Annotated in this window: 224 protein-coding genes, 4 tRNA genes and 3 pseudogenes (1 of these 231 cut by a window edge); 131 read left to right on the top strand and 100 right to left on the bottom strand. The window is 55.0% G+C overall.

The window, feature by feature from the left end; translation table 11 throughout:
- Positions 1-30: 30 nt before the first annotated feature.
- Positions 31-246: a hypothetical protein gene (locus JXR15_RS13365; protein WP_422053691.1), complete on the top strand. Its 216-nt coding sequence runs from the start codon at positions 31-33 to the stop codon at positions 244-246.
- 128 nt (positions 247-374) lie between these two features.
- Complete coding sequence (locus JXR15_RS13360; RefSeq protein ID WP_422053690.1) at positions 375-2,444, top strand: enoyl-CoA hydratase-related protein; 2,070 nt, start codon at positions 375-377, stop codon at positions 2,442-2,444.
- Between the two features lie 3 nt (positions 2,445-2,447).
- Here the strand turns inward: JXR15_RS13360 and JXR15_RS13355 are convergent, their stop codons facing one another.
- Complete coding sequence (locus JXR15_RS13355; protein ID WP_422053689.1) at positions 2,448-2,663, bottom strand: hypothetical protein; 216 nt, start codon at positions 2,661-2,663, stop codon at positions 2,448-2,450.
- Between the two features lie 223 nt (positions 2,664-2,886).
- Here JXR15_RS13355 and JXR15_RS13350 point away from each other — a divergent pair, with 223 nt between their 5' ends.
- Complete coding sequence (locus JXR15_RS13350) at positions 2,887-3,150, top strand: DUF2312 domain-containing protein (protein WP_299428765.1); 264 nt, start codon at positions 2,887-2,889, stop codon at positions 3,148-3,150.
- Positions 3,151-3,312: 162 nt separating this feature from the next.
- Positions 3,313-4,104, top strand: coding sequence for a hypothetical protein (locus JXR15_RS13345; RefSeq protein ID WP_422053688.1), 792 nt, complete (start codon positions 3,313-3,315; stop codon positions 4,102-4,104).
- Positions 4,105-4,115: 11 nt separating this feature from the next.
- Here the strand turns inward: JXR15_RS13345 and JXR15_RS13340 are convergent, their stop codons facing one another.
- Positions 4,116-4,991, bottom strand: coding sequence for a hypothetical protein (locus tag JXR15_RS13340; protein ID WP_422053687.1), 876 nt, complete (start codon positions 4,989-4,991; stop codon positions 4,116-4,118).
- A 154-nt stretch (positions 4,992-5,145) separates the two neighbouring features.
- Here JXR15_RS13340 and JXR15_RS13335 point away from each other — a divergent pair, with 154 nt between their 5' ends.
- The 7 genes from JXR15_RS13335 (at position 5,146) to JXR15_RS13305 (ending at position 11,227) form a co-directional block, all read left to right on the top strand.
- Entirely contained in the window at positions 5,146-6,771 is a 1,626-nt protein-coding gene (locus tag JXR15_RS13335) for an ABC transporter permease (protein WP_422053686.1), read from the top strand.
- A gap of 47 nt (positions 6,772-6,818) precedes the next feature.
- Positions 6,819-6,894: transfer RNA gene (locus JXR15_RS13330), tRNA-Thr, on the top strand.
- 209 nt (positions 6,895-7,103) lie between these two features.
- Positions 7,104-7,454: a hypothetical protein gene (locus JXR15_RS13325; protein ID WP_422053685.1), complete on the top strand. Its 351-nt coding sequence runs from the start codon at positions 7,104-7,106 to the stop codon at positions 7,452-7,454.
- 72 nt (positions 7,455-7,526) lie between these two features.
- Positions 7,527-8,447, top strand: coding sequence for a hypothetical protein (locus JXR15_RS13320; protein ID WP_422053684.1), 921 nt, complete (start codon positions 7,527-7,529; stop codon positions 8,445-8,447).
- 2 nt (positions 8,448-8,449) lie between these two features.
- On the top strand, positions 8,450-9,571 hold the full coding sequence (locus JXR15_RS13315) for a hypothetical protein (protein ID WP_422053683.1): 1,122 nt from the start codon (positions 8,450-8,452) through the stop codon (positions 9,569-9,571).
- Positions 9,568-9,906: a hypothetical protein gene (locus JXR15_RS13310; protein WP_422053682.1), complete on the top strand. Its 339-nt coding sequence runs from the start codon at positions 9,568-9,570 to the stop codon at positions 9,904-9,906. The genes JXR15_RS13315 and JXR15_RS13310 overlap by 4 nt, the downstream gene beginning before the upstream one ends.
- A gap of 64 nt (positions 9,907-9,970) precedes the next feature.
- Complete coding sequence (locus JXR15_RS13305) at positions 9,971-11,227, top strand: DNA cytosine methyltransferase (RefSeq protein ID WP_422053681.1); 1,257 nt, start codon at positions 9,971-9,973, stop codon at positions 11,225-11,227.
- Here JXR15_RS13305 and JXR15_RS13300 read toward each other — a convergent pair.
- From JXR15_RS13300 to JXR15_RS13245, 12 genes are all read right to left on the bottom strand, one after another.
- A complete protein-coding gene (locus JXR15_RS13300) occupies positions 11,217-12,041 on the bottom strand; it encodes a PmeII family type II restriction endonuclease (RefSeq protein ID WP_422053680.1) in 825 nt (274 codons plus the stop codon). The genes JXR15_RS13305 and JXR15_RS13300 overlap by 11 nt on opposite strands.
- 96 nt (positions 12,042-12,137) lie before the next feature.
- On the bottom strand, positions 12,138-12,875 hold the full coding sequence (locus tag JXR15_RS13295; RefSeq protein WP_422053679.1) for a hypothetical protein: 738 nt from the start codon (positions 12,873-12,875) through the stop codon (positions 12,138-12,140).
- Complete coding sequence (locus JXR15_RS13290; RefSeq protein WP_422053678.1) at positions 12,860-13,642, bottom strand: terminase large subunit domain-containing protein; 783 nt, start codon at positions 13,640-13,642, stop codon at positions 12,860-12,862. The genes JXR15_RS13295 and JXR15_RS13290 overlap by 16 nt, the downstream gene beginning before the upstream one ends.
- A 2-nt stretch (positions 13,643-13,644) precedes the next feature.
- Entirely contained in the window at positions 13,645-14,460 is an 816-nt protein-coding gene (locus tag JXR15_RS13285; RefSeq protein ID WP_422053677.1) for a hypothetical protein, read from the bottom strand.
- A gap of 1 nt (position 14,461) precedes the next feature.
- Entirely contained in the window at positions 14,462-14,851 is a 390-nt protein-coding gene (locus JXR15_RS13280; protein ID WP_422053676.1) for a hypothetical protein, read from the bottom strand.
- Positions 14,841-15,455, bottom strand: a complete 615-nt coding sequence (locus JXR15_RS13275; RefSeq protein WP_422053675.1) for a hypothetical protein — start codon at positions 15,453-15,455, stop codon at positions 14,841-14,843. The genes JXR15_RS13280 and JXR15_RS13275 overlap by 11 nt, the downstream gene beginning before the upstream one ends.
- Before the next feature lie 118 nt (positions 15,456-15,573).
- A complete protein-coding gene (locus JXR15_RS13270; RefSeq protein WP_422053674.1) occupies positions 15,574-15,936 on the bottom strand; it encodes a hypothetical protein in 363 nt (120 codons plus the stop codon).
- A complete protein-coding gene (locus JXR15_RS13265; protein ID WP_422053673.1) occupies positions 15,924-16,166 on the bottom strand; it encodes a hypothetical protein in 243 nt (80 codons plus the stop codon). Before JXR15_RS13265 ends, JXR15_RS13270 begins: the two co-directional genes overlap by 13 nt.
- Complete coding sequence (locus JXR15_RS13260; protein ID WP_422053672.1) at positions 16,159-16,431, bottom strand: hypothetical protein; 273 nt, start codon at positions 16,429-16,431, stop codon at positions 16,159-16,161. The genes JXR15_RS13265 and JXR15_RS13260 overlap by 8 nt, the downstream gene beginning before the upstream one ends.
- Positions 16,432-17,041: 610 nt before the next feature.
- Complete coding sequence (locus JXR15_RS13255) at positions 17,042-19,513, bottom strand: TOTE conflict system archaeo-eukaryotic primase domain-containing protein (RefSeq protein ID WP_422053671.1); 2,472 nt, start codon at positions 19,511-19,513, stop codon at positions 17,042-17,044.
- Positions 19,514-19,628: 115 nt separating this feature from the next.
- The gene (locus JXR15_RS13250; RefSeq protein ID WP_422053670.1) at positions 19,629-19,802 is read right to left on the bottom strand and encodes a helix-turn-helix transcriptional regulator; all 174 of its coding nucleotides are present in this window, start codon (positions 19,800-19,802) and stop codon (positions 19,629-19,631) included.
- A gap of 264 nt (positions 19,803-20,066) precedes the next feature.
- On the bottom strand, positions 20,067-21,293 hold the full coding sequence (locus JXR15_RS13245) for a tyrosine-type recombinase/integrase (protein ID WP_422053669.1): 1,227 nt from the start codon (positions 21,291-21,293) through the stop codon (positions 20,067-20,069).
- Positions 21,294-21,786: 493 nt separating this feature from the next.
- On the opposite strand from JXR15_RS13245, the gene JXR15_RS13240 reads away from it, so the two are divergent.
- From JXR15_RS13240 to JXR15_RS13230, 3 genes are all read left to right on the top strand, one after another.
- Positions 21,787-22,056, top strand: coding sequence for a hypothetical protein (locus JXR15_RS13240; RefSeq protein WP_422053668.1), 270 nt, complete (start codon positions 21,787-21,789; stop codon positions 22,054-22,056).
- Between the two features lie 142 nt (positions 22,057-22,198).
- Positions 22,199-24,886 carry an AsmA family protein gene (locus JXR15_RS13235; RefSeq protein ID WP_422053667.1) on the top strand — a complete coding sequence of 896 codons (2,688 nt, stop codon included), beginning with the start codon at positions 22,199-22,201 and terminating at the stop codon, positions 24,884-24,886.
- A gap of 96 nt (positions 24,887-24,982) precedes the next feature.
- The gene (locus JXR15_RS13230) at positions 24,983-25,501 is read left to right on the top strand and encodes a hypothetical protein (RefSeq protein ID WP_422053666.1); all 519 of its coding nucleotides are present in this window, start codon (positions 24,983-24,985) and stop codon (positions 25,499-25,501) included.
- Between the two features lie 78 nt (positions 25,502-25,579).
- On the opposite strand, the gene JXR15_RS13225 is transcribed toward JXR15_RS13230, so the two are convergent.
- Positions 25,580-26,113 carry an outer membrane protein gene (locus JXR15_RS13225; protein WP_422053665.1) on the bottom strand — a complete coding sequence of 178 codons (534 nt, stop codon included), beginning with the start codon at positions 26,111-26,113 and terminating at the stop codon, positions 25,580-25,582.
- 422 nt (positions 26,114-26,535) lie between these two features.
- On the opposite strand from JXR15_RS13225, the gene JXR15_RS13220 reads away from it, so the two are divergent.
- Positions 26,536-27,984, top strand: coding sequence for a hypothetical protein (locus JXR15_RS13220; protein ID WP_422053664.1), 1,449 nt, complete (start codon positions 26,536-26,538; stop codon positions 27,982-27,984).
- 108 nt (positions 27,985-28,092) lie between these two features.
- Here the strand turns inward: JXR15_RS13220 and JXR15_RS13215 are convergent, their stop codons facing one another.
- Positions 28,093-28,257 carry a hypothetical protein gene (locus JXR15_RS13215; RefSeq protein WP_422053663.1) on the bottom strand — a complete coding sequence of 55 codons (165 nt, stop codon included), beginning with the start codon at positions 28,255-28,257 and terminating at the stop codon, positions 28,093-28,095.
- A 736-nt stretch (positions 28,258-28,993) separates the two neighbouring features.
- Here JXR15_RS13215 and JXR15_RS13210 point away from each other — a divergent pair.
- The 5 genes and pseudogenes from JXR15_RS13210 (at position 28,994) to JXR15_RS13190 (ending at position 33,832) form a co-directional block, all read left to right on the top strand.
- The gene (locus JXR15_RS13210; protein ID WP_422053662.1) at positions 28,994-30,598 is read left to right on the top strand and encodes an amidohydrolase; all 1,605 of its coding nucleotides are present in this window, start codon (positions 28,994-28,996) and stop codon (positions 30,596-30,598) included.
- An 18-nt stretch (positions 30,599-30,616) separates the two neighbouring features.
- Positions 30,617-31,135 (top strand): hypothetical protein, encoded by a 519-nt coding sequence (locus JXR15_RS13205; RefSeq protein ID WP_422053661.1) that lies wholly within the window; start codon positions 30,617-30,619, stop codon positions 31,133-31,135.
- 475 nt (positions 31,136-31,610) lie between these two features.
- Positions 31,611-32,033: pseudogene (locus JXR15_RS13200) on the top strand (transporter); the annotation flags it as partial.
- Positions 32,034-32,161: 128 nt separating this feature from the next.
- Positions 32,162-32,944: a hypothetical protein gene (locus JXR15_RS13195; protein WP_422053660.1), complete on the top strand. Its 783-nt coding sequence runs from the start codon at positions 32,162-32,164 to the stop codon at positions 32,942-32,944.
- A 60-nt stretch (positions 32,945-33,004) separates the two neighbouring features.
- Positions 33,005-33,832: an MORN repeat-containing protein gene (locus JXR15_RS13190; RefSeq protein WP_422053659.1), complete on the top strand. Its 828-nt coding sequence runs from the start codon at positions 33,005-33,007 to the stop codon at positions 33,830-33,832.
- A gap of 5 nt (positions 33,833-33,837) precedes the next feature.
- Here the strand turns inward: JXR15_RS13190 and JXR15_RS13185 are convergent, their stop codons facing one another.
- Complete coding sequence (locus tag JXR15_RS13185) at positions 33,838-34,215, bottom strand: hypothetical protein (RefSeq protein WP_422053728.1); 378 nt, start codon at positions 34,213-34,215, stop codon at positions 33,838-33,840.
- Here JXR15_RS13185 and JXR15_RS13180 point away from each other — a divergent pair.
- A complete protein-coding gene (locus JXR15_RS13180; protein ID WP_422053725.1) occupies positions 34,144-34,299 on the top strand; it encodes a peptidoglycan-binding domain-containing protein in 156 nt (51 codons plus the stop codon). The genes JXR15_RS13185 and JXR15_RS13180 overlap by 72 nt on opposite strands.
- Positions 34,300-34,382: 83 nt before the next feature.
- Here the strand turns inward: JXR15_RS13180 and JXR15_RS13175 are convergent, their stop codons facing one another.
- Entirely contained in the window at positions 34,383-35,078 is a 696-nt protein-coding gene (locus JXR15_RS13175) for a hypothetical protein (protein WP_422053658.1), read from the bottom strand.
- 163 nt (positions 35,079-35,241) lie between these two features.
- On the opposite strand from JXR15_RS13175, the pseudogene JXR15_RS13170 reads away from it, so the two are divergent.
- Together JXR15_RS13170 and JXR15_RS13165 are read left to right on the top strand one after the other, a co-directional pair.
- A pseudogene (locus JXR15_RS13170) lies at positions 35,242-35,514 on the top strand (integrase core domain-containing protein); the annotation flags it as partial.
- A 212-nt stretch (positions 35,515-35,726) separates the two neighbouring features.
- Positions 35,727-36,658, top strand: a pseudogene (locus JXR15_RS13165) (DDE-type integrase/transposase/recombinase); the annotation flags it as partial.
- Between the two features lie 523 nt (positions 36,659-37,181).
- Here JXR15_RS13165 and JXR15_RS13160 read toward each other — a convergent pair.
- The 16 genes from JXR15_RS13160 to JXR15_RS13085 form a co-directional block, all read right to left on the bottom strand.
- Complete coding sequence (locus JXR15_RS13160; protein ID WP_422053657.1) at positions 37,182-37,505, bottom strand: hypothetical protein; 324 nt, start codon at positions 37,503-37,505, stop codon at positions 37,182-37,184.
- Positions 37,506-37,803: 298 nt separating this feature from the next.
- Entirely contained in the window at positions 37,804-38,823 is a 1,020-nt protein-coding gene (locus JXR15_RS13155) for an RES family NAD+ phosphorylase (protein WP_422053656.1), read from the bottom strand.
- Positions 38,824-38,838: 15 nt separating this feature from the next.
- Complete coding sequence (locus tag JXR15_RS13150; RefSeq protein ID WP_422053655.1) at positions 38,839-39,774, bottom strand: sce7725 family protein; 936 nt, start codon at positions 39,772-39,774, stop codon at positions 38,839-38,841.
- 8 nt (positions 39,775-39,782) lie between these two features.
- A complete protein-coding gene (locus JXR15_RS13145) occupies positions 39,783-40,670 on the bottom strand; it encodes a sce7726 family protein (RefSeq protein ID WP_422053654.1) in 888 nt (295 codons plus the stop codon).
- Positions 40,671-41,032: 362 nt separating this feature from the next.
- Entirely contained in the window at positions 41,033-41,191 is a 159-nt protein-coding gene (locus JXR15_RS13140) for a hypothetical protein (RefSeq protein ID WP_422053653.1), read from the bottom strand.
- 177 nt (positions 41,192-41,368) lie between these two features.
- Positions 41,369-41,596 carry a hypothetical protein gene (locus tag JXR15_RS13135; protein ID WP_422053652.1) on the bottom strand — a complete coding sequence of 76 codons (228 nt, stop codon included), beginning with the start codon at positions 41,594-41,596 and terminating at the stop codon, positions 41,369-41,371.
- A 2-nt stretch (positions 41,597-41,598) separates the two neighbouring features.
- Positions 41,599-42,993: a phage major capsid protein gene (locus JXR15_RS13130; protein ID WP_422053651.1), complete on the bottom strand. Its 1,395-nt coding sequence runs from the start codon at positions 42,991-42,993 to the stop codon at positions 41,599-41,601.
- Positions 42,993-43,226 (bottom strand): hypothetical protein, encoded by a 234-nt coding sequence (locus tag JXR15_RS13125; RefSeq protein ID WP_422053650.1) that lies wholly within the window; start codon positions 43,224-43,226, stop codon positions 42,993-42,995. Before JXR15_RS13125 ends, JXR15_RS13130 begins: the two co-directional genes overlap by 1 nt.
- Positions 43,223-43,519, bottom strand: a complete 297-nt coding sequence (locus tag JXR15_RS13120; protein WP_422053649.1) for a hypothetical protein — start codon at positions 43,517-43,519, stop codon at positions 43,223-43,225. The genes JXR15_RS13125 and JXR15_RS13120 overlap by 4 nt, the downstream gene beginning before the upstream one ends.
- Positions 43,516-44,067, bottom strand: coding sequence for a hypothetical protein (locus JXR15_RS13115; protein ID WP_422053648.1), 552 nt, complete (start codon positions 44,065-44,067; stop codon positions 43,516-43,518). Before JXR15_RS13115 ends, JXR15_RS13120 begins: the two co-directional genes overlap by 4 nt.
- Positions 44,068-44,167: 100 nt before the next feature.
- Positions 44,168-44,467 (bottom strand): hypothetical protein, encoded by a 300-nt coding sequence (locus JXR15_RS13110; RefSeq protein WP_422053647.1) that lies wholly within the window; start codon positions 44,465-44,467, stop codon positions 44,168-44,170.
- Between the two features lie 28 nt (positions 44,468-44,495).
- On the bottom strand, positions 44,496-44,738 hold the full coding sequence (locus tag JXR15_RS13105; protein WP_422053646.1) for a hypothetical protein: 243 nt from the start codon (positions 44,736-44,738) through the stop codon (positions 44,496-44,498).
- 679 nt (positions 44,739-45,417) lie between these two features.
- Complete coding sequence (locus JXR15_RS13100) at positions 45,418-47,778, bottom strand: VapE domain-containing protein (RefSeq protein WP_422053645.1); 2,361 nt, start codon at positions 47,776-47,778, stop codon at positions 45,418-45,420.
- A gap of 122 nt (positions 47,779-47,900) precedes the next feature.
- A complete protein-coding gene (locus tag JXR15_RS13095; RefSeq protein ID WP_422053644.1) occupies positions 47,901-48,377 on the bottom strand; it encodes a hypothetical protein in 477 nt (158 codons plus the stop codon).
- Entirely contained in the window at positions 48,374-48,625 is a 252-nt protein-coding gene (locus JXR15_RS13090; protein ID WP_422053643.1) for a helix-turn-helix domain-containing protein, read from the bottom strand. The genes JXR15_RS13095 and JXR15_RS13090 overlap by 4 nt, the downstream gene beginning before the upstream one ends.
- Before the next feature lie 100 nt (positions 48,626-48,725).
- Positions 48,726-49,763, bottom strand: a complete 1,038-nt coding sequence (locus JXR15_RS13085; RefSeq protein ID WP_422053642.1) for a tyrosine-type recombinase/integrase — start codon at positions 49,761-49,763, stop codon at positions 48,726-48,728.
- A gap of 91 nt (positions 49,764-49,854) precedes the next feature.
- On the opposite strand from JXR15_RS13085, the gene dusA reads away from it, so the two are divergent.
- The 3 genes from dusA to JXR15_RS13070 all read left to right on the top strand — a co-directional run bounded on the left by dusA (position 49,855) and on the right by JXR15_RS13070 (position 53,490).
- Complete coding sequence (gene dusA, locus JXR15_RS13080) at positions 49,855-50,853, top strand: tRNA dihydrouridine(20/20a) synthase DusA (RefSeq protein ID WP_422053641.1); 999 nt, start codon at positions 49,855-49,857, stop codon at positions 50,851-50,853.
- Positions 50,854-50,931: 78 nt separating this feature from the next.
- A complete protein-coding gene (locus tag JXR15_RS13075) occupies positions 50,932-51,759 on the top strand; it encodes a sulfite exporter TauE/SafE family protein (protein ID WP_422053640.1) in 828 nt (275 codons plus the stop codon).
- Positions 51,760-52,140: 381 nt separating this feature from the next.
- Entirely contained in the window at positions 52,141-53,490 is a 1,350-nt protein-coding gene (locus JXR15_RS13070) for a calcium-binding protein (protein ID WP_422053639.1), read from the top strand.
- Between the two features lie 69 nt (positions 53,491-53,559).
- Here JXR15_RS13070 and JXR15_RS13065 read toward each other — a convergent pair whose 3' ends face one another.
- The 3 genes from JXR15_RS13065 to ccmI are packed head-to-tail and all read right to left on the bottom strand — an operon-like array spanning position 53,560 to position 55,510.
- Positions 53,560-53,793, bottom strand: coding sequence for a DUF1289 domain-containing protein (locus tag JXR15_RS13065; protein ID WP_422053638.1), 234 nt, complete (start codon positions 53,791-53,793; stop codon positions 53,560-53,562).
- Complete coding sequence (ruvX, locus tag JXR15_RS13060; RefSeq protein WP_422053724.1) at positions 53,790-54,242, bottom strand: Holliday junction resolvase RuvX; 453 nt, start codon at positions 54,240-54,242, stop codon at positions 53,790-53,792. Before ruvX ends, JXR15_RS13065 begins: the two co-directional genes overlap by 4 nt.
- 26 nt (positions 54,243-54,268) lie before the next feature.
- A complete protein-coding gene (gene ccmI, locus JXR15_RS13055) occupies positions 54,269-55,510 on the bottom strand; it encodes a c-type cytochrome biogenesis protein CcmI (RefSeq protein WP_422053637.1) in 1,242 nt (413 codons plus the stop codon).
- A 177-nt stretch (positions 55,511-55,687) separates the two neighbouring features.
- Here ccmI and JXR15_RS13050 point away from each other — a divergent pair, with 177 nt between their 5' ends.
- The 7 genes from JXR15_RS13050 (at position 55,688) to JXR15_RS13020 (ending at position 63,461) form a co-directional block, all read left to right on the top strand.
- Positions 55,688-56,935, top strand: coding sequence for a sarcosine oxidase subunit beta family protein (locus tag JXR15_RS13050; protein WP_422053636.1), 1,248 nt, complete (start codon positions 55,688-55,690; stop codon positions 56,933-56,935).
- Between the two features lie 253 nt (positions 56,936-57,188).
- A complete protein-coding gene (locus JXR15_RS13045; RefSeq protein ID WP_422053635.1) occupies positions 57,189-57,518 on the top strand; it encodes a sarcosine oxidase subunit delta in 330 nt (109 codons plus the stop codon).
- Positions 57,515-60,529, top strand: coding sequence for a sarcosine oxidase subunit alpha family protein (locus JXR15_RS13040; protein ID WP_422053634.1), 3,015 nt, complete (start codon positions 57,515-57,517; stop codon positions 60,527-60,529). Before JXR15_RS13045 ends, JXR15_RS13040 begins: the two co-directional genes overlap by 4 nt.
- Positions 60,522-61,091, top strand: a complete 570-nt coding sequence (locus tag JXR15_RS13035; RefSeq protein ID WP_422053633.1) for a sarcosine oxidase subunit gamma — start codon at positions 60,522-60,524, stop codon at positions 61,089-61,091. Before JXR15_RS13040 ends, JXR15_RS13035 begins: the two co-directional genes overlap by 8 nt.
- Before the next feature lie 44 nt (positions 61,092-61,135).
- On the top strand, positions 61,136-61,825 hold the full coding sequence (locus JXR15_RS13030; protein ID WP_422053632.1) for a hypothetical protein: 690 nt from the start codon (positions 61,136-61,138) through the stop codon (positions 61,823-61,825).
- A gap of 133 nt (positions 61,826-61,958) precedes the next feature.
- Positions 61,959-62,558, top strand: a complete 600-nt coding sequence (locus JXR15_RS13025; RefSeq protein WP_422053631.1) for a superoxide dismutase — start codon at positions 61,959-61,961, stop codon at positions 62,556-62,558.
- A 141-nt stretch (positions 62,559-62,699) separates the two neighbouring features.
- On the top strand, positions 62,700-63,461 hold the full coding sequence (locus JXR15_RS13020; protein WP_422053630.1) for a siderophore-interacting protein: 762 nt from the start codon (positions 62,700-62,702) through the stop codon (positions 63,459-63,461).
- Positions 63,462-63,463: 2 nt separating this feature from the next.
- On the opposite strand, the gene JXR15_RS13015 is transcribed toward JXR15_RS13020, so the two are convergent.
- Positions 63,464-64,015 (bottom strand): TIGR00730 family Rossman fold protein, encoded by a 552-nt coding sequence (locus tag JXR15_RS13015; RefSeq protein ID WP_422053629.1) that lies wholly within the window; start codon positions 64,013-64,015, stop codon positions 63,464-63,466.
- A gap of 98 nt (positions 64,016-64,113) precedes the next feature.
- On the opposite strand from JXR15_RS13015, the gene JXR15_RS13010 reads away from it, so the two are divergent.
- Both JXR15_RS13010 and JXR15_RS13005 read left to right on the top strand, forming a co-directional pair.
- Positions 64,114-65,961 (top strand): LysM peptidoglycan-binding domain-containing protein, encoded by a 1,848-nt coding sequence (locus JXR15_RS13010; RefSeq protein WP_422053628.1) that lies wholly within the window; start codon positions 64,114-64,116, stop codon positions 65,959-65,961.
- Positions 65,962-66,034: 73 nt separating this feature from the next.
- A complete protein-coding gene (locus JXR15_RS13005; protein WP_422053627.1) occupies positions 66,035-67,855 on the top strand; it encodes an ABCB family ABC transporter ATP-binding protein/permease in 1,821 nt (606 codons plus the stop codon).
- 51 nt (positions 67,856-67,906) lie between these two features.
- Here the strand turns inward: JXR15_RS13005 and JXR15_RS13000 are convergent, their stop codons facing one another.
- From JXR15_RS13000 to JXR15_RS12990, 3 genes are all read right to left on the bottom strand, one after another.
- Complete coding sequence (locus JXR15_RS13000) at positions 67,907-68,287, bottom strand: DUF1294 domain-containing protein (RefSeq protein WP_422053626.1); 381 nt, start codon at positions 68,285-68,287, stop codon at positions 67,907-67,909.
- Between the two features lie 138 nt (positions 68,288-68,425).
- Positions 68,426-72,301, bottom strand: a complete 3,876-nt coding sequence (locus tag JXR15_RS12995) for an efflux RND transporter permease subunit (RefSeq protein ID WP_422053625.1) — start codon at positions 72,299-72,301, stop codon at positions 68,426-68,428.
- Complete coding sequence (locus JXR15_RS12990; protein ID WP_422053624.1) at positions 72,298-73,542, bottom strand: efflux RND transporter periplasmic adaptor subunit; 1,245 nt, start codon at positions 73,540-73,542, stop codon at positions 72,298-72,300. The genes JXR15_RS12995 and JXR15_RS12990 overlap by 4 nt, the downstream gene beginning before the upstream one ends.
- Positions 73,543-73,769: 227 nt before the next feature.
- On the opposite strand from JXR15_RS12990, the gene JXR15_RS12985 reads away from it, so the two are divergent.
- From JXR15_RS12985 to JXR15_RS12970, 4 genes are all read left to right on the top strand, one after another.
- Entirely contained in the window at positions 73,770-74,450 is a 681-nt protein-coding gene (locus JXR15_RS12985) for a tetratricopeptide repeat protein (protein ID WP_422053623.1), read from the top strand.
- A gap of 25 nt (positions 74,451-74,475) precedes the next feature.
- Positions 74,476-75,780, top strand: coding sequence for a PQQ-binding-like beta-propeller repeat protein (locus JXR15_RS12980; protein ID WP_422053622.1), 1,305 nt, complete (start codon positions 74,476-74,478; stop codon positions 75,778-75,780).
- A gap of 48 nt (positions 75,781-75,828) precedes the next feature.
- Positions 75,829-77,322 (top strand): ribosome biogenesis GTPase Der, encoded by a 1,494-nt coding sequence (gene der, locus JXR15_RS12975; protein ID WP_422053621.1) that lies wholly within the window; start codon positions 75,829-75,831, stop codon positions 77,320-77,322.
- A 204-nt stretch (positions 77,323-77,526) separates the two neighbouring features.
- Entirely contained in the window at positions 77,527-78,507 is a 981-nt protein-coding gene (locus JXR15_RS12970; RefSeq protein WP_422053620.1) for a fatty acid desaturase, read from the top strand.
- A 98-nt stretch (positions 78,508-78,605) separates the two neighbouring features.
- Here the strand turns inward: JXR15_RS12970 and serS are convergent, their stop codons facing one another.
- A complete protein-coding gene (serS, locus tag JXR15_RS12965) occupies positions 78,606-79,898 on the bottom strand; it encodes a serine--tRNA ligase (RefSeq protein ID WP_422053619.1) in 1,293 nt (430 codons plus the stop codon).
- Positions 79,899-80,120: 222 nt separating this feature from the next.
- Between serS and yajC the strand changes: the two genes are divergently transcribed.
- The 9 genes from yajC to JXR15_RS12920 all read left to right on the top strand — a co-directional run bounded on the left by yajC (position 80,121) and on the right by JXR15_RS12920 (position 86,507).
- Positions 80,121-80,405, top strand: coding sequence for a preprotein translocase subunit YajC (gene yajC, locus JXR15_RS12960; RefSeq protein WP_422053618.1), 285 nt, complete (start codon positions 80,121-80,123; stop codon positions 80,403-80,405).
- Positions 80,406-80,436: 31 nt separating this feature from the next.
- On the top strand, positions 80,437-82,098 hold the full coding sequence (secD, locus tag JXR15_RS12955) for a protein translocase subunit SecD (RefSeq protein WP_422053617.1): 1,662 nt from the start codon (positions 80,437-80,439) through the stop codon (positions 82,096-82,098).
- Between the two features lie 3 nt (positions 82,099-82,101).
- The gene (secF, locus tag JXR15_RS12950; protein ID WP_422053616.1) at positions 82,102-83,070 is read left to right on the top strand and encodes a protein translocase subunit SecF; all 969 of its coding nucleotides are present in this window, start codon (positions 82,102-82,104) and stop codon (positions 83,068-83,070) included.
- 87 nt (positions 83,071-83,157) lie between these two features.
- On the top strand, positions 83,158-83,523 hold the full coding sequence (locus JXR15_RS12945) for an Mth938-like domain-containing protein (protein ID WP_422053615.1): 366 nt from the start codon (positions 83,158-83,160) through the stop codon (positions 83,521-83,523).
- 173 nt (positions 83,524-83,696) lie between these two features.
- Positions 83,697-84,317, top strand: a complete 621-nt coding sequence (ccmA, locus tag JXR15_RS12940; protein WP_422053614.1) for a heme ABC exporter ATP-binding protein CcmA — start codon at positions 83,697-83,699, stop codon at positions 84,315-84,317.
- The gene (gene ccmB, locus JXR15_RS12935) at positions 84,314-84,970 is read left to right on the top strand and encodes a heme exporter protein CcmB (RefSeq protein ID WP_422053613.1); all 657 of its coding nucleotides are present in this window, start codon (positions 84,314-84,316) and stop codon (positions 84,968-84,970) included. The genes ccmA and ccmB overlap by 4 nt, the downstream gene beginning before the upstream one ends.
- 90 nt (positions 84,971-85,060) lie before the next feature.
- A complete protein-coding gene (locus JXR15_RS12930; RefSeq protein WP_422053612.1) occupies positions 85,061-85,813 on the top strand; it encodes a heme ABC transporter permease in 753 nt (250 codons plus the stop codon).
- A complete protein-coding gene (gene ccmD, locus JXR15_RS12925; protein WP_164646516.1) occupies positions 85,810-85,959 on the top strand; it encodes a heme exporter protein CcmD in 150 nt (49 codons plus the stop codon). Before JXR15_RS12930 ends, ccmD begins: the two co-directional genes overlap by 4 nt.
- A gap of 35 nt (positions 85,960-85,994) precedes the next feature.
- Complete coding sequence (locus JXR15_RS12920; protein WP_422053723.1) at positions 85,995-86,507, top strand: DsbE family thiol:disulfide interchange protein; 513 nt, start codon at positions 85,995-85,997, stop codon at positions 86,505-86,507.
- 78 nt (positions 86,508-86,585) lie between these two features.
- Here the strand turns inward: JXR15_RS12920 and rpiB are convergent, their stop codons facing one another.
- Positions 86,586-87,026 carry a ribose 5-phosphate isomerase B gene (rpiB, locus tag JXR15_RS12915; protein WP_422053611.1) on the bottom strand — a complete coding sequence of 147 codons (441 nt, stop codon included), beginning with the start codon at positions 87,024-87,026 and terminating at the stop codon, positions 86,586-86,588.
- A 191-nt stretch (positions 87,027-87,217) separates the two neighbouring features.
- Between rpiB and JXR15_RS12910 the strand changes: the two genes are divergently transcribed.
- Positions 87,218-87,928 (top strand): DUF1223 domain-containing protein, encoded by a 711-nt coding sequence (locus JXR15_RS12910; protein WP_422053610.1) that lies wholly within the window; start codon positions 87,218-87,220, stop codon positions 87,926-87,928.
- Positions 87,929-87,941: 13 nt separating this feature from the next.
- On the opposite strand, the gene JXR15_RS12905 is transcribed toward JXR15_RS12910, so the two are convergent.
- From JXR15_RS12905 to purB, 3 genes are all read right to left on the bottom strand, one after another.
- Entirely contained in the window at positions 87,942-89,021 is a 1,080-nt protein-coding gene (locus JXR15_RS12905; protein WP_422053609.1) for a flagellar motor switch protein FliG, read from the bottom strand.
- Positions 89,022-89,087: 66 nt separating this feature from the next.
- A complete protein-coding gene (locus JXR15_RS12900) occupies positions 89,088-89,624 on the bottom strand; it encodes a tetratricopeptide repeat protein (RefSeq protein WP_422053608.1) in 537 nt (178 codons plus the stop codon).
- 143 nt (positions 89,625-89,767) lie between these two features.
- On the bottom strand, positions 89,768-91,072 hold the full coding sequence (purB, locus tag JXR15_RS12895; protein WP_422053607.1) for an adenylosuccinate lyase: 1,305 nt from the start codon (positions 91,070-91,072) through the stop codon (positions 89,768-89,770).
- Between the two features lie 165 nt (positions 91,073-91,237).
- Here purB and JXR15_RS12890 point away from each other — a divergent pair, with 165 nt between their 5' ends.
- Both JXR15_RS12890 and JXR15_RS12885 read left to right on the top strand, forming a co-directional pair.
- On the top strand, positions 91,238-91,795 hold the full coding sequence (locus JXR15_RS12890) for a hypothetical protein (protein ID WP_422053606.1): 558 nt from the start codon (positions 91,238-91,240) through the stop codon (positions 91,793-91,795).
- Between the two features lie 15 nt (positions 91,796-91,810).
- The gene (locus JXR15_RS12885) at positions 91,811-92,113 is read left to right on the top strand and encodes a hypothetical protein (protein WP_422053605.1); all 303 of its coding nucleotides are present in this window, start codon (positions 91,811-91,813) and stop codon (positions 92,111-92,113) included.
- Positions 92,114-92,122: 9 nt separating this feature from the next.
- Here the strand turns inward: JXR15_RS12885 and JXR15_RS12880 are convergent, their stop codons facing one another.
- The gene (locus tag JXR15_RS12880) at positions 92,123-93,334 is read right to left on the bottom strand and encodes an alpha/beta fold hydrolase (RefSeq protein WP_422053604.1); all 1,212 of its coding nucleotides are present in this window, start codon (positions 93,332-93,334) and stop codon (positions 92,123-92,125) included.
- Positions 93,335-93,513: 179 nt separating this feature from the next.
- Here JXR15_RS12880 and JXR15_RS12875 point away from each other — a divergent pair, with 179 nt between their 5' ends.
- A complete protein-coding gene (locus tag JXR15_RS12875; RefSeq protein ID WP_422053603.1) occupies positions 93,514-94,260 on the top strand; it encodes a heme-dependent oxidative N-demethylase family protein in 747 nt (248 codons plus the stop codon).
- Between the two features lie 21 nt (positions 94,261-94,281).
- On the opposite strand, the gene JXR15_RS12870 is transcribed toward JXR15_RS12875, so the two are convergent.
- The 3 genes from JXR15_RS12870 to rocF are packed head-to-tail and all read right to left on the bottom strand — an operon-like array spanning position 94,282 to position 97,175.
- Positions 94,282-95,328 (bottom strand): ornithine cyclodeaminase, encoded by a 1,047-nt coding sequence (locus tag JXR15_RS12870; RefSeq protein ID WP_422053602.1) that lies wholly within the window; start codon positions 95,326-95,328, stop codon positions 94,282-94,284.
- Entirely contained in the window at positions 95,329-96,252 is a 924-nt protein-coding gene (gene ctlX, locus JXR15_RS12865; RefSeq protein WP_422053601.1) for a citrulline utilization hydrolase CtlX, read from the bottom strand.
- Positions 96,252-97,175 (bottom strand): arginase, encoded by a 924-nt coding sequence (rocF, locus tag JXR15_RS12860; protein ID WP_422053600.1) that lies wholly within the window; start codon positions 97,173-97,175, stop codon positions 96,252-96,254. The genes ctlX and rocF overlap by 1 nt, the downstream gene beginning before the upstream one ends.
- Before the next feature lie 117 nt (positions 97,176-97,292).
- Here rocF and JXR15_RS12855 point away from each other — a divergent pair, with 117 nt between their 5' ends.
- Positions 97,293-97,718 (top strand): Lrp/AsnC family transcriptional regulator, encoded by a 426-nt coding sequence (locus tag JXR15_RS12855; protein WP_422053599.1) that lies wholly within the window; start codon positions 97,293-97,295, stop codon positions 97,716-97,718.
- A gap of 23 nt (positions 97,719-97,741) precedes the next feature.
- On the opposite strand, the gene JXR15_RS12850 is transcribed toward JXR15_RS12855, so the two are convergent.
- Together JXR15_RS12850 and JXR15_RS12845 are read right to left on the bottom strand one after the other, a co-directional pair.
- Positions 97,742-98,209 carry a disulfide bond formation protein B gene (locus JXR15_RS12850; RefSeq protein WP_422053598.1) on the bottom strand — a complete coding sequence of 156 codons (468 nt, stop codon included), beginning with the start codon at positions 98,207-98,209 and terminating at the stop codon, positions 97,742-97,744.
- Positions 98,206-98,784 carry a YqaA family protein gene (locus tag JXR15_RS12845; protein ID WP_422053597.1) on the bottom strand — a complete coding sequence of 193 codons (579 nt, stop codon included), beginning with the start codon at positions 98,782-98,784 and terminating at the stop codon, positions 98,206-98,208. The genes JXR15_RS12850 and JXR15_RS12845 overlap by 4 nt, the downstream gene beginning before the upstream one ends.
- Positions 98,785-98,953: 169 nt before the next feature.
- Here JXR15_RS12845 and JXR15_RS12840 point away from each other — a divergent pair.
- A tRNA-Leu gene (locus tag JXR15_RS12840) sits at positions 98,954-99,039 on the top strand.
- Between the two features lie 142 nt (positions 99,040-99,181).
- On the top strand, positions 99,182-100,144 hold the full coding sequence (locus JXR15_RS12835; RefSeq protein ID WP_422053596.1) for a tyrosine-type recombinase/integrase: 963 nt from the start codon (positions 99,182-99,184) through the stop codon (positions 100,142-100,144).
- A gap of 64 nt (positions 100,145-100,208) precedes the next feature.
- On the opposite strand, the gene JXR15_RS12830 is transcribed toward JXR15_RS12835, so the two are convergent.
- The 3 genes from JXR15_RS12830 to JXR15_RS12820 form a co-directional block, all read right to left on the bottom strand.
- Positions 100,209-100,667 carry a GNAT family N-acetyltransferase gene (locus tag JXR15_RS12830; RefSeq protein WP_422053595.1) on the bottom strand — a complete coding sequence of 153 codons (459 nt, stop codon included), beginning with the start codon at positions 100,665-100,667 and terminating at the stop codon, positions 100,209-100,211.
- 189 nt (positions 100,668-100,856) lie between these two features.
- On the bottom strand, positions 100,857-101,795 hold the full coding sequence (locus JXR15_RS12825; protein WP_422053594.1) for a Hint domain-containing protein: 939 nt from the start codon (positions 101,793-101,795) through the stop codon (positions 100,857-100,859).
- A 157-nt stretch (positions 101,796-101,952) separates the two neighbouring features.
- Entirely contained in the window at positions 101,953-102,810 is an 858-nt protein-coding gene (locus JXR15_RS12820; RefSeq protein ID WP_422053593.1) for a Hint domain-containing protein, read from the bottom strand.
- Positions 102,811-103,832: 1,022 nt separating this feature from the next.
- On the opposite strand from JXR15_RS12820, the gene JXR15_RS12815 reads away from it, so the two are divergent.
- On the top strand, positions 103,833-105,413 hold the full coding sequence (locus tag JXR15_RS12815) for a tetratricopeptide repeat protein (protein WP_422053592.1): 1,581 nt from the start codon (positions 103,833-103,835) through the stop codon (positions 105,411-105,413).
- A 482-nt stretch (positions 105,414-105,895) separates the two neighbouring features.
- On the opposite strand, the gene JXR15_RS12810 is transcribed toward JXR15_RS12815, so the two are convergent.
- From JXR15_RS12810 to JXR15_RS12780, 7 genes are all read right to left on the bottom strand, one after another.
- On the bottom strand, positions 105,896-106,141 hold the full coding sequence (locus tag JXR15_RS12810; RefSeq protein ID WP_422053591.1) for a helix-turn-helix domain-containing protein: 246 nt from the start codon (positions 106,139-106,141) through the stop codon (positions 105,896-105,898).
- A 354-nt stretch (positions 106,142-106,495) separates the two neighbouring features.
- Positions 106,496-106,855 (bottom strand): nuclease domain-containing protein, encoded by a 360-nt coding sequence (locus JXR15_RS12805; RefSeq protein WP_422053590.1) that lies wholly within the window; start codon positions 106,853-106,855, stop codon positions 106,496-106,498.
- Positions 106,852-107,301, bottom strand: coding sequence for a hypothetical protein (locus tag JXR15_RS12800; protein ID WP_422053589.1), 450 nt, complete (start codon positions 107,299-107,301; stop codon positions 106,852-106,854). Before JXR15_RS12800 ends, JXR15_RS12805 begins: the two co-directional genes overlap by 4 nt.
- Before the next feature lie 35 nt (positions 107,302-107,336).
- The gene (locus tag JXR15_RS12795) at positions 107,337-107,519 is read right to left on the bottom strand and encodes a hypothetical protein (protein WP_422053588.1); all 183 of its coding nucleotides are present in this window, start codon (positions 107,517-107,519) and stop codon (positions 107,337-107,339) included.
- Between the two features lie 65 nt (positions 107,520-107,584).
- A complete protein-coding gene (locus tag JXR15_RS12790; RefSeq protein WP_422053587.1) occupies positions 107,585-108,289 on the bottom strand; it encodes an ERF family protein in 705 nt (234 codons plus the stop codon).
- A 33-nt stretch (positions 108,290-108,322) separates the two neighbouring features.
- Complete coding sequence (locus tag JXR15_RS12785) at positions 108,323-108,598, bottom strand: hypothetical protein (RefSeq protein WP_283428076.1); 276 nt, start codon at positions 108,596-108,598, stop codon at positions 108,323-108,325.
- A 462-nt stretch (positions 108,599-109,060) separates the two neighbouring features.
- On the bottom strand, positions 109,061-109,348 hold the full coding sequence (locus JXR15_RS12780; RefSeq protein WP_422053586.1) for a hypothetical protein: 288 nt from the start codon (positions 109,346-109,348) through the stop codon (positions 109,061-109,063).
- A gap of 463 nt (positions 109,349-109,811) precedes the next feature.
- On the opposite strand from JXR15_RS12780, the gene JXR15_RS12775 reads away from it, so the two are divergent.
- The 10 genes from JXR15_RS12775 (at position 109,812) to JXR15_RS12730 (ending at position 119,455) form a co-directional block, all read left to right on the top strand.
- Positions 109,812-110,243 (top strand): hypothetical protein, encoded by a 432-nt coding sequence (locus tag JXR15_RS12775; RefSeq protein ID WP_422053585.1) that lies wholly within the window; start codon positions 109,812-109,814, stop codon positions 110,241-110,243.
- A 187-nt stretch (positions 110,244-110,430) separates the two neighbouring features.
- Positions 110,431-110,658, top strand: a complete 228-nt coding sequence (locus JXR15_RS12770) for a hypothetical protein (RefSeq protein WP_283428073.1) — start codon at positions 110,431-110,433, stop codon at positions 110,656-110,658.
- Complete coding sequence (locus JXR15_RS12765) at positions 110,637-111,692, top strand: helix-turn-helix domain-containing protein (RefSeq protein ID WP_422053584.1); 1,056 nt, start codon at positions 110,637-110,639, stop codon at positions 111,690-111,692. The genes JXR15_RS12770 and JXR15_RS12765 overlap by 22 nt, the downstream gene beginning before the upstream one ends.
- On the top strand, positions 111,577-112,017 hold the full coding sequence (locus JXR15_RS12760; protein WP_422053727.1) for a hypothetical protein: 441 nt from the start codon (positions 111,577-111,579) through the stop codon (positions 112,015-112,017). The genes JXR15_RS12765 and JXR15_RS12760 overlap by 116 nt, the downstream gene beginning before the upstream one ends.
- Positions 112,014-112,226: a hypothetical protein gene (locus JXR15_RS12755; RefSeq protein ID WP_294119563.1), complete on the top strand. Its 213-nt coding sequence runs from the start codon at positions 112,014-112,016 to the stop codon at positions 112,224-112,226. Before JXR15_RS12760 ends, JXR15_RS12755 begins: the two co-directional genes overlap by 4 nt.
- A gap of 85 nt (positions 112,227-112,311) precedes the next feature.
- Positions 112,312-112,842 carry a hypothetical protein gene (locus JXR15_RS12750; RefSeq protein ID WP_422053583.1) on the top strand — a complete coding sequence of 177 codons (531 nt, stop codon included), beginning with the start codon at positions 112,312-112,314 and terminating at the stop codon, positions 112,840-112,842.
- 178 nt (positions 112,843-113,020) lie between these two features.
- A complete protein-coding gene (locus JXR15_RS12745) occupies positions 113,021-113,884 on the top strand; it encodes a phosphoribosyltransferase-like protein (RefSeq protein ID WP_422053582.1) in 864 nt (287 codons plus the stop codon).
- Entirely contained in the window at positions 113,881-114,240 is a 360-nt protein-coding gene (locus JXR15_RS12740) for a hypothetical protein (protein ID WP_422053581.1), read from the top strand. Before JXR15_RS12745 ends, JXR15_RS12740 begins: the two co-directional genes overlap by 4 nt.
- A gap of 252 nt (positions 114,241-114,492) precedes the next feature.
- A complete protein-coding gene (locus JXR15_RS12735) occupies positions 114,493-115,530 on the top strand; it encodes a reverse transcriptase family protein (RefSeq protein WP_422053580.1) in 1,038 nt (345 codons plus the stop codon).
- A gap of 322 nt (positions 115,531-115,852) precedes the next feature.
- Positions 115,853-119,455, top strand: coding sequence for an SIR2 family protein (locus JXR15_RS12730; protein ID WP_422053579.1), 3,603 nt, complete (start codon positions 115,853-115,855; stop codon positions 119,453-119,455).
- A 104-nt stretch (positions 119,456-119,559) separates the two neighbouring features.
- Here JXR15_RS12730 and JXR15_RS12725 read toward each other — a convergent pair whose 3' ends face one another.
- On the bottom strand, positions 119,560-119,748 hold the full coding sequence (locus tag JXR15_RS12725) for a hypothetical protein (RefSeq protein WP_422053578.1): 189 nt from the start codon (positions 119,746-119,748) through the stop codon (positions 119,560-119,562).
- A 105-nt stretch (positions 119,749-119,853) separates the two neighbouring features.
- Between JXR15_RS12725 and JXR15_RS12720 the strand changes: the two genes are divergently transcribed.
- Both JXR15_RS12720 and JXR15_RS12715 read left to right on the top strand, forming a co-directional pair.
- Entirely contained in the window at positions 119,854-120,159 is a 306-nt protein-coding gene (locus JXR15_RS12720; RefSeq protein WP_422053722.1) for a DUF4389 domain-containing protein, read from the top strand.
- Between the two features lie 297 nt (positions 120,160-120,456).
- Positions 120,457-121,428 carry a hypothetical protein gene (locus tag JXR15_RS12715; protein WP_422053577.1) on the top strand — a complete coding sequence of 324 codons (972 nt, stop codon included), beginning with the start codon at positions 120,457-120,459 and terminating at the stop codon, positions 121,426-121,428.
- A gap of 187 nt (positions 121,429-121,615) precedes the next feature.
- Here the strand turns inward: JXR15_RS12715 and JXR15_RS12710 are convergent, their stop codons facing one another.
- Complete coding sequence (locus tag JXR15_RS12710; RefSeq protein WP_422053576.1) at positions 121,616-122,833, bottom strand: alpha/beta fold hydrolase; 1,218 nt, start codon at positions 122,831-122,833, stop codon at positions 121,616-121,618.
- Between JXR15_RS12710 and JXR15_RS12705 the strand changes: the two genes are divergently transcribed.
- The 6 genes from JXR15_RS12705 to JXR15_RS12680 all read left to right on the top strand — a co-directional run bounded on the left by JXR15_RS12705 (position 122,820) and on the right by JXR15_RS12680 (position 127,637).
- A complete protein-coding gene (locus JXR15_RS12705; RefSeq protein WP_422053575.1) occupies positions 122,820-123,461 on the top strand; it encodes a helix-turn-helix domain-containing protein in 642 nt (213 codons plus the stop codon). The genes JXR15_RS12710 and JXR15_RS12705 overlap by 14 nt on opposite strands.
- 221 nt (positions 123,462-123,682) lie before the next feature.
- Positions 123,683-124,111 carry an organic hydroperoxide resistance protein gene (locus tag JXR15_RS12700; RefSeq protein ID WP_422053574.1) on the top strand — a complete coding sequence of 143 codons (429 nt, stop codon included), beginning with the start codon at positions 123,683-123,685 and terminating at the stop codon, positions 124,109-124,111.
- A 169-nt stretch (positions 124,112-124,280) separates the two neighbouring features.
- Positions 124,281-125,186 carry a bestrophin family protein gene (locus tag JXR15_RS12695; RefSeq protein ID WP_422053573.1) on the top strand — a complete coding sequence of 302 codons (906 nt, stop codon included), beginning with the start codon at positions 124,281-124,283 and terminating at the stop codon, positions 125,184-125,186.
- A 161-nt stretch (positions 125,187-125,347) separates the two neighbouring features.
- Positions 125,348-125,989 (top strand): LysE family translocator, encoded by a 642-nt coding sequence (locus JXR15_RS12690; RefSeq protein WP_422053572.1) that lies wholly within the window; start codon positions 125,348-125,350, stop codon positions 125,987-125,989.
- Positions 125,990-126,604: 615 nt separating this feature from the next.
- Complete coding sequence (locus JXR15_RS12685) at positions 126,605-127,216, top strand: hypothetical protein (protein ID WP_422053571.1); 612 nt, start codon at positions 126,605-126,607, stop codon at positions 127,214-127,216.
- A 1-nt stretch (position 127,217) separates the two neighbouring features.
- The gene (locus tag JXR15_RS12680; protein ID WP_422053570.1) at positions 127,218-127,637 is read left to right on the top strand and encodes a hypothetical protein; all 420 of its coding nucleotides are present in this window, start codon (positions 127,218-127,220) and stop codon (positions 127,635-127,637) included.
- Positions 127,638-128,169: 532 nt separating this feature from the next.
- On the opposite strand, the gene JXR15_RS12675 is transcribed toward JXR15_RS12680, so the two are convergent.
- The 3 genes from JXR15_RS12675 to JXR15_RS12665 form a co-directional block, all read right to left on the bottom strand.
- Positions 128,170-129,504 (bottom strand): hypothetical protein, encoded by a 1,335-nt coding sequence (locus tag JXR15_RS12675; RefSeq protein WP_422053569.1) that lies wholly within the window; start codon positions 129,502-129,504, stop codon positions 128,170-128,172.
- 65 nt (positions 129,505-129,569) lie between these two features.
- Positions 129,570-131,849: a hypothetical protein gene (locus JXR15_RS12670; RefSeq protein ID WP_422053568.1), complete on the bottom strand. Its 2,280-nt coding sequence runs from the start codon at positions 131,847-131,849 to the stop codon at positions 129,570-129,572.
- Between the two features lie 209 nt (positions 131,850-132,058).
- On the bottom strand, positions 132,059-133,081 hold the full coding sequence (locus tag JXR15_RS12665) for a Hint domain-containing protein (RefSeq protein ID WP_422053567.1): 1,023 nt from the start codon (positions 133,079-133,081) through the stop codon (positions 132,059-132,061).
- Between the two features lie 260 nt (positions 133,082-133,341).
- Here JXR15_RS12665 and JXR15_RS12660 point away from each other — a divergent pair, with 260 nt between their 5' ends.
- Entirely contained in the window at positions 133,342-134,715 is a 1,374-nt protein-coding gene (locus tag JXR15_RS12660; protein WP_422053566.1) for a hypothetical protein, read from the top strand.
- Between the two features lie 681 nt (positions 134,716-135,396).
- On the opposite strand, the gene JXR15_RS12655 is transcribed toward JXR15_RS12660, so the two are convergent.
- The gene (locus JXR15_RS12655) at positions 135,397-135,786 is read right to left on the bottom strand and encodes a thermonuclease family protein (protein ID WP_422053565.1); all 390 of its coding nucleotides are present in this window, start codon (positions 135,784-135,786) and stop codon (positions 135,397-135,399) included.
- 80 nt (positions 135,787-135,866) lie between these two features.
- Positions 135,867-137,297 (bottom strand): tyrosine-type recombinase/integrase, encoded by a 1,431-nt coding sequence (locus tag JXR15_RS12650; RefSeq protein WP_422053564.1) that lies wholly within the window; start codon positions 137,295-137,297, stop codon positions 135,867-135,869.
- 183 nt (positions 137,298-137,480) lie between these two features.
- Here JXR15_RS12650 and JXR15_RS12645 point away from each other — a divergent pair, with 183 nt between their 5' ends.
- From JXR15_RS12645 to JXR15_RS12540, 22 genes are all read left to right on the top strand, one after another.
- Entirely contained in the window at positions 137,481-137,939 is a 459-nt protein-coding gene (locus tag JXR15_RS12645) for a terminase small subunit (RefSeq protein ID WP_422053563.1), read from the top strand.
- Positions 137,920-139,332, top strand: a complete 1,413-nt coding sequence (locus tag JXR15_RS12640; protein WP_422053562.1) for a PBSX family phage terminase large subunit — start codon at positions 137,920-137,922, stop codon at positions 139,330-139,332. Before JXR15_RS12645 ends, JXR15_RS12640 begins: the two co-directional genes overlap by 20 nt.
- Positions 139,332-140,627 (top strand): DUF1073 domain-containing protein, encoded by a 1,296-nt coding sequence (locus JXR15_RS12635; protein ID WP_422053561.1) that lies wholly within the window; start codon positions 139,332-139,334, stop codon positions 140,625-140,627. The genes JXR15_RS12640 and JXR15_RS12635 overlap by 1 nt, the downstream gene beginning before the upstream one ends.
- A 20-nt stretch (positions 140,628-140,647) precedes the next feature.
- Entirely contained in the window at positions 140,648-141,757 is a 1,110-nt protein-coding gene (locus tag JXR15_RS12630) for a DUF2213 domain-containing protein (RefSeq protein WP_422053560.1), read from the top strand.
- Positions 141,758-141,760: 3 nt separating this feature from the next.
- Positions 141,761-142,123, top strand: coding sequence for a head decoration protein (locus tag JXR15_RS12625; protein ID WP_422053559.1), 363 nt, complete (start codon positions 141,761-141,763; stop codon positions 142,121-142,123).
- Positions 142,124-142,136: 13 nt separating this feature from the next.
- A complete protein-coding gene (locus tag JXR15_RS12620) occupies positions 142,137-143,153 on the top strand; it encodes a major capsid protein (protein WP_422053558.1) in 1,017 nt (338 codons plus the stop codon).
- 51 nt (positions 143,154-143,204) lie between these two features.
- Entirely contained in the window at positions 143,205-143,498 is a 294-nt protein-coding gene (locus JXR15_RS12615; protein WP_422053557.1) for a hypothetical protein, read from the top strand.
- Complete coding sequence (locus tag JXR15_RS12610; RefSeq protein WP_422053556.1) at positions 143,498-143,893, top strand: hypothetical protein; 396 nt, start codon at positions 143,498-143,500, stop codon at positions 143,891-143,893. Before JXR15_RS12615 ends, JXR15_RS12610 begins: the two co-directional genes overlap by 1 nt.
- The gene (locus JXR15_RS12605; protein WP_422053555.1) at positions 143,890-144,240 is read left to right on the top strand and encodes a hypothetical protein; all 351 of its coding nucleotides are present in this window, start codon (positions 143,890-143,892) and stop codon (positions 144,238-144,240) included. The genes JXR15_RS12610 and JXR15_RS12605 overlap by 4 nt, the downstream gene beginning before the upstream one ends.
- Before the next feature lie 536 nt (positions 144,241-144,776).
- Positions 144,777-145,271 carry a phage minor head protein gene (locus JXR15_RS12600; protein ID WP_422053554.1) on the top strand — a complete coding sequence of 165 codons (495 nt, stop codon included), beginning with the start codon at positions 144,777-144,779 and terminating at the stop codon, positions 145,269-145,271.
- A 128-nt stretch (positions 145,272-145,399) separates the two neighbouring features.
- Positions 145,400-145,657: a hypothetical protein gene (locus JXR15_RS12595; RefSeq protein WP_422053553.1), complete on the top strand. Its 258-nt coding sequence runs from the start codon at positions 145,400-145,402 to the stop codon at positions 145,655-145,657.
- Entirely contained in the window at positions 145,654-146,043 is a 390-nt protein-coding gene (locus JXR15_RS12590; RefSeq protein WP_422053552.1) for a phage tail terminator-like protein, read from the top strand. The genes JXR15_RS12595 and JXR15_RS12590 overlap by 4 nt, the downstream gene beginning before the upstream one ends.
- 36 nt (positions 146,044-146,079) lie before the next feature.
- On the top strand, positions 146,080-146,307 hold the full coding sequence (locus tag JXR15_RS12585) for a hypothetical protein (protein ID WP_283428094.1): 228 nt from the start codon (positions 146,080-146,082) through the stop codon (positions 146,305-146,307).
- Positions 146,308-146,379: 72 nt separating this feature from the next.
- Positions 146,380-146,820: a hypothetical protein gene (locus JXR15_RS12580; protein ID WP_283428095.1), complete on the top strand. Its 441-nt coding sequence runs from the start codon at positions 146,380-146,382 to the stop codon at positions 146,818-146,820.
- A gap of 16 nt (positions 146,821-146,836) precedes the next feature.
- Positions 146,837-147,337 (top strand): hypothetical protein, encoded by a 501-nt coding sequence (locus tag JXR15_RS12575; RefSeq protein WP_422053551.1) that lies wholly within the window; start codon positions 146,837-146,839, stop codon positions 147,335-147,337.
- A 366-nt stretch (positions 147,338-147,703) separates the two neighbouring features.
- On the top strand, positions 147,704-150,127 hold the full coding sequence (locus JXR15_RS12570) for a phage tail tape measure protein (protein ID WP_422053550.1): 2,424 nt from the start codon (positions 147,704-147,706) through the stop codon (positions 150,125-150,127).
- The gene (locus JXR15_RS12565; RefSeq protein WP_422053549.1) at positions 150,127-150,795 is read left to right on the top strand and encodes a hypothetical protein; all 669 of its coding nucleotides are present in this window, start codon (positions 150,127-150,129) and stop codon (positions 150,793-150,795) included. Before JXR15_RS12570 ends, JXR15_RS12565 begins: the two co-directional genes overlap by 1 nt.
- A 4-nt stretch (positions 150,796-150,799) precedes the next feature.
- The gene (locus JXR15_RS12560; RefSeq protein WP_422053548.1) at positions 150,800-151,378 is read left to right on the top strand and encodes a hypothetical protein; all 579 of its coding nucleotides are present in this window, start codon (positions 150,800-150,802) and stop codon (positions 151,376-151,378) included.
- Positions 151,375-151,776, top strand: a complete 402-nt coding sequence (locus JXR15_RS12555; RefSeq protein WP_422053547.1) for a DUF6950 family protein — start codon at positions 151,375-151,377, stop codon at positions 151,774-151,776. Before JXR15_RS12560 ends, JXR15_RS12555 begins: the two co-directional genes overlap by 4 nt.
- Positions 151,773-156,161: a hypothetical protein gene (locus JXR15_RS12550; protein ID WP_422053546.1), complete on the top strand. Its 4,389-nt coding sequence runs from the start codon at positions 151,773-151,775 to the stop codon at positions 156,159-156,161. The genes JXR15_RS12555 and JXR15_RS12550 overlap by 4 nt, the downstream gene beginning before the upstream one ends.
- A 1-nt stretch (position 156,162) precedes the next feature.
- Positions 156,163-156,558: a hypothetical protein gene (locus JXR15_RS12545; RefSeq protein WP_422053545.1), complete on the top strand. Its 396-nt coding sequence runs from the start codon at positions 156,163-156,165 to the stop codon at positions 156,556-156,558.
- Positions 156,545-156,976 (top strand): DUF4376 domain-containing protein, encoded by a 432-nt coding sequence (locus tag JXR15_RS12540; protein WP_422053544.1) that lies wholly within the window; start codon positions 156,545-156,547, stop codon positions 156,974-156,976. Before JXR15_RS12545 ends, JXR15_RS12540 begins: the two co-directional genes overlap by 14 nt.
- A gap of 24 nt (positions 156,977-157,000) precedes the next feature.
- Here the strand turns inward: JXR15_RS12540 and JXR15_RS12535 are convergent, their stop codons facing one another.
- Positions 157,001-157,333 (bottom strand): hypothetical protein, encoded by a 333-nt coding sequence (locus tag JXR15_RS12535; protein WP_422053543.1) that lies wholly within the window; start codon positions 157,331-157,333, stop codon positions 157,001-157,003.
- 43 nt (positions 157,334-157,376) lie between these two features.
- On the opposite strand from JXR15_RS12535, the gene JXR15_RS12530 reads away from it, so the two are divergent.
- Together JXR15_RS12530 and JXR15_RS12525 are read left to right on the top strand one after the other, a co-directional pair.
- Positions 157,377-158,144 carry a lysozyme gene (locus JXR15_RS12530; protein ID WP_422053542.1) on the top strand — a complete coding sequence of 256 codons (768 nt, stop codon included), beginning with the start codon at positions 157,377-157,379 and terminating at the stop codon, positions 158,142-158,144.
- Between the two features lie 26 nt (positions 158,145-158,170).
- Positions 158,171-158,521: a bacteriophage spanin2 family protein gene (locus JXR15_RS12525; protein WP_422053541.1), complete on the top strand. Its 351-nt coding sequence runs from the start codon at positions 158,171-158,173 to the stop codon at positions 158,519-158,521.
- Positions 158,522-158,555: 34 nt separating this feature from the next.
- On the opposite strand, the gene JXR15_RS12520 is transcribed toward JXR15_RS12525, so the two are convergent.
- Positions 158,556-159,236: a hypothetical protein gene (locus tag JXR15_RS12520; protein ID WP_422053540.1), complete on the bottom strand. Its 681-nt coding sequence runs from the start codon at positions 159,234-159,236 to the stop codon at positions 158,556-158,558.
- Positions 159,237-159,653: 417 nt separating this feature from the next.
- Between JXR15_RS12520 and JXR15_RS12515 the strand changes: the two genes are divergently transcribed.
- From JXR15_RS12515 to JXR15_RS12505, 3 genes are all read left to right on the top strand, one after another.
- Complete coding sequence (locus JXR15_RS12515; protein ID WP_422053539.1) at positions 159,654-159,857, top strand: hypothetical protein; 204 nt, start codon at positions 159,654-159,656, stop codon at positions 159,855-159,857.
- A gap of 33 nt (positions 159,858-159,890) precedes the next feature.
- Complete coding sequence (locus JXR15_RS12510; protein WP_422053538.1) at positions 159,891-160,103, top strand: hypothetical protein; 213 nt, start codon at positions 159,891-159,893, stop codon at positions 160,101-160,103.
- Positions 160,104-160,196: 93 nt separating this feature from the next.
- A complete protein-coding gene (locus JXR15_RS12505) occupies positions 160,197-160,439 on the top strand; it encodes a hypothetical protein (protein ID WP_422053537.1) in 243 nt (80 codons plus the stop codon).
- A gap of 863 nt (positions 160,440-161,302) precedes the next feature.
- Here the strand turns inward: JXR15_RS12505 and JXR15_RS12500 are convergent.
- The 4 genes from JXR15_RS12500 to JXR15_RS12485 are packed head-to-tail and all read right to left on the bottom strand — an operon-like array spanning position 161,303 to position 165,682.
- A complete protein-coding gene (locus tag JXR15_RS12500; RefSeq protein ID WP_422053536.1) occupies positions 161,303-162,424 on the bottom strand; it encodes a calcium:proton antiporter in 1,122 nt (373 codons plus the stop codon).
- A 14-nt stretch (positions 162,425-162,438) separates the two neighbouring features.
- Positions 162,439-163,701: an MFS transporter gene (locus tag JXR15_RS12495; RefSeq protein WP_422053535.1), complete on the bottom strand. Its 1,263-nt coding sequence runs from the start codon at positions 163,699-163,701 to the stop codon at positions 162,439-162,441.
- A gap of 55 nt (positions 163,702-163,756) precedes the next feature.
- The gene (locus JXR15_RS12490; protein WP_422053534.1) at positions 163,757-164,602 is read right to left on the bottom strand and encodes an efflux RND transporter periplasmic adaptor subunit; all 846 of its coding nucleotides are present in this window, start codon (positions 164,600-164,602) and stop codon (positions 163,757-163,759) included.
- 6 nt (positions 164,603-164,608) lie between these two features.
- On the bottom strand, positions 164,609-165,682 hold the full coding sequence (locus JXR15_RS12485) for an alpha/beta hydrolase (RefSeq protein ID WP_422053533.1): 1,074 nt from the start codon (positions 165,680-165,682) through the stop codon (positions 164,609-164,611).
- A gap of 112 nt (positions 165,683-165,794) precedes the next feature.
- On the opposite strand from JXR15_RS12485, the gene JXR15_RS12480 reads away from it, so the two are divergent.
- A complete protein-coding gene (locus JXR15_RS12480; RefSeq protein WP_422053532.1) occupies positions 165,795-166,808 on the top strand; it encodes a helix-turn-helix domain-containing protein in 1,014 nt (337 codons plus the stop codon).
- Between the two features lie 215 nt (positions 166,809-167,023).
- On the opposite strand, the gene JXR15_RS12475 is transcribed toward JXR15_RS12480, so the two are convergent.
- Positions 167,024-167,950 (bottom strand): LysR family transcriptional regulator, encoded by a 927-nt coding sequence (locus tag JXR15_RS12475; RefSeq protein ID WP_422053531.1) that lies wholly within the window; start codon positions 167,948-167,950, stop codon positions 167,024-167,026.
- 103 nt (positions 167,951-168,053) lie between these two features.
- Here JXR15_RS12475 and JXR15_RS12470 point away from each other — a divergent pair, with 103 nt between their 5' ends.
- Positions 168,054-170,489 (top strand): GcvT family protein, encoded by a 2,436-nt coding sequence (locus JXR15_RS12470; protein ID WP_422053530.1) that lies wholly within the window; start codon positions 168,054-168,056, stop codon positions 170,487-170,489.
- A 223-nt stretch (positions 170,490-170,712) separates the two neighbouring features.
- Here JXR15_RS12470 and JXR15_RS12465 read toward each other — a convergent pair whose 3' ends face one another.
- Complete coding sequence (locus JXR15_RS12465; RefSeq protein ID WP_422053529.1) at positions 170,713-171,570, bottom strand: NAD-dependent epimerase/dehydratase family protein; 858 nt, start codon at positions 171,568-171,570, stop codon at positions 170,713-170,715.
- Between the two features lie 436 nt (positions 171,571-172,006).
- Between JXR15_RS12465 and JXR15_RS12460 the strand changes: the two genes are divergently transcribed.
- Both JXR15_RS12460 and JXR15_RS12455 read left to right on the top strand, forming a co-directional pair.
- On the top strand, positions 172,007-172,591 hold the full coding sequence (locus tag JXR15_RS12460) for a TRAP transporter small permease (protein WP_422053528.1): 585 nt from the start codon (positions 172,007-172,009) through the stop codon (positions 172,589-172,591).
- Entirely contained in the window at positions 172,588-173,904 is a 1,317-nt protein-coding gene (locus tag JXR15_RS12455; protein WP_422053527.1) for a TRAP transporter large permease, read from the top strand. Before JXR15_RS12460 ends, JXR15_RS12455 begins: the two co-directional genes overlap by 4 nt.
- A gap of 44 nt (positions 173,905-173,948) precedes the next feature.
- Here the strand turns inward: JXR15_RS12455 and JXR15_RS12450 are convergent, their stop codons facing one another.
- Complete coding sequence (locus JXR15_RS12450; protein WP_422053526.1) at positions 173,949-176,291, bottom strand: ankyrin repeat domain-containing protein; 2,343 nt, start codon at positions 176,289-176,291, stop codon at positions 173,949-173,951.
- Between the two features lie 216 nt (positions 176,292-176,507).
- Between JXR15_RS12450 and JXR15_RS12445 the strand changes: the two genes are divergently transcribed.
- The gene (locus JXR15_RS12445; protein ID WP_422053525.1) at positions 176,508-176,891 is read left to right on the top strand and encodes a hypothetical protein; all 384 of its coding nucleotides are present in this window, start codon (positions 176,508-176,510) and stop codon (positions 176,889-176,891) included.
- Between the two features lie 71 nt (positions 176,892-176,962).
- Positions 176,963-177,904 (top strand): ABC transporter transmembrane domain-containing protein, encoded by a 942-nt coding sequence (locus JXR15_RS12440; RefSeq protein WP_422053524.1) that lies wholly within the window; start codon positions 176,963-176,965, stop codon positions 177,902-177,904.
- A gap of 94 nt (positions 177,905-177,998) precedes the next feature.
- Here the strand turns inward: JXR15_RS12440 and JXR15_RS12435 are convergent, their stop codons facing one another.
- The gene (locus JXR15_RS12435; protein WP_422053721.1) at positions 177,999-178,544 is read right to left on the bottom strand and encodes a YcbK family protein; all 546 of its coding nucleotides are present in this window, start codon (positions 178,542-178,544) and stop codon (positions 177,999-178,001) included.
- Between the two features lie 354 nt (positions 178,545-178,898).
- Here JXR15_RS12435 and JXR15_RS12430 point away from each other — a divergent pair, with 354 nt between their 5' ends.
- From JXR15_RS12430 to JXR15_RS12415, 4 genes are read left to right on the top strand one after another with little or no spacing between them, the layout of a single operon-like run.
- Positions 178,899-180,506 (top strand): L,D-transpeptidase family protein, encoded by a 1,608-nt coding sequence (locus JXR15_RS12430; RefSeq protein ID WP_422053523.1) that lies wholly within the window; start codon positions 178,899-178,901, stop codon positions 180,504-180,506.
- A 32-nt stretch (positions 180,507-180,538) separates the two neighbouring features.
- Positions 180,539-181,630 (top strand): UDP-3-O-(3-hydroxymyristoyl)glucosamine N-acyltransferase, encoded by a 1,092-nt coding sequence (gene lpxD, locus JXR15_RS12425; protein WP_422053522.1) that lies wholly within the window; start codon positions 180,539-180,541, stop codon positions 181,628-181,630.
- 45 nt (positions 181,631-181,675) lie between these two features.
- Positions 181,676-181,939, top strand: coding sequence for an acyl carrier protein (locus JXR15_RS12420; RefSeq protein ID WP_422053521.1), 264 nt, complete (start codon positions 181,676-181,678; stop codon positions 181,937-181,939).
- Between the two features lie 32 nt (positions 181,940-181,971).
- Entirely contained in the window at positions 181,972-183,180 is a 1,209-nt protein-coding gene (locus JXR15_RS12415) for a beta-ketoacyl-[acyl-carrier-protein] synthase family protein (protein WP_422053520.1), read from the top strand.
- 72 nt (positions 183,181-183,252) lie between these two features.
- Here JXR15_RS12415 and JXR15_RS12410 read toward each other — a convergent pair whose 3' ends face one another.
- Positions 183,253-183,858: an invasion associated locus B family protein gene (locus JXR15_RS12410; RefSeq protein ID WP_422053519.1), complete on the bottom strand. Its 606-nt coding sequence runs from the start codon at positions 183,856-183,858 to the stop codon at positions 183,253-183,255.
- Positions 183,859-183,912: 54 nt separating this feature from the next.
- On the opposite strand from JXR15_RS12410, the gene JXR15_RS12405 reads away from it, so the two are divergent.
- A complete protein-coding gene (locus JXR15_RS12405) occupies positions 183,913-184,272 on the top strand; it encodes a hypothetical protein (protein ID WP_422053518.1) in 360 nt (119 codons plus the stop codon).
- Between the two features lie 68 nt (positions 184,273-184,340).
- Positions 184,341-185,888, top strand: coding sequence for a helicase HerA-like domain-containing protein (locus tag JXR15_RS12400; protein ID WP_422053517.1), 1,548 nt, complete (start codon positions 184,341-184,343; stop codon positions 185,886-185,888).
- A 67-nt stretch (positions 185,889-185,955) separates the two neighbouring features.
- Here the strand turns inward: JXR15_RS12400 and JXR15_RS12395 are convergent, their stop codons facing one another.
- The 6 genes from JXR15_RS12395 to JXR15_RS12370 form a co-directional block, all read right to left on the bottom strand.
- Positions 185,956-187,260, bottom strand: a complete 1,305-nt coding sequence (locus tag JXR15_RS12395; protein ID WP_422053516.1) for a branched-chain amino acid ABC transporter permease — start codon at positions 187,258-187,260, stop codon at positions 185,956-185,958.
- The gene (locus JXR15_RS12390; protein ID WP_422053515.1) at positions 187,257-188,267 is read right to left on the bottom strand and encodes a branched-chain amino acid ABC transporter permease; all 1,011 of its coding nucleotides are present in this window, start codon (positions 188,265-188,267) and stop codon (positions 187,257-187,259) included. The genes JXR15_RS12395 and JXR15_RS12390 overlap by 4 nt, the downstream gene beginning before the upstream one ends.
- 45 nt (positions 188,268-188,312) lie before the next feature.
- Positions 188,313-188,831, bottom strand: coding sequence for a hypothetical protein (locus JXR15_RS12385; RefSeq protein WP_422053514.1), 519 nt, complete (start codon positions 188,829-188,831; stop codon positions 188,313-188,315).
- Between the two features lie 4 nt (positions 188,832-188,835).
- On the bottom strand, positions 188,836-189,663 hold the full coding sequence (locus JXR15_RS12380) for an ABC transporter ATP-binding protein (protein WP_299420942.1): 828 nt from the start codon (positions 189,661-189,663) through the stop codon (positions 188,836-188,838).
- Positions 189,664-189,760: 97 nt separating this feature from the next.
- The gene (locus JXR15_RS12375; RefSeq protein ID WP_299420939.1) at positions 189,761-190,543 is read right to left on the bottom strand and encodes an ABC transporter ATP-binding protein; all 783 of its coding nucleotides are present in this window, start codon (positions 190,541-190,543) and stop codon (positions 189,761-189,763) included.
- Between the two features lie 94 nt (positions 190,544-190,637).
- Complete coding sequence (locus tag JXR15_RS12370) at positions 190,638-191,825, bottom strand: ABC transporter substrate-binding protein (RefSeq protein WP_422053513.1); 1,188 nt, start codon at positions 191,823-191,825, stop codon at positions 190,638-190,640.
- 159 nt (positions 191,826-191,984) lie between these two features.
- On the opposite strand from JXR15_RS12370, the gene JXR15_RS12365 reads away from it, so the two are divergent.
- Positions 191,985-193,094, top strand: coding sequence for a PQQ-dependent sugar dehydrogenase (locus JXR15_RS12365; protein ID WP_422053512.1), 1,110 nt, complete (start codon positions 191,985-191,987; stop codon positions 193,092-193,094).
- A gap of 42 nt (positions 193,095-193,136) precedes the next feature.
- On the top strand, positions 193,137-193,556 hold the full coding sequence (locus tag JXR15_RS12360) for a hypothetical protein (RefSeq protein WP_422053511.1): 420 nt from the start codon (positions 193,137-193,139) through the stop codon (positions 193,554-193,556).
- A gap of 1 nt (position 193,557) precedes the next feature.
- Here JXR15_RS12360 and JXR15_RS12355 read toward each other — a convergent pair whose 3' ends face one another.
- Positions 193,558-194,553: a GlxA family transcriptional regulator gene (locus JXR15_RS12355; RefSeq protein WP_422053510.1), complete on the bottom strand. Its 996-nt coding sequence runs from the start codon at positions 194,551-194,553 to the stop codon at positions 193,558-193,560.
- Between the two features lie 168 nt (positions 194,554-194,721).
- On the opposite strand from JXR15_RS12355, the gene JXR15_RS12350 reads away from it, so the two are divergent.
- Positions 194,722-196,089 (top strand): class II 3-deoxy-7-phosphoheptulonate synthase, encoded by a 1,368-nt coding sequence (locus JXR15_RS12350; RefSeq protein ID WP_422053509.1) that lies wholly within the window; start codon positions 194,722-194,724, stop codon positions 196,087-196,089.
- 157 nt (positions 196,090-196,246) lie between these two features.
- Positions 196,247-196,336 (top strand) — tRNA-Ser (locus tag JXR15_RS12345).
- Positions 196,337-196,412: 76 nt separating this feature from the next.
- On the opposite strand, the gene JXR15_RS12340 is transcribed toward JXR15_RS12345, so the two are convergent.
- Positions 196,413-196,634: a sulfurtransferase TusA family protein gene (locus tag JXR15_RS12340; protein ID WP_422053508.1), complete on the bottom strand. Its 222-nt coding sequence runs from the start codon at positions 196,632-196,634 to the stop codon at positions 196,413-196,415.
- 93 nt (positions 196,635-196,727) lie between these two features.
- Between JXR15_RS12340 and JXR15_RS12335 the strand changes: the two genes are divergently transcribed.
- Genes JXR15_RS12335 through JXR15_RS12325 form a run of 3 tightly spaced genes read left to right on the top strand, consistent with a single transcriptional unit; the run spans position 196,728 to position 200,096 of the window.
- Positions 196,728-197,480, top strand: a complete 753-nt coding sequence (locus JXR15_RS12335) for a cytochrome c biogenesis CcdA family protein (RefSeq protein ID WP_422053507.1) — start codon at positions 196,728-196,730, stop codon at positions 197,478-197,480.
- A gap of 55 nt (positions 197,481-197,535) precedes the next feature.
- The gene (locus JXR15_RS12330) at positions 197,536-198,753 is read left to right on the top strand and encodes a hypothetical protein (RefSeq protein WP_422053506.1); all 1,218 of its coding nucleotides are present in this window, start codon (positions 197,536-197,538) and stop codon (positions 198,751-198,753) included.
- Positions 198,750-200,096 carry a cytochrome P450 gene (locus JXR15_RS12325; RefSeq protein ID WP_422053505.1) on the top strand — a complete coding sequence of 449 codons (1,347 nt, stop codon included), beginning with the start codon at positions 198,750-198,752 and terminating at the stop codon, positions 200,094-200,096. Before JXR15_RS12330 ends, JXR15_RS12325 begins: the two co-directional genes overlap by 4 nt.
- Positions 200,097-200,197: 101 nt before the next feature.
- On the opposite strand, the gene JXR15_RS12320 is transcribed toward JXR15_RS12325, so the two are convergent.
- Positions 200,198-202,015: an extracellular solute-binding protein gene (locus tag JXR15_RS12320; RefSeq protein ID WP_422053504.1), complete on the bottom strand. Its 1,818-nt coding sequence runs from the start codon at positions 202,013-202,015 to the stop codon at positions 200,198-200,200.
- Positions 202,016-202,309: 294 nt separating this feature from the next.
- Between JXR15_RS12320 and JXR15_RS12315 the strand changes: the two genes are divergently transcribed.
- Both JXR15_RS12315 and JXR15_RS12310 read left to right on the top strand, forming a co-directional pair.
- On the top strand, positions 202,310-203,083 hold the full coding sequence (locus tag JXR15_RS12315; RefSeq protein WP_422053503.1) for a 3-hydroxybutyrate dehydrogenase: 774 nt from the start codon (positions 202,310-202,312) through the stop codon (positions 203,081-203,083).
- A gap of 14 nt (positions 203,084-203,097) precedes the next feature.
- Positions 203,098-204,123: a patatin-like phospholipase family protein gene (locus JXR15_RS12310; RefSeq protein ID WP_422053502.1), complete on the top strand. Its 1,026-nt coding sequence runs from the start codon at positions 203,098-203,100 to the stop codon at positions 204,121-204,123.
- Positions 204,124-204,126: 3 nt separating this feature from the next.
- Here JXR15_RS12310 and JXR15_RS12305 read toward each other — a convergent pair whose 3' ends face one another.
- The 5 genes from JXR15_RS12305 to JXR15_RS12285 all read right to left on the bottom strand — a co-directional run bounded on the left by JXR15_RS12305 (position 204,127) and on the right by JXR15_RS12285 (position 207,819).
- Entirely contained in the window at positions 204,127-204,810 is a 684-nt protein-coding gene (locus JXR15_RS12305) for a DUF502 domain-containing protein (RefSeq protein ID WP_422053501.1), read from the bottom strand.
- 140 nt (positions 204,811-204,950) lie between these two features.
- Complete coding sequence (locus JXR15_RS12300) at positions 204,951-205,868, bottom strand: pseudouridine-5'-phosphate glycosidase (RefSeq protein ID WP_422053500.1); 918 nt, start codon at positions 205,866-205,868, stop codon at positions 204,951-204,953.
- Positions 205,865-206,770 (bottom strand): PfkB family carbohydrate kinase, encoded by a 906-nt coding sequence (locus tag JXR15_RS12295; protein WP_422053499.1) that lies wholly within the window; start codon positions 206,768-206,770, stop codon positions 205,865-205,867. The genes JXR15_RS12300 and JXR15_RS12295 overlap by 4 nt, the downstream gene beginning before the upstream one ends.
- Positions 206,771-206,782: 12 nt before the next feature.
- Entirely contained in the window at positions 206,783-207,406 is a 624-nt protein-coding gene (locus tag JXR15_RS12290) for a thiamine phosphate synthase (RefSeq protein WP_422053498.1), read from the bottom strand.
- An 83-nt stretch (positions 207,407-207,489) separates the two neighbouring features.
- Positions 207,490-207,819 (bottom strand): TfoX/Sxy family protein, encoded by a 330-nt coding sequence (locus JXR15_RS12285; protein WP_422053497.1) that lies wholly within the window; start codon positions 207,817-207,819, stop codon positions 207,490-207,492.
- A 131-nt stretch (positions 207,820-207,950) separates the two neighbouring features.
- Here JXR15_RS12285 and JXR15_RS12280 point away from each other — a divergent pair, with 131 nt between their 5' ends.
- The 3 genes from JXR15_RS12280 to JXR15_RS12270 all read left to right on the top strand — a co-directional run bounded on the left by JXR15_RS12280 (position 207,951) and on the right by JXR15_RS12270 (position 211,444).
- Positions 207,951-208,694 carry an RNA methyltransferase gene (locus JXR15_RS12280; RefSeq protein ID WP_422053496.1) on the top strand — a complete coding sequence of 248 codons (744 nt, stop codon included), beginning with the start codon at positions 207,951-207,953 and terminating at the stop codon, positions 208,692-208,694.
- 106 nt (positions 208,695-208,800) lie between these two features.
- On the top strand, positions 208,801-209,952 hold the full coding sequence (gene ctaA, locus JXR15_RS12275; protein ID WP_422053495.1) for a heme A synthase: 1,152 nt from the start codon (positions 208,801-208,803) through the stop codon (positions 209,950-209,952).
- Between the two features lie 16 nt (positions 209,953-209,968).
- Positions 209,969-211,444 (top strand): carboxypeptidase M32, encoded by a 1,476-nt coding sequence (locus JXR15_RS12270; RefSeq protein WP_422053494.1) that lies wholly within the window; start codon positions 209,969-209,971, stop codon positions 211,442-211,444.
- An 86-nt stretch (positions 211,445-211,530) separates the two neighbouring features.
- On the opposite strand, the gene JXR15_RS12265 is transcribed toward JXR15_RS12270, so the two are convergent.
- The 3 genes from JXR15_RS12265 to gyrA all read right to left on the bottom strand — a co-directional run bounded on the left by JXR15_RS12265 (position 211,531) and on the right by gyrA (position 216,466).
- Complete coding sequence (locus tag JXR15_RS12265) at positions 211,531-211,893, bottom strand: hypothetical protein (RefSeq protein ID WP_422053493.1); 363 nt, start codon at positions 211,891-211,893, stop codon at positions 211,531-211,533.
- A gap of 128 nt (positions 211,894-212,021) precedes the next feature.
- The gene (locus JXR15_RS12260; RefSeq protein WP_422053492.1) at positions 212,022-213,593 is read right to left on the bottom strand and encodes a YARHG domain-containing protein; all 1,572 of its coding nucleotides are present in this window, start codon (positions 213,591-213,593) and stop codon (positions 212,022-212,024) included.
- Between the two features lie 137 nt (positions 213,594-213,730).
- Positions 213,731-216,466 (bottom strand): DNA gyrase subunit A, encoded by a 2,736-nt coding sequence (gyrA, locus tag JXR15_RS12255; RefSeq protein ID WP_422053491.1) that lies wholly within the window; start codon positions 216,464-216,466, stop codon positions 213,731-213,733.
- Between the two features lie 249 nt (positions 216,467-216,715).
- Here gyrA and JXR15_RS12250 point away from each other — a divergent pair, with 249 nt between their 5' ends.
- Positions 216,716-217,456, top strand: coding sequence for a hypothetical protein (locus tag JXR15_RS12250; protein WP_422053490.1), 741 nt, complete (start codon positions 216,716-216,718; stop codon positions 217,454-217,456).
- A gap of 10 nt (positions 217,457-217,466) precedes the next feature.
- Here JXR15_RS12250 and JXR15_RS12245 read toward each other — a convergent pair whose 3' ends face one another.
- Positions 217,467-218,408 (bottom strand): radical SAM protein, encoded by a 942-nt coding sequence (locus JXR15_RS12245; RefSeq protein WP_422053489.1) that lies wholly within the window; start codon positions 218,406-218,408, stop codon positions 217,467-217,469.
- Positions 218,409-218,590: 182 nt separating this feature from the next.
- On the opposite strand from JXR15_RS12245, the gene zwf reads away from it, so the two are divergent.
- Genes zwf through pgi form a run of 3 tightly spaced genes read left to right on the top strand, consistent with a single transcriptional unit; the run spans position 218,591 to position 222,321 of the window.
- Positions 218,591-220,045: a glucose-6-phosphate dehydrogenase gene (zwf, locus tag JXR15_RS12240; protein ID WP_422053488.1), complete on the top strand. Its 1,455-nt coding sequence runs from the start codon at positions 218,591-218,593 to the stop codon at positions 220,043-220,045.
- Complete coding sequence (gene pgl / locus JXR15_RS12235) at positions 220,042-220,713, top strand: 6-phosphogluconolactonase (RefSeq protein WP_422053487.1); 672 nt, start codon at positions 220,042-220,044, stop codon at positions 220,711-220,713. Before zwf ends, pgl begins: the two co-directional genes overlap by 4 nt.
- A 6-nt stretch (positions 220,714-220,719) precedes the next feature.
- Positions 220,720-222,321: a glucose-6-phosphate isomerase gene (gene pgi, locus JXR15_RS12230; protein WP_422053486.1), complete on the top strand. Its 1,602-nt coding sequence runs from the start codon at positions 220,720-220,722 to the stop codon at positions 222,319-222,321.
- An 87-nt stretch (positions 222,322-222,408) separates the two neighbouring features.
- Here the strand turns inward: pgi and JXR15_RS12225 are convergent.
- Positions 222,409-222,482 (bottom strand) — tRNA-Gly (locus tag JXR15_RS12225).
- Positions 222,483-222,532: 50 nt separating this feature from the next.
- Complete coding sequence (locus JXR15_RS12220) at positions 222,533-224,578, bottom strand: ASKHA domain-containing protein (protein ID WP_422053485.1); 2,046 nt, start codon at positions 224,576-224,578, stop codon at positions 222,533-222,535.
- A gap of 273 nt (positions 224,579-224,851) precedes the next feature.
- Between JXR15_RS12220 and guaB the strand changes: the two genes are divergently transcribed.
- Positions 224,852-225,125, top strand: partial view of an IMP dehydrogenase gene (guaB, locus tag JXR15_RS12215; RefSeq protein WP_422053484.1) — the beginning only. Its footprint extends 1,175 nt past the window's final position; 274 of the gene's 1,449 nt are visible here — the first part of the coding sequence; the start codon lies at positions 224,852-224,854; its stop codon lies beyond the right edge, outside the window.

The following is a 225,125-nucleotide window of genomic DNA, read 5'->3' as shown; positions in this document are numbered from 1 at the left end:
TTGTAAGTCTTACGTTTGGGAGGACGTTGAATGAATGTCGAAACTCTGCTGAGCCGTGCGGAAGCGCTGGAAGCGAAAATCCAGAAAGCGGACGATATGGACCGTTATGAGCTGCATCAGCAGTTGCATCGGACTTTGGTCAATATTGAACAGAACGGCGGGCGCGTACCCACCCGGTTGCGCCGGTTGGATTTGGAGCTGTTGGATCAGGAGATCGAGGACAGTTTCGACAATATGCCTGTTTGATCCCCGGGTAGTGTGACACATGTGCCGACCTGCGTGCGTCCTGTGGATAACTGGGCTTGCACGGGAGGCATGTGCGGCTAAACTCTGAAAACACAAGGGCTTGCGCCACAGTTTGTCAGGGATGAGGCATGTCTCAATTGCTAGATTACACGGTCGAAGGCGGGGTTGCGATCCTGTCGATGAACCATCCTCCCACAAACGTGCTGACCGCGGAGATGCGGTCGGCTGTTTTTGATGCGCTGCAAGATGCGCTCGCGGACAAGATGGTTGGGGCTATTGTCCTGCTGGGGGCTGGTGCAGAATTTTCGGCGGGGCGCGACTATTCCGAGTTGGGCAAACCCATTGCGCATCCCAATCTGTCGGAACTCTGCACGGCCATCGAAACTTCTGGCAAGCCGGTTGTCGCCGGGCTTTCTGGGGCCGTCATGGGTGGTGGGTTGGAACTGGCCTGGGCCTGTCATTATCGAGTGGCGCTGAGCAGTGTTCGAGTGGCCATGCCCGAGGTGGCACTTGGCGTGATGCCAGGCGCTGGTGGCACACAGCGGGCGCCGCGTTTGTTGGGTGCAGACACCGCGCTCAATATACTGCTGTCCGGTGTGATGATGCCGATCACCGCTGATGCAGTCTCAGGCATGGTGGATGAGATTGTCGAAGACGAATTGCGCGAAGCCACCATTGTTTTTGCCTTGACCTGCATTGCCAAGTACATGCCGGCGCGTCCGACGTCAGACGCCACTGGCGGGATTGCGGATTTTCAGGCGTTTCAGGCCGGTGTGAACAAATGGGAAAAACGCATCGAGCCTCGGGGGCAGGATGCGGCTCTGGTGATTATTGAGTGTGTGAAAGCAGCGCCGCTATTGCCCTTTGAGGTTGGTGTGGAGTTTGAGCGCGAGCGGTTTGAGGCGCTGGTGTCCTCAGATCAAAGCTGCGCCCTGCGGCATGTCGCGCTGGCGGAACGGCGGGCGACCAGATTGCCGGAGATGCATCAGGCGGAACCACGCCCGGTGAACTCTGTGGGTGTGGTGGTTGGTGCAGACCGTGTTGGCGCGGATTTGGCGCTGGCGGCGTTGCAGCATGGGCTTACGGTGGTGTTGACGGCGCAGGTGCCTGCGGCGTTGGAATTGGCGCAACGACGGATAGACGCGGCGTTGCAGCGCATGGTGACCAGCGGACGGATGGAAGATGTTGCAAGCCGCGAGATGCTGGCGGGGTTGCGGGCTGAGACGGACTTTGTGGCCTTATCCCGTGCAGACCTTGTGATTGAGGCTGTGGGGCAGGGGCGCGAGATTTCCCGGCAGATTGCAGCGCAGTTGGACGGGATTGTCAAAGATGGCGCGGTGATCGCGGTGCATGACGATGCCGCACAGATTGGACCTGTGGCGCAGGCCACGGGCAGTCCGCAGGATGTGGTTGGCTTTTATGTCCCCAACTTGCATCTGCGCACCTCGGGCGCAGAGGTTGCAGTTGGCAAGAGCACGGGCCCTGCGGCGGTGGCGACACTGTTTGCGGCGCTGAGCGCCATCGGGTTTCTGCCGGTGCGCGCCAAGACCTATAGCGGGTTGATTGGCCAGAACGTGATCGGCGCCTGCATCCGCGCGGCAGAAGATTTGCTGCACATTGGCGCCGATCCCTATGAGATTGATCGCGTGATGCACAAATGGGGGATGACGCTGGGACCCTTTCAGGTTGCGGATGCTCTGGGCCTGAACGCGCCGGGGCTGCGGACAGCGCAGGCGGGGATCAGCACTGTGCTGTACCGCATGGGCCGAGAGGGGCGCGGCGCACAACGGGGTTGGTATCAGTATTCACAGGAGCACCCGTTTGGGGCTGCGGATGCGGATACGCTGCGGATTGTGCAAGCTGCGCTTGAGGAAGATCCCAAACCTGTGAGCAACGTGGGGGTGCGTGATGTGGACATCGAGAAAACCTGTTTGGCTGCAATGGCCAATGCAGGTGCGCGATTGTTGCGTATGGGGGTGGCAGCCAAACCGTCAGACATTGATGTGGCGATGATCCACGGCTTTGGCTTTCCCCGCTGGTTGGGTGGTCCAATGCAGGCGGCAGACGATCACGGATTGGTGGACCTGCGCAATCATGTGCGCAAGTTGGCGGAGCAGGGAGATATGTTCTGGAAGCCGGAGTCGCTGTTTGACACGTTGATCAAAAACGGCCGTGGCTTTGGGGCTTTGAATGGCTGAAACTTAGGACAGCGAAATCCCAACCATCACCACCATCAAGCCTATCACGGACAGGAACAATGCCCCCATGTTCAGCGGTACAACTTTTTGAACTGCGACGCGCAGCTCTTCGTCGGACAGATCGGCGCGGCGGGCTTTGGCCACTTTGACGATGGAGAGGATCAGGCCAAGCAGGCCAATCATCGACATGAGGGCGCCAACCCAGATCATCCATTGCATTGCGGACTTCCTCTTTTGCGGGCGCAAACCGTGCAGCGCCTTACCTGAGAGGGGCAGCTACCGGATTGTGGCGCAGCGCGCAAGACAGGTGACGCGCGGCATTTGGCACAGATCACAGGAAATGGCGTTGCGGCCCTTGCAAGGCGATGCGCTTTGCGGTCTATACCTGCTTTAATCTTGGCGCCCGCGCGGCGCGCATAATCGGCACAATAAGAGGTCAGACATGAGCGAAGGCACATCTTCGGACGCGCAATACGGCGTCACCGGTCAGGAACTGAAGCAGTTCATCGAGCGCGTCGAGCGTTTGGAACTTGAGAAAAGCGAAGTGGCTGAGCAGATCAAAGAGGTCTTTGCTGAGATCAAAGGCCGTGGTTTTGATGTGAAGGCGATCCGCACTATAATTCGCGAGCGTAAGCAAGATCCCAACGACATCGCTGAGCAGGAAGCCGTGATTGATATGTATAAATCTGCGCTTGGCATGTCCTAAGTTTCATCACGAAACTGGCTTTCGAGAGGCTCTCCATTGGAGGGCCTTTTTTGTTTTTTGGCAAGCGCTGCATTGACCTACATTTTGGATGAGATACCCTGACTGCGTTGGGCGGTGCATTTTTGTCGGCCGTGTCCCTATTGCGTGTTTTAGGATTTTGTCATGGGCTATTTGAAACGAGCTTGCCGCCTTGCGGTGACACTGCTTTTGGGTCTTGTGCCTTCTTTGGTGGCAGCTGACGATGCCGCTGACGCAAACAATCCGCTAGCAAATGTGCGCGCCTTCAATATTCAAGGGTATTACTTGAATGATTTTAGCGGCTTGCCTAGTGGCACTGATGGGTTCCAAACGGTTTTGCGCTATGCGCAGCCGCTCAAAATTGGGGACACCAATTGGCTCATGCGTGCCTCATTGCCATACAACTCGCTGCCTATTGGGGCGGGCAATGCAACGGTCAGCGGGATTGGCGATGTGGACGTCTTTATGGCCTATCAGTTTGAAACCCGCCCGGGCATCAGTTTCGGCATCGGGCCTCAAGTGGTTGCTCCGACGGCCTCTGATGATCGGCTAGGTACAGATCAATGGCAGCTTGGTCTCGCCAATGTCTATTTCAACGGCACCTCACCCCAGTTCCAATATGGTTACCTGTTGATTTACCGGACTGGTGTTGGCAGTACGCCAGCTGGCCGCACGCGGCCTGAGGTAGGGGCGTTTCAGCCATTTTGGTTCTACCAGCTGGGGAAGGGGTGGTACACCGGTGGCGCGCCGATCTGGACCTATGACTTTGCAACAGACAACTACAACGTGCCTTTTGGGTTGCGGTTGGGCAAAGTTCATCAGTTCGGTGCCACAACGGCCAATTTCTTTGTGGAACCGCAATGGTCCTTGGCCAGTCGTGGAAATGGCCAGCCACAATTTCAGCTCTACGCGGCTGTAAACCTACAATTCCGATAGATGGCTGCGGCTTATGGTGTAAGAACCGTCACGCCAGGGATGCGCTCGATGCGGTAAACGTCCTCGTCATAGGCTTGGGTCATCTGGTCAACCATGGCCATGGTCCATCCCGGCAGGTCGAGTTCCTCTTCGATTTCGTCCTCAATGGCAAACTTGTCGAGAAAGGCGGCATAGATGCGGCGTTTCTGAATTTCGGTTGTGCCGGGGTGGTCCGCCAAGAAGGCCTCGAGCCGGGTCATACCTTCGTCACTCATAATGGTGCGCAGCAGATCCGTGCCGCCTGCAACCATGGTGGCGGGGTCCAGCCCAGCCATGTCGCGCATGATTTCTTCCCAGATGATTGGGGTGTCCTCATTGCACCACACGGTGACCGGCATATGTGGCACAGCCTCCCGGATGCGTACAATCAACTCCGACCAGCGCAAGGCGGTTGGGTCACAATCGTCGGTGACCTGTTCAATTGAATGTGTCGGGGACGCAGCCACAAGCGCGGGCACAAAGGTGGCCGGATTGCGGATCGACATGAAGATTTCCAGATCGTCGCCATAAAACAGCGAAGACACGCCGCGCAGACGCTCGCCTGCGCTTGGGAACAGGCAATTGTCGCGGATTGCCAAACGTGGCACGCCGAAGAAGTTGTCATTGGACAGGATCATGCGGTCAGGCTTGGCCTCACCAATCATGCCGTTCATGATCGCACCTTTGTAATCGGTCGCCATCATGGATGAGGACATTTGACCCAGCGTGTCCCGAATTTGCCGACGATAGGTCGACTGCGGTGGCAGAGCCACGCCATTCTGCGCCAGCAGGGCCTGGTTTTTGGTCAGGCTGCCAAGAAGTTTGCCTTCGTCTGTGAAGTGCGCGCCTGCGTGAAGTACAATCTGCATGTTCTTTTCGTTGTTGGATTGTGCTGGATCAATTATAGCCTCGTTTCTGGACAGTAAAACCAGATTCAGGCAACACAAGGGCGCGATAAAGGAATCCGCTGTGCAATCACATGTGACAACACCGCCCTCCGGACCGTCTTCCCGGCCCAAGACATTGAAAAAACTTCTGTCTTTTGATCCGTGGTCCTTTGGCGCCCTTTTGGTGGCGTCGCTGGTATTGGCGCCGATCCTTGCTGTGGTCTGGATAGCGTTTCACCCGGTGGAGAATATCTGGCCGCATTTGTTGTCGACAACCTTGCCGCGTTACATGCGCAATACGCTGGTGTTGATGGCCTCTGTGGGCTTTTTTGCTGCCTCAATGGGAGCCACTACGGCTTGGTTGGTGACCCGCTATCGTTTTCCTGGCGTGCGATGGATCCAGTGGGCGCTGCTGCTCCCGCTGGCCATTCCGGCCTATGTGGGCGCCTATGCGCTGGTGGATTTCCTGGAATATGCCGGCCCTGTGCAAACCGGCTTGCGGGATCTGTTTGGCTGGAAAACAAGCCGCGACTATTGGTTCCCGGAAATCCGCTCGATGGGGGCGGCGATCCTAGTGCTGTCCGCTGCCATGTTCCCGTATGTCTATATTTTGGCGCGCGCGGCGTTTCGCGAACAATCCGGGGCTGGCGAAGAGGTGGCGCGCTCTTTGGGGGCAGGGCCGTTGGCTCGGTTTTGGCGCGTGGGCCTGCCAATGGCACGCCCCGCCATTGCCGCCGGCACCGCCATTGTGATGATGGAAACCGTGAATGATTTTGGCACGGTGGACTATTTTGCCGTGCAAACCCTGACCACCGGCATTTTCAGTGTCTGGCTGGAGAGCAACAACGCCGGGGGCGCAGCCCAGATTTCCAGCGTGGTGCTGATGTTGGTGATCCTGTTAGTCACCATGGAGAAAATCAGCCGCCGCAAGGTGCAGTTCTTTAGCCTGAGCAACCGCAACCGACCGGCCGAACCGGTGAAACTGACCGGTGTCTGGGCGTGGTGCGCAACAATGGCCTGTCTGATGCCGTTTTTGATTGGCTTTGTGATGCCATTTTCTGTGATAGCGCATAATGCCGCTGGCAGCCTGGACCAGTGGCAGGATCCGGCGTTGCTGACCGCGCTGTGGAACACGTTGCGGGTGTGTGGCATTGCAGCTGTGGTCACCGTGATTGCCGGGGTGTTCATGGTGTACGGCGTGCGCCTGTCTGGCCGGAAACTGCCGCGCCTGTTGCTGCCCATCACCACCATTGGTTACGCGGCGCCAGGCGCGGTTCTGGCGGTGGGGATCCTGATTCCCTTGGCGGTCTTGGATCATAAGTTGGCGGATGTGATCGAGTTGTTCACAGGATCGCCAACCGGGCTTTTGCTGACCGGATCTTCTTTTGCCCTGATTCTCGCCTATTGCGTGCGATTCTTCGCGATTGCCCAAGGCGCGGCTGACGGTGCCATGGGGCGGGTGCCGCCCAGCTTGCCGATGGCAGCCCGGTCCCTGGGGCGCACAAAGGGCCAGGTGTTACGAGAGGTCTATATGCCGCTGGTGCGCGCATCGATTGGGTCTGCTCTGCTTTTGGTGTTTGTGGATTGCGTCAAGGAGCTGCCGGCGACCATGCTCTTGCGCCCATTTAACTTTGATACATTGGCCACAAGGGTGCATGAACAAGCCAGCTTGGAGAACCTGCCAGACGCCAGTCCTGGAGCGATTATGATTGTTTTGGTGGGGCTTGTTGCGGTTGGATTGCTGGCACGTGCAAATCGCTAAAAAAGCCTCTTGCAGGTTCTGAAAGACTGCCTTAAATGAGGCCCAGTGCCCCTATAGCTCAGCTGGTAGAGCAACTGATTTGTAATCAGTAGGTCCGCGGTTCGAGTCCGTGTGGGGGCACCATTTAAATCATTGAAAATGAAGCGAAAATTTTGAAGCCGCGCAGCGTGCGGCGAGCTATTTTCAAACGTTTTTCAAACGTGTGCGTAATTTCAAGCTCATTGATTCTGTTAACGCTTTGGTAACCTCGATTGGTTAACGATTGGGAAACGGTTCAGGCAATTCTGTTTGGAATCAGCATCTTGCCTGCGCCCTACCAAAGTTGATTTGCGATGCACTTGTATTTGTCAGGAACACCGAAGAACGACCGCTTTCAGGTTATCGAAAACCAGATGTGTTCACATCGGTTGTTCTCGCTGTATCGTGCTTATCAGTCAGAGGTGTTTTCGTGGCTTGCGAACCTCAAGGCCGGTATCCGCACCTTCGCTGACTACTGCTCACAGGACAAAAACCGCATCGACTTCTGCGCCTCAACAGACCGTAGAGTCGAACGGATGCTCATTGAGCGAGGAATCAAGGATGAATGGCCCGGCTATCACGCCGCTCTTACAGCGATATGTGAGCGGCATCAGCCGACGGTTCCTAAGCACATCATGCTCGACTCAGGAGCTTTCACTGCGTGAAATGCTGGGGAAACCGTCACACTTGATGAGGTAAGAACAGCTTATTCCCGCTTCTTGCAGGAAGCCGACGGTTTGTTCGAAGAGATTTGGCTAATCAATCTTGATGTCATTCCGGGGAAGAAAGACCATCCCGCTACCGCCGAAGAAAAGCAAGCTGCAGACGAAAAATCAGACCAAAACTTTGCTGCATTGCAGAAGGAGTTCGGCAATATCGTTTTGCCTGTCTACCATCAAGACAGCGGCAAAGAGCGTCTTCTTGAAGTCATTGATCAGGCCAACGGCTACATGTGCCTTTCGCCATTCAACAACAAGCCAGAAGAAGAACGCTGGCGTTGGGCGACCTTGGCAAGAAGCACGCTATCCGACCTCAACTGCAACGTTCGCACTCATGGGTTGGCGACGACAGGCAACGATATGTTGCGACACGCCACTTTGTTCTCAGGCGATTCCGAAGCATGGACGCGTCATGCAAGGTATGGCGTTGTAGACTTGGCCGAAGATCAAACGACCTATGTCGATTGCCCCAATACCCATCTTTCGAAAAACGAAGGCGGCGAAGTAGTCGAAATGGATCGCTATCTCAAAGTCGATCAGCACGAACAGTTGCGCTACATAGGTTACCACATCAGCGCTGAACTCAATGACTGGGATCGGTCGAGTGGCGACAAGATCATCGACAACGCGCGACACTTCGAACACCTCAAGGCGGAACAACGCGTCTCTGTGCGGAATCGAGAAGAGCAACATGTCCCCTTCTTGTTGGCTCAGTTTGACATGAGGGCGAGAAGTCTCGTCAATCTCGCAGAACTTCGCGCCATTGCGGAACGCAGGAAATGGTCTGAGCCGACCGGACCGTGCGTCACAGCAACGGTTGATGGCAATTCTGCTAATCCTGCTCTGTTTGCCGGGGAAAGCACCCGTGTCAGCCCGCGCCCGTCGACGATAGACAGACAGCGGTTTCTGTCGCGTAGCGAGGCTTATAGCAGCCTATGAGAATGAAGGTCACTCCCGGCGCTCCGGCGCAAGAGGTCGTTCCACCGAGCGGCGGTTCGCTCTTGCCCGACGGCCTTGCCGAGGCCGTGAAAACGGCAGCGAAGTTCATCGGAAAATACAGCAAGAAATTGCCCCACGGACAGTTTGTCCACATCGTCGATGGTAAAGCATATGCGTCCAACAACAGGCATATCGTTGAGGTCGAAGTTGGCCAGACACCATTCGCATCACTGCGCCTTTCAAGGAACGATATAGCCCTGCTGACGCGTATCGGGGGCAATCCCGCAAGAGCGTCGATCTCAGGCGGGCACGCTGAGTTTACTTGGGCAGATGGGCAGTGGATTCGGATTGAAGTTGGCGACGCCTCAGAAGCGTTCGTTGAACGGTGCAGGCAGCGCCTTGAAAAGTATTGGGACGAACCGCAAGGAATGCCCATCAATCCCAAGTCAGTCGATCTGGTCGTGAAGCGTGCAAAGAAAGGACAAGCCGTCTCGATAGCGGTCATTGGGCATCGCGTAATCGGAATGGACGACGGCTTCTTCTACCCGCACAACGCGACCACGGCGGCTGTCATCCAAAAGCGCAAATTCGACCCAATGCGCGACGACTTGTTTGCAGAGGCACTCGCCCAGACAAAGCGCAGCAAAGAACAGAACGACAGTAAGGTCGAACGGCTGAAAAAGCGGCTGAGAGCCATAGGAGACGAAATTGACGAACTAGCAGTAGTTGGCGCTGAACTGGACGAAAAGTGGACGGCGCAGCACGATGCTATTGAGGCCTATCAGAACGGCGGTAGCCTAGATGAGGATCAGCGCGCACTGCTGACCCCACAATGTTCCGAGCTTGTCAAAGACGAGCGGAGGAATGCGTTGGACGCAGAGTTTGAGCAGCATGAAGGTTCGATACCCGAAGGCTGGGAGATTACTGGCAAGCGGCAAGATGACGACTTCATCTACGTCACCATCCGCCGTGAGCGCGTGACCAAATCACAACCGGAAGAAACCGCCGCGTCCAAGATAAAGAAGGCGCTCGCACAATTCTTTAAACCTGGCTTTGATCGCGACTTCCGCGTTCGTTGGGATCAATTGGGAACACTTTCCCCAATCGTCCGAGGTGCGCCATGATCATTGAGTTGAACTCCGAAGATGATCTTTGGCGACTTTTTGGCGGCGAAGATCATTCCAAACCCGGAAAATGGCAGCAGCACTTTGCGACACTCGACAGGCAACTGCACGACTACGATGGCTTCCACAGCCACAAGCCAAATGTTCCAAGCGCGGCAGAGGTCAAGAGGGCCAAAAGCAAAATCAAGCTTCGGTTCCCGCTCACGGACTCTGATCGCCGCTATCTTCTGATTGCGGGCGACCGACAGGTATGTATCAACCAATCCTGCCTGTTGAAGGTCGGGAAGGCGATGCGTGATCCTAAGTTGATGGTGCAGTATTTAGGGGGTTCCTAGAGGCGACTGGTGTCGGGTGTTGCTACGCTGCATCTTGCGTTGATGTCATCACAGTTAGCATATATTGTGGGATAAAAACGAAGGGTATGAGCAGTTGCGAACAGTTTCACTATTTTCCGGCGCGATGGGGTTGGACCTCGGTCTTGAAAAGGCCGGATTCGAAACATGTATCTGCGTTGAAAACGACACAGCCGCAGTCGAAACTATCCGCAAAAACAGACCTCACCTTCCGTTACTAGCTGAAGATGTTCGAAATGTTTCAGCTCAAAGCATTTTTGACGAGACTGGGAAAACCGAATTTGATGCTGTTGTGGGGGGACCACCTTGCCAAGCGTTCAGTGTGTTTGGAAATAGAGGTGGCTTGAAAGATGATCGTGGAGCAGTAATTCAAGATTACGTTCGGCTTGTGAGCGAAATTCGGCCAAAAGTATTCCTCATGGAAAATGTTCGAGGTTTGTTGTCTATCAAACTCGATGGAGATGAAAAATACTGCCATAAAGGCGGTCTGTTTGTGTGGCTTCAAGACCAGTTTCGGAAAGCTGGCTATCGAACGGACACGTTTGTTGTCAATTCGGCTAACTATGGCGCCCCTCAAATCCGGGAACGAATCTTTGTTTTCGGGACACGCTTCGATGTTAAGGCGGACTTTCCGAAACCCGAATTCAGCAATAGGCCTGAAGATGACCTTCCACCGTTCAAAACATTAGGAGATGTCATAGGTGACGGGTTCGTTGATCCTGACACTGATTGCATGAATTTTAGCGAACGCAAACTAAAATACTTAAAGCTCGTCCCGCCGGGCGGTAATTGGCGACATTTGCCAGAGGATATTCAAAAGGAATCAATGGGAAAATCATGGTATCTAAAAGGCGGACGCTCCGCTTATTGGCGAAAGCTATCGTTTGATTACCCCAGCCCTGCGTTGACTACCATGCCCAATCACGCGGGGACAAGTATGTGTCACCCTACTGAACTACGTGCATTAACCTGCGGAGAGTATGCTGCTATTCAAGAGTTTCCTTCAGACTGGAGTTTTGTGGGGAAAGCTACTGATAAATGCAGGCAGGTAGGTAATGCAGTTCCTGTAAGGTTGGCTGAGGTTGCCGGGAATGTCTTGAGGACGCTATTGCAAAAGTGCGAAAACCAAACGGCATACGAAAACTTCTTGTCGGATGATACCATTACCCACCTGCGCCCACACGTTCGGACTCGTTCCTTCTGGAAAAATGGCTCGGTTCAAGAAGGCCATACAAGCTACAATGAGTCACGGCCAGCCGAAGCAGCCGACCAACTCACGCTTTTTGATGCAATTAGGAGTTGATCCTACCGAGTACCTCTTCGAAGTCAATTTTGCCGTCATCATTACTTACTGCATCTAAGTAGGCAGCAACGAATTCTTCAATGTACTGAGTGGAGTTTTCGGCATCGAAGCCATCCTTGAAGCCTTGACTTAAACCAGCAAGCAAGGCATTTTCCGTGTACGCTGCTCCATTGTTGATCCAACTCCAAAAGTCCTTGCCAGACTTAATTGAAACGTACTCGCTTACGTCTATGAGGTCATGGTCAGCGGCGTTGGCGGTCTTCTTCACGCCGCAGGCCAAATAGTATTTATCCGTCAAATCCTCATACGACCCATAAAACACCCCAATAACAATTTCTCGAAAACTCCTATTTCCTTTAGCAACTTCATCGCGAATTTCTGCAAAGTTCCTGTTTAGTGAAAGTGCCTGACCTAGCTGAATTGTCCAGCGAGAAGCTTTCAAGCTTAAGAGAGCGTCACCATCGTCGCGTTTAACAATATGGTCCACATCATCAAACATTGCTTCGGTGAGTGCTAATCGTTTGCGGGTTGCTTTGTCTAATTTGGTTGTACCAAATACATTTGGCAGAACTTTCTCGTCTATAAGCTTGCCAAATCCTGTATGATGTCCCGCCATAAGGTGTGCTGCAACGTTCAGAGCTGCAAGTTGGCGAGGTTCTTCCGCGCCGTGAAATTTAACAAGAAACGGCAGCAAGAAAGGGTTTGTGCTCATCGAGTGATGAGCGAGATCCTTTAACTTGCCTAGCCTTTGATTATACCACCATCCCGCCAGTTTACGGCTTCTTTCAAAAACCTGTTGTTCAGGAATTGCCAATTTAATCTGCCTCTTAGTAATGTGAGGCGACTAGAAACCACGCAGAGCACACTAGTCAAGCAATGGTTGAACTATTTTGTGACTATTGAGTTGGCCTCACCACCATCCGCGTAGTGTCTGCTGCACGGCAAGGCCCGCTTGCAGGTATTGCGAGGCGAACCCGCCAAGGATCAACGCGATGCCTAAGTCGCCGTGCCCACCCGCGCTGCGGCTTTGGCTGATGATCTGGTTGCCAGACGCGGTGGTTGTTGTCGCGAACGAGGCCAAATCAGCCTCAATTTCGGAACGAAGTGGGCAGTCAGGAGCGAATTTGAGATCATTCTGCGCGAACAACACAGCAAGATTTTCGATCATGAAAGTCTTCCCTGCCGAGACATACCGCGCACTCTTCTTCGACCAATCTTGTCCACCAGTCATCGTTATCGCCTTGTGGTCGACGCCCTGATCCCACAAAATGTCCGAGCAAACTCTTCCTATCGCCGTTCCGTCGATTGCCAATTCTGATTTACCGCCAAACGGTGGCGCGTTGCGCAGGCGGATAAGATGATCCACCACGTCAACGTAGCTCACTCCCCTAAAGCGGTCGGCGTAGACCACGGTGCGCTCTCTGGGGCCGACAATCACCTTGCCGTCGTCCACGATGGGCAGGGCTTGGTCCTTGATCACAACTGTGGCGGTGAAGTCATTTGCTTGACCTAAATCTGCGGCCACCCAATAGCGTTGATAGCCCGAGATGCGCGGGATAGAGGGGTCTTGGTTAGTCTCGTTCACCACCTCGCCGTCAGGCAGATAGACGAGGTTCAATTCGGGTTCATAGTTCAGAGCTTCGGACATATCGCAGCCTCCGTTGTGCTTGTCGCTTGTTCGATGATGGAAAGGTCGAAATACGCCTGGCCGTCGGCCAGCATTTCAACTTCGATTTCTTGGCGGAATTTCGTCGCAGAGAGCGTGCGGCGCATCCGTTCGACCTTTTCGGCCAGCCTCGGAATGTCCGTGCCGCGCACGACGATGCGGTGAATGCCGTCGCCGGGTTTCGCGTCGAGGAACAGCCGCGCGAAGTAGTTGTTCTTGCCTGCGGGCGTGCTGCTGAAAAACACCTGCCCATCTTTCGTGAGCATCGGCAGGACGCCCGAGATCAGGTCTTCGCCCCCGTTCTCGCCTTGCAAGAAGGCGCACTCGTCGATGATCAGCAGCGACACCGACGGATAGCCCCGGATCGTGTCTGACGTGGACGGCAGCGCGACGACGCGGGCACCGTTCGACATTTCGAGTTCGGTCAAGGTGGAACGCGTGATGACCAAATCCGTTCGGCGGAGCTGCTGCCCGATCTCGCGGGCGATGATCTTGGCTTGCCGTTCAGCGGGTGCGACGCAGATGGTCAGGCTGTCGGGAACGTGCAATTCCTCGACGGCACGCGCGGCCAACACCGAGGTTTTACCAGCCTGACGGCCCACGCGCAGGGCGATCTCGGACGCCTGCGTCGTGAACGCCTCGACCTGCCAAGGATCAGGCGCGTGACCGATCCAATGGATCAGGCGTGCGACGGGATCAAGGTCACGTTCGAGGCCGACGCACCAGTCATGGAGAGCATCAAACGGCATTCTTAACGCCCCATCTGGCAGGCGCAGCAACAACCCAACGAATACCGTGGAGAGATATGCCCGTTTTTGCACGGCTTGCCCGTGAAATATTTGCCTTCACCTTTGGTGTCTCGTCGGGTCGCGGGAAGTTCAACCCATTCGGGATGACCTGCCGCGTTGGCCGCATCCAAACGCCTTGCATATTCGCGCGCGTAGTAGTCCCAGCCGAGGAATTCTGAATGAGGCGATTTCATAGCACCGTCTCCTCTTTTGTGACGCTGAGAATGTGATGGCGCATATGCTTGAAGAAGCACGGGCTGAGCTTCGGGAACCTCGTCACATACAGCGCGGAGGATTTCTTGCATCTTCACCCACTCGGGCGATTCCGCGAGGGATTGGGTGACAGTCAGGTTGGTGCTCATGCGACCATGCATCGTAGCAATGTCTCGGAGGATTTTTCTGAGTCCTTCCATCGCGGCGAGCGCGAACCCGTCATCCTCGTTTTCCTCGGCCTTGGTGATCAGCTTTTCGACACGCCGCGCGAGGCTTTCATAGGTTCGGGCCACGTCCATCCGTTCGTCGTTGAGAACGTCGGTGTCAGCCTCGACCTTTTCGACGCGTGCATCCGCCAAGATCGAACGCACAATTTCTTCCGTGATATGTTCCTTGCGATAGCGCGAGACGGAATCCGCGTGCATCCCAAGACGCTTCGCGACCTGTGCTTTCGGCATACCGCCCGGCAGGCCGTGTTCCCCAAGCACGATCTGCTTGATGATGGTCTTCTTCTCGGGGTGCGTGTTGATCGTGTTTGGCCGACCGCTGCCTTTGTTCCCAGCCATATCAGGTTTCTCCTGCTTGACTGGTTGAGGCGGTGATGGGCGAACACTTATCGTCGCGATACCAAGCAATCCGCTGCTTCAAGCGGTTCCATTCCTCAACGGAGATATCCATCAGATGATCATGAATGCGATCTGCCACCTGTTCCCGCATACCAGCCGCGATGAGATCGCGGCGCAACTCGCCAAACTGCAAGTCTCGGATGCGGAGTTTCATCGTCTGCGCGAGCGCGACAATCAGGACGTCCTGACTGCTGCCTGACGGGTTTAGGGGCGCGTGATCGTGCTGCGTGACTACGGTCAGGTCACGCAGCACGAAAACTTCATCTTCCGCCGAAAACCCAAGAACAACGCGGTAGGCCCATTCGATAGTTGCACGATCCTCAGGCGTCATTGGGTTTCTCCATGAGCGCGAGTTTGCTCTGCATATGCTGCGGGAGATCGCCCACGTTGCTCCATTGCTCGACAGTGAACCCATCCGCGCGAAGTTGGCGGTATTGACGCGCGTCTGATCCCATCACGTCGCGGCGCATATAGGCGACCTTTTGGTCGTCGTCGCGGATCAGGGTCGTTTTCAGCGAGGCGTCGATTTCCGAACGGCTTGAGCGTCGGTGCGTGTCGTCGGTGTCTGTGGGGTCGACGATTTGCAATTGAGTGCCTGCTTTGGCTGCTGCAGCCTTGGCCGCACGATACTTTTGCGGGTCACGGGCTTCTTCCCGCGTGAGGCGGTGGGTGGGTTGCGTGCCTTGCTTGTACCAATCACCGTCTTTGCCGGGTTCATAGCCCATCTTCGCCATTTCAGCGATTGTTTCAGGCGAAGCTTTGAACTTGCGTTCAAGATCTTTCTTTTGATCCAGCACGCGCCCATTGAACTCATGCAGGCCGTCAAGACGGGTGTTTTGATCGTCGATTTGCTTGTTCTGTTTTTCGACGGTCTCGGTGAGCGCGCCCACCTGTTTAATCAACGCCTGAATTGCAGCGGTCGTTTCGTCGGCCATTTTATCATCCTTCCATAACCAAAACGAACGCGACTGGTGGGTCGCGTCCGTTAAGCTGGTTAAGGACGACAAATTCACCAATCGGTCGAAGAAAAAAATTCAACCCAAGGGGGAGTGGTTACACCGAAGAAGCAGGTAGAGCATGGGGGTGTTTGAGGTAGAGCCAACGCTTGCGAGCAAGCTCGACCTGCGCTGTGTGTTGGTCACTGGTTTCCAATGTGAAGGGGTGTAGGTCAGCGTTGCCTTCAAGGCCTTCAAGGCCTTCAAGGCCTTCGACGATGCGTCGGGCGGCAATGTCACCGTCGAGTCCCAAGAGACCGAACAGTTCGCCGCGCCATCGAGCGTGTCGCCCATTGGGGGCGGTCAGGAACGTTGTCGCCGTGTATGCGTGGTCGTCATTTGGTCCAAGCATGTCGGAATACGCTTGCGAGATGATGGCCGCGACAAACGTGCCCTCAGCGGTGCCCGTCATTCCATCCACGGCTTTCTGCTGCCGGGTTCGATGTGGACGATTTTGCGGGCAACAACGAGGTGTTCGGCAACGTCGATCTCGTGCTTGTTCGGGGCATCTTGCCAATCAACATAGACGCGCGGCGTGGTGTCGAGGCCGATGTGCATTGTCCACACGCCGTGGACCCGCAAGCCACGTTCAAGGAGCGTGCCGCGCGTCAGGGATAGTTCACGCCAGAGGGGTCGCACCGTGTCAGGCATTGAGCTGATCGACCACAAAGGCGATGTGCTGCCACGGGATCGGGAACGAATGGGGATGCACCTCGACGGTCACGCCATCGGGCTTCACCAAGACGTTGTAGGCGTCGCGGTAGATGTCGCCCTGATCGGGATTGAGCGTCGATTTGAGGTCGTCGGCAAAATCAGCCGCGTCGGGCACGCCAAGGTTCGACGTGGTGTTCATACGGGTGTAGGTGAGCGTGACGGCTTCGTGCTCGTCGATGGTTGCGGTGATGGTCATTGTCATGTCCATAGTTTTGAGGCGCGCACCGGGTTCATCGCGGCAGATAGGAGAGCCGATGCTAGGCCATTCCCGATGCGCGCAGACCCAGCACGAAATGCGTATCATCCGCTGTTGGGGCGTTGTTCCGGGGAATGAGGTGGAGGTGGGGCGAAAGCAGGTGGCACGATGTGCGGCGATGCCGAAAATATATCAGCCTTGGTGACGGGTTTTGGGTCTTTTTTGCGGCGCGTTTGAAAGCACGTTTGAAAAACGTTTGACGGGGTAAGCAACCGCTTGGCGAAGCAGTGGTTTTGTCCGACTCGGTGGATGATTGATTGTCAGTAGGGCGGGGTTTCAGGCTGTAGTTGCGACTTGCTCACAACAAGAACGCGGAGCAAGCGGGAGGAGGCAGGTCGACGAATTCTTTGGCACGGCCCGCGACCGTGCAGGCAATGACGCTATTTCACCCCCCTACAGGCGTAAGGAAAATTAGTTGGTTGGTTGGTCTATCGTCACCAACTAACCAATTAATAGTTTCGCTATAATGCGCCCCACTGCATTTCCTGCATACCCTGCACGAAAACGGGCGATGCCCGAAGACACCGCCCGCCGTTTGTTGGTCTGCTCACCAAGATCAATGGTCAGCCATCATTCGCTCCAACTCCTCGGCCGATACGTCCTTCGGCGGGACGATCAGCCACTTGCGCGACTTCTTCTCAATCTCCCACCCGCGACGGCGCAGCACGCCTTTCAACGAACCAAGCTCCCGTGACAGTGTGGATGCGGTCATCGGCAGGCCGGACACGCGGATGCCTGAGTTACCTTCCGCTGCCAACTGCATCTGCGTCAGCAATTCCTGTGGCGATCCCCAAAACCGCCCACGGGCGATGCCTTGGCAGACCTCTGAAAGCGCCTGCATGGTGGCAGAGTCGTCCGCTGCCTCGTCCTGCGCCTCCTCTTGCATGTCCATCATGCGGTCCACGAACCAACCGGGTTCCTTGCCCATCAAGCGCGCGACAGCCTCTCCAACGGTCGCGAACTCGGCCATGCGTAGGTCGTCGGGGATGTTGTCGATCTCGGGCAGCGCCCGCAAAACATCCCGCACGAGATTGAACATCGCGCCGACCATGAGCGGAGCCTTATCAACCAAGTCCCGTTCGAACTGTGTCTCGCGGATGCGCTTCTCTGGCCGCTGCAATTCGATCTCGACCATGCGCGAAATCAGGTCAGACGCGTATTTGGTCGGGTCGATGCCATTGACGATCACCGGGCGACGCACCCAAAGAGTGCTCAGGTCGCGGTTGGTGAACAACTGCCGCACCTCAAACCCCATGCCCGTGCAGACGCCGCACAGCAAGTCGCTGATCTTGGTGAGGTTCGACATGTTCTCGAGGGTCAGGACGCCGTTGTGCCAGCAGCGAATGAGCAGGTCGTCGGGCTTGCTCGTCTCGCCGTAGGCGACCATTGCGGGCACAGGATCAATCAGTGTGCGCATGACGATAGTAGCCGACGTCTTGCCCGAGCCGTATTCACCGATAAGGTTGACGATGGGCGACGGGCTGTCAGGGAAATACATCTTCACAGCGCACGCCATGAACAGAACGAACTGATCATCGTCGAGATTGATCATGGACCGCACGTCGTCGACAGTGCCCGTCAGATCGGCAGAGAGGGGCATCTGCTTCGATCTGCGGAACGTCGGGCACCATTCATCGTCCCCGACAAGGGACGCCCCCTCGCTCGTGATCTTTGCCACGTTGTCCTCCACGTCGCAGAGATCGACATAGACGGTCTCGTCGATGCGGGCGACGCGCAGATGCACTTCGCGCACGTCTGAGGAATGGGCACGGGCGAGCGATTGAACGGACGAGACGGTCTCGGCAGACACCACCTGGCCTGCCTCATACGCCTTGCGCCGCAGCCAGTCGGCAAACACCTCGGAGTCGATGGGCACGGCACGACGGGGTGAGATACCCCCATATGCGGCGCCGTCCTTGTCGCGGAACAGATCGACGTTTTCGATCACGTCGGTCAAAATCTCTCGCCCCACGTCCGAGCCGTTGAGTTTCACGTCGTCGGGCAATCCGCCTTGGTAGCCGCCTGCGCGGGCATATGCCCAAAACGTCGCCGCCTTGCATGTAGGTTTGCGCTTCGCAAGGTCGTGCCACTTCTCGCGGGCATCATTGTCGCTTTCAAAACCGTCCGTCGCCTGCGAATAGGCGATGAACTGCGCGACACCTTCCTGCCCGAACGCGGCGAGGATATTGAACCCCGCAGACACCCACTGATGATAGTCGCCACCGGGACGTGATTTGGCGAATGCCGCGACCGCCGCGTCAACGTCGATCTCTTTTTTCGTCTGACCTGCCTTCGGGCCTGTGCGTGACGGCTTGGCTTTCTGCACGACGAGATCACCACCTTCCTCGAACTCAATGTATCCCGCATCTGACCACCCCGTCGGTGTCATAGCGACGCTCTCAAGGGCAAGCGGCAGGGCGATAACGGGCCACTCGCCATCTTTGGGCAGCAGTTCCACATAGTGTTCGACTTTGTAGCTGTCGGGCTGATCTGGGCGCGACGAGCGAGCATGGATCGTGTCCGTCGAATGGAACATGCCTTTGCCCTTGCCATCGTCGGGCACGAATTTCTCGTCATCCCAAGGCGACTGCGCAAGCGCGGTGTTCTCCTCGTTCAGAATGTCGCGCATCCGCTTTCTGACATAGTCGGCGCGGGAGGCGCGTTCGAAGACGATCCAAATGTGGTAGCCGCGACCACCGCCCGACCGCACGACGAAGTGAGGCGTGCCGTGGCGATGCAAGACGCCTGCAACGAAACCAACGCGGGTGCGCATTACTTGCGGGGGAACGTTGCCGTCGTGATCGTCGAAGTCGAAGGCAGCAAAGTGTGACTTGCCGCCTCCGGTGTTCATGTTGATCCCGATGGGCTGCGAGCCGTCGAGGTGCGCACGGATCACGTCGTCGGTGATCGGGCGAGGCGTGCCTTCATCTCGCGCGGGATAATAGGCCTTTTTGCCATTGTCCCAATTGAGTTTCGAGTAACCGCCACTCAGTTCGGCGATCTGTTTAAGCTGCTGTATATTGTCCATACCATTTTCAGGATGGACCTGCTTCACTGGTCGTGTGGCGATGCATCGACGTCTATAAACAAGTTATAGCGCACAATGCTGTCCATTCCCGATACGCAACCAGTGAGGGGCAGGCTCATACTGCCCCTCCTACTTTGTGCTCCTGCGCCCAAGTCATCACATCGTCGCGGTCATAGCGCACTGTGCGCTCGCTCCAATAGATCGCAGGCGGCACATCACCGTCACGTTTCCACTCGTAGAATTTCGATTCCGAAATACCCACGAAGTCGCAAACCTGTTTGGGTGTCATCAGTTTTGGAAGTTGGGTCTTCTACTCGAGTTGTTCAATGCGCTTTTCGAGCGTGCGCAATAGGTCGGCGGAATCCATATCAACAGATCCTTTCGTCTTGCCCTTAATCAGACAGACGCTCTCTGTTGCTGTGCGACGGAACGAGCTTCATACAACCAAGCCGCATCGCGTCGCCGCGTACTTGGATATGCTGTGCCCTGCCATCATGGCGCGCGCCTCACGGCGGGCATTTAGTGCAACTCCAATGTAGTGTAGGGCAATTTCTCATTCAACGTCGAAAGCAGGTTCTACCTTAATGCGTTCGAAGAATACCGTTTCGATCATGTCAGGCGCGCTTTTCCCAACCCGTGTCGTGTACTTCGAGAGCATTTTTCCGTCGCCCGAGGAAGACTTGTCTCCGCGCAGGTAGTGCATGATGTGATCACCCAACAGAGCCTCGTTGCACGCCTCTTGGAAAAACTTCCGCGTGTCTTTCGCTCGAATGACAGGGACACGCTTTTCGTCAATCTTGGCTTTGAGGGTATCAAGGCCATGCCCGCCCCCGACGTATCCTGTTGCTGATGAAGCGGGAAAAACCCAATCGCTATCCGTCAGGCGTATTGCCTGCAATGCTTCGGCAACACTTGATCCTATCGGAATGACATGGTTGCGGATGCCAGATTTCAGTTTGGGAAACACCAGCTCACGGCGTTGCAGGTCAACGAATCCGTGCTTGCCGTCGCGTTCCCAACGAAGCGAGCAAACGTTTTCGGAGCGGATGCCTGTGAAGAACATGACAACCCAAGCCGTTCCCATGATCACATTCTGCTGCCGCTTTTCCCATATCGCGCCCCAAACGGTCGAAAGGTCTTCTCGTTCGAGATCGCGGTTGTCGTCGCATAGGTCATACCAAATCGGGGGTTGCTCATTCGCGTCGGGGACAGTCACGTTCTCAACCGGGTTCTTGCCGGGCAAGCGTTTGAACGCTGACGACAGCGCCACCCTCACATGGCGCTTGGTGGCGGCAGAATTGTCCCCACGCCCCGTGTCGATGGCGTTGACCGCGCTTTGGATCATGATCGTTGAGACGTCCGTTGGCGAAGCGTCCATGATCTCGAGCACCCATCGGTTGAGCTTCGTCGTCATGTCTTTTCTATGCCTGTCCGACATTTTGCCTTCCGACTGTCGCGTGGTGCAGTGATGTTCCCAAGCGTCCCGCACCGTGCGGATGTCCGAGGATGCGACGCCTGTGTGATACTCAGTCAGAGTTGCAATTTTCTCGAATGCCTGTGCGGCGGTCGTTTCGGGGAAGGTCGCCTTGAGCGCCTTTTGCTGTGATCGCCCGTTTAAACGTCCTTTGAAATACCACGATGCTGCGCGCTTGCCGACACCGAGGTAGAGGCATGGGTATTTGTCACCGTCATGCGAGTACCAAATCGTGCCTTTGTCTGGTTTGTTCTTCGCGGCGTTGCGAACCTTCGGAACACTGTCGAGGTTGATGCTGGTCGTCATGGGAAATCTCCGTCACTTTTTCAAACGCATTTTCAAACGCCACGCAACACTTGGACGGATTAACTTGGACGATCAACCGACTGATTATTGTTTGAAAAAGATGATAAGGTATTGTTTTAGCTACTTAACCGCATCAAGCTGGACTTGTTGAATAAGTCTTGGTGGCTGATTTGTAATCAGTAGGTCCGCGGTTCGAGTCCGTGTGGGCACCACTTTTACTTTATAAATCAACGTTTTGAGTTTGCATTTTGAGTGGTTTTCTTGAATGCAGAGACGCCGTGTAGCCATTGTGTAGCCAACTATATGTTGGGTCGTGTAAATCAGTCTCGCTTGTGCAAATAATTGTACGCTCTCTGAAACTCCAGTACATCTTGCTGAGTTTCGTCTGACACAAGATTGTTTTAGGTAGGTAAGATTTTTGTGGTCCCCAGGTGCTGTTAAGTTGAAAGCGAAAGAGATACGGTGCTTTTCAAAATTAGTCGGAGAGAATACCATGAAACCATTAACCTTTGCGGCTTCGGTTTGTGCTTTGATCCCGGTGGGTGGATTTGCTCAGGCGCCTTCTCCGGTTTCGCTTTTGACTCAGCCAGTGACTGGCGAGGTGTGCTATTTTGGCGGTCTTGCTTATTCTGAAAATGCGCTGTTGGTCATCGAAGTGCCGAACCGGCGAGACTCCCCGCAAAGCACACAAAAAGCGTTGCTGGAGTGTGCGTTAAGCGAGCAAGGGGACAAGGTGGCATGGCGTCGGTTGGACGCTGAATAGAACATATCTTTAGGGATCGATCATCAGTGCTCGCCTTGTTGGCACTTTTGGCGGATTGCCGGCCAAGTTGCATACTTTCGGACCGGTTCAGGATTTCTCCAACCAGTGGAGGGCCGGACCTGCCATTGACAGGAGAGAGTAAGTGAAAGTTCTTCGGGCTCTCGGACTGTCCCTGGTGGCCGCGTTGCTGCTCGGAACCTTGGGTTTATGGTGGGCACTGACAGGCTCTCAGCTTGAGAATTGGTGGCGGCAGAAAGTTGAGCAAGCCATCAGCTCCGAATTGGGGTACCCCGTAGAGATTGTCGGAGACCTTCAATTTGAAGGTTTGCCTAAAGTCAGTATGAGGATCAGTCAGGTCCATGTTGGTGATGCTGGTGCAGCGGTTCATCTAGCGGAACTTCCGAGCCTAACTCTGACTATTGATGTTCCAAAGCTGCTAACTGGACGTATTGATTTCTCCAAAATTCGCGCTGAAGGTCTGCGATTGAATTTCGTGACTGAACGAAATGGGACCAAGACTTGGGTCGTGGAAGGGCAACCTGAAGAGCCGAGGTTGGATCGACTGATTGACCACTCTGTGGCTGAGTATCTGATCAGCCGCGACGCGGAGTTCTCCAATTTTAGCCTCTACATCGAAAACAAGATTTCTGGCTTTGTTTTTGACGGTTCAATTTCGGAGTTTTCAGTTCACAAAGATGAGGCGGAGGGGCGTTCTCAGGCGGCTGGCCGTGGCACGATCAACGGGTTGCCGTTTGATCTGGAGGGGACGTATGATCGCGAAACCGGGGCGACAGCGGTCAATATCGGCACAATTCGAGTCAGGTTTGATGGCCAGTTGCTGCCGCAAGGAGAGCCCGGTTACGAAGGCGACCTAACTGTCGATGTGGGTGATCTTGGCGATGTGTTCGATGTCTTGAAGTTGGACTCACAGGTTCATGGTCAAGGGGCGTTGGTCTCCAAACTTCGCCGTGCCTCCGATGTTTTTCAGCTTACGGATCTGAGAGCAGAAGCCGAAACCGTTGCGGGCAGCAAGGTGACGTTGACGGGGGCGGTGGATGACCTCCTAGACCTTTCTGGTTTGAACCTGCGATTGGACACACAACATTCGAATATCACTCTGGATCAGTGGCTTGTTCCGGGTGCAGAGGATTTATCTCTGGAATCCGTTTCCTCGTTCATCAAGGGAAGCGCCTCAAAAATAGAGTTGTCAGACGTTGAGTTTGAGGTCAACTCCAGGTCCCGTGGGGTCGAGAGTTTCGGCCCATTCTCAGTTGGTGAAATTACCCGGGAAGATGACAATACACTGCATTTGTCAGGATTGGATTGGACTTTCTCTGACGACAATGGAACGCGGGTGTCCTTCCATGGCGAAGTTCACGATTTGCTGGCCTTTCGTGACTATCGCCTAGAAGGCGGCGGGGTGGTTTCATTGGCAGATCTGGCGCTAACGGCGGTTTCCGAGAGAGTTCTGGACATTGGGCTGGGGCGGTTTTCGATTGTTCTGAGTGACGCCGAAGGCACGCCGGGCGTGGACGCGTTTGAGGTGACATTGGATGGCACTCAAGGCTGGGACTTGAACGTGTCTGGCTTTGTTCCGGACGTTGGAAAGCTAACCCAGGCGAAGCTGGAGTTTTTTATTCGATCCGACGGGAGGAACAGCCTTGCGGAGGCGCTTGAGGTTCCAGACCACTTGCTTGGCACCTACGAGGTGGCTGGTGAAATGGGGGCGACAGATCACGGCTTTGGTGTGTCCGTGAATGCAACGGTTGATCGTTCGAAACTCTCTGCTGACTTGAGTGTTAGTCAGAAAACGCTTGTGCCGGAGGTTCGTGGAGAACTGCAAAGCGAGATTTTGGACGTCGCGCAGCTTGGCCATTTGGCGGCTTGGATCAGAAGCAAAGTCAAGCAGCAGGCAAATGAAAAACCCAGTGCGGTACTACAGCCCCTCAGGGTTCTTCCGGGAGCAGAGCGCTTACGAATTCCAGGGCGGCCTGCGGTTAGGTCTATGGTGATCGAGAATGCGCCTGCATTCGGGGGCGCATGGGCAATGGGTTGGCTCGGGAAGTCAAACATTCGCCTGCAAGCCGTCGTTAAACGATTGGTTGGTGTGTCTGGAGTGCGCTCAATCGAGAGCGATATTGTCGTCGATCGTGGCGTGTTGAGTGTTGGGCCAATAAGCTTTGACGGGAACGGGCAAAGGGCTCTCGTAAACGCCGAGATTGATCTGATACGACGTCCGAACCAAGCGCGATTGCACGGCAAGATTCTGGGGTGGACGCTGCAGGGCCTAACATCGTTTTTGGGGTTGGAAGTTGCGGCGCAAGGCAACGTTTCAACAAGTTTTGATTTGACCGGAAATGTTCAATCGCTGGAGGGGTTCCTGCGATCCTCCAGCGGGCATGTCGCATTGCGGCTGAAGGAGGGTCGCATTGCCAGCAGTTTGCTGAAGCTCGCCGGGCATGGCGTGCTGCCTTGGTTGTTTTCTGATGAGCTTGCACGAGGCACATCAAATGTGAGTTGCATTGTCTTTCCGATACGCTTGAACGGCGGGGTCGCAAGTATTCAGGGCGCGGCTCTTGAAACTGACGCAACTCAATTGGTTGTGGATGGCGAGGTGGATTTTCGAAGCGGGCAAATTCAGGCGAGAGGTGAGCCGCGGCCACTTGGTATGCCGTTTGAGCCCAGCCCTTACCCGTTTGAAGTAAGTGGGTCCTTGACAGAACCAGATTTCAAACTCTTGGACCAAATTCCGCGGGTTGGTAAAAAGAGGTTGCGGGTTATCAACCGGCAGCCGTGTCGGCCTGATGGGCAGCAAGTACGGGGGCGATAGGTGCGTTGGGTTTCCGCATCTGGGTGCTGAGGAAACCTTGGATTGTTTGGGGCTTGGATTTGGGCTCCATTTGGATAGCCAGTTGTTGAGAGGCATATGCGAAAACTGAAGTTGGATCACCTAACGGGCATGGCGGTATTGGTCTTGGGGTTGCTTTTTGCGGCGGCCGGGGCTGAAGGGCAGCGAGAAGAACCGCTTTCCCTCTGGCGGACAAGTGGAGCGTGGAACATTTTTGTCGACGCATCGGTCGGCAACGGGTGCCTGATCCAACAGTATTCCGAGGAGGGGCTCGATATCAGATTGGGGTACCTGCCGGAACGGCTAGGGGCATTCTTTTCTGTAGCCAGTCAAGAATGGCATGACATTGACGAAATCAAATCTCGCGACATTTCCCTGTTTTTTGACGATGTTGCTTTCGAAGGCACAACAGAGTTTTTTGAAAATGAAGGCTTTTTCGGAGGGTTCGCGTTTTTCAACAATCCGGATTTCATGACTGATTTTGCAAAACGAAAATCAATGAAGGTCGTTGGGCCGGAGGGTGACAAAGTTGTCCTAAACCTGGCTGGAACCGCGCTGGCAATCAGGGCGTTGGATGAGTGCCAAAAGAGTCACTGATTGCAGGAGGGGCGGTACTGCCTGTGTAATTAGGTGAGCCTGCGCAAATTCCATATGATAGGCTTGCGCAGGACAATTTTAGAAACGGAAGTTCAAAGATACAGCGGCAACTGTCGGATCGACTTTTCCGGCACCATTGAAGTTGCTGAAATTGTATTGAGCGATCTCACCGCTGATACTCCAGTTGTCACTGAGTTTGTGTTCTACACCAACCCCGACGAAGTGGCCCCAATCCCGACCAAGAAGGTTGTGGTCCCCGTAGCTGGCGCCAGTGGTTGCATAGAGCAACGTGCCCCCAAAGTCGTAGCCGCCGCGCAATTTAAGTCGGCTTAGCGACTTAAAGTCTGTACCTGCCGAGCCACCGTTCAAGGCCGAAGAATCGATACCCACGCCCATGACCCATTCTCCGACTTGCCAGTCGCGACCAACCTGCACACCGGCTACTCCGGCTGCAGACTCCTCCTTGAATTCGGTTTGACCCGCCCCAATCTGCACGCCGAAATAGGCACCATCCCAAGTGTCTGCCTTCGTTTGCCCGGCAACAACTGAGATCACGACCACTGCGGCGGCGAGCGCGACGATACGTTTGGTGGTCACGGTTGCAATGTCCATTTGATGTTCCTTTCACGAAGTTGTGGCTCGTGAAAAAGATGTAGCGACCTTTGTCAGGTGCGGGACGTAGGCAACAGTTGCATACGGTAACCATGAGCCGGTTGGAAGTCGGTGCTTTGCGGGTAACGCCAAGTGTTAATGGGGTGTTGGCGGGGGGCGCGTGGTTACAGGTGGTGTTAGACTGCGGCGGTGGAGCCCAATATTGGCACGCACTTCTGTTTTGCTTTTCGGTCACGTTGGGGTTTGCCATTTGCCGTAGTGTCTCGATTGACAGCAATTTATCCGCTACGGTCATTTTCAAACGGCGGGCGCGCAGATGGGCGCTAACGAGGAGGGCGCGGGTGTCGGAAATATCTTCTGAGAAAATTTTGGCGCAGCTATCAAAAATTGTTGGCTCAGAGGATTTTACTGCGGGACCGCGCGTGAAACGTTTCCTGAATCACTTGGTCGCAGAAGAATTGGATGGGCGGGGCGAGCATTTGCGCGGTGCAGCCTTGGCCATGGACGTTTTTGGCCGCGGAGGTGACTTTGATTCCAACAATGATCCCGTCGTTCGGATTGAAGCCGGGAAACTTCGAAAGGCACTCGAGCACTACTATTTAACCTCAGGCAGTTTAGATGAAATCCGGATCGATGTGCCCAAAGGCCAATACCGCCCTCGGTTTTCCAAAGTGCAGCGCGCGAGCTTGAAACCGAACGGGCAAACGGTCTCCGCGAAGCCATCGATTGGAGTTTGTGGCTTTGATGGGGAAGTCGGCGACCTTTCCGCTCTTTTTTGTCAGGGGCTGCCCGAAGAAATCGCGTTGGAACTGTCTCGTTTCGACAATCTCCGTGTCTATTCCGGTTGGTCAAAGGGGCGAGAGAAGGATGGCCAATCTCTGGCGGTGCAATGTGACTACACCCTCAACGGATCTGTGCGTGTTTCTGGTCCCAATATGCGTATTACGGTTCAGTTAACGCGATTGCCTGACGACCTGTTGATTTGGTCGGAGCGCTTTACCACGGTGTTGGGTGAAACAGATGTTTTTGAAATTCAGGAAGGCGTGGCCCGCCAATGTGCCACAAGGATTGCTGACGCTTATGGTGTTGTGGGCGACGATCTTGCAGCAGGATACGCTGGACGAGACGTTACCGACGCAAGTGTTTATGGCGCTCTGCTCGCCTTTCACGGCCATTTGCGCACCAATCGACTTGGCAGCCTGAAGGAATTTGTTGCCCTTGCCGAAGCGGCCGTGCTTGCCAGCCCCCAAAGCGGCTTGGCACATGCGCTGCTTGCTCTCGGGATTTTGGATCAGTTCTTTTTTGGCAAGCTGTCCCACGACACCCTTTTGAAGCTGGGCGCGGGTCATGCCGAGCAGGCGGTGGCTTTGTCCCCGCAGGGACAGGAGGCTTTGTTTGCCGGTGCGGTTTATGCCTTGTTGCAGCAAGACCAAGCAAGGTTTCAACGCCTGGTCGATGCGGCGATCTCCGTAAATCCAAACGGCAACCTGCTGATCGCTTTGGCCGGAGGATGGATTGCCATTTTGGGAGATGCTGCAAAGGGCGCGGAATTGGTGCAGCAGGCGCTTCAGGGCAATCCGATCCTGCCGGTTTGGACCAACATCACATTGGCTTTGGAAGATGTCGAGAACGAGCGGTTTGCCGCAGCCTCTACAAAGATTTGCAATATCGATGCGCGGGATTGTGCAAATGACTGGCTTCTGATTGCGGCCATGCATGCGTTGGCAGGAGAAAATTCTCGGGCGCATTTGGCATTGCGTCAATTTTCGCGGGCTGGCTTGGGTGCCGAACAGCAGCTTTCAAATTTGCCAATGAGGCCTGATTTGGCAGAGGCGATGAAGACTGCCCTGCGACGCGTCCAGGTTAAATGATTGTGTGCCCGCATTCTCGGTGTTTTTCGGACGTGAGAGGCGCTTTATTGCTGCCCGTGCATATGCAGACACGCAATTCTGATCTTTGGGTGCATACTTAGTGGAACGTCACATGTGATTGAGGCTTTGGGCGACAACGGAAATGTTGTCTGCGTGGGACTGGTACATGGCGTCGACCACCACGGGAAAGGCATCGTTCCATAGAGGGCTGCTCAAAGCGACTTTTGCAATCATCCCAATCAGGAACTTCTGAAGCTCCTCATGGTCTTGCATTTTTGTCTCCTTTGCAGCGCAGCGGATCGTGATTTTCAATAGTCTTATGAGTTCTGCCTGTGCTCTCTCCGCGAGACCCAGGTGGGGCAGGGCAGGCTGAGCTCGATTGTGGCGTAAGTCTGCGGCGCATATGACCAGGTATTGGCTGGCAGCTATGGTCTCTGGGAATTCCTTTCGGAGTTCGGACAGCATTTCGAAGTGTCGCATAACGGAGTTCCTAGTGGCGTGTAGTACAAGGAACTTGGCTACGATTTTGGAGCTGAAAACGTTGCCTACAGTATGCAACGGTTTCAGCGGCAGTGCCTTATTGCGAGGCGTGTCGATCCAAGGGGCTGAGCGCCGATGCGGTCGTCTGTTCAGAGGACGCAAAAAATAGGCTGCGGGATTATTGTTTGAGGGCTCGTTTTCGTTGAGATTAAGTGAATTGATGTTTTTTGTTGATGGGCTGAGGTTCACATGGTAATCTCTCTTAAGTATCTGAAAATTATGCGTTTTTTGTCGTATTGCAAGTGCTGCCGCCCGCATCCCATCGAGTGCCGCTGCCGAGAAATATGTCTGCGCGCGGTTTTCTTGGTTTACTAGGAAGGTATTGGCCGTGACACCCCAGAGAACACAATTTCACACACTTGCTGGCGCTTGCGTATTCGGCCTTGCTTCGGCTACGCAGCTGCTGGCCCAATCGGGGCGCGAAAACGCCACCGCCGACTTCGCTTTGATAAATGGCGCCATCCACACAATGGATGAATCGGGAACCGTCGCGGAGGCGATCGGGATTGAAGACGGGGAAATTGTGTATGTTGGCGGTGCCGATGGCTTGAGAGATGTAATTGGTTTGGGCACCGAAGTTATCGACCTCGACGGCAATATGGTGATCCCCGGTTTCGTGGAAAGTCACATGCACGTTTTTGCGGGCGGTCTGATCATGAACGGTGTGGACTTGCAATCCGATGACAGTGACGAGGTATTTGATCGCCTTCGCGCCTACGTGTCTGAAACTGAAGACGAAATTGTGATGGGGTACGGCGTGCGATTTACGCCTTGGAAGGACGGCAACCCCACCGCTGCAATGCTGGACGAAATCGAGAGCGAACGCCCTGTATACCTGTGGGCAATCGACGGGCACAAAGCATGGGTGAACTCCAAGGCATTGGAAATGGCGGGCGTGGATAAGGACACGCCGGACACCGTGCCGGGATTCTCATTTTTTGAACGGGACGCCGACGGCAATCCGACAGGTTGGATTGTAGAGATTCCCGCTCAAATGCAAATGCTGTCCGGTCTTGTCGAGGTGACTCCTGATCTTATGGTCAATGGTATGAAGGACTGGATCCCAAGGTTTGCCGCTTCTGGCATTACTACGATGCAGGATTTGGGCTTCCAAGGAATTGGCCAGGATGAGGGTTTCAAAATCATTGAAGGCTTGGTCAAAGATGGTTCGCTGCCCTTCCGCATCCGAGGTGTTTACTACTGGAACGATGGGGACATCGATCCGGTTACTGAATTTCAGAAGCTCGCGGCCGAGTTCACCTATGAAAACGCCAAACCTCTCAAGATCAAAATCAATGTTGATGGCGGTGACGATAGCGACAGCGCACTCTATGTGGATGGATACGCTGACAACCCCGACACCGACCCCGATCCAATCATTCCACGCGACGTGATCATCGAGGCCGTCGTGCGGGCGGATGCGTTGGGCATCGATGCGATTTGTCACTGTTTTGGCGACGGAGCGGTTCGAATAATGTTGGATGCGGTTGAAGCAGCCATTCAAGCCAATCCGGAGCGCGACCGCCGTTTCTCTGTTGCACATGGCAACTCGGTTCATCCCGATGATATTCCAAGGTTCGCAGAGCTTGGTGTCTTTTGGAACAGTTCCGGTGCATGGATGAGCTACGATCCAAACTTGCAGCTTGTCTCCAATAACAAGCTGGGCAAACAGCGAGTCCAAGAGATGTTCCCGATGAAGAAAATTGCTGACGCTGGCGGTCGCGTGGTTCTGGGTGCGGATTGGCCGGTTTCGGGATGGATTTCCGAGTACCGCCCCTTGGTCGCCATTGAAACGGCAGTGACCCGTACAATTGATGGGCGAAAGGATGTAGCACCTTTGGGCGGCGCGGAAGCAGGGGTAAGTGTAGACACAGCCTTGCGAGCGACTACGATCAATCCGGCTCTTGAGCTCGGGATGGAAAATGTAATTGGCAGTCTCGAAGTTGGTAAACTCGCTGATTTGGTCGTGTTGGACGAAAACCTTTACGAAGTGGATCCTGACATGATTTCAGAAGTTAAAGTTCTCTACACTATGATGGACGGCGAACTTACCTGGGATCACACCGCCGAGTAACCGGCTAAGGAAAAAGGCATGCTGAGAGCATCAGTTTTGGCCATTGCCTTCCTGAGCGCGGGACCGGCGCTGAGTTGTGGCAATCCGCTTTTGTGGTCGATGCTGTTTGCTCGCGTGCCTCAAGCTGAAGAAGTTTATAATGCGGATCTGACTGCGCGTCGTAACAAAAAGCTGGAGGCACGCGTTTATGTACCCCATCCGTTGATGCCATCCAATTATCATCAGTGGTCGGCGCAATGGATAAAGGATGCAGCGATCCTCATGGACGCGGATATGCAGTCGAACTTAGCGCCTGGCGAAACCTATACGCTGCTATTGGCTGACGCAGTTGTAGCCATTCACTTTGTAAGTGGGGCACAACCTCATGTAACCACGTCAGCGGGGCTGGATTTCTTAAAAGGCTTTAACGCGATAACTACGGTCAATGCGTTGGAAAGCGGGTTGAACCACGGTGTGACTATGGCTGAGATGGTTGAACTAGGGGTTTGGGCGCCTCAAGAGCGGGCAATGGAAAGGCGAATTGCTGGGATTTTCTAGAGCGTTGATGCGAAGATTGGTCGTTCTGGCGCTAAGCCTATTTTCTCCAGCCGTTACCTTTTCTCAGCCCATCGCGGGGAATTACGGACTTGGTGCCGGGCTGGGCCAGACTTCAGCTATTATAGCTCCGCAGGGCACGCGGCTCATGGAAAATGGATATATTGCCTACAATATCGACAAGTTCGTTGATGAAGATGGCAATGACATTGGCGCGCCTTCGACAACGGTCCACGCCGCCTGACTGACGTTTCGCAACGTTTTTCAAGACGTCCAAATCCTTGGTCCGGATTACTCTGCGGGACTCGTATTGACCCACCGCGACCAAGTGTTGCGCCCGGCTCCGGGAGCAGAAACGAGCTATCAGCTTGGCGATACCGAGGTTACGCCACTTGCACTGGGATGGCATATGGGGGAGTGGCACACACAGGTCTCCTATACGTTTTGGATGCTTACCTGAAAATTTGAAAGCGGTGGTGCACAAAACACTGGCAAAGGATTGTGGAGTCATGTGCTCTTCGCTGGCGCCACTTGGCGACAAGAGGCCGCCCTGACTTTTAGCGTTACGTTTCAGGCAAGGTACGAGACCTTTGGAAGGCAAGAAACTATAAATATCCGGCCTGGTGATGTGCTGAGTTTGGAATTTGCACCGGGCAAGCAGATCAACGAGGAATGGGCGCTAGGTGTGCTGGCAGCGACGTCCTTTCAGGTATCGGGCCAATCCAATACGCCGGGCGGCAATCCACCAAAGTATCGCATCAACCTCGTTGGGTTTGAGGCTGTTTGGCGTCCCGAGGCGTTCCGAGGTGCCCAGGTGGCGCTGCGGTTAAGAAAAGAATTTGAGAACCGAAACACAGCACAGGGGCAATCGGCGCGTTTGTCTCTCGCATACGCGTTTTGACCTGCAACTCACCATTGCCCGAACATTATTGTGCCCCTAGGCTGGAGCCTGCAGAAACCAAGACTTTGGTTCAACGAGGCTTTCAGCCCGTTTACTGCCTAGCTGTTGTGCAAACCCAGGAGCCAAACATGAAAAAACTAATCACTGCGACTGCGTTGCTATGCGTCTCGGCGACGGCGTCCTGGTCGGATGACAGTTGCGACGAAGCGTGCCAGGCCGCGAGAAAGGCCCAAGACCCATTGGCGCCGGTGTCTGCAATTTTCACGGACAACACGTTTACCTTCGACAGAAACGGCGGGAACGAAACTGCAAACTACCAAATTCAACCGGTGCATTCGATTGTCTTTGATGACATAGGGCACCTTATCCTGCGCGGCGTTTTCAACTACAACAGCGTTCCATCTGCGGGCGGAGACATCTCTGGTTTTTCGGATTCGATCCTTCAGGCATTTTGGGTGCCGAATGCCAAGATCGGCAATCTGAGTTATGGTTTTGGTCCGCAGGTTGCGATTGACACAGCGTCCGACCCCGCACTTAAGGGCTTGGGCAATGGCCTTGGACTGGTTGGTGTTGCCTTCGGATTTGCCGGTGACCTGTCCTACGGCGGTATCCTTGGACACATTTGGGGTGAGAATGATGTGGATGTGACTACGATTCAGCCCATTGTTTTTTACAACACGTCCTTCTTGGGCGGATCTTACTTCGGTTACAACAATTCCATTGCTTATAACTGGGGTGCCGCGTCTGGATCTCGGTGGACGGTGCCGGTGGGTCTGACAGTGGGCAAAACGTGGGCACAGGCCAATGGTGGCGCAATCGATGTGAGTCTGGGCGCCTATCATCTGGTTGAAGCACCAGCTGGTGCCAACGAAACCCAGATCAAATTTGGTCTGTCGTATATCTTTCCCTAACGGCGGTGCACCTGAATAGTAAAGTCTTGAAAGCGGGTTTTCCAAGCAAGGAGGAAACGAATGAAGCTGCGATACTTCGTTGGGGCAGGGCTCTTGCTGCTGCCATCGGTCATCCCGGCAAGTGCGGAAAAATTCTTTGCTGTCGACCCGATTTCTGGGTGCAAGGTTGTCTTCGACTCTCCCGTAAATGAAGGCGAGTTATTGAGATGGGTTGGCCCGTGTAAAGATGGCTTGGCCTCCGGACAGGGTGCCTTGCAATGGGTCGAAGGTGGCGTGCTGATGGGCAGCTACGAAGGTCAGATGGCGCAGGGCATAATTGAAGGCGAGGGCGCACTGCACTTCTTTGAAGATGGAGGCTACACGCGGTTAATTGGAACCTTTAAGGACGGTGCGCTCGATGGCGAGGGAAGCATTGCGTATGCCAATGGTGATCTGATGAGTGGTAGCTTTGTGGACGGGAAGTTGAACGGGCATGGTCAGTTCCTGGGGGAGGACGGATCCAGTTATTTGGGAACGTTTAAGTCCGGTATTCCGCACGGATTTGGAGAGAGTGTGTTAGCCGATGGTGAAGCTTATTCCGGCGGGTTTGAAGACGGGGATCGGCACGGGGACGGGTACCTTGAGCTGGCCAACGGTGAGTTTTACGCCGGTGAGTTCCGCAATGGATTTGCACACGGGCAAGGGTTTTTTCTAACTTTGGAGGGCGACCACTACGCGGGTGAATTTGAATTGGGTGCTATTTCGGGCGTAGGGACGTTGACTTCGACCAACGGCACGGTCGTGCAGGGCAAGTTTACCAAAGCTGGACCGGAGGGAACGGTTATTGTGCACCGTGCGGACGGAACTGTCGTGGTCCAAATTTGGAAAGACGGGGAGGTTGTGGAATGAGATGCCTAGCCTTTCTCGTGTTGAGCATATTTCCGTCCTCTGCTGCAATCGCGGATATATGGGGAGGTTTTATCGACGGCGCCATTGATGGCGCGATTATCGGTGGGATTATTGACGGCGAAGAGGGGGCCGTAGACGGAGCCGCAATTGGTGGTACCATTGGCGCTATTGACGGTGCCCAGCGGGAAATCGACCGCGAGCGAGACCGGTATTATTTCAATCGGCGGCTTGACCGTTACGATACACGGCGAGCGGTGCCACCCAAGAAGAAAACCGCAGCCCAAAACCTTGTTGTTGAAGTTCAGCTTGCGCTGAGACGGCTCGGATATAATCCTGGACCCGCAGACGGCATAGCTGGGCAGGCAACGGCGCGCGCTGTTCAAGCGTACAAGTCCGATTGGGGGCTGCCTCAGGACAATATGATTACGCCTGACTTGCTGAGGCACATGCGGCAACATGGGGGATGAATTCGGCCATAGGCATAAGTGCATGTCAGAGCTTACTAGGCGCCAAAAGGCACGAAGTGGCGTTTAGCGTCTGGTGCGTTGGTCTAAATTAGACCGGTCCCGGTCAAAAAGAATTTCATAGCGTCTGCGACGGCGACAGTACCTAACAGTAGGAACAAGGTGGGCACGAGCCATGCCATTGTCTGATTTAAGGCAGCATTGATGGACTTGAGTTTGCCAACAATTCCTGGGCCAGCTAAAGCAAATGTTAAAGGCATGAGCACAAACGGTAGCGCGTAAAAAATGTTGTAAATCAACAGCGCCAGCGGCTTGGAAGGGACTTCAAAGCGATAAAGTTCGTTGATGAAACCGAAGTAAGGAATTGCAAAGGGAATGCCGACAATCAGGAGCGTGGCTCCAAGCACGAAAGAAGACATGACTCCTCCGCTTTCGGAGCTTTGCGGTTTTTCGGTTTCGCCTTCAGGCGTCTTTCCCATGAAACCTTTTATCGCAACCGTGATCAATAGAATGCCGAGCCCCAAACCAATGGCAAAGTTGATTGGAGCGGGGTTTACAAAGCCGTCGATAAGAAAATCGACAACAGGTGCGATCATCTCTGCCACACCGTAAATGACGAGGAGACCGGTTACAAAATAGGCCAGTGTATGTCCAAGGATTAGGGCGCAGCTTCTTGCCAATGGGTTTGGTCCTGACAGGGCAACGATTATAGCGGCAAATAGCACCACATTTGTCACATCAACCAAGAGGATCGATGTTGACACGATCAGGAATTCATTCATTGGCACTGTGCTCCTATTCCGCGACTGACGCAGTTCATCATACACCGCTACCATTAGCCATATGACGCAGATTTTCGCAACGCTCCGCCTGGCGCCATGGATTTAGGCCTGGATTGTTAGAGCATTCGCATTGCTGGGAAATTGCCCGGCGTTTATAGCGTAGGCTCTCAGGGACTGGATCGCATCTGACTGTGCCAAAACCGCCTAAATCGAGCCAGGATCGCCTTGAGAGAACGGTTATTGCGAAAGTTTCAATGCCCGGTTCCGCGACGCACGGCTTAATGGCGAGGTCTACTACTCGCTGCGTGAAGCCTAAATCTTGATCCAACAATGGAGGAAACACTACAATACCAAACGACCCCACAGTCCTCTGGACTATCGCCCACCGGCCACGGAAACCATCGTCCCGATGCAAACCAGACCGATCATGCACTAACATTCAAACTGGACCACTCAGGTGAGGCTGATCAGTGTCATTTCTGCTGTTAAATGAGCCACATAGTCTGGCCATCGCACTTTGTGCTTCATTACGCCGAGTTACGGTAATCAGGCATCAGATCACCACTGAACATCTTAGGCGCAACCTTCTCATAGGCATGAGCAACCCGGAAAACACCCAAGTCATCATAAGACTGACCGATGATCTGCATTCCTCGTACCGCATTCTATCGGTGGTATGATCGGTATCTGCAGCGCGGTGAGGCTGGATTGCAGGACCAATCTCCCAAGCCAAAACACGTTTGGAATCGCGTGCCTGACAAGGTGAATCGCAAGGTTGTCGACTTCGCTTTGAAAGAGACAGAGCTGTCGCCCCGTGAGCTGGCCGTAACGTTCACGGATCAGGAACGTTACTTGGTGTCAGAATCCACAGTGTACCGCACGCTTAAAGCGCATGACTTGATCACCGGCCCGGCGTTCTTTGTCCTGAAGGCGGCCGATGAGTTCCAGCACAAGACGACTGGGATCAACCAGCTTTGGCAAACAGACTTCACCTACATCAAAGTACTGGGTCTTTCGGGACATTGCTTCGCAATACCCTGTCGGCTGACAGCTGGGGCTGGTTCTATCTCAGCACGGTTCTCGACGATTACAGCCGCTACATCGTCTCATGGACGCTCTGCACAAATATGCGAGCCGAGGATGTAACCGACACGCTGGAATTGGCATTGCAGGCATCAGGTTGTGATCAGGTTCACGTCGTTCACAAACCGCGTCTGCTCAGCGATAACGGCTCCAGTTATGTGTCCGGAGAATTGGCCGAATGGTTGCAGGACAAAGGTATGAAGCACTCTCGCGGCGCGCCATATCATCCGCAAACGCAGGGCAAGATCGAGCGTTGGCATCAGACTTTGAAGAACCGCATCCTGCTGGAAAATTACTTCCTGCCAGGTGATCTCCAAGCTCAGATCACAGCCTTCGTCGAGCACTACAATCACCAGCGCTACCACGAGAGCATCAACAACGTTACACCCGCTGACGTCTACTTTGGGCGCGATAAAGCCATTCTAAAACAACGCGAAAGGATCAAACGAAAGACACTCGAAGCGAACCGATTGCATCACAGACAACGCGCCGCATAGTCAAACCAACCAGATGAGCCAAACTCTCTCTTAGTTTAGGCCGCTCTTGGTTCCAAAAACCCTGACGACGGACGGCTTGCAAACGACGTCATTTCCAACTTTTTCGCCGGGACCTTTCATGTCCCTAACTTTGATAGTTTCCTGTGTCGGGCAAAAATCTTCTCTTAAATTGCGTGTAATTTCCGCTTGCCGCCGGCCAGAGAGAATTACGAAAGGCACGATTTTTTCCATCGGGATTGCACGGCTAAACTCTGGCGAAGCGTTCTGCAAAGTAGGACATCAATGCATCAAATTTAGTGATAGATGGGCGTCCGTTTTCGAGACTTTCCAATGAGGCCCTGAATGGTCGAAGACCGGCGTGCCGTTTGAATTATTGATTGGTCAAAAGGAGTGTTGAAAACTGGTTCAGCCAAACTAAGACAACCCGATAGATAACTCAGACAGCTGGAGGTAGCAGGTGACAGGGGATCTAGCTTGCGGGCCATGCATGCCTTCAGATACTTGAGTCACAAACTCAACGAGATCAACTGACGTAAAAAGAAGTCGCTTCATACTCTGCGATGGCAAATGAATTAATGGCCTTAAGCACCTGAGACTTTGTTTTTCCGGCTTCGCGCTGCTTAGAAGACACTTGCATTTCTAAGGAAGCGACCGTTGTGTCGTTCTTGCTTTGCATGACATGTCCCTCGTCAAACTCTTTTTCGATACGATTGCTCCAATCATTTGCCGAAGCCTTTCGGTTGAATGTTTTTGACTTGGAGAAGACGATTTTTCCTCCCTTTTTCTGAATTACCTGCGCTTTGTACTTAGTTCCCGTGGCGCTCTTGCGCTCAATGATGGTGTCCATTATTTGCCTTTTTCGTTTGGCATACTGAGGCTATAGAGCAGCGGTATGCCAAACGCCAAGATGGTATGCCTCGCGGTATGCCAAAAACGCAGAATAACGCAAAACCCAGTTAAATAAGTCGTAAACGGTTGCCTCATAGGAACCACGGAGATTGCTCAATTGCTGACAAAACCGCTAGTTTCTAAGGCCGCGCGCCTTTCCGTTGCGCCTATGATGGACTGGTGATAGATCGCAATAATTACAGATATTTGCGTAGAGTCATGTGCAATTTATGTGCAATGGTCGCATGTCTGACCGACTAGTGGACACTCACGTCAACTGAAACTCGGTCAATAGTGTATTCGTGAACGTTTTTGCCTTTCGCAATATCTGCATCAAATAATGCTAGGTTCATACCATTGCTAACTGAGCTACTGTAAAGGACGCCAGAAAAGCCTTGCTTCTTGATAAACTCGCACAAAAATTGGCTGGGCACGTAGTCCACTTGGGCACTTTTAGGTAGTACAGGCCGAGTAAGTTCTTCACCCAGCTTTTCCAAAAAGGGCACATCTGTTCGCAGTCTCACAATGTCACTTGTCCCTTGCATAAGGAACGGAGAAACGAGTTTTTTTGGATTGCGCAAATCAACGACTTTAGTGTCGGCAGGAATTTCGAACTGTGCCACACAAGCATGCTCACCTGTGTGTGGTCTGATTTCCGAAATGCCAGTGTCGGGAGACGAAGCGAGGTAAAGATACGGAATTCCGGGTGGATTGGCTCGCCCGTGTGAAGCAATGCCCTTAGGTGGCGCACCCATTTCATTTATGTCAAATAGTTTGTCCGAAGACATCATTCGCGCGCGGTACCAAGTGGTTGGCAATTCGTCAGAGATTAGGTGCGTCAACAACTCACTGAGACGATCAACTTCAAACTCTTGATCCAAAAAATACCTGTTCCGGTATCTAAGTTCGTCCTTAATTGTCTCCCAGTCGGCTACAGGTTCGATTGCGTAAGAATCGGACTGTTTAAATTTCCGTCTTACAATCTGACCGTCGTCTAGAATGTCCGCAAGCAACACCTTTATGGCATTCAGGTCCAATTTTTCGTCATCAAAAAGCAGCCAGTCATCCCTCAGCCATTCGCAAATGGTCTTACCACCCGTTTCAACTTCTTCATACGTCGAAATAAGAAACTCGAAGTAGTCTCGAAGGAGTTTTGGCTCCACCAACGGAACATCTTCACGTTGGCAATAGGCGCACTGTCCGACCCCACTCGTGACGGTCGGGAAAATGTTTGTCGCTAGGCCGCGATCATCAAAGCAAAAAGGGCAACAATTCATTCTAAATCTGCTCAATCAAGAGAGGTAGTCCGCCAGCGTTTCGATGTGATGAATCATCGACAACTTCTTGGCTTGTCCTAGGCCGGGGAAATGGCCCTTCTCGTCCAAATCTAGGTATTGTTGCAGCGCAGTACCAAGAAAAAGCTGGGAGGTGCCCGACTCGTACTTTTCCCTTAGTTTGGTCAATGCTTCTGCGAATTTACCTGCTGGATCGGCAGGTGTATCTTTTCGAACGGAAACGAAATGATACACGAACATTTCTTCGTCTCGTTCTTGATCGATGAACGTCAAGTGGATTGCAACTGCGTATGCAGGACCACCTGACTCGCTATAATCATCCCCGACTGTAAGAAAATCTCCAAACCCATCCATCCCTTCGTCCGGGAATGTCACGTGTAAATCGGAGAACGACTCCACGGGTTTGTAGTCAGCGTTTCGCCGCTTAACAAATCCGTCGCGTAGAAGTATCCGCTTTGAACCATCGAAGTGCTTTCGATACAATTTCTTGCATTGTTGCTCAAAGAATACATGCGTTGACGCACTCAATTCTTGGCCAAGGGAGGCGCTCAATTCCCTTGCCTCCATGAAACCGGCATGTATGAAAACTGGCCCGTGGTCTGCATGAGCCTGGTTCAGGGTCATGGCTTCAGCAGTTGTTGTATTCTCAGTAAGAATTATGCCCGCCGAAATATTTTCGCGGTCCAAGTAGTTGTCATTGAGCATCTCTGTGATTTTTTGGCCGTCGCTAGAGTAATCCCCATGCTCTGGATTTATCACAACAATCGCAGAACCGCCTGCGTCGCATATTGCGTCAAGCGCTCGGACCATACCTTTCAGTTGGGCCTTTACGGGTTCAATGATGGGAACAAATTCGTTTTGAGCGAGAAGTTCCGCCGTGTCACGGACGGCAAGCAACTCGAACTGCTTGCCCCGAAAATATGGATAATACATCAATAAGCCTAATTCCAAGCGCGCGCTTCAACCATGGGGCAAGCCAGTGCGTCAATCAAGGCCTTGTGTTGACGGTTGGGCGTTTTGAACGTGAGCGCTGCTGCTCTGAGCGAAACTGGTAGTGAATTTACTGTAGTTTTTAGCGGCAAAAGACTTCGCGAATGCTTGAGCGCTTTGACCATTGTCCTGTGAAGTAAGGCTTTATCTAGGACAGAAAATTCCTCACTGAGGGCCGAGCGAAGCTGAGTGTTAGGAACGCTCGGAATCTTGCGATCTAACAATGCCAAAATTTGAACTGCTTCTTTCGATCGAAGTGAGTCCAGCACTTGCAAGTTGTCGATTTCTTCGAACGTTTCTTTGGCCCGCCGAATTGTGCTGATCTTGTTCCAGCGACTTAGGTGAAGAATCCCGGTCGAATTCGGTACAACATCTGATACCGACTCCACGTGGTTTGACCCCGCGATAACATAAGTGCTGGCAAAAACTTTCCGGTAATCGGAGACCTGTTTTGCGAGGCGCGAGATGTTGTCCCGCTCGGACTTGATTTCATATGCCGTACCAGTGCCGTTCAAGATCACCAAGTCTGCTTTGCTTTTGCCGATCCTAAACTCGGTCAGCATGCTCGCTGAGTTTAGCGAATGTGTCCCTAGAAGGATGTTGTTAACGATGGCGGCTCTGTAGATATATTCGCTTCGAACTTTTCCGTTCCGTAGTCTTGCGAACGCCTCTTCGAATACATCGACCACTTTGGCATCAAGTGGCATCTCGCTATGCAATTCAGACTCCGACAATAGGCGCGCAAACAAAGGTGAACGGCCCTTATTCGCAAGTTCAGCGAAAACACCTGCCGAAAAAAGTCTCGACAATGCATGAATTTGTGTTGTCGAAGATCCCATTGCCTACTCCCGGTCAAACCGGGCTCCTCCTGTATCTTGAGCAAACAGCACCCAAGTTGATTCTGGAAATCAATTCTCCGAAACTTGGACAGTTTCATCAGCACCGTGTGGTTTGTGCCGTATGATCTTGCACCAAGGTTTTTGCAACCGGGTAGCGTTTGGTTTGGTGACGCAGGAAGCAGCATCTCTGCAAACGTTAGCTTGCGAATAGCCTTTCAAATGGGAGACGTCCAAGAATGTCCTGAAGGTGAACCGTTGACTTTTGCTTTTCGGTGGCTGCTTAGCAGCTTTCGGGAAGCGTTTGAATCTTCACTCCGCCGTAGAAGCTATGTCGTCTGCCGCAAGGGTGTCGTGCAAAGCCATCATTTTAAATCAATGTCTTGCATCACTTTTTCCAACATCTTCAATTCACTTTGCCTCAAAGGTCTCCCGACCAAATGCTCAGCCTTTGCGATGAGGGCTGCTCGCAGTGCGGCTCGGATCGGATCAGGGCGGCCGTCAAGAATTGTATCAAGGGGCATCAAAGTATTTCCTCCGTTATGGCTATGGCGGGCAACCATTCAACATTGCTCGCGCGTCCATGCCGTGATCCCGGCACACCTGAGTGCAGAACGCCTCACAGACCCGACTCGCTGCCCGTGCATCCATGCCGCAGGCTTTCAGCCTGTGCGATAGGTCACGCGATAGGGTCAGGGCGTTCATGCCGTGATCCCCTCATGTTGCAACCGATCCATGAACGGCTGGGCCGCTTCACTCACTGCCGCGATCACGTCCGGTGTGGCCGGTACGTGATATTCCAGCCGGGTTTCCACAAAGGTCGCCACGATGGACCGCGTGCGCCGGTCCTCAATAGCGCAGCAAAGGCGGTGCTGGCCGTCGCGGTCGATTGCGTAGCGGTAATCCTTGTGGGGGCTGTTCTCAAACATGATCAGCCACCCCACGTCACAGCGCTCAGGTACGCCACGCTATTGGGCATCATCGACCACGTTTGCGGATGTACGACGCGTAAGGCTGCGCTGTTTGTCTGGAAGGTATCACGCACGACCGTTGCTGGGGTAGTGCCTGCGGCATCGCTGATCTGGATGTCATTGGTCGCCTGCACGCCATCATCATCACCCATGCGCGGTTCTGGGGCGTCATTGGATGCCATCGCAACCGTCACGGCTTCCCGCGTGTCAATTTCGGGCAGATCGCCCGCGTGGTAGAACGCAGCCGCATCGACGCCGATCACATTCGCTTTGGGTACGTAGGGCGAGTCGATCAGTTGCAGCCCCCAAAGGTTGCGATTTGCAACGCGAGCTTCCAGCGGGAAACGACCATCGACCTGAAGCATTTCCAGAGCCCGCATGTGGTCACTGTGCATGACAACAGCAGGGCGGCGCGCTGCGGATAGTTGGGACCGCAGATAGCCGATGTCGGTCAGCACATTGTCCAACGTGTCGCCCGCGCTGGCCTGGTTCGGTGCACCGACTGTGATCGCGGACGGTTTCAAAGCGGCCACTGCGGTGCTGGCAGGGTCAAAGAGGTATGTGTCCAATCCTTCGGACAGATCGTCTAGGATAAACCCTTCAATAACATCCAGCGCGTTTGACACATCCAGCAGTTCGCGGGTCATCAGGGTGATGATGCCCAGCTTGAACCGCCACATCGATGTGGCACCCATGGTCGATTCGCCGACGGGGATTGTTGCACCTTCTGCGACCCATGCGGGCTTCAGATCACCAGCAGCGTTTGCACCGCGATGCGGCACCATGATGCTGCCAAACTGGCCCAAATTGATACCGACGCCGATGTCCCGAAGTTGTGCACCTGCGCTGCGTTCCTTCATGGCCTCCCAAAACGCCAGCAGATCGAGATCCACCAATTCAGCGCCCCAGCCAAGGTCGACTGTAGTGCCGGGCGCGGTTGCCGCTTTCGTGTAATCCAACAGCCGCGACGCCGTGCGGCGGGCCATCTTGTGCGCCTCTCCGGGCAGGTATTTTTCCAAAGTGTCCGCATGGGCAATCTGTGCCGCCTTACGGCGCATTTCGGCCAGTGCTGCGGCACCCAGAAGGCGGGTGGCAGGTACGCGGGTCTGTGGCGTGCCTTTGGGCTTGGCGGGTTGTTTCAGGGTGGCTTCCAGCGCCACGGGGCGGGCCAGAGTGCGCTCCAAGGCATCTATCCGGCCCAACAGTGCGGGGACGTGCTTACGGGCGTCCAGTGCGTCTTCCAGCTCGTTTTCAAACTGGTCATAGAGCCGCGCCGCTTTCAGCCGGTCTTTTTCGCTGTCCAGCTTGCGCTTGATTGCGGGATCTTTGATGGCGGTCAGGTCATCTTTGGGCATCACAGTATTCCTTCTTTCCGCAGCACGTAGCGGGCCGCAGGGGCGCAACGTGGGTGGGTGTCTTCGATGTCCGCCAACCAGCGGCGGTAAATGCGCTTCATTGCGCTGGCGGTCTTCTGTCGCGCCTCACTGACCGACTCCCCGCTGGCAATGCCCTCAGCGGTCAGGGTGGCGGCTTGGTTGCGCAGTTTGCGGGGCAGGTCTTGCTGGATGTGTTCCGGTGTCAGGTTCATGTCTGTGACTCCCCGTATGCGTCGGGGTTGGATGTCATTGCCGCCTTGACGCGCTTGGTGGCGTCGTCGTCGGTATCACCCAGATAGGCGGACACGCTGTCGCGGATCGCCGTGGCCACTTTCTCTTGTTCTGCGGCCAGCAGGGTTTCCAGGTGGGCCACACGATCCGCCAGCGGCGCGACGTGGTGCTTCAGCATGGCGTCGGTGATGGCGCCCACCAGCGCTTTGTCACGGGCGCTCATGCCCTGCTTTTTAGAGGGGGCCGGTGCGGGATCGGCAAAGGGGTTTGTCATGTTTTGGCCTTTCTGCGGTCGGCTGCGATCTGGCAGGCGTCGAGGTAATCCCGCCTCACACCGGCGACGCGGGGGGATTTGCTGTCGAATTTCGCGTCTGGCATCAGGGCGGAAAGCTGGCACAACAAAGCAACGCTGCGCAGTTCGGGCTCGGCTAGGTCGTAGCGGTCTTGTGCCCGTTCGTGGGCCTCTCTGGCTTGTTTGGCAGCCGCAGCGGTCAGTTCCTGTGCGGGGGATTGAGCCGCGAGACGGACCGCCACGGCTGCCAGTGCGCTGACCGGCCCTGTGGGCGGCAACGCAGCACGGCTCGACAGAATGATGGCCGCGCGGTCAAGGTCGCGAACCACGGCATCTGCCTCAGCCAATGCTTTTTCGGTGTTTTTGATGTCTCGGGCAAACCGTGCCGTCACGCGTTCGCGTTCTTCACGGGCGCCAGCTGTGCCTGCTTGTTCTGCTTTAGATGCTTGATTGATTTGGCGGCGAACGTATGGCGCGGATTTCACCAGCTTGCGGACCGCTGTGGGTGCTGTGGTGATTTTGAGTGCCATTTCGCCGTCCTGCGCCTGTGAGGTTCGCAGTCAAGGTAGCCTGGTCAGGGGTGAGTCGTCACGGAAAAATGTAATAAACGTAATACGTTGCGTAATACACTTAAAGTACAGAACCCTGCGATCTGACGAATTTGTTCCACCTGGACAGGCGTTCCGCGCAATCAGGTTTGCCGCAGTACACATCCAGCCGCAGTTTCTTGGCGTGTTTGCGGTCCATCAACTTTCCACAACATGCACAAGTGACTTTTGAGCGCTGGATGACTTTCGTTCGATGTATTTGGACCTTGATGCTTCTGGATGGCGATTCCCTTTCCTGCCAACGCAGATGGCGCTGCTCATTGTTTGCCGCGTCCCACATGGCGCCGGTGTGTTGCAGGAAACGATCTTCCAACATGCTCACTTGTCGTCGTCCTCTTGCTTGCGTTTGCTCATAGGAAAACCCCCTCAGATGCGGCCTGCATTTGCCACTGCCGCAGGATGCAATTGCTGGATTTTACGTTTTGGACATCGACCGTCAGGGAAACGCCGGCACAAGTGATGACGTGATGGTCTTTGCCATCCGTCCGGTACGCTGTGGCCGATCCGGCGTAGTGCGCGATTTGTTGACGCGCACGGAAGATCGACTTTCGCGCTGTTTCGGCCTGAATGATCTTTTTTGCGTCCTGATCCATCGTAAATCGCCGTAAATGGCTGCGCTGTCCGCGTCGGAGCAGGCGCGAGATTAGGGTTATTTTAGTCCAACTGGTCGAAAACGGAAAGGTGAGTTTTAGGACGTTTTTCATAATTGCGAGACTGTGCGCGGTGCCGGAAGTCGTACCGGAGTCTTGACCCGCCCCGCCCCTGAAACGTCAGCGCGCACCGTGCCCAACCGTCAACGGTTCGTGCAGCGGATCGTGCGTGGTTGTGCTGGTGGTGCAGCGCGTTTGGTTCATGCGTTGGGAAAATCCAGGCTGTACCCGTTGCCTGTGGGGGATCGGATGAGGGGTGCCCCGCTTTTGTCGGGCTGCTTCGATCCACAGCAGGGCGGATGCGTTGCGTTGCGGATGCAGCGGGTGGTCTGAGACTAGGGGGATTTAATGGGGTGAGATGCACCCTGCGCAACGTGACGCCCCGTAGGTAAGGCGTATGGTTTATAAAATGGGTGCTTGCTTTGCGTTGCGGTGCACAGCATGCACACCAAACACAGTGTGAACAGTACATCCCTATAGGTGCTTCGTGGTCCCTATATATATATAAATATATTCTAGAAAGATCATTATCAGTTTACTGTGTAGTATGTGCATGTGCTATCTACAGCATTGTAATTAAGTGAAAAAATCGCTGCACAGTGGTTGCACAGCGACATAGCGTTTACACAGCAATCACTGTGCGCACCCATAAACGGGGCCGTTTACCGTTCTCTTTGCGTTGTTTCTTCGTGTACGTGAAGCCGATTTGACGCAACGCTGCGTGTAGATCGTTCCGTACAGCGCTGTTCAACTTCGGCAACTTATCACCAACAACGCTCATTATAAAAGGAACGGTGACAACATTCTGATTCTGTACGGCCTCGATAACGATGTCGAGATACGGCGAATCCTCAACGCGTTCCTGCTGTTGTTGCGTCGCGAAGCTGGCCACAATCGGATCAAGGTGCCAATCGTTACCAGACTTCCATGCGTCAAAGGCTTCGCGCCACAGCGCATCACGTACTTCTGCCAAACCTTTGACATCTATGCGTCCGACACGAACGGGCCAGAACCTGCGTTCTCCATCGGTGTCCTTCAGGTATTGGTCGCGGTTGGTCGATCCGGCAAACACCATCCGGCGCGGTAAAACCACATCCTTGCGTCCGTAAGCTGGTCGAAACTTATCAACGCGCTGGGTCATAAAACGGCGCACTTCTTCAACTTCGGATTTGCGCAAGTTGGTCAGTTCCGCCATCTCGACAATCCAGATGCCTTGCAGATACTGCGCTGCATCTTTGGTATGGAAATCCGGTAGACCGTCACCGAACCAGTTTGGATCGGGACACAGGGCGCGCAGGGCCGATGATTTGCCGAGCCCCTGCGCGCCTTCCAGAATGAGTGCATTGTCCATCTGACATCCGGGTTCCATCGCTCTGGCAACGGCACCAATCAACCAGCACCGCCCCACCTGCCGGACGTACTCATCCGTCATGGCATCGTTGGCACGTTCGACGCCCAGATATGTGAACAGCCACGTGTCGAGCAAACCCATGGGGGGCGTCTCTGGTAGCCAGTTCAAATAGTTCTGCACGGGTTCTTCGGTGTTCAGGAAGCACAAGCGGTCCAGTGCGTCCATCACGGCTGTTTTGGAGATGTTGCCCCATCCGGGCATTTGTTGGACGGCGTGGTACATCCGCACGTAATCAATATCCTGAAGCGGGCGTGGGTACTTCTGTCCTGCGAGGTCACCTGGATACGGCATCTTCACCACGGCCTCATCCGTGAACGCATTGTAACCAAAGGGCTCGGAGAATCGCGGCGCGTTCTTCAACAGCAAATACGCGTTGTTGCTGTTTGCCGTGATCGTGCCGTCGCTCTTGCGGCTGTAATCTCCATCAGCGGGGTCCAGCACCGGAAATGCGCCGTCCTGTGCCGTCACGGTCATTTGCGCCTGTGTCGGCTGTGGCGGCGCGTCTGGTGCGCCTGTGACGCCGCTGGGGACCGCAGGTGCCTCGATCGGCATACCGGACTGCCTCATCCGTCTGAGGTCCGCGTCGCGTGTAACACGGTCACTTAGGAATTGTGGCAACGCGCCGTGCTGTCGCGCCTCATGCACCAATGTTCCCATCGACAAAGACCCGTCGGGCTCAAATGAGGACCACCGCAGTTCCGTCTCCCTGTACTCGTATTTTCCGGCCTGCTGGGACCACCCAAGCCATAGGGGCCATCCCTCGTCGTATCCAAAGACCGTTCGGATGCAGAGGCCAATGCGGACCCAATCTTCCCAAGCGCGGTTGTCATTGGGCACATAGGCCAGCACGTCACGGGCCAGACCTTCATCGGCAGGATCACCAAGATCAGATGTCCGTCCCGTGCCGCCACCGCCACTTGTGGGCCGCCCACGGGTCCACCCGTATGTGTCACACACGGCCAGCACCGTCTCGACCAACTGGTCCATATCCACCTGTGTGATGGTGGGGAGCGTGTCGTGGGCGGGATCTGTGTCCCATTGGTACGGCGCGCCGCTGGGGTGCGTGCCAAATATAACGGCCTGTGTGGGGCGTCCTTTGCGGGTGAGGCCCATCACCTCAACCATGGCCGTGGTTTCACCGAGCGAGACGGGATACTGGCGTCGTCGTACTGCCTCACCTTCCACCCTAAACAGCATCAGAAACTTGGGGGCCTTGCCGACCCGTATGGGGGCCGTAATGCCTATTTCGGCCAGCTTGGAGCGGATGGCCCTGACAGTGACCTCATCCAATACATCGACATCAAGAGCGCAGTAGGTGGGGCCCATCTTCAGGCCGACATTGGCCCCAAGCTGGTCCAGGTCGGTCGCTGAGTACGCGTCCATTTGAAATTCCGGCCAACCAGCCGTGCTGCTCCATCCTCCCTCGTAGTACATCCCCGGCACTTTGCCGCGATCCTTGGGGTCCACACGGCTGTCGGGATGCAGCATTGCGCCGTATGGGATCACTGGGATGGTTTCAGAGAGGGCGAGGGAAAGGGCGTACTGGTGTAGGCCCACTGTTTGCGTAGTCACGTCGGACTCCTTTTATTGAGCCAAACGCCACGACCTGATATTATTGCTGCGAATAGGTCGTGACACTTGGTCTATTTCATGTGGGACGGTCCGCCATGGCATTTTGGCGGGCCGTTTTTTATTCAGGTGAGTGCCTTCACACTTTTGATCACAGCCTCAGCGCCCGCACGTGCCGCGTCGATGTCACCAACTTCCAGCAGGGCGCCCAGGCGCACGACACTATTAAACAACGACACACTGACCTCACATTTGCTCCGCTCCGCATACTTCTCGGCCTCATCGGTCAGCGGTACGTCGCGTTTGATTGAGACGTCCACAGGGAGCGCACTGTAACCGTGGGGCTCGTACTCACCGGCAAGTGTCCGATTGCGGACCGCGCGTGCGTGCAGCTTGGCGCGCTCAATCTGCTGATCCTCTAGTAAAAGGTGCATCATGCAGACGTCCCAAAAGTATGCGGCGGCATGTGTGAAACCAAAAATCCGGTCGGACACACCGGTCATAACGGAAGCGCGATCGAGCAGGGCGGGGTCCAGACCCGTCTTCATCGTGGCGCGCATGTACAGAAACCCGTCACGCTCAATAACTGCCGGCGCGCTCATGACAGCACGTCAGCAGATGCCGTGGCACCTTTGCCGCCTTGGCTCACTTTGCGGTTTGCACGGATGCGGTCGGCAATGTCGCTTTGCGCGTACAGGATGCGCTGGCCGATTTTGTAATAGGGCGGCATTTGCCCACGGCTGCGACGGCTGCGGACTGTGGTCGGCTCTACACCTTCCAGCAGCGCAACTTGTTCTTCAGTTATCCAGCCGTTTTCGGCCAGCATTTGATTCAGGATTGGGTCATCCATCGGACGGACTCCTCGCGTTCATTTCTCAGGAAATGGACGCGACAAGCGCGGCAACTATGTGCAGCTACGTCGTCCGATATGGTCAGGCTTTAAGAGTGGCCTATAAGGTGTTGTGTTGCAAGCGTTCTATTGCGCTGTGCACATCATTCGCACTTAACTGCGTGTAACGCTTCAAATGTTTCCAGTCGCGATGGCCGCTCACAACCGCCACAAGTTCCATCGGCAGGCCGAGTCGGAACAATTCGGTGATCGCCAGATGGCGCAGGTCATGGAAGTGCAGGTCTTCAATCTCCAAAGCCGCCACGGCCCGCTGAAAGGCTGTTCCGGCGCTCTTGTGATTGTAGGGGAACAGGCGACCTTCCGCGCGCCCTGCGGCCCGCTGGCGGGCTATCTCATAGGCTTCACCCACCAAAGGCACAACTTGATCGTTACGGGCTTTGCGGCGCGGGTCTTTGCGTTCGCGGATCAGGACGGACTTTTGGTTCCAGTTGATGTCCTCAATTTGTATCCGGCAAATTTCGCTGATCCGCATGGCGCTGGCAGCGGCAAAACGGGTGATGGTTCCAGCGGGCACTTTCTGGCGCGGGTTGCCGTCCAGATACGCGACAATCCGGTCCAGTTCGTCTTGGGTTGGTATGCGGGTGCGCTCATTGGACCGTGTGTCGATCCTCGCGGCTGTCAGGGCCGTGCGGGCGTCTTTGGCTAGGTCGGGGTTCACGTCGATCTTGCGGACGTGTCTGGCCCACTTCAGGACGCTGGATAGGGCGGAAAGATCACCGGCCAAGGTTTGTCCTGTGATCCCATCGGCCAGCCTGCCGTCGACGTAATCCTGCACCACCAGCGCCGACATGTTGCGGATCGTGATGCCGCCGATGCGGTCGCTGATCCGTTCCAGATTGGCGCGGTTCGTCCGACCTGTGTCCACCTGTGTGAGATAGGCGGAAATGACCATGGCCAGAGTCATATCCGAAGGGGCTTGGATTGTGTCGCGGGTCGCGCCGCCTTCGACCATACGCAGCACATCGGCGTAGTAGATCGCTGCATCGGTCTTGCGCTCAAAAGTCCGGTCAAACTTCTGACCTTTACGGCGCACCTGTACGCGCCACTTGCCATTTGATAAACGCTTCGGACCAGCCATGTGCAATTCCTGTGCAGTGTATGTGCAGTCTAAATACAGGAACCTGCAATCATGTGCAATCTGTGTGCAATTTAGGGGCAAAAGTGCCAAAATGACGGACCGTAAACCATTGAAATATCATGCTAAATTGTCCGTAGCACCGATGATGGATTGGACAGATCGGCATTGTCGCTATCTGCATCGGCTGCTGTCTCGTGACACCTTGCTCTATAGCGAGATGGTCACGGCGCCGGCGCTTGTGCGTGGGGGGGCGGTGCATTTGCTGGAGCACAATACCGCCGAACACCCGGTTGCGTTGCAGCTTGGCGGCAGTGACCCTGTGGAGCTGGCAGCGGCGACCAAGCTGGGGGCAGATGCGGGCTACGACGAAATCAACCTTAATGTGGGATGTCCATCGGACCGGGTGCAATCCGGCACCTTTGGTGCGGTTTTGATGAAATCCCCGACGCTGGTTGCGGAGTGTGTGAAGGCGATGCAAGAAGTCACCGACGTCGACGTCACTGTGAAATGTCGCATCGGGGTGGACGATCAAGAGCCCAAAGACGTGCTTCCCAACTTCCTCAACGAGATGCAGGGTGCTGGAATCAAAAGAATTTCCATCCATGCGCGCAAAGCATGGCTGAAGGGGCTGAGTCCGAAAGAAAACCGCGATATTCCGCCACTGGATTATCCGTTGGTGTATCAGATGAAGCGCGACTTCCCCGAGCTGCACCTATCGATCAACGGCGGGGTAGCCAGTTTGGCTGAGGCCCACACCCATCTGGCAGAAGGCATGGATGGGGTGATGATCGGGCGGGCGGCATATCACAATCCCACCGATATCTTGAGCACAGCAGATCGCGAGATCTTTGGGGCTGGCACGGACACAGACCCGGTACAGGTGGTGCAGCAGATGTTGCCCTATATCGAGGGACATCTGACGCAGGGCGGAAAACTCAATCAAGTCACCCGTCACATGCTGGGCCTGTTTGCAGGCAAACCCGGGGCGCGGGCGTGGCGCCGGTATCTGTCGGAAAACGCCACCAAATCCGGCGCCGGGCCAGACACGGTTCTGGCTGCACTGCAGCACGTGACTCAGGCTGCCGCCTAAGCTGGCGCGTCAGGTCTGCTTGCAGATCAACGGGATTTGCGCTTTACCTCGCCGCGAAACGCCCACCCGGAGGAACCTATGGCCCAAGATCCCGCTTTGCTCATTCAAATGCTGTTGCTTTTGCTGGTGATTGGCGGCGTGGCTGGTGTTTTGGCCGGCCTGTTGGGAGTGGGCGGCGGCATAGTCTTGGTGCCCGCATTTTTCTATGCCTTCCAATCGCTTGGCTATGACGGTCTGCAGTTGATGCAGGTCTGTCTGGCAACCTCATTAGCGACCATTATTGTGACCTCACTGCGCTCTGTAGTAAGCCACAACAAAAAGGGCGCGGTGGACTGGGACATCCTGCGGAGATGGGCCCCAGGCATTGTAGTGGGCGCCTTCATTGGCGTGTTGGTGGCGGCCAATCTGCGTTCCGTGACGCTGCAAATTGTCTTTGGCTCTTTGGCGCTGGTGATTGGCGCCTACATGGGGTTTGGCAAAGCGCATTGGCGGTTGGGGCAAGCGATGCCTGCTGGTCTGCCACGTCTGATTGTGAGCCCTTGTGTTGGGTTCCTGTCGGTTCTGATGGGTATTGGTGGTGGCAGTTTTGGCGTGCCGCTGATGACCTTGTTCAATGTGCCTATCCACCGCGCGGTGGCTACCGCTGCCGGGTTTGGTGTGACCATTGCCGTGCCAGCGGTGATCGGATTCTTGTTTATGGAGATTGATCCCGCCACGCGGCCGCCATTTACCGTGGGCGCAGTGAACATGGTGGCTTTTGGATTGATTATTGCGATGACACTTCTGACTGCGCCTTTGGGGGTCAAGTTGGCCCATGCCATGGACCCGAAACCACTCAAGCGGGTGTTTGCCGTGTTTTTGACGCTGGTGGCGTTGAACATGTTGCGCAAGGCGGCGGGGCTTTAATTGCAAGGCTGTTTCGGCGTCCTACATTTTGGTGCGCGAGGTCAGGAATGCTCTACTATAGGCGGAGATCTAAGCGGGTTATACTCAATAGGACGATTCGGATTGCGGATGTATCATCGCCTCACAAGGCAGCGTGACAAGCCACTTGCACTCTGTATCTCGCGCAATACGCAAGATGGCCTACGGCAGTCGTGGCGATTAGGTCGCAGATTTTTCATCTAAAAGTAGGCGTTTCCCGAGCTAGCGTTTCTTGTTTGGAAACTTTGAATTGGCCACAGTTGCATTGTTTCGATCCCGGAACCGCTGCAAAATGTTTGCTTAAAATTCCGATAAAATTTGTATAGAGTTGAGAAAATTCTTTTCAGAATATGGGTGTAAGTGATGCAATTACTTTGGATTTTGGGCGTGGCGCTTGGCTTGGCTGTTATCTACGAGGTGACTTCGGATGATGATGACAACACAGCAGATCCGGAAACAAACGATGATCCTACAACGGGTGATCCCACAACAACCGGTGATGATCCGCTAGATCCCACGGACCCAGACGATCCTGCTGATCCCGCGGACCCAGATGATCCTACTGATCCTACTGATCCCGCAGACCCCGAAGAGCCGACCGTGACAACCGTTGATCCGATCTCGGGCACGGATGAAGCGGATACGCTGGCTGGTACCGAGGAAGGCGAGCGGATTGACGCGGCCGCGGGGGCAGACATTGTGACCGGTCTCGATGGTGATGACACCATTCGGGGCGGTGACGGCAGCGACTCTGTAGATGGCGGCGCTGGCAATGACAAAATCTCTGGTGGCAATGATGCGGACACGCTGACTGGCGGCGAGGGCGACGACCTGATGGGCGGTGGCACATCTGACGATAGTCTGAGCGGCGATGCCGGGGCGGATACGTTGTTTGGCGGCTGGGGTGACGACACGCTGGACGGTGGTGATGACGACGACAGCCTGTTGGGCGGTTTGGGTCTTGATTCCCTGTCTGGAGGCCTCGGTAATGACGCTCTGGCAGGTGAAGATGGCAACGACACGCTGGATGGCGGCGAAGGTGACGACAGCCTGCTGGGCGGTGACGGCAACGACAGCCTGATCGGTGGCGCAGGCAATGACTCGCTTTGGGGCGGCAATAGCGATGACACACTGGAAGGTGGCGAGGGGGATGATCACCTCTCCGGCCAAACCTCTGATGACAGCCTCAACGGTGGCGCAGGCGCGGATACGCTTCTGGGTGGTCGCGGCAACGACACGCTGATTGGTGGTGTTGGCGAGGACAGGATGGAGGGTGGCCTTGGCGATGACGTCTTTGTGGGCGTGGAAGATGGCTCTGATGATGAGATGATCGCAGCCAGTGATGTGCTGGACGCGGACACAATGCGTGGCGGCGACGGCAACGACACTTTCATCCTCGGGTCCGGCGATGTGGCCGAAGGTGGCGCAGGCATCGACACCTTTGCCTCTGGCGCCTGGGTGGATGCGGACAGCCTGCCGGTTATTGAAGACTTTGATGCGGCCGAAGACGTTTTTGCAGTTCTGGTCCCTGAAGGTGAGGGTTCCGGTACGGTGACGGTAGATGCGGATGCAGACGCCGGTGAGGGCTGGTTCACGGTCTCTTACGATGGCGTCCCGGTTGCCACCGTCTTTGGCGCCAGCATGACACCGGCCAATGTGTCGGTTGTGGAAACCGATGTGGTGGAATCCGCAACGCCGGTTCCAACTCCGTAAGGCCACAAGTCAAAACGAAAAAAAGCGCGCTCATTTGGGCGCGCTTTTTGTTTGGGCTGGTGTTTGATTTTAGCGCTTCAGGCGCGCACTCCGGCCGCCGCGGCGCTTTTTCAAGCGCGGTGCGCGCGACGGCAGCTCTGCCATAATCTCGCTGCGCTCTTCCGGTGACATTTTGGACCAGCGGGTGATTTCATCAATGCTGCGCAAGCAGCCGGTGCAGATCCGCTCCTCGGGATGCACAACGCAGACTTGTATGCAAGGGCTTTCCACTTCGCTGCGTTTCCACACGGTGTCTTTGCTCACGATGCGCTCCCGAGATGATTCAGACGGTCCAGTACCCCTTGCAGAATATAGGAGGCTGCAACGTGGTCGATCACCTCTGCGCGACGTTTGCGTGACGTATCCGCCTCCAACAGCGCCCGTTCGGCGGCCACGGTGGACAATCGTTCGTCCCAGAAGCCAATAGGTACTTCCACCAGGGCGGAGAGGTTGCGCGCAAAGGCGCGGGTGGATTGCGCCCGAGGACCTTCGCTGCCGTCCATGTTCATTGGCAACCCAAGGATGATCCCGCCAATACTGCGGTCCTTGATGATCTCGATCAGCCGTTGGGCATCGACGCCAAATTTCTTGCGTTTCACCGTCTCAATAGGCGTTGCGACCGAGCGGAAACTGTCACTTACCGCCACACCTATGGTTTTTGTGCCCAAGTCTAAGCCCATGAGCGCCTGCATCGGCGGCAGGTTAGGGGCCATTTCTTCGATACTTTGGTAAATCTCGCTCACTGCAACACTCCGGCCTGTGCCGCCCCGGCGCGGACAATTTGCAGCGCTTCCGGAGCTTGGGCAAACACTTGTTGCGCTTCGGTCCAGATGGCCTGTGCGCGTTCTGTGTTGCCCAAGACACCATAGGCGCCGATCAAACGGGCCCATTCCTGTGGTGTGCCGCCTTCGGTGGCCAAGCGATCCGACAGCTGGTCCACCATGCCCTGAATCATCGCTTGACGATCTTCAACGTCCAACTCACCAGCGGCTTCCATGTCTTCGGCTGTTGGGCCGGACAAACCGTCCGGACTATGTGTTGGAACGGGAGCGGGCATTTTGTAGTCGATGCCCGCATACCAAGCCAATTCTGTGATGGTGGCGCGGATAGAGGGCACCCATGGCGCGTCGTTGGGGCTTTGTCGTAGGACTTGGTCCCAAATGCGGAAAGTTGCATCGGGACGGCCGGTTTGCCACATCATCAAGCCCATGTAGTAACGTGCCAGATTGTTAAACGGGTCCAGCTCCAGCGCCTGCTTTAAGCTGGCTTCTGCTTCAGGTGAGACATAATCACCCGCCGCCGAAATCAGCAGGTTGGCGTGCAGCACGTAATCGCCGGCGGTGACATCTGCGCCTTTGAGTTCAATGACCTTGGCTTGCGCCGTATAGGCGGCGGGCAGGTTGCCTAGGTTGGCTTCATTGCGCGCCAAAAGCTCTTGCCCGCGCAAGTCCTCAGGGTTCTCTTCTACAGCGGCACGCAGCTTGGTCATCAGCTCCATAAACTCTTCGCCCGCGTCTGGTGCAGATCGGGCCGGTACCTTGGTTTCCGCCACGGACTGGCTGTCGCGGTTGTCGCGGCGTGATTGCGCCTCAGCCGCGCGGTCTTGCAACGGCATGTCACGGTAGCCCGGCGCACCCAGCTTATAATAAAGCCCAAAACTGCCGCCCAGAACCGCAAGTCCAAGCACGGCTGCGGCCACTGCAGCGTGCCGGCGGCCACCGGCCTCGCCATTTTCAGCCTTTTGCATCTGTGCATCAGCGGTCAGAATGCGGCGGGATATTTCTGTCTTCATGCGTGTCGCGTCTTCTGCGCCAATCACGCCACGGGCCTTATCCTTGTCGACCTCTTTGAGCTGGTCACGATAGACCTGCAAATCATACGCGGCGGGGTGGTCTTCATCCTCGGCGCGGCGCGTCAATGCGAGTGCAAACAAGCCAGCGGTCACGAGGGCAAGGGCAGCTGCAACAATCCAGAAAATCATGTGGCCTCCTAAGTGCTGGACCACATGTAGTGCCGCTGGCAGGTGGCTGAAAGCAAAATCGGCATTCTGGCGCGACATGTCGCAACCGGGGCGCAAATAGGCGCTTTAACCCCCGTGACCGGTTGAGCAAAAAGTTCATAAACTGGGAGAAGTTGCCTCCTATTCGGAATCACGCTCATGAGAAAATATTCAGCCTTTGCCATCGCTCGCGAAGCCGCTCGTTTCCATACGGGGTGGGAACGAGCGTGGCGCTCCCCAGAACCCAAAAAGAAATATGATGTGATCATTGTGGGAGCTGGTGGCCACGGTCTCGCTACCGCATTTTACCTGGGCAAGAACTTTGGCATCACCAATGTCGCGATCATCGAAAAGGGCTGGCTTGGTGGCGGCAACACGGGGCGCAATACCACGATTATCCGCTCCAACTACTTGCAAGACAGCTCCGCCGCTCTCTATGAAAAGGCGCGCTCACTTTATGAGACCATGTCGCAAGATCTGAACTACAACGTCATGTTCTCCCCGCGCGGCGTGATCATGCTGGCGCAGACCGAACATGAGGTGCGTGGCTATCAGCGCACCGCGCATGCCAACGCTCTGCAAGGCGTGACAACCGAGTTTATCGGGCCAGAACGCGTGAAGGAGCTGGTGCCTATCATCAACATCGACGGCCCGCGGTATCCGGTTCTAGGCGGTCTCTGGCAGGCACGCGGCGGCACCGGCCGCCACGATGCAGTGGCCTGGGGTTATGCCCGCGCGTGCTCCGACATGGGGATGGATATTATTCAGAAATGTGAAGTGGTTGGCGTGCGTTCTGAAGGTGGCAACGTGGTTGGCGTGGACACCACAAAAGGCCCGATTGACTGTGACAAATTGGGGCTTGTGGTCGCGGGCAACTCCGGCGATCTCGCCAATATGGCGGGTTTCCGTCTGCCAATGGAATCTGTGGCATTGCAAGCCCTGGTGTCCGAGCCAATCAAACCCTGCATGGATGTGGTGGTGATGGCCAACACCGTGCACGGCTATATGTCTCAGTCCGACAAAGGCGAGATGGTGATTGGCGGCGGCACCGACGGGTTCAACAACTACACACAGCGCGGATCGTTCCATCACGTCGAAGAAACCGTGCGCGCGCTCTGTGAAACCTTCCCGATGGTCAGCCGCTTAAAAATGCTGCGTCAGTGGGGCGGCATTGTGGATGTGACTGGTGACCGCTCGCCGGTAATTGGTAAGACGCCCTTGGGCAATTGCTTCATCAACGCAGGCTGGGGCACCGGCGGCTTCAAAGCCATTCCGGGCGGCGGCTGGGCCACAGCAGAGCTGATCGCCAAAGGCGAGCCGGGACCGCTCTCCGCGGAGTTTGGCATGGAGCGTTTCATCGAAGGCCGGTTTATTGATGAAAGCGTTGCGGCGGGGGTAGCGCACTGATGTCAGCGTTTAAGACGAGCCAAGTCACGTTTCAAAGCCATCTTGAGCAGCTGCAATTCGGTTGTTGTGTCGGTCACCTTAGGAGAGTCATTTTTCGGTCCACGGTCAACTTTCTTACCGATCCAATAGGATACCGGCGCCCAAAACCAAACGCCGTAAAGGTTGACAAGAAACTCAATCAAAGGAAGGGGCCCAATACAGTGAACACTTTCCATGTGGTTGATCGGAATGAATATTTCAAGGAGTTCGCACCATGCTAACCCTTCAATGCCCCTATTGCGGCGTCTGGGCCGAGGAAACCGAGCTTCACGCCGAAGGCGAGGCCCATCTCAAACGCTATGGTCCCGGCTCTGACGACGCGGACTTTGAGAGCTACCTCTTCATGCGCGAAAACCCCAAGGGCGTGCATTTTGAGCGCTGGCGGCACTCCAACGGCTGCGGCAAGTTCTTTCACGCCGCCCGTTGCACCATGACGCTTGAGGTCTTTGGCACCTATTCCGCGCAAACGCTGGAACCACCGCAAGACATCAAAGACAAGATCTCGGCCAAACAACCCGGTTGGTCGTGGAGGGACTTCTCATGAGCACACGTCTGACCACCGGCGGGCGCCTGTTGAACAAATCCAAACAGGTGACATTCTCCTTTAACGGCAAACAGTTCACGGGCTACGAGGGCGACACGCTGGCTTCCGCGCTTTTGGCAAACGACCAGATGCTGATGGGCCGCTCGTTCAAATACCACCGCCCTCGCGGCGTGGTCGCCTCGGGTGCCGAAGAGCCCAACGCGCTGGTAAATCTTGGTAAAGGCGGCAAGTTTGAGCCCAACCAACGCGCCACCACCACCGAGCTTTATGACGGACTGACCTGCACCAGCCAGAACCACTGGCCAAGCCTCGAGTTCGACGTGGGCGTGGTCAACAACTACGCCGCCCGCGCGCTGCCAGCTGGGTTCTACTACAAAACTTTCATGGCCCCCGCAGCGGCCTGGAAACACGTGTTTGAACCGATTGTGCGCCACTCGGCGGGTTTGGGTAAAGCGCCCAAAGATCGCGACGCGGACCGCTACGAGCATTTCTATGCCTTCTTTGACGTGGTGGTTGTCGGCGGCGGCGTGGCGGGTTTGATGGCGGCCAAGGCCGCTGGTCAGGCTGGTGCCAAAGTCCTGGTGATGGAGCAAACCGCCCATTGGGGTGGCCGCGCGCCGGTCGATGGCGGCAAGGTTGACGGCGTGAAGGTGGATGACTTTATCGACGCCACCGTGGCTGAGCTTGAGGCGATGGACAACGTCACGCTGCGCAACCGTATGATGGGGGCAGGGGTTTATGATCACGGCTACATCCTTGGTTATGAGCGTCTGACCGATCACGCGCCGCTTCTGGATGGCCCGCGCCACCGCCTGTGGCGCATTCGGGCCAAGCAGATCGTGACCGCGACAGGCGCAATAGAACGACCGCTGTCTTTCGCAGGCAATGACATTCCCGGAGTGATGCTGGCCAGCGCAATGCGCGACTACATCGTCAACCACGGTGTGAGCTCCGGCGACCGCGTGGTGGTCGTGGCCAACAATGACGATGCCTACCGCACCGCCTTTACACTCAAGAACCACGGCCTGGACGTGCCTGTCATTCTCGACTCCCGTCCAAACGGTGGCGGTCCTCTCGCGGATGCTGCACGGGAGCAAGGCTTCCGTGTCGAAAACGGCAAAGGTATCACCAAGGTCAGAGGTGGTAAGCGCGTGACTGGCGTGGCGGTTTGTTCTCAGGCGGGCGAGGGCGCCGTGCTGGAGGAGATCGCCTGTGATGCGGTTGCCATGTCCGGTGGCTGGTCCCCAGTAGTGCACCTCTGGTCCCACTGCGGCGGCAAGCTGATCTGGGACGAGGCGCAGGCGCATTTTCGCCCTGACCCTGACCGTGCGCCCACCAGCCATGATGGCAAACCTTTTGTCTCCACCGCCGGCACCGCAAGTGGTCCGCTCAAGCTGGATGACGTTCTGGTGGACGGCCTGAAAGCGGGTGAAGCCGCAGCAGAGGCGGCTGGCTTCACTGTTACAGCGGCTGAAGCGCCCAAAGGCGAGGTGCATGACGAAGCGCCTCTGCAAGCCTGCTGGCTGATGCCGCAGGGCGCGGGGCCAAAACTGCGCATGAAAGTCTGGCTGGACTATCAGAACGACGTGAAAGTTTCGGACGTGAAACTGGCCGCGCAGGAAGGCTATGAAAGCGTTGAGCACACCAAGCGCTACACCACCTTGGGTATGGCGACGGATCAAGGTAAGTTGAGTAATATCAATGGCTTGGCGGTGCTTTCTGATGCGCTTAATCAGCCCATTCCGGCCACCGGTACCACGACCTTCCGTCCACCGTACACGCCGATCTCCATGGGCGCGATTGCCGGTGAGGCGCGCGATGCGGTGTTCCAACCTTTGCGCCGCACGCCGATCCATGACTGGCACGAGGCCAATGGCGCGTTCTTTGAACCGGTCGGTCATTGGCGCCGCCCGTACTGCTTCCCACGCGGTAACGAAAGCCACGCTGATGCAGTGACACGCGAAATTCGTCAGGCCCGCGAAAGTGTGGGTCTGCTGGACGCGTCGACCTTGGGCAAGATCATCGTCAAAGGCCCAGATGCCGGCAAATTCCTCAACATGATGTACACCAACATGATGTCGACGCTGAAGGTGGGCAAATGCCGTTATGGCCTGATGTGTAACGAGAACGGTTTCCTGATGGATGACGGCGTGGTGGCGCGTATCGACGAGGACACCTTCCTGTGCCACACCACCACCGGCGGGGCCGAGCGCATCCACGGCTGGATGGAAGACTGGCTGCAATGCGAATGGTGGGACTGGCAGGTCTACACCGCCAATGTCACCGAGCAATATGCGCAGATCGCCGTGGTTGGTCCCAATGCCCGCAAGGTGATTGAGAAACTTGGCGGCGAGATGGACGTTTCAAAAGACGGCCTCGCCTTCATGGAGTGGAAAGACGGCAAGATTGGCGACTTTGACGCCCGCGCGTACCGCATTTCCTTCTCCGGCGAGCTGTCTTACGAAATCGCAGTGCCTGCTTCCCAAGGCCGCGCCTTCTGGGACGCGCTTCTGGAGGCCGGGGCTGAGTTTAACATCATGCCTTACGGCACCGAAGCGCTACACGTGATGCGGGCCGAGAAGGGCTTCATCATGATTGGCGATGAGACCGACGGCACGGTGATCCCGCAAGATCTCAACATGCAGTGGGCGATTTCCAAGAAGAAAGAAGACTTTCTGGGCAAACGGGCGCAATTGCGCGACCACATGGCCTCGGAAGATCGCTGGAAGCTGGCGGGCTTTGAAACCGAAGACGGCTCGGTCATTCCTGATGGTGCCTACATCGTGAACCACGGCACCAACGCCAACGGCCAACGCAATGTGCAGGGGCGGGTGACCTCAACCTATTACTCGCCATCGCTGGACCGGGGCATCGCCATGGGCCTGATCCATGGCGGCATGAAACGTCTCGGCGATGTGGTGGAGTTCAACAAAGTGGACGGCAGCACCGTGAAGGCCAAAGTGGTCGATCCAGTGTTCTATGACAAAGACGGGGAGAAGCAGAATGTCTAAGGCTGTGAGCGCCCTGAGTGGCGTAACTTTCGAAGGTTTCGCCAAAGTGGAAGAAACCGGCCTGCGCGGCATGATCACGGTGCGTGGCGATCTGGCGTCAAAAGAAATGGCTGCGGCCGTGAAAGCGGCAACGGGAGCGGTGGTGCCAGCACAGCGGAAGGTGACTTCGGGACAGAAAGGCGCGGTGGCGTGGATGTCGCCAGACGAGTTGTTGGTTGTGGTGGACTATGATCAAGCGGAGGCCACCGTTGCCCAGATGAATGAGGCGCTGAAAGGCAGCCACGCGCTGGTCGCCAATGTGTCTGATGCACGTGCGGTGTTTCGCGTATCAGGCGATGGCAGTCGTGACGTGTTGGCCAAACTTGCACCTGTTGATTTTGCTCAAGAGGCCTTTGGTGCGGATGACATCCGTCGCTCCCGGATTGCTCAGGTGCCTGCGGCTGTCTGGGGCAGTGCCGACGGCAGCTTTGAAGTCATCTGCTTCCGCTCCGTGGCGCAATACGTCTTTGATGTGCTGAAGGTTTCCGCCGAAGTTGGCGGCGAAGTCAATCACTTAGGATAGACGCACACCTTGCCAAACTCTGGTGCGTATGGGAGCGTCGCGCCATGCGCAGCAGAGTTCTCAGCTCGGCGATTTTCCAAAAACTGATGGGTGGGCACCTGTCCGTTTCTGATACGTTTTGGTTTGGCTTTGTCGGTGTCAGCCTCATCCTCAATCTTTTGACATTGGTGCTGGCCGGGCCTCTGACAAACCTAAGCCTGAGTGTAGGTGCATGGGCCGCAAAAACTTTCTCGGTGGCCTGGCTGCTGGGCTGCATTGCTTACACGCTTATGATCTGTCGTGCCCTCTGGCGCAGCATGTGGCGGCACGGCTTTATAAACAGCCTCTCGATTGCCGGGCTGCTGCTGGTTGTAGGTTTGTTGGGGCGTTACGGATACGGGCTTGCTTCGGTGTTAGACACCAGCCTGCCTATGACACGTGCCGCCGTGCTGCACGGAATTGTTGCGATGCGTCTGACCCTGCCGCGCACCGTCGAAACGGGTGCAACACTGGTCGCTGTTGACCTCATTGGAACCACCTATGAAATGACCGTCCAGTTGCAGGGGCCAGGGCTGGTTGGGCGTTACGTTGACCTCATGGACACCGAGATCGGCCCTCAGATTTGCGCCACACACGAAGCCTTGCTGCGCAGCATGGCAGTGGAGCGCATGGAAACGCTCTATATCGCAAATGACGGCGAATTTCGCACCGTGTTGAAGGCTGATGACTGCCTGCAGTATCTGGATCGTCGGTAGGCCCCAACGGCGTTCTCCCCACACAAATTCACAAATTCTGTGCAGAAAAACAACTTGGTGGAGCTTGACCTTTGGCCGTGAATTGTCACATCTAATGCCAACGGAAACTTGCTTACGAACAGGGAGCACACCCATGGCTTTTGAACTTCCCGATCTTCCATATGCCCACGACGCACTGGCCGACAAAGGCATGTCCGCAGAGACGCTGGAATTCCACCACGACCTGCACCACAATGCCTATGTAACCAATGGCAACGCCGCAATCGCCGGCACCGAGTGGGAAGGCAAAACGCTGGAAGAAATCATCGTTGGCACCTACGACGCCAAATCCGTTGCGCAAAACGGCATCTTCAACAACATCTCCCAGCTGTGGAACCACAACCAGTTCTGGGAAATGATGGGCCCGGGCGCCAACGCCATGCCAGGTGAGCTGGAAAAAGCACTGGTTGAATCCTTCGGCTCCGTGGAGGAGTTCAAAAAGCAGTTCTCCGCCGCAGGCGCAGGTCAGTTTGGCTCCGGCTGGGCGTGGTTGGTGAAAAACGCAGACGGATCGCTGGCTGTGACCAAAACCGAAAACGGCGTGAACCCACTGTGCTTCAACCAAACCGCGCTGCTGGGCTGTGACGTATGGGAGCACTCCTACTACATCGACTTCCGCAACAAGCGTCCGGTCTACCTGACCAACTTCCTGGACAACCTGGTGAACTGGGAAAACGTTGCATCCCGGATGTAATCCGAGCACTTAGTCAGTTTTGGGCCTGCCAAAGGAAACTTTGGCAGGCTTTTTTATGGTCCATCAGCCCCTTTAATCTTGATAAAAATAATCGGATATACATATTGATGTTTCGTTGAAAATTCGCCCAAGGAAATGGCTATGTCCAAAACACAACCCAGAATGCTCGATGTGTTGGGCAAAGAACACCTCACACCAAATATGCTACGCATCCTTCTGGGTGGCAGTGGCCTGGAAGGGTTTCCCACCGGCAAAGAAGGCGGATACATCAAGTTAATCTTCCCGGACGCTCCACGAACAAATCCGGACCGTGCAATCATGCGAACATATTCAATACGGTCGCATGATGCGAAGCGAGGCGTGTTGTCGGTAGACTTTGCTCTGCATGGTGATGCTGGTGGAATTGCGACGGACTGGGCGCTTTCTGCAGAAATTGGGACACAGATCATGGTTGGCGGGCCGGGAAGTGTCAAAATGGTGGATTTGTTAGCAGATTGGTTTTTGTTGGCGGGCGACATGACCGCAATCCCGGCCTTAATGTGCAATTTTGAGCGCCTTCCGGCCACGGCTCGGGGATATGCCGTGATCGAAGTTACATCGGAAGCTGACAAAAGGGATTTGGGTCTGCCGGGCGGCATACAGGTCCAGTGGGTCGTGAACCCGACACCTGAAGAAACCAAAGGTCTTTTGGTCGACCGTATTAAGTCGCTGCCTTGGCTAGACGGTAGCGTATTTGTCTGGACGGCATGTGAGTTTGACAGCATGCGCACCTTGCGCAGCTACTATCGCAATGATCGCGGCGTGGGCCGCGACCAGATTTATTTGTCAAGCTATTGGCGGGCAGGGCGCACAGAAGATCAGCACAAGGTCGATAAGCAAGCAGACAACAAAGCTGCTGCTTGAGGTTAAGTCAGTGTTGTGTCGAGCACCTTTTCGAGCTCGGCCACATCATCCGCGACATGGATAAAGTCGCGTATACTGTCTTCCGCAAAGCCCTGCGCGATCACGTGATCGACAAGTCCGATCAGCGGATCCCAAAACCCATTCACATTTAGCACCACAATGGGTTTTTCATGCAGCCCCAACTGCCGCCAAGTGAGGACCTCAAAGAACTCATCCAAAGATCCGGCACCCCCCGGCAGCACCACAATCGCGTCGCAGTTCATAAACATGACCTTTTTGCGCTCGTGCATGTTTTCGGTCACGATGAAGTTGGTCAGATCGCGTTTGCCCACTTCCCACTCCAGCAGGTGCGTGGGGATCACGCCAAAGGTATCTGCGCCTGCTGCCTGCGCTGCATTGGCCACTGCGCCCATCAGGCCGACGTCGCCCGCACCGTACACCAGACGCCAGTTTTTGTCGCCAAACCGTGCGCCAAAGGCTTCAGCAGCTTCCTTATAGGCTGCATCGCCGCCAAAACGTGATCCACAAAAGACACAGATCGAGCGTGTGGTCATGAAAGTCTCCAATATGTTCAAAGCTGTTTTGACCAGCAATATCTGGGTTGGTAGGGTCTCTCAACCAAGATGCAGCCGACTTCGGGGGATATTCGGCGATGAGTGACAAAGCTTCAATTTTTAGTGGAAATGTAGCCTGGGTGGCTGGCGCTGTGGTGGCGATGGGCGTGTCTGTCTTTGCGCTGGTGTCGACGGGCGCGCTGGATGGCAGTGATCAAAGCGTTACGGACACCACCGCAACCGAAACAACCGCTGCTGCGCCTGAGGCAACGCCAAATGTGTCGGAGCAGACTGCTGAGGCTGTTTCCGAGCCTGAGGCACAGCCAGCTCCAGCAGAGACGCAAGAGCAGGTTCCTGCGGCGGTTGAAGACGCCGCGCCTGTTGCGGAGGTTGAGCCAAAGGAAGAGTCGGTGGCTGCTGCGCCTGCGGCAGCGGAAGAAGAGCCCACCCCAACAATTGCGCCAAGTTTTGACGTGGTACGTGTGGACGCCGCCGGTAACACAGTTGTGGCAGGTGCGGCTGCACCGGGGGCCATGTTGGGCATTCTGCTCGATGGTGCCGAGGTGGCCTTGGCACCTGTGGATACCGCCGGCAAGTTTGCGGCCATTTTGGCCATCGAGCCAAGTGAAGCGCCACGGGTGTTGAGCCTCGTGGAGCGCCGCGCGGACGGTGATGTGCCTTCTGATGCCACGGTGATTGTGGCCCCGGTTGTGGCTGTTGCAGAGGCTGTGGTTATACCTGAGGTGGTGGAAAATCCTTCTTCACAGGACGTGGCAGAACCAAAAGTGGCACAGGAAGCCTCTGAGCCGGAAGTTGCATATACTGAGGTTGAAGACGCGGCGCAGGCCAGCGGTGTTGCGGAATCAAAAGATATTGCTTCCAACATGAATAAAGGTGCGCAACTTACTGAAGAGGCGTCTGAAAATTCGGATGATTCATTGTCCGAGGATGCGCCAGGGTCAGAGTTCAAAGAAGAGATCGCAGAAGTAGAACCCGCGCCAAAACCCAAGGCACCAGCGGTGATTGTGTCTGACTCCGAAGGCGTGCGCGTGGTGCAACCCGCTGCGCCGCAAGACGCCACACCGGAAGTTTTGGCTGCTGTGTCGATCGACTCGATCAGCTACACCGATACCGGTGCGGTTATGGTTTCAGGACGTGGCAATCCAAGTGCCTTTGTGCACCTTTATCTGGACAACACTCTGGCGACGAGCACGCAGATTGACGCGGCCGGTCTGTGGTCCACGCAGCTGAAAGATGTGGCTGGTGGCCTGTACGAACTGCGTGCAGATGAGGTGGATGAGACTGCCAAAGTGCTTTCCCGTGTTGTGACACCGTTCAAACGGGAAACGCCGGAAACAGTCGCAAAGGCACGCGCTCAGGCGGAAGCGGTGACCCAGGCAGAGATCGCCGTGCAGGAGCAAGACGCAGAGACCGTCGCAAAATCCGAAACCGCAGGCGAGGACAAAGCTGCTGAAGCCGCTGCGGTTGAGGTCAAACCTGAGGCTGTAGCGGAAGTGGCTGAGGTCGCGGCGCCAGACGTTGCCACTGCAGAGGAAGCAGCTGAGAAAGTTACAGAAGCGGCCTCGGCACCTACTGAGTCACAGGCTTCCGACACGGAAACGACCGCCGCAGAAACTGCAGCTAAGCCAGAAACCGCCGTGGTAGAAGCAGGCCCGTCGTCTCCAGAGGAAACGGAAGCAGCCACCAAAGCACAGGCCTCAGAAGCCGCGCTTCAGCCTACACCTGAAGCAAAACCTGAGCCTACAGCCGCACAACCGCCGGTGCGCATCGTGACTGTGCAACCCGGCGCCACCCTGTGGGCCATCGCGCGGGACCGTTATGGCGAAGGTCAGCTCTACCTGCAGGTGTTTGAAGCCAACAAAGACAAAATCCGCGACCCGGATTTGATCTATCCGGGGCAGGTCTTTTCGGTGCCTGAAGAATAACGTCCGCAGGGCTGGCAAGTCTTGCAACCTATGATTAGGTTTGTCAGGCTCACCAACTGACAGGCAGGCAGGCATGACGAAATGGCACACGGCTACGGCTGAGGAACTTGCGCGCAACGAACAACGCTCCGGTTGGCGCACCATTCGTAAGGTGTCGCCTTATCTCTGGCCGGATGACAAGCCGTGGGTGAAACACCGCGTGGTGCTGGCGCTCTGTATGCTGCTCGCTTCCAAAATGATCGCGGTCTATTCGCCGATGCTCTACAAAGCTGCGGTGGATGCGTTGGCCAACGAAGGGGTGCCACCGCTGGCGCTTGGCGCCGTGGGACTGACCGTGGCCTACGGCATGGCACGCCTGATGACCAATGGCTTTCAGCAGCTGCGCGATGCGGTCTTTGCCAAGGTGGCTCAACGGGCCCTACGCCAATTGGCGTTGGAGACCTTTGAACACATCCACCGCCTGTCCATGCGCTATCACATCACCCGCAAAACCGGTGGGTTGAGCCGCATCATCGAACGCGGTGTAAAGGGCGTGGAATTCCTTCTGCGCTTCTTGTTGTTCTCCATCGGCCCGCTCGTGCTCGAATTGCTGATGATTTCCGCGATCTTCTATTGGCTGTTTGACGCGCGCTATTTGGCGGTCGTGGGGGTGACTATTGCGATCTACATCTGGTTCACCTTCAAGGTCACCGAATGGCGCGTGAAGCTGCGTCGGCAGATGAACGATCAGGACACAGATGCCAATCAGAAGGCCATAGACAGCCTGCTGAACTTTGAAACCGTAAAGTATTTTGGCGCCGAGAAACGTGAGGCCGCGCGCTATGACAGCGCCATGGCCGGTTATGAAGAAGCGGCGCTAAAGACTTCATATTCCTTGGCTTTCCTGAACTTTGGGCAGTCCTTTTTAATCACCTCCGGTTTGGTGATTGTCATGGTGATGGCGGCGATTGGCGTGCAAAACGGTGACCTGACCGTGGGCGATTTTGTGATGGTCAACGCCTATATGGTGCAGATCACCATGCCGCTGAACTTCCTTGGCACAGTCTACCGCGAAATTCGTCAGAGCCTTGTCGACATGGGAGAAATGTTTGAACTTCTTGAGCAGCCAGCCGAAGTCGCAGACAAGGCGGAGGCCATACCTCTGGCCATCAAAGACGGGTCCATCGCGCTCGACAACGTGGCCTTTGGCTATGATGCAGACCGGGCCATTCTGAAAGGTGTGAGCCTCAATGTACCGGGTGGTCAAACCGTGGCTATTGTGGGCGCGTCCGGGTCTGGGAAATCCACCATCGGGCGGCTTCTGTTCCGGTTTTATGATGTGCAGGGCGGGGCGCTAAGGATTGATGGGCAGGACGTGCGCGATGTGCAGCAAGAAAGTCTGCATGACGCCATTGGCGTGGTGCCGCAAGACACGGTGCTGTTCAACGACACCATTCGCTACAACATCGCCTATGGCCGTGACGGGGCCACCCAAGACGATGTTGTTGAAGCAGCCAAGGCGGCGCAGATCCATGATTTTATCGCCGCGCTGCCAGATGGCTATGACACTGCTGTGGGTGAACGCGGGCTCAAGCTGTCCGGTGGTGAAAAACAACGCGTCGGCATTGCCCGCACCTTGCTGAAGAACCCGCCGATTTTGCTGCTGGATGAGGCAACCTCAGCCTTGGACACCGAAACTGAGCTGGGCATCAAAGAAGCGTTGGCCCGGGCTGGCGAAGGCCGCACCGTGATCACCATTGCCCACCGCCTGTCCACCATTGCCGAAGCGGACAGGATTGTTGTTCTGGAGCAAGGTGAGGTGATCGAAGAGGGCACCCACAGTGCACTTTTGGACAAAAAGGGCCGCTATGCGCAGCTTTGGACCCGCCAACAAGCGGATGAGGACGCGGCATAGCCCTATAGCGCGACGCATCACACCCGCTCTTTCAGCGGTGCGGGTGACTGGTCAACTGGGTAGGGCTGCCATGTAGCTCCCGGTCATCCAAATCCCCGATGGCCCCAAAAGCGCCAAATAGGCACCCAAGGAAATCAAACCAAGATGCAGAACAACAATGGCGTTTAGGCGTCGCCCAAAGGGTTGTTTTTGTGTCTTATGGTAGAAACGCTTTTGGGCAAACTTGGCACCAACCGAGCCGCCTGCCAACGCCAGGAACAAAAGGGTGCGCTCAGAAATGCGGGGTTCTCCGTGAATGGCGCGTTCTTTGTCAGCATGAAAATAGGTGTAGGTGACCATGTTAAGGGCCAACCAACACACCAGCACCAACCCGGTCAAAATAAGCGCCGGGAGGGCAGGGGACAAAGAAGTGCCAACTGCGATATTGAACATGAAGTTGCCTGTATGCGGTCGCTCAAAAGAATTGATGAAACACGTATAAGGCGAAATGCGTTGCGAAAAAAGAACATTCTGGATGAATGAAAAACGCGCCCCAAAAGGAGCGCGTTTTTTGTGCGTGTTGCTGAGGGTTTATTCAGCCGCTTGAATGCCACCTGGATCAGGATCGTTGGCCGCTTTTCCGCTACGTGGTGCCTCAACCTCCGGCGCCAGATCATTTGGGTCCACCTTGGCGGAGCGGGTGGTAGGCACGGACGACCGATTGGATGGCTTGGAGCTTTCCATCACCACCTCTGTGGTGTCATCCCACATCAGCACCGGATGTTTCACCTTGCGGGCTGCTCGGCGCAGTGCCCAGTCCTGACCGGCGCGCGACGTGCGGCCAAAGGACATACGCGCCAGAAGCCGCATCATCCAGTTGAAGTAGGTGCTGGCCCAAACCCGCGCGGCCAACATCGACGGCGTGAACACAAGCGTCAGCACTGTCGCGATACCAAGACCAAACACCACGGCGGTCGCCAGCTGTTTCCACCACAGCGAGGTGGGACTGTCGATGGAATAGCCACCATTGATGAAGTCCAGGCTCAGGCCAAACATCATCGGCGCAAGGCCCGCCATGGTGGTGATAGTGGTCAGCAGCACCGGACGGATACGGCTTTGTGCAGTGCGCACAATCGCATCAATCCGCGGCATGTACTGGCTGTATTCCTGATAGGTGTCGATCAGAACAATGTTGTTGTTCACCACGATCCCTGCCAGCGCCACGATGCCTGTGCCGGTCATGATGATCGAGAAGGTCTGATCCATCACCAACATGCCAACCAGAACACCTGCGGTAGACAGAACCACCGCGAGCAGCACCAGCACCGAGTTATAGAAGCTGTTGAACTGCGCCAACAGGATCACAAACATCAATCCCAAAGCAGCAGAGAACGCGCTCATCAAGAAGGCACCGGACTCGGCCTGCTCTTCCTGATCGCCAGTCCACTCCCAGCTGATTGAGCTGCCAAACGGGTTGGTATTGAGCCATTCAGTCAGAGCTTCGATGCGTTCTGTTGCGGTCACAGGAATGCGGCGTGCACCGTCCTCCAGCGCGGTTTGCAGCTCGTCTGCAGAAGTGGCTTCCTCAAGCGCGAAGACTGTGAATTCGTCGCCGTTTGGCGTGGTGATCAAAGGCTCATTGATTGCGGCGTCGTCCGGTACTGCCTTCAGCAGTGCCAGTACCTTCAGGTCGTCACCTTCGCCAGACACAATCTTCACCAGACCAGGTTCCACGTCCGCTTTCACGTCATAGTACCGTTCCTGATCAACGCGGCTGATAGAGGCGCGTTTCGGCACAGGGAAACGTGTGACAAAGTTGGACAGCGGCACAAGCCCGTCGTTGGTGCGCACTTTCAGCGTGTCGAGCGTGGATAGAACACGGTCCTGATCCGGCAGACGCAAGCGGATTTCGATCTCTTCATCAGAGCTGTCGACCCGCATGGTGTCGAGCAGGATACCCCGTGTCACAAGCTGAACCATTGCCCCAACCGTGGCCACATCTGCGCCGTAGCGGCCAGCCTTGGCCACATCCACGTCGATCTGCCAGTCGATGCCGGGCAGTGGCAGGGTGTCCTCGACCAAGGTCAAGCCTGCGGTCGCTTCAAACGTCTCCCTGGCGTTGATGGCAGCGCTGTTGAGATCGTCCCAAGCGTCGCCCCGAAGGCGCAAGTGGATTGGCTTGCCGGACCCCGGACCCTGTTCAATCGGGCTGGTTTCCACAAAGAATCCTGGCAGTTTTGCCAACTCAGCGTTCAGCTCTTCCAGCACGCGGTTGCCGCCAAACTCCGGAGAGCTCACGTCGCGTTCCAGCAGGCCAAAGAACCATGTTTCACGCGCTGTTGGGCGATCTTCCCACGGGATGATTTCAAACTGGACCTGACCAACAGTGTCTGGCGGTGAGTTCCCACCGCCAGGACCACCAGTGTCCAAGCCACCTTTACCCGCGAAGGAGAAGACATTGATCACCGCAGGGTGCTGCATGATGATGTTTTCCGCCTCACGCACCATGGCGTCTTTCTCAGTCAGCGAGATGTTGCCGCGTGCGCGCACGTAAGCTGTAGCTTGCTCCGGTTCCGTGGCCACAAAGAACTCAACGCCTTTGTTGTTTTCGCCAAAGTAGCCGATGATGGAAACAACAGTAAAAATCACCGCTGCGATTGTCACCAAAGGCATCACTGGGTTGCCTACGATGAACCGCATGAAATAGCCGAAACCGTTGTGGCGGAAACCGGATTTGATCGCCTTGCGTTTGCGGCTGATTTCTGCGGCGCTCATGGTGATGGACGCTGCAAATGCCGAGGCAACAAACAGCACAGCGCCAACCATCACAGCGCCGGTCGAACCGTCGTCACCGGACTGATAGGTCACGGTCAGCATCTGCATCAAACCGACAAACATGCCGTAAAGCGGAATTGGCACCAACAGGGCGCGCACTACCCACGGCAGACGGGATTTCATGCCTTGAGAGATATGGTCAAAGACACGGCTCAAGCGGCCGGAGATACCACCCACAACCGGCAGGTAAATCAGCGCCACCAGTAGAGAGGCCGACAGAACAAAAATCATTGTGACCGGCAACATGCCCATGAACTCACCCGGCACACCCGGCCAGAACAGCATTGGCAAGAAGGCACACAGCGTGGTTGCTGTGGAACTGACAATTGGCCAGAACATCCGCTGCGCCGCTTCAACATAAGCGTGCATCGGGCCCACGCCCTCTTTGATGCGTTTGTCGGCGTATTCCACCACGACGATCGCACCGTCCACCAGCATGCCCACCGCAAGGATCAGACCAAACATCACCATGTTGGAAATGGTCACGCCCATCAACGCAAGGAAGGCAAAACACAGCAGGAAGGACGCCGGAATGGCAAAGCCCACCAGCATCGCAGCACGGCTGCCAAGTGAGGCCAAAACCACAATCATCACCAGCGCAATCGCAGTCAGAACCGAGCCTTCAAGCTGGCGCACCATAGAGCCAACAACGCGGCTCTGGTCATTGGAGGTGCCGACATGCACCGCCGCTTGCAACTCTTCAGGCCATTTTTCCTGAGCGGCGGCCAGCGTGGTTTTAATCTGCTCGACGGTGTCGATGATGTTGTAGCCTTTGCCCTTCACCACTTGAAGCGCCACCGTATTTTCACCATCAAACCGCGCGGTGCCCGCCCGGTCCTCAAAAGTGAAATTGATCTCTGCTAGATCGCCCAGAGTCACAATCCGCTCGCCGTTGGTTTTCACCGGCAGCTCATAGATGTCGCTGACATCGCTAAACGACGAAGGAATTTTGACCGAGAAGGTACCTTGGTTGGTTTCCACCTCACCAGCCGCAATCAGTTGGTTGTTGTTTTGCACAACACTGATCAGTTCCGGCGCTGTGACGTTGTAGGATTCCAACCGCAGCGGGTCGATCACCACTTCCACCATCTCGTCGCGGTTGCCCGCAATAGGCGCTTCCAGCACCGCGTCGATGGCTTCAAAGTCATCCTGCAGATCTTTGGCCAAGCGCGCCATGGTGCGTTCCGGCACGTCGCCAGACAGGTTTACAATCACAATTGGGAACTCGGAGAAGTTGATCTCCGAAATAGTGTATTGATCCGCACCTTCAGGGAAGTTGGCCTGCGCCGTATTCATCGCGTCGCGCACGTCCGCGATGGTTGCACTCTTGTCCCAACCGAAGTCGAACTCAAGAAGCAGGGACGCGTGGTTTTCCGAGGCGATGCCAGTCATCTTGTCGAGACCGTCGAGGTCCACCGACTCGGTTTCCATCGGCTTCACCAGAAGGCTTTCCGCGTCTTCGGCGGAAATCCCTGGATAATTCACCGACACATAGAGGATCGGAATGTCGATGTCCGGCTCACCTTCTTTGGGCAGGCTCGCGTATGAAAAGGCGCCAATCACAAGTGAAATTGCGATGAACGCCAAGATCATTCGGGCCCGTTCAGCGGCCCAGGTGATGGCGCCGGTCATTGGTCAAGCTCCCGATAGGTCGGAGCCACCTGAACGCCTTCGACGACAAATTCTTGTCCCACTACGATCACGTCTGCCTTTTCCGGCAAGCCGCCGACCCAGATGCCGTCGGTGCCGTCGCGCATCAACTCAATTGCCTTGAAGGCGACGATGCCGCCGTCTTCGACAATGCGGACACCCAGCGTGCCCTCGTCGTTGAGTGTTAAAGAAGATTGCGGCAGGAAATGTGCCGCTGCGCCATCTGCGGAGATCATGATTTCTGCGGTTTGACCGTCGCGGATCGCCAGATCTGCGTTAGGCACGGTCACCTCCACGCGGAACGTGCGGGTTTGCGGATCAGCAGAGCGGGACACAAAGGTCACCTGACCGGTGACTTCCTGTCCGGTGGTCAGACGTGCGCCCGCCAGCGAACCTTCGTTCACACGGCTAATGTCGGTTTCAGGGACAAAACCGACAATGCGGATTGGATCTAGGCGCAGAACCGTACCACAGAGGCTGCCAGGCTGCATCAAGCTGCCCAGTTCGGCTGTGCGGCTTTCCAGCAAGCCATCAAATGGCGCAGTCATGGTCAGGCGTTCAACTTCACGTTCAGCGGCGGCCACCAAGGCTTGAGCCGATTCGATGCCGGCTTGTGTGCTTTCCAAACCGGAGGTGGCCGACTGGATTGACGCCTCCGCGGCGCGCACGCTGGCGGCGGTGCTGGCGACGCGAGTCGAGGAAGCAAAGCCGCCTTCGGACAATTTGCGGGCCGCATTGTCGTTGATCTTGGCCTCTTCGAGCCGCGCTTCGGCCTCGGCCACCGTGGCCTGTGCGCTTGGAATTCGCGCTTGAGCTTCCAGCAACCGGGCCTTGGCTTCCGCCAGAACCGCTGTGCTGGTGCCAACATCCAGACGGCAGAGCTCTTGCCCGGCGGTTACATGAGAGCCGCGCCGCAGTGGCTCTGTGATTACCAGGCCGCTGGTTTCGGCGCGGACTTCAACCTGGCGATCCGCCTCGGTTTGGCCACGTAGCACCACCGCGCTGTCGATTGTGGATGCTGCGCTGCGCATGGCGACAACCCGGATCAGGCCAGCGTCGTCTGACGGGGTTTCCGTCAGCTCAGTGCTTGCCTCGGCGACCTTGTCAGTCGCCTCCTCGGACGCGCCATTGCCAGCAAAAGCCGCCAAGCGATCACGCTCCACCACAACAAAATACAAAATTGCCGTCACAAGAAGTGCGGTCAAGACCGGAATAAGCCGCATAGTATGGCCCCTGTTGCTTTAACGTGCGCCCTCCCGCGCACAAATATTGGTCGACATATTGGCGTTCGCGCGCCGAGAAACAACCTCAGAAGAGAAAATTTGGACTCATCGGTTCAAAATGCGCGTGAATTCAAGAAAAAACCTGTGTCGTCGATGTGCCTTTGCCACAGTACTTGGCACTTTGAAAACAAAACGATAAGACAAGGCAAACCGACAGGAGAGCAGGCGTGAGCAATACCGACAGTTTCATCGAAGAAGTCACCGAAGAAGTGCGCCGCGATCGCCTTTTTGGCCTAATCCGCCGTTATGGCTGGATTGCTGTGGTTGCTGTGATTGCCATCGTGGGCGCAGCCGCTTTTAATGAGTATCAGAAAAGCAAGGCCCGCACAGCGGCAGAAAACACCGGCGACGCTTTGATTGGCGCGGTGTCCGCCAGCGACGCAGAAACCCGTGTGACTGACCTCAGCGCGCTGACAACTGAGTCGCCCGATGCGCAGGTTGTTGCCGATATGCTGCTGGCCACACATCAAATCGAAGTTGGATCCGGTGCTGACGCCGCCCAGACATTAAACGGCATCACCACCAGCGACATCGACACCCCGGAAATCTATCGTCAGATCGCGACATTTAAGGCCATTCTGGCCAATGCCAAAGAAACCCCTGTTGCAGAGCGTCGTCTTGCGCTTGAAACATTGGCCGGTGCCGGCATGCCATTGTCTTTGCCAGCGCAAGAGCAACTGGCGCTGCTGAGCCTGGAAGAAGGCGATGTTGACGGCGCCATTGAACAGCTGCAGGCTCTCATTCAAGACGCGGCAGTTACCTCGGGCTTGCGCAATCGCGCGTCTCAGTTGATTGTGGCTCTGGGTGGAACTCCGGCGAACACTGCGCCAGTTCTGGCCGATCAATAAGACTTGCAGGGTGGGGGACTCAGCAGTGAAACGTACGTCATGGATTTTGGCCGCGGGCGTTGCCTCGGCGGCATTGCTTTCTGCTTGTGCCGAGCCTGAAATCATCCTGGTTGGTGACCGTGAAGATCTCATTCCTTCTGAGGAGGTTGTTGAAAACAAAGATCTTGCCATAAGTCTGCCGGCACAAAGTAAAAACGCGCAATGGACCGGCCGCATTGGCTCGCCAAGCACCCGCACAGCAAATGCGGCGCTGTCGCAGCGCCCGGTTTTGGCGTGGTCGGCGTCCATAGGCGCCGGTGAATCACGCAAGTCTCGTATCACCGCGGATCCCGTTGTTGCCGATGGCCGTATTTTCACGGTTGATGCGGAGGCCACCGTCACCGCCACCACCACAGGCGGTCAGCTTCTTTGGTCCCGCGATCTCACACCGCCTAATGACAAGGCTGGCCAGGCCTCCACCGGTGGCTTGGCCTATGGCAAAGGCAAGCTCTTTGTCACAACTGGTTTTGGCAGCATTCGTGCGCTGGATCCTGCAACCGGCGCCGATCTTTGGGAGCAGAAGTTCCAGGCTGTCGGCAGCGGTACCCCCTCGGTTTATGGTGATCTGGTCTATGTGATCTCCGGGGATGCCACCGCCTGGGCCCTGGAAGTTGAGACCGGAAAGATTGCGTGGCAACTGCTATCGCTGCCCAATGTTCAGAACGTGCAGAGCCCCGCGGCGCCAGCCATCACCGATCGTTTGGCGATCTTCCCTTATGGCTCCGGCGAAATTCAGGCCGCTTTCCGCCGTGGTGGTGTGTCCCGTTGGACGGCAGGGCTGTCTGACACCCGTCCGGGGCGCGCTGTAAACACAGTTGGCGATATTTCTGGCGACCCGGTTGTGGTTGGTGACACGATCTACGTGGCCAACCATTCCGGCCGAATGGCAGCCATTGACGCCGAGACCGGGGTGCGCAAATGGACCGCCGATCACGGCGCGTTGAGCCCGGTCTTCCCGGCAGGAGGCTCCCTGTTCCTGGTGTCAGAAACCAATGAATTGCTGCGCCTGGATGCCCGCGACGGCACCCGTGTCTGGGGCCAGACCTTGCCACAGTTTATCAAAGACAAGCCTCGGCAGCAGTCGGCTGTGCACGCGCATTACGGGCCAATTCTGGCCGGCGGGCAACTGGTTGTGCCGTCCTCAGACGATGTTGTGCGCTTCTACAATCCGCGCAACGGCTTGCTGACCCACACGGTGGAATTGCCGCATGGCGCGGCCACCAACCCGGTTGTGGCGGGCGGGGTTCTGTATGTCGTAAACCGCAAAGGCGAATTGTACGCTTTCCGTTGACGCATTTATGATGTATCGGAGCGACTTCAGACGTTCCGGAGATCTGTCATGAGTTTTACGCTCGCCATCGTGGGCCGCCCAAACGTGGGCAAATCCACACTGTTCAATCGCCTTGTGGGCAAAAAACTGGCGTTGGTTGACGACCAGCCTGGTGTCACGCGCGACCTGCGCGAAGGCGAAGGGAAGCTTGCCGATTTGCGGTTTACCGTGGTTGACACTGCCGGTTTGGAAGATGCCACTGATGACAGCTTGGAAGGCCGGATGCGCCGCCTGACCGAGCGCGCGGTGGATATGGCAGACATCTGTCTCTTTATGATCGACGCGCGCGCAGGGGTCACACCTACTGATATGGTCTTTGCCGAAATTCTGCGGAAGAAATCCGCCCACGTGCTTTTGGCCGCCAACAAAGGCGAAGGGCGTGCAGCAGATTCAGGCGTCATTGAAGCCTACTCGTTGGGCTTGGGTGAGCCGATCCGTCTCTCCGCCGAACATGGCGAAGGCTTAAACGATCTTTACGCGCAACTCATGCCCATTGCCGACGAATTCTCCAAACGGCAGGAGGCGTTGGAGGATGAAGTTGAAGTTGACGTTGAGCTTGAGGAAGACGGTGATTGGGACGACGAGTTTGAGGAAGGCGGTCTGCGCCCCAGTCAGAACATCACCGAAAAAAAGCCCTTGCAGATTGCCGTTGTTGGCCGACCAAATGCGGGTAAGTCCACGCTGATCAATCAGATCATTGGTGAAGACCGGCTTTTGACGGGCCCGGAAGCGGGTATCACGCGAGACGCTATTTCGCTTCGTACCGAATGGAGCGGCACCCATATGCGGATCTTTGACACCGCCGGGATGCGCAAGAAAGCCAAGGTGCAGGACAAGCTTGAAAAACTGTCCGTTGGCGATGGTTTGCGTGCGGTGAAATTTGCCGAGGTGGTTGTTGTGCTTCTGGACGCAGCCATTCCCTTTGAGCAGCAAGACCTGCGCATTGCCGATTTGGCGGAGCGCGAAGGCCGAGCTGTGGTTGTGGCTGTGAACAAATGGGATATCGAGGAGCACAAGCAGGACAAACTGCGCGAACTCAAAGAAGCCTTCAACCGTCTATTGCCGCAGTTGCGTGGCGCACCTTTGATCACTGTTTCGGCCAAAACCGGCCGCGGGTTGGAGCGGTTAAACGATGCCATCCTGAGTGCCTATGACACCTGGAACCGACGCATTCCAACCGCCACCCTGAACCGCTGGCTGGTGGAAATGCTGCAACAACACCCGCCCCCCGCGCCACAAGGCAAACGGATTAAGCTGCGGTATATGACCCAAGCCAAGACGCGACCGCCTGGTTTTGTGGTGATGTGTTCCCACCCAGACAAATTGCCGGCGAGCTATTCGCGCTATTTGGTCAACGGGTTGCGCGACACGTTTGATATGCCGGGCACACCCATTCGCCTGACAATGCGCGGACAGGGGGATAAAAACCCCTATAAGGGTAAGAAAAAGTCGACGCCCTCGCGTTTGCGCAAGCACATCAAAGGCCGTGACGCCGGCTTCTGATCTGCCAATCATGTCTGATTTGGAACTCTTCATGTCGCCGCGCAGCCCCTGTGCGGCGACAGGTGCATTGTGGCGTCATAAATTCGCGTTATAGTCTTGCTAAGTGGTCCAAAATTTAACGGCTCACGTAGGCATTCATACCTAGGCACAGTGTCCCCAGGCACGGCTCAGGTGGAAATATTGATTTAAAAAGAGAGGTTTGCGATGGAGATTCGCGAGCGCTTGAAAGAGTTTACTGTGCAAGACGACCGGCTAGGCGCGGTCAGCTTATTTGGCACCTTTGCGGCCTATTTTGCCACGCTTTATCTGGCGATTGCCAATCAGGGCACCTGGTACGTGCTGATCCCAATGATGGTGCTGAACGGGCTGTCCGCGGTGCGGCTCTATGTGTTGCAGCATGACACCGGTCATGCCTCCCTGTTCAAAAGCCGCAAGCACAACGACTGGGCCGGCGAGGCGCTGTCGGTGGTGACCTTTGCGCCTTACGCAGCCATGCGCCACAATCACAACATGCACCACAGCCACTTGGGCAATTTGGAGCATCGTGACACCGGTGAAATCCACACCATGACGTTGCGGGAATGGAACGAGGCCGGTTTTGGGCAACGTCTGCAATACCGGCTCTACCGCAATCCTTTTGTGCTGATCCCCTTGGGCAGTCTGTTCACCTATTTCATCCGCTATCGCTGGCCCAAAAACGCCCACACCATGTGGAAATCGGTGCTGCTGCACAATCTGGCAATCCTTGCCTATATGGGCGTGCTCTATGCGCTGGCTGGTTGGAACGGCGTGCTGATCTGGTTCTTGGCGTCTTTGTTTGGCGGCATGGTTGGGGTCTTTATGGTCTATCTGCAGCACAATTTTGAAGACACCTATTGGGACCGCCGCCCCGATCTGGACCCGCGTTTGGCAGCGTTGCAAGGCTCTTCAGCCTTGGACCTTGGTTGGTGGATGGATTTGGCATCGGCCAACATCGCCTACCACGATATCCATCACTTCAATGCGCGCATTCCGCATTACAATCTGCGCAAATGCCACCAAATGATCCGCGCCGAATACGATCTGCCCACAATAGAGTGGCCAGAGGCGATCCGCTCGTTTTCGCTTAAGCTGTGGGATGAGGAGCAGGAGCGGTTGGTGCCCTTTCCCAAGAACCAGCCGCAAGGCGCCGTGCCTGCGGAGTAGGCCGGGGGCCAGTCCCCGGACCCCCGGGATATTTATGGACAAATGAAAAAGCGCGGCTCCTTCAGGCCGCGCTTTGACTTTTTGGTGTTGGCCCTGACTTAGGCCAGTTTGCCGTCTGCGGTCAGCGTGGATTTGCCGCCAAGATACGGCACCAGCGCCTCTGGCAATACAACCGAGCCATCCGCCTGCTGGCCGTTTTCCAGAACCGCAATCAGACAGCGGCCGACGGCAAGGCCGGAGCCGTTCAGCGTGTGCACATACTCTGGCTTACCGCCATCTGCTGGACGGAAGCGCGCGTTCATGCGACGCGCCTGGAAATCGCCGGTCGTGGAGACAGAGCTGATCTCACGGTAAGTGTCCTGGCCTGGGATCCACGCCTCGATGTCATAGGTGCGGCGCGCGCCAAAGCCCATGTCACCTGTACACAGCACCACGGTGCGGTACGGAATGCCCAGCTTTTCCAGAATGCCCTCGGCGCAGCCCAGCATGCGCTTCTGCTCATTGTCAGACTCGTCCGGATGGGTGATGGAGACCATTTCCACCTTTTCAAACTGGTGCTGACGCAACATGCCGGAGGTGTCTTTGCCGGCGCTGCCCGCCTCGCTGCGGAAACACAGCGAATGCGCGGTCATGCGGATCGGCAGGGCGCTTTCGTCCAGAATGTCGGTGGCCACGGAATAGGTGAGCGGGATTTCAGAGGTCGAAATCAACCACCAGCCATTGGTGGTCTGATAGCTGTCTTCAGCAAATTTTGGCAACTTATCGGTGCCATACATCGCCTCATCGCGTACCAGAACCGGTGTGTTGACCTCGGTCAGCCCATTTTCGTCGACATGCACATCGATCATGAACTGCGCCAAGGCACGGTGAATACGGGCCACAGCGCCTTTGAGCATCACAAACCGTGCACCGGAGATTTTGGCCGCGGTTTCAAAGTCCATGCTCGCGGCCACACCACCAATCTCGAAGTGCTCAACCGGTTTGAAATCAAAGGTTTTGGGCGTGCCCCACTGTTTGATCTCGACGTTGTCGTCCTCATCTGCACCGTTTGGCACATCTTCAGCCGGTAGGTTGGCAATCCGCGCCAGCGCATCCGTCAGCTTGGCGTCAATCTCTTTGGCCTCGTTCTGCATCGCGGCCACTTCGGATTTTTTCTCGCCGACCAATGCGCGCAGCCGTTCAAACTCAGCGTCGTCACCTTTGGCTTTGGCGGCGCCAACCTCTTTGGCCGCCGCTTTTTGGGCTGCCTGCGCAGCTTCAGCTGCGCCAATTTTTGCACGGCGCTCCTCATCCAAAGCCAACAGGGAGGATGACATGGCCTCATCCCCACGGCGGGTCAGGGCGGCGTCAAAAGCGGCCGGGTTTTCGCGGATCGCTTTAATGTCATGCATCTCTCTTATCCTTCATGCTTAAGATGAGTCGTTTCACGTCTCTGCTTATGCCGGAAATCTTGGTTAATCGTAACCACCCGACAAGAACTGCGCGTCTTACAGGCTCTTAAGGGAACTAGGCGCTCCGTCAAGGCCTTTGACACCTTGCAAGTGCCGCCCAAGCCCCATAGGTTCCCTGCGACTTTTACGGGGCAATCCCGCACTTACAGAGGACCTGACACCATGGACCAAATCGGCCAGTTTCTGCCGCTCATTCTGATCTTTGCGATCATGTATTTCCTGCTGATCCGTCCGCAGCAGAAAAAAGTAAAAGAACACCAAGCCATGGTGGCGGCTGTGCGTCGCGGTGACCAGGTTGTGACCCAGGGTGGTCTGATTGGTAAGGTGAGCAAGGTCAAAGACGACAATGAAGTTGAAGTTGAATTGGCCGAAGGCGTGAAAGTGCGCGTGGTGAAATCCACCATCGCCAACGTGACGTCCAAGACCGAACCGGCCAAAGCCGAGTAAACCCAACAACAAGACCAACAGGGCATCTAACATGCTGCAAATTGACCTTTGGAAACGGGTCCTGATCTGGCTCACCTGCGTGGTGGGCCTGCTTCTGGCCATGCCAAACGCGTTTTATCCGAGGGTTGAGGCCCATAATGATGCTGTTGCTGACCAAGCGGTTGGCATTGTGAATGAAAACACTGAGGCGCTGATTGCCGGATGGCCATCCTTCCTGCCGTCACGCCTGGTGAACCTTGGTCTTGACCTGCGCGGTGGTGCGCATCTTCTGGCCGAAGTGAAGGTCGAAGATGTTTATGCCGCGCGCATGACATCGATGTGGCCGGAGGTGCGTGATCTGCTACGCGGCGAACGGGCCACAGTTGGTACCATCCGCCAGCAGCCGGGTCCAGACACCGAGCTGCGCTTCAAAATCTCCAAGCCCGAAGCCATTCAGGAGGCCGCGAGCCTTGTGCGTGGTTTGTCACGTCCAGTGACCTCGATCACTGGGGCGGGGGCCAGCGACATTGTGGTGCGCACTGATGGCGACACCATCATTGTTGAACTGTCAGATGCAGAGAAACTCGCCTCCGATCAACGCACTGTACAGCAGGCGCTGGAAATCATCCGTCGCCGGATTGACGAAGTGGGCACCCGCGAGCCGACCATTCAGCGCCAAGGGGCAGATCGCATTCTCATTCAGGTGCCGGGTATTGGCTCTGCCTCTGAGCTGAAAGAGATCATCGGCACCACCGCCCAGCTGACCTTTAATCCGGTTGTTGGCCGCGCCTCTGATCCTGATGCCTCCGCAGGCGTTGGCAACAAAGTGCTGCCGTCGCTTGATGAGGAAGGTGTCTATTACATCGTTGAAGCGGCCCCTGTCGTAACCGGCGAAGAGCTGGTCGACGCGCAGCCAAGTTTTGACCAAAACAACCGTCCAGCGGTGTCTTTCCGGTTCAACCCAACCGGCGCGCGCAAGTTTGGCGACTACACTGCGGAAAACATCGGCAGCCCGTTTGCCATTGTGCTGGATGATGAAGTGATTTCCGCTCCTGTGATCCAAAGCCACATCCCTGGGGGATCCGGCATCATCACCGGGCGTTTCTCTGTGGAGGAAAGCACCAACCTGGCCGTGCTTCTGCGGGCAGGGGCTCTGCCTGCGGAGCTGACCTTCCTTGAGGAACGCACCATTGGTCCGGAATTGGGCCAAGACAGCATCGAAGCGGGCCGCATTGCCTGTATCGTGGCCTTTGTCGGCGTGCTGATCTTCATGTTCCTGAGCTACGGCACGTTTGGTGTCTTTGCTAATATCGCCTTGATCATCAACGTAGGTCTGATCTTTGGTTTGCTCTCACTCATTGGTGCGACGCTGACCCTGCCAGGCATTGCCGGGATCGTTCTGACCATCGGTATGGCGGTGGATGCCAACGTGCTGGTGTTTGAGCGTATTCGTGAAGAACTCAAATCCGCCAAAGGGCCTGCCCGTGCCATTGAGCTTGGCTACGAGAAAGCACTCTCTGCGATCCTTGATGCCAACATCACCACCTTCATCACCGCTGTGATCCTCTTTGCCGTGGGCTCCGGCCCGGTGCGCGGCTTTGCCATCACTCTCGGCCTCGGCATCATCACCTCGGTCTTCACCGCGATCTTTGTGACGCGTGTGCTGATCGTGATGTGGTTTGAACGCCGCCGTCCCAAGACAATCGAGGTATAAGCCATGCGTTTGAGACTTGTTCCACAAGAGACCAAATGGGATTTCTTCTCCCGCCCAACGCTGTGGCTCGGCATCTCCGGCGCGCTGATGGTGGCGGCTTTGGTGAGCTTCTTCATTCAGGGCCTGAACTTCGGCATCGACTTCCGGGGTGGCACAACCATTCGTACCGAAAGTGCGCAGGAGGTGGTGATCGCAGATTACCGCCAAGCCATTGAACCGTTGGAGCTGGGGGACATCTCCATCACCGAGGTGTTTGATGTGACTTTTGAGGAAGATCAGCACGTCACCATGATCCGCATCCAAGCCCAAGAGGGTGAAGAAGCGGTGACCGCAGACATGATCAAGAAAGTGGAGGTACAGCTGCAGACCGTGGCACCGGATATCACCTTTGTGTCGGTCGAGTCGGTTGGTCCAAAGGTGTCCGGCGAGTTGATCAACACTGCGGTGATTGCGGTTCTGTTGGCGATTGGTGCCGTTCTTGTCTACATTTGGCTGCGCTTTGAATGGCAGTTTGCTGTGGGCGCTGTGATGGCGCTTGTGCACGACGTGGTGCTGACCATTGGTGTCTTCTCGGAATTGCAGATCAAATTTGACCTGGCCATCATCGCGGCGCTGCTGACCATCGTGGGTTACTCGCTCAACGATACCGTGGTTGTGTTTGACCGCGTTCGCGAAAACCTGCGCAAGTATAAAAAGATGGACCTGAAGGAGGTACTGAACCTCTCGATCAACGAAACGCTGAGCCGAACTGTGATGACCTCTGCCACCACTTTGTTGGCACTGATCTCGCTGTTTGTGCTGGGCGGCGACGTGATCCGTGGCTTTGTCTTTGCGATGATCTGGGGCGTGATTGTCGGGACGTACTCCTCGGTCTTTATCGCTTCGGCAGCGCTCTTGAAATTTGGCGTAAAACGCGACTGGTCCAAACAGGCCAACACTGCTGGCAACAAGTTTGCCGACATCGACGCTTAATCCAAATTTTCGGGCGTCCCACAAAAGGGGCGCCCGAAGTCTTTTTAGGGTATCCATTGTGATGCCGTGACAGCCGGAGGACGTGCCATGCAGATGACCGAAGTAACCTATGCCGACGCGATTCCGATCGACAGCTACGGTCCGGGCTTTTTCCGCATTGGCGGAGACGTCATCAAAGGGGCGGCGATCATCCACGCCAAAGGGGCGCGCAGCTGGACCGGATATGAGGATGTGGAGGCTGTGCTGGCCCTCAAGGACGAAATTGACTTCATCCTGATGGGCACCGGTGCACAAATGACGCCGGTGCAATCTGCGTTCCGACAGGAGTTGGAAGCGGCGGGCATAGGTGTCGAACCGATGGCCTCGCCCACGGCGTGCCGCACCTACAACGTGTTGGTGAGCGAAGGTCGCCGGGTGGCTGCAGTGATGTTGCCGGTGCCGGAAGAAAGCTAACGTAAAAGTGTTGCTCAACGCGCGGTGCCTTCATCTTGTTTGATTTAGGTTAAGGTGCACATCCCCACCTCCGCGATACAGCCACATTACAGACGTGATACCGACGTCGAAATTTAGCGGGTTCAAAAGGTTAATCCTTTTGCCAGCCAAGGGGATGGGGTAAGCCTCACAACATGATTTTACGTGTCAAAGATGTCAGCGTGGCCCGCGGCGGTGTGGCAGTTTTGGAAGGGCTTAACTTTGAGATCATCCCTGGACAGGCGTTGATCGTAAAAGGCCCAAATGGCGTTGGCAAAACTACGCTGTTGCGCACAGTTGCTGGCCTGCAACCGCCGTTCAAAGGGCAGGTTGAGGCGCCGGAGGAAGCGGTGGCTTACGCCGCGCACAGCGATGGCCTAAAAACCATGCTTAGCGTCGAAGAGAACCTGCGGTTTTGGGCGGATGTCTTTGGTCAGTCAGATATCGAAAAAGCCATTCAAGCCTTTGATCTTGTTGAGTTACGAAGCCGCTTGGCGGGCAGCTTATCGGCTGGTCAAAAGCGCCGTCTTGGCCTTGCGCGCTTGCTGGTGACCGGTCGACCGATTTGGGTTCTGGATGAGCCAACAGTCTCGCTGGACACCGCGTCTGTGCAGCTTTTTGCTGATGCCGTGCGCGCCCACCTGGCAGAGGGTGGCAGCGCCTTGCTTGCGACCCACATTGATCTTGGTTTGGACGTGACCGTGCTGGACGTGGGTCCGTATCGCGCCAAACAGGGCGACGCGCCGGTCAGCGGCTACGATGAGGCGTTCCTATGAAGGCACTGCTTTTTCGCGACTTAAAACTGGCCTTCCGGGCTGGCGGCGGCTTTGGCCTCGGCATCGCATTTTTCCTGATTGTTGTGATACTTGTGCCGTTTTCAGTAGGCCCGGAAAGCGGTCTTCTGACCAAGATTGCGCCCGGTGTTCTGTGGCTTGGCGCGCTGTTGGCTTGCCTGCTATCGCTGGACCGTATTCTGGCGCTGGACTGGGAAGACGGCACGCTTGATCTGGTCGCCACATCGCCGCTGCCCCTGGAAGGAGTGGTCTCTGTCAAAGCACTGGCCCATTGGCTCACAACAGGGGTGCCGCTTGTGGTCGCAGCCCCAGTCTTTGGCGTGCTGCTCAACCTGCCGCCACAGGGCTTTGTCTGGTTGGTGACATCGCTGGCGCTTGGTACGCCTGCACTCAGCGTGATTGGCACCTTTGGCGCCGCTTTGACGGTTGGGATCAAGCGCGGTGGGTTGCTGCTTTCTCTTTTGATTTTGCCACTTTACGTCCCGACGCTAATCTTTGGTGCTGAGCTGGCACGGCGCGGTGCGGAAGGTCAGGACATCACCACACCCCTGTTGATGCTGGCGGGGATTACCTTTGGCGTGATCGCGCTTTTGCCTTTTGCAAGTGCCTTGGTGTTGCGAATGAATCTGCGCTAGCGTGCGGCTTACTTAATCCATATCAAGGCACCTGTGCTGCTCTCATGGAAGTGAAGTGCACAACGAACGACGACAAGATAGGACACCCTCATGGGATCGATCTGGGAATATGCCAATCCGGTAAAGTTCAGCCAAACCGTGTCACGGTTTCTGATGCCGGTAGCCGTTTTAGCCGCAATCGCAACGATTGTGGGATTGGTTTGGGGTTTTTTCTTCACGCCGGATGACTATCGCCAAGGTTCCACTGTAAAAATCATCTATCTGCACGTGCCGTCAGCGCTGATGGCGATCAACATCTGGTTCATGATGCTGGTTACCTCGCTGATCTGGCTTGTGCGTCGCCATCATGTGAGCGCGCTTGCAGCTAAAGCCGCGGCACCAGTGGGCGTGGTCATGACCCTGATCGCACTCTGGACCGGTGCGGTCTGGGGCCAGCCAATGTGGGGCACTTGGTGGGCTTGGGATCCGCGTCTGACGTCCTTCCTGATCCTGTTCCTGTTCTACCTCGGCTACATCGCGCTTTGGGAAGCGATTGATAACCCGGACACCGCCGCCGATTTGACGGCCGTGCTCTGTATTGTTGGATCCGTCTTTGCCATGTTAAGCCGCTATGCGGTGAACTTTTGGAACCAGGGGTTGCATCAGGGTGCTTCGATCATGCGGGCAGGGGCCGTGACCGGCTCCGACACTGAGGAGAAAGTCTCTAACGTGTTCTTCTATCCGCTGATGATGTGCATCATTGGCTTTGTTTTGTTTTTTGTCGCGTTGGTGCTGTTGCGCACTCGCACTGAAATTCACAAGCGGCGCACCCGCGCGTTGCTGGCACGGGAGCGTTTGGCATGATGCCTGATCTGGGAAAATACGCCGACACAGTGCTGTCGTCTTACGCGGTGTCTCTGTTGCTGATTGGTGGTTTGATCTGGTGGAGCCTTCGGGCTGCGCGCAAAGCGCGCGCGGACCTGGACGATGTTGAAGGGCGCCGCAAATGAGCGATACACCAGCAAAAAAGAAAATCTCGCCCCTGATGTTTCTGCCGCCGCTGTTGTTTGCAGGATTGGCGGCGATGTTCCTGTTGGGAATGCAGCGCGAAAACCCCAATGAGCTGCCAAGCGCACTTGTGGGCGAACAAGCGCCTGACGTGCAGATCACCATGTTGGGTGACAAAGACATGTGGAATGCGGCGGCCTTGCGTACTGGCAGACCAACGCTGGTGAACTTCTGGGCCAGTTGGTGTGGACCCTGCCGTGTAGAGCATCCCAATCTGATGGGTCTAAAGGCCGAAGGTCTGACCATCCTTGGAGTGAATTACAAAGATTCTCCGGGCAATGCTTTGAGTTTCCTAGAGGAACTGGGTGATCCCTATACTGCCGGCGGGGCCGACACCACGGGCCGTATGGCGCTGAACTGGGGTGTCTATGGCGTGCCGGAAACCTACCTGGTGGATGGCGAAGGCAACATTCTTTTGCGCATTGCGGGGCCGGTGACCGAGCGAGAAGTGGAAGGCCGTATTCGCCCTGCGCTGGAAGCGCTCTACTAACGCGACCAAACCACAGAAACAATAAAGGCCTCGGTTTTGGAATTCACCGAGGCCTTTTTCATTTTATCTGGAAGGGGTTTAACCTTCGATCATGTCCACGCGGGTGCCGTGACGGCCACCTTCGAACTCTGCGTCCAGATAGGCATCCACAATCTCCAGCGCGACACCTTCTCCCACCACGCGGGCGCCAATTGACAGCATGTTGGCGTTGTTGTGGGCGCGGATCATCGCAGCGGAAAACGTGTCGGAACACACGCCACAGCGGATGCCGGGCACTTTGTTGGCCGCCATCATGATGCCCTGGCCGGTGCCGCACAAGATGATGCCTAAATCGCTTTCGCCGGACGCCACACGTTCGGCAGCGGCCTTGCCGTGCAGCGGGTAGTGGGTGCTCTCGGTCGTGGTGGGGCCGATGTCGACCACCTCATAACCTTTGGCAGCCACATGGGTGGCAACCGCTTGGCGCAGGTCGATGGCGGCGTGGTCGCTAGAAAGCACGATGCGTTTGGTGTCAGACATATGTGGCAGACCTTTTTGTGAGTGTTGGTCCGTCCATAGGGGCAATGGGACACAAGTGCAATTGGCCACTTTTGTCCAACCCAGTGATCGCGAAGTGACGCTCACTCTTTCTCGCGAAACCTTGATTGGCATGTCACATCCTATCCGAATACAACGGTCGCGGGAACACACTCAATGGAATGGACCAAAGAATGATCGGACAGATGGGCATCCGTATAACGGGCGCAATTGCTGCGCTGTGGCTTAGCCTGGCATCACCTCTGGCTGCAGACACAGCCCCTGTGGTGGTGGAGCTTTACACGTCTCAAGGCTGTTCCAGCTGTCCGCCTGCAGATGATTACTTTCACAAGGAATTGGCCGGGCGGGACGACGTGATCGCTTTGGCATTCCATGTGGATTATTGGGACTATATTGGCTGGAAGGATATCCATGCCGATCCAGCCTACACGCAGCGACAGCACAGTTATGCCCGTGCCGCCGGGCATCGCTCTGTATACACACCTCAGATGATTGTGAACGGTAGTGATCATGTGGTTGGCGCCCATCCGGGCAAGGTTGAAGGCTTTATCAAAGCTCACAAGAAAACCGCGGGGTCGGTTGAGCTTGCCATCACACGAGACGGCAACCAGCTGCGGATCAACGCGACGACGGCGCAGCCTAAACCTATGCAGGTTCACGTGATCCGTTATAAGCAAGCTGAGAAAGTCTCGATCAAGCGCGGCGAAAATGCTGGCCGTGTGCTCACTTATGCCAACATCGTTTCCGAGTGGGAGACGGTGAAAGATTGGAACGGGCGCGGCGATCTCTCAACCAACGTACGCGTCAAAGGTGATGCGCCTATTGTGGTCTTGATCCAACAAAAGAACGGCGGCCCCATCGAGACCGCCGCGCGTATTAAGTAACTGTAGTCGGGAGCTATTCGTCTTCGTCGTCATCTTCGGAGACAAGCTCGATCTCGCCAAGTTCCACCAGTTCCCGCACCGCTTTGGTAACTTCGGACATGGCGGCTTCCGCTTCTTTGGTCTTTACTTTACCACGGTCGGTCACAGCCTCGCGCAGCTGATCCGCCATACGGCCGGACATGTTGGACAGGATAAACTCGGTCGACATGCCAAAGTCGCCTTCGGTGGCGTAGGCCATAGCGGTGACAAGCGCGCCTTCGTCGATGTCTTTGGTCAGCTTTGGCACATCCAGCGGTTTCACGCGGGTTGCGATATGCGCGTAGGTGAAAATGCGGCGGCGCACAGCATCGGCAAACTCGGCGTCTTTTTCGTCCAAAGAGCCAAGCACTTCGTCTCGGGTTGCGGTGGATGCGCTGTTGAGGATCGCACCCAATCGATCTTCCGGACCGGTCTTGAAGGCTTTTGGTGGACGGTCTTCGATTTGGCAGGCCAGTGTTAGGCCAATACGATCCACCGCCTCAGGTGTGATGCTTTCGGTCATGGACATGGCAAAGGTGATGCGGCGGGCCTTGTCGCCTGGCAGCTTGGCCAAAACCTCGGCGGCTTTGTCCACCGGCAGTTTGGAGATCAGGACGGCGGAGACTTCGATGCTCTCGCCATCAACCATCTCGATCAGCTCTTGTGTCGACAGCTCCTTGATACGGGACCAAGGGTTGCCGATCATGCGCACACCAGCTTCTTTACGCAGACGTGCTTCGGTCATTGGACTGATCTGCCCTTGCAACACGCTAAGCGCGCCGGAAATGCCATTGGGGAAAGAAAGTCCAATCGACTCAAGTTCTTGCGCAAACTCCATGAGCACATCGCCAAGTGTCTCACGGTCGATATACCCCATATCTCCCATCATATAGGTGAGGTCTGCCTGATGGTTATCAGACAGTTCCGCAAGTGCTAGCTCCGCCCCTTCATTGAGCAGAAAGCGTACAATGATAGCCGCTTTCTGCGGGCGGGAGAGATTGGTTTTGCGCATGCCGCTCAATACAGGCATGTCATCTATGCCGCCTAAAGGCGCCAAAGGAATCGCATTGTCCATTAAGGTCTCCATTTGTCTTATGCGCCAATCAATCACTCAAGCCTAAAGAAACCCTGAATAAGATGGTTAATAATTGAAAGTAGTGCCGGTGCGAATGGCCTCGGACAGCGCCACTTCCGGCCATCCGCCGTCGCCGCCGCGATCCCGGATTTCCTGGAGCTGCCCACGTGCCAAATCCAAGCGCCCTGTTTCTACATGCGCTTGCCCCAAATAGGAACGCGCAAGAAGGTTATTTGGGTTCTGTTTCAACGCTTTGTCGTAAAAAATTAAACCGGCATCCACGTTGCCAAGCTTGCGGTGTGTAAAGCCCCAATAGGTCAAAGCCTGATCTGAGGTTTGGTCAGACAGGGAGGCCAACAGCGCCTGTGCTTCGGATGTGCGTCCTGCATAGGCCAGCGCGCGCAACTCTTCGATCCGATCCTCATCCGTCAAAGAGCTGTCTTGCTGCGGCACACACTTACCTTTGCTTTCGCTAAAGACATTGCCCTTGGTGCAGGTCACGGTTTTAGGTTTGGGCTCCGATGAACCGCTGCCTGCGGCCCAGAGAGGGCTGGCAAGTGTTGTTGCCAACGCAATTGAAATCAGTCCGCGTGTCAAAGTCATGAGAAACTCCACTCAAAAGAAAACTCTTTGCGGATACGGTATCACGGCACGTTCGGATGCAAAAATCACGGAGCCGTCAGAATCCGGAAACAAAAAAGGCGCACCTGGGTGAATGCGCCTTCTGGTGGATCTATATCACTGTTTTAGTCTTTGAAAACACGTGCAAAGATCGTGTCGACATGTTTGGTGTGGTAGCCCATGTCAAACTTTTCGTTGATACCGTCAACACCAAGAGCAGCAACAACGTCTTCATCTGCGAGAAGCTGTTCTTGGAAGTCTACGCGCTCTTCCCAAACTTTCAGCGCATTGCGCTGCACCATCGCATAGGCATCTTCACGGGATACGCCAGCTTGGGTCAGAGACAGCAGCACACGCTGCGACATCACAAGGCCCGGGAACTTGTTCATGTTGTCGAGCATGTTCTCAGGGAAGATCAGCATTTTCTCAACCACGCCTGCCAGACGGTGCAGCGCGAAGTCGAGCGTCACAGTGGCGTCTGGGCCAATGCCGCGCTCAACAGAAGAGTGCGAGATATCGCGCTCGTGCCACAGGGCGACGTTTTCCATGGCTGGGATCACGGTCATGCGCACCAGACGGGCCAAACCTGTCAGGTTCTCCGTCAGAACAGGGTTCTTCTTGTGCGGCATCGCCGAGGAGCCTTTTTGGCCCATCGAGAAAAACTCTGCGCCTTCCAACACTTCGGTGCGCTGCATGTGGCGGATTTCGATGGCCACATTTTCGATCGAAGATGCGATCACACCCAACACGGCGAAGAACATCGCGTGGCGGTCACGCGGGATCACTTGAGTGGAGATTGGCTCCGGTGTCAGGCCAAGCTGCTCACATACATGCTCTTCCACCGCAGGGTCGATGTTGGCAAATGTACCCACCGCGCCAGAAATCGCACCTGTGGCGATCTCTTCACGGGCTTGTTGGAGGCGTGTTCTGTTGCGGTCCATTTCGGCGTAGAAACGCGCAAATGTCAGGCCCATGGTGGTGGGTTCGGCGTGGATGCCGTGGGAACGGCCCACCCGCAGTGTGTCTTTGTGCTCAAGCGCGCGTGTTTTCAACGCTGCCAGTACGCGGTCCATGCCAGCCAACAGGATGTCAGAGGCGCGCACAAGTTGCACGTTAAAGCAGGTGTCAAGTACATCGGAAGAGGTCATGCCTTGGTGTACAAAACGCGCTTCCTCAGAACCGACATGCTCAGCCAAGTGGGTCAAAAAGGCGATCACGTCGTGTTTGGTCACGGCCTCGATCTCGTCAATACGTGCCACGTCAAACTCAACGTCTTTGGCTTTCCAAACCGCGTCTGCGTTTTCCTGCGGGATCACACCCAGCTTGGCCTGTGCGTCACAGGCGTGCGCCTCGATCTCGTACCAGATTTTGAATTTGGTTTCAGGCGACCAAACGGCAACCATATCGGGGCGGGCATAGCGCGGGATCATAATCTCAGCCTTGCATTGTTAGATATTGGGGTCGCGGCCCGTTTAGACGGTGCAACCCAAAACAGCAAGGTTTTCACGCTGCAATGCGGCGTTTTCCCTCAGAAACTGCTATACAATCGTTTAGATTGAGTGTCCTATTGCCTGAATTTTTTACAGGAGGCATTTATGCAAAAGACGTTGAGGCTAGGCAGCCTGCTCTTAAGTGCAGCGCTCAGTGTCGCGCCCATGTTGGCGCAAGCGGACACGCAGGTGGTATATAGCGATCAGACCCGCGGTGTGTTTCAGGTGGATGTGCCTGACTTTTGGAAGATGCGCGTGGGTGGCCCGCGGGAGTTGTCTCCCGACGAGGGTGAAGATATCCGCGCCGTGGAACGCGTGTTTGGTTTGGAACCGGAAAGCGACCACGGGGTTTGGGTCGGGCTGATTTCGCCGCCCCGGTTCCGTTCTCTGGAAGATGCCAAGGAATATGCCCGCGATCTGAGTGGTCAATTGGCCAAAACCACCGAGATTTTGAGTGCCGAAGATCGCCGCGTTGGCAACTACCCGGCTACGGTGATCACCGGAACTGGTCGGCGTGATGGTCGACCAGTTTCGTTCAACGTGACCATGCTCGACATCAAAAATGGTCGGGTGGTGGTAGCTCTTACCATCATGTCTCAGGGCTTTGATCAAAGTGCCTTGACCGACGTGAACGCCATACTGAACTCGATCAAAGCACGCTAAGGAGGCTGGATTAGGATGTCTTTTCAGAGACCATTGAAACTTCTCGCCGCTTTGGCAACCGGTGTGACGTTGTTGAGTGCCTGCGAGAACACCGGCGGAGGTAGCTCTTCTGCCTATTACGACTCGATGATGTGGAACGACTATTACTATCGTCCATATCCACCACGCCCGGAGCGTCCTCCACGTCCGGAACATCCCATCGAACGGCCGCCAGAACGGCCAGTACACCCGATTGCACCGCGTCCACCGGTCACGCGTCCAACGCCAGCGCCGCGCCCGACACCTCGGCCCGCGCCACGTCCGTCGCCGCGACGGTGAGAGGACAGGTCACGCTAGGAGCGTGACCACTTCGCTGGATTGCTCCAAGGTGCGATGCACAGGGCAGCGGTCAGCAATTTCCAACAACCGGGTGCGCTGCTCTTGGGTGAGCGCGCCCTCCAAGTGAATTTTGCGACGAAACTGATCCACCTTCTGGCCGGCAGGGGCTTCGGCATCTGCCGCGTGGACTTTATCGTGACACACATCCACCCAAACATGATCCAAGGGCCATTTTTTGCGCCGCGCATACATGCGAATGGTCATCGACGTGCAAGCCCCGAGACCCGCCGCGAGGAACCCATACGGTGTCATGCCGCGATTGCTGCCACCATAGGCCAGCGGTTCATCCGCCAGCGTGTGATGGAAAGGCCCTGCATTTACATCTTGTAGAAAGCCCGCTGGATTGGCTTCGGAGACGCGAATAACACCCTCTGGTGCCCCAGGTGGTGGGGCAGGTGGGGTCAACTCCAAGTACCGACCCACCCAGGAAGCAATCACGTCTGCGGCGTACTCAGCATCATTGGGATTGGTGATCAAATGATCGGCGTCGTCCAGAGTGACAAAGCTTTTGGGGTGTTTGGCGGCCTCAAAAATTTGCGCCGCATTGTTGATGCTGACCGTGGCATCTCGGGGGGCGTGCAGGACAAGCAGCGCCTTGTTCAAGCTGGCAATGCATTTATTGAGGTTCTGGTTGGAGATGTCATCCAGAAAGGCTTTCCTGATTTCAAACGGCCGACCACCCAGAGACACCGTGGCTTGACCGTCGGACGTGATCTGATCGGTATGCGCGTGAAACTGATGCGCGACGTGGGCAGGGTCAGACGGCGCGCCCAATGTAACAACCGCTCTTGCGGTGCCAATTTGCGTGGCCGCACGTAACACGGCTGCGCCGCCCAAGCTGTGCCCAATTAGTAAATCCGGAGCCATCTCGCGGTCTGCGAGGTAGTCCGCAGCTGCGATCAGGTCGGCGACGTTGCTGGAGAAGTGTGTATTGGCAAACTCGCCTTCGGAATGCCCCAGTCCGGTGAAGTCAAACCGCAACACGGCGATGCCCATGCTGGAGAGGCGCGCGGCGATACGCCGAGCGGCGGGAATGTCCTTGGAGCAGGTAAAGCAATGCGCAAAAATGGCCGTTGCCAGATGTGGGCCTTCCGGCATGTCCAATCGCGCGGCCAATGAGTCTCCGGCGTGCCCGGGAAATGTGATGCGTTCGGTCGGCATGATGCGCTCCTGTGTCGTGGCTGTTTCAATGTGGGCTGGAAATGCGGGGGAGCAAAGCCACTGCTACACAATCTCACAGCAAGGTGACTTGATGAGAGAACTGCGGAACGCAGCGGCACATGAATTTGTTAATGTCAGGACGGTTTGGCTGCGCTACCCCTGTTGTCATGACAGAAATTTTGCAGACTTCCATTCCATATGACGCTTTGGCCGAGCGCCCTCTGCCGGGCATTGCGCCCTTAAACCTCGAAGATTGGTTGATCGTTGATGGCGCCTACGACGTGCAAATGTCGTTGCGAATCAGTCTATTGTCGGAAAAACCTGATCTGGTTTCTGCTTTGTCGGAAGAGGCGTTGCCAGCGGCGCAGGAAGTGCTGGCCTTGGCGCTGGAGCAACTGTCAGGACGGGCTGATTTCGATGTCGGGCCGCAAGAGGTGCGCTGTCCGGATGGTCGTGTTGTTGCAATTGATCGCGCGCAGCCGCTGCGGACACTTGGACAGATCATTCAGGAAGACATTTGCCTGATGCAGAAAGTCGGTGATGAACATGTTCTGACCGGTGCAGTGCTATGCTTTCCAGCCAGTTGGACCTTGTCCGAGAAATTCATGCGTCCGCTGATCGGTATTCATGTGCCCGTTGCGGAGTACGACGACAACATCGCCAAACGTGTTCAACGGCTGTTTGATGGCGTGCGGGCGGGGCGGCCGTTGTGGCGCAAGAACGCGCTTTGGTACGACGATTCATCGCTGTTTACACCGCGCCCGGAAGATGCGCCACGAGACCCTGTGCCCGCTAAAGACGGAGCGTACCTGCGCTCCGAAAAGCAATGCATTTTGCGTTTGCCGAAAACAGATGCAGTGGTGTTCTCGATCCACACCTTTATGGTGCGAAGAGAGCAGGTACTGCATGCGCCCGCGGCCCAGTAGAGCAACGGGCGCAACCAAGATTTAGGCTTTTGCCCGTTGCAACATTCCGAACAGATCCCGGGGATCGTCGGGATCAGCCAGCATATCCAGATCTTCATGGAATGGGGTTTCCGCCACTTTGTCACGAATATAGCGCAACGCTGAAAAATCCTCGATCGCAAAGCCTACACTGTCGAACAACGTGATCTGACGCGCGTCCCGACGGCCCTGTTTCTGCCCGGTGATTACCTGCCACAGCTCGGTGACCGCAAAGTCCGGGGCCATCTGTTGGATTTCGCCCTCGATGCGGGTCTGTTCCGGGAATTCCACAAACACGTCCGAGCGTTCTAAAATGCCTTTTGCAAGCTCGGTTTTCCCAGGGCAGTCGCCGCCAATCGCATTGATGTGCACGCCGGATCCGACCATGTTGTCGCTTAGGATAGTGGCATTTTGCTTGTCCGCTGTGCAGGTGGTTAGGATCTGTGCGCCCTCAATGGCTTCTTGTGGCGATTTACAGATCACCACGTCGATGCCTGTACCTGCAAGGTTGGCCGCACATTTGGCGGTCGCCGCTGGATCTTTGTCGTACAACCGCACTGATTTGAGCCCGAGGATGGCTTTCATCGCCAGTGTTTGGAACTCAGATTGTGCGCCGTTGCCAATCATTGCCATCGTGTCCGCGCCTTTTGGGGCCAGGTATTTGGCCACCATTGCGGATGTCGCTGCCGTACGCAGCGCGGTCAGGATGGTCATCTCGGTGAGCAAGACAGGATAGCCCGTATAAACATCCGCCAACAAACCAAATGCAGTGACGGTCTGCAGCCCTTCGGCGGTGTTTTTTGGGTGACCGTTTACATATTTGAAGCCGTAAGCCTCACCATCGGACGTCGGCATCAACTCGATCACGCCCACATCAGAGTGGCTGGCAACCCGTGGGGTTTTGTCAAACAGCTCCCAGCGGCGGAAGTCTTCTTCCACATATTGCGTCAAATCTCGGAGCATCTGCTCAACACCAATATGATGTACAAGCCGCATCATATTGTCGACCGAAACAAAAGGAACGAGTGCTTTTTCAGAGGGTTGTGTCATCTAGTTAATCCTCGGATTGCGGCGTGTCAGATGCACGCCTGCCAACATGCAGCGCACAGAGCCGCCGGCTGTTTCAATGGTTGGGATGGAAAGCGGCACCAGCTTGGCCGTCTCTTCGATGAGTCTGACTTGCGCGGGTAGCAGCGCGTCCGCGGCCGTCTGTGACAGGGCCAGCAGACGCCGTTTGCCAGTCAATTCGATGGCGTTTCCGGCAAAGGCCTCGATCTGCGCTTCGGTCAGGTCAATCACCTGCCGACCCGACTGTTCCAGGCGGTCACGCACCATGGCGCGGCGGGTCGGATCCACAATCATGTCCAAACACACCAGCGCATAATGAGTGCCAATGCCCATCAAAACGTTGGTGTGATACACACGATTGCCCCGCTTATCACGCGCTTCAAACACCAGAGGCTCATAGCCAAAATGCGTGCAGAACCGCTCCAGAATAACAGGATCAGCCCGGTTGGATTCCACCGTATAGGCAACGCGCTCAATGTGGTCGAGTACCATGGCGCCGGTGCCTTCCAGCGCCAGTCCGTCTGCCTCTAGTCCGGAAAAGTCGATCACATCTTGAACGCGATAGTCTCGCTTCAGCATCTCGATTACATCCATGCGCCGTTCGGCCTGTCGGTTTGATGCAAACATCGGATAGACTGCCACGTGGCCACCGGCATGGGTTGAAAACCAATTGTTCGGAAAGACGCTATCCGGGGTGTTGTCGGATTTGTCTTCAAACACATGGACTTGCACGCCGGCACCCCGCAGCTCGGTAACCGCAGTGTCAAATTCTTTGCGCGCTTTATCGGCCACTTCCTGACCTTCCGCTGGCATCTGGAACGCGTTGTCGCCACGGGTTTCCGGGTTGCTGCGGAAATGGTGCGGACGGATCATCACCACTGCATCTGGCGCTTGTACCTGGCTCATCAGAAACTCCGGGTCGGTCGGTCAAACACGCGACGGCCAAGGGCGGAGGCCGCGAGATCCACCATCAGCTGCGCGGTGCGTCCGCGTTCGTCCAGAAATGGATTGAGTTCGACAAGGTCAAGTGAGGTCATTAGCCCACTGTCGTGAAGCATTTCCATCACCAGATGCGCTTCACGTACAGTCGCTCCGCCCGGGACAGTTGTGCCAACTGCGGGCGCAACAGACGGGTCCAGAAAGTCCACATCCAACGAGACGTGCAACATGCCGTTTTGCGCGGCAACATGTTCCAAGAAAGCCGCCAAGGGGCGGGCGATGCCGTTTTCGTCGATCTCTCGCATGTCGTGACGGCGAATTTTGGTGGCTTGAAGGGTTTCCCGCTCCGCATCGTCCACAGAGCGCAGGCCAATCATACAGATGTTTTCTTCCGGAACCGGGTTTTGCACGGCTGGAAAGGCGTCAAACCCACTGCGCCCGGCAAAATACGCCACCGGTGTGCCGTGCAAGTTGCCGCTGCCTGTGCTCTGCGGTGTGTGGAAATCGGTGTGTGCGTCCAACCAAAGGACAAACTGCGGCCGGCCCAAGGTGGCGGCGTGGTTGGCAACGCCAGCCACGGTTCCTGCGGACAAGCTGTGATCGCCACCGAGGAATATTGGAAAGCCCGTCGCCATTGCCGTTTCCGCAGCTTTCGTGAGGGCTTCGGTCCAGGCCACGGTTTCGTTGAGCGCGTGCAGTTCATCGTCTTGCGCGTCTGGCTCAAACGGGGCAGGGCTTAGATTGCCCAAGTCCTGTACCGTGTGGCCCAGGTTTAGCAAGGTTTCACCCAGTCGGGCGGTCCGGTAGGCATCTGGCCCCATCAAACAACCGCGACGGCGTTTGCCGCTGTCGACTGGAGCGCCCACCAACAGGCAGTTTTTCTGTGTCATGTTGTGCCTCATGTTCCGCGATTTACGCAAAATCCTTCCGAAATGGGTTGATTTACACCCCTCAATTTGCACATAACGAGCAGTGACTTTCCAAAATGGCGATGGGGGATGTGCAAAATGGACGACATTGATCGAAAGCTGATATCAGCTCTGCGCCATGACGCACGTGCGTCGCTGTCAGACCTTGCGATTGACCTAGGCGTGTCTCGTACCACAGTACGCGGTCGGATCGAGCGCCTACGTCAACGTGGTGACATTGTTGGTTTTACAGTTGTACTACAAGAGGACGCTAAAAGCGACCCGGTGCGCGGCTTGATGATGCTTGGCATTGAAGGGCGGGGCACAGACCGGATCGTGCGCCAACTGACCGGACTTACCGCTGTGCGGGCGATCCACAGCACCAATGGGCGCTGGGATCTGATATTGGAGCTTGGCACCGATACGCTTGATCATTTGGATGTGGTGCTGACCCAAATCCGTCGGTTGGATGGGATTGCCACCAGTGAAACCAACCTTTTGTTGTCGACGCGCAAATCTGGGTAGCGACCTGCGCGCCGTATGGTGTGTCAGGTCAGATTTTTGATCGCGTAAATCCAAAGCAAACCGGCGCCGAGGGACAATAGTGCGTTGTAGTTTGCCATCGACAGGCCAAACAGTTCCCAAGGAATTTCGTCACAGCGCACCAACGGCGCTTGCATGATCTGATTGAACAGATCGTCGGCGCTCATGTTGGATACATCTGAGCTGGTACAGGTCGACGGACCTTCCCACCATTTGCGTTCGACACCGGTGTGATACAGCCCAACAAACCCGGACGCAGCAGCGCCCGCAGCGGCCAAATAGGCAAACACACCGATGCCCGTCAGGATGGCCAGCAGCCCTGCACCAGCGGCCAGCCAATGCGGGTAGCGTTGGTAGTAACACAGTTTGCAAGGTGGCATTTCACCAATGAATTCAAACCCCCACGCGCCAAGGATCATGGCCACGGAAAAGCCGGTCAGCGCGACAAACGCCAGTTTTTGTGTCAGTGTCATAGGTATTTCACCGCAAGGAAGCCGCCAAATAGCAGGATGAGGAAAAGGGTCGCGACCAAGCCAAGCCGCTGTTCGATAAAGTCACGCACCGGTTCGCCAAATTTGCGCAGCAGGGCAGCGACAAGGAAGAAACGGATGCCGCGCGCCAGCACAGAGGTGGCCATGAAGGTCATCAGCGGCATGTGGGTAAAACCCGACATGATGGTGATGACCTTGTACGGGAATGGCGTCACACCAGCGCCCAAAACAGCCCAGAAACCGAAGTCGTTGAAGCGTGTGGAGAACTCTGCCACTGCGTCCGCTTTGCCCAGTGATTGCAGAATCGGTTCGCCGATTTGTTCAAATGCAAAATACCCAATCGCATAGCCAAACAATCCGCCAATCACTGACGACACCAGCGCCACCACTGCGATCAACCAGGCGCGGTTGGGACGTGCCAGAATCATCGGGATCATCAAAACGTCAGGTGGAATCGGAAAGAAGGAGCTTTCGGCAAAGCTGACAATTGCGAGGGCCCATAATGCGCGTGGATGATCCGCTAGACGCATGGTCCAATCGTAGAGGCGTTGCAGCATAAAATGTCTCTGTGGCCTTATGTTTTTGTTCCATCCTGCGTAGGCATTTGCCTCTGGAGTGCAAGCAAATAAATTGTGATCACGTCTCGGTTCGCAAAGTTTCGCGAATGAAAAAGAATTCGTTTTGTGTCTGGACCTTCTTCAAAACCTTGGCTAAATCACACCCGTGGCCCAAGTGGCGGAATGGTAGACGCAGGGGATTCAAAATCCCCCGCCTTCACGGGCGTGAGAGTTCGAGTCTCTCCTTGGGCACCACATACCTCCGTAAAAATGATTAGATCGGCGTAAAGTCGCGCAATACCAACGGCTTCCGTGTTGAAGTTGTTGCGACGGATCAGCCGTAACTGCCAGTATTGCGTAACCATTTACGCTTTTCTTACGCAATCGGTTACGCATCATGGCGACGTTCAGAAAGCTCAAATCGGGGTATCGGGCAGAGGTATCTCGCAAGGGCAAACGAAAATCGAAAGTCTTGCCTACCTTACAGCAGGCCAAAGATTGGGCGGCTCGCACTGAGTATGAGATTCTGCACAGCGATAAAGTCGCGGCCAAAACCCCGTTGGGTGACGTTCTTGACCGCTACGCCAGGGAAGTGAGTCCCGCCAAGAAAGGGCATCGTTGGGAGGTCGTGAGGCTGGAGAAGATCCAACGAGACAAAATCGCTGGTATCAGTTTGGGTGAACTCTCCGCTGGGGATTTGGCTGACTATCGGGATCGTCGGCTTCGCGAGGTGACAGGAGCGTCTGTTCGGCGAGAAATGGTTCTGCTGTCTTCTGTGTTCAATGTGACGCGAAAAGAATGGGGCCTGATGTCCGAAAACCCACTTCAGGATGTTCGCAAGCCGCCCCAATCAGCAGCCAGAGACAGGCTGCCTTCAGCTGAAGAAATTGAGCGCATGCGGTACGTCGCGGGCAGAGATTTGACAAAAGCAACGGCGAGAGCGTTTCACGCCTTTCTGTTTGCTGGCGAGACGGCCATGCGGGCAGGGGAAATCGTTGGATTGACCTGGAAGCGCGTTGATCTGGACCGCAGGGTCGCCACACTGCCTGTAACCAAGAATGGTACGTCCAGAGAGGTGCCGCTGTCCTCCTCGGCGATCAAGCTATTGCAGGATTTGCCGGAGCAGGATCCTGTCTTTGGGCTTACGTCGCGCCAGTTGGATGTTCTATTCCGCAAGTCCCGCAAAACCGCGGGCGTGGATGATCTAACGTTTCACGACTCTCGGCACTACGCGATCACGCACCTGGCCAAAAAGCTGGATGTGATGGATCTGGCGCGAATGGTTGGGCATCGAAACCTCTCCCAGCTGCTCACGTACTACAATGAAAGTGCAGAGAGTTTGGCCCTGCTGCTGGACTGACTCGCTTACTACAAGCAAAATAGTTTTGTTGGATCAGATGCGGTGCGCAGCAGGGAAAACAGACCTACCTAACTTTGTAGCATTTGCTGATCAGATCGCCTGGTGTGCGATAGGTACTGAACCCCATGGCATCATAATATGCCAGAGCTTCAGGGTTGTCTGCTGCGATAGTGGCGTCGAGCATTGGTAGCGAGGCAATTACTGCGGCTTTGCGTGTCTCGTTGAAAAAAGTGCGTCCGATGCCTCTTCTGGCGGCGGATGGACGGATGTGTGTTCCAATGATGCCCCAGCCGGGTTTGACACCCCAGTTGTTGTCAAAGACGGCACGTTGAAGTGATTGGAAGCCCAGGAGCTCTCCATTTTCTTCAGCAACAATGCAAAGAACCTTGTTGCTGTTCTGCAAATAGTAGGAAAGCACCAGTGCAACTGTGTCGGGGCTCCTGCGTTTCCCCGAAGCTTTCAGCTCCTTCAGGACGTTGCTCAATCGCTCGGCGTCACTAACGATAGCGTGTCTAATGATCATGAATTTGCCTTTGTGACGTCGCCGTTTCTGCAGCGAGGAAATGGATTGGTGGAAGGGCTAGCATCGAAGTCATCCGCTCAATTCGTGCGGCAAGGAGAGAGCAGGTGGACGTGTTGCTAGTTGTTCCCTTCCGGTAATTAATGCCTGATTGGCCGATCAATCAGTTCGAAATGGCGGAGGATCCGTCGGTTAGACGATGTTTAAATGCCTTTGTTTTGAAACGGTTGTGTCTTTGGGGATTAGCTCTGGGAAAAATTGAAACAGTTCGTCGCGCTGGCTGTTACACAAGCCTTGAAGCGACGGGTCTTTAGGCTGGAAGCACTCAATCCAGATGCCATCGATTAGGACCAGCTCGTGACGTTCGAACATAAAAGGCGTCCAGCAAAAACTAGAACAATCCGCAACGCTGACTCCAGCGAAGCTGGTTAGGTATTTTGCTGCTACCAAGAAGCCGCGTTTGGTTTTGTCGGGCCCATTCAGTTGGTTCGTAACCAATACCCGTGTGTTTGACCCGACCAAAACATCTCTGTCAGGCAGCCCATTTCCCAAAGCACCCTGTCCGATCAGAATGGGAATAGACTTAGGATTGATCTTCAATTCTCTTTCGCTGATTTTTCGATGCCCGATCCAAGAGATCTCTTGAATTCCGTTTTCTCGAGTAATCACTTGATCGCCACACCGAAGATCGGTGATCGGCTTTTTGCCCAATGGGGTCGCAATCAGCTTGCCCGGCGTGCAATTTGGCGTGGCAATTTGACTGATACTAACTTGGTCCAGCGCCGAGCGGGCTTTAATGGAAGACCAAAGGAACCGGCCTCCCTGCAGGATGCTGCCGTCTGTTGGTACGAACAAACTGTGTCCGCCATTCTTGCTGTCTAGAATAAAGGAAATACCTTTTATTTCCAGATAACTACCTCCAATTTCTAACCCAATTGTGTCGCCCTCGAAAATTTGGGCCAGCTCCATGCCGAGAAGAAAGTCGTTGTTACAATTTGGAGATATGGCCGTAACCGTGCCATCGGAATCGCAGACGGAGACTTGCATATTGATTGGTACAAGAAAGTCGCCGGGAGGAATGCCTCTTCGGGTGTCTAAACAATAAAACTGGACAGTGTAACTTGTGTGCATTTTCACCTCATGTTGCTGCTTGATAGGTCAAGAGCGTCCAAAACCTGTTTCCTTTTGGGGATGTCTGATCGCGGCATTGATGGCTGCGTCGTAGCGGCTTCGGCTCCGCGTTGGCCCGTATTGAGGCCTTGTGAATTTCCGGCTTCTCAACCTGCATTCATCCGGGCGAAACCCCCTGAGCCAAGAGCACGCTGGTTTCGAACTTTTTTAGAGACCGCCGGGCCGATGAAAACTTGCTTCTACCGATTTCGGTTGCGAGTTCCGGGAACAGTTCGAGGATTTCCGTTCGCTGGCTCTTGTCCATGCCACACAGGGTTTGCAGGCCCGGTTGAAAGCTCTCGCTCCAAAAACCGTTGGAGAGCACCAGCTCGTGCTCATCAAACATTAGATGGATGTAGGTGACTTGCTCACATTCCGCACGTTCAACACCCTCCAGCTCAGTGAGATGATGCGCGGCCACCAGGACTTCATGCTCTTCAAAAAACAGTTGAGCATTGGCGGAGGAAAACAAAACCCGATGTTGAGGTGAAACCCACGTGTCCCGATCTGGCAAGTGGTTACCCAAAGAACCTTCCATGATTAGAATCGGGCAATGTTGCGGGTTGCGTTCAAGGTCCTGTCTCGTCAGATTTTTTCGCCCAATCCAATTGACGGTAAGTGCGCCGTTATCTCTAGTGACAACTTTATCTCCGACCTCGAGGTCTTCAATTGGACGGTCACCTTGCGGTGTGAGGATTTGAGTACCCGGAGTAAAGCACGCTGGAGGATACTCGTCTCCATCGAGAATTGAGTTATACACTTCCAAGGTAAAACCATTGCCGGAGCGCCCCGGCTCGGTGCCTCGCGGCTCAAATGGGCTACGTACTGGCCTGGTCCCGTCATCGGTGTTTCCGGCGTCCACCGAAGGCCGGCTTTCCGACATGGTGCCTTGAGGTTTGCGTGGTTCCTCTGGGTCATCGTGGGCCTCGAGATACCTGTCGAAACTCTCAATTATAGGGTTCTGTGTGCGTGACATTCTGATGCTTTTCATCGGCTGTTGGCACCCTCATTGCGCCAGCAAGGCGAGTGCTTGGTTTGCCAGTCCATGGCGTTTTTTGTTCGGTCTAATTTGAGGGCAATGGACGTTGTTCGCGCCAGTACGCGACCGTTATCCCGGGGTACGTAACGCAGCTGGCAATACTGTGTTCACACTTTCGCTGGGCGGCGGTCATCGATGGATTTTTGTTGTTTGAAGGTCTTTGGCTGCTACTGCGCGCTAAAAAATTGGGTTTGAATTTGTGTTTCTCGTGCGTGGTGACAAGCAGCGATGGACGAAGTTGCGCCCCGGCAGTGTTGCATGGCGTGACCTGATGGGGCGAGGTTCGTCCTTGTGACACCAAGGAATTTGGGCCTATGCCGTCAAAACAATTTGTCCGTTCGCCGAACAAATTCGCGTTTATGTCGGAAGTACGTACCGGTTAGTCGCAAACTAGTAACCCATAGTTCGCCAGATTGGCTTTACCAGACGGCAACAAGGTATCAGGTTGCAGGCGAGTTTGGTCGCCCATGTCCACGGGGTAGGCGCAAGCGAGCGTAACCGGCGACGGCAAGTTATCTCGAGTTGCTCGCGCCGTTGAGGGCTTGGTTGCTAACCGAGGGAAAGCCGAACCTAAAATGAAACGTAGTGCGACGAATGTGACGTGCTTCGTTTGAGCATCAAAAAGTAGTTGCCACTTTCTTTGAGCAGGAATGTGGTTCGCAGACACAACTCTCTCACTTCGGGGGGCGTGTCGCGCGGGTGCTTGAATGAACCGTACCACAACAGACAGAAAGCGCGTGCAGATGACACCGGGTAAAAGAACTAGGTCCATTTGGATCGTTCCATATTAGAGCAAAGCGTTCACTTTCTGCTAGCCCAATGGCGAGGCCCTGGCATTTGTAGCCGTTCTGTCCTTCGCCACTAACACGACCCATTGGCAAAATCGCAACTCATGTACCAAAGGACATAGGCCGATTTGAACCAAGGTTCCGCCACCGATCCAAGCAAGGCCTTGCGCAATGAAGACACCTTTTTCCGAAGAACAAAGAGCCGCTATCACTGAGCATCTTGCAATCTTGCAGAGCACCAAAGAATTCGCAAAGGGTTCCAGGAAGTACCGGATCCTGGAGTATCTGATAGCGGCAGAGGTTGAAGGAAATGGCGACCGCTTAAAAGCATATGCCATTGGTGTTGATGTTCTGGATCGACGTGCTGATTTTGATCCATCAGAAGACAGTATTGTTCGTGTCGAAATGGCGCGCCTGCGGACAGCTTTAAGTATTTTTTACCACACGCACCAAACCGGCCTAAAGATTGAAATTCCAAAAGGGACCTATCGCCCGGAATTCCATCAAATCAGCGCTTTAGAGAGCGTTGCTGAACAGGAGGATAGCGGTCGTTGGCGCCGGCTATGCATGCAAGCTTACCTGGTTTGCTCTGCAGTCCTGGTTGTTGGGTTGATCGTCTTTCTGGTTTCTCATCTTCGGTCGATGGAACCGCAGAGAGTGGTTGTCGATCGTCCCATGGTGCGTGTTTCCGGTGACTTCTCAACGGAGGAGATGTCGCATGTGCTGGAAACACTGTCTGGCTTCAAAAACATCTACACAGTTCTGGATCGCTTTTCAGATGATACTGCAGATTACAGGGTCTCGTTTTCCAAGGCAGAGAATGGCACGGCCGTACAGGGCAAGGTCATTCATTCTCCGAGTGGTCAGATCGTATCGTCGGCTGCTTTTGGGCCAAACCACCATGACAGCGCAGATGATCTTGAGAACTGGCTGTCCGGCCTCGCACAGTTGAACGGCGTGATTGAAAAAGACTACATGAGACGGGGCGAGTTCGGCCCGATATTTCGCTGTCGCTACCTGACAGAGACCTACTTCGGCAATCAGACGGATGCAGCGCATTTGGAAGCGCGAGATTGTCTCTTGGAGCAGATTGAGAAGGGGGAGCGCAGCGCGACCCTGTTTGCAAACCTCGCTTTGATCTTTCGCGAGGAACACAGCGACAAACGTAACGCCATGCCAGGAGATCCTTTATTCCGCGCAATGGAGGCGGCAAGAACGGCCATCGACATCGATCCCTTTGACGCCAACAACCACTACGCTCTGATGACAGTGCTGTTTGCGATGGGAAGTGTCCCTGAGGCGATCAGTGCTGGCAACCTCGCAGTAAAGCTTGGTCCCCTTGATGGGAGTATCTTGGGAGGGTTTGCCTCTCGTTTGGTTTCCGTTGGTCACTACGCAGAAGCGTTGGAGATGTTTGAGAGATCGATGGAGCTGAACCCTGGTCAACTTCACTGGAGAAACTACGGAGTGTTCCTCGCTCAAATCGGGATTGGAAACCGGATAGGGGCAGCAGAGGTTAGTCCGACTCTGGAGGGGTCAAACAACCCACTGCTGCTTGCGGCCACTGCCATTGGTATGAACATCTTGGGCCGTAGTGAAGAGGCTCAGGCAAGGTACGAACAGCTTCTAACCTTTGAGCCAGATGTTAGAGAAATGTACGAGCGCCGTAAGTACGATGCTGGCTTGGTGGCAGCGCTGATGGAAGAGATCGAGAGCCTTGAAGGAACTCGGGTCAGCCTTCAGCGCCAGTAATTACTTAAAGCGGCGACCCTGGAAAATCCAATGTTCCCGGACTGCTGCCAGTACGATCAGGACAAGTGGCAGTACGCCACCGATCAGCGCATATGAGACTAGGGCGGAACTAAGCTCTGCTCCGTTCGTCAGTTGATGCCCTGAATAGAAAGCGGCCAACACACTAAAAACAAAAAAGACGCACAATGCCATTGTGCAACCCTCCATTACGTATTTGTTGTATTTGCTTTCGGCCCAGTAGACGACAGTTTTCTGTCGGCTTGGACCGAGACGGTGTGTCGATCATGACCTGCCAGGTTTCACCTGGTTCTTTGGCATGAGTGGCGGTGGTTCGGTCCCATGTTCCGAGTCTGAAGAACCATTCGGTTGAGTTGCGCAACCGACCTCAGTCCAATGGGTCATGATCGACAATTGGACTTTTCCACTTGGCGGGCGCCCAAAACAGTACGTACGGGGTACGGACGCATGACGACGGGGTACATTCAGCTGATGCGGACGCGTTTGCTCTTGCCGCTGCCCCTTGCCTCAAACTCTCCCAAAGCGATTTTGCGGCGGATGGTGCTTTCGGAACATTCCAGATGGTTTGCTGCCGCGGTGACGGAAAGCCATTCAGGTTGCGGTGAGACAGTCGACGTAGACAGCATGCGTTCCAGGCTATCTAAGCGATCGTGCAGCCTTTCCAGCGCATCCGCGTCCACTGCGATCAACTGTTGCGTTTGAACATTCATCTCAGGTCCTCATTGTTTGAGTGCGGGGAAGGTCACCAACCCTCGCGATGTGTTTTTGCAAGGGCTTCCACCTCAAGTGCGGCCTCGGCGATCCGTGGCAGCGCTTGGTTCGCCAGATAGACAGTGAAGATGCCAAAGCAGACTGCGAAGGCCAGCAAGGATCGTGTGTGTGGGGCCGGTCTCCGTTTGGGCTTGTGCTCCCATGGGCCGGATGATGGTCTGTTACGGCTCACCGCGCGTTCCAGTCGTGGCCGTGTTTTCGATCACGCCTTACCGATCGGTAACACGTTGAAAGTCGCCTTTTGGGAAGCTCTATGAGGCCTGTTTGAAGGCGGAAGTGGTGTTTGAATGTCGTCACGCCGCTTCTCCTCTCAAAAGGATCAGACCGGAGGCGCGGCGGCGCTGCTGAGACAGCATTAGGGCTCTTAGGACGTCGTCCCAGCCAAGAGCGGCGTCTGCCCATTTGCTCCGCTGATCAAGAATGCTGTGGCAGGCGTCGCAGCCATCGATCAGGAAGAGATCATCGACCTTCTGAGCCGCTCCAGCGAAGTTGAAGAAGCGCGCGTGGCAGCCGGACGACCGCGACGGGTCAAACGTGCAGATGCCTGGAATGCGCAAGGTACACTCAGCTTGCGCAGAGGCGCTGCGGATCGGCATGGATTTAGCGGGCTTCAAGCCCTTCTGGTAGATTGGACGGCCACAAAGATTGCTCATGCGGCCACCCCGAGGATGCTGTGACCCCAATCCAGTACGGCTTGCTTGCTCGCCTGAAAGCGCTCCTTGCCCATGGCCTTGTAGCTTTGGCTGTGTGGAGTGGAGCAGATAACGAAGTTTTTGCGCACAATGACGAGGGCGTAGCCATGCGCCTTGCGCGCCAGATTGGCGATAACCGGTGCGGCTGCACATGCTGCCGCCTTGCTTTCAAAAACGATGGTCTCTGTGTCGCAATGACCGGTAGCGATCAGGCCGTGCTTGCGAAACGCGTCGGCGCTTTTTGCGTAAGGTGCGCTTGCTTGGTGATGGGGGAGATTGGCCCACAGGTCATTGATCTCGGCAAACTGTTGGTTGTGGCTGGCGCGGCTGCGTTGTTGTTCGCGCAGTTTGTCGGCAAGGGCGTCGGCATAGGTTTTGGGAACCCATTCCTCACCATCGATGACCATGCTGGCAGGACGTAGGTTTAGTGGGTGCTGGCTCATTAGTTTGCTCCCAAGATGGTTCGTTCAAGGACCGCGTTTGACAGGTCGTCTGGATCAATTCCGTAGGCTTTTCCGACCTCCTCAAAGAGCGCGGTATGATTGGCTCCCTGTGGCGATTTCATGGCCGCTTCCTCGCGCGAGAGGTATTCATCAACTGCTTTAGGTGTGTTTTCTAAATGCATGACTTTAAACCTTAAAGCGGGATTGGGGTATGTCGTTTGGAGCGGGTTTTGGGCCGTGGCCCGCGTCAGGCAGCCTCCGCCTCATAAGAAGCCATGCAGCTTTGGAAGCAGTCGAAGACATCTTGGAACAGGTGGTTGTGCTTCTTGTCCAAGGCCTCAATGATCTGCTCGCGTTTGTTCCAGATGTTGTTGACGCCTTTCGCGGTTTTCATCCCGCGCATGTCGGCAATGATCTGCGAGGCAAACGCGTCGGCCTTCTCAGCGTCGGTCGCGTCGTCTGGCAAGTTGTCCAATACCCCATCGATCCAAGCGTCCTTGAGACCATTCGAGATTGTGCGGCCTTCGTTGCGGCCGGTGACACTCAAGTCGTCTGCATCGACATCTTCGTCTGCAGCAACTCCGATCAAGGCGGTCAGAGAGTATCGGCGTGCATAGGTAAGCGCTGCCCCGACCTTCTGGATGTTGTTCATGCGACCTGTACCGTCCTGGACAAGAGGGTATCGGCTGACGAGGGTTGCGCCAGTCTCATGGGCAACAGTGGTTTCCAGCTTGTCACCCGCGATCGATTGAAAGATCGAGAGCCCGTTCTTTGAGAGGATAGGGCGCACGGCGCGGAGAATGTCAGCGATGTCTGCGTACTTGTATCCGTGGCCTGTCTTGTTCTTTGGGATCTCGGGGAACTCCCCTTGGGCTTTAGCCAGCGCTGCATACAGCGGCCCCATGTTTGGGGCGGCGCGTCGATCCGCTTTGCTCAAGATGTTGGATGTCATAATTCGTTCCTTCAAAACTGGAGCGGGCAGGGCTTACGCAGCCTCTTGCTCGCTTTCCTCAATGCGGTTGATTGCGTCGAAGCCGATCATCTTTTCCGTCCACTCGCGGGAGCGGTAGATCTTGGTCACGCCATCATCGATGCTGATGCCATCGACGGTGATGAAGCCGCTGGTGTTGGTGGAGAGGTAGGCAATGACTTCTTCGCCGTTTTCGTTTTCCGGATCGAATTCTTCGACCCAGATATCGGTCACATCGACCTCGAGTTCGGCGTTAGTCCAAGATGGTGTTTTGATAGATTGATACTGCATTTCACTACCTTTCCAGATGCCGCGATCTGCCACTGCGTCTTCGGCGGCCTAACTGTAGTGTAGTGAAAAACACTAATATAGGTCAAGTATAAAATAGTGAAAAACGCTAAAATGTGGAGGGCAGTTAACAAGACCGGAAAGGTTGCCTGTCAAATACACCGAGCCTTGGGCCGACTCTTTGGGCCCATGGATGGCTGGTGGGATTTTATCCATCGTGGTGTTTGTTCGTGCCCTGCGAAACTGAAGTTAGTAACGGTGTTACATGGGGATGTACCGTCGCAATAAACTTGTAGCTCATATGCACGCGCAGAGAGCGCATGCGGAATGCGGGGCTAGAGTTGTCCATAACGCTGCTGATGCTAGAGCAATGTACGAAGTCAAAAGAGCAGCAAAAATAACCAACTTGGAACGTCTTGGCCGTTGGTGCTTATTCTTTTGAAAACAGCAAATTACGTGAGCTTGTTAAGCTCCCTTAGCTTTGAGGAGTTTTAGCGCAAAAGTCTCAACTAGGGTTTGGTCGTTTTCGTCCAGTTGAGAGACTGTCTTGATCAACTCAGCCCAACGATCGTCGTCTTCTTTCTGGAAGAAAGCTAGGGCGCCAGGAACCTCTTTGGCTTGAACGCGTCGCTTCCCTTTAAGGATTTTTGACAGCTTGTCGCTATCGATACCCATGGCTTCGGCAAGCCGGGTTTGTTCCCCGTGTTCACCGGTGAGCCGTTCCATCAACCATTCCGCGTTTACTGTTTTCATGCTGCGATAATTGCTTTTTTGTGTCTGAACTTGTATCGCGAAAAACGCTAATTTATATATTGACCAAATTAGTGAAAATCACTAATTGAAGTGGTATGGAACCGGCAAGCAGCATAATTGAGAGATGTGGTGGTCCTGCAAAGGTAGCTGACCACCTCGGAATTCACCGAACACGTGTTTACGCATGGCGATCTCCTAAACGTAAAGGAGGGACCGACGGGGTAATTCCCATGAAGCATGCACAAGTTCTTCTCAGAGACGCGCATGTTCTCGGAGCATGTCTCAGTCCAGAAGACTTTTTTCGGTCCTGTGACGGGACAGCCAACCGATGATGTACTCGCAAATATCCCTATCCACATTCCAGAAGTTGCTGATGTGCCTGACACAAGCTGTTTTTTAAGAGGTTTTCTCCCTCTCAAACTGCACGCACGGCACTCCCTTCACAACAAAAACGGGTTTTAAAATGTCTGATCTTCTGTACGCCAACATGTTCCGCCGCCTTGTCAGCAAAACTGGTGGGGTAGAGGCCGCCTGTGCCACGGTTTCTGCGTTGCTAGGGCATGAAATCTCCAAGGGGACGATCTCTCGGATCCAGAACGGTTTTGCCGCAGTGCCGATGTTGTACGTCTATGCTCTGGAGGACGCGACAGGCGACTATCGGTTTACAAAACTGCGCGCCAAGGAAGTCGAAGACCGCGTTGCCGCAAAAGAAGGCCAGTCAATAACGCGGCTTGCTGGTGAAGTCGGCAAGGAGGCTGGTGAGGCTGTAAACGCGCTGATCCTTGCGGCTGAGACCGGCGATCCCAAATCCATGGCAGAAGCTCGTGTTGAAGTGGAAGAAATGCTTCACGCTGGAGAGACCGCGCTTTCCACAATCGAGAAGTTGAAGGCGTAATGTCTGAGCCGCTACGCCCCAAACTCACTTCAGAAGACGGGTATGCCGTAATACGCATCCCGCTGACCGAAGTGCATGGGTTACGCGTAGCGCTCAATGAATGCCCGTGTGTGGCACCCAAGTCTTCCAGAACAAAATCAATCAGAAAGCGGCTAGCGATAGCCCTCGGTAGGCTGGAGGCGAGGTGATGGCAGTTATCCAGAAAGAGGTTATGCGCCGCCTCAAGGAAGGTGAAACGCTGCTCTGCTCACTTCCAGTGGGCGACAGCGCGACAGATAAGCCGGTCTACTTTTTGTCCGGAGGCGGGCGTGTGACCACGGCCACTTACCACAAGCTGACGTCAGAAATGGAAGCTGTTTCGCCGGGCCTGTTTGAGGACTTGGAGCCTCAGGAATGGCGTTGGGTGGAGAGATGAGCAACCTCGTCACCTCAATCCTTCGAAGCAAGAACCTCGGCGTCGGACTGACAGCCAAGTCCGTAATCCTGTTGATGGGCGATATCGCCAGCGACGAAGGGCAGGGGATATGGGCTTCCAAGGGCACAATGGCGAGAGAATTAGAGACCACAGAGCGCACTGTTCAGCGGCAAATCTCCGCACTCGAAAGCGCAGGCTTCATCGAGGAAGTAGGCAAGCGAAGACACAGAAACGGCTTCACAGTCGAGTACAGAATTTGCTTAAGCGTTGTGTCCAGTTGTCCAAATGCAGGCGGCAAATCGGTGGCGGGTCGGCATTCGACCCCCGACGGTATGTCACCCCAACCCCCGACAGTCTGTCACCCCATGGCCGTTACCCCCGACGGTGTGTCACCGGTACCCCCGACAGGCTGTCACCCCACGGACGAGACCCCTGACAGAGTGTCACCGGTACCCCCGACAGGCTGTCACCCCACAGACGAGACCCCTGACAGTGTGTCACCGGTACCCCCGACAGAGTGTCACCCCATGACTGTGACCCCCGACAGTGTGTCACCCCAAGATACGACAGTGTGTCACCCCTCGGCGGGCACCCCCGACACAGTGTCACCGGTACCCCCGACAGAGTGTCACCCAAACCAAAATAAACCATCCAATAAAGTTAATAATATTAGTGAAGGGCAAAAGATCAGCGATGCGCTAACGCGGTTCGCTGGCCTCGATGCGGTGTCTAGTTTCGTCGCCTATCGCCGGAAGATCAAAAAACCACTCACGGTCACGGCGGCCAAGCGACTGGCCGAGCAGCTACGCCAAATCGAGGCCAGAGGTGGCGATGCCTCTGACGCCCTAGGACTCGCCGAGGAACGCGGCTGGCAGTCCGTCAAAGCCGATTGGTACTTCAACGAAAAAGGGCAGGGCAATGACCAACGCTCCCGCAGCAGTTTCCAAGCTTCCAACACCGACCCCACGACTGACGCAATCGCTATCGCCGCACGAAGTCGAAGACCATCGGGCCCGGATCGCGTTCGAGGTTGAAATCATCATGCAAGGCTACTGGCAGGCTCCACTTTCGCCCGAAATGAAAGGCGCTGTTCTGGCCGACTGGTGCGACGAACTCGAGGACTGGCCGCAAGATCAGGTGCGGGCAGCGCTGCGCGATTGGCGGCGACGCAATCCGTCTAAGAAGCCTAATCCGGGGCACATCTCAGAAATCCTCAAAGCATGGCGGGGCAGGGACTACGTGGCGAGCCTGCCGCCCAAACAGGAAGCGCCTCGAGGAAAGCGCTGCGGAAAGAAACGCGCCGAGGAAATCATTGCCGAGGTTGGTTTCCAGCTGAAGAGATTTGGAGGTGAGCAATGAGACTGGTCTCAACGATCTACAGCAAAGGGCCGGACGAGCGCGATCACGCGCAGCTGCTGAAGAACCGTGACAAGGCCCGCGTGGCGCTCTGGCACAAGGAAGGCATCGCCGCAATCGACCCGAAAGAAATCAACGATGATTGGATCAAGCAGATGGTGATCAACATCGCAACCGAGCAGTACGGAGCGCGCAAAAATGGGGAAGGGTGATCGCCGCGGGAAGTCTAAGAAACAGCCGCTGGATTTGCCAGGATTGGCGCCAACACCGCGCCCCAAGAAGCGAGGCAAGGCGCGTATGGCAGAGATTAGCCAGGAACGGGATCCGCAGCGCACGGTGCTGTCCGCACGAGCGCGAATGATGGGGCAGGAAGACACCGTGCAGAACCGGCAGAACATGCGCAGACAAGCGCTAGGAGAGGCCGCAGGGCGCGCTATCTACCTCGCATGCGACGAGGAGGAGGCAGCAAATCTCTGGAGCATTTACGCAGCCTTTACGGCGACCGAGGCGCGCTACGCCAAAGTCGTTCTCTGCAAGAGCCTCCACGCGAAGGGAACAAGGATCGAGATGATGCCGGAGCGGTTTGAAACACGGGAGGACGACAAGCCGGACTTGCGGAGTGAGGACGAGCGCCACCGCGACGCCGTGAACGACTGGATGCGCTGGCGGGGGTATATCGGGCAGCTGCGGAGTGAACAGCAGTACGCGCTGTTCGCGGTCGTGCGGGGAAGGGTTGAACCGGTTGTTGAGGCTGAGCTTACGCGGGTAGGGGAGCGATTTGTGGGCGCGTTGCGGGCGCTTTCGGTGATTGTTGATACAAGGGGGTAACGGCTGCTCCCAGCCCATAGCGGGCTCTGGTTCGCGGGACGAAATCAGATCTAAGCAGCATGGGTAGTGAGCGTTCAATGGGAAGCAGTCCAGAATTGAGATGTCGGGAAAAACTCGACTTTGCAATGCCCTGCAGTAGAGTTAGGATGTCTGTCGACGATGCTAGGCTTCTCTAGACATGGTGGTGTTGGACTGGGCAAATTCAATAATGGCGATACCTCGAGAGGAAATAGACTACTGGCTGATGGACCTTTTCATGCGTCGCCAGGATCTGGAGGATTGTGAGAAGCAGATTCTAGAACTTGCCGGTCAATGTGAGAACACTGAAGAGTTCGCGGTTTTAAAGCATGTACTGGAGAAATTTATCCTCTTGTCGGACAACCAGTTTGAAAAATACTTAAGAAGACTAGCAAAAAGCATAGCGCAAGTTTCTTCTACGAAAACATCGGTAGCGGTCGTTGCCATGGCTTGGAATGAGGGAGCCGACAGCTCTCAGATGGTTTTGCAGAGACTGAAACCCATGCTTCCACGTGGAGGACGCATCAAATTATTTAATAGTGTTCCGATGTATCTTAAAAAGAAAAATATGAAAGATTACCCGCACTTTATTCTAATAGATGATTTTGCAGGAACTGGGAGTACTGTTCGCGGAAGGCTTAAACACATATTTGCGGAATCAAAATCTAGAAAGTTTCCAGTGACAGGGCAAGTCAAGGTGGTCTTTGGAATGGAAGGGGCCTTTGATTTATTATCCGGTTTGGATATTGATTTGGAGTTTTTGGTGAAGTTAAAACCCGGTTTGTCTGGCCACTTTTCCGGCGCAGAGTTAGGCGTGAAATCTTGTCACATGAACCGACTCGAAACCGGTTTGGCGCAAATAGTCGAAGGAAAAATGCTTCCCAACTTCGGCTACGGGCGGGCAGAGGCTTTGTTTTGCCTAAAGGGACACAACGCACCTAACTCCAATTTTCCAATTCTTTGGTGGCCAGAGGATTGTAGGGGTGAACCACGAGATACCCTCGTTTATAGGAGCGAGTTATGAATAATCGCCTTTCTTCCCTTGAACTGACCGTTTTGGATCAGGCCCGCAGACAAGAGGGCGGTGTGACCGTTTCAATGTTGACCTTAAAGGTTGGAGTCTCAATCAAAGAAATATCAAGGGCGATTAGGAACCTGTCAAAGCTCAATCTTATCACCGCGAAAGGCGTTTCTTTGCACCTTACGAAAGCCGGGCGTTTGTGGATTCAGGATAACCAAAACATGTTTGCATTTAGAGGCAGGAAAACTTGGAGAGAAGTGCCGGAACGCTTCAAGGGCAGCAAGATCAGTCCCTTTGAACCGTACGCCCCCAGGGTTTCAAAGCTATCTCGGCGCGACTTTGGGGTTGGAGGAGACTAAATTGCGTGCTAACTGGGCAGCAGAGTGGTCACCGCTAGCGTTTAGAAGTGTAGTCGCTTCTACGGTTAAGGTGTACGAAAACCTTACAGTAACATTTCTTGAGTTTCTCAAGAAAGTGTTACTGTGCCTCCGTTCGTCGGCAGGCATGAAACACGATGAAATTTATGGTTTCAAATTTGAAAACAGAAATTCATCGCATTTCATGCGTAAGCGATGCAAGCATCGGATAGATCAAGTAGCGGTGACCACGCTATGAACGACAATTTATTGTACAAATGGCATCAGTACTTCGAGGATATAGGCCTGCGAAGTGATCTAGCGCGTTCTTACATGCCGTATATCCGGCGCTGTATTTCAAGTGGAGTTCCGCCTATTTTCGAGTCCTCCCACCTAGCGCTACTAGTTGGACGACACCCGGCTGACCTTAGTGCGATGGGTTATGGAACAAAAAGTTACTATAGAAGATTTAAGATCAAAAAGAGAACAGGAGGTTCGCGGGAAATTCAAGCTCCTTATCCATCACTGCTTGAAGTGCAGCGATGGATAGTCGATGAAGTGCTTTCTTCTGTAAATTTACCGGTTTGTGTTACGGGATATCGAGAAGGCGTCTCGATCTTCGACAATGCACTCGTACATTGCGGTAGAAAGGAACTCCTCAAGATAGATCTCAAGGACTTTTTTCCCTCTATTGGTTTTTCAAGAGTGGTAAAGGTCTTTATTGATTTCGGATACTCATCAAATGTGGCCTTCCTACTGGCAAAACTCTGCACGCTGGATCGGAAGTTGCCGCAAGGTGCCGCGTCCAGCCCATATTTAAGCAATATTATCTGCCGAGACTTGGATCAAAGATTCATGAAGATCTGCAAGTCTAAGCGTTTGAGATATACTCGGTATGCAGATGACATTGTGATCTCGGGAAAATCCATTCCAAAGGGGATTCGAAGGCTGTTTTTTGAAATTATTGCCAGTGAGGGGTTCCAAGTAAATGAGAAAAAAGTTCGTTTCTTGAGCGAAGGTGACAAAAAGATCGTAACCGGGTTGGACATAACCTCTGGCAAGCCAAGGCCGACAAGACGTTTCCGGCGTGACTTAAAGCGTGACGTGTATTTTGTCTGGTCGTCAGGATTGTCTAGCCACGTAGCGCGGCGCAGAATTTTCTTTCCAAATTATTTTGAGCAGTTGGAGGGAAGAGTTCGTTTTTGGGAACAGATTGAGCCGGAAAATGTGCAGATGAAAAAGACCATGGAGCGTGTGGTTGAACTCCGTAGTTTGTATGGTCGGCATAGGTAAACCTCCATCAAATAAGCTAGTGTTTGCAAAGTCTGTTCTCTGCGCGTAGCTGCCGTTGGTGCGAAACCTGTCTAACGGCGCCTCCCAGCCCGAAGCGGACCTGCGATTCAGGCCCAAACAACAGCCGCTGGGCGGGGCAAAGCCGCCAAAGAGAGAAGTCCTGCAATCGGAAGGCCCGAACAATAGAAGTCGTTCTAGGCTCAATATATAAACTTGAAACTTCAATCCTTGATTGATTCTCAATGGCTTGGGTGCAACTATCTGTCAGAACATAAAAAGATAGACGCGTTAAAAAACTACGCACGTATACCGAGACCTACAGATGCCAGTCAGTTTTTTTCCAGAATGCCCCGAATTCCCTGACAAATTGGTCAATGAACTTATAAAGGGGGAAGTGGTCGTATTGTGCGGAGCTGGGATCAGCGCACCACAACTTGAACTCTTCAAAGCCCTCACCTCGGGTGTGTTTGAAGACCTGAGTGTGGTTATGTCAGCGGGTGAAATTGAATCGTTTGAAGCCGGGCGTTACGAGGAGGTGCTCGGCTCGTTGGCGCGCAGGTTAGCGCAACCTGAAAAAGTACAAGACTCAGTATGTAACCGTCTAAGGAAGCCTGACAAAGCTGATCTGAGCCAACACCGGACTCTTCTCCGCCTGTCAAAGGATGTTGAGAATAGATCGACAATCGTCACTACCAATTTTGAAACCCTGCTTGAGCACGCTCACGGAACCCTGCCGAATGATGAAACTGTAGACAAAATTAGTTTTGCGGGGCAAGCATTGCCTGCACCCGGTAGTAGCGGCTTTCACGGCATTGTTCATCTCCATGGTCGCCTGGATGATCAAGAACTCAACTTGAGAAGAACGCCTCTGGTTCTGACAAGCTCCGACTATGGCGAAGCGTATATGCGCTCTGGTTGGGCTTCACGCTTTCTATTCGATCTTTCGCGATGCAGGACTATTCTTCTAGTTGGCTACAGCGCTGGCGACGCTCCAGTTCGCTATTTTCTCAATGTTTTAGAATCGGATAGGTCTCGGTTCAGTGATTTGAGGAGCGTATACGCTCTTGCTTCTTACGAGAAAGATCCCGTCGAGGTTCATAAACAGTGGGCGACCCTTGGCGTCGAACCGATCCCTTACCCAAAAAAAACTGAGGGCAAACAAAATCACTTTGCTCTTTGGCAAGGATTATCAGATCTCGCGGATTTGATAGAAAGACCTCAAAAGCAGAAGAAGGAAATCATATCAGACATCGTATCTAAGGATTTTCGTACGTCTTCCATTGATCAGCAAAACATGGTCATTTGGCTTCTATCTGAAACAAATGATGTGTGGGATTGTGTAATTCGATGCGTTGAGGATCCTAAATGGTTTGAATTCATAAGGGACAACAAGCTTTGGCCTACCGATTTATCAGCTAGGATTGTCGCGTTTTGGTTAGAAAAAAACTTCCAATGCCCAAAGCGATTTGAATTTGCAGTTAATTGGCTTCAGGAAATTGGAGCGCCGCTGGTAGCCAGTGTACAGGAAAGACTACGCCGAAATCGCGAGGTTCAGCCTGATTGGCGCAGGGTCTGGCGTTTATTTTGCAAAATTCAATTCTCCGACGAAAATCAAGAAAGTCTAGACTACTTTGAACTCGCTGACATCTTTGACACAGGCGAGTTACTTGACAGTGACATAGTACGTGCTGTGAGCTTTGTAGCGCCAGGTCTTCGAATTTCACGAAGGCTAAATGTTTTAAAGGAGTTCCCGGTTAAGGGCGACGTCAAAATTGGAAATCTGTGTTACGCACGGCTGGAAGTCAACGACACCTGGCGGGCGAAGGAACTAAGTGACCGATTAATCGAACGTCCAGAATTGGCTCTCCGTACCGTCGAAGTTGCCAATTTCCAACTGCGTCAAGCGATAAGTTTAGAAGTTGAATTGGGGCATATTACGAATGAATTTGACTTAAATGATACCTCAGTACCTGCGATAGAAGATCACGAACAAAACGAACATAGGGATGGCATCTTATATCTAATTAGATTGATAATCGATTGTTTTCCGGCAGCAATTGAAATTGATCCAGATGGTTCGATGGCAATAGCTCGTTCATGGCTCCAACTTCCAGGCAATATTGGGCTAAGACTCTATCTGCATGCAGCCCGGACGATGAAGATTATCGATCCAAATGAGGCAATTGGCACACTATTGCGTGCAAGATCCGAGCAACTTTGGGCCTGTCGGCGTGAAGTAGCCCTTTTCATAAGAGATCAAGCAATTTGCGCTGACCGAGATCTGGTTGAGCATTTAGAGGCTAGGTTTCTGCTTGAGTCTCCTACTAGATTTCGCGACGCGGACGCTTCTTCAAGTGGCACTGACTGGCGACCGATCGCGCGTGATCGAGATCTCTGGATCTACCTTAGTATGCTTGAAAAGGCAGGCGTCTTGTCCGATCCGGGACAAATAGAGTTAAAAGAAATAAGAGAGCGCAGGGAGTTTCATGGGCAGGAGGTCGAAGAGCGGGATTTGTTCAGATCTTTTTCATTTGGAGTGCAAAGAGTCGTCGGACGTGAAGAACCCATTCGCTCAGCTGATCCGGAGCAACAATTGCATGTCGCTCAGGAGATGCTGGAAAGCCCCAATTTGGAAGATCAGCAGGGATGGTCCACGTTTTGCCAGTCTGATCCTGCAGCAGCGCTTCAAGCTTTAAAGAACGGAGACTTTTCGAAGGAAAACCTTTCCCTGTGGTCTACGTTTCTAAGCGGTATTTCTTTTGCCCCTAGCAAAGGGGAAGACCCGACTTTTGAAGTCCTCATTGAAGCTCTCGAGTATTTGGAGAACTGTTCTGCGGAAGAATTAACCTGTCTTTCTGAACCGATTGTTTCGATCATTTTTCACCGAAGGAAACAATTGGAAAACGTACGTGATTGGTGGTGGAAAATCTGGCCTTATGTGACTGCGCCGCCACTGAGTGACTCAAGAAACCTAATGGATTTTGCCGTAAACACCGCTCACGGAAAGCTTGCTGAAGTTGCCTTGTTTATGCATTCCAATGCGTTAGCAACGAAATCTGAAACAAGCGATGCTGAAGAGATGCTAGCTACTGCCTTGGCGGCTGATGGAGCCAAGGGATTACTGACAAATGCAATTTTGGTGCGCAATGTTTCTTACTTGATGAACCACTGCGAGGACATTGTCGTTGAAACACTAGAGCCGAATCTAAAAGAACCTACTGCAACGGGCCTTCGCTCTGTGTTCATTCAAGATAGCCGGCTGAGTGCCCAAGCTTTTTCCCGGTTCAAGGAAATCGTTGATATGAGCCTTTGTGAATGCTCAGAAGAATTGGGGAGATTTTCTGCTGAAAATACAGCTGCTCAGGTATTACGACCTGCATTGTCATTGGCTGCGAAGGAGGATCAAGACTGGGGGGTATCCGCCCAAGAAATTACGAAAATGCTAAGGAACTGCCCGGCATCGGTAAGAGCTGCAATGGTTCATACATTGTATAGATGGACCGCCGAAGAGGGAAGGATAGAAAATGGAGAGGGGGCAGAAGGGTTTAGCGAAGCAAAGGTGTTGCCCCTGTTTGCAGAAATTTGGCCTAAGGAATCCGAGTATGTTGACGAGTTGTCCACACAAGACTTCTTAAGGTTACTGGTTGTCAGCGGTTCTCAAGCAGAGTCTTTGTTTCCCGTGATCCAGGCATTCATTGCGCCATACCGATCCCATCGGATTTTTCTTGGAGGTCTACCTCAGTCAGATATTCCCACTCGGGCGCCAAAGCTTGCGCTTAGAATGATTTGGCATGTTTTGAAGGCTTCGAACAAACTCGATGTTCACGAGGTTGGAAAAGTACTTGATGCAATTGTTGAGAGCGATCCTAATTTGGAGTTTGATCGCAGGTTTCAACAGCTCGAAGCGAAGACTCTACGAATCTAGTGTTTCGTCAATGCATTGGGTAGTCCGCCAGGTTGTAGAGTTTTCCTCAAGTTATCCAAGTCTACTTTTCTGATCAGTGAAGGTCCACTTCGGTTAAACGACACTCAATTTGCAAAGTCAGCTTTCTGCGCTTCGCTGCCATTGGCGACTACTGCAGCATTGGCTTCGGCTGCCTTAGTTCTCTGCACTTCTGCTTTCGTGAAGCTGGTCAAAGAATGTCGCGCCTGCTGCATGGTTGCTGTCGAAACTTTCGCCAATGTGCCGAAAGTGCTGGTAACCGTTGCTGTTGGCACTTTTATGCACCCTGCGTCTTTACACTGCCTTGGTAATGCAGCTGGTTGCTGCCAAAGTCCGATGGTGGATTTTATTGCATAGGCTCAATCGTAAAACGGGGTGAGATTGTGGACGACGAAGCAAAGATTGAAGGCCGCCTGCATGGCGAACAGAATGAACCTGAGCAACCAGACAATATGCTCCAACGTTTCATTTACATGGTGCTGATCGCTATCATGATCTCAGTTGCACAAACGGTGCTAGGGGTGGCGACGATTGTTCAGTTTGTTGTCATGATGGTCAACAATCAGCAGCCCAATGAGCGGTTGGCCGATTTTGGAACCGACTTGGGAGTTTGGATAGCCAAGGCGGCAAGATTCCAAACGGCTGCCAGTAACGTTAAGCCTTGGCCTTGGACTGAGCTGGATTAGGCCCGGGCTTTGCGGCCCTTATCGCAGCTGGATTTGAACGCGCCGCATCCACCCATACTACTAGAGCAGTATCCCGGTCACTGTCGGGATCGGCCGGTCTTATTCGTAAATAGCTTCGCGCTGCTTGAGGTCGTGCCGGGTAAGGCGCCCCGTTTGTTGATGTAAGGGCGTGGGGTTGCTCTCACCCGATTGCGGGTAGGGGTGGGCAAAACACTCCCCTTTACAGGTTTTCGCGGTAGCCAAAGGCGGCAAGAAGGGAATATTCATCTGGCAGCTTAATCAATTCGGGTGCGACCAATGTGTGATTGCAAGTTTTTAGTGGGGTATTCAGGTGAAACTGAGTTTGAAGTTGATCAGGCAATGTTCGAAAGCGTGGTCAAAGCAAAAGGCCAACTAAAGCTTCTTTTCAGATATGAAGATACCTACAAGTTGCTTTCAGATTCTGTTTATGAGTTCGAGCTTCATTTGCTCAAGCTCGGCTTGAGGTATCAGTTAGGACGCGCAAACACCGAAGGGTATGAGGACTTCTTCGATGAAGCTAGACAGACTATTAGCTTGAAGCTCATCTCCCTCTTTACCTCAGGGCGAATTTTCATCGAGCGGGCGACCTCAATTCTGAAAAGCTTGGGCATGGAAGATTTCGCAGGCGAAGTTTTTAGCGAGGAGTTTGATCAAAATTTTCAATACAGATTGGGGGAAGCCCTTCGCAACCACTCTCTCCACCGCTCACTGCCTCTCAGCAGAAATGTGTTTTCTCGAAAATCTTTGCATGAAGAAGAACGCTTCACAGTAGGTACTCCAGTTCGAGATCGATTTACGGTCAATCCTCAAATAAGCGTGGAGGAATTTACAAGTTCAGATAAAATACGGGGGAAAACCAAGGAAGAGGTCGAAGCGCTGGGTGTTAAGTACTTGGATCTAAAATTCATTGTTCGCGGTTACGTAGCTGGGCTGGCCCGATGCCACCAGAAATTGCGGGTCGGAACCGAGGCTGCAATTGAAAAGTCCATTGGAGACATCGAAAAGCTTGTAGAGCACTGCAAGCAAGACGGTGAAGAAGAAGCATTTCTGTACATCGGATCATGCAACTCTGGTAAATGGAAGAATTCCAAAATTGAAATATGTCCCAAAAGATTGCGCCGAATTAAGGAACTTCGTTTCGAGAAAGACACCATGTCGAAGCTATCGGTTACCTTCTTGTCATCAGAGATTTCTAAACGCAAAGACAGCTATCCTAAATCGAACGATAAGTTGTGGATTTCTGAGTAAAAAACACAGCCCATTCTAATTTGCAAAGCTCGCTTTCCGTGCTTTGCAGTTGATACCGCATGTATAGCCGAGCGCGCCGCATCCCCCCATACAACTAGAGCAGTATCCCGGCCGCTGCCGGGATCGGACGACCTGCCGCTCGCAGAGATGCGAGAGTGTTCTGAAACTCGCTAAAGCGACAGGCCGGCTATTGTTCCTCAGGATCCGGAAGAGACGACAGGAACTTGAGGTACTCTGACGCTACAGCAGCGGGCTTATCCAACATTGGAACGTGTCCACAGTTGTCCAGCGTCGCCAGATGTGATGACGGTAAACTCCGTTCGAGTATTGCGGCGCCGCTGATATGAAAAATCCGGTCTTCTTGACACCAGATTATCAGCGTCGGCATCTCAAGTGCGGGCGCAAGATCCAAGACCGTAGGCACGTCGGACTTGCTATGCACGACATCCCATATGCGGGCGTTGTGATCTGCCCGGGCCACCTCGTCCTCCGACCAAGTCCTAAGGATCGGGCCGGGGATGTATGGAATATTTGGGGACAGCCACTCGTTACGTTCAGCAAAGTCTTCGGTTGTTTGAACGACCAGAGGGGTTATCCCGAGGTCTCGTGCCTTATCCATGTCACTTGGTGTTGGGGTAGGGACCCCAAGTGGGCTGCCGATAAAGGAAAGGCTTGCGATTAGTTCCGGATGCTCTTCGGCCAAGAGTGCGGCAACATAAGCGCCCATGGAGTTTGCTCCAACGTGAACAACCTTCACCTCAAGCGCCTGCATCACGGTCAGTAAGTTTGCCTGCTGTTGATCTAACAAATAGTCGTCGTCTGCGCGCAGGGCGTTGTCCCCAAACCCGGGAAGATCCACGGCAATTACGCGGTAGTCCTTGGCAAGCACCCGGGCCACTTCGACCCAGTGTTCTTTGCGCGCATAAATGCCATGTACCAGCAAAACCGTTTCACCTTGGCCGCCTTCCAAATAATGGATATCTCCAACGTCAGTTGAAATCACTTTGGAGCGCAGCCCTGCGGAGGCGTTGTTTAGGGCGATCAGACCTTTTGCGACCTGAGATGGGAGCGCATGCCAAGCCACCACGCCGCAGAAAATTAGCAGACCAAATGCAATGGCCAGCTTTCGAAAAATGTGTGTCATAAGTCCTCGGATTAGATAGTCGGAGCCAGAGGCCCTTACTAAGCACATCTTCCGGACGACTCTCTTGAAGAAACGTGCAAGTCCCTTCGGACCGTCCTTCACATTTGCCCCTTGCTGCAGCATTCTCAGGATTGCGCCAAAGTTGCCCACAAAGTTAGGTGAAGTGGTTATGTCTTCAGTTGCCCCCGCTTTTCGCAACCACAAATTCTCCTTCGATAAAGGCGAGCTTGGGATGCATGAGAACCTGATGACATGCGTCATTGTTGGGCGCAGAGAGCCTGTTCTAGTTGGCGATGACAGCGACCAAACGGAAGCGCATGCGATCTGCATCAAACCCGATGTGGCACATCGCGTCGTCATCCGAGAGGGGGGCGCGGAAATTGTGTATCTGGATGGCGTTAAACTGGACGAGAACGCCCCCAAGTTTGGAGAGCTGCCCGAAGCCTGGCAAGATTTACCTCAGGCAATTCAGGAGAGGGACCACATGGCTCTGGCAGGTTATCGTCAGATGCTCAACCGAGACGACATGCCTTCGGATGCTGGAGTAATGCGGATCGTAGAGCGTCTTTACAATGACCCGTTTGAAAGGCTGTCTCAGTTGGACCTTGCACAAGAGTTACAGCTCGAGCGCACGCTTGCATTGCGCCACTTTAAGTCGACAACGGGCCAGACCTTCCGCAAGTTCAAGATATGGGCGGCTATGATGTGCGCAGTTGATGCTGCGTTTAATGGCGAGAAGATCGGTCTTGCAGGCATACAGGCAGGGTTCTCAGATGCGGCACATCTGACAAGGACCGCAGCAACTCTGTTTGGGATCACGCCAACGCAAGGGTTGTCAGGGCTGAGCGCATTCACCAGCATTGAAGCCCATCCTCATTGCGCTTCGTAGCGACCGCGCTGCTTCATCCCCATCGCTATAGCAGTATCCCGGCCACTGCCGGGATCGGCTGATCCGTTGGGGCTTCATTGCCTATGAAACTGATTTTTGGCGTTAGAAGCCTTTCGCGACAGCCGTATGTACACAGTAACAACACTGAACGTACTGGGAAAATTTTTCCCCGCGTTTTTGGGTGCGCAAACCACTCGTAAATGCACTAATGGAGAACACGAATGTCAATTAACCCAGTTTATACAGCACATGCTTCAGCAACCGGCGGCCGTGACGGCAAAGCCAAGGTGGCAGGAACTGATCTAAGTTTTGATCTTGCAACGCCCGCCGAGATGGGCGGCTCTGCAAAGGGATACAACCCAGAGCAGTTGTTCGCTGCTGGATATTCAGCGTGCTACATCGGTGCGATGAAGTTCGCAGCATCCCAAGACGACTCTCTGCCAGAAGTTCCCGAGGCTGTTGCGGTAGAAACCGCTGTCGGGATTGGATCACGTGAGGCAGGTGGATTTGGACTAAAGGTCGACCTCAAGGTCTCGCTACCTGGGGTAGAACTGAAAGCTGCGGAGCAACTGACCAAAGCAGCGCATGGGATTTGCCCATATTCCAACTCTGTAAGGGGTAATGTCGACGTAACAACAGAGATCGTGTGACAGAAATAATTGAGTAGCTGAAGACGGGCGTTTTGTGCAAGCAAAGCGCCCGTTTGACGGTTGATCCAGTTGAAGAAGAGAGTCTTAGTCGCAGCTACAAGAACGGCAAATTTTCGAGGTTGTGTAGCTCGAAAAATTCAAGCGGAATTGACCAAGTGAAGAGGCGCTCATGATCGTCAGAGATCAACCATCACCACTACAATTGTTCCTTGTGATGCAAGGCTCGGTGGTGCCAAAGATTATTGGAAACATCGCAACAGTCACAGTGCTTTCCGTTGGCGTGTTGCTGGTCGATCACCACGTAATTGAATTGCCGCGTATTCCGATCGCAGCAATGGGCGTGATCGGGGTCGCCCTTTCTCTTTTTCTGGGATTTCGCAACAACGCTGCATACGACCGTTGGTGGGAAGCCCGTCGGCTCTGGGGATCAATGATCGCGGACATACGCGCATTGGGGTATCAGGCAAGAATTTTCCTGACTAAGGAAGAGGATCGGAAGACGCTCCTAAGTTACGCGGCTGCCTTTGCGCATTTGCACCGAGGGTCACTACGTAAGATTGAAGTGCAAGCCGACATCAAAGATTGGGTTGGGGCGCAATGGTCTGAAGCGATGGTGGCTAAAAACAACCCCGCAGATGCAGCTCTTCGTTCAATGGCTGATCAAATGGCTCAACTGGCTAAGGCTGAAAAACTCAGTGGTTTTGGTCAAATGACAATCATGGATACACTTTCCTCCCTGGCACGTTCTCAGGCCGGCTGTGAAAGGATCGCGACAACTCCGTTGCCGTTTGTATATTCGCTGTTGGTCCGAAGAACCACGTACCTCTACTGTTGGTTGCTTCCCTTTGCGCTCATCGGGTCGACAAACTGGTTCACACCAGTTTGTGCAGCTGTGGTATCCTATGCTTTCTTTGGACTTCAGGAGGTGACCAGCGAGTTGGAAGCACCATTTCACAACGTGCAGAATGGCCTGCCTCTCGATGCGATGTGCCGAACCATCGAAATATCGGTTTCTGAATCTCTGGACATGCCTGCGCCCGCACCTCTGACGTTAACGAACCATTTTCTGAGTTGAAGCGCCTATACCGCCAAAGGTAGGCACAGCTGCTTTTCTGGCGCCTGCCCAACTAAGGGATCAAGTCTTGGTTCAGCCAGAACAACACCAGTGTTTTGTGTGGTTTCAAACGGTTGCTTTGCGAATTCAGGTTTGTGTTATCATGAGAAGAAAGAGGTTTCATGGATCAGCTTTCCATCTACTTGCCTGGCATCCTGTTGGCGTATTCCATTTTCCTTGTTGGGGTAGCCAGCCCAGGTCCCAATATTTTGGCAATCATCGGCACTTCAATGAGCGTGGATCGTAAGTCCGGGGTCTCGCTTGCACTTGGAGTGGCGGTGGGATCGTTAACCTGGGGTGTCCTCGCCGCATCAGGCCTTTCTGCGCTGCTTGCGAAATACGCGTCAGCTCTGATGTTCATCAAAGTCGCGGGTGGTGTTTATCTTCTCTGGCTCGCTTACAAATCTTTCAAGTCCGCGGCATCAGCTTATGATTTGGAAGTTAAGAAGCTTGGTCAAAAATATCGGTCGCCACTTCGCTACGCCCTGAGTGGGTATACAGTCCAGATGACCAACCCAAAGGCTGCACTTGCATGGATTGCCACCATTTCATTGGGCCTACAGCCGGGCTCCCCTATCTGGGTTTCAGCTGCAATCGTGCTGGGTATCTTTGTTCTATCAACAGTGATCCACACGCTCTATGCGATCGCCTTTTCAACTTCGTTTATGGTCGCCGCTTACAGCCGAGCGCGGCGATACATACAGGCAACCTTGGGAGTGTTCTTTGCTGTTGCCGGGCTGAAGTTGCTAACGGATAGAAGTTGAGCTCTGTCGATTAGGATACTTGAGGCTCCTTGCCTGTATTTGCCGCGTGCCAGTCAGGCATCTAAGTTCACGGCGGCTCTTAGGTCTAGGATCCTCAAGCACTGTGCTTTTGGAGCGCAGATGCAATAGCTCAGTCTCAATTCAATCTACTAGAGCAGTATCCCGACCACTGCCGGGATCGGACGACTTGTTCGATCTGTTGTTGAGCCAGTAGCAGTTGCCGGTCGACGTTATGTGGTTCAAATATGTGCACAATCACAAAAGTGTTGTTTTTGTGAGGTGTTCAATGCAAGGTTGCCGATATTCACTTTAAACCAACATTTGTTAATGCGCTTTTTGGTTATCGCAATCTACATGAGAACAAGAAATATCCGTGTTCATTTGTTAGCAAAACGGGTTGCCAAGTCGACGTAATGAGCGAAATAGAAAAACATCAAACTGGGTTGCTTAAACAGTGGCTGAGCGATGGCCAAAAATTTGAGCCAATGCCTCCAAGAGTGGCATTCAAGCGCTGTGTTTTGGCGTCCCGTAAAAATGGCCGCGCAGTAAGGACTTACCATGCAGAGTACCAACGCGAAATGCGAACTAAATCGGACCAGCGCACTGGACCGTTGGATGACAACCGAGTCCAGTCCACTGTATGTGCAGAACAAAAAACTAGGCGCTTTGTCTGAGATCAGCAATGACTGGAGTGCGCGCCTGATCCTAGCAAGTTCTCTCTACTTCAATATGATTAACGTATTGGATGACCAGCAATGCGACGAGATTGTGCAGATTGCTTTTGAAGGTGGAGGGGATGCCGCACAATTTGCGGTTGCTCCACTCTTTGCATTTCTGATGGAAGAGGCTAACGACGGTAGAGTTCCAGCACAAATTACTCGTCGTGTGCTTTATTACACGTATGCCATTCCTTGGGCGGTCACTAGTCCATTTGATGGCTTCCAACCAAGTGAAACACCAATCCTACCAGCGGATCAACAAGTCTTGCGGTTGGTTCACTATGACGATGGAGACTATCAGTTATTTTTAGGTTCTCTAGATAGCATAGCCAACGAAACAATTGGTCAGCCGCTTATTGAAATGAATCAATTGATACTTACTGGCTATGCTGACGTGGACTTCAAGTATTTTTCCCGCCGAGATTTGGCGATGCAAGCGGCTCCGGTGGTGCAAAAATACATGCGAGAAAAATGGGATTTTGACCTTAAGTTGATCGAGGAAAGCTAAATTGACTGAGAATGCAATACTGGAAGAATACTTGCGCACGGAATTTGCCAATGTAGGTTGCCAAGCACTTCCCAATGGGGGTGGCATTACTTACACATTGACGGCAAGAAATGGGCTCAAACTATCGTTAGGCCTCTTTAAGGGGAACCCTCTTGATAGCTGGTCCACCGTTATCGTACTTTTGCACGGGCAAGAGCTTCCGTACGGTAAGATTTCTGAACTGCAAAACGCCTTTTGGGACTCAGGACTGAATAACGTTGATGTCGAAATTGATGACGACGGAGATTTGCTGCTTCACGATACGTTCAAGTGTCGCAACATCCCGGAGCTAAAAAGCAAGCTTTCACGGTTTGCTGCTAAAGCTTATGAGGTTACAAATCCAATCAGTGGAATAGTTCGGGTAGGCTGGGAGCCAGTCTAAAGCCGCTTCCAAGAACTTTCATAGGTCATTGGAGATTTTGTTTGGAAACTCTAAAAAATTTCGTTTGTGCTCTCAAGTCCCTGGAAACGTACGACGGCTCCACCAGAGGGGATGACTGTCGAATAGAAAAGAGCTTTATTTGGAATGAGGCGCACTCATATGCGGCACAAGTGAATCAGGCGCGACTTAAGGTGGCGCTAGATATCATGTTTGAGCGTCCTGGCACGTTTTCAATCAGTGAGACAGAAGACCTTTTTGTTCTACACTTTTCAGATTCTGGTCTATGGGGCATGTTCTGCGACTTTTGGTCGGTGCACCATCACTCTATGGGCGGAAAAACTCTTTGAAGTGACGATAGCCAGATGGTTCGTTCCTATTACAGGCAAATTCTCTCCGGCAACAAGGCACGGGACGCGGCAAGGACGTGATCTGGCTTCAACGACCACATATGCTGGCGAGCGAAAGGATTCCGGTTTAGATCAAGTAGATTGGCCGCCGAAGCAAGCAATAGGCCAGGGCTAGAGCGTGAGTATCAATTGAATTTCGGTAAATCTGCTACGTGCGCGTCGGCCGCCGGTCGATTGAAAGCTATCTTTGCAAACCGAGGCGCAATTTCACGAACCGCAATTTGATCACGCGGAACTACATTTCCGACCTTGTTGTTTGGGTTTAGAATAGCATTGAAGGCCTTCTTGTTAATACCTTCAATGAAATTGGCGGCCACACTGATTTTCGCGGCTTTGGAAACAGCGAGTGCTAGGTCTCCAACAACCGCTAGCCCACCCAATACAGGCTTAAGGCCGAAGGACACGAGGGGGCCATACTGTTCCAAACGAGCGTCGATTGAAATGCCTTCCCGTGCAAAGTGTCCCGCAATGAATTTGCGATACTCCGTGCTAGCCTCTGATATCATTGATCGCGCAGATTCAGAGTTTGTCAAAGCCACGTCGAGGCTTTGATTGAGGTTTTCAAGATAGTTCGTTTTGGCTTCGTGTGCGTCGGTGTCTGGTATGACGAAGTCCATGAAAAGCCTAGGCTGATCCAATGGTAGACCATTCGGAATTGAGACGACGGGGAATTCTAGGAGTTCCGTATCCACTGGATCAGAAAGCTCCAATAATTCGTCAAAAGCTAGACCGATGAACGTCTCAGAGACAACCGGTTCACCCAATGAAGACGTAAGAGCCATACCAAAATTGTAGTGGTACGCTTGACATGCGATCTTTAGAATTTGTGATCGTTGGTCCCTAAATCCATCCTTGCTAACGACAATTTCACGTAGAACCTCTTCAATCGCCCCTCGTGGCGACAAAGCGTAGTCGGGGTGCTTTCTGAAATCTTCAAGGAGTGCCGAAAACCCCTCTTTTGATACACCTGTCAGGCCAAAATCTACTGGCGATTTTTCCGCAAGGCGCTCGAAAATCTTCTGAAAGCCGATGTGCATTTGATACGGCGGAAAGCGGCGCCAGCTCCCATAGGAACGTATCGTTTCACCCCACCTTCGCAGGCTTTCCTTTTGTTCTGGCCATTCTGGAGATGTAACTACACGTCTACTTGTGTTAACGCCGTCTCCGGCAAGTTTTTCAGGCAACCGAGCAAATGCGTCTGGGTCAAATTCGGGAAGTTTTGACAGCAGAAGAGCATGTCCATTGCGATTCAGTTCTCGCAATAGGGAATTCTGCTTTGTGGCTTGATCCAAACCGGATCCATAAAAAATGTATCCGTCGTTTATTAGCAGGCGCGAGCCGAAGAACACTGACCGCAGTAGAACCTTCTGAAAGTACCTATCGTCCGCTTTATACGCAGGTTCGCAGCGGGCCAGTACGTCATCTAAAAGACCCGCATATGTGTAGCTTTCTTCAATCATTTTTGCCTTCTAAACCGTCAAATTCTGCCGCTTTTGCGCTTCGAATGGGCAGTTAGAGCCAAGGCTCATCCTGTGGCAGCCTCATCACCGCACCCACCAATGCCTTTAAAAACTTTATTTGGAGCGAGCTCTTCCCTGGAAATCAATTCCAGTAGTTCGATTTCACCGGCACCATTGGCATCAACCAACACTATGATGGCGTCGTCCGATATTGGTTCAAAACGGTTTTTATGCAGCACAAAGAGTGCTTTCCGGCCCGCAAAGTAGATATCGGATTCACCGGCCTCAGGCGCGGCTCTTAACAGTCCGCACGAAAACGCATTGTATCCTGCCGCAGCGATGGCCGAAAACACATCCTCTCTTGGCATAACAACGTTGCGATCAAGAGCGTCAGCGCTGTTCAACACAGTGCCGCTGTGGTCAATAATTCGAATGTTATCATCTACAGAAACTTCAAACTCAGCCACTTTTTCCGGTTGGTTGCTTTGAACAACAAAAAGGTCGCGTGCTGTTGAGAGCATGCTGGTGAAGTTTTCGTCAAATGTTCTTGATTTCGACTTTTTGGATTCGCAAACATTCTTTCCGGAAAACAGTGGAGCTGAGTCCAACTCAGTTGTGATAACGCGCCAAATTTTCTTGGTTGCTGGATTGATCGAAACTTGGGCTACGACCGCCAGTTTGGGCGTGTAGACGTTACCGCTGACCTTAGATGCAGGAGGCAGTTTATGAAGCAAAAATACTCCATCGACGTCACCTGAAAAGTAGCCTGTTCCTAGTGCCGATTGGTTAGCAGTGTTGTTAACAAAGAAGCAGTTGGCTCGGTTGAAACCGGCGCTCCGAAATGCCTCAGCCAAATCCTTTGGGCTTTCGATGTCACTTTTTTCAGGGCCCAGAACTCCGGCCGAGTCCAAAACTTGAATCGTCCCATCCAACCCATTTGGCGTTTTTCCAGCGTTAAATGGTCTATAGAACTCAGGTAGCGCGGTTTGTGCTTCTTGGGCCAACGGGGTAGTCTTGGCTTCTCCCACGGCTAGAGGGTCAGCCTCGATTTTGAGTTGCGCACTGACCCTTGAGTAACTGGCGTTTGAAAAAAGAATGTCATTGGGCCGCACAAAATTCTTGCGAGCGTATTTCGCGTTGGCCAATGCTGGCAGCTCATTACGTAACTCGCTGAGCGTATGAAAGCATCGTTGTGCTGCAATCTGCGTAAGCGCATCGGAGGCCAACATTCGAGCCAAAACATAGGCTTGATCGGCCTTTGAACTTAAGCCTTTTCGTTCTAAGCCTTGAACATACTTTTCGCATTCTGATTGGAGCGTGGAAAAACGTTCATGGCTTAGCCGTCCGGGGAAATTTATTTCGTTCCGGTTAGCGAACAGAGCATCAAATTTTGGTTTCCCGTCCAGTTTTAGCGGCCAGAAGGCGCTGCCGTCAGTTTCCAAGTTCGCGGTAAATGGTGCCATGGAATGTATGAAGCTATCGACTTCGGTCACTTCGATAAAGATCCGCGCGTACCGGTTTTCAATGATGTTAGTTCCGACGCGCAGTTGCATGTCTTCATTAAAATAGCCTTCATCTCCTAAAGACTTTGCCAACTTGGCCCAAGCAGATGCGAAACCTTGGGCTGCTTGCCCTCTTTCTTCAATGATTTCAGCAGTTTCCTCTTCTTCGTCGATATCGAAGAAGAAACGAGGCAAGTCTTTGACCAAAGAAGTGCCGTCAATGAACTTGCCTGCCTGCTTTAGCGTCTCGTCTGCAAACTCGAGCACGGCTCCAACAGGATCTTCGTCTTCGTCGTAATCCCATCCAGATTTAGCTGTAAGTGTTGCATTGACTACAAGTGTCTCGGAACTTCGACCAGTGACCATGTAGTCACGTGAGCAATCTGCGTCGTTTTGCTTTATGTAATCCGCGCCCGCGCCAAGTCCAAAAATAAACACAGGCATGAAGACGGAGTCCAACCCTTTCCCAGCCCCGGCATCCTCTGCTTTGATGCTTGGTACACCGTTCGTTATGTCTAGGTTTTCTGACCCAATGCTAATCCAAAGCGAAGCTGATTTCGCAGCGCTAATGCCACGTCTCGACGGGGTGAACTCGCCTTTTGAGTTGATACTTTGCAGGTATGCTTTGGGCGTATTGAAAGTATAGTTATTTGATCTCGAGAGTATTTTTCTTCTTCCGGAGGTACACTTGATGGAAACCCAGTACTGCTTTCCTTTTTCAATTTTTGAGCCTGACGCCGGCTTTACCTCGAGGTCGTAGTTTTGTGCGGCCGCTGGAGCTGCAAACAACAGAGTGGCCAAGAACAAAAAAGTCTTACATGCAGAAATTGCCTGGTTCATCATCTCAATTTCCTAATCAAAAAAGCTATCTCAAATTTGATGAGCATTACCTGATTCGTGTCAAGATTGTATTTCTTGAGGCGGAGTTCGAGGATTTGGATAGTTGATTACACAGCTAGGGCTGTTTTGTCTTTCCTGCGCCTTTGTGGAATTTTCGGACCTTAATTTCGTGCTAGCGGATAAAAGTACGCCTATCTTAGGCCGTATGCCAACTACGGCGGTGGGGTTGGTGGTATCTGCAAAAGAGGTTTCTGGTTTTTTAAGTGCCGCGTGACCAACTGCTTTTGGAGCTTGTGGTTAGGAATACTCCGAGCGGGGTTCCGAGCGTTTGTCTTGCTTGCCAACTCAGGAAACAAAGTCAGGATCTCTTTAAGAGCCGCGGGAGAAACTGACTTCAAAGCTTCTGGGCCTGTGTGAAGGCTCTCAGTTGGGGCGCCTTCCGAAAACACGACTTCGTGTTGGTCGAAGAGAAAATGATAGTAGGTAACTTCGGTTACGCTTTCGTCCACATAGATGCCCGGAAGGCTTGTCAGCTTGATTGCTGGTATCAGAACTTGTCTCGAACCGCAGGTTCGCTCAGCTATCCTTGAGGAGACGAGAACTCGGTGCTGTCTGGATACAAGCAGGTCTCGATTTGGCAGACCAAATCCAAGCGAACCTTGCGTGATGCGCACAGGCTTGAGTTTTGGGTTTCTCCTAAGTCCGATCGCTTCGATTTTGAATGACCCAATCCATTGAATTGCCTGTAGGCCACGATCCTGAGTTAACACCAGATCACCCGCCACCAAGTCTTCAACTGCTGTGTGCCCATCACGAGTTTCAATCAAAGTGCCTCGGCAAAAACACATGGCGACTTCTTTTGGTACGTTCTCGTAAAGTTTGACTTTGTATTCCTGGCCTTTCACGAGAGTTTCACCACCAGGATATTGCACCACATAATCGAAGACCCAACTATGCGGTCCACCGATCATCAAGCCGAGTATGTCCGGATCATCGTTGTCGTTGACTGATGATTGCCAGCCGAACGCCAAAGATTGTCCCACCCACTCGGTGGGTAGGTTTCCGGTGACACCGGTAATTGTGGGAATGTCGCCCGTTTCAGACATGGGATTGGTGTCACCAACCCCGTAGTGGTCGTCGTCGAAATAAGTGATTGTCCCCACCACGCCTAACGAAGTGAACGATCCCCATAGTATTCCTTCAACCCCGATCACCTCAATTGTGTAGCTTGGCACCAGTTAGCTCCCCTATGTGCTGGCCGTTTTCAGGCTGCATTCCAGCTTCCTTTGGCGGGTCTCTGGGAGTGGGGCTAGGTACGTACTAGCACGTTAGGCTCGTACTCTCGCTTGCTGTCGCAGTCGCACCTAAGGGGGGGGGTGCCCAGTTGACGAAGGACAGCGGAATTCAATGAGCATTCAAACTATTAGTCGCGATTTCAGACTCGCTACTTGCAGCATTGAACTGATTTTTGGCCCCTCAAACGGCATCCATTTGAGTGGAAGGCTTCATCTTGAGGTACTTTAATCGATCCCTGGCCGCTGCCGTTTTCTTTATCATTTTGCAGCAGGTATTATTTGCTACTTCAACGTTCTTCGTTGCTCGTGCAGGGGCATTGGTTGCTACTGGACAGGCTCAGGTCGCACTGACGTTTGTTGCCTTTTTTCTTAGCACCGCACTTGCCGGATACATGCTTAGCTCTGTTTCCGAAGCTTTGGGCGAAAAGGCCAAAAACGATATCTTACATGCCTACTATGACAAGGTCGTTGGGATGAGTCGTTCGGGTCAGATTTCGGATGTTCAGGCTCTAAGGCCAAAGTTTCAAAACTGGATGGTTGGTGAAGCGCCAACGACGATTGATGAGTTCGTTTCATTTGTCGTGCTCAGTTCAAGTGCGGTTCTCAATGTAGCCCTGACCTTAGCCGTTTACACAACGGTCTTCAGTTTGGAGATGACGGCAATAGTCTTTGCTGCGCTTCTCATGGTGGTCGTGCTTATAGCTGTGATCGGGAGAACTGCCTCTAATCTTGGTAATCAGCTTCAGGAAGCGCGGCTTTCCAACAACCAGCACGTTGAGTACCTTTGGAATAGCCTGTTTTTGATGTCGCGACCTTTAGGAGAGCTCGTCAGGCGGAGGCAATTTGAACGGCTGGAGCTCTTTTGTCGAACTCGCTGTCAGTACAAGGCTCTCGAACAGTCAGTAGCGTTGACACCTGTCGTTTGCTGCGTGGTTGTGCTCACAATTTATATCAAGAACTACCAAACCTGGTCGAACGCGGAAATCGGAGCTGCCATAGCGTTGTTGCCCAAGACCTTGCAACTGTTTGAGTATGCGAATGCGCTCACTACAACCAGCATGAAGTTCTTCGAAGTCCGGCGGAAAATGCAGAACCTGACTACCTTCCTGAGAGGATCCTCTGACATAGACGTGTCCCATCACGATTGGTCGGATGGCTTGCAGCTCACAAATGTTTCCACCGGTTCAACCGTTGACCCCAATCGGTTCCTTAAAGAGCTAAAGTACGGTGGCTTGAAAACCGGGCGTTATTTGCTCACAGGTGACCATGGCCGCGGTAAATCAACATTTGCGAAAATGGCTTTCCTGGTCGGTCAGCGTTCAGTCTATCTTGACCGGGATACAAGGTTCTTCGAAGGGCCAGATGAAAATCATTCACCAGGTGAACGGTTTATTGCCAACGTGCGATTGGCCTTGTGGGAAGAACCGTACGTTTTGGTCTTAGATGAATGGGACACAAACCTGGACGAAGACACCATCATCTACCTCGAGAGCCTTCTGGATAAGTTCTCTCAGCACAGCCTCCTACTTGAGATTAGGCGCACTGTTAAAAACCTGGCGCTCGTCGCCAAGTGATTTGAGTGAGCAGCTTTAGTTGATCCGCCCACTCTGACGCTGCGCGCTTTACCTTTTTATCATTCCAATTCGCACCCACTCCAAGTCATTCAACGCCCTTTTCTTGGCTGGCGAATAGACGTCCGGCGTCATGCCTACGTCCCGCAAGAGCCGCTCAGAAAGGTGATCAATGTGCTCGCAGTGAAGCCTTCCCTTTTTGAGGAAAGTCCGGTCCTTGGAACGGCATCCGTTTCGGCCAAAAAGAGTTCTTAGCCACATGGGGAATATGCTCATTAGGAACTTCCTTCTTCAGATGTCGGTTGCTGTAAGAAGGTCAAAATTCAACGGAGATTTTGCCTTCCGTCCCAGCGTGAGACCACAACCAAACGGACGATGCGCCCGTGGGTTTCATGTGGTTTCGACAATTGAGTTAGGCCTGTGGCCAACCTGCGCCAACGTACGTGCGGGTACGTGCTTTTGGCGCCTAGAGGGGGCAGGTTAAGCGGTAAGGCACAAGGTGCTTGGTGCTATTCCCATTGTTGTGGGCACTTTGTCTCACACTCCGTTTTTGGTTCCTCTATGGGAAACGGAGTGTGAGTTACCAAGTCCTACACCGAACTTGGATTGACGCAGACAGGTGAACGTGAGACTATCTTGCGAAAGCAGGTTGTCCCGATGGATGCCTGCTTTTTTGTTTGGGGATCAGCAGTATTTGGCGCGGGACAAACGCGCTTTGGCTGCAGGAGTTTCAAACTCGCGATACCGTCCGCCGGAATACCTCGCGCAGTCCAGAGCATAACCCGCCGCGATGACCGCGGCTCCGATATCAACCCCATCGGCATAGCAAATACCAATGTATCGATCATAAGAGCGCTCACCGTTTAGGTCGCACCGGACTTCTTTGCCCCGCAGGTAGTTCGCCATCCACCGTTTGGCGTCCTGACCAGCCTTAGTTCCCAGCTCCGGTGCATCAACGCCGTTGAGCCGGACTGGAGTGCCGTCGACAACGATTGTATCGGCGTCGCGGACTTGAACCCCGGCCAGTGCAGGGAGCGCGGACATGATCAGAAGGGAGAGAGCTAGCTTATTCATGCGCACAACCTACGCTGCCCCGAGTGACGTTGCATAGCGGCTCTTTCTGGTAGTTACAGGTAAACTAGCCAAACAAGGAACTAGGTTCTGTTTTTATCAACGTGCTCGTGCGCCTTAAGTAATTGAACCAACTCTCCAGTTGCTCGGCTCCTGTTTTTTTGCGGCCAAGACCAGGTGGGTTCCGTCGCGGCTTGCAGCGTGTCTCTCAATTCGTGAAGTCGTTCGTCGCGTTTTCGCTTATGAATTGGGGCAAATCGGGCGGAAATCTCGGTTTCAATTGAGTCGCAACAAAGGTGTCCATAGGTTCTGCTTACGGTATCGGTGTTTGAGTGACCTAACTGTTTAGCAACGATCGCAAGTGGTGTTCCAGCTTGAACCAATTGGCTGGCGTACGTGTGCCTTAGGCCATGAAAAACAAAGGGTTCTGGCAATTGTGAACGCCTGACCGCGTCTTTGAACAAGTGTTTATGGCAGCCTGTCCAAGGTTTCCCCGAAGACATTCGAAACACAAGGTCTTCGTCTTCAAGGCACTCAATTTGATCAAGGAAAAAGGACATCCCTTCGTCGGGTAGAATTACATGGCGCCCGCGATAGCTTTTCAAAGGAGCGACGTAGATGCCAAAAACATGACCACCAACGTCGCGAGCCTTGAGTTGTGCAAGTTCCGAAACTCTACATCCGGTGTAAAGGGCACCTTGAACCAGCAGCGCCAGATCCGGCCTGCAAGCCGAGATCAACCTTTTGGCCTGGGCACGGGTAAGAAAGAACTGTCGCGGTGAATCTGCGTGAGGTACGCGCCTTAGTTTGCGCCAAGCGCGCTCATCTTTCACGTCTCCGTTCTCCCAGGCCATCTCTATTGCCATCTTGAGAAGGCCAATCACCGTGTTGAGTGTTTTCTTTCGCTTGCGAAGTCGCTCATGATCTAGTTTGTCGAGGGCGGTTTTTGGTGCCGTCTTTGCTCTTCCACGGTTCGGAGGAGACTCAAGGATATCAACGCAAAACTGTGTGAATACTGCTTGGGAGAGCGCTTCAATAGGCAGGTGTCCGAGCCGCGGAACAATATGGTGATTGATGAGGGAGAGACTTGTTTCAAAATAGGTTTTGGAGGCGGCGATCCGTTTCCACTCCACAAAACCTGCCATGGCGTCACCGACCGTAAATTGCTCAACTTCCTTCGTGTACTTAAGTCGGTGATTTACCCCGGCGGCGTATGGCTCGGAAGCTATGGCCTGGACTTCAGGTGACTGAAACCAACACAGTGCCAAATTCAGGGCATCATCGTAGTCAATTCCGTCGTCGTGAAATGGGGCGACTGTTGCTAACCTGGCTTGCTTGTATGCGCCGCTTAAAGTTCTAACTCTTGCTACCCAAAAGACTTTGTCGATGCTCAATCTTTGAACGCCGATGTGGCGGCAAAACTCAAGAATGTTCCAGTATGGAGCGCTACGAGGTTCCAGTCGCCTTAGACTATCATGGCAAGTTAGTAAGTGCTTCTGATTTGCTTTTTTCATTCCCGTGTCTGCCTTCGCTCGGAACCAATCTAACAGCGCAAACTTACACTCGGCTAATGGCAGAACTGTAACGTTGAGCACAAAACCCAACTTGTAGGGTAACGGTTTTGGAGACTCCTTCGGTCTGGTTTTTATCTGCCTTTCCGAAACCGACATAGCGCAATTCAAAGGGAGGCTCATTGCATGGCAGCACCAAAAGGTAACCGCTTCTGGGAAGCTCGTAGCTCTCACGGGCCAAACCCCAAGTTTCAACATGACACCGACCTTTGGGATGCATGCCTTGAGTATTTTGAATGGGCAGCAGCAAACCCTCTAAAAGAAGCAAAGGTCGTGGGAGGAAAGGTTCATCGCCTGGACAAGATGCGCGCGATGACAATCACGGGGCTTTGCGTTTTTCTGGATATCGCTGAGTCCACCTGGAGGGAGTGGCGGAAATCCCGCAAAGATTTGTCGTCGGTCATGACGCGTGTGGAGCAGATCATCCGACAGCAGAAGTTTGAGGGCGCGGCCGCGGAGTTGTTGAACCCCAACATCATCGCGCGTGATCTGGGCCTTGCCGACAAGAAAGAAATAGGTGGGGAACTGAGCGTTCGAACCCTGTCTGACTTCTACGCTCCGGCTGGTGACGCAACCGACGCTTAACCCAGCGCTGCGCGAGTTTTGGACAACTCCGGCACGCAACAGGGTCTTATACGGGGGTAGATCCTCTTCGAAGTCATGGGACGCTGCCGGTTTCGCTATCTTCCTGGCATCCAACTTCAAGGTGCGGTTCCTCTGCGCTCGCCAGTTTCAGAACAAGATCGCAGAGTCAGTTTACACACTACTCAAAATTCAGATTGCCCGCTTCGGTCTGGAAGATGACTTCGAGATCACGCGGGACAGCATCCGACATAAGCGGACCGGATCAGAATTCCTGTTCTACGGGCTCTGGCGCCACATCGATGAGATCAAGTCCCTTGAGGGGATAGACATCTGCTGGATTGAGGAAGCCCACGGCCTCACCAAAGAGCAATGGGAGATTTTGGAGCCAACGCTCCGCGGAGAAGCAAGTCAGTTCTGGATCATCTTCAACCCGAAGCTGGTTACGGATTTTGTTTACCGGACCTTTGTCACCGGAACGCCTTCAACGCGGATCAAGGGAGAGATCTACGGCGTTGTGGGGGACACAATAAAGCGCCGGATCAACTACGACGAAAACCCCTTCCTGACCAAGACGATGCTTCGTGTGATTGCGAAGAAGAAGCAAACGGACCCTGAGGGGTTCGTGAACATCTATGGCGGCGAGCCGATCGAGGACGATGACCAGGTCATCATCAAGCGTAGCTGGATCCGGGCCGCGATCGACGCGCACAAGAAGCTCGGCATCAAGCCGACAGGGCGGCGCAGGATTGGCTTTGACGTAGCCGACAGCGGAGAAGACAAGAACGCATTGGTTGAGGCCTACGGTATCCTGACAGTGGGCGTCGAGGAATGGGCGGCCGGCGAAGATCAATTGCTGAAGTCCGCAACCCGCGTCCATGCAAGAGCGCGCCAGATGAGTGCAGAGATTGACTACGACAGCATTGGGGTAGGGGCTTTTGCCGGAGGGCACTTCCAGGCTCTGAACCAATCTGAGGGAACAAGCATCGAATACCGAAAGTTCAACGCTTCAGGCGAGGTTTTGAACAAAGGCCAACGGATAGATGCCAACGATGACAATTCCCCACTGAATGAAGATTTCTACTGCAACCTGAAAGCACAGGCTTGGTGGGAAGTGGCAACAAGGTTCCGCAACACCTTCAACGCGGTGGAGCGGCAAATGACTTTCCCTGAGGAAGAGCTCATCGCGATTTCGAGCGACTGCGACCACCTGGAAGATCTGATCGACGAACTATCCACACCGCGCAAGGACGTGGACACGCGCGGGAAGTCCAAAGTCGAGAGCAAAAAAGACCTCGCCAAGCGTGAGATAGCGTCTCCGAACAAGGCAGATGCATTCATCATGGCGAACGGACCGCGTGACGCCAGCACCTATGATCTAGGGAGCCTTCTGTAATGGGCGCCATTCTTCAAATCAAAGACGGTATTCGGAACTTGGTGGCCAACCTTGGTACTGATCGGGACAAAGCCAGCCACAGCGAATATCAGTTCGTTCAGTTGTCTCAGGTTCAGCTGCATGCGGCTTACCGGTCTTCCTGGTTGCCGCGCAAAGTCATCAATATCCCGGCGGACGACGCAACGCGCAAGTGGCGCACGTGGCAGGCCAAAACCGAGATGGTCAACAAACTGGAGGCGACCGAAAAGCGCCTGAAGCTTAGACAGAAAGTTCGCAAAGCCATGAAGATGGCCCGGCTCGAGGGTGGGGCTGCCATTCTCATAGGGACTGGGGATCGGGACTTGTCCAAGCCGCTCAACCCGACGCGCGTGGCCAAGGATGGCCTGAAATACCTCACGGTTCTAAGTAAGTTCGATCTAACCCCGGGGCAGCAGGACTTTGTGATCGCTTCGGAGACCTTTGGCCTTTCCCAAAGCTACTCTCTCACTACAGGCGAAGGTGTGCTCTACGAAATCCACCCAAGTCGCTTGGCGATCTTCACCGGCGCGGAGAAAATCAGCGGAGGTTCTATTAACATCGATCCTTGGGGCGACAGCGTGCTTCAAACGGTCCTGCACGCAACCAAGCAGGCAGACAGCACGGTCGCCAACATCGCGTCTCTGGTTTTTGAGGCAAAAGTGGACACGATTGGAATTCCCGAACTGTCCAGAATGATGAGCAACCCGAAAACGGAAGCCTTGGTGCTCGAGCGCCTGTCGCTGGCGGAGAAAGCCAAAAGCATCAACGGCACTCTGGTGCATGATGCAGCCGAAACGGTTGGGCAGAAGAGCGCCAGCTTTGCGCAGTTGCCAGACATTATGGCGAAGTTCTTCACTGTGGTGAGTGGCGCCGCCGATATCCCGGTTACCCGTTTGTTTGGTCAATCCCCCGACGGGATGAATGCGACCGGCGACGGTGACTTGAACAACTACTACGATAGCATTCAAACCATTCAAGAAATGGACGTAGGTGATGCGATGTCCGTTTTGGATGAAGTGATCATTCACAGCTCCCTGGGAAGTCGTCCTGCCGACGTTTTCTATACCTGGGTGCCGCTCAAGCAGCTGAGTGAAAAGGACCGCGCTGAGGTGGGAGACAAGATCAGCAGCGCGTTCAAGAAGGTTGTTGAAATGGACTTGTTGCCGCCAGAAGCCGTGGGTGCCTCGCTCGTTGGAGCGCTTACTGAAACGGGTGTCGCACCGGGGCTGGAAGCGCAAGTGGGCGAGTACTTCGCGGAAGGCGAAGAAGACGAGTAGCCGGGCTTGGAGGCCTAACCATGAAATTCACTGACACCGCCACATTGGCGGGCACCCGCAAAACTGCGGAAGGATACTTTGTGGCTGAAGCCTTCGCGGTTCGGTCGGGCATCCAGCTTTATACCGGCGCAGAAGTGGGGCTCGCAGATCGTGAGATCGTACGGGTCTGGCGGCCGGAAGACGAAGTGCGGGCGCCGGAGAGCTTGCGCACCTTCAGTCATGCGCCAGTCACTCTTGGCCACCCTGAGAGCGTGACGGCCGACAATTGGAAAGACCTGGCCAAAGGCGAGGTGTCCACTGAGGCCACATGGGATGGCAACAAGATCAAATTGCCGCTGATCGTCAAAGACGCGGAAGCCATCAAAGCGGTAGAGAGCGGCACTCGCGAACTTTCGGCCGGCTACACTTGCCGCCTTGAATTGGCAGACGGCGTCACACCGGACGGGGAAGCCTACGACGCCATCCAGCGCGATATCCGGATCAATCACCTCGCAATTGTGCCCAAGGGCCGGGCGGGGAGCGAATGCCGCATCGGCGATGGCGCGGACACATGGGGCGCAAGCCCTCTCACCGATGCAGAACGAAAGGAAACAACTATGTCACTGCGCAAAATCTTGGTGGATGGCTTGCAGGTCGAAACGACCGACGCGGGCGCGCAAGCCATTGAGAAGTTGAGCGGCCAACTGGCCGCCAGCAATAAAACTCTGGATGGCACCAAGTCCTCTCATGCAGCAGAGCTCGCGGACAAAGACAAAGAGATCGCTGGCAAGGACGCTGAAATCGAGAAGCTCAAGAGCGAGCAGCTGTCTGATGCGGATCTTGATACCCGTGTGGAAGTCCGGGCGGCCTTGGTTGACGCCGCTCGCAAGATCGACCCGGACGTGAAGACCGAAGGCGTTTCTGATGCCGAGATCCGGAAGGCGGTTGTCACCACCAAGCTTGGTGATGCAGCCGTCGCGGATAAGTCCGAGGCCTACATCGAAGCCCGATTTGATGCTCTGGCAGACGTCTCTGGCGTCTCTGACGATCCCCTGAACACCATCATTAAACCCCGTGACGGCGACAACGCTGATGCGTGGGGCAAAGCCGTTTTCGACTCCGCTGGCGTCGATATGAAAAAGGAGGCCTGACCCATGGCCATTCTCACCCAAGGCCGCTTGAACGCAGCCTTTCTGATTTCGGAGGCCAACGACCACCGGTCCCGCGATGAAGAGATTGTGGACGCTACAAGCGGTGCATTGGAAACCGGCACCGTTCTCGGCAAGGTCACCTCATCTGGCAAGTTCGTGCGCTATGACGCCGGAGCAACTGACGGTTCCGAAAACGAAGCCGGCATTTTGCTGATTGGTATCGGTGCAGAAGAGGCGAGCCGAACCGTCATCAAGCGTGACGCGGAGGTCCAGCAATCCGAACTCACATATGCGGCCGGTGCAAACGCCGCTCAGGAAACTGCGACGAACGCTGCGCTGGAAGCGCTCGGCATCGTCGTTCGCTAAGGAGGTTTGACCAATGGCGACAATGGACATTTTCAACAATTCCGCGTTTTCGACGACCTCCCTGACAGGCATGATCGAAAAGATGGACTTTAAGCCGTCTCTGCTTGGCAGCTTGGGTCTTTTTGAGCCGATGCCGGTTCGGACCCGCAACATCTTCGTGGATCGTCGAGACGGCAAGCTGACGCTGATCCCGACCTCGGCGGATGGCTCGGCGCCAGAGGTTTTGGAAAGCGATGACCGTGATGCGGTTTCTCTGAAGACCACGCGCCTTGCAAAGCAGTTCACGCTCTACGCACACGAGTTGGACGGCATACGCGGGTTTGGCTCGGAGACCGAACTTGCGGCGGTTCAAGCCGAGTATGCGCGCCGCTCCAAGCGCATCCGCGAGGATCTTGAGCTCACCCACGAACACCACCGTTTGGGGGCCTTGCAGGGTAAGTTGCTGGATGCTGACGGCACGACAGTGATCTACGATTTCTTCTCGGAATTTGGTGAGAACGAAGAAGCCGCCATTTCCTTTGAACTGGACGTGGGCACAACTGATATCCGCGGCCTCTGCCACCAGTTGACGCGGTCAATGGCGCGTACTTCCCGCGGGGCTTTTACCAGCAGCACTTCCGTTCACGCTCTTGTAGGGGATGACTTCTACGATGCTCTCATTAAACATCCAAATGTCGAAAAGGCCTACTTGAACTGGTCAGCCGCTGCGGACTTGAAGGTGAACAAGGCTTTCGGCGCGTTCCACTACGGCGGCATCACCTGGCACAACTACCGTGGTACCGATGATGGGTCGACTGTTGCCATTCCAACGGATGAAGCGAAGTTCTTCCCCGTTGGCGCGCGTGATGTGTTCAAGAAGGCCATGGCGCCACTGGAAACCATGGGCTTCATCAACACGCCAGGTCGCGACGTCTACATGATGAACGTGCCAGATCGTGACCGGAACATGTGGAGCAAGGGTGAGATCTACAGCTACCCGCTCTACATCTGCCAGCAACCACGCGTTCTGCGCAAAGCCACCCTGACTTGATTTGATCGGGAGGCGGCAGCGTTCGCCTCCCGCCTGGCAAGGAGAGAACCCATGGAATACACAATCGAGAATGGCGCGCACCGCGGAAAAGCCTTCAAAGTCTATGGTGGGCTTGAGATCGTAAAGCCCGGCCAAACCCGCACCCTGAAGCTGTCAGAGGAACTGAGCCACGAACAACTCGCGCAGTTTGAGGCAGACGGTGTGAAGATCACCTCAGCAAAGAAGAAAACAAAGAAACGTCAGGGGTTGGAGACCAATGCCGCCAAGGCAGGTGTTGAATTTAACGACGACACCACAGACGCCGAGCTTGTAGCCGCCATCAAAGCTGCGAAGGCGTCCAGCTGATGATTGGCTCCCTGTCAGGGTTCCGCGCCTATCACACGGCGCGAGGCAACGTGGAACCTGAGACAGCGGGGGATGACAAGGTCGCAGCGGCCCTGACACGCGCGTCTGATTACATTCAGGCGCACTACGTGGCCCGGTTCAGTGACCAAGACACAAGCCAGCCGGAAGTGGAGCAGGCCGTCTATATCGCGGCCGGCTATGAACTGGATAAACCGGGGTTCTTTTCCAAGACCTTCACTCCGTCAGAGCAAAAGGTCCTGACTGAAGTGAAAGGTATCAAGTGGACGCCAGTTAGCAACGCCTCCGGTCCGGACAGTGCGGCTCCTCGTTCAACGCTTATCGAAGCGCTTCTTACGCCGTTTCTGAATGTGTCCGTTGGTGTTTTGGTCGTATGAGCGTTGATTGGGAAGGGGTGGCTGGAGAGGTCGCCGACGCCTTGGCCGAGGTGGGTGTGCAAGCCATTATCGAACAGCCAGGCGCGAGGTCTGGATCGGAGAGCAATCCGACTTACGGCCCTCCGATCGAGGCGAGCTGCAGCGCGGTGCAAGAATCTCTGTCTAAGCTCAAGGCAAAGGGCACGCTGGTAGAACACACTGAAGCTGCCTATGTTGTTTCTTCGAAGGTTGCTCCGACGACAGCTGATAAGCTCAAGATTGACGGGGTTAGTCGCAAGATTTTGCGAGTTGATGCGGAGGCGCCTGGCGGCGTCGATTTGTTGTACACGGTTCAGGTGAAACGCTGATGCCCAAGGACACAAGACAAGCGTTCATGGAGCAATTGGACAAGATCAGTCCAGCGCTGAAGCGGGCCTTTTCTGAGGCTGTGCAAGACATTCGATCTGCCTCTCAGCTCCGCCTCCTGGAAGACGCTATCGATCGTGGTGATCTGGATGCGGCTTTCAAAGTTTTGCATCTCGGGCCGGAGTTCTTTGCTCCTCTCGACAGAGCACTCGGCGAAGCCTTTTACAGCGGGGGGATCTACCAGATGTCACGCCTCCCAAAGCGGATCTGGACAGGCTCACAAGCTGGGCCACTGATCATCAGGTTCAACGGGAGGAACCCGAGGGCTGAGGCGTGGGTTCGTGAACACTCCGCGCGTCTGATTGCCGAAATCACAGAGGATCAACGGCGGCTGGTCGCTGACACAATTCGGGCCGGTTTACGTTCCGGCCGGAACCCACGCGCTACGGCGCTTGATCTTGCGGGGCGAGTACAGGGAAATCAGCGGCAAGGAGGCTTGATCGGGCTACACTGCAATCAGGCGGCCGCTGTTCGCAGGATGAGGATTGAACTTTCTGATCCGAGCATGTTGGGCGGGTACTTCAAGCGGGCCAGTCGGGATCGCCGATTTGACACAACTGTGCGAAAAGCGATGTCGGAAGGGCGCAAGCTCAACCAGCGCACCATTGCAAAAATCACAGGACGCTATGCCGATCGGTTGTTAAAGGTACGCGCTGATGCAGTGGCACGCACCGAAGGCATGGCGGCCATGAATGCCGGCCGCCTGGAAGCCCTTGATCAGCTTGTCGAGCGTGGCGAAGTACCCCGCCAAGCGGTTGTTATTCAATGGGACGCGACCGGTGATGCTCGTACGCGTCAGGATCACGCGGCGATGGACGGGCAAACTGTCGTTCTTGGGCAGCCTTTTGTGTTCCCGGACGGGTCCAAAGCCAAGCACCCTTGTGATGGCTCTCTTGGGGCGCCTGGTTCGCAAACCATCAACTGCCGATGCTACGCGGCGACCAAGATTGACTGGCTGTCGCTGGCGCAATGACGCAATCGTTTTCTGCTCAGGTTCATGCCTGGTCTGAGAAGGCCAAGCGCAACGTTGAGCTTGTTCTGAAGCAGTCCGCACAGGACCTTTTTGAGTTCGCTCAAACGCCAGTTTCTAAAGGCGGTAACATGCCTGTTGATACTGGCCATTTACGCAACAGCCTCGTGGCCGGCCTGAACGGATCCACCAGCTTAACAGGCTCAAACGCCTACATGCTCGCGATAGCAGGCATGAAAGTGGGAGACGTGATGTTTGGAGGCTGGACAGCAGAGTATGCGCGGCCCGTCGAATACGGCGCCGCAGGACGCGCAGGGCGTTTTTATGCGCGCGGCGCAGCTCAACAGTGGCAGTTCTTTGTGGCCACAAACGCAGCGAGGCTCAAATGAGCGACGAAGCCACAATCATCCAAGCGGCAAAGGACCATTTTGAAGGTCTTGGCGATCGGCCATCCACTGTTTGGGCCAATCAAGCCGCAAAGAGCGACACGCCGCGGGTTGAGTTTGATCACGGCCCAGTAGCGCAATCTACGGCCACTCTAGCGGGCGACAGCCGCGCTGATTTGCTGTTCCAAATTTCGGTTGTAACCGAGGCAGGTACATCGAGTGGCCCCAGCGACAAGATCGTGCAGTCTGTAATCGACCATTTCTCGATCGGAACGCGCATCTCTGACGCGACTGTGCATCTGCGCCCAACCATCGGCGCACCGTTTCAGGATGGAAGTGAATGGCGAGTGCCAGTCACCATCCGAATGAAGGCCATGTTGTCGGCCTGAGACCATAGACAATCGAGAAATCAAGGAGGGCGCAGCATGGCTGATGCTAACAACATAATCACGGGTGGGAAGATCACCCCGCAAACTGTCGGGGCAGTCACTTCTCCTACGCTTTCCTTCAAGGGAAAGGCCCCCAAGGCAGGTGAAGAAATCAGCTTCGTGCTGGACAACGGCGTCACCTATTCCGGCAAAGTCAGCGAGACACTGGAAGAAGGCGGCGAAGTGCTTGTGGTTTTCCACAACGGCATCAAGCCCCAAAAGTAATCCGGTCATCTGGGCAGGCTGGTTACGTCGTGGCGGTTTTGCCCAGACTTTCCCAAAGCATAGGAGGGCATCATGTCCACTTTCATTGGCTCAACTCTGAGCATCGCCGCTGCTACCCCTGCAACCGAAAACCAAGTGGGCTATGAGGCCCTTTCGCTGGTCGAGATTGGCAAAATCGTTTCAATCGGTGAGCTGGGCGACAAATCGGACGAAACAACGTTCGATCTTCTCAAGGCAGGCCGTCGCTCGCGCTTCAATGGCGTCAAAGATGTCGGCAACGTGCCGGTGACATTCATCACCGAGCGCGGCGATGCAGGGCAGGCGATTGTAGAGGCGGGCAACAACACCAACACCGTGCACACATTCGCAATCTTGGACTTGGACGGTGACGCCAAATTTTTCCAGGGCCTCGTCGCAAACCTTGCTGAGCCAGAGCGCACGGCGAGCACCAACAAAGGTGGTTCGTTTGAGATGCGAGCGCAGACTGGCATCACTACAGTTAAAGGCTCCTAACCCCTTGGTTTGAGCCTTGGGCGAGGCCACGTGGCTTCACGGCCTCGCCCCAAAATTGGGCTGGAAGCCAAGGAATATCGACATGGACTTTTCAAAACTGGAAACCAAAACTGGCGCCGAGAAAGGCGCTAAACTTCACCTGCGCCACCCAGCTCTGGGCCATTTGCTTTATTCAGGTAAGGGGGCCGATGAAAACGGTAAGCTGATCGACGCTGCAAAGGATGCGCAGAAGGTTTTCTTGATGGTGCGCGGTACTGAAAGTCCGACAGTGCAGAAGCAGGCGCGAGACTTGCAGGCCAGTATTCTGAAAAACGGCGACATTTCGGATGAGGAAAAGGAGGTCGGATTGGCTTTCGCGTCCTCTCTGGTGATTTCAATGCACGGCCTTGAGAAAGGCGGGAAGACAATGGAGGCGACCGAAGAAAACAAGCGCGAGTTCTTGCTGCTTTCTGATGGCTTGGTCGAGCAAGTCGTACAGTTCGCGCAGTCTCGCGCAAATTTTTTCAATCCCGCATAGGCGACTTACTTTTGGCGGCCAAGCAATGGGGATGGCTACACGCTATACCTGCAAAGGATGGCGAACAGACTTGGCCGCATGATCGTCTTACCCAAATAAGGGAGGTCGAAAAGCGGGAATTGAACATACCGGAAGTAGAGGCTGGCCAATATCTGCTAGAGGCGTTGATGGAGGCTGGCCCAACGTATTTTGACGCTATGGGCAGCGAGCGAGCTTTGGATTGGCTCCAAGTCCATGCCTATCAGTCGTCTTCACAAGCAATTTGCGAGCCTTGGGAGGCACGAGCCTTGGTCAATTTGAGTAGGGCCTACCTTGAAGGAAAGGCAATTGGGACCAATCCGCTGGGCTTAGAACCTTTGACAGAACATGAGGGCAAATCCGTTGGACATAGCTAAGCTAGGCCTAGAGATTGATAGTACTCAAGTTGACAAAGGGCGCTATGCTCTGGGCCGCTTCACGAAGCAGTCTCTTAAAGCGGAAACCGCGGCTGGCCGTGTCACATCCTCTGCAGCAAAGCTAGGGCGCGCCATTGGCGGTTTAGCAGTTGGGTTTCTGTCGATAAACTCCCTTGGCAGCTCGATCACGCAGGCCCGGGCTTTTGGATCCGCACTTTCTGAGGTTTCAACCTTGATCGAAGGAACACCGGAGCAGCTAGCATACATCCAGCGTCAGGCTCGGTCTATGGCGAAGGATTTTGGCACCTATGCCACGCCGCAGGTGCAGGCTTTTTATCAGGCAATCTCTGCCGGAGCGGGATCGGTCGAGGAAGCCAACCAGATCATCGATACCGCCAACCGACTTGCCATCGGCGGAGTTACGGACACCGTAACCGGCGTTGATGGCTTGACCACGGCCATGAATGCCTATCGAGCAGCCGGCATTACAGCTGGCGAGGTTTCCGACGCGCTGTTCGTCGGGATGAGGGCAGGAAAAACCACAATCGCGGAGCTTTCTTCGCAGCTGGGTCAGATCGTGCCGCTCGCATCGGCTTCCGGCATCGCATTCGATGAAGTCGTGGCTGGTGTTTCTGCGCTGACGACACAGGGTTTGAGTACCGCAAGCGCGACCACTGGTCTGCGCCAGGTCATTGCTTCGGTGGTGAAACCCACGAAAGAGGCGAGCGATGTTGCCAAACAGCTTGGCTTGAATTTCAATTCGGCCGCGCTGGAAAGCCAAGGATTAGCAGGCTTCCTTGAGAAAGTGATCGAGAAAACAGGTGGCAGTCAGGAAATAATGGCGCAGCTTTTTGGGTCGGTCGAGGCTCTGGGCGCAGCGCTGGCCTTCTCCGGTGGCGCAGGAGCTACGTTCACCCAGATCATGCAGGACATGGCTGATAAAAGCGGCATGACCCTTCAGGCATACGAAAAGATGCTAGACCGAAACCAGCGGATCAATGCTGCAATGGCGAAGTTCCGCGATGTAGGGATCTCGGTTGGCACCGCATTGCTCACTGTCGCTGTACCTGCGCTTGAGTTCGTGGCGAACAATCTGGACGCAATCAATTCATTCGCGACAGCCGGTGCGGCGGTTCTTGCCGCCAGCTACATCCCGACACTCGCGGCGATAGGGAGTAGTGCGCTCGTTGCGGCTGCTGGCTTCGTGACACTGCGCGGCGCGATGATCGCGACAGGAATTGGCGCACTGGTCGTAGGGTTGGGCATTGCGATCATGTATTTCAACAAGCTGGTCGTCGCGACCGGTGGTTGGGGCGGTGCGCTGCAGGCTCTGGGCGATCTCGCGAAAGGCGTCTGGGATGGCATTATGACCTCTGCGAAGGCTATCGGGCCTGCCCTCAATGCTGTGTGGCTGACCATTCAGGCGGGCTTTGTTCAGGTGATCAGCAATATCCAGAAGATTTGGGCTGATTTCCTGCATTCGGTAATCGATGGGGCGCGGGCAGCGGGCGCAGATGAAATTGCTCTTGGTTTGCACGAATACGCGGTCCGAGCCGGTGCGACAGTTTACGACCTGCAAAACAGGGTCAGCGATTTCCAAGGGCAAGCTGCGGCGGCCAAAGACGAAGCCAAAGCCCTCGTGAATGAAGGGTGGCAAAAGGCGGTCGACGCCATGATGACCCTGATCCTTCAAATGGATGTTGCAAATGCCGAAATGGACAACGGCGCCAACGCAGCCGACGAGTTGAAAAAGGCCCTTGAGGGGCTTGGTGCAGGCGCCGCGACAACAGCCTCAAGCGTGGGTGGCCTTGGTGATGATGTCGGCACGCTAGGCCGCAAGCTCAAAAAAACGCCAGACGATATCGACCATGTTGCCAACGGTATTGATGGGATTTCCAGAGCTTTGGCCGGTGCAGCCACTCGAGGCGAAGACTTACGCGAAAATATGGCCAATGTTTTCGAGGGGATCGCTTATGACATTCTGCAGTCAGGCATCAAGGAAGCAATTTTAGAGGTGTTCGACTTTGAGGGAGCCAAAGGCGGCGGTGGAGGTTTCTTCTCGACGATTGGCGATATTGTTTCGGGTATCTTTGGTGGGTTCCGCGAGTCTGGTGGGCCGGTGCAGTCGGACAAGGGCTACATCGTTGGCGAAAAAGGCCCAGAGTGGTTTGAGCCAAAAACTTCCGGAACCATCATCCCTAACCATCAGCTAGGCGGCGAAAGTGGTCGTGTTCAAGTCGAAGTGCTTGTGAATGATGACGGGAAGATTGGTGCGATCGCGCGGTCTGAGGCGCAAAATGTATCCGTCCGGGTGATTGAGGCAGGCTTAGGGGAATACGATCGTGCGCTCCCCGATCGGGTTCAAGAAATCTCCAACGATCCGAGGGGGCGTTGATGGCTTTTACGTTTCCTCTTGCTCTGGCGGATTTCTTCGACGGTCTCCGCCTTACGTCACTGTCCTTCGCTCTTGGAGAGAATATGGAAAGCAGCCAGACCGGCGGCGGTGAGGTTTTGACAAACACGACCGGTCCACGCTTGTGGCACGGTGGGATTCAAATTGCGGCACACACTGTTCAGGACATGGATCAGGTCATCTCCAAAATCGACTTGCTGCGACAACCGGGGCGCTCGTTCTTCATTGGAGACCCTTACCACGCCAATGGAGCTGCTGATCCGGATGGGTCTATTCTTGGCGGAAACACGGTGATGGTCGATAAGGTGCGCAGCAATAACCGTGAGCTAAAGCTCAAGGGTGCGCCACATGGGCTTAGGGTATCCTCAGGGGATCACATCTCTGTCGCCCACGGAAATAGCCCACGCGTCTATGACTACTTTCGTGTTGTTCAGGGCAGTAAATTCTCCAGCACGCAATCATCCACTGCTACGGGATGGATCGAGGTTCAGCCCTTCATTCCAACAGGCATCACTACGGGTGCGATCGTGCGTTTGGCAAAGCCGCGGCTTCAGGCGGTTTATGTGCCGGATACGTTCTCTGGCGGTTTGCGAAAGCCTGGCCTGCTTGCGGATGGTGTTCGCTTCAAATGGCGACAAACACTGAGGTAACATCATGACATTTCCAGCCGTCGCGCGGGGCCCTGTAGTTGCAGAGGCCCTTATCTGGTTTGAAGCCAAGAACCGAGAAACCGATGCCGTCGAAACAGTTGGTCTTTGGACTGGCGCGCGCCACCAGTCTTTCAACATTGATGGACAGACGCGGCAGTACATGGGCGGAGGTGGCGCGTTGAGTGTTGCGCCGCTGATTGCCCAAAAGGGCCTAAACGTGCAGTCACAGACCGTCACGCTTTCTGGCATTGCGGCCGAAGTGGAAATTCTGCTTCGTGGTTATGATGCGCGCCAGGCTCCAGTGCAAATTCACCTCGCACGCTTTGATGCCGGCACAAACAATCTGATCGGTTTGGATCGCGTGTTTCGTGGTTGGTTGGATAAGGCCCCATTGGTGAGTGGCAAGAAAGGCGGGACCGCGACCGTTACGTGCAACCTGGTGTCCACCGCACGCGTATTGACACGGACGCGCCCAACAAAGCGCAGCGATGCAACCCAGAAATTGCAGGCCGGTGATCGGTTTTTGCGTTTCAACACTGTTTCCGGTGCGGTCAAAACCTACGTAGGCATGAAGAAGCAATGAGACTTCCAAATTGGCGCTCTGCGCTGCGTGACTACGTTGAGGACGTGGCGCGCAAGCCCTTTCGCTATGGCACACACGATTGCGCACTGTTTGTGGCAGGGGCGGTCAAGGCGATGACAGGCGTGGATCACGCACGTGGTTGGCGCAGTCAATATCGCAGCTTGGCCAAAGGGCAAAAATTGCTCGCAGCGAAGGGACATCAGGACCACGTGGCCCTGGTCGCCTCATTGTTTGAGGAAATCCCCGTGCTGCGCGCTCAAGTGGGCGACATTGCCGTCCTTGATGGTGACGGTGGCGAGGCGCTTGGAGTGGTGCAGGGGCCCTATGTGTGGGCCGCTGATCCGCATGGCCTGCGCTCTGTTCCATTGATCCAAGCCAAAATGGCCTTCCGCGTATGATCCGTCTCCTAACGCTCGCTTTGGCGCTGGTGCTGGCAGCTGGCCCTGCTCATGCGGCTGCTCTTGCGCCGCTCCTGGCGGGGCTGAAAGCCTTTGCAGGAACTGCCTTTGGCGGCTTTGTCTTAAAAACCGCTGCCTCCTTCGCTTTGAGCGCGGTTGCCGCGGCCTTGAGAGGCAAGCCCAAGCAACAATCGCGCGGTATTCAAACAGAGCATACACTGACGGGAGGTGTGAACCCGGATAGCTTCGTCGTCGGCCACTACGCGACAGCGGGTGTAGCTGTATGTCCGACGCTCACTCATACGGTCGGTGGCACGCCCAACAATAGGGTGACCTACGTTATCGAACTGGGTTGCTTGCCGGTCGAAGGCTTGAGGCGACTGTTTGTAAACGGCGAGCCAGTGACCATCGGATCAAAGGCTCATAGCGACTACGGTTATGAGATCGAGGGTGATTATCAGGACCGCATGTGGATCACGTTCTATGACGGAACTCAGACTGCAGCTGACCCGATGATGCTGGACAAGTATGGCAATGATCCGGACTTCCCCTGGTCAAGGGACATGATCGGGCGCAATCGGCCATATGCAATCATCACTGAGACCTTTGACGCCAAGACATGGAATGGCTTCTCGGCTTTCCGTTTCGAGTTGGACGGCATCAAACTCTATGACGTGCGCAAGGATAGTACCGCGGGTGGGGCAGGGGCGCACCGTTGGGGCAAAGCGTCCACGTATGAGCACAGCACCAATTTGGCGGTGATGGCCTACAACATTAAGCGTGGTGTTGAATTGCCGGGAGGCGATGTTTGGGGGGGCGAGGCGACGGCTGAAGAGTTACCCGTTTCTGTCTGGGCTGCCGCGATGAATGAATGCGATTTAGCAGTCCCGCGTAAGAGTGGCGGTACGGAGCCACAGTATCGCGGTGGCTTTGAGGTGTTTCTGGACCAGGAACCTGCTGCAATCCTCGAAAAGCTGTTGGCCGCTTGTTCTGGCGAAGTGGTTGATGATGGCGGCGTTTGGCACATTCGTGTGGGTCCGCCCTCACTGCCGGTCTACTTCTTTACCGATGGCGATTTGCTGGTGAGTGAAGCGAGCGAGTTGGATCCTTGGCCTGGTCTGTCTGAGACAGTCAATGGAGTTCGAGTGAGTTTCCCAAGCCCTTCTGCCAGTTGGGAAATGGCCGATGCGCCTCCGCATTATAGGAGTGACCTAGAAGCAAAAGACCGCGATCGCCGCTTGGCGACTGAGTTGACGCTTGAGGCTTGCCCATACGATTTGCAGGGACAGCGTCTAGCCCGTGCCTATGTCGAAGACGCGCGCCGTTTCATTCGCCACACGGTTCCTCTGCCATGTGATGCAGCCTTTGTTACACCACTGCAGTGTGTGTCCTGGTCCAGCGAGAGAAACGGTTATCAAGCCAAGCTTTTTGAGGCCACGCGGCGGACAACCGAGTTGCGTGGCCTGCGCAGCCAGTTCGTCCTGCGCGAGCGAGATCCCAGCGACTACGACTGGAGCTCTGATTATGAACTTCCCACTGACTACCCACCAGTAAATCGCACAGCGCCGCCGCCGCTCGTTCTGCCAGGTGTGGGCTTGTCTGCCATTCTGATTGGGGATGCTGAAGGAAGGGGGCGCCGGCCTGCGCTCAGGCTGACGTGGGCACAAGTCGAAGCCTCAAGTGTGTCATGGGAATGCCGGGTCAAAGCCACTGCGGTGATGGTGGCACAGGGTACGAGCGCCGCAGTGGTTTCTGGGGCTGTGGTGTTTAGCGATGGAGTTTTGCCCGAAACAACCTACGAAGTTCGGGCATTGGTCAATCTCGATGGCGCAAGCGATTGGACAGAATGGCTAGAGGCCACCACTGATGCGGTCTACTTGGGAGCAGAGGATATTGCGCCAGCGCTTGTCGAGCGCATCGACAATGCGGCGCAGGCGGCCATTGAGGCTCAAGATGCGGCGGATGTCGTTTCGGCGCAGCACAACGCACTAACGGCGGGCTTCCTCGGCACGTTGAATTCGGCCTTCGCCACTCGTGACGCGATGTTGGCTACTCTGGATGGCGAACTACAATCGCAAGGGAGTGTCTTACAAGCCAGCATCAACGCGGTGTCAGCCACGCTCTCGGATAACTACTACACGATTGCTACGGCCAATGAAGCGATCACAAGCGCTACACAGACACTGCAATCCACTCTGGAAGGCCCTTCTGGCTCGATCGGTTCCCTGAGTGCGCGATTGACGACCGAATATATGACTTCGGCACAGACCGGTGCAGCAATTGCTGCGACGCGGACTAGTTTGGAGGCTTCGATTTCTGAGAACAGCGCCTCAATCGCCAAGATGCAAGGATTGGATGTCACTGATCAAAGCGCCTTCGCCTCTTTCCTCACGCAGATGGGGGTTGCTGCCAACGGTGTGATAGCCGGTGTGTCCAACTTCGGATCAGCTGTCGCAGATATGTTGGGGCGTGCCAGCGCGGCGTACACGTTCCGAGCGGCTGCGGGTCAGAATGAAGCAGAGCTTGAACTGGTTGCGTGGGACAACGTGGGGGGAGGCGGCGCTGCCATCCGAGCTAACGGCGCGCGTTTCATTGCCGAGAAGTCAATCACTACGCCTTTGTTGGTCGTCACGGACCCAACCAATTATGCGCTCGGTTGCGATTTTGAGGATGAAGCAACCCTGCCGTTTGCCCTTGCCAGCGGCATGAAGCTGAACGCAACAGCTTCCAATGTGTTGAACGGAACCAGATCCCTTGAAATAGCAGGGTCAGCTGGCACCGCGACATTCCATCAGACTATCAATGTGTCGCCTGGAGAGAAAATTCGAGCGGAGTTTTGGGCGAAGCGCACGAGTTCCTGGAACGGAACATCAAATACCCGCAAGCTTCGGTTTTTCAATTCAACACCTGGTGCGGGAAACGCATACGTTTCCGCAGTTGGATATGGCGCATCCGACTTGCCCAACACTGCTTGGACACATTTGGAACGGCATTTCACAGTACCTGCTGGATGCACACAGATTGGCGTCCAAGTTTACAATACCGGTACTTCAAACGGAAAAGTGTATTTAGACGACATCCGCATCCGGAAAATGCAGGCGGGAGAATTGGTTGTAGATGGCGCGATCAAGGCACGTCATCTTGATGTGGGGTCAGTCAATGCAGACAAGGTCACGTTCACAAGCGGGGGCAATCTGATTGATGACAGTTCGTTTCTGACGGGAATAAACCGTGTCGGAGTGTACGTCACTGATACGACACTGGAGCGACAAACGTCCGTTTCTCTCCGGGCGGCGGGTGCATCGTGGGCTTCAGCCTCGTTGCCTACCCTGGAAATTAAACAAAGCGGTTCGCACCGGCCGTCGGGCAAATATGTCAGGACCTATCTGAGGCCGCTAGGCTCAGGCAGCAACATAGCCAAGGGCGTGCCATGCTATGGCGGACGATGGTACGAATTCCATGCACGGGTCAGTACACTCAGGTGTGGTGGCAGGCTAAAAATAATGTTTAGGGGACGTGATGGGACGCACATCTCCAGCGCTTTCGTGCCGCTGGAGAACAACAATAGCGGCGTCTCAAATCACCCCGAGCAGTGGAAACTGTACCGAGTCAAGGAGCGGGCACCTTCTGGTGCTACACACTTCTCCTGTGTGATTGAGAAAGACCCTACAAACAGCGGTTCTTCAAACAGCTACGTATTTGTGTTTCAGCCGTATTCCGCGGAAACCTCAGCGCATAGCTCAGAGCCCGCTCCGTATTCTGTTGGTGCCGTGACCAACAACATGAACTCGGACAACTATGTTCCTGGCGTGTCAGGATGGGCGGTTCGAGCTGATGGATCTGCTGAATTCAAAAACATGGTCGTCCGCGACTGGATACAGGTTGGGGCGGGGTCTGATCGCCTCAGTTATGAGAACTTTACGGCACGGGGTTTGGACAACAATCAGGTAGCCGGCTCACTTACTCTGGGACCAATCAGCTCTGACCATATGTGGCATATCGCATTTTCGGGCAGATGGCGACGGCGGTCCCAGTCCTACAGCTGTCAAAGGTCGAGCCAAGATGACTACAACATCTCACGGAGAGCCAAGCGGACGTATATTCAGCTACAGTATCGCACCAAAACTGGCTCAAAGTGGTCGAGCTGGAAAACGGCTTATACGTCCAATGCCTCCGCCTACCACAATTCCAATTGGGTCTACCCTGAGGGCGATCCAACTTTCCACCTGATTGGCAACTACGCAAACGTCGAAGTTCGGGTGCTGGTCCGTACTAACGAAGGCAGCATCGGCTCTACGACGGGATCGCCATCCTGTACTGGAACCAGAGCCACCTATACCAACATTGATGACATCGTCATCCACGCAGAAGCCACGGTGATCTAGGATGCGCTATTTTTTGGAGTTCGATGAAACTGGCACTTACGTGACTGGTGGCGGCTCCGGTCCTGAAGTGCCTGAAGGGTTTGTTGAATGTGATGGCCCGCCTCGTAAGTTTCAGGGGCACTATTTGAACACAGAGGGCCTGCTTGTACCTCGGAAGCAGACCCCAAGTCTGGTGCAGATTGATGGTGGTTGGTCCATTACATTTGACGAGATTCTGTACGTTCAAGTTCGTGACGATAAGCTGGGTCATGTGCTGTTTCATAGGGATGCAGCGGACCCAAGTGACTCCCCTTTTGAGTTCGAATTTGACGCAGGAACCTATTGCGTAGAAGCGCATTATCCGCTGCCGGCTCTGCCCACTTCGCAGACAATAGAGGTGGCCAATGATCAAGATTGAACGTGTCGCTGAAAGCAGCCTTGTTGAACGCAGCGAGAAGCGCCAGGAAGAGAATAGGGCGGTTACAGTTGAGCGAGATCGTCGGATCGCTGCTGGCTTTTCCTTCAATGGTCATCGCTTTGACTTTGACGCGGACAGCGTGGCCAACATCACCGGCGCGGGAGCTTCCGCGGGCATCGCAGTTGCGCTGGATGCCGAGTTAGGTGACTTGCGTTGGGCCGATGCGGATACAGACTTCGTGTGGATCACAGCCGACAATATGAGTGTCGAAATGGATGCTAACACTTGCTTTGAATTCAGTCAGGCGGCAATGGCGCACAAGCGGTCTCATATCTTCGCGGCCCGGGCTTTGAAAGACTTGGATGAGCTTCCCGCAGATTGGCGGGCCGACACTCATTGGCCGCCGGTTTCAACATGACGTCGAATGACCTTTTTTCAAAGGCTATCTCCCATTCGCCCCGGTTGCAGCAGCATCAAGAAAAGGAACACCGCAGAAATGGACATTAAAAGCCAGTTTTCGCCAGATGAACACGCGGCCCTTCATTCGCTTGCCGAGATGTTTGAGGACAAGGAGAGTCGGGACGAACTTCGCCGGCTTGTGCAGGATGGAACCACATTGCGTGAGATCATTCTTGCCTACAAAATCAATGGCCGAGTGATCTCCAAGTTGAGAACTATAGGCGGGCTTGTAGTGCTCGCTGGCGGCACTGTTGCCGCGCTCAAGGGCCTCAATCTTTGGCCTAAATAGAAACAACCGACCAAAAACCGAACTCACGTTTGCCCGCCTTTGAGCGGGCTTTTTTTTATGGAGTAATGCAATGAAACTTGTGAACGGATGGGGCCGCGAGTTGCGCCTCTCATACACTGCTATTGCCTTTTATGTTCTGGCTGCCCTCACGGTCCTACCCGACCTGATCTACTGGCTGTTCGGGACCGATACCAATCCTGCTTTGTGGTCGGCTTTGCAGCTGATGGTCATTGCATTGGGCATTATTGGGCGGGTGGTCTTGCAAACTCGCGAGGGTGCTTGGAAGCGGCGAGCAACTCTTGCGGTGGTCGTGTTGCTCACAGCGCTCCTGTCTTCTCAGGCCATGGCTCAAACCAGCGAGCGCGCCACCATGCGCGTGTTGGTGCCGCTTGTGATCCACTGGGAGGGGGAACATCGCTGCGGCGATGATCCGGCCCTGCATTGCGCCTACGTGGACATCGTGGGTGTGCCGACGCTTTGCTATGGCGAAACCAAAGGCGTGCGGCTTTGGCAACGGGCCACGGGTGCAGAGTGCCGTGCGATGTTGGAGCAGCGCCTCACGGGCGATTTCCGAGCCGGTCTGCATGGGTATTTCACCTACGACACCCGCGCAGAGCGCCTGACGCCGGAACGGGACGCGGCTTTTGTCTCGCTGGCCTACAACGTGGGTATTCGCGGGGCAGGGCGCAGCACCGCCACGCGCCGTCTGAATGCGGGTGACATCGCCGGCGGCTGCAAGGCGCTGACCTGGTGGAACCATGCCGGAGGTAGAATTGTGCGCGGACTAGTGAACCGGCGGGCGCATGAATACCGGTTGTGCATGAAGGGCGTGGGCTAGTGCATACGAGACGGGCTGCATTAGCTATGCTGATCGTGGTCCTTTTATCCTCCTGCGGCGGCGCGGGGGCCTTAAAGCTGCTAGCCGGTGGCAGTCCAAACGTTGCCGCCAATGTCCAGGCGGGCAAGATCAATTCCCAGACAATAGGTGAAACGGAAATCAAAAACCAAAGAATCCGCCAAACCACCGCCCGCGATATTCGTCAAACCAGCGACACCAATCAGGTGCGTGCGGACAAGGTGGAGCGAATTGTCGTAAATGAACAGCCGATTTGGCTCTGGATAGCTCTGATCTTTGCCTTGTTCTTGGATAGCCCTTTGCGCTGGCCTCAACAGGCGTTCAGGGCATCTCAATACTTCCGCCAAAAACCGCGCTGACCTCACAGGTGGGTAAGCTTACGGGGGCTCTTTGTCACCAAGGCAAGTCCTCTCTGGACATGCCGGTCAAAGGGCCGCACCGAAGCGAACCGACCTTCCCGCCGTTGGGGAAATACACACAGGTCAAGTTGGTTGATTCTTCAAAAAAAACGTACTTCCCGCACTTCTTATTGGGTGCTACAGGGCCGAGCTCGATTTCGAGAATACACACCTCTGGACTGGAATCATAATCTTCGTTTTCAAGAACTTGCACCCACATGAGGAGCCGTTCCTGATCGAGGTTTGGGGTCGAAACAGAGCCAAGGTTTTTGAAAAATTGGGGAGAGGTGGGCTGGAACTTGTCTCCAGCCGGCGTGTTTCCGGTCCTTGCCCACGCTTGTTTGTTGGCGTCAGAAATTGTCACACCAGTTCCTGCCTGCAGGGCGTCCAAGGCAAACACTCTGGCAGGATATGAGTCTTCGTTGTCTTTTTCATAGTCACCGGAAAGGATCGTGAGGCTTATACGTGCAAGTTCCAGATCAATCTCTCGGTCCTTATTGTGGAAGTTCAAGTAAGACCCTCCAAAAGCCACAAGGCCGCCAATTAGCCCACCTAAGACAAAGTTGAAGTAGGCGACGCGCTTCTTTGCGTCGGCGTCTGCCTTGTGGTGTAGGGTTTGCTCCTTTGTTTGAGCAAGTTTTAGCTCCGCAATTCTCAGGTCATTCTCGTCGGCCATGATCCGCCCTTGAAAATCAAGCAATAAACGGTTGAAACGCTACCACTGCGGATCTTGCTCTGTAAACACTCTGGCTTCTTTGCGGACCGTTAGAGTGTGGCCCAATTGGCATGGTTCGGAACATACTCTGGCACGAAAGCTTGTTCCCAAGCCCGATGGCATAGGCGTTCTGTCCCCACTCAGGCTTTGTTCCCGCTGGCGTAACGGGCGTGCAGGGGTGACTAGCGTCTTGGCGAAGACAATACGTAGGCTCAGGTATGGAAAACCTGACTACATAACGTGAACGTCAGGCGAACAAAGGGCGCACGATTAACCGAATCTTAATTGATTTACTTAAAATTGTAATGGTCGGCTCTTTCGCGGGGCAAAATTAAAAGGGTGAAAGAGGCCTTCACGTTAACAAGTGAGGAACTCCCAATGACTTCCAAGGTATTACCAGACGGCGACAATTTTCGTGTTCTCGGAAAAGCTGAGAACGGGGATGTTGTGAAGGAAATAGAAGATATCTTCACCATGACGAAACAGCAGCGTTTTGCCAAGTTGGCCCAAGAACTCAAGGACGAACTTGGCATCGAGGTTGAGAGCGGCACCGCCGACGCTCATTTGCGAGTGGTAAAATAGCTGACCAATCAAGGCAACTGGGGAGGAAGAGGTATGTCTAAGTTTCGATTTAGCGCCTCTTCGGGACAGGAGGCGGTGCTGGAGCGCCGCCTCCGCAGTTGGATAAATCGGTTGGGCGACGATGATGGTACTGACCTTGATACGTTGCTGGGCATCTATACGGACATGCGTGAAACCTATGAACAGCTTTTCAACTGCAGTCCGGATCATGTGCCCGTGAACTATGATCGCCCACCGACCAATTGACTTGCCTTGGCCGGTAACAGTAGCCTATCGTGTTCTTGATTATATTGTGATCTTTTAAAGAGTTACAGCTGCGGTTGCAGCAGGAGGGTTCAAATGTCCGTTTCAAACGAAGTGTCTTTTGATCGTGTGGTTATTCACCTCGATGACGTCCACAGATGGATGAAGCAGCTGCAGCTGGTACCCGGATTTGAGAAAAACTGCCGTCTCAAGGATGTTTGTTCTGACATCTCTGACACAGTGGACGCGGCTCGAGTTGAGTTGTTGCTATGGGACGCAAATCACGAGGCGGAGGAAATCGCGCGGAATAGCAGCGCTTTCGAAATTCGTCTTGCTTAGACGTTCATAAAGTTCGGATCAAAACCAAGCCGACAATCCGACGTCCTTGGACCGTGTTTCCGACAGAATCAGGAAGTTGGGGGCGAACGTGTAGCGTGTTGTCGCGCCGGTTTGGGTTTGGAGATTTGGAAGCGACAGCCTTTCTTCGCCCACCAATGATTCTGTGGTTCTTGGAGTTTTGGTCAAGAAATGCGATACTGGACGAGAAGTGATCGTTCAGGTGAATTGAACGCTTTTTCAACGCATTGGGACCGCCATCTCTCTGAAAAAGTTGTGTTTCGGCATGCTCTCCTTGGGCACCACATATCCGCATTAATGTATTGATTTTGAAAATAAAAATTGGCGACTTGAAGTTTCAAGCCACCATCTGAGCCACCTTTTGGCTTTCGCTGGGATCACGCTTCTTAAATCAAACCCTCCAGCTCTGCGGCCATCAAGTGAGGCGTGAAATGCTCATTGTCGCCGAGCTTGTAATTCTTCAGCGGCTCTTACTTCATCTAGTTACTTCAACCTGGTGAACATTGGACGTTCGCAGCCCGTACTGCTTGCTTCGATAACTCACGGGTGGTGATACCTACCACATTGATCGAGAAGCCGCCGTTAGATGTCTGTGCATGGTTGTTGCCTGAATTTGAGGAAAGCAGCCAACCAAAAGAGAAATACTCCAGATTCAGTGCTGCGGAAGCGGTCAAAGTCGGTTATGCGCAGATAGCGGACTTTGCAAAGTTCCGCAGACGGCCCATAGCGGACCTTCACGCGCCAGACAGTAAAGGTCCGACTTGGCGGGTATCAAATCGGTCTCCAGCGAGCCCTCTATTGAGCGGCTGCGTTTTGAGATCACGCAGCGCACCTTAGACTCACGGTCATGCGTCAAATATCAAAAACACATAGGTCATGAAAGCGGCCAGATGCACGACGCCCTGAAGTGCATTGGTGCGGGTGCCTACAAAGGTCAGGATGCTGATCCCCATTGTCAGCGCCAGGAGCACGATTTCCGCCCCGCCGAGCCCAAGTTCAATGGGAAGTCCAACAAAATGCGCTGCAATCAGCACAGCGGGCACCGTCAGACCGATTGTTGCCAAAGCTGACCCCAGACAGATGTTCACGGCCCGTTGGAGTTTGTTGGCCCGCGCAGCATCCAGTGCAGCGAGAGCTTCCGGTGTCAGGATCATGGCTGCCACCAGAAAGCCACCCAGCGCGACGGGGGCGCCAAATTCCAGCAATTTGAAATCAACAAAAAGCGCCAGTTTTTTGGACATCAAAACCAAGGGCAACATCGCCAGCACCAACCAAAGAACATGGAAGCCGATGCTCTTCGTTTCCAGATGATGTACATTTGAGCCGCCAGTGGTTGGCAGGTCTTCCTCAGGCTGTCGAAAAATCTCGGGCTTGCCGGCGGTTTGGTAGACAAGGAAAATCCCGTAAAGCACCACGGACATGGCGATCATGAAGACGGTCTGCAAAGCCGACAGACCACCGCCCGGCGCGGATGTGGTGAAGCTTGGCAAGACAAGGCTGACGATAGCCACAGGCAGCAGCACCACAAGGTAGGCATTGGCGCCCGAGAGGTTAAACACCTGCAGACCGTGCCGCAGCCCCCCAATGAGCAGGCTGAGACCAACCAAGCCGTTCATGACAATCATCAGCACGGAAAACATCGTGTCGCGGGCCAGCGTCGGGTTGTTGTCCCCGGTCAGCATAACAGCGGTGATCAGAGCCACCTCGATGCCAATCACCGACAATGTCAGGATCAACGTGCCATAAGGCTCGCCAAAGATGACGGCCAGGCACTCAGCGTGGTGCACCACGCGGAAGACCGCGGACAGCATCACCCCAAAAATACCGCCCAGCAAAAGCCAGGACATGCTGGAGCCCATGGCCGTTGGCTTGATGAGGTCGCCAGCGAAGCTCAAGGCAATAAATACCAACCAGATCAGCAGAGTGGCCTTTTCCGCGCGAAAGAAGTTTGTGGAGGGGGTGGTCATCATGGTTTCCTACCTTACCGTTTCTGAGTGGGGACGGATTTGAGGCTGTTGGTTTCGGTCGGCTTAAAGTGGGTTTGTTCTGCTCTGGCTGCCGGGGCCACTGTTTTGATCCTGAGAGCGGTGAAGAGCACGAAGGCTGCCATCGCAACAACAAGCATCCACCCCATGGCCGCATCACCCAAGACCGCTGAAAGCGCGCTGGTCATGAGGGGCCCAGCGATGCCGCCGATGGTGAAGACAAACAGCATTGTGACGGCGCTGGACGCGACGTAGACGGGCACAGTGCGGTCCATCGCATGGGCCAAAAGCAGCGAGTAGAGGGTGAGCATCGAGCCGCCCAGCAGGACCAATCCGGCAAGCATGGCAATGTAGAGCGGCGTGCCGACGATGGCAGCATGACGCACGCCGTCGCCGGTGGCAAAGGTGGCAAAAGCTGCAAGCGCGGCGGTAGCGATTGTTGCGGTCACGACAATGACGCGGCGCCGATCCATGCGGTCGGACACAAATCCAAGCGGATAGAGAAAAAGAATACGCCCGACGTAGATCGCAGCGATGCCGATGGCGACATCCGCAGCATCAATGCCAATGACCGCCGCCCGATATGGCACAACATTCATAAACACGGTTGACACGATGCCGACGGTGAGCGCGCCAAAGGCGGCGGTTGGCGCGTCTATAAACAGCGCTTTGAAACGTACATTTGCGCGTTCTTTGCCCTCGGGCGGCGTGCTGGGAGTGGCAGCGATCACCACAATGGCCAGACAGTAGAGCAGGGACATCAGCACAAAGGACTGGTTCAGGTCGTCGGGTGTCACGATGACGAGAATCTGACTGAGAACCGACATCAACCCGAGGATAATGGCAAACACGGCAAGCAGGCGACCGCGCGATTGTTCTTCGACGGTTTCGCTGATCCAGGCGTCACCGATGGCAAACAGACCTGCGGTTGCAACGCCGGTCATCAAGCGCACGATGAGCAGCGTGGGCTCGTGGTCGGTCACAGAGAATAGCAGAGCGGCAGCAGTACAGATGGCCGCCGCCGCGGAAAACGCACGAATATGCCCGATGCTGGTGATCCAGCCTGCAATGAAAAAACAGCCGATCAGGAACCCCAACGAATAGGCGGCAGGTGCCAGCGCTGCAATTTCCTGAGACGCGCCGGTTTGGGCAAAATAAAGCGCGACGATGGTGCCTGAAGCCGCGGTCACCAGCTGTATCGCCGCGACCGCGATGAACAGGTATTTAAGTGTGTGGATTTGATCGCTGAACCGGGCCATACGGCTGCTCCTGCAGAAAGAGGGAAAGTGGGCCGCGCCGGGTGCGCGACCTGGTTTAGTTTGGCAGGCTGACTTTGACGTCGACGTTCAAGCCGGGAATGAGGCCGCGCTCAAGGTTTGGGATTTCGGCCCAGATACGTAGGGTTTCCTCCCCAACCAGCACGCTTTCAGAAAAAAGCACGCGGCCACCCTGCGCCAGTGGCAAAGCGTCACCGGGCAAATGCACGTCGATCTGAAAGCGCTCCATCAACACGCTCAATCCCTCTGGCGTCGACTGGTCCAGCGCGATCAGGGAGTTATACGGCATGCCGTATACGACGCGGACCGTGTCGGTGTGCACAATCTGTGCCAGCGCTTGACCGTTTTCGATGTCCAGATAGGTGCCCACCTGTTTATGGGCGAGACCAATTTGCCCAGAAATCGGCGCCCTGATCTGCGTCGAGGCCAGCTCAAGCTCCGCCAATGCGCGGTGCGCCTGTGCCTCTTGCAGCGCCACCTTGGCCAGGATCAACCGGTCCATTGCGTCCTGAACGGCCTGTTCAGACACTGCATCGCGCGTGCCAAGTTTCGCCAGCCGTTGCGCCTCGGCCTCTGCTGTTGTCAATTCGGCCTGCCGCCGGTTTTCGACCGCCAGACTGGCCGCGAGTTTTTGTTCATAAGCTGCGGAGGCAATTTCAAACAACAACTGGCCTTTCTCAACAGTGTCGCCCGGCTTGAAATGCACCGCCGTGAGGATGCCGCGCACCGAATTGGCCACCAGAGCGCTTTCACTGGGCTCAATCCGTCCGGTAAAGGCCTCCGCTGCAAGCATTTTGGTGAAGTCTGTCGCAGGCTCTGCGTGGGCAATTTGGGTTGCCAAAAGGCCAGACAAAAGAAGTGGGAGTTTCGCAAAAACAGTCATGTCGGGTCACTCCAGATGCAGGTCAAAGAAGGTGTTGAGCTCACGCCACGCATCATGCGTCTCCGGTGCGTTCACAAAGAAACCCGCCATATAGTCACCGTGGGACTGCCCATCATAGACGTGCAGATCGGCGACAACTCCTGCCGCGCGCAAGGCGCGATGCATGCGCACGGTGTCGCTCAACAAAAGGTCACGTGTGCCGGTTAGAAGAACCGTCGGCGGCAGATCGTCCAGATTGGCGTAGATCGGGGACAGGCGCGGATCAGTCATGTCAGTTCCGCCGGAATAAAGGTCAAATGTACCTTCAATCACCCCCTCGCGGGCGCCAAGGGGATCGAGGCCCTGCAAGGTGATCCAGCTGTCCGACGTCTGCGCCAGATCCACAGCGGGTGTGCCGGCCATAACGGCACCGGGCAACGGGACACCCATGTCGCGCAGTTGCAAAACCGTCGACAGCGTCAGGTTGCCCCCAGCAGAGGTGCCAAACATCGCAACCTTGGCTGGGTCATGGTCCTTGATAACCTGCTGCCATACGGCGATCACATCGTCTGTTGCCGCCGGAAACGCATGCAGCGGTGGGCGGCGGTAATCGACAGACACCACCTCAACACCTAAACCATGCGCCATCCAGATCGCCTCGGCCATGGCGGCCTCGCCCCCATTAAACACAAACGCGCCGCCGTGTACGTGCACAAAAACGGCGCCTTCCCACCGAGGATCAATGTTGGTTGGCGTGACACGGTAGGTGGTCACCCCTGCCACATTCTCGACGGCAAATTCCGCGCCGGTCATCTCAAGCAAAGTTGCGACCCCGTGCAGGGAGGCAGCGTCAAATTCAGCTTGCAAAGCAAGCCATTGCTCGGTGGAGGATGGCGTCTCCGCATGCATATCAACTTGACGGCTGCCGATGAGCCCGGCCATTTCCGGGGACACACCCGCAGGCACCGGTACGGTCCGTGCCGTCATTGGCAGCCCTTCACTCACATTGGGTGCCTTGTCGGCCGTGGCGATCGCGGGCACCGAAAGAGCCGCAATCAGGGCGCTAGTCAGAGCAACTTTCAGAAGGGAACGTCGTTTCATCTTTGGTCTCCAACTCTCAGTTTGGGCTGTTCGTCTCTCGGAGCTGAAGGTAATTTTCGGGCGGCGGTATCGCCACTTCCAAAAGTGATCATTTCACGACAAACTGCCCGTCATGGACACGGTTTTGCAAAGCACCTTGGCGTTTCGCCCTACGCTTCAACAGCTTGACCAAATCGCGTCGCCACGGGTGTCCGAACATGCACTGAAAGAAGCCGGGCTGTCCCGAGCAGTCATGGAAGGCCCGCCCGTGTTCATCCCCTTTCGGCTTCAGGCACGGTTCATGCAGGCCGCCAGCTTAAAGCTCTCGGAAAAACACATCGGCGCCTATATCACGCAAGACTTCAGCTACGCCGCTTTTGGGGCCTACGCAGACTATGTGCTCGGCGCGCCGAAGCTGGATGTGGCGCTGACGCGGGCGGAAAAAATCCTGCCGTTTCTGCAAAGAGGGTCTGTTTTGCGCACGCGCGTGGCCGGAGACCATTTTGTACTTGGGTTTGACACCATGCTCGGCGGCACCGCCGGCGCAAATCTGATCGATCAGGACCTGCCGTTTGTGCTGCAAAGTGTGGTGCGCGAGTTCTGCGGACCCCGATGGCGCCCCAGTTGGGTGGAGCTGCCGGAGATGCACCGTGGCACCGAAACCGCGCTGCAATACATCTACAATGTCGAAGTGCGCGTCGGTGGATCCGCCGCCAGCATTGCGATCCCTTTGTCAGACATCGAAACCCCTAATCCGCGGACAACCGACGCGCGGCTTGAGATGACCTTGGCAGGCATCCGGGATGTGCGGTCCCGCCAAACACCCTCCACCACCAAAGAGGTGGTTGAAAATGCCTTGCGCGCGCAACTCGCCATGGGGCACGCCGACATTGAAACGGTGGCGTCCACGTTAGGCATCAGCGTGAGAAAGCTCCAACGGCAGCTCTCTGTGGAGAACATCAGTTTTAAAGAGATACGGGTCGCCGAACAGACAGACCGCGCCAGATCGCTGCTATCAGGAACTGATCTTTCCGTCGCTGAGGTAGCCTTCAATCTTGGGTTCAGCGAGGTCAACAGCTTCCGCCGCACATTTGCCGGCTGGTTTGGTATTTCCCCAACTAAGTTTCGCAAATTGAGCGGTGCGTAAGTAACATGGCCTACTTGGAGCGGACATTGGCGATAACCGCAGCGAAAGTCAGCTCTCCGCCCAAAGTGATTAGGTCAGCTACCGGCCCAAAGCGGTCGCTGATCCATCAAACAGCAAATGGAAGCTACGCCCTCAAAGTATTGAATGCAGAACGATCTACAAATGTTCGGGATGCCGCCTTTCTGGAAACCACGGTGTGGCGTTTTTGCGGCGCATCAAGCCATAGAAACAGTCAAGTTCGCGCTCGTCGGCCCGTCAAAAAATGTAACGCAGCTTTCAACGAAAGTCTGAACCAATTTTCGCTTCGGTCCTGGCGAAAACCCAAGTGAGAGCGTGACGCCGCAGCTATGGTCCTGGATCGGTAGTATCCGGATATCTGGTCCTGCATAAGTCGGCAGGTCCCATGGTTTCATGTTCAAAAGAGAAATCCCGACTTTCGAGGCGACGAGCGACCGGACCATTTCCGTAGAATTGGCAGTTGCCACAATGTGAAGTTCTCCGCCGTTCTGTTCGAGCAGATCCAAATAGTACCCGCGTGCGGCCGGTCGATCCAACAGTATCAGCCTTTCGGCGACAATTTGGGAAACGGTGACCGTCGCATGCTGAGCAAGCAGATGGTCCGTGGGACACAGGCAATAGGTGGGTGCATAGATAAGCGGACGCGTCTCGATCTGCAGGTTGGGCAGTTCTTCGACGAACAGGATCACGTCGAATTGCCCGTCAATCAAACCGGTCTGAACTGAATTGTTATCCCCTTCGGTTAGGGTAAACGTCACGCCGGGATTGGCTTCCTGCATCTGCGCGGCCAGATGCGGTAAAAACGCCGGTGCAATCGGCGCGTTGTAACCAATTCTCAGATTCCCAGAGATGTCTGAGTGAAGATCGGAAACGCTCGTGAGCAATTCGTCGTAGCGCTCCAGCAAGTCATCGATACGCCTTCCAACATCGCGGCCTGCAGCGGTCGGAAAGATGCCTTTGGCCCGAGCGCGCGTGACCAGCGCCATACCGAACACAGCTTCGGCCTGATCTAATGCGGCCGCGATGGCTGATGGAGTGACATGTGTGACCTCAGCAGCGCCCGTGATGCTGCAATGTTTTAGGGCGGCCTGTACGTACCGCATGGCGCGAAGAGAAAGTGTCACGTGATAACCTCAGAATTTCTGAGGTTATACCCATAATAAAAAGAATTTTCAAAGTATGACGCGTTTGTCAGGGTGATTGCGGCAACAGGTAGAGGAGCCCAGCATGAAGCCCAGGACTAAAGTAGTCGTCATCGGTGGCGGCATCGCGGGCTGCTCAACCCTATATCATCTCACGCAGGAGGGGTGGTCCGATGTGGCCTTGGTCGAACGGGATGAACTGACGTCCGGCACGACATGGCATTCGGCAGCGCAGGTCACGAACTTTGGCATGACCCAGACGATGGTGGGCCTCAAGTCCCACTCCATCGCTCTTTATAGGAAGCTTCGGGACGATCCGGAGTATCCCGTCGGTTATCATCACGGCGACGGCGGTATTCGCTTGGCCAACACCGAAGAGCAGATGCAAGGCTATCGCCACTTCGCGTCGATGGCACGGGGCATGGGCGTGGAATACGAGGTGATCGACGCGGAAGAATGCGCGCGTCGCCACCCGCTCATTTCCACCCAGAACCTTCTGGGCGGCCTATGGGATGGCGAAGACGGTGATATCGATCCCGCCCAGCTCTGCCAGGCGCTTGCCTTTCATGCCCGCAAAGCTGGGGCAGAGGTTTATCGCAACACGCCTGTCACCGGCCTGACACAGCGCAAGGACGACACCTGGACTGTACACACGGAGCACGGAGACATTGATTGCGATATCGTGGTCAATGCAGGCGGCTACCGCGTGAACGAGATCGGCGCGATGATGGGGGTGCAACATCCCGTAGCATCGATGGAACACCAGTATTTCGTGACCGAAGATATTCCCGCCATCGCAGAGGCCCGTCATCGTATGCCTCTGCTACGGTGCCCAATCTCCGACTACTATTCCCGCCAGGAAAAAAACGGTCTTCTCGTCGGCTTCTACGAACAGAATTGTAAAACATGGGGTTTAGACGGGATCAGCCACAGCTTTTCGAACGACCTGTGTCCTGATGATCTTGACCGCGTAATGGACGTGCTGGAAGGTGCGTTTGAACGTATGCCCGTCTTGACGGAGGTTGGGATAAAACGGGTTGTGAATGGCCCGATCACCTACACAATAGACGGTGCGCCTCTCGTTGGCCCGATCCCCGGCAAACGCAATGCCTTCTGCATCATCGGTTTGCGGGCCGGGCTGGGCGAAGGGGGCGGTCATGGGTGGCTTCTGGCACAGCAGATCGTGCATGGCGAAGCGTGCTATGACACCTGGGTGATCGACCCGCGCCGGTTCACCGGCCATGCGACGGTTGAGCTCACCTCCCTCAAGGCAATCGAGGATTACCAGAACGAATTCCGATTTCATTTCCCGCACGAACACCGCCCCGCTGGACGCAATGCGAAAACAACGCCCCTGACGCCTGTTCTGGCCGCCGAAGGCGCGGAGTTTACCGTGGTGAATGGGTGGGAGCGCGTTGACTACATTAAACCTTCGCCTGACTTCCACCCGTCTTTCAGCTTTGATTTCGATGAAGCCTTTGAGGTGGTCGCCTCAGAGGTCAAAATAGTGTCGACGCAGGTCGGCATGGCAGAAGTCAACGGCTTCAACCGCATCGAGATCACCGGAAAGGACCGCCACGGTTTTCTTGATCGCATAATGTGCGGAACCGTTGCCAAACGCGAAGGCCGAGTGGGATTGGGATATCTGCTGAACCATCACGGATGTGTCAAAGCAGAAGCGACGGTGGCCAACCTGCCTGCATCCGATCGCGGGCCGATCCGGGTTTGGTACGGATCTGCCGCGGCTTCGGAATACCATGACATGGATTGGCTTAGGGCACATCTGGATCCCAGGGAAGATGTTCAGCTTCGCAGCCTCACCAATGATTACACGATATTGGTTCTGGCGGGGCCAAATGCGCGCGCCGTGCTCTCCGAGTGCGCGCGCGGCGACTGGTCACGAGCGGCGTTCCCGTGGCTTTCGGTGCGCGAATGTTTTGTAGGGTTTGCACCTGCAGTGGTGATGGGCGTCAGCTTTTCGGGAGAACTGGCATATGAAATCCACGTGCCAAACGCATCGCTTTATGCCGCCTACCTTGCTTTGCGCGAGGCCGGGAAAGCGCATGGTTTGCAACTCTTCGGCGCGCGCGCCATTGATTCCATGCGCATGGAAAAAGGCTTTCTGCACTGGAAAGCAGAACTCATTACCGAATTCGACCCGTTCGAGACGGGCCTGTCGCGGTTCGTCAAACTGGACAAGCAGGATTTCATCGGCAAAGAGGCACTGCTGAAACGACAGGCCGCCGGACCGCAAAGCAAACTGGTCACCCTTAAGATCGACACGACCCGCGCCCCGGCCCACCCGGGCGCATCGCTCATGCAAGGCAACACAGCGGTTGGCACCATCACGTCCGGCGACTATGGCCACCGTGTCGAAATGAATCTGGCCTATGCCTTTGTGAAACCCGATTTTGCCGCTGTCGGATCATCGCTCCAACTTGACTTGTGCGGTGAGCGCATTGTTGCGCATGTTATCGAACCTTCGCCATTCGATCCCAAGTTCGAACGCATGCGGGGTTGAATTGTCCCTCAAAAACTTTTTCAAGGCAGCTACTGGCGGAACCGCGGCGAACTCACACTTCGCCCCACATATCAGTCGTTCACACGGCTCGCGGCGAAAGTCCGCTGTCCGCCCAAAATGATTAGGTCAGCTAACGGTCCAGAGCTGCCGTCGGTGCAACTTGTGGTACACGGCGGCACATAGCCGACACTTACCAATGCCTCATGGCGAACGAATGGCGGGTTCAAGAGGTGGGTATTGGGAAGGTTGAGAACGCATCATCCTGCGGCGCATATCCCAAGACTTTGCAGGTTTCGGTCAGATCAAGTCGCTTGAAACGGTTGTCGGAGATGCCGTGCGCGATAAAACTTCCATTGATCTCAGCTTGGATCGCCCGATCAATCAGATGAGTTGCATCACGATGGCTAAGCCACGCGCTCAAATCGCGCTTGGTTTCAAGCGGCGGGCCATCTGCGGGTTCGAAAGATCCAATTCGCAACGAGACACAGGACATGCCGTGTTTCGTTGCATAAAGGGAGCACAGAGCTTCCCCGTAACACTTCGAGACGCCGTAGAGATTGGCCGGAGCAACGGCCATACCTGAAACGATCTGTCGGTCTACGGGGTATCCTTCGATGGTTTGCGCACTGCTGGCATAGACGAAGTGGCTGACACTCGCCTTTCGAGCGGCTTCAATCAGATAGGTTGTTGCCAGGATGTTGGCTGGCAGTACATCTGCAAACGCGGCATCTGGGTCGGGAACGCCCGCCAAATGAACAACCTCATCTATACCTTGGCACAAAGTGTCTGAGGCATTGGCATCAGTCAGATCAGATTGCACAAAGCGATGTGGCCCCGAGACTGGATATTCGGGTTCATTCAGATCGGTAAGCACAAAGTCATATTGCTCCTGAAACGCAGCAAAAAATGCCTGCCCAATCCGGCCTGATGCGCCAGTTACAAGAATTCTTGGCATAGTTTCCCCCAACGTGACATCACGCTTTTCAGTCCTAATGAGACTAACCGACAAAGGAAAGCGGACATTCAGTTGAGGATGTCTTTGGGCGGCTTTGTCCGCATCCAACCCACCAAAGTGCTGCACTTATGCTCTAGCGGCAGTTTTGGGAAAGCTGCAATGCAGTGTTTTCTGGTCCTGTCTGCGGCCGCTTAATGCCGGTGACGTAATTGAGTTTTAAGCCACCATTTGAGCCACCTTTGTGCATCTAATTGCTTGCAACAAGTTGCGGTGGTTTGCTTGCCTAAAATGTCACTATGAGCGACAGGAAAAAGGAAGATCCGCAATTTGCAACAAGTTGCAATAAGAAACAGGTTCCCTCCTTGGGCACCACATACCTCCGCAAATAGCAATCTACTGCAGCACCTGTTACCAATACGGTTTCGTCTTGGGGCGTGCTGTCACATTTTTTGTGATCGGCGCGCAAAATTGCTGGCAAAGGGCGTACTGGCCCCCTAGCACTATGAACCAACTGGGAAGATGCCGTGATATGGGCGTCTCAAAGGGTAGGGGGAGAGGCAATATGCACAGGGCAATCAGAGCCATTGCGCAGAGCACAGCGATTCTTGGCGGTTTGGTGCTCACCGCGCTTATCGTACTGACATGCGTTAGCATAATAGGGCGAACAATCAGCACCTTGGCACATGCGCCGTTTCTGGAAGCGACGGCGCAGGGCTTTGCCACTTGGCTGCAGCAATCCGGCGTAGGCTCTGTTAACGGCGACTTTGAGTTGCTTGAAGCGGGCGTGGCCTTTGCCATCTTTGCGTTCTTGCCGATTTGTCAGCTGCACGGCGCGCATGCCACCGTGGACGTTTTCACAAACTTTTTGCCACAACGTGTCAACCGCTACCTGATTGCTTTTTGGGAATGTGTTTTGGCGGCGGTGATTGTGTTGATCACTTGGCGCTTGTTCGCAGGTTTGCAAAGTAAATACGCCTATGGCGAAACCACCTTTCTGTTACAATTTCCAGTCTGGTGGGCCTATGCAGCAAGTTTCGCTGCAGCTTCCGTGGCTTCGGTTGTGGCTGTGTACTGCGCAATGATGCGCGTCTACACCGCGCTCACAGGGCGCGGTTCCACCCATGCAATTGGGGGGAGCGCACAATGACAAACCTGGAACTTGGCTACCTGTCGTTTCCTGTTCTGCTGGTGATGATCTTCCTGCGCGCGCCGATTGGGCTTGCGATGATGCTTTGTGGATTGGGCGGTCTCTATATGGTGACCGGCAACCCCAACATGTTCTTGGCAAAACTCAAGTCGGAAACCTACACGACCTTTTCGAGCTATTCCCTGACCATAATTCCGATGTTCCTGCTAATGGGGCAGTTTGCCACCCAGTCGGGCATGTCTAAGGCGCTGTTTAAGGCCGCAGAGAGTTGGCTTGGGCACAAAAAGGGCGGTGTAGCCATGGCGTCCGTTGGGGCCTGTGCCGGCTTTGGCGCGATCTGCGGTTCTTCACTTGCAACCGCAGCCACAATGAGCCGCGTGGCTTTGCCGGAGATGCGTCGGTACGGATATTCCGGCGGCTTCTCGACAGCCACTTTGGCGGCCGGCGGCACCTTGGGTATTCTGATCCCGCCGTCTGTGATCTTGGTGATCTACGCCATCCTGACGGAACAAAATATCGCCAAGCTTTTCTTGGCCGCCTTTGTTCCCGGCATTCTCGCCGCGCTTGGGTACATGCTGACCATCTCGATCTATGTGCGCCTGTACCCGGACTCCGCAGGTACGCGTCCTGCAGTTCCAATGGCAGAGCGGTACCGCGCGTTGCTTGACGTTTGGCCGGTCCTGTTGGTTTTTGGCGCTGTGGTGGGCGGTATCTATTTTGGCTGGTTTACGCCAACCGAAGGCGCAGCCGTTGGTGCCGCAGGCACCGGATTGATTGCCTTGGTCAAAGGCAACCTCACGTGGTCCATCTTGAAGGACTGCATCATTTCCACAGCCACAAGCACCGCGATGATCTTTTTCATCGTACTGGGCGCTGGCATCTACAATGGCTTTCTCGCGCTCAGCCAGGTTCCACAGGAGCTGTCCAACTGGGTGATTGGCCTCGGCCTTGGGCCTTGGATGGTGCTGTGCCTGATCTTGGCTTTTTATCTGGTATTCGGGTGCCTGATGGACAGCCTCAGCATGATCCTTTTGACCGTGCCAATCTTTTTTCCGGTGATCCTCGGATTAGATTTTGGCATGAGCGCAGAGCATGTGGCGATCTGGTTTGGTATTCTGGTGCTGATTGTGGTGGAAGTTGGCTTGATCACGCCGCCGGTGGGCATGAATCTTTTCATCATCAACGCCATGGATCGTAGCACGCCGATGGTGGAGACCTATCGTGCCGTGATTTGGTTTGTGGGGTCTGATATTGTCAGGGTTATCCTGCTCGTGGCTTTCCCAGCCATCACTCTGTTTTTGCTTCCGAACTAAACCAAAAAGGGCGGCCAACTCGGCCGCCCTTTTTATGTTAGTGGTCACTTCTTACTTACGCGACCGCGCTTTTTGCGAATGTCTGCAATTTTTTTGCGTTCCCATTCTTCGCCAAAGCTTTCGATGTGTTCCTGGGCAATTTGCAGTGCTCCAAGACCCTTGCGATTGCGGAAGTAGAAATCGACCCCCAGATCAGCCAAGTCTTCCATATGACGGATCAGAACCACAGGTTTCAGGTCGTCGTCCTCTGCGATCATATGGGCCACGGTTTCGCCAAGGCCGGTACGCCAATTGATGTCCGCGCCGCGTTTGATCAGAAGTTGGATCAGCGCCATGCGACGGGTCTGGGCCTGACCAGCAAGATGCAGCGGATTGCGTTCGTCAATATTGCGTGCGTCCATGTTGGCGCCTTGCTTACACAGCTCATCAGCGGTGTCTTTTTTCTCCGCAATGATCGCAAGGTGCAGCGGTGTGTTTTTGTTCGGGTCAACAACATCAATTTTGGCACCCAATTTGATCAGCGCGCGAATGTTGCTGGCATGGCCAGACTCCGCAGCTGCATGCAGTGGTGTGCGCCCGTTGCCGTCGGTTGCGTTGGGGTCAGCGCCCATACCAACCAAAGCCTTGATTGCTTTTGTACCTTCAGACCGGCTTGAACCGGCGGCGAGGTGCAAAGGTGTAACGCCTTGTTTGTCCTGTGCAATAGGGCTCAGACCCATGTCATACAGCGCGGTGATGCCGGGCATGTTTTTGGCTTCTGCGGCCGAGTGCATAGCAGTGCGGCCACGGTCATCTTCGGCCTCAATTTCAGCCCCCAGAAGCGTCAGCACTTCGAATTTCTTCTGTGCCAGCGGAGATCGCGCGGCATAGTGGAATGCGCCTTCGCCAATCTCGGATGTGGCGTTGACGTCGACGCCTTCCTCAATCACCTTTTCAAAAATCCCAAAGTCGGAACAGCGTGCAGAGGAGTGGATCAAGCCTTCGCCAAAGCGGTTGAGGGTCTTGGTGTTGGCACCAAGCTGCGACAGAGTGGCAAAGGACACACGGCCCAAGGCCTCCATCGAACTGTTGATCGGGGTTTCGCCTTGCTTGTTTTCGGCTTCCAAGTTGGCGCCAAACTCATGCAGTTTTTGGATGGCCTCCACGTGGCCAAACTTGGCGGCGAAATGCAGAGGTGTTTCGTCAAATTCGTTTTTGCTGTCCACGTTGACATCGCGTTCCAGCAGGGTTTGCAACACTTCCAAACGTCCCCACCGCGCGGCGTCGTGCAGCAGGCTGGCGCCGTATTTGCGCTGTTTGGTCAGATCGGCGCCCAATGTTTCCAAAGCCCGGAACGCTGCCGGATTGTCCGCATTGATGGTCAGGAAGATTGGTGTCTCGCCCCGGGCGTTCAACGCTTCCAGGTCAGCCCCAAGGGTGTGCAACTTGCGCATTGCGACCAGCTGACTCGCAGCTGATGCCGCGTGCAAGGCGGTGTTGCCTTTGGAATCCTGATCCTCAAGGCCAATGCCTTTGCCAATCAACCGTTCATACAGGCGGACATCTCCTGCTGCTGCGGCCTTATGCAAGATTGTGCCGCCATCTTTGCGGCGTGCAGCCGGATCGGCCCCCAGTTCGACCAACGTGTCAAACATGCGTCCGCCGTCGGTGCTGGAAGCATAGAAAATTGGGGTTTCGCCACGGTTGTCTTGCGCATTCAAGTCCGCACCTTGCGAAATCAGCGCTTTCAAAGTCTCATAATTTGAGGCCTCCACAGCGACATGCAATGGGGTGCGGCCGCTGTCGCCTGAGTCGGATACATCCAGGCCATAACAGGTCAGCTTCTTGATGACATCGATAGAGCCCAATCGCGCCGCAACGTGCATCGGGCCCCATTTCTGTGGGCTTTGTAAGATGAAGTTGAAGCCAAAGCCCACCAGGCGGTCGAGTTTTGGTTCTGGAGCATGGGCTTGAACGGCGCCTTCCAACGCCTGAAAGAAAATCGCGTGGGAGCGGTCTTCACGTTTTAGGGCTGTCTCAATGACGCAGGCCATGGTTTCGATGGACCCATAGCGCGCCGCCCATGTGACAGCGGAGGCATCTGCGGCGAGGTTCAGGTCAATGCGTGCGCCGTTGTCGAGCAAAAACCGGAAGATCTTTGGCTCTTGCAGTGTGGCGGCAAACAACAGCGGGCTGGTGCCGAACGCGCCCTGAAAGTTCACACCGCTGCCCACTTTGGCATTTTCACGCACCGCATCAAAATCACCAGCGACCACAGACAACATAAGGTCAGAGATATCGCCGTCTTTCATCAGCCCTGCAATCGGGCCGGTCTGAACGTCGGTTGGTGCCGCGTCTATCAACGCGAAGAGATCTTCTGCGGAGGCGGCTTTTACTAGTTGATCCAATTTTCAGCTCCCACTGGTTGGTCCATATCGACTAGCGAGAAGAAGTTGAGAGACTCTGAAAATTGACTCTTCGATGTATAAAATGCTGGCGATCCACGCAGGGCGATTGCGGTTTCTGGGGAGGTTGCGACCAAAGGCCAATTGGCAAAGCCCATGTTTTCCTAGGTGGTATGGCAGGGGAGATCTATAGTTTTGCCAGTTCGGGGAGGAACACATATGGCTCAAGACACAAAAAAGAAAAGTTCGACCGTTGCTCTGTTGGCCGCTTTTGCGGTTCTGCTGATCACAATTTTGGGATTTGGCTGGAACGTGTTTTTGTCGGCGGTGCTCGCTGCAGCGGCATTTTTTGTCGTGGTTCAACTTGGCCGATCCAAAGTTACTGAGGTCACCGATCCGGTGCGCAGTGCAACCGCGCATCAGGTGACGCCAGTCGCAGAAACGCCCGACCCTTCGACGGCAGAAGCGCCGCCCGCCGTGACAGAAACAGCGTCCATGGTTTCTGAGAACGCATCCAGGGCCGGTCAGGTTAAACTGGGCACACTTTTGCCGGGCGAGCGCGAGTTGGCCGAGCGACGCGGTGGTTGGCGCTACGAAGGCTAGACTTCTTAGCGGTTAGGTGATTGAGTTTGCGCTGATTTTGCCTGTTCGCAGGCTGGCCTTGAGATGAGATCATGATCCGCTTCTATGCTCGTATTTTGCGGGCCACCGGGAAGGTGCAAATCCTTTTGGTGGCCCTGTCGCTTGTTGTGGCCGCTTTGGCCGCGGTGCCGCTTCAGTTTCAGAAAGACATCATCAACAGTCTTGGACCGGACCTTGAAGTTCAGACCTTGCTTTGGATGTGCGGTGGTTATTTGGTGGTGATTGTGGTCACCAACATCTTCAAATTTATACTGAACTATCGCAGCAACCTTCTGGGGGAAGCCACGATCCGGCGAATACGTGCAGCGGTTTACGAAGCGCGCCACGATACGTCACAGGACCTGGCGATCCAAAAACAATCAACCGGCACAATTGCGACGATCATTTCTGCGGAATCGGAGGAAGTTGGACGCTTTGTGGGGCAGGCACTGGCCAACCCGGTGGTACAGTTGGGCACGTTGGTGTCCGTTGTGTCTTTTGTGGCCGCAACCCAACCCTATCTTGGCGGCTTTCTTGTGGCTGTGGTGGTACCGCAGGCCTTTATTGTGCTCCTTTTGCAGGAGCGGGTGAACAAACGCGTAAAGGAACGCACAATTGTGCTGCGCCACGCTGCTGGAACCTTGTCCGAGGAGAACCTGGCAGAAATGGAAGCTGCGCAACAGGCGGTGCTTGATGATTTTGACCAAATTTATGAAACCCGCCGCGGCATTTTTCGACTGAAGCTCTCGATGAAGTTCATGATGAACATTCTCAGCGGCATTGGGCTTGTTGGCATATTGATGATCGGCGGCTTTCTGATGATGGAAGGGCGTTCGGATATCGGAACGGTTGTCGCATCTATTTCGGCCTTGGAAAAAATCAATGGGCCTTGGCGTCTTCTTTTGAATTTTTATAAAGAACTCAGCTCCGTACGGGTCAAATTTGATCTAATTGTTGGCGAAGGCCTTAACGCCAAATCCGCTCAAAAATCCTAGGCCAATAATCACTATCGCAAAACAAAAGGCGCCGAACGCGGCGCCTTTGAATATTCTGAACTGGTAATGGGACAGCCACCAGAAAGAGGGATGTTTACCGGCCCCATTGACGCACGGGACCACAGTCCATGTGCACAAAGTTGGAACCGGAGTACCGGCCAACGCCACCGGCGCGACAGGCAGCTGCGGCCTTGGCCATCTGATGCACAGAGCGGGATCCAAGGCGCAAATCCGCGGCCTGACCTTTCATATGCAGGGAGTTTTTAGCCACTCCGCGAGAGCGGGAGCGCAGCATCGCGTTGGTTTTTGGGCTGCGGTAACCTGAAAGTAACATATAGGGTTCATTCACATCCATAAGGTTGTGCGCCGCCGCCATGATATCAACTGTGCGGATGTCGACGTTGATCACCTCGTTGGTACGCCAGTCCCGCATAAACGCGTTGATTTCTTTCACCGCGTCTTTGATGTATTTGCCTTCAACCCAATAGATTGTGTCGATACGTTCACCGGTCCGACCGGAGTACATCTTCAATCGGCGAATGTCGCCTCCACCGCGCAGGAAGCCTGCGGCCTTGGAATAAGTTGGTGCCGCCACAAGTGCGGTTGCTGCAAACGCGCCCAGCAGGCCGCGCCGTGTCATGCTCAAAGAGCAGTCATTTGGTTCATTCATGTTTCAGCGCCTGTCCCGTCGCTAACCTGCCACCGCGATGTTACGCGGGCGTATGTTCATCTTCATCCCCTCAGATGTGCGGATTTTATGCCACATAGGGAATATTCAACCAAGAGTTCTTTTCTGTCTTGACCAAGCCTGGTGCCATATTTCGGCGAAACTTTGCTTAATTGATGGAGAAGTGTGTTCCATCTGGTCCCGACATCATCTGGGTAACACGGCAACAGTTGAATAAAGGTTTATTCAGTTTGCGAACTTGTGATTGGACAGGCGAGACTATACTCAGCGACCCTACAGGACGGCTTTTTACTTTGGGAATGTAACATGGTTCACAGGATGCTAACGCGCGGAATTCTCGGTTCTTTTTTCGCCTCGATTTTTGCAGTTTTGGTGCTTTCAGGCGCGGCGCAAGCTTTTCCGGCTTTTAGACAGGCCGTTGCAGAAGCTGCGGCGCGAGATGCGGATGTGGCCGCGTTTTATCGGGAAACAGCCTATGAACCGGTGTGGACAGGGGAGGGTGATTCCTTCGTTGCGCGCCGCAAAGCCCTCATTTCGGCCCTCGGTCGAGTAGAGGATCACGCACTTCCCGCAGAACGGTACAATCCTGACCAACTGGTGGCACAGATGGCCGGCGCCCGCAGTGTCCGTGATTTGGGCATGGTCGAAGTGGCCCTGACCAAAGCTTATTTGAAATATGCCCGTGACATCAATTCCGGTATGCTGGTTCCCTCGCGCGTGGACAGCGGCATTGTGCGGGAAATTCAACGCCGCGACCGTAAAGAGTTGGTTCACAGCTTTGCAGAGGCAGATGACCCCAAGGCCTTCCTGCGCTCTCTGGCGCCGCAGACCCAAGAATACACCCGCCTGATGAAAGAGAAGCTGCGTCTGCAGCGTCTGATCGCCAACGGGGGCTGGGGCAAATCTGTGCCTGTGGCCAAATTGGAGCCGGGTCATACCGGCAATGCGGTGATTGCCCTGCGCGATCGTTTGATGCGCATGGGTTTTATGCAGCGCTCCGCAACCGCACAGTACGACCGTGACCTGGAAAAAGCTGTTCAGGCGTTTCAAATCGCGCATGGTTTGGAAAGTGACGGCGTCGCTGGCAAAGGCACCATTACAGAAATCAACGTTTCCGCCGAAGAACGTCTGAAGTCGATCATGGTGGCAATGGAACGGGAGCGTTGGTTGACCCGTGACATCGTAGGACGTGAAATCCTTGTCAACTTGACCGACTTTACCGCCAAAGTGATTGACGACGGCAAGCTAACCTTCCGCACCCGGTCTGTGATTGGCAAAAACCAATCTGACCGCCGCAGCCCGGAGTTCTCCGACACCATGACCCATATGGTGATCAACCCAACCTGGAATGTGCCACGTTCGATTGCGACCAAAGAATATCTGCCGATGCTGAAGCGGAACCCAAATGCGGTGAGCTACCTGCGTCTGGTGAACAGCCGTGGTCAAACTGTGAACCGGGGTTCTGTGGACTTCTCTCAGTTCACCACCCGCAACTTCCCTTTTGATATGAAGCAGGCCCCCGGCAACCGCAACGCGCTTGGGCTGGTGAAATTTATGTTCCCGAACAAGCACAACATCTATCTGCATGACACACCGCAAAAAGCGTTGTTCACTCGCGAAGTACGCGCCTACAGCCACGGCTGTATTCGCCTGCAACAGCCGTTTGATTTTGCCTACACACTTTTGGAACCTCAGGAGAGTGCCCCCAAAAGCTTCTTCCACAAAACTCTGAACACAGGCCGCGAAACCCGTGTGGATCTGGATCAGCCAATCCCGGTGCATATCATCTACCGCACCGCCTACACCGAAGCCAAAGGACCAGCGCAGTATCGCCGTGATATCTATGGCCGTGACGCCAAAATCTGGAATGCGCTGGCCAACGAAGGGGTGGTGTTGACGTCTCATCAGGGATAAAACGCCTCCAATATCACTTCGGAGGTTCGTGCATGGCGTTCACTGTTCAGGACATTGCTGCGGCAATTGACGCGGAGGCGCATGGCAACACCGATTTGATTGTAGAACGTGTCTCAGAGCCAGCTTCGGCTGGCCCTGACGACCTAGCCCTTTTGACCAATCCCAAGTTTGCAGACGGCCTCGCCAAAGGCCAGGCGCGCGTTGCGTTGCTTTGGGATGGGGCCGATTGGCAAAGCATGGGGCTGGAGGCGGCGATCACCGCCAAACGCGGCCGGTATGCCATGTCGGGCCTGTCCCGCATGATGGACCCGGGACAACACTTCCCCAAAGGCATTCATCCAACCGCATTGATCGATGACACCGCCACGGTTGCCGCAGATGTAACCATCGCACCATACGCCGTGATTGGGCCTCGTGCCACGATTGGCGCGGGCACGGTAATCGGCCCGTTTTGCCACATTGGCGCCGACAGCAGCATTGGCGAAAACGGGCTTCTGCGTGATCACGTTTCTATTGGTGCACGCGTGACCATTGGTGACCGGTTCTGGTGTCAACCTGGTGCGCGTATCGGAGCCGATGGCATGTCATTTGTAACCCCAGAAGCCAGTGGCGTGGAAAAGGCCCGCGCTTCTCTTGGGGATCAAGGCGACGTCAACGAACAAGTTTGGGCACGTATTCACTCTTTGGGCGCGGTTACCATTGGTGACGATGTGGAACTTGGCGCCAACACCTGCATCGACTATGGCACAGTGCGTGATACGCGAATTGGCAATGGCTGCAAAATCGACAACCTTGTGCACATTGCCCACAATGTGGTTGTCGGTAACGATTGCCTGTTTGCGGGGCAGGTAGGCATCGCAGGCTCTACAGTCATTGGACACAATGTGGTGTTTGGCGGTCAATGCGGCGTCACCGACAACACCACCATTGGCGACAATGTGATCGCTGGTGGGGCCACCAAAATGATGAACCGGGTGCCGGCCGGTCAGGTTGTGCTTGGCTCTCCCGCTGTCAAGATGGACACAAATCTGGAAATGTATAAGGCCTTGCGTCGTTTGCCTCGTTTGGCCAAGCAATTTGCAGATCTTCAAAAAACCGTTTCAAAACTGGGTTCAAAGACTTAAAACGCCTCCCTAAATCGAGCGCGTTGTCTATCAAAGGATGAGACTATGAGTGTCAAAGACCGGGTAATTGCAATTGTCGCGGAACAAGCGGTGCTGGAACCGTCCGATGTGACCCTGGAGAACACGCTGGAAGATTTGGGAATTGACAGCCTCGGCTTGGTCGAGAGCATTTTTGCCATTGAGGAAGAGTTCGACATTACAATTCCCTTTAATGCCAATGAGCCTGAAAAGAGTGACTTTGATATCTCTTCCGTGGCCACCATCATTGCCGGAATTGAAAAACTGGTGGATGGCACACCAGCCGCGTAAAACATACTCAGCAAGTCAGCAGGGCAGGGTCTATGAAACGGGTCGTCATCACAGGCGCAGGTACTATCAATGCCTTGGGGCACGATGTGCCGCAAACGCTTGCCGCTATGAAAGAAGGCCATTGTGGCATCGGTCCCCTTGAAATGCGCGATGTGGATCGGCTTGCTGTGCAGATTGGCGCGCAAGTCAGTGATTTTGCCTCCGACACCATTTTCAACCGCCAGCAATTGGCGCTTTATGACCGGTTCACCCAATTTGCGCTGATTGCCGCCCGTGAGGCCTTGGCTCAATCCGGACTCGAGTTTTCCGGAGCTTTGTCTGCCAAATCCGGTGTCGTGTTGGGCAACTCCGGTGGCGGCATGCAGACGCTAGATGAGAACTACCGCACCGTTTATGAGGACGGCAAAAACCGGGTGCATCCCTTTGTGGTGCCCAAGTTGATGAACAATGCAGCTGCCAGTCACATCAGCATGGAATTCAATCTCAAAGGGCCAAGCTTCACCGTGGCGTCGGCCTGTGCCAGTTCCAATCACGCCATGGCGCAAGCGTTTCAGATGGTCCGCTCTGGTATGGCGCCAGTGATGATCTCCGGTGGCACGGAGTCAATGTTGTGTTTTGGTGGCGTGAAGGCCTGGGAAGGTCTGCGCGTGATGTCCAAAGACGCCTGTCGCCCGTTCTCAGCCACGCGCAATGGCATGGTGCAGGGCGAAGGCGCTGGTGTGTTTGTGTTTGAAGAGATGGACCACGCCAGGGCGCGCGGTGCTGAGATATTGGCCGAGGTCATAGGGTTCGCCATGACCTCAGATGCTGCAGACATCGTGATGCCATCGCGTCAGGGGGCATCTCGGGCCATCGCTGGCGCACTTCAGGACGCTGGGGTCAATCGCGAAGAGGTTGGTTATATCAACGCGCACGGTACTGGGACTGCAGCCAATGACAAAACCGAATGCAGCGCTGTTGCGGATGTTTTTGGACCACATGCGGACACGTTGATGATGTCCTCAACCAAGTCGATGCATGGGCATTTGATAGGCGGTACTGGCGCGGTGGAATTGCTGGCCTGCATCATGGCTTTGCGCGAGGGGGTAATTGCGCCGACCATTGGCTACGAAGAGCCGGATCCGGAATGTGCTTTGGATGTGGTGCCCAATGAAGCACGAGATGCTTCTGTGAATGTTGTGCTGTCCAATGCTTTTGCCTTTGGCGGATTGAACGCCGTGTTGGCATTGCGCAGCGTTTAGCACGCCAATTCTGCAATGAAGAAGCCGCCGACTTGAAAGACGGCGGCGTCAAAGTTTCACCGAATGGCAGCGTCACTGGCCGTTGTTAACAGCTTTCTCAAAAGCCTTGGTGAAGCCGGTCAGCGACATATTCACATTCACAGATTGGGTCGGGGCCAGTGCGGGAACAATGCTGAGAACTGCTTTGTTGCCGTTCCTAAAGTTGGTGATGTCCTCGGCGCTCAAGCCAATGCGCGCGATACATCCAAGCTGGTTGCAAAACGCAAACGGGTAGCGGCGCGTGGTTTTGCCATCCACTGACATGGTCAGCTGGGCGGTCAAAAGGGTTTCCAGTGGGACAATCACAGTGGCGCCAGCCACAGCTTCGCCTTCCGCAACCGGCAGCGAGAAAAGCGTTACTTCAGAAACAGGGTTGCCGCTGTCATCGCGCATAAGTTGATACAGGCGGCAAGGGCGTGGTTCCGGTCCTGAGGTCGCGCACTGAAGATCCCAGTCCCCGATGATTTCGGAGGATACGTTTTCTTCCAGCTGTGCCGGAGATTGCGGTTTCGCTGCTTCACTTACCGCTTCGCCCATGGCCAATGAGCCGTCCGCGAGAGAGGGTACACCTTGCGCCAATGTCGAGCTGGCCATCATGGCCAAAGAAATGGCTGTCGCAAAGAAAGTGAAGTTCCGCATGTCTGTCTCAGTCCTTTGGATGTGATTAAGATCGCTTAGCATGGCCTAGAAGACTTGTCAGGATTGGCTTTCCTAAAAGCCGGTGTATTCCAGCAGAAACTTGCTGATTTAGGTTTCGACAAGCGGCAAGGCGGCAGCTATTACGCAGCGAAACACGGGATGCTTCTGACAAAAGAAAAAGGGCCCGCAAAGGCCCTTTTCCAGATTTTTCACTCCCCGTCGGACTGGCCGACTTATTTATTGCCGAAACGCTACGAAGAATTGGACCTTTGGTCAACCGGAAAAATCGAAGTTTCCGCGCTGATTTTGCTCAAAAAAAAGGCCGCACATAAAGTGCGGCCAGTCTCAACAGGGAGGAGTTCCGTTCCAAACCCGTTTGGGCTGTTCCAGAACAGTTACGAAACTGCCATATAAAGGTTAACAATAAATGTGACGCGCGAATTTGGGCGTTAAAAATAAGGGATCTGAAGGGTAAGCGACTGATGGACGGTAAGATTTTTCTAGGTGGCGGTGGTGCGGATTATGCGCAAAAGCAGGGCCTGACGCTGAAATATGCCAATCGACATGGCTTGATTGCCGGTGCAACAGGCACAGGCAAGACCGTTACGTTGCAGATTCTCGCAGAAGGTTTCTCCGCAGCGGGTGTGCCGGTTTTTTTGTCTGACGTGAAAAGTGATCTCTCAGGACTGGCTGCCGCTGGTTCAGCGGAGTTCAAACTGCACGAGGCCTTTACGTCGCGTGCAGATAAGATTGGATGTGACGATTTTGGCTATGAGTCCTTTCCGGTTACCTTCTGGGATCTATATGGCGATCAAGGCCATCCGGTTCGTACCACTGTGGCTGAGATGGGACCATTGTTGCTGGCGCGTCTCATGGAGCTCAGCGAGGCGCAAGAAGGCATCCTCAACATCGCCTTCCGGCTGGCGGATGAGCAGGGTATGCCCTTGCTGGATCTCAAAGACCTGCAGGCCCTTTTGGTTTGGGTTGGCGAGCACCGCGCCGAATTGTCTCTGCGCTACGGCAACATCTCTGTGAACTCCATTGGGGCGATCCAACGTCGCCTGCTGGTGCTGGAAAATCAAGGCGCATCCAAACTCTTTGGCGAGCCGGCGTTGGAACTTGAGGATCTGATGCGCACCGCTTCAGATGGCCGCGGCCAGATCAATATTCTGGCAGCCGACAAGCTTATGGGCGCACCAAGGCTCTATGCGACTTTCCTACTGTGGCTCCTCTCAGAGTTGTTCGAGAGCCTGCCGGAAGTGGGCGACCCGGACAAACCCAAACTGGTGTTCTTCTTTGACGAGGCGCACCTGTTGTTTGATGGCGCCCCCAAGGCGCTGGTTGACAAGGTTGAGCAGGTCGCCCGTCTGATCCGATCCAAAGGTGTGGGCGTCTATTTTGTCACCCAAAACCCGGATGACATCCCCGAAGACATTCTTGGCCAACTAGGCAATCGAGTGCAGCATGCCCTGCGTGCCTTCACTGCGCGTGATAAGAAGGCGCTGCGTTTGGCAGCTGAAACCTACCGCCCCAATCCGCGTTTTGTTACCGAGGAGGCCATTCGTGAAGTTGGGGTCGGGGAAGCCGTCACCTCTATGCTGATGAAAAAGGGTGTGCCGGGGGTGGTCGAGCGTACCTTGATCCGCCCTCCATCCTCGCAACTTGGACCGCTGTCTGTAACCGCGCGAAAAGCGGTGTTGGCCGCGTCATCGTTGGCCAACAAATACACCACGCCCGTGGACCGCCGCTCCGCGTACGAAATTCTCACCAACCGCGCGAAGGCCGCCGCTCAAGAAGCAGAACAACTGGAAGCGCGTGAAGAAGACATGGCGCCCATGGAGCGCGAGTTCACTGCCGCCCGCCGCTATTCCGGGTCCCGTGTCCGCCGCTCTTCGGCCAGAACGCTGCGTGTGCGTGCGGATGATACCTTTGGCGAGGCGATGACCAAAATGGTGATGAAAGAGCTTTCCGGAACCACAGGTCGCCGCATCGTGCGTGGCGTGCTGGGTGGCTTGTTCAAAGGGCGCTAGGGCGGCTTCTTCTTCGACAAATACCGTCGCCAAAGTCAAAAGGCGCCCCAGTGGGGCGCCTTTCTTTTTACTTCTCCGGGATCAAACCGCGGGGGCTGAACCTCAGCACCAACAAGAGGATCACACCCATGGTCAACAACCGCATATGGGCTGCACTGTCGATCAGGTGTTTCTTCAACCCGCTGCCTTCCGGCATGCCGGCGGTGATGACCTCCATCAGCCAAAGCCCCATTGGCTCCACCTGGACCCAAAGGAACCAGATCAGGAAACCACCCAGCACGGCACCAAGGTTGTTGCCGGAGCCACCCACAATCACCATCACCCAGATCAGGAAGGTGTAGCGCAGGGGCTGGTAGGTTCCCGGCGTCAACTGGCCGTCCAGTGTGGTCATCATTGCACCGGCAATGCCGCAGACCGCAGACCCCAACACAAAGATCTGCAAGTGACGGTTGGTCACATCTTTGCCCATGGCTTCGGCCGCAACTTCATTGTCACGAATGGCGCGCATCATCCGGCCCCATGGGCTCTTCAGTGCCAATTGCGCCATGACAAAGATGATCACCAAGACAATGGCAAACAGGACCGAGTAGTTGAGCTTCACAAACAGCGAACTTGCGGTCGCTGGGTCAAGCCCAAGTCCCTCTGCGCGGTTCACAAAGCTGGAGGTGTTTTGCAAATCGATCTCATAAGGCACCGGACGGTCCAGCCCCACGACGTTCTTCACCCCACGGGCCAGCCAGTCTTCGTTTTTCATCACCGCGATGATGATCTCGGCAATGCCCAGCGTCGCAATGGCAAGGTAGTCGGAACGCAGACCAAGCGCGGTCTTGCCAATCAACCAAGCCACACCCGATGCCAACAAACCGCCCATGGGCCAGGCCAGCAGAACCGGAAGGTTTAAACCACCAAGGTTGCCTTGCAGCGCCGGATTGATCGCTTCCACAGCGGCCACACCTGGATCAAAGATGCCGCGATACAGGAAGAAGCCAACAACCAAAATGGCAATGGTTGCGATGTTACGCGCACGCCCGGTAGCCATACGTTGGCGCACCATCACGGTGCCAACAATTGTCCCAGCACCTGCCAGCAAGGCGATGACTATCCGCCACCCGCCAGCGCTCCACGCGCCGTCAACCGGGGCCGCAGAGGTCAGCACAACAGCCAGGCCACCAAGAGCGACAAAGCCCATGACACCCACGTTAAACAGGCCTGCAAACCCCCACTGCAGATTTACTCCCAAAGCCATGATGGCAGAGATCAAACCCATGTTTAGAATAAGCAAGGCGACGTTCCAGCTCTGCATTATGCCGGTCAGTGCAATCATCGCAAAGACCAGCCCAAACAGAGCGGCAGTTCTTGTTGTATCGCTCATACCGATTTCCCCTTGAACAGGCCGGTTGGCTTAAACAGCAGGACCACAATCAGGATCACAAAGCTGACGGCAAATTTGTAGTCTGTGCTCAAAAGCTGCACGAGGCTGGACGGTTCCAAACTTTCCGGCAGCATGTATTTCAGCACTTTTTTCCATGCGTAGGTGATGGTGACTTCGCTAAACGCAATCACAAAACCACCAGCAATAGCACCCAACGGGCTGCCAAGACCGCCAACAATCGCCGAAGCAAAAATAGGCAGCAAAAGCTGGAAGTAGACAAAGGGTTTGAAGGATTTGTCGAGGCCGTAAAGCACACCGGCGGTGGTCGCCAATGCGGCCACGATCAGCCATGTGTACATCACCACACGCTCGGGATTGATCCCGGACAGCAGTGCCAGATCTTCGTTGTCCGAATAGGCGCGCATCGACTTACCCGTGCGGGTGCGGTTCAGGAACCAGAAGAGCAGCGCCACACAGATCACAGCCACCACAACGGTGATGCCTTGTGTGGTTTTGATGGCCAGGCCTTCTTTGAGGCCGGTCATTGCTTTGAATTCACGCACAGAGATGATGAACCGCTCGCCATCGGCAAAGCGTTGATCGTTTGGTCCAATGATAAAGCGCACCAGACCGTTCATGATAAACATCACGCCCATCGACACGATCACCAGGATCACTGGTTTGGCCTTTTGTTCGCGGTAGAAGCGATAGACCACCCGATCCGTGAACAGCACCAATACCATCGTACCCAGAATCGCAAATGGCAGGGCAAGAAGCGCGGTTGGCAACGGGCCGAAGCTCACGCCCATCGACTGCAGCAGCCATGTGATCAACACGGCCAGCATCGCGCCAAACGCCATAGTGTCGCCATGGGCAAAGTTGGAAAACCGCAAAATGCCGTAGATCAGCGTAACACCCAGCGCGCCAAGCGCCAGTTGGCTGCCATAGGCAATCGCGGGGATGATGACAAAGTTAGAAAGCGCCACAAGGGCGTTGAGAAAGTCCATTTAGTTACCTCTCCCGCGTCGTTTGATTTTTGTTTTTGCGCCGGGTCATAGTGTCTCCATTGTGCAATCGAACACGATGATCTCGCGTTTGTTGGATTGAAACGGCTTAGGCTCAGGATTGGGAATGGTTCGCGTGTGGTAGAGCCGATAGATGCCCGCTTCGGCTTGCTGAAAATTCCTTTCAAGAGGTGGCATTTTTGGCCCAATCCAGCCGTTGCGCCGCTCATCTTTGTGGGCTGTTTTCCACATCCGGTCGATCTTAGGCACCATGCTCATCTGGCGATAAGTCGACTGAGGTGAAGTTTTCCAACCTGAAGTCATTGATACATCGACCCGACGTTGCCAGTCGTCAAACTTGTCGCCGCCAATATAAAGTCGTGTCGCAAAGGTGTCTTGTCCCATGGACAAGCGTGCAGCCGCTCCGGTATGATCCGTGCACACGCCTGTTTTATCGCAAAGCTTTACAGAGCTGCATTGCAAAGCGACCGGTGCATAGGGGGTAACGACAATCGCTTGTGCGGTAGCCGGCAGAAGGCAGGCAATCATGAGCGCTAAACTGCGCATCGTACTACCCCCCCAAGAACGATTTGCGGACTTCTTCATCCGCGAGAAGGTCTTTGCCGGTGCCAGTAAAGGCATTGCGGCCTTGCACCAGCACATAGCCTTTGTCGGCGATCTCCAAAGCCTGACGGGCGTTTTGTTCAACCATCAGGATCGGGATGCCCGTGCGGCTCACTTCGATGATCCGGTCAAACAGCTCGTCCATCACGATGGGCGACACACCTGCAGTTGGTTCATCGAGCATCAGCACCTTTGGCTGGGTCATCAGCGCGCGGCCCACGGCCACCTGCTGACGCTGACCACCAGACAATTCGCCCGCGGGCTGGTTGCGTTTGTCTTTCAGGATTGGAAAGAGACCGTAGACCTGCTCCATAGTGTCGAGAAAGTCATCTTTGCGGATGAACGCGCCCATCTCGAGGTTTTCTTCCACTGTCATCGAGGTGAAAATGTTGTTCACCTGCGGGACAAACCCCATGCCCTTGGCAACTCGAGCTTGAGGCGAGAGGCTTGTGATGTCCTCGCCATCCAGTCGCACCGAGCCTTGGCGTAGGTTCAACATGCCAAACACCGCTTTCATGCCTGTCGATTTGCCAGCACCGTTGGGGCCAACAATCACGGCAATCTCACCCGGATTCACCGCAATGGTACAGTCATGCAAAATGTCTGGCCCATCTTTGCCGTAGCCACCGGTCATGCTGTCGCCAACCAAGAAAGCGTCCGTTGTGTTCATTTCTTTGCCGGTCCCCACGGCGGGCGTCATTTCGCTTCCGCCTTTGGGGTTGGCTATCGTGGCGTCTTTGTTGCCGCGATCGTCCTGATACGGGTTTCCCGTCATCACTCACTCCCCGCTGAAATCGCATTTTGGGATCGATTGTTGCACCTCCGCGATACAGTCGCGATACAGACGCAATACCGACGTGCCATTTTGGCCCTTATGCGTTCAGCTGTTCCTTGTTTTTGAGCCCGGTACCGAGGTAAGCCTCGATCACCTGTTCGTTGGCTTTGATCTCATCCAAAGTGCCTTCTGCGAGCACTTTGCCTTCGGCCATACAGATCACAGGGTCACACAGGCGCCCAATGAAATCCATGTCATGCTCGATCACCACAAACGTGTAATTTCGCTCTTTGTTCAGACGGATAATCGCATCACCAATGGTGTTCAGCAGTGTGCGGTTTACACCAGCGCCAACTTCATCAAGGAACACGATCTTGGCATCCACCATCATGGTGCGCCCCAGCTCCAGAAGCTTCTTCTGACCGCCGGAAATCTGACCAGCCTTGTGATCCGCAAGATGCTCAACTGTAAGGAATTCAAGCACTTCGTCGGCCTTCGCCCGCAGCGCACGCTCCTCGTCTGCAATCCGTTTACGACCAAACCAGGTGTTCCAAAGCGTCTCACCGGACTGTGCACCAGGCACCATCATCAGGTTCTCACGACAGCTCATCGAGCTGAACTCATGAGCAATCTGAAACGTCCGCAACAGGCCCTTATGGAAGAGCTCATGTGGCGGCAGTCCGGTGATGTCTTCGCCGTCCATGGTCACCCGTCCGGAAGTTGGTTGCAAAACCCCGGCGATCACATTGAAAAGAGTGGTTTTTCCGGCCCCGTTTGGCCCGATAAGTCCGGTGATTGACCCCGGTTCGATTTTCAGGTTCGCCCCATCTACAGCGCGAAACCCCCCAAAATGTTTGTGAACGTCTTCTACGACGATCATAGCATTTCCCCCATGCGCAGTTCGTGCCGCGCCTTATATATTGAAAAACAGCCCGGACAAGCCGGGCTGTTTTGGGTCTCAAATCAACAAGTGATTAGCGGTACTTAGCGGTTTCGATCTTGCCGCCGTCGATGACGATCTGGCGGTAGTTGCCGGCCGACTCACCGGAACCAATCAGCTCAACCGCAGTTGCACCCACGTAGTCAATGTCTCCGCCACCCGCGAGGATATCAAGCGCCTTGCCCAACTCGCCAGGGAAGATTTGCTCGCCCGGTGCGTTGGCCACGTCCATAATTTTCTCTTTGTATGCCGCAGGATCGCTAGAACCAGCCGCCTGCATCGCCAGCAGGATCAGTGCCGCCGCATCGTAGCTTTCTGGTGTGAAAGGAGATGTTGCGTCAAACGCGCCGCCAACCAAATCGTTGAACTTCGCAGCGCCAGGGCTGTCGGTGCCTGGGTGCTGACCAGTGGACCCTTCGATTTCGTCACCGAAGTTTTCCTGCAGCTTGTTGGAGATCATGCCATCTGGGAAGTGGAAAGTGTCAAACGCGCCGGAATCGATTGCAGCGCGCACGATGCCGGAACCACCTTGGTCAACGTAACCGGCAACAACCAGACGATCGCCGCCCGCGGATGCCAGCGCACCAACTTCCGCAGAGTAGTCCGCTTTGCCGTCTTCGTGTGCCGCGTTGATGGTCACAGAGCCACCAGCCGCTTCAAACGCAGCTTGGAAGCTGTCTGCCAGACCTTTGCCGTAGTCGTTGTTGGTGTAGGTCACGGCAACTTCTTTGATGCCTTCCTCCATTAGCACTTCGGTCATCACAACACCCTGACGGGCATCAGATGGCGCGGTGCGGAAGAACAGGCCGTTGTCTTCGTTGTTGGCGTGGCTCAGGCCAGGGGAGGTCGCGGATGGGGACACCATCACAACACCGTTGGCAACGGCTACGTTATTCAGGATCGCGCCAGTCACACCGGAGCAGTCTGCACCCATGATGCCTTTCACGCCTTCCGACGTGATCAAACGCTCTGCTGCTGCGGAAGCAGCTGCGGCGTCAACACATGTGGAGTCAGCACGCACTGAAGCAACGGTGGACCCGCCCAGCAGCTTGCCGCTGTCAGACACTTCTTTCATCGCCAGTTCCGCACCGTCAGCCATGGATGGTGTCAGAGATTCAATTGGACCGGTGAAGCCGAGGATCACACCCAGCTTGATTTCTTCTGCGGATGCGGCGCCAGCCAGCAATGCGCCAGTGGCGGATGCCAAGAGCAGCTTTTTCATTTTGGAAACTCCCTATTGGTTTTTTTGTTGTTCCGAGGCTGAGCCTATGCGGGGAGATTTCAAAAGAAAAGAGGTCGATGACTGATTTTTGATCATGCAACTGGCGCAGAATGTGTGAAGGTGAGAGCAGGTGTTTCCTCAACCTTTGGACGGGATATTATGCGCTGCGGAATTCGATCTATTGCTCTGTTTTTACTCGTATCTTTCCCAACGGTTGCGGTGTCTTCGGAACTTGAGACATCCCAAGGCAAGGTTCATATTTCCGCGGTTGTTGAACGCTTAAAGGGGCCTTGGGCCTTTGCCTTTTTACCTCGTGGCGAACTATTGATCACAGAAAAACGCGGTAAGCTTTTACATGTTACCGCTAGCGGTGTCAGGTCCACTGTCAAAGGCCTCCCACCGATTCACGTTCAGGGGCAGGGCGGCTTACTCGACGTTATTGTGGCGAATGACTTTGAGCAGTCACGAACCGTGTTTCTTTCTTATGTCAGCAAACAAAAAGGCGGTGCTGGTACGGCTGTAATGCGCGCGCGCCTATCAGAGGACGGCAAGCGTCTTTCTGACCAAAGGAAGATTTTTGAGATGGCAGCTGGGAGTTCGGGAGGACGACATTTCGGCAGCCGGATTGTGCAAGCCAGAGACGGTACTCTTTATGTCACCATTGGCGAGCGCGGGGACCGTCCTGCGGCGCAGTCTCTAGAGAGACATGAAGGATCAATTGTGCGGTTTTCACCAGATGGGGCGGTTCCTGCCAGCAATCCCTTTTATGCAACCGGTGGAGCGCAAAAGGAAATTTGGAGCTTTGGCCATCGCAATCCGCAAGGTCTGGCACTGGACATAAGTGGGCGGCTCTGGGCTGTGGAGCATGGTGCTAAGGGCGGGGATGAACTCAATCTGATCCAAAAAGGCGCAAACTATGGCTGGCCGGTGATTTCTTACGGCACACATTATTCAGGGTTCAAGATCGGGGAGGGCACTGCCAAATCTGGCATGCGGCAACCGGCATTTTATTGGGACCCGTCAATCGCCCCCTCTGGATTTATGATCTATTCGGGCAAGCTCTGGCCAAAGTGGAAAGGCGATTTCTTTGTCGGTAGCTTGAAGTTTGACTACATCAGCCGACTTTCTGGAGCCGCACCAAGAGAAGTCGAAAAACTCAAAGGCCCAAGCACGAAACGTGTTCGGGACGTGCGCGAGGGACCTGGCGGTGGTATTTGGTTCTTGTCTGAAGACAAAGGAACGCTTTACCGAATGACACCGGGTGGATAGGTTGAAACGACCCTAACCGTTTCAATTTTCTGTGGATTCACGATGATCAAGAATTGCCTTCTTTCCGCTGCCTTTGTTTTAACGGCGTCTGCGTCGCTAGAGGCACAAACCAATCTGCGGACCCAATTCAACCAGGCTCTGGCTTTGTTCAACGAACTGGTCATGAACAAGGAAATTGGTGAAGCGATCGATATGATCCAGCCGGATTTAGTTCTGAGTGACTCGGAAAAGGCCGAGTACAATGCGGCGTTGAGCGAGGCGTTTCCTGATCCTTTTGTTGGATCGTCAACGGTGCAGTCTGCCACGCTAAAAAGCGGGTTTCGCCAAGAGATGTTGGCTTATTGGACCGAGGGTGGCGACTACCTTTACCTCTATATAGTGATGCACACACAAGGTGCGCAACAACAGGTCATTCACGTGGAGCATACCACCACGTTTTCCAAGTTCATTTCTCGTTTCTAGGCTAGATTGACAGGCGTGAGCTCTGACTTCCTCGCTCGCGGTACGGCGTGGTCTCGTAGTGTGCGCGATAGCATTTGGAGAAGTGGCTGGGTGATGCAAAACCGCAGGCCAAAGCCACATTAATCACGCTCATATCTGTTTGCATCAACAGGTTACGCGCCTTTTGAAGGCGTAGTTCCATGTAGTAGCGCTTGGGGGAGCGGTTTAAATAGCGCCGAAACAGTCGCTCCAATTGGCGGGTCGACATGCCCACTTCTTTGGCGAGTAAAGAGGGGCTGATGGGTTCTTCGATGTTGGCTTCCATCATTTGGATGACCATCGACAGCTTTGGATGGCGCACGCCAATGCGGGTGGGAACAGACAGACGTTGCGTGTCTTGGTCTGTCCGGATGGAACTGTAGATTTGCTGGTCCGCAACCCAATTCGCGACGTCTTCGCCCAAATCTTGCGCGATCAGTTTCAAAAACAAATCTATCGAAGACGTACCGCCAGCGGTGGTCATACGATTTGTGTCGATGGTGAAAACTGATTTTGACAGCTCGACCTCATCAAATTCCTCGGCAAAACTGTCCTGATTCTCCCAATGAATGGTAGCGCGTTTTCCGTCCAGCAAACCGGCCTTGGCCATGCAAAATGAGGCTGTACACAGACCTATGACTGGCGGGCCCTTGCGAGCTTCGCGACGCAGCCAATTGAGCAGTTTTTTGGTTGTGGCTTGCTGAATGTTTGTGCCGCCGCACAAGACAATTGTGTCGTCCCTGCGAAGATCTCCAAGGTCGTCATCCAGCTTAAAAGTTGTGTTTGTGGAACAACTTACGGTGTCGCCACCTTCACCAACCAAGATCCAAGAGTAGTGTTCGCCGCCCATCTGACGATTGGCCAAGCGCAGGCAATCAATAGCGGAGGCAAAGGACAGCAGGGTAAACTTGTCCAGAAGCACAAAAACAAAACGGCGCGATTTCGCGTCGATTTCACCAGGAGCGAGTGCCGAAGTCATTGACATCGTTTCCTTTTCTATGAGGGAGTGCGCACATTGAATTGCGGCGAGTTGACCGATTAAACGAAACATTCACCAAACGCGTCAAGGCCCGATATTTCATCTATGGCGCCGGGACAAGAGCTTTTGTATAAGGCCTCATTAACTTGTCTAATTGGAGTAAAGACAATGGCTGACTGGCAAAAATCTGACTGGCGCAATAAGCCCCGGGTTCAGATGCCTGACTATCTGGATGATGCTGAGCTCAAGGCTGTGGAAGCCAAGCTCGCAAGTTATCCGCCATTGGTCTTTGCCGGCGAAGCGCGCCGCCTCAAAGCTCAGCTTGGTGCCGCTTCTCGCGGCGAGGCCTTTTTGTTGCAGGGCGGGGATTGTGCGGAGAGCTTTGAACAGTTCAGCGCAGATGGCATCCGCGACACGTTCAAAGTGATGCTGCAGATGGCGATGGTGCTGACCTATGGCGCAAAGGTTCCAGTGGTGAAAGTTGGCCGCATGGCTGGCCAGTTTGCCAAGCCGCGTTCCGCGCCTAAAGAATCCGTGGATGGTGTGGAACTGCCAAGCTACCGTGGTGACATCATCAATGAATTGGCATTCACGTCTGATGCGAGAATCCCCAACCCAAACAAGATGTTGCAGGCCTATACTCAAGCCGCTGCGACATTGAACCTGTTGCGTGCTTTTTCTACAGGCGGCTATGCTGACGTGCATCAGGTGCACTCTTGGACTCTGGGCTTCACCGAGGGCGAGAAGGCCACCAAGTATCGTGATATGGCCAACCGTATCAGTGACACTTTGGACTTCATGAAAGCTGCCGGAGTGACATCCGAACGGTTGCATTCGCTGCAAACCGTCGACTTCTACACCAGTCACGAATCGTTGCTTCTGGAATATGAAGAGGCGCTGACACGTCTGGATTCGACGTCTGGCAAATGGTTGGCAGGCTCCGGGCACATGATCTGGATTGGCGACCGTACCCGTCAGCCAGATGGCGCGCATGTTGAGTTTGCCCGCGGGGTGCAAAACCCAATTGGTCTGAAGTGTGGTCCAACCACCACCGCCGAGGACCTTAAGGTCTTGATAGAAAAGCTGAATCCTGAGAACGAAGCAGGTCGCCTGACCCTAATCGCGCGTTTTGGCGCTGGTAGTGTTGGCGATCACCTGCCGCGGCTGATCAAAGCGGTTCAGGAAGAGGGGGCCAATGTGCTTTGGACCTGTGATCCAATGCACGGCAACACGATCAAATCGGCCACCGGTTACAAAACTCGTCCGTTTGACAGTGTTCTGCGCGAAGTGCGTGAGTTCTTTGGTGTGCACAAAGCCGAAGGCACCATTCCGGGCGGTGTGCATTTCGAGATGACCGGTCAAGATGTGACGGAGTGCACCGGCGGTGTGCGGGCAGTGACCGAAGAAGATCTCTCGGCGCGTTATCACACAGCGTGCGACCCGCGTCTGAATGCGAGTCAGTCTCTGGAGCTTGCATTCTTGGTGGCAGAAGAGCTGTCTGACCGGGATCAAACGAAAGCCGCTGCTGCGGTCTAAACCGGTTCAAACGCAAGCAAATAAGGGCCGCGCAATTGCGCGGCTCTTTTTTGTTGGGAAAAGCAAAAATACCGCAAATTGCCTCTTGCATCCCCCCAACAGATGAAGCTAAACACCGCTCCACAGAGAGACGGTCAACTGACCAACGCTCTGATGCGGAGAGGTGGCCGAGTGGTCGAAGGCGCACGCCTGGAAAGTGTGTAGGCGGGAAACCGTCTCCAGGGTTCGAATCCCTGTCTCTCCGCCACACACCCCAGTGGAAATTATTTAGCTTGGTCAATCGCTTAAGCGAATTATTGATATGGTGTCTGGACCGACAGAAGTCAGCCTTTTTGCACGATGAATTCTAGAAAACCGTCGGATTCTGCCATGCTGACAAAGGTGTGGCCAGTTTCGTTGCAGAAATGCGGCACGTCGACAATGGCCGCAGGATCATCTGCAAGTAGGCGCACTTTTGCTCCGGTTTCCAAGGGTTCCATACGCTTGCGCAGACGCAAAACGGGCAGGGGGCACAACAGGCCAATTGCATCAATTTCCAAATCCATATGTTGGACATAAGTGGGATGTAACAATGTGTCCACAGGGATGTGACCACCTGTACCCGTGACCTTCTTTTGCAGTTGGTCTAAGGGTGGGGCATGTTTGGAATTGATATCATCGACGCGGGACTTTTGCCTGCGATGTTTGTTGCGCTGGCGGCGGGTATGATCTCGTTTCTTAGCCCCTGTGTGCTGCCCATCGTGCCACCCTACCTGGCCTATATGAGCGGGGTCAGCATGTCGGAACTCACCACGGAGCAAGAGGCGCGGCGGAAGGCGATTGTCGCAGCCTTGTTCTTTGTAATGGGCCTGTCGACGGTGTTTCTGTTTCTCGGGTTCACGGCATCTGTATTTGGCGCATTCTTCCTGCAAAATCAGGAGCTTTTCAGCAAGATTGCTGGCGGTGTGGTGATTGTCTTTGGTCTGCATTTTCTAAACGTGTTTCGCATTCCGTTTCTGGACCGTGAAGCTCGGATTGAAACGGGGGAAACAGGCGGGTCGGCCTTTGGGGCCTATGTGTTGGGTCTTGCGTTTGCTTTTGGCTGGACGCCTTGCATTGGGCCACAGCTCGGCGCGATTCTGTCGCTTGCGGCAGGTGAAGCTTCCATCGCGCGTGGAACCGTTCTGTTGGGGGTATATGCGGCTGGCTTGGGCATTCCCTTTCTATTGGCGGCAATCTTCCTGAACCGCGCCATGGGCGTGATGAACAAGCTTAAGCGCCATATGGGCACGATCGAGAAGGTCATGGGTGGATTGCTGTTGTTTGTAGGCGTGATGTTGATCACAGGTGCGTTCTCGACCTTCTCCTACTGGCTTCTGGAAACCTTTCCCGTGCTTGCAACCCTCGGATAAGGCTTAATTTTGCCAAAGTGAGCGGTTACACTTGTCTGCAAAGGAGAGGCAGGCGATGGCAGAGCCCCAGCACAGGCAAGTAAAGACGCGCCGGGTATTCTATATCCCCGGCTACGATCCGATTCATCCGCGGCGCTATCGCGAGCTGTACCGCAAAGAAGGCGCGGCGCAGGCGGAGGTTTCTGACTATGACCTGGCTCTTTCTCCTAAGACGTCCAAAGGCGGCCCCTATGGATGGCATGTAGCAGGCCATATTGAGGGACATGAGGCACAGTGCGACGTTGAGGTGTTGGTGTGGTCCGACATTGTGCGCGACAGCATGGAGCAGGGCATAGTGTCGACTTACGGGCAGCTTCTGCGGACAGCCTGGACCTATATCGGCTCAGGTGCGTTGTGGCGGCTGATGCAGTTGCGCAAAGGACCGGTGATTGCGGCGCTCTATCCGGTGGTTTTTTTGTTGGTGCAGCTGTTTCTGGCCTTGTTGGTTGCTTGGGGCGTTGGCAAAGGGCTGGCGATGATTTTTCCAGAGTGGACGGCGGTGTTTGGGCTGATAGTGGTGTTGCCAATTCTTCAATGGTTTCAGAAGCATGACGGAAAGTTCTTTGCCTACTACCTGATGCATGACTACGCCTACTCAGCCTCCACCAAAGGCGCAAACCCTTCCGAGCTGGAAGCGCGGATGGGTGAGTTTGCGGATCGCATTGAAGAAGCCTTACTATCGGATTGTGACGAGGTGTTGGTGGTTGGGCATTCCAGCGGGGCACATTTGGCGGTGTCAGTGTTGGCGGATTTGATCCGGGATGAGTGTGTGCCGGAGAGCGGTCCGGCGCTTGGGTTTTTGTCGTTGGGACAAGTGGTTCCAATGGTGTCGTTCTTGCCTAAAGCGGAACGGTTGCGGGCGGATTTGATGTATCTGTGTCAACGGACTGAGCTGGCGTGGGTCGACGTAACTGCGCCAGGGGATGGCTGTGCCTTTGCGATGTGTGATCCGGTGGCTGTGTCAGGTGTTGCGCCAGACGAGGGCAAGCGGTGGCCTTTGGTTTTTTCGGCGGCTTTCACTCAAACGCTGTCGGAAGAGCGGTGGGCGGAACTGCGGTGGCGGTTCTTTCGGCTGCATTTTCAATACCTTTGCGCATTTGATCGGCCCGGCGACTATGACTACTTTCGTATCACGGCCGGGCCAAAAACATTGGCGGAGCGCTATGCAGGACGTCAGGCATCTGGCTCTCGTATTGAAAAGCCAGTCAATAAATTCACCTCGGTGGCTTCATGATTCCTCCAAAACCGACGCCACGGCCGGAAAAAGTCACGCTGCGACAGTACGTGAAGCTCTTTCGCAAAGACCTTTTGTCGGCGCAGCCTGCGAAATTGTATCGCGCCTGGATGGCGGAGTTTCGCACGCCGTTTTTCCGCTCCTACATGATCAACCAACCTTCGTTAATAAAAACTGTTTTGAAGGAACGGCCAGATGATTTCCCTAAATCTCAACGGGTTAGCGAAGGTCTGAAACCTCTTTTGGGGGAATCGGTGTTCTTGACCAATGGCGAGACCTGGAAACGGCAGCGGCGGATTATTGATCCGGCTTTTGAGGGTGGACGGCTGCGCGACACCTTTCCGGCGATGTGGGCAGCAAGCGAGGCGGCGGTGGCGCGGCTAGAAGCGCATGTGGGGCAAGCTGTTGAGATCGAAGAGGAAACCAGTCACGCGGCGGCAGATGTGATCTTTCGAACTTTGTTCTCGATTCCGATTGAGCATGAAGTTGCAGGCAAGGTGTTTGACGAATTCCGCACCTATCAGCGCAGTGCCCCCATTGTGAATTTGGGTGCATTCCTTCCACTACCACGTTGGTTTCCAAAGTTTTTCCGGGAAGACACAAAGCGCACAGCCGCTAGTATTCGTGGGTTGATCACCCAACTTACCGAAGAGCGGATGCAGGCCATTCAGGCCGGTGACGCGCCGGATGATTTGGCGACCAAGATCATGACTACGGTCGATCCTGAAACAGGAAAGTCCTTTGACACCAATGAGATGGTCGATCAGGTGGCGATATTTTTTCTGGCAGGACATGAAACCAGTGCGTCGGCTTTGGCCTGGACGCTGTATCTTTGCGCGCTGTTTCCCGAGTGGCAGGAGAAAATCGCTGAGGAAGCCGCGGGATTGACCGAGGATTTTAGTGCGGTCAGCAAGTTGAAAATCAGTCGGGATGTGTTCCGAGAGGCGCTGCGATTGTATCCGCCGGTGCCCATGATGGTGCGGGAGACGACTTGTCCGGAACATTTTCGTGATCGCGATATTGCCGTTGAATCTCAGGTGGTTATATCGCCTTGGCATCTGCATCGGCAGGAGCGGTTGTGGGACAATCCAGACGGGTTTGACCCAACGCGATGGCAAACGGACAATGGCAAAAAATGCATGCGCGAGGCCTATGTGCCGTTTTCGGCGGGCAGTCGTGTATGTACCGGCGCGGGCTTTGCCATGGTGGAGGGGGTCCTGATGTTGTCGATGATCCTGAAACATTTCCGGATCACGCCAGTAGGACGCGCGCCAGTGCCGATTGCCCATCTGACAGTGCGGTCGCGGGATGGGATTAACCTTCGAATCGAGCGGCGAAACTGACGTCGGTATTTTGTCTGTATCGCGATTGTTTCGCGGAGGTGCGAATTTCCGAATTCTGACCCATTAACAAACAGGGCGCCCGAAGGCGCCCTGTGTTGCGTTTAGTCTTGATGCCACCAGACACTTGGCAGCCATTCCACCCCGTCACCGTAGATCGGCAAGTTGTCTTTCGGGTAGTGCAGCTCTTTCTGGTGGGCGATGCGACCCACGGCATATTTCCAGACTGGAATCACATAACGGCCAGAGGTCAGCACGCGGTCGAGCGCCTTGGTGGCGGCGACAAAGTCGTCTTGTGATGTGGAGGTCAGCATCTCGTTAATCATGGCGTCGATGGCCGGAGATTTTACCCCCATCAGGTTTCGAGAGCCGGTTTGATCCGCAGCCGCAGAGCCCCAGTAGAGGTTCTGCTCGTTTCCGGGAGAGAGCGAGAGTGCGCGCCGGTAGTTGGTGATGTCAAAATCAAAGGCGGCGGTGCGTTCGGTGTACTGCGGGCCGTCCACCTGGGTGACGGTCAGCTCCACGCCGAGGCCTTCCAGCGCTTTGGAGTAGATGTCGACAATGGCTTTGTTCTCAGAATCGCCCTGTTTGAGCAAAATTTCCAGTGCGAGCACTTCGCCGTTTGCATTTTGCAGCTTGCCGTCCACCACGGAGTAGCCCGCGTCTTCCATCAGCGCCATTGCTTTGCGCAGGTTGGCGCGGTTGCGGATGGAGCCGTCAGACTTTGGCAAAGAATAACCCGCAAGCGCCTCTGGAGGAAGTTGATCAGCAAAAGGCTGCAGGAATTCTGCCACGCGGCCTTGGGCTGGGCCTTCTTCCATGCCCAAGAGGGAGCCGGAAAAGAAAGACGTGATGCGCGGCTGGCGGGAGCCGGTCATGGTATCGTTGATGAATTCGAAGTTGAACACATGCATCAGCGCGTCGCGCACTCGGATGTCGTCCAATGGGGCTTTGCGGGTGTTCATCACCAAACCTGTGATGCCGGAGGGTTTTTGATGTGGGATTTCCGATTTCACGATGTCGCCGGATTGGGCGAGGGGGAAATCGTAATTGGCAGCCCATTTTTCAGCGTTGAATTCACGGGTAAAGGAGATTTCGCCCGCTTTGAAGGCTTCAAACATCACGTCGCCATCGCCGAAGAAGTCGATTTTGATCTCGTCAAAGTTGTGTGTCCCGTTGCGGAACGGCAGATCTTTGCCCCAATAATCCTCGTTCCGAGACAAGGTGACAAACCGGCCGGCCTCAAAGTCGGAGACCACATAGGGTGCGGTGCCAAGTGGGACGTCCTGAAGTGTGATGTCTTCAAAAGTTTTGCCGTCAAACTGCGCCTTTTGCAGGATGGGGCGCAGGCCGGCGATCAGGGCCAATTCGCGGTCCTCGGTGTTGAAGGTGATGCGTACAGTCCGCTCGCCGGTGGCTTCGATGCTGCCCACTTTGCCCCAGAAACCGCGGTAGCGCGGGTGGCCAACGGTGCCGAGGGTTTCATACGACCAGATCACATCTTCGACGGTGACCGGGCTGCCATCAGAGAATCGGGCTTCTTCACGCAGGGTAAATTCGACCCAGGAGCGGTCTTCAGGTGTCTCAATCGATTCGGCCAGTAGACCGTATAGGGCGAATGGTTCATCCCAATTGCGCCCCATGAGCGATTCATATCCAAAGAACCGGAGTTGCCACGGCACAGTGCCTTTCCGGACAAAAGGGTTAAGAGAGTCAAAACTGCCGCCATTGCCTGTGACCACGCGCCCGCCCTTGGGGGCATCGGGGTTGGCGTAGGGCAGAGACACAAAATCATGTGGGAGAGCGGGATCACCATACATAGCGATGCCATGCTGGGGCTCTGCGAAGGTTTGCGTGCCGACCAGTGTGAGCGCCAGCGCGGCGGCGGCACTGGTGACTTTGGGGAAACGTATTGGTGTCATTGCCTGAACAATCCTGTTGGTTCGTTTTTTGCTTACCCAAAAAGTAGCGGGGTATTGGTGGCTTATCAAACTTTTAGCTTGGAGACCGGCGCACTAACGCTTATAAAGGTCTCACTGCTCGATAGGTTTCTTGCCTGTATGAAACCTGCCTCAATAACTTTACGCCCGCTTCGCGCGGGCGTTTTTTTTGGCCTTTTGGCAGGCTTACGTAAGATTACGGTACGTGTGGATTTCCCTTATTTTGCGGGTGCAGCATGGTATGCTGCGCGCAACCGAGATGAGAAGGGAAGACAGATGAGTATGCAGGGTAAAACGGCGATTGTGACGGGCAGCAATTCGGGAATCGGTCTGGGCGTGGCGCGGGAATTGGCGCGGGCCGGGGCGAATGTTGTATTAAATTCTTTTACCGATCGGGACGAAGATCACGCGCTGGCGGCGGAGATTGCGGCGGAGTTTGGCGTAAAGGCGCAGTATATCGCAGCGGACATGTCCAAGGGCGACCAATGTCGCCAGCTGATCGAGAATGCTGGCGGCTGTGATGTGCTGGTGAACAACGCCGGTATTCAGCACGTAGCACCGATTGATGAGTTTCCGGTTGAGAAATGGGACGCGATCATCGCAATCAACATGAACTCCGCCTTTCACACCACGGCAGCTGCGCTGCCACATATGCGCCAGCGCGGCTGGGGCCGGGTGATCAACATTGCGAGTGCACATGGCTTGACGGCGTCTCCCTTTAAAGCGGCTTACGTGGCGGCCAAGCACGGCGTTGTTGGCATGACCAAGACAGTGGCGCTGGAAACCGCTGAGGAGCCGATCACCTGTAATGCGATTTGCCCAGGCTATGTGTTGACCCCATTGGTGGAGGCGCAGATCCCGGACACCATGGAAAAATACAACATGGGCCGTGAAGAGGTGATCAAGAAGGTGATGCTAGAGCGTCAACCCAGCCGCGAGTTTGCCACAGTGGAGCAGTTGGGCGGCACCGTGTGTTTCCTGGCGTCTGATGCGGCGGCGCAGATCACCGGCACCACCATCAGCGTGGATGGCGGCTGGACCGCGTTGTAAAGGGAGTTGGCCTCATGAAGCGTATCAATCTGGCGTTGCAGGGTGGCGGCGCGCATGGGGCTTTCACCTGGGGCGTGTTGGACGTTCTGTTGCAGGACGAAGATATCGAGATTGCCGGGATCACTGGCACGTCCGCGGGCGCGATGAATGGCGCGGCCTTGAAGGCCGGGCTGCTTGAAGGTGGTCGCGACGGGGCGCGGGCCAATCTGGATTGGTTCTGGCAGCAGATGGGTGCGGCACAGGTGCCGGGCATGGACGCTTGGTTTGCGGCAGTGCCGCCGGGCATGGTGAGCCGGGCGCTGGAGTATAGCTGGCCGTTTATGGCGGCTGATATGATGCAGCGGATGACCTCGCCTTACGCCATGGGGCCACTTTATGAGCATCCGCTGCGCGACATTGTGAATCAGTTCAGTTTTGAACGGGTCTGTGCGGACGAGGGGCCGAAGCTGTTTGTCTGCGCCACCAATGTACGCTCCGGCAAGGCGCGGGTGTTTGAAGGGCGTGAGATCGGCACAGATGCGCTGTTGGCCTCGGCCTGTTTGCCAACCTTGTTTAAAGCAGTGAATGTGTTTGATCAGATCAGCGGCAAGACCGAAGCGTATTGGGATGGCGGCTATACCGGCAATCCGTCGCTTTGGCCGCTGTATCGTCGCGATTTGCCGGAAGATGTGGTGATTGTGAATATCAATCCGTTGCAGCGGGAGACTTTGCCGGTGACGCCGCAGCAAATTTCAAACCGGATCAATGAAATCAGTTTCAATGCATCGCTGTTGAGCGAGCTGCGCGCCGTGGCGTTTGTGCAAAGGTTGATCGAGGAAGGCGCGCTGAGCCGGGAAGAAAAGCGGGAGGTGAAGGTGCATATGATTGCCGATGATGCGCTGATGAACCGTCTGTCAGTTGCGACCAAAAGCTGGCCGGTGACCTCGGTGCTGCTTCACCTGAAAGAAGCCGGGCAGGCGGCGGCCAAAGAGTTTCTGAGTGCGCATAAGGCCGATTTGAACGAACGCGGTACCGTGGATTTGTCGGAGATGTATGGTTAGCGCCTACTCTTCGAGTGGCTGAGTGGGATCTTTGGGGTTCGGATAGACCAGACCTGCGGAGATCACCAGTTTGGCGGCGTCTTCGACGGTCATTTCCAGCTCAATGATATCATCGGTTGGGAAAAATAGCAGAAAGCCAGAGGTGGGGTTGGGGGTTGTTGGCACAAATACCCCGACAAGCGGGCTGGTGGTTGGGGCGGAGCCTGCCACTTCGCCTTTGGCGTGGGTTGAGATGAAGCCAATCGCCCAAATGCCGCGGCGCGGGTATTCGATCAGACAGGCTTTTTCAAAGCTGCGCTCGGATTGTGCAAAGACGGTTTCCGCAATTTGCTTCACGCCGGAATAGATCGAACGCACCACTGGCATACGGGAGACAAGATTTTCCGCAAAGCGCAGCAGTGAGCGTCCCATCAGACCTTTGGCAATCCAGCCCACAAGGATGGTGAAGATCAGGAAGATGATCATGCCCACGCCGCGCAGGTTGATGCCGATGTATTTCTCCGGCTGAATTGTCGACGGGATCAGGGGCAGGACAAAACCATCGACCCAGCCGACAAAAGTCCAGACCAGCCAGATGGTCATGGCGATTGGCAGAATGACAACAATCCCTGTCAGAAAACTGGACCGCAGGCGGGCAAAGAAGCCGGATTTGTGCGGTGGGTCGTTTTCGTCAAAGGGAGTCGTCATGAGAGGTCCTAGGATCAGCCTGTTGTTTAGTTAGGCATTTGTGTGTGGCGCTGCAATGACGATTGCAAGAGAGCGTCATTTGGCAGCTGTCACGACGTGTCACAACGCCGTGGCAGCCCGTTATTTGCGCAATTTTGGGCTTAGGCCTTCAGTGCGGCGGCAATGTCGGCCGCGAGGCGGGCGTTGTTGCGCACCAGGGCAATGTTGGCGACCAGCGATTTTCCGTCTGTGAGTTCAAAGATGCGCGCCAGCAGAAACGGAGTGACGTCTTTGCCAGTAACGCCTTGGTCCTCGGCTTCTTGGGTGGCTTGGGCGATCACTGGAGCCAGCTCAGACGCTGGGATTTCATCGGCCGTCGGGATCGGGTTGGCGACCAGCTGACCGCCTGGTAAGGCCATCGCGCCACGGGTTTTGTGGGCGGCTGCGATGTCATCGGCGTTGTCCATGCGCAAAGGCGAGGCCAGATCAGACGTGGCGGACCAGAAGGCCGGGAAGCTGTCCTGACCATAGGTGATCACCGGTACGCCGTTGGTTTCCAGAACTTCGAGGGTTTTAGGCACATCAAGGATGGCTTTGGCGCCGGCCGCGACAACGGTGACGGGCGTGTGGGCCAATTCGGTGAGGTCGGCGGAGATATCAAAGCTGTCCTCTGCGCCTTTGTGCACGCCGCCAATGCCGCCGGTGGCAAAAACGTCGATGCCCGCGAGATGCGCGGCGATCATGGTGGCGGCCACAGTGGTGGCGCCGGTGCGACCTTGCGCCATGATGACTGGCATGTCCGCGCGGGAGACTTTGGCGACATTTTTGGCTTGGGCAAGCTCCTCGAGTTGCGCTTCGGTCAGGCCAGCATGCAGTGTGCCGTTTAGCACGGCCATAGTGGCAGGCACCGCACCCTTTGCACGAATGTCGGCTTCGACCTGTTTCGCAACCTCAAGGTTTTGCGGATATGGCATGCCATGGGTGATGATGGTGCTTTCCAGCGCCACAATAGGCGTGCCGTTTTTCTTGGCGTCTTCCACTTCGGGGGAAAGGACCAGATCAAGGGAAATGAGGCTCATGTGGCGTGTTCTCCGGAAACGTATTTTGCGGCTGCCGTCAGAGCGCGATCAAGCGCGTCTTCACGGGAGCAGTTTTGGGATTCAGCCACGATGTGCGCGGCCATAAAGGTGTCACCGGCACCGGTGACGCGGGTCACCAGAACGGCAGGTGGTTGTTGGGTGATCACACCGTCGGCGGTGCCGTCGGAGGCGTCGTTGCCGCCGTCAGTCACCAGGGCACGGGCGGCGCCACGTTCCAAGAGCGCTGCAGCTGCTTCTTTGGAAGATGTGAATTCGGTTTTGCAGAGGTAGCCTGCTTCTTCGAGGTTCACATAGAGCACGGCGCGGGAATGCATCAGGAATGGCATCAGCCGTTCAGCCTTGCCCGGTGAGGCCGGGGCGACGCGCAGGTCTGCGGAGGAAAAGAGAGGGCTGCGGGCGATTTGATCCAACAGCCGCTGCGTCAGGTTGCCATCAAGCGCAATCAGACCTGTATAGGGGCTGGTTTCGCTACCCAAAGTGCCATCCTCAAGCGGGCTGAGGATTTTGTCGCCAGCCGCCTCCAAGCTGTGGGCATCTGCGATGGCGGCGATCAGCCCATTTTTGCCTTCCACAGCCATATAGGTGTCGGTGGGCAGATCGGCGGAGCGATAGACGTAATCCATGATGGCGCCCATTTCGGTGCAGGCGGTCATCAGCTCGTCACCTTCGACATCGCGACCAATGGCGGAGAGCGCGGCGGGGCGCAGGCCAAAGCGCGCCAGCGTCATGGCGATGTTCCAAGCCACGCCGCCGGGCAAGCGGGAGATGCGGCCGGGCACGTCGGAGCCTTGGCGCATGTGGCTGGGCGCCCGGCCGATGATGTCCCAAAGAACCGAGCCGATGCAGAGGATGTCTGGCTGTGTGGATGCCTGTGTGGTCATGGAGGCTCCTGACTACGCGGTGAAAGCGCCGTGCAGCTGTTTGAGCTTGGCAACCGGATCTTCGCTGCGCCAAATTTCTTCGCCGATGCCAAAGAAGTCGGTGAAGGGCGAGAGCTTTGCAATAATATCGGCATCCAGCGCGCCTTCGGCCACAACGGGCACCTCAATCATGGTGGACCACCACTCAAACAGGTCTTTTTCCGCAAGGGTGCCATCGCCAAGGGTGGTGTTGCCAACCGGGCCAAAAGCCACATAATCCGCACCGTTTTCGCCGGCGGACATGCCTTCGTGAGAAGAGGCGCCACAGAAGGCACCGACGATGGCGTCTTGGCCAAGTTCTTTGCGGGTTTTGGCCACGGAGCGGGCCGCGTCCGTCAGATGGACACCATCGAGGCCAAGGCGCTCAGAGAGCTGCACATGTTCGTCGATCACAATTGCCACATCGCGGGCGTGCGTCACTTCGCGCAGCGCATCCGCGGCGCGGGACAGGCGGTCCTCGTCTTTGGTGGCAAGCGCAAGGCGCACACAGGCGATGTCAGCTGTGTCCAGCACCGAGGCCAATTGATCAGGGAAGCGGGAGAGTTCGATTTCCGGCGGGGTGATCAGGTAGATCTGCGGCAGCTCTGTGTCGGACATGCTCGGGCTCCAGATGGTCTTGTGCGTGTTTTTGGATCGCGTCGCTATAGCGCGGATTTTACCTCTTGGCTATCAGGAGTTGGCTATTTGGGCGGAAGACTTTGTGCATTGGTTAAAGCCAGCGCGATCACTTTTGCACGCAGGGTATCATCGCCCAACAAATCTTCGGAGAGATCGACCATGCCACCCATCTTGCGCCCAGTGAAAGACAGTGGATCAACGCCGTCGATTTGCAGGGCTTCCGCCTCGTGCTCTTTGCCAACGCGGGCCATGCCGCCGCCTTTGTGCACGCCGCAGACCATGTTGCCGCGATGCAGGAAACACAGCCCGCCAAACATCTTCTTTTCGCTGATTTCTTCGATGTCTTGCAGGTCTTCACGCATCAGTGTGGCGTGTCCCTCGTCATAAGCCATTTTGTCTCCTCCGGTGGTGTGCTTGGAGATTCTATGCGTCCGGCGGGGATATTTATAGCCAAATGAAGGGGGGCGGCTTGTTTTGTTAGGGGCAGGGAGGTATCAGCGGGCGGATTTTTTAGGAGACAGTCATGACCAGTGCCACGCCGCAGCCCGCTTTTGTGCTTGTGCGCCCTCAGATGGGGGAAAACATCGGCGGTGCCGCTCGGGCGATGTTGAACTTTGGTCTCGATAAAATGCGGGTTGTCGCCCCGCGTGACGGTTGGCCGAATGAGCGCGCAGTGGCCATGGCGTCGGGGGCAGGCCGGGTTCTGGATGGCGCCTTGTTGACTGAGACCACGGAGCAGGCGCTGGAAGATTGTCATTATGTGTTTGCGACGACGGCGCGGGCGCGCGGGCTGACCAAACCGGTGGTGACACCGGAGACAGCGATGAAACAGGCCGCTGAGATGATTGCGCGTGGCGAGAAGGTTGCGGTGTTGTTTGGGCCGGAGCGGGCCGGGCTTGAGAATGAGGACATCGCGCGGGCCAATGCGATCATCAATGTGCCGGTTAATCCGGAGTATGCCTCGCTGAATTTGGCGCAATGTGTGTTGCTGACCGCTTATGAATGGCGACGTCAGAGCGCGGACATCGTGCATGAGCGGGTGGACATGGCCAAAACCGACTGGGCCAGCAATGCCGATATCGATGCCCTTGGGCGGCATTATGAAGAGCGGCTTGAAGAGGCCAACTTCTTTTTCCCCGAAGAGAAGGCCGAAGGCATGAAGGTCAATCTGCGCAATATGTGGAGCCGGATGCGGCTCACACGTGCAGATGTGCAGATGTTGCATGGTGTGATGCGGCAGATGGTGCGCTGGAAAGAAAAAGGCTGAAATTTGCCTTTTGCCGCAAGGCTGAACAAACATTCAAAACGTATCTGAGAGTGGTTGAAGCTTCGGCGTGGCCCCACTAGGCTCGCGCCAAGATTTGGAGACAGCGATGAGCCAGAAGCGCAGCATTTTCGAAGAGGTCAGCGAAGACGGACCCAAGGAGGCCCCCAAAGCGGTGGGTGTGATCGACAGCGGCGCGAAAGGTGCGCGGCGCGGCATTCGCATCTGGCTGATGATCCTGTTTGCGTTGGTCTTTGTCATGATCGCCGTGGGTGGCTTGACCCGTCTGACCGATAGTGGGTTGTCGATCACGGAATGGCGTCCCGTGACTGGGGCTATCCCTCCGATGAGCGAAGCAGATTGGCAAGGCGAGTTCGACAAATACAAGCAGATTGACCAATGGGCGATCGACAATAATTGGATGACGCTTGCGGACTTCAAACACATCTATTGGTGGGAATGGGGTCACCGTCAGCTTGGCCGGGTGATTGGTCTTGTTTGGGCGCTTGGATTTGCCGGATTTGCGATTGCGCGGCAAATTCCAACTGGTTGGACGGGGCGGTTGTTCCTGATTGGTGCGCTTGGCGGGCTGCAAGGCGCTGTTGGTTGGTGGATGGTCGCCAGTGGTGTGACGTCTGGGGAAGGCGTGACCACGGTTGCGAGCTACCGTTTGGCAACCCATTTAGGGCTGGCCTTTGTAATCCTGGGATTCATCACGTGGTATATTTTATTGCTCGGGCGCAGTGAGCGGGATTTGATGCAGGCGCGGCGCGGCAAAGAAGCCAAGCTGTTTGGCATGTCTACAGGGCTGTTGCACATGACAGGTGTTCAGATTCTGCTGGGCGCTTTGGTGGCAGGCATTGATGCGGGCCGCAGCTTTACCGATTGGCCCTTGATGGGGGGGAACCTGTTTCCGGCAGATGCGTTGTATATGGAGCCACTGTGGCGGAACTTCTTTGAGAACCCGGGGCTTGTGCAGTTCACGCACCGCATCTGGGGCTATCTCTTGCTGATCTTTGCCGTCGTGGTGTGGCGGCGTGGGCAAGGCTCCGCGCATACACACACGCGGTTTGCGTTTAATGCTGCCTTAGCTGCAATTGCAGTGCAGATTGCGGTTGGCATCGCCACAGTGCTCTACGCAGCACAGGTGCATATTGCGATTACGCACCAAGCTATTGCTGTTGTGGTCTGGGTTCTAATCCTGCGGGCGCGGTTCCTGAGCCACTATCCGATTGCAACTTCGGTGCGTGACGCATCCTGAGAAAAGGAAAACAAGAATGTCTGCATATGAGCAGTTGATGGCTTTCACCCACACTACACAGGCGTTGGGCGAAGTGGCTGGACGTTTGGGTTGGGACCAAGAGGCAATTATGCCGGTTGGTGCAGGACCGCAGCGGGCTGAGGAAATGGCCGCGATGGAAAGTGTTTTGCATGCGCGCCGGATTGACCCGAAAGTAGGCGAGTGTCTGGCGGCAATTGATGAGGCGCAGCTGGACGAGGTAGGCCGGGCACAGGTGCGCCACATCCGCAAGTTGTTTGAGCGGACCTCCAAGGTGCCAGCTGATCTGGCGGCAGAAATTGCCAAGGTGACCAGCCGTGCACAGGGGATCTGGGCGCAGGCGCGCTCTGATGAGGATGTGGCCGGGTTTTTGCCAACTTTGGAAGAAGTGGTGAACTTGAAGCGGCAAGAAGGTCAGGCGTTGGCCACCGGTGGTGATGTCTATGACGCCATGGTGGATGATTACGAGCCGGAGATGACCGCTGAAGAAATCGCAGCGATGTTTGACGCGATGCGGCCGCGGTTGGTGGCGTTGCGGGCGGCGGTTCTGGCAGCGGACGCGCCCCAGAAACTGACAGGCACCTTCGCGGCAGACAAGCAGATGGCGCTGACCAGCAAACTGGCCGCGAGCTTTGGCTATGACTTTGACCACGGGCGCATTGATTGCGTGACCCATCCGTTTTGCTCGGGTTCCGGCAAAGATGTGCGCATCACCACGCGCACCAGTGAGAGCGATCCGTTCAACTGTTTTTATTCCACCATCCATGAAGTGGGCCATGCGGCCTATGAGCAAGGCATTGATGACGCATATCTTTTGACGCCGCTTGGCCGAGGTGTGTCGATGGGGGTGCATGAAAGCCAGAGCCGGATTTATGAGAACCAGATGGGGCGCGGACGCGCTTATACCGGTTGGCTGTTTGAACAGATGAAAGCTGAGTTTGGTGATTTTGGCATCGACACTGCTGACGCGTTTTACGGCACTGTGAACCGAGTGAACGATGGCTATATCCGGACCGAAGCCGATGAGGTGCAATACAATCTGCACATCATGCTGCGCTTTGATCTGGAACGTGCGTTGATGCTGGGTGATCTGGCGGTGGGTGATTTGGAAGCGGCTTGGAACGACCGGTTTAAGGCCGACTTTGGCTATGCGGTGGACAAGCCCTCCAATGGTGTGTTGCAGGATGTGCACTGGTCGGTAGGCTTGTTTGGCTACTTCCCGACCTATTCTCTGGGCAATGTCTATGCGGGTTGCTTGAACGAAGCGATGCGGGCGGCGGTTCCAAACCTGGATGCGCAATTGGCCCAAGGTGACACCTCGGTCGCAACAGGGTGGTTGCGGGAGAACCTGCAGCAGCACGGCGGGTTGCGCAAACCGGCGGATACCATCGTGCATGCAACAGGGAAAGCGCCAAGCGGGGAACCATTGCTGGACTACCTTGAAGCCAAGTTTGGCGGCATCTACAAACTGTAAGGTTTGTGGGTTTTGAAAGTGAAAAGGGACGCTTTGGCGTCCCTTTTTGGTTGGATATCAATAGTAAGAAGAAGTCGGGGATGGTGTCACTTCGTCACGCAGGCGGCGGCGCGTCCATCGGGCGTCTTGGCGATTTTGAGGGTGCCGTTGTTCAGTGACAAAAAGCGCACGGCCTCTGCGCTTTGCAGGTGAATTTCTCCGCTGTCGGTCAGGATGTAAGCGTCCTCTGAGGCACGTTCACCCGCGCGAAATTCGTAGGGAAACACTTTAGAATCCGTCGGCACAGAATTGAAAATCATATCAAATTTCATTTCGCCGAGGTCGCAAGTGTATTGTATGCCGCTCAGGGCAGCATGGGCGGTTTCCGCATTCAATTGTGGTGCCTCAGCCAGAGCAAATTGGGGCGTAGCGCCAATAACAATGGAAAGGAGGATGGCGGGTGATTTCATCACGGTCTCCGGATTTTTGCGTTCCAAGATGGGCTTTGAAATACCTGATAGAACCGGAGAAGTGTTTGTCTTTGATCAAGTGAGCGCCTCCGAAGAGACAGTTAGTCTCTTCGGGTTTCACATGTGGTTTAACAGCCAAGCTCTTTTTCGGTAACTTTGATGGCTTTTAGGATGGTCGAGTCCACTTCCGACAGGCTCGGCGACTTGGTGACACAGCCGTCGTTCCCAAAAGTGGAAATGCCGCGTTCAGATCCAAAGCAGTAGCCGTTTTTGTGGAAAATCCGATTGCGCATGTACCAGAGATCATCGCAGGTCAGTTGGTCAGACGCCGCTTCGTCGGTCATTTCTGCCTCTTCCGGCGCCTCATTCGGGTCAGAGATCCGCGGCAAATCACTGAGCGGGCGACCCAAAGCAAACAACATAAGCGCCGGGTAGGTGTGCAGTTGGTTCTCTTCGTTCTGACTTAAGGCACTCCAATAGGCGTAAGCCGAAGACAGGTAGGCCTCTTCTGGATCTGAAAAGTCACCACGTGGATGTTGATACCCTATGCGGACCTCAATCACGTCGGAACCGCGTGCGTCCCAAGCGGATTGTACGTTGCCAAAATTGGTGGTTTCCCCAACTGAATCAGAGGTGGGTAGGCGGACAACACAATCTTCGGCTCCGTAGGGACCTGCTGTGCGATAGCCGCGTCGGAAACCGTAGATAGCGCCGTTTCGTTGCTCTATGTCGAGCGAGGAAGTGTAGACTGGGCTATCTTCGGACTGGTTTTCGTGGGACTCAAGCGCGAGAATTTCAGAAAACTCATTGTAGAGGTCAGCAATAGAGGCCAAGGGGTGTGGTTTCCATGTGGGCGCGAAGGCCCAACTGAAGGCGCCGTCGTCCAATAGGAAGACATTGTCACATATGGTGTCGATCAAGTTGGCGCGCAGGTCCACTTCATAGCTGATGCCCGTGACTGCAACATTTGCAAAGAGCGCATCGCCAACCGTGTCGACATAGTACATATCATGTGGAGGGGTTTCGATGCTACGTGCATAGAGATATGGGGTCAGGTAGGGGGTGTTTTCGTCATCGACCTTTTGCGCAAATGCAAACAGGTGCGAAGAGTCCCGAATTGCCTCGTCATATACGGCGGCGACTTCCTCCGCATCGTAGGTTTCGCCATCGTCTGGCAAAACAATGCGAGGGGCATGCACACCAAGTCGTGCCCTCGGTGAAATGGCCCGCATTGCGATGGTTTCGTAACTTTCTCCCTCAAACGTGTGTGCGCCCGACAAAAACAAGTTGGAGCAGGCGGAGGCACAGAGGTCGCCGTCGGCCACATAGGTTTGCAGATCGGCAAAAACCTCGCGCAGGAAATCTACGATGACGAGGGATTCATAAAGGTTGCCGCCGGGGCTGTTGAGGCAGAGGGTGGCGCCATCTGGGAGGCTGTTGCTGAAGTATTCACCGTCATAGCCGTACAAAGCATGGAATTTCTGCAGATCTCCACGCTGGACGGGACCTTCATACAGCACCGTGCAATTGGCGTATTTCCCTTTGAGTTTCTGGGCGTGAATGGCGCCGCCATATTCGGCGTCGATGTCGGAGGATAGCTCAGTGGTGTTGAGCGTAAGTGTCGCGGCAAAGGCGCCGGCGGCGGAAAGTAAAAATGCGGCGCCCGAAGAGAGTGCGCAAGGCAAAGAGAATTTGGTCATTGGGGCGCCATTGTGAGTTTCGTTGGCTGAAGAAAGTCACACAAATTGTTGTCAAGCAACATTAATTTTGACGTCTAAACAGAAACGGCCCCACGCAATTGCGCGAGGCCGTTTCTTTAGAGGACCGTGAGAGAAGATTACTCCTCTGTGCCGGCCTCGTCTTCATCCTGCTCGGCGATCCAGGCCACAGAGACCACTTCTTCGCCAGTGCCGGTGTCGAACACCTTCACGCCGCCGGCGGAGCGGGAACGGAAGGAGATGCCATCCACGGGCACGCGGATCGATTGGCCTTTGGAGGTCGCCAGCATGATCTGGTCACCCAGGTCCACCGGGAAGGACGCCACCAAGGCGCCACCGCGCATGGCTTTGTCCATCGCAGCCACACCTTGACCGCCACGGCCGCGGACCGGGTAGTCGTGGCTGGAGCTGAGTTTTCCTGCGCCACCGGATGTGATGGTGAGGATCAGGTTTTCAGCAGCGGACATTTCGGCGTAGCGCTCTTGGCTCAGCTCGCCCGCTGGAGCTTCTTCGTCGTCGCCCCCGTCATCGGACAATCCAGCCACGGCGCGGCGCATTTTGAGATAAGCGGCACGCTCTTCGCTTTCGGCGCGGAAGTGTCGGATCACCGACATGGAGACCACCTCGTCTTCGCCGTTGAGGCGAATGCCGCGCACACCCACAGAGGAGCGCGAGTTGAACACACGCACTTCGGTGGTGGGGAAGCGGATGGCACGACCGGAGTTGGTCACAAGCATCACATCGTCTTCTTCGGTACAGATGCGGGCGTTGATCAGCTTTGTATCCGCGTTGTCGTCCTCAAACTTCATCGCAATTTTGCCGTTGGACTTCACATTTGTAAAATCTGACAAGCGGTTGCGACGCACGGAGCCTGCCGAGGTGGCAAACATGATTTGCAGATCGTCCCACTCATCCTCGGGACGGTCGACAGGCATGATGGCTGCAATCGATACGCCGGTTGGGATTGGAAGGATGTTCACGATTGCTTTGCCTTTGGCGGTGCGGCCGCCGAGAGGCAGGCGCCAGGTCTTTAGCTTGTAGGCCATGCCGTCTGTGGTGAAGAACAATAGCTGCGTGTGGGTGTTGGCCACAAAGAGAGTGGTGACCACATCCTCTTCTTTGGTCTGCATGCCCGAGATGCCTTTGCCGCCGCGCTTTTGAGCGCGAAAGTCGGCCAGTGGTGTGCGTTTGATGTAGCCGCCGGAGGTCACGGTCACCACCATGTCCTCACGCTCGATCAGGTCTTCGTCGTCCATGTCGCCGGACCAGTCGACGATCTCGGTGCGTCGGTCTACAGCGAAGTTCTCACGCACTTCGCGCAACTCGTCACCGATGATGCCCATGATGCGTTCACGAGAACCCAAAATTTCAAGGTATTCCTTGATCTTGCGGGCCAGTTCTTCAAGTTCGTCCGTGACCTCTTTTACGCCAATCTGAGTCAGGCGTTGCAGGCGCAATTCAAGGATCGCACGGGCCTGTGTTTCGGACAGGTTATAGGTCCCGTCCTCGTTCATGGTGTGGGTCGGGTCGTCGATCAGTTTGATATAATCGGCAATACTGCCGGCGGGCCAGCGGCGGGTCATCAGCTTTTCGCGGGCTTCCGCAGCGTCTGCGGAGGCGCGGATGGTGGCAACCACTTCGTCCACGTTGGTCACAGCAACCGCCAAGCCACACAAGATGTGGCTGCGCTCACGCGCTTTGCGCAGCATATAAGCAGTGCGACGGGCCACGACTTCCTCGCGGAAATCGATGAAGGAGGTCAGGAAGCGACGCAGGGTGAGCTGCTCCGGGCGACCGCCGTTCAGGGCCAGCATGTTGCAACCAAAATAGGTTTGCATTGGCGTGAAGCGGAACAGTTGGTTCAGTACAACTTCGGCGGTGGCGTCACGTTTGAGTTCCACAACCACGCGCACGCCGTCCCGGTCAGATTCATCCTGAACGTGGGCGATGCCTTCGATCCGTTTGTCACGGGCCGCTTCGGCGATCTTTTCGATCATCGCCGCCTTGTTCACTTGATAAGGAATCTCATCAATGACAATGGCGTAGCGGTCTTTACGGATCTCTTCGACACGGGTCTTGGAGCGGATCACAACACTGCCGCGGCCTTCAAGATAGGCTTTGCGCGCGCCGGAGCGGCCAAGCATAATGCCGCCGGTTGGGAAATCTGGGCCGGGCACGTAGTCGATCAGCTGCTCGGAGGTGAGATCGGGATCTTCGATCAGGGCCAATGTGGCGTCGATGACTTCGCCCAGGTTGTGGGGCGGAATGTTGGTGGCCATACCCACCGCAATACCACCTGCGCCGTTGACCAGCATGTTGGGGAAACGCGCAGGAAGTACGGTTGGTTCCTGGTCCTTGCCGTCGTAGTTGTCTTGAAAATCAACTGTTTCTTTGTCGATATCCGCCAACAGGGCCGCAGCAGGTTTGTCCATGCGCACTTCGGTGTACCGCATGGCCGCCGGGTTGTCGCCGTCCATCGAGCCAAAGTTACCTTGGCCATCCAGCAAAGGCAGAGACATAGAAAAGTCCTGCGCCATACGCACCAAAGCGTCATAGATCGCGGAGTCGCCGTGCGGGTGGTACTTACCCATCACATCGCCAACCGGACGGGCCGATTTGCGGTAAGATTTGTCGTGGCTGTTGCCGGTCTCATGCATCGCATAAAGAATGCGACGGTGCACCGGTTTAAGGCCGTCACGCAGATCTGGAATGGCACGGCTGACGATCACGCTCATGGCGTAGTCGAGGTAGCTGGCGCGCATTTCCTCCTCAATGGTCACAGTAGGACCGTCGTGGATCATCCGCTCGTGCGTGGTTTCTTCTTCGTTTTCAGGGGTTTCCGGCGTATCGCTCAAGTCCCAGTCTCGCTTCTAATTGGCGGTCCATATGTTGTTGGAACGCTTATATCAGAGGCATCATATAGGGTGCAATGGTGCTGTGAGGGGGGAGGAGCAATTCCCGGTGACATTGGCATAAGGAATTGATGTATAGGAGAAATTGTGCCGAGAAAGGCGAAGAATTGCCCATTGCTTAAATTGGGGTGATGTGCGCGCCGGCTTTATGTTTTAGTCGAGCCATCGAAATGGGCGGGTTCGGAGATGTTTATGCGAGCGAGATGGCAGGCTTTTGTTGTTGGGGGGATGGTGGCCAGTATGGCCGGACCAACCGCGTCACAAGGGCTTTGGGGAAAGATCAAAGAGGGCGCTGAAAACACAGGTGAGGCGATTGGTCAGGGCGTCGAGGCCACGGGCGAGGCTATTGGAAAGGGCGCGACCGCGGTGGGCAATACCGTTGAGAAAGGCGTGAGCGGCGTTGGGGAGGCGATATCTTCGACAGATGAGCTTCTGTCCAACGAAGAGACGCCGGAGGCAACGCGCGCGCGGCTTGATGTGATGTCGGGTGACATCATGGCTGTGTTGTTGGCGCAGAACGCACAAGCGGATGCGCTTTATCAAAAGAGTGCGGGCTACGCCGCGTTTGACAGTCGTAAAGTGACCATATTTCCGGTGACCACCGGCTACGGCCGTGGGGTCGCTGTGGCAAAGGACTCCGGCGCGCGCACCTATATGAATATGGGCACCGGCGGTCTGGGCGCGAGTTTGGGCATTGGCGGATTTGCCACGCAGTTTGTGATCTTGTTTGAAACACAAGCGGATTTTGATCGATTTGTCGTCAATGGCTACGATGCGACTGCGGGTGGCGGAGCGCAGGTTGGGGATGATAAAAGCACGGATGAGGTGCGGTTTACGCAGGGCCAGTCTGTCTTCATCCTCGACAAAGACCGCTGGCGGATGAATGGCAGTTTGGAAGGCACCAAATACTGGCGCTCTTCAGAACTGAATTGATCTGCTCCGCCTATGCGGAGCAGGAGGCGCCGCCCAATACGCAAAACTTGGCGCAATGGGGGTGGTTCAGTTGCACTGGTTTTTCGGCCTCTTCCAGGGTGGCGCCGAGGTCAAATTGCGGGTCGTACGGCAACAGTGTGCAGGCGATCACAGAGGGTGATTTGGCGCCTTTGTGTTTCACAACCATGCGGGAGCTGGCGCACATCACCTCACTTGGGGATTTGTTCAAAATACCCCAGCAGTCCGTAGTGATTTCCGGCACTTCAACCTGCTCATCCATTTCAGGAAAAAGTACGGTTTCTCCGGGGTTTGCCGCGTCGATCTCAAAGTTTTCTTTGGCGTAGAGTTCGGCGTATCCGGCGCGGGATGTGGCGTCGGTTTCGTCCCACATGGTACGACCTGCAACGGCCATTTTGATGTTGTTGTCGCGCAGCCAGCGCATGCCGTCCAGGGTGCGCTCAAACGTGCCAATGCCGCGTTCTTTATCGTGCATGTCAGCGGACCAATGATCGACGGAAATACGGAGTGTCAGTTTTCCGGGAAAATCTTGCGCCAGTTGCAGCAAGCCTGCACGGACGCGTTTGCGCTGCATGGGCTGCATGGCGTTGGTGAGGATCAGGACGTCATATCCGCGCTCCAGAGAACGACGGGTCATCTCGTTCATTTCCGGGTTCATGAAAGGTTCGCCCCCGGTAAAGGCAATCTCGCGGACCTTCCAATCACGGGCGTCGAGCTGGTCGAGATAGTCGGAGACTTCATCTGCAGTCAGATAAACCAATGCGTCATTGGTGGGTGACGACAGGATGTAGCAGTTTTCACATTCGATGTTGCAGAGTGTGCCGGTGTTGAACCAAAGCGTTTGCGGATCGGTGAGGGCCACATTGGCGCGGGTGTCACCCTTGGCGGTGACATAAGGGTCGTTGAATTTCCTAATATTTGCGTGATCTTTCATGTGCCTGCCATGTCTTGTGGTCAGTTGGTACTAGTCACTTACTTATTGGCAAGTAAAGCGGCGACACGGTGTTTGACACAGTTGTGATGTTTGGTTGCGGTGTTAGAGTGGCGGTGTTATGACGTCGTTAGCGCTAACGATTTTCCGGTGAAATCCGGACAGCCAAGAAGGAAAGAAGCCCCATGGTTTCTCGCATCATTCCCGTGGAAACATTTGATCTTGTGGTCTTTGGTGGGACCGGGGACTTGGCGCGGCGCAAGATATTGCCTGCGTTGTTTAAGCGGTATTGCTCCGGGCAGATGCCCGAAGGCAGTCAGGTGATTGGCGCGGCCCGAAGTGCTCTGTCTGAAACGGAATATCGCGTATCTGTTGCGGAGGCCTTGCGCGAGTTTGCTGGAGAGGCCGCGCATGACGCTGCGGCTGTGTCAGGCTTCTGTGATCACTTGCACTATGTTGCGGTGGATGCTCGTGGAGAAGTTGGCTGGGCCGATTTGGCGGCTTTGCTCAACGAAGGGTCCGTTCGCGCTTTCTATTTTTCGGTTGGGCCTGGGGTTTATTCAGATTTGGCCAAGGGGCTGAAACGCCACGGGTTGACCGAAGCGGACACCCGTATTGTGGTGGAAAAGCCGTTTGGCCATGATCTTGAGACCGCGCAAAAGCTGAACCAAGAGCTGGCGCAGTACTTTGACGAGAGCCAGATATACCGGATTGACCACTATCTTGGCAAAGAGACCGTGCAGAACCTGATGGCGGTGCGCTTTGGCAATATGCTGTTTGAGCCATTGTGGAATGCGCAATACATCGATCACATTCAGATCACCGTTGCGGAGAGCGTTGGTGTGGCCGGTCGTGGCGAGTATTATGAGCGCTCCGGTGCGATGCGCGACATGGTGCAGAACCACCTGATGCAGCTCTTGTGCCTGATCGCGATGGAACCGCCATCGCAGTTTGAGCCAGATGCAGTGCGTGATGAGAAGCTGAAAGTGATCCGGGCGCTGGACACGGTGGCGCCACATCACATTGTTCGTGGACAATATACAGCCGCGGACGGGGTGGATAGCTACCGTGAAGATGTGGACAACCCCCGCTCCAAAACCGAGAGCTTTGTCGCGCTAAAGTGTCAGGTGAACAATTGGCGATGGGCGGGAACACCGTTTTACTTGCGTACCGGCAAACGGTTGTCGGAACGTGATAGCGAAATCACGGTGATGTTCAAAGACACGCCGCACTCGATCTTTGGAGATGAAGCCGGGCGGCATCGCAACGAGTTGAACATTCAGCTGCAACCCAATGAAGGCATTACATTAAAGGTGACTATCAAGGAGCCGGGGCCCGGCGGGATGCGGCTTGTGGATGTGCCGTTGGATATGAGTTTTGCCGAAGCTTTGGGGCCAAAAGGGCAAAGTGCGGCAGATGCCTATGAGCGGCTGATCATGGATGTGATCCGTGGCAACCAAACACTGTTTATGCGCGATGATGAGGTGGAGGCGGCCTGGGCCTGGACCGACCCGATCATTCGCGGCTGGGAAGCGCGGGGCGATGTGCCAAAGCCTTATGATGCGTTTTCCTTTGGGCCGGATGATGCGGCTTTGATGATGCGCCGGGACGGGCGAAACTGGAGAGGATTGGGCAAATGAACTTCAACACCTACCCCGATGCAGAGATGATGGCGATGGATGTCGCCAGCGTGCTGGCGGATGATTTGGCGGAGGCGTTGCACAACAAAGACCGTGTGGTTTTGGCTGTGCCAGGTGGGACCACGCCGGGGCCGATTTTTGATGCGCTGAGCGCGGTGGATTTGGATTGGGACCGTGTGGATGTGATCCTGACGGACGAGCGCTGGGTGCCGGAGGATCACGAGCGGTCCAATTCGGCGCTGGTGAAATCCCGCTTGTTGACCAATCGGGCCGTGGCGGCGCGGTATTTGCCGCTCTATGCGCCCGCAGAGGCGCCAGAGGCTGTTTTGGCTGAGCTGGAGACCACCATTCTGGGGGCGCTGCCCGTTGATGTGGCGTTGCTCGGTATGGGCGCGGATATGCACACGGCGTCTTTGTTCCCGGGAGCAGATGGGTTGGACGCGGCATTGGCGTCTGATGCGCCGGTGTTGGTGCCTATCCGACGCGAGGATTTGCCGGATGTGCGGATCACGCTGTCTGCGCGGGTTTTGGATGCGGCGGTGCGCAAGCATATTCTGATCAAAGGTGCGGACAAGCGCGAGGCTTTGCAGGCCGCGCAGAAACTGCCAAAAGGAGATGCGCCGATCAAATCTATTTCTAGCGGCGCTGAAGTTCATTGGACGGAGTGATTGGGTATGTGGACTGAATTGGACGCGCTGCGCGAGGGTGCAACATCGCGTCAGATTTCGGCGCTGTTTGAAGCAGATGAAGGTCGCGCGCAGGCGTTTTGCCTGAAAACCGACGGGCTGCTGTTTGACTACAGTAAAACGTCGATCGATGCCGATGCCAAAGCGGCTTTGATCCGCCTGGCAGAAGCTGCGGGTGTGGCGGCCAAACGAACGGCGATGTTTGCGGGTGAGAAGATCAACGTTACCGAAGATCGGTCCGTATTGCACACGGCGCTGCGCAACCTCGGAAACGATCCTCTGGTTGTGGATGGTCAGGATGTGTTGCCGGAGGTGCGCGAAACCCGCGCGCGGATGGCAAAGCTGGCCAGCGCGGTGCGCGATGGCAGCTTCCCGGGCAACGGCAAGCGTATCACGGATGTGGTGAACATCGGGATTGGCGGCTCTGACCTTGGACCGTTGATGGCTGTCATGGCGCTTGAGCCCTATGCAGATGGTCCAAAGTGCCACTTTATTTCCAACGTCGATGGAGCAGATGCGACCGATACCCTTGCGGGTCTTGATCCGGAAAGCACGTTGGTGATTGTGGCGTCCAAGACGTTTACCACGCAAGAAACCTTGATGAATGCGCGGACAGTGATGGATTGGGCCGGTGGTCCCGACGCACTGGAGCGGTTTGTGGCGATTTCTTCCGCCGTAGATCGCTGTGCCTTGTTTGGCATTCCGGCGGAGCGGGTGTTTGGCTTTGAGGATTGGGTCGGCGGGCGCTACTCGGTCTGGGGACCCATCGGCTTTTCGCTGATGTTGGCGATTGGGCCAAAAGCGTTTGAGAGCTTCCTGGAGGGAGCTCTGGCGATGGACCGCCACTTCTGCGAAGCACCGCTTGAAGAGAACCTGCCGGTGTTGTTGGCGCTGGTTGGCATTTGGCATCAGCAAGTCTGTGGCCATGGAACTCGGGCCGTTTTGCCATATGAGCAACGGCTGACGCGGTTGCCTGCGTATCTGCAGCAGCTTGAGATGGAGAGCAACGGCAAAGGCGTGGCCCTGGATGGCGCGAGGTTGGACCGTGTGGCCGGGCCGGTGGTCTGGGGTGAACCTGGCACCAATGGGCAGCACGCGTTTTACCAGTTGATCCACCAAGGACAACAGGTTGTCCCGTGTGAGTTCATGGTGGGAGCAGAAGGGCATGAGCCTGCCTTGGGCGAACATCACCGGGCTTTGGTGGCCAATTGTTTGGCGCAGTCCGAAGCGCTGCTGAAAGGTCGATCAGAGGCAGAAGCGCGGGCGCAGCTGGAAGAGATGGGTGCGACTGGTGCAAAGCTGGACCAGTTGGCGAAGCACCGTGTGTTTGAGGGAAATCGTCCGTCCACCACCTTGGTCTATCCACGCCTAACGCCGTATGTGCTGGGCCAGATTGTGGCGATGTATGAGCATCGGGTGTTTGTCGAAGGCGTGATTTACGGCATCAACTCTTACGACCAATGGGGTGTGGAGCTTGGCAAAGAGCTGGCCAACGGTCTGGTGCCTGCGATGGAAGGCAAAGGGGCGCCGGAGGGTTCAAGCGCGTCGACTGTGGCTTTGCTGGACCACATTTTGAGCATGCGTGACTAAAAGCATTTCACAGAGTTGCTGATGGCGCCGCGTTCCTCTGGGATGCGGCGTTTTGCTTTAAGTGTCCGGCTTAAGTGGTTGATTTTATGGAGCGGGTAACGGGAATCGAACCCGTAACAAGAGCTTGGGAAGCTCGTGTGATACCTTTTCACCATACCCGCAGCACGCCTGTTGGTAGGACAGCGTTGCGGGAGGGTCAAGCGCGATTTACCTAGCCGCGGCGCCTGCGACGACGGCGACCGCCAGCGGCGTCGTCTCCGCCACCACCGGTGTTGAACGAAACTTCCGGCAGGTCGACCACGTCGCGTAGGATCGGGAAGGGATCGGCGGAGTTGGGTAGCGCGGAGGCGTTTACAAAATGCTCCTGGAAACGTGGTTCTACGGCGGTTTCGATCTTCTCGATTTTGCGCACGAGGGATTCGATTTCTTTGCGGGCGTCTTTGTTCAGGAGCGCAATGCGGGCGCCTGTACCTGCGGCGTTGCCCGCAGAGGTGACTTTGTCGAGCGGGCAATCGGGGATCATGCCCAGAACCATGGCGTGTTTTGCGGAGATATGCGCGCCAAAGGCGCCCGCGAGCACAACACGGTCGACTTGATCCACACCGCGTTTGTCCATTAGCAGGCGGGCGCCAGAGTAAAGCGCAGCCTTGGCCATCTGGATTGCGCGGATGTCGGCGTTTGTGACAGTAATCGGTTTTTGGTCGGCGTCGCCTTCCCACAGTGTGTAGGAGTTTGTGCGCCCATCCGCAAAGCAGCGCGGCGTGCCGGTTTGCTCGGCAGAGCCAATCAGGCCGGAGGCATCAACGATCCCGGCAAGGCGCATTTCTGCGATGACTTCGATGATACCGGAGCCACAGATGCCGGTGATGCCAGTTGAGGCGATGGCAGCTGTGAAGCCGTTGTCATCCGACCAGAGGTCACAGCCGATCACGCGGAAGCGCGGTTCCTTGGTGACGGGGTCGATTTCCACACGTTCAATGGCACCGGGGGCGGCGCGTTGGCCTGCGCTGATCTGTGCGCCCTCAAAAGCGGGGCCGGTGGGAGAGGAGCAAGCGAGCACGCCGTTCTTGTCACCTAGAAGGATTTCGGCGTTGGTGCCCACGTCAACCACCAAGGCGAGGTCGTCGGATTTGTCGGGGGCTTCGGAGAGCGCTACGCCAGCGGCGTCTGCGCCAACGTGACCGGCGATACAAGGCAGTAGGTAGGCGCGGGTGCCGGGGGCGATGTTGAGGCCCAGGTCGGAAGCGGGCAAGGAGAGGGCGTCTGATGTGGCGAGCGCAAAGGGCGCTTGACCCAACTCAAACGGGTCAATGCCAAGGAACAGGTGATGCATCACCGGGTTCATCACAAACACTGCGTCAAGGATTTGCGTTGAATCGATTTCGGCCTCTTTGGCGATGTCGGTGACCAGTTGGTTGAGGCCGTTGCGCACCGCTTCGGTCATTTCCAGATCGCCACCTTGGTTCATCATCGCGTAGCTGACGCGGCTCATGAGGTCTTCGCCAAAACGGATTTGCGGGTTCATCAGGCCGGAAGAGGCAACCACTTCACCGGTGATCAAATCACAGAGGTGGCCCGCGATGGTGGTGGAGCCGAGATCGACGGCAAGGCCATATACTGGATCCCCAAAATAGCCGGGCCAGAGGGCGATCAGACGGGGCAGGGCGCCGGTGTGGTCTTGATGAATAGCGGCGGTGACAGTCCAATTTCCTTTGCGCAGGATCGGCTGCAGCGGACGAAGAAGGTGGGTGTCTACGGAGATTTCTGCATGGCCGGTTGCGGTTTTGAGCGCCGTGAGTAGGCGCTCCAGGTCACCGGATGGCTTGTGCATGTCGGGCTCTTCGACTTCGACATAGGTGAGGTGCACAGTGGGGTTCAGCGTGATGTCGCGCACCTCGGCGCGTTTGCGCACCACCTGCTTGTGCACTTGGCTCTCTGGTGGGACGTCGATCACAATGTCGCCTTGCACGGTGGCCTGACAACCAAGGCGGCGGCCTTTGGTCAGGCCGCGTTTGTCATCGTAACGTTGTTCAACTGCATTCCAGTCTGACAAGGCGTTCTCAGAAACAGTCACGCCGTGTTTGGGAAACTCGCCATAAGACGGCGTGATCTGGCATTTAGAGCAGACGCCACGACCGCCGCACACGCTGTCCAGATCAACACCCAACTGGCGGGCAGCAGTCAAAACCGGCGTGCCGACAGGAAAGTGGCCGCGTTTGCCGGAAGGGGTGAAGATCACAAGTGGGTCGCTGCTCATGGAGAAGGCCTTAAGTCTGTTCGCTTGGCTGACAGCATAGCTGCCGAAATTTGCCAAGAAAGGCAAGGAGCGGCATGGGTTGGTCAATCGGCGGCATTGGCTGTGCGAAAGTTTGACCTTTGGGTCAGAAAATGGGTGCCCAATGGGCATGCATAGAAGTTTTCCCAAAAGAAGCGCGGCACAGGCCAAATTGTCGGCGATTAGGGGTTTTCCACAGCTCAAGGTCATGCGATAGGGACGTGCCAAATGAAGCCCCGCAAAAGGAGATTTGCGATGGAGATTCGTGAGGCCCTCACCTTCGATGATGTTCTACTGGTTCCGGCTGCGTCGGTTGTTTTGCCGTCTACGGCGGACACGCGCACGAAGGTCACAAAATCCATCGATCTCAACATTCCGTTGCTGAGTTCGGCGATGGACACTGTGACTGAAAGCCGAATGGCGATTGCCATGGCGCAGGCTGGTGGCATGGGGGTGATCCACAAGAACCTCGACGCCGACCAACAGGCGCGGGAGGTGCGTCGGGTGAAGCGTTTTGAGAGCGGGATTG

The sequence above is a fragment of the Shimia sp. genome (assembly GCF_049116215.1).
Taxonomy (GTDB): domain Bacteria; phylum Pseudomonadota; class Alphaproteobacteria; order Rhodobacterales; family Rhodobacteraceae; genus Shimia.
This window is presented reverse-complemented; position numbering and strand designations above follow the sequence as displayed.

What these genes read in the sequence shown, in the direction of transcription:
- secF (WP_422053616.1), top strand. Translation starts at nt 82,102, where the DNA reads ATGCGTTTGAGACTTGTTCCACAAGAGACCAAATGGGATTTCTTCTCC.
- JXR15_RS12770 (WP_283428073.1), top strand. Translation starts at nt 110,431, where the DNA reads ATGGCAGTTATCCAGAAAGAGGTTATGCGCCGCCTCAAGGAAGGTGAA.
- JXR15_RS12705 (WP_422053575.1), top strand. Translation starts at nt 122,820, where the DNA reads ATGACATGCGTCATTGTTGGGCGCAGAGAGCCTGTTCTAGTTGGCGAT.
- JXR15_RS13085 (WP_422053642.1), bottom strand. Translation starts at nt 49,763, where the DNA reads ATGGCTGGTCCGAAGCGTTTATCAAATGGCAAGTGGCGCGTACAGGTG.
- JXR15_RS12395 (WP_422053516.1), bottom strand. Translation starts at nt 187,260, where the DNA reads ATGAGCGATACAACAAGAACTGCCGCTCTGTTTGGGCTGGTCTTTGCG.
- JXR15_RS13255 (WP_422053671.1), bottom strand. Translation starts at nt 19,513, where the DNA reads ATGGACAATATACAGCAGCTTAAACAGATCGCCGAACTGAGTGGCGGT.
- JXR15_RS12795 (WP_422053588.1), bottom strand. Translation starts at nt 107,519, where the DNA reads ATGCATTTAGAAAACACACCTAAAGCAGTTGATGAATACCTCTCGCGC.
- rpiB (WP_422053611.1), bottom strand. Translation starts at nt 87,026, where the DNA reads ATGTCTGACACCAAACGCATCGTGCTTTCTAGCGACCACGCCGCCATC.
- JXR15_RS12525 (WP_422053541.1), top strand. Translation starts at nt 158,171, where the DNA reads ATGCTGATCGTGGTCCTTTTATCCTCCTGCGGCGGCGCGGGGGCCTTA.
- JXR15_RS12375 (WP_299420939.1), bottom strand. Translation starts at nt 190,543, where the DNA reads ATGATCGTCGTAGAAGACGTTCACAAACATTTTGGGGGGTTTCGCGCT.
- JXR15_RS12520 (WP_422053540.1), bottom strand. Translation starts at nt 159,236, where the DNA reads ATGGCCGACGAGAATGACCTGAGAATTGCGGAGCTAAAACTTGCTCAA.
- JXR15_RS12765 (WP_422053584.1), top strand. Translation starts at nt 110,637, where the DNA reads ATGGCGTTGGGTGGAGAGATGAGCAACCTCGTCACCTCAATCCTTCGA.
- JXR15_RS12785 (WP_283428076.1), bottom strand. Translation starts at nt 108,598, where the DNA reads ATGCAGTATCAATCTATCAAAACACCATCTTGGACTAACGCCGAACTC.
- JXR15_RS12945 (WP_422053615.1), top strand. Translation starts at nt 83,158, where the DNA reads ATGCAGATGACCGAAGTAACCTATGCCGACGCGATTCCGATCGACAGC.
- JXR15_RS12930 (WP_422053612.1), top strand. Translation starts at nt 85,061, where the DNA reads ATGGGATCGATCTGGGAATATGCCAATCCGGTAAAGTTCAGCCAAACC.
- JXR15_RS13280 (WP_422053676.1), bottom strand. Translation starts at nt 14,851, where the DNA reads ATGACGCCTGAGGATCGTGCAACTATCGAATGGGCCTACCGCGTTGTT.
- JXR15_RS13000 (WP_422053626.1), bottom strand. Translation starts at nt 68,287, where the DNA reads ATGTTCAATATCGCAGTTGGCACTTCTTTGTCCCCTGCCCTCCCGGCG.
- JXR15_RS12220 (WP_422053485.1), bottom strand. Translation starts at nt 224,578, where the DNA reads ATGAGCAGCGACCCACTTGTGATCTTCACCCCTTCCGGCAAACGCGGC.
- JXR15_RS12650 (WP_422053564.1), bottom strand. Translation starts at nt 137,297, where the DNA reads ATGAAAAAAGCAAATCAGAAGCACTTACTAACTTGCCATGATAGTCTA.
- secD (WP_422053617.1), top strand. Translation starts at nt 80,437, where the DNA reads ATGCTGCAAATTGACCTTTGGAAACGGGTCCTGATCTGGCTCACCTGC.
- JXR15_RS12315 (WP_422053503.1), top strand. Translation starts at nt 202,310, where the DNA reads ATGAGTATGCAGGGTAAAACGGCGATTGTGACGGGCAGCAATTCGGGA.
- JXR15_RS12800 (WP_422053589.1), bottom strand. Translation starts at nt 107,301, where the DNA reads ATGGTCATCGATGGTGAGGAATGGGTTCCCAAAACCTATGCCGACGCC.
- JXR15_RS13020 (WP_422053630.1), top strand. Translation starts at nt 62,700, where the DNA reads ATGTCCAAAACACAACCCAGAATGCTCGATGTGTTGGGCAAAGAACAC.
- JXR15_RS12715 (WP_422053577.1), top strand. Translation starts at nt 120,457, where the DNA reads ATGTGTGATTGCAAGTTTTTAGTGGGGTATTCAGGTGAAACTGAGTTT.
- JXR15_RS13265 (WP_422053673.1), bottom strand. Translation starts at nt 16,166, where the DNA reads ATGCCTGACACGGTGCGACCCCTCTGGCGTGAACTATCCCTGACGCGC.
- ccmA (WP_422053614.1), top strand. Translation starts at nt 83,697, where the DNA reads ATGATTTTACGTGTCAAAGATGTCAGCGTGGCCCGCGGCGGTGTGGCA.
- JXR15_RS12775 (WP_422053585.1), top strand. Translation starts at nt 109,812, where the DNA reads ATGTCTGATCTTCTGTACGCCAACATGTTCCGCCGCCTTGTCAGCAAA.
- ruvX (WP_422053724.1), bottom strand. Translation starts at nt 54,242, where the DNA reads ATGGCCCCTAACCTGCCGCCGATGCAGGCGCTCATGGGCTTAGACTTG.
- JXR15_RS13025 (WP_422053631.1), top strand. Translation starts at nt 61,959, where the DNA reads ATGGCTTTTGAACTTCCCGATCTTCCATATGCCCACGACGCACTGGCC.
- JXR15_RS12360 (WP_422053511.1), top strand. Translation starts at nt 193,137, where the DNA reads ATGATCAAGAATTGCCTTCTTTCCGCTGCCTTTGTTTTAACGGCGTCT.
- JXR15_RS12350 (WP_422053509.1), top strand. Translation starts at nt 194,722, where the DNA reads ATGGCTGACTGGCAAAAATCTGACTGGCGCAATAAGCCCCGGGTTCAG.
- JXR15_RS13175 (WP_422053658.1), bottom strand. Translation starts at nt 35,078, where the DNA reads ATGAATGAATTCCTGATCGTGTCAACATCGATCCTCTTGGTTGATGTG.
- der (WP_422053621.1), top strand. Translation starts at nt 75,829, where the DNA reads ATGAGTTTTACGCTCGCCATCGTGGGCCGCCCAAACGTGGGCAAATCC.
- JXR15_RS13355 (WP_422053689.1), bottom strand. Translation starts at nt 2,663, where the DNA reads ATGCAATGGATGATCTGGGTTGGCGCCCTCATGTCGATGATTGGCCTG.
- JXR15_RS12885 (WP_422053605.1), top strand. Translation starts at nt 91,811, where the DNA reads ATGTCTTTTCAGAGACCATTGAAACTTCTCGCCGCTTTGGCAACCGGT.
- JXR15_RS13350 (WP_299428765.1), top strand. Translation starts at nt 2,887, where the DNA reads ATGAGCGAAGGCACATCTTCGGACGCGCAATACGGCGTCACCGGTCAG.
- JXR15_RS12380 (WP_299420942.1), bottom strand. Translation starts at nt 189,663, where the DNA reads ATGACGGGAAACCCGTATCAGGACGATCGCGGCAACAAAGACGCCACG.
- JXR15_RS12490 (WP_422053534.1), bottom strand. Translation starts at nt 164,602, where the DNA reads ATGACTGTTTTTGCGAAACTCCCACTTCTTTTGTCTGGCCTTTTGGCA.
- JXR15_RS12590 (WP_422053552.1), top strand. Translation starts at nt 145,654, where the DNA reads ATGAGCGACGAAGCCACAATCATCCAAGCGGCAAAGGACCATTTTGAA.
- JXR15_RS12355 (WP_422053510.1), bottom strand. Translation starts at nt 194,553, where the DNA reads ATGACTTCGGCACTCGCTCCTGGTGAAATCGACGCGAAATCGCGCCGT.
- JXR15_RS13215 (WP_422053663.1), bottom strand. Translation starts at nt 28,257, where the DNA reads ATGCAAGACCATGAGGAGCTTCAGAAGTTCCTGATTGGGATGATTGCA.
- JXR15_RS12750 (WP_422053583.1), top strand. Translation starts at nt 112,312, where the DNA reads ATGGCAGAGATTAGCCAGGAACGGGATCCGCAGCGCACGGTGCTGTCC.
- JXR15_RS12695 (WP_422053573.1), top strand. Translation starts at nt 124,281, where the DNA reads ATGATCGTCAGAGATCAACCATCACCACTACAATTGTTCCTTGTGATG.
- JXR15_RS13225 (WP_422053665.1), bottom strand. Translation starts at nt 26,113, where the DNA reads ATGGACATTGCAACCGTGACCACCAAACGTATCGTCGCGCTCGCCGCC.
- JXR15_RS12370 (WP_422053513.1), bottom strand. Translation starts at nt 191,825, where the DNA reads ATGAAAAAGCTGCTCTTGGCATCCGCCACTGGCGCATTGCTGGCTGGC.
- JXR15_RS12820 (WP_422053593.1), bottom strand. Translation starts at nt 102,810, where the DNA reads ATGTCACGCACACAGAACCCTATAATTGAGAGTTTCGACAGGTATCTC.
- JXR15_RS13135 (WP_422053652.1), bottom strand. Translation starts at nt 41,596, where the DNA reads ATGTTTGAGAACAGCCCCCACAAGGATTACCGCTACGCAATCGACCGC.
- JXR15_RS12400 (WP_422053517.1), top strand. Translation starts at nt 184,341, where the DNA reads ATGGACGGTAAGATTTTTCTAGGTGGCGGTGGTGCGGATTATGCGCAA.
- JXR15_RS13315 (WP_422053683.1), top strand. Translation starts at nt 8,450, where the DNA reads ATGAAGGTCACTCCCGGCGCTCCGGCGCAAGAGGTCGTTCCACCGAGC.
- JXR15_RS13125 (WP_422053650.1), bottom strand. Translation starts at nt 43,226, where the DNA reads ATGAACCTGACACCGGAACACATCCAGCAAGACCTGCCCCGCAAACTG.
- JXR15_RS12825 (WP_422053594.1), bottom strand. Translation starts at nt 101,795, where the DNA reads ATGCACACAAGTTACACTGTCCAGTTTTATTGTTTAGACACCCGAAGA.
- JXR15_RS12600 (WP_422053554.1), top strand. Translation starts at nt 144,777, where the DNA reads ATGAGGATTGAACTTTCTGATCCGAGCATGTTGGGCGGGTACTTCAAG.
- JXR15_RS13145 (WP_422053654.1), bottom strand. Translation starts at nt 40,670, where the DNA reads ATGGGATCTTCGACAACACAAATTCATGCATTGTCGAGACTTTTTTCG.
- JXR15_RS13090 (WP_422053643.1), bottom strand. Translation starts at nt 48,625, where the DNA reads ATGGATGACCCAATCCTGAATCAAATGCTGGCCGAAAACGGCTGGATA.
- JXR15_RS12745 (WP_422053582.1), top strand. Translation starts at nt 113,021, where the DNA reads ATGGTGGTGTTGGACTGGGCAAATTCAATAATGGCGATACCTCGAGAG.
- JXR15_RS13275 (WP_422053675.1), bottom strand. Translation starts at nt 15,455, where the DNA reads ATGGCCGACGAAACGACCGCTGCAATTCAGGCGTTGATTAAACAGGTG.
- JXR15_RS13205 (WP_422053661.1), top strand. Translation starts at nt 30,617, where the DNA reads ATGCTGAGAGCATCAGTTTTGGCCATTGCCTTCCTGAGCGCGGGACCG.
- ctlX (WP_422053601.1), bottom strand. Translation starts at nt 96,252, where the DNA reads ATGAGCCAGGTACAAGCGCCAGATGCAGTGGTGATGATCCGTCCGCAC.
- JXR15_RS13210 (WP_422053662.1), top strand. Translation starts at nt 28,994, where the DNA reads ATGGATGAATCGGGAACCGTCGCGGAGGCGATCGGGATTGAAGACGGG.
- ctaA (WP_422053495.1), top strand. Translation starts at nt 208,801, where the DNA reads ATGAGCCAGAAGCGCAGCATTTTCGAAGAGGTCAGCGAAGACGGACCC.
- JXR15_RS13130 (WP_422053651.1), bottom strand. Translation starts at nt 42,993, where the DNA reads ATGCCCAAAGATGACCTGACCGCCATCAAAGATCCCGCAATCAAGCGC.
- JXR15_RS13285 (WP_422053677.1), bottom strand. Translation starts at nt 14,460, where the DNA reads ATGGCTGGGAACAAAGGCAGCGGTCGGCCAAACACGATCAACACGCAC.
- JXR15_RS12625 (WP_422053559.1), top strand. Translation starts at nt 141,761, where the DNA reads ATGGCCATTCTCACCCAAGGCCGCTTGAACGCAGCCTTTCTGATTTCG.
- JXR15_RS13095 (WP_422053644.1), bottom strand. Translation starts at nt 48,377, where the DNA reads ATGAGCGCGCCGGCAGTTATTGAGCGTGACGGGTTTCTGTACATGCGC.
- JXR15_RS13120 (WP_422053649.1), bottom strand. Translation starts at nt 43,519, where the DNA reads ATGACAAACCCCTTTGCCGATCCCGCACCGGCCCCCTCTAAAAAGCAG.
- JXR15_RS12635 (WP_422053561.1), top strand. Translation starts at nt 139,332, where the DNA reads ATGGGCGCCATTCTTCAAATCAAAGACGGTATTCGGAACTTGGTGGCC.
- JXR15_RS12460 (WP_422053528.1), top strand. Translation starts at nt 172,007, where the DNA reads ATGCACAGGGCAATCAGAGCCATTGCGCAGAGCACAGCGATTCTTGGC.
- JXR15_RS12510 (WP_422053538.1), top strand. Translation starts at nt 159,891, where the DNA reads ATGTCTAAGTTTCGATTTAGCGCCTCTTCGGGACAGGAGGCGGTGCTG.
- JXR15_RS12540 (WP_422053544.1), top strand. Translation starts at nt 156,545, where the DNA reads ATGATCAAGATTGAACGTGTCGCTGAAAGCAGCCTTGTTGAACGCAGC.
- ccmB (WP_422053613.1), top strand. Translation starts at nt 84,314, where the DNA reads ATGAAGGCACTGCTTTTTCGCGACTTAAAACTGGCCTTCCGGGCTGGC.
- JXR15_RS13345 (WP_422053688.1), top strand. Translation starts at nt 3,313, where the DNA reads ATGGGCTATTTGAAACGAGCTTGCCGCCTTGCGGTGACACTGCTTTTG.
- JXR15_RS13160 (WP_422053657.1), bottom strand. Translation starts at nt 37,505, where the DNA reads ATGGACACCATCATTGAGCGCAAGAGCGCCACGGGAACTAAGTACAAA.
- JXR15_RS12340 (WP_422053508.1), bottom strand. Translation starts at nt 196,634, where the DNA reads ATGGATTTGGAAATTGATGCAATTGGCCTGTTGTGCCCCCTGCCCGTT.
- JXR15_RS12585 (WP_283428094.1), top strand. Translation starts at nt 146,080, where the DNA reads ATGGCTGATGCTAACAACATAATCACGGGTGGGAAGATCACCCCGCAA.
- pgi (WP_422053486.1), top strand. Translation starts at nt 220,720, where the DNA reads ATGTGGACTGAATTGGACGCGCTGCGCGAGGGTGCAACATCGCGTCAG.
- JXR15_RS12415 (WP_422053520.1), top strand. Translation starts at nt 181,972, where the DNA reads ATGAAACGGGTCGTCATCACAGGCGCAGGTACTATCAATGCCTTGGGG.
- ccmD (WP_164646516.1), top strand. Translation starts at nt 85,810, where the DNA reads ATGATGCCTGATCTGGGAAAATACGCCGACACAGTGCTGTCGTCTTAC.
- zwf (WP_422053488.1), top strand. Translation starts at nt 218,591, where the DNA reads ATGGTTTCTCGCATCATTCCCGTGGAAACATTTGATCTTGTGGTCTTT.
- lpxD (WP_422053522.1), top strand. Translation starts at nt 180,539, where the DNA reads ATGGCGTTCACTGTTCAGGACATTGCTGCGGCAATTGACGCGGAGGCG.
- ccmI (WP_422053637.1), bottom strand. Translation starts at nt 55,510, where the DNA reads ATGATTTTCTGGATTGTTGCAGCTGCCCTTGCCCTCGTGACCGCTGGC.
- JXR15_RS13155 (WP_422053656.1), bottom strand. Translation starts at nt 38,823, where the DNA reads ATGAATTGTTGCCCTTTTTGCTTTGATGATCGCGGCCTAGCGACAAAC.
- JXR15_RS12815 (WP_422053592.1), top strand. Translation starts at nt 103,833, where the DNA reads ATGAAGACACCTTTTTCCGAAGAACAAAGAGCCGCTATCACTGAGCAT.
- JXR15_RS12615 (WP_422053557.1), top strand. Translation starts at nt 143,205, where the DNA reads ATGGAATACACAATCGAGAATGGCGCGCACCGCGGAAAAGCCTTCAAA.
- JXR15_RS12480 (WP_422053532.1), top strand. Translation starts at nt 165,795, where the DNA reads ATGGACACGGTTTTGCAAAGCACCTTGGCGTTTCGCCCTACGCTTCAA.
- JXR15_RS12300 (WP_422053500.1), bottom strand. Translation starts at nt 205,868, where the DNA reads ATGAGCCTCATTTCCCTTGATCTGGTCCTTTCCCCCGAAGTGGAAGAC.
- JXR15_RS13310 (WP_422053682.1), top strand. Translation starts at nt 9,568, where the DNA reads ATGATCATTGAGTTGAACTCCGAAGATGATCTTTGGCGACTTTTTGGC.
- JXR15_RS13010 (WP_422053628.1), top strand. Translation starts at nt 64,114, where the DNA reads ATGAGTGACAAAGCTTCAATTTTTAGTGGAAATGTAGCCTGGGTGGCT.
- pgl (WP_422053487.1), top strand. Translation starts at nt 220,042, where the DNA reads ATGAACTTCAACACCTACCCCGATGCAGAGATGATGGCGATGGATGTC.
- JXR15_RS13015 (WP_422053629.1), bottom strand. Translation starts at nt 64,015, where the DNA reads ATGACCACACGCTCGATCTGTGTCTTTTGTGGATCACGTTTTGGCGGC.
- JXR15_RS12365 (WP_422053512.1), top strand. Translation starts at nt 191,985, where the DNA reads ATGCGCTGCGGAATTCGATCTATTGCTCTGTTTTTACTCGTATCTTTC.
- JXR15_RS12595 (WP_422053553.1), top strand. Translation starts at nt 145,400, where the DNA reads ATGCCTGTTGATACTGGCCATTTACGCAACAGCCTCGTGGCCGGCCTG.
- JXR15_RS13260 (WP_422053672.1), bottom strand. Translation starts at nt 16,431, where the DNA reads ATGACAATGACCATCACCGCAACCATCGACGAGCACGAAGCCGTCACG.
- JXR15_RS12850 (WP_422053598.1), bottom strand. Translation starts at nt 98,209, where the DNA reads ATGACACTGACACAAAAACTGGCGTTTGTCGCGCTGACCGGCTTTTCC.
- JXR15_RS13365 (WP_422053691.1), top strand. Translation starts at nt 31, where the DNA reads ATGAATGTCGAAACTCTGCTGAGCCGTGCGGAAGCGCTGGAAGCGAAA.
- JXR15_RS12550 (WP_422053546.1), top strand. Translation starts at nt 151,773, where the DNA reads ATGATCCGTCTCCTAACGCTCGCTTTGGCGCTGGTGCTGGCAGCTGGC.
- JXR15_RS12685 (WP_422053571.1), top strand. Translation starts at nt 126,605, where the DNA reads ATGACAACCGAGTCCAGTCCACTGTATGTGCAGAACAAAAAACTAGGC.
- JXR15_RS12290 (WP_422053498.1), bottom strand. Translation starts at nt 207,406, where the DNA reads ATGTCCGACACAGAGCTGCCGCAGATCTACCTGATCACCCCGCCGGAA.
- JXR15_RS12970 (WP_422053620.1), top strand. Translation starts at nt 77,527, where the DNA reads ATGGAGATTCGCGAGCGCTTGAAAGAGTTTACTGTGCAAGACGACCGG.
- JXR15_RS12430 (WP_422053523.1), top strand. Translation starts at nt 178,899, where the DNA reads ATGGTTCACAGGATGCTAACGCGCGGAATTCTCGGTTCTTTTTTCGCC.
- JXR15_RS12330 (WP_422053506.1), top strand. Translation starts at nt 197,536, where the DNA reads ATGGCAGAGCCCCAGCACAGGCAAGTAAAGACGCGCCGGGTATTCTAT.
- JXR15_RS13290 (WP_422053678.1), bottom strand. Translation starts at nt 13,642, where the DNA reads ATGCCGTTTGATGCTCTCCATGACTGGTGCGTCGGCCTCGAACGTGAC.
- JXR15_RS12270 (WP_422053494.1), top strand. Translation starts at nt 209,969, where the DNA reads ATGTCTGCATATGAGCAGTTGATGGCTTTCACCCACACTACACAGGCG.
- JXR15_RS13295 (WP_422053679.1), bottom strand. Translation starts at nt 12,875, where the DNA reads ATGTCCGAAGCTCTGAACTATGAACCCGAATTGAACCTCGTCTATCTG.
- JXR15_RS12455 (WP_422053527.1), top strand. Translation starts at nt 172,588, where the DNA reads ATGACAAACCTGGAACTTGGCTACCTGTCGTTTCCTGTTCTGCTGGTG.
- JXR15_RS12545 (WP_422053545.1), top strand. Translation starts at nt 156,163, where the DNA reads ATGCGCTATTTTTTGGAGTTCGATGAAACTGGCACTTACGTGACTGGT.
- JXR15_RS12530 (WP_422053542.1), top strand. Translation starts at nt 157,377, where the DNA reads ATGAAACTTGTGAACGGATGGGGCCGCGAGTTGCGCCTCTCATACACT.
- JXR15_RS12835 (WP_422053596.1), top strand. Translation starts at nt 99,182, where the DNA reads ATGGCGACGTTCAGAAAGCTCAAATCGGGGTATCGGGCAGAGGTATCT.
- JXR15_RS12495 (WP_422053535.1), bottom strand. Translation starts at nt 163,701, where the DNA reads ATGGCCCGGTTCAGCGATCAAATCCACACACTTAAATACCTGTTCATC.
- JXR15_RS12735 (WP_422053580.1), top strand. Translation starts at nt 114,493, where the DNA reads ATGAACGACAATTTATTGTACAAATGGCATCAGTACTTCGAGGATATA.
- JXR15_RS12390 (WP_422053515.1), bottom strand. Translation starts at nt 188,267, where the DNA reads ATGGACTTTCTCAACGCCCTTGTGGCGCTTTCTAACTTTGTCATCATC.
- JXR15_RS12580 (WP_283428095.1), top strand. Translation starts at nt 146,380, where the DNA reads ATGTCCACTTTCATTGGCTCAACTCTGAGCATCGCCGCTGCTACCCCT.
- JXR15_RS12780 (WP_422053586.1), bottom strand. Translation starts at nt 109,348, where the DNA reads ATGAAAACAGTAAACGCGGAATGGTTGATGGAACGGCTCACCGGTGAA.
- dusA (WP_422053641.1), top strand. Translation starts at nt 49,855, where the DNA reads ATGACGGACCGTAAACCATTGAAATATCATGCTAAATTGTCCGTAGCA.
- JXR15_RS12645 (WP_422053563.1), top strand. Translation starts at nt 137,481, where the DNA reads ATGGCAGCACCAAAAGGTAACCGCTTCTGGGAAGCTCGTAGCTCTCAC.
- JXR15_RS12440 (WP_422053524.1), top strand. Translation starts at nt 176,963, where the DNA reads ATGATCCGCTTCTATGCTCGTATTTTGCGGGCCACCGGGAAGGTGCAA.
- JXR15_RS12690 (WP_422053572.1), top strand. Translation starts at nt 125,348, where the DNA reads ATGGATCAGCTTTCCATCTACTTGCCTGGCATCCTGTTGGCGTATTCC.
- JXR15_RS13035 (WP_422053633.1), top strand. Translation starts at nt 60,522, where the DNA reads ATGTCTAAGGCTGTGAGCGCCCTGAGTGGCGTAACTTTCGAAGGTTTC.
- JXR15_RS12265 (WP_422053493.1), bottom strand. Translation starts at nt 211,893, where the DNA reads ATGAAATCACCCGCCATCCTCCTTTCCATTGTTATTGGCGCTACGCCC.
- JXR15_RS12700 (WP_422053574.1), top strand. Translation starts at nt 123,683, where the DNA reads ATGTCAATTAACCCAGTTTATACAGCACATGCTTCAGCAACCGGCGGC.
- JXR15_RS12560 (WP_422053548.1), top strand. Translation starts at nt 150,800, where the DNA reads ATGACATTTCCAGCCGTCGCGCGGGGCCCTGTAGTTGCAGAGGCCCTT.
- JXR15_RS12295 (WP_422053499.1), bottom strand. Translation starts at nt 206,770, where the DNA reads ATGACCACACAGGCATCCACACAGCCAGACATCCTCTGCATCGGCTCG.
- JXR15_RS13075 (WP_422053640.1), top strand. Translation starts at nt 50,932, where the DNA reads ATGGCCCAAGATCCCGCTTTGCTCATTCAAATGCTGTTGCTTTTGCTG.
- JXR15_RS13245 (WP_422053669.1), bottom strand. Translation starts at nt 21,293, where the DNA reads ATGACGACCAGCATCAACCTCGACAGTGTTCCGAAGGTTCGCAACGCC.
- JXR15_RS12910 (WP_422053610.1), top strand. Translation starts at nt 87,218, where the DNA reads ATGATCGGACAGATGGGCATCCGTATAACGGGCGCAATTGCTGCGCTG.
- JXR15_RS12500 (WP_422053536.1), bottom strand. Translation starts at nt 162,424, where the DNA reads ATGACCACCCCCTCCACAAACTTCTTTCGCGCGGAAAAGGCCACTCTG.
- JXR15_RS12845 (WP_422053597.1), bottom strand. Translation starts at nt 98,784, where the DNA reads ATGCTGCAACGCCTCTACGATTGGACCATGCGTCTAGCGGATCATCCA.
- JXR15_RS12505 (WP_422053537.1), top strand. Translation starts at nt 160,197, where the DNA reads ATGTCCGTTTCAAACGAAGTGTCTTTTGATCGTGTGGTTATTCACCTC.
- JXR15_RS13150 (WP_422053655.1), bottom strand. Translation starts at nt 39,774, where the DNA reads ATGTATTATCCATATTTTCGGGGCAAGCAGTTCGAGTTGCTTGCCGTC.
- JXR15_RS12410 (WP_422053519.1), bottom strand. Translation starts at nt 183,858, where the DNA reads ATGCGGAACTTCACTTTCTTTGCGACAGCCATTTCTTTGGCCATGATG.
- purB (WP_422053607.1), bottom strand. Translation starts at nt 91,072, where the DNA reads ATGATCCCGCGCTATGCCCGCCCCGATATGGTTGCCGTTTGGTCGCCT.
- JXR15_RS12470 (WP_422053530.1), top strand. Translation starts at nt 168,054, where the DNA reads ATGAAGCCCAGGACTAAAGTAGTCGTCATCGGTGGCGGCATCGCGGGC.
- JXR15_RS12740 (WP_422053581.1), top strand. Translation starts at nt 113,881, where the DNA reads ATGAATAATCGCCTTTCTTCCCTTGAACTGACCGTTTTGGATCAGGCC.
- JXR15_RS12605 (WP_422053555.1), top strand. Translation starts at nt 143,890, where the DNA reads ATGAGCGTTGATTGGGAAGGGGTGGCTGGAGAGGTCGCCGACGCCTTG.
- JXR15_RS12760 (WP_422053727.1), top strand. Translation starts at nt 111,577, where the DNA reads ATGACCAACGCTCCCGCAGCAGTTTCCAAGCTTCCAACACCGACCCCA.
- JXR15_RS12260 (WP_422053492.1), bottom strand. Translation starts at nt 213,593, where the DNA reads ATGACCAAATTCTCTTTGCCTTGCGCACTCTCTTCGGGCGCCGCATTT.
- JXR15_RS12570 (WP_422053550.1), top strand. Translation starts at nt 147,704, where the DNA reads ATGAGGGCAAATCCGTTGGACATAGCTAAGCTAGGCCTAGAGATTGAT.
- JXR15_RS13325 (WP_422053685.1), top strand. Translation starts at nt 7,104, where the DNA reads ATGCACTTGTATTTGTCAGGAACACCGAAGAACGACCGCTTTCAGGTT.
- JXR15_RS13240 (WP_422053668.1), top strand. Translation starts at nt 21,787, where the DNA reads ATGAAACCATTAACCTTTGCGGCTTCGGTTTGTGCTTTGATCCCGGTG.
- JXR15_RS13195 (WP_422053660.1), top strand. Translation starts at nt 32,162, where the DNA reads ATGAAAAAACTAATCACTGCGACTGCGTTGCTATGCGTCTCGGCGACG.
- JXR15_RS12335 (WP_422053507.1), top strand. Translation starts at nt 196,728, where the DNA reads ATGTTTGGAATTGATATCATCGACGCGGGACTTTTGCCTGCGATGTTT.
- JXR15_RS13140 (WP_422053653.1), bottom strand. Translation starts at nt 41,191, where the DNA reads ATGCCCCTTGATACAATTCTTGACGGCCGCCCTGATCCGATCCGAGCC.
- JXR15_RS12755 (WP_294119563.1), top strand. Translation starts at nt 112,014, where the DNA reads ATGAGACTGGTCTCAACGATCTACAGCAAAGGGCCGGACGAGCGCGAT.
- JXR15_RS12610 (WP_422053556.1), top strand. Translation starts at nt 143,498, where the DNA reads ATGATTGGCTCCCTGTCAGGGTTCCGCGCCTATCACACGGCGCGAGGC.
- JXR15_RS12435 (WP_422053721.1), bottom strand. Translation starts at nt 178,544, where the DNA reads ATGACACGGCGCGGCCTGCTGGGCGCGTTTGCAGCAACCGCACTTGTG.
- JXR15_RS12890 (WP_422053606.1), top strand. Translation starts at nt 91,238, where the DNA reads ATGCAAAAGACGTTGAGGCTAGGCAGCCTGCTCTTAAGTGCAGCGCTC.
- JXR15_RS12250 (WP_422053490.1), top strand. Translation starts at nt 216,716, where the DNA reads ATGCGAGCGAGATGGCAGGCTTTTGTTGTTGGGGGGATGGTGGCCAGT.
- JXR15_RS12565 (WP_422053549.1), top strand. Translation starts at nt 150,127, where the DNA reads ATGGCTTTTACGTTTCCTCTTGCTCTGGCGGATTTCTTCGACGGTCTC.
- JXR15_RS13005 (WP_422053627.1), top strand. Translation starts at nt 66,035, where the DNA reads ATGACGAAATGGCACACGGCTACGGCTGAGGAACTTGCGCGCAACGAA.
- JXR15_RS12285 (WP_422053497.1), bottom strand. Translation starts at nt 207,819, where the DNA reads ATGGCTTATGACGAGGGACACGCCACACTGATGCGTGAAGACCTGCAA.
- JXR15_RS12620 (WP_422053558.1), top strand. Translation starts at nt 142,137, where the DNA reads ATGGCGACAATGGACATTTTCAACAATTCCGCGTTTTCGACGACCTCC.
- JXR15_RS12880 (WP_422053604.1), bottom strand. Translation starts at nt 93,334, where the DNA reads ATGCCGACCGAACGCATCACATTTCCCGGGCACGCCGGAGACTCATTG.
- JXR15_RS12310 (WP_422053502.1), top strand. Translation starts at nt 203,098, where the DNA reads ATGAAGCGTATCAATCTGGCGTTGCAGGGTGGCGGCGCGCATGGGGCT.
- JXR15_RS13050 (WP_422053636.1), top strand. Translation starts at nt 55,688, where the DNA reads ATGAGAAAATATTCAGCCTTTGCCATCGCTCGCGAAGCCGCTCGTTTC.
- JXR15_RS12995 (WP_422053625.1), bottom strand. Translation starts at nt 72,301, where the DNA reads ATGACCGGCGCCATCACCTGGGCCGCTGAACGGGCCCGAATGATCTTG.
- JXR15_RS13070 (WP_422053639.1), top strand. Translation starts at nt 52,141, where the DNA reads ATGCAATTACTTTGGATTTTGGGCGTGGCGCTTGGCTTGGCTGTTATC.
- JXR15_RS13045 (WP_422053635.1), top strand. Translation starts at nt 57,189, where the DNA reads ATGCTAACCCTTCAATGCCCCTATTGCGGCGTCTGGGCCGAGGAAACC.
- JXR15_RS13030 (WP_422053632.1), top strand. Translation starts at nt 61,136, where the DNA reads ATGCGCAGCAGAGTTCTCAGCTCGGCGATTTTCCAAAAACTGATGGGT.
- JXR15_RS12675 (WP_422053569.1), bottom strand. Translation starts at nt 129,504, where the DNA reads ATGATTGAAGAAAGCTACACATATGCGGGTCTTTTAGATGACGTACTG.
- yajC (WP_422053618.1), top strand. Translation starts at nt 80,121, where the DNA reads ATGGACCAAATCGGCCAGTTTCTGCCGCTCATTCTGATCTTTGCGATC.
- JXR15_RS13340 (WP_422053687.1), bottom strand. Translation starts at nt 4,991, where the DNA reads ATGCAGATTGTACTTCACGCAGGCGCGCACTTCACAGACGAAGGCAAA.
- JXR15_RS12900 (WP_422053608.1), bottom strand. Translation starts at nt 89,624, where the DNA reads ATGACTTTGACACGCGGACTGATTTCAATTGCGTTGGCAACAACACTT.
- JXR15_RS13105 (WP_422053646.1), bottom strand. Translation starts at nt 44,738, where the DNA reads ATGGATCAGGACGCAAAAAAGATCATTCAGGCCGAAACAGCGCGAAAG.
- JXR15_RS13360 (WP_422053690.1), top strand. Translation starts at nt 375, where the DNA reads ATGTCTCAATTGCTAGATTACACGGTCGAAGGCGGGGTTGCGATCCTG.
- JXR15_RS12710 (WP_422053576.1), bottom strand. Translation starts at nt 122,833, where the DNA reads ATGACGCATGTCATCAGGTTCTCATGCATCCCAAGCTCGCCTTTATCG.
- JXR15_RS12385 (WP_422053514.1), bottom strand. Translation starts at nt 188,831, where the DNA reads ATGCGCAGTTTAGCGCTCATGATTGCCTGCCTTCTGCCGGCTACCGCA.
- JXR15_RS12280 (WP_422053496.1), top strand. Translation starts at nt 207,951, where the DNA reads ATGACCAGTGCCACGCCGCAGCCCGCTTTTGTGCTTGTGCGCCCTCAG.
- JXR15_RS12870 (WP_422053602.1), bottom strand. Translation starts at nt 95,328, where the DNA reads ATGACACAACCCTCTGAAAAAGCACTCGTTCCTTTTGTTTCGGTCGAC.
- JXR15_RS13250 (WP_422053670.1), bottom strand. Translation starts at nt 19,802, where the DNA reads ATGACACCCAAACAGGTTTGCGACTTCGTGGGTATTTCGGAATCGAAA.
- JXR15_RS12555 (WP_422053547.1), top strand. Translation starts at nt 151,375, where the DNA reads ATGAGACTTCCAAATTGGCGCTCTGCGCTGCGTGACTACGTTGAGGAC.
- JXR15_RS12515 (WP_422053539.1), top strand. Translation starts at nt 159,654, where the DNA reads ATGACTTCCAAGGTATTACCAGACGGCGACAATTTTCGTGTTCTCGGA.
- JXR15_RS13115 (WP_422053648.1), bottom strand. Translation starts at nt 44,067, where the DNA reads ATGGCACTCAAAATCACCACAGCACCCACAGCGGTCCGCAAGCTGGTG.
- rocF (WP_422053600.1), bottom strand. Translation starts at nt 97,175, where the DNA reads ATGACACAGAAAAACTGCCTGTTGGTGGGCGCTCCAGTCGACAGCGGC.
- JXR15_RS12325 (WP_422053505.1), top strand. Translation starts at nt 198,750, where the DNA reads ATGATTCCTCCAAAACCGACGCCACGGCCGGAAAAAGTCACGCTGCGA.
- JXR15_RS12245 (WP_422053489.1), bottom strand. Translation starts at nt 218,408, where the DNA reads ATGAAAGATCACGCAAATATTAGGAAATTCAACGACCCTTATGTCACC.
- JXR15_RS12905 (WP_422053609.1), bottom strand. Translation starts at nt 89,021, where the DNA reads ATGGACAATGCGATTCCTTTGGCGCCTTTAGGCGGCATAGATGACATG.
- JXR15_RS12630 (WP_422053560.1), top strand. Translation starts at nt 140,648, where the DNA reads ATGAAATTCACTGACACCGCCACATTGGCGGGCACCCGCAAAACTGCG.
- JXR15_RS13190 (WP_422053659.1), top strand. Translation starts at nt 33,005, where the DNA reads ATGAAGCTGCGATACTTCGTTGGGGCAGGGCTCTTGCTGCTGCCATCG.
- JXR15_RS12655 (WP_422053565.1), bottom strand. Translation starts at nt 135,786, where the DNA reads ATGAATAAGCTAGCTCTCTCCCTTCTGATCATGTCCGCGCTCCCTGCA.
- serS (WP_422053619.1), bottom strand. Translation starts at nt 79,898, where the DNA reads ATGCATGACATTAAAGCGATCCGCGAAAACCCGGCCGCTTTTGACGCC.
- JXR15_RS12805 (WP_422053590.1), bottom strand. Translation starts at nt 106,855, where the DNA reads ATGAGCAATCTTTGTGGCCGTCCAATCTACCAGAAGGGCTTGAAGCCC.
- JXR15_RS12445 (WP_422053525.1), top strand. Translation starts at nt 176,508, where the DNA reads ATGGCTCAAGACACAAAAAAGAAAAGTTCGACCGTTGCTCTGTTGGCC.
- JXR15_RS12855 (WP_422053599.1), top strand. Translation starts at nt 97,293, where the DNA reads ATGGACGACATTGATCGAAAGCTGATATCAGCTCTGCGCCATGACGCA.
- JXR15_RS12920 (WP_422053723.1), top strand. Translation starts at nt 85,995, where the DNA reads ATGTTTCTGCCGCCGCTGTTGTTTGCAGGATTGGCGGCGATGTTCCTG.
- JXR15_RS12305 (WP_422053501.1), bottom strand. Translation starts at nt 204,810, where the DNA reads ATGACGACTCCCTTTGACGAAAACGACCCACCGCACAAATCCGGCTTC.
- JXR15_RS13040 (WP_422053634.1), top strand. Translation starts at nt 57,515, where the DNA reads ATGAGCACACGTCTGACCACCGGCGGGCGCCTGTTGAACAAATCCAAA.
- JXR15_RS12670 (WP_422053568.1), bottom strand. Translation starts at nt 131,849, where the DNA reads ATGATGAACCAGGCAATTTCTGCATGTAAGACTTTTTTGTTCTTGGCC.
- JXR15_RS12830 (WP_422053595.1), bottom strand. Translation starts at nt 100,667, where the DNA reads ATGATCATTAGACACGCTATCGTTAGTGACGCCGAGCGATTGAGCAAC.
- JXR15_RS12420 (WP_422053521.1), top strand. Translation starts at nt 181,676, where the DNA reads ATGAGTGTCAAAGACCGGGTAATTGCAATTGTCGCGGAACAAGCGGTG.
- JXR15_RS12485 (WP_422053533.1), bottom strand. Translation starts at nt 165,682, where the DNA reads ATGAAACGACGTTCCCTTCTGAAAGTTGCTCTGACTAGCGCCCTGATT.
- JXR15_RS12320 (WP_422053504.1), bottom strand. Translation starts at nt 202,015, where the DNA reads ATGACACCAATACGTTTCCCCAAAGTCACCAGTGCCGCCGCCGCGCTG.
- JXR15_RS12810 (WP_422053591.1), bottom strand. Translation starts at nt 106,141, where the DNA reads ATGAATGTTCAAACGCAACAGTTGATCGCAGTGGACGCGGATGCGCTG.
- JXR15_RS13230 (WP_422053666.1), top strand. Translation starts at nt 24,983, where the DNA reads ATGCGAAAACTGAAGTTGGATCACCTAACGGGCATGGCGGTATTGGTC.
- JXR15_RS12790 (WP_422053587.1), bottom strand. Translation starts at nt 108,289, where the DNA reads ATGACATCCAACATCTTGAGCAAAGCGGATCGACGCGCCGCCCCAAAC.
- JXR15_RS12990 (WP_422053624.1), bottom strand. Translation starts at nt 73,542, where the DNA reads ATGCGGCTTATTCCGGTCTTGACCGCACTTCTTGTGACGGCAATTTTG.
- JXR15_RS12730 (WP_422053579.1), top strand. Translation starts at nt 115,853, where the DNA reads ATGCCAGTCAGTTTTTTTCCAGAATGCCCCGAATTCCCTGACAAATTG.